141 protein-coding genes, 11 tRNA genes, 1 rRNA gene, 1 other RNA gene, 4 pseudogenes and 1 riboswitch (1 of these 159 only partly in view) are annotated in these 174,703 nt (G+C 70.3%); of the genes and pseudogenes, 75 read left to right on the top strand and 83 right to left on the bottom strand.

The window, feature by feature from the left end; translation table 11 throughout:
• Window positions 1-274 (bottom strand): 16S ribosomal RNA (locus ACFVX4_RS07700); the annotation flags it as partial.
• 679 nt (window positions 275-953) lie between these two features.
• Window positions 954-1,511, bottom strand: a complete 558-nt coding sequence (locus ACFVX4_RS07695) for a MarR family winged helix-turn-helix transcriptional regulator (protein WP_389972896.1) — start codon at window positions 1,509-1,511, stop codon at window positions 954-956.
• 155 nt (window positions 1,512-1,666) lie between these two features.
• Between ACFVX4_RS07695 and ACFVX4_RS07690 the strand changes: the two genes are divergently transcribed.
• A complete protein-coding gene (locus tag ACFVX4_RS07690) occupies window positions 1,667-2,971 on the top strand; it encodes an MFS transporter (RefSeq protein WP_389972963.1) in 1,305 nt (434 codons plus the stop codon).
• 29 nt (window positions 2,972-3,000) lie between these two features.
• Here ACFVX4_RS07690 and ACFVX4_RS07685 read toward each other — a convergent pair whose 3' ends face one another.
• Together ACFVX4_RS07685 and ACFVX4_RS07680 are read right to left on the bottom strand one after the other, a co-directional pair.
• Window positions 3,001-4,797 (bottom strand): SpoIIE family protein phosphatase, encoded by a 1,797-nt coding sequence (locus ACFVX4_RS07685; protein WP_389972893.1) that lies wholly within the window; start codon window positions 4,795-4,797, stop codon window positions 3,001-3,003.
• A 187-nt stretch (window positions 4,798-4,984) separates the two neighbouring features.
• On the bottom strand, window positions 4,985-6,466 hold the full coding sequence (locus ACFVX4_RS07680) for an NAD(P)/FAD-dependent oxidoreductase (RefSeq protein ID WP_389972890.1): 1,482 nt from the start codon (window positions 6,464-6,466) through the stop codon (window positions 4,985-4,987).
• 340 nt (window positions 6,467-6,806) lie between these two features.
• Between ACFVX4_RS07680 and ACFVX4_RS07675 the strand changes: the two genes are divergently transcribed.
• Entirely contained in the window at window positions 6,807-7,721 is a 915-nt protein-coding gene (locus tag ACFVX4_RS07675; RefSeq protein ID WP_389972887.1) for a TetR/AcrR family transcriptional regulator, read from the top strand.
• Window positions 7,722-8,173: 452 nt separating this feature from the next.
• The gene (locus ACFVX4_RS07670; protein WP_389972884.1) at window positions 8,174-10,183 is read left to right on the top strand and encodes a sigma-70 family RNA polymerase sigma factor; all 2,010 of its coding nucleotides are present in this window, start codon (window positions 8,174-8,176) and stop codon (window positions 10,181-10,183) included.
• Here the strand turns inward: ACFVX4_RS07670 and ACFVX4_RS07665 are convergent.
• Both ACFVX4_RS07665 and ACFVX4_RS07660 read right to left on the bottom strand, forming a co-directional pair.
• Entirely contained in the window at window positions 10,170-13,850 is a 3,681-nt protein-coding gene (locus ACFVX4_RS07665; RefSeq protein WP_389972881.1) for a BTAD domain-containing putative transcriptional regulator, read from the bottom strand. The two genes, ACFVX4_RS07670 and ACFVX4_RS07665, sit on opposite strands and share 14 nt — an antisense overlap.
• 96 nt (window positions 13,851-13,946) lie before the next feature.
• Window positions 13,947-16,058 (bottom strand): asparagine synthase-related protein, encoded by a 2,112-nt coding sequence (locus tag ACFVX4_RS07660; RefSeq protein ID WP_389972878.1) that lies wholly within the window; start codon window positions 16,056-16,058, stop codon window positions 13,947-13,949.
• A 1,184-nt stretch (window positions 16,059-17,242) separates the two neighbouring features.
• Between ACFVX4_RS07660 and ACFVX4_RS07655 the strand changes: the two genes are divergently transcribed.
• From ACFVX4_RS07655 to ACFVX4_RS07640, 4 genes are all read left to right on the top strand, one after another.
• The gene (locus ACFVX4_RS07655) at window positions 17,243-18,961 is read left to right on the top strand and encodes a sporulation protein (protein ID WP_389972875.1); all 1,719 of its coding nucleotides are present in this window, start codon (window positions 17,243-17,245) and stop codon (window positions 18,959-18,961) included.
• Between the two features lie 114 nt (window positions 18,962-19,075).
• The gene (lhgO, locus tag ACFVX4_RS07650; protein ID WP_389972872.1) at window positions 19,076-20,332 is read left to right on the top strand and encodes an L-2-hydroxyglutarate oxidase; all 1,257 of its coding nucleotides are present in this window, start codon (window positions 19,076-19,078) and stop codon (window positions 20,330-20,332) included.
• A 4-nt stretch (window positions 20,333-20,336) separates the two neighbouring features.
• Window positions 20,337-21,173 carry a tRNA (guanosine(46)-N7)-methyltransferase TrmB gene (trmB, locus tag ACFVX4_RS07645; protein WP_389972960.1) on the top strand — a complete coding sequence of 279 codons (837 nt, stop codon included), beginning with the start codon at window positions 20,337-20,339 and terminating at the stop codon, window positions 21,171-21,173.
• Between the two features lie 124 nt (window positions 21,174-21,297).
• Window positions 21,298-22,824: a PrsW family intramembrane metalloprotease gene (locus ACFVX4_RS07640; protein ID WP_389972869.1), complete on the top strand. Its 1,527-nt coding sequence runs from the start codon at window positions 21,298-21,300 to the stop codon at window positions 22,822-22,824.
• Here the strand turns inward: ACFVX4_RS07640 and ACFVX4_RS07635 are convergent.
• From ACFVX4_RS07635 to ACFVX4_RS07605, 7 genes are all read right to left on the bottom strand, one after another.
• Complete coding sequence (locus ACFVX4_RS07635) at window positions 22,815-23,120, bottom strand: hypothetical protein (protein ID WP_389972866.1); 306 nt, start codon at window positions 23,118-23,120, stop codon at window positions 22,815-22,817. The two genes, ACFVX4_RS07640 and ACFVX4_RS07635, sit on opposite strands and share 10 nt — an antisense overlap.
• Before the next feature lie 188 nt (window positions 23,121-23,308).
• Window positions 23,309-24,253, bottom strand: a complete 945-nt coding sequence (locus ACFVX4_RS07630; protein ID WP_389972863.1) for an aldo/keto reductase — start codon at window positions 24,251-24,253, stop codon at window positions 23,309-23,311.
• Between the two features lie 422 nt (window positions 24,254-24,675).
• On the bottom strand, window positions 24,676-25,908 hold the full coding sequence (locus tag ACFVX4_RS07625) for a M23 family metallopeptidase (protein WP_389972860.1): 1,233 nt from the start codon (window positions 25,906-25,908) through the stop codon (window positions 24,676-24,678).
• Window positions 25,909-25,919: 11 nt separating this feature from the next.
• A riboswitch (cyclic di-AMP (ydaO/yuaA leader) is annotated at window positions 25,920-26,072 on the bottom strand.
• 289 nt (window positions 26,073-26,361) lie between these two features.
• A complete protein-coding gene (locus ACFVX4_RS07620) occupies window positions 26,362-27,516 on the bottom strand; it encodes a PP2C family protein-serine/threonine phosphatase (RefSeq protein ID WP_389972857.1) in 1,155 nt (384 codons plus the stop codon).
• Window positions 27,517-27,693: 177 nt separating this feature from the next.
• A tRNA-Met gene (locus ACFVX4_RS07615) sits at window positions 27,694-27,767 on the bottom strand.
• 76 nt (window positions 27,768-27,843) lie between these two features.
• The gene (locus ACFVX4_RS07610; protein ID WP_389972854.1) at window positions 27,844-29,055 is read right to left on the bottom strand and encodes an SPFH domain-containing protein; all 1,212 of its coding nucleotides are present in this window, start codon (window positions 29,053-29,055) and stop codon (window positions 27,844-27,846) included.
• Window positions 29,056-29,128: 73 nt separating this feature from the next.
• Entirely contained in the window at window positions 29,129-29,299 is a 171-nt protein-coding gene (locus ACFVX4_RS07605) for a hypothetical protein (protein ID WP_385331367.1), read from the bottom strand.
• A 335-nt stretch (window positions 29,300-29,634) separates the two neighbouring features.
• Between ACFVX4_RS07605 and ACFVX4_RS07600 the strand changes: the two genes are divergently transcribed.
• From ACFVX4_RS07600 to ACFVX4_RS07580, 5 genes and pseudogenes are all read left to right on the top strand, one after another.
• A complete protein-coding gene (locus ACFVX4_RS07600) occupies window positions 29,635-30,054 on the top strand; it encodes an SHOCT domain-containing protein (RefSeq protein ID WP_389972851.1) in 420 nt (139 codons plus the stop codon).
• A 163-nt stretch (window positions 30,055-30,217) separates the two neighbouring features.
• Entirely contained in the window at window positions 30,218-31,606 is a 1,389-nt protein-coding gene (locus ACFVX4_RS07595) for an FAD-binding oxidoreductase (RefSeq protein WP_389972848.1), read from the top strand.
• A gap of 155 nt (window positions 31,607-31,761) precedes the next feature.
• Window positions 31,762-31,845 (top strand): annotated as a pseudogene (locus ACFVX4_RS07590) (heme-binding protein); the annotation flags it as partial.
• Between the two features lie 1,517 nt (window positions 31,846-33,362).
• Window positions 33,363-33,731, top strand: coding sequence for a hypothetical protein (locus tag ACFVX4_RS07585; RefSeq protein ID WP_389972845.1), 369 nt, complete (start codon window positions 33,363-33,365; stop codon window positions 33,729-33,731).
• A gap of 473 nt (window positions 33,732-34,204) precedes the next feature.
• A pseudogene (locus tag ACFVX4_RS07580) lies at window positions 34,205-34,324 on the top strand (HAD family phosphatase); the annotation flags it as partial.
• 344 nt (window positions 34,325-34,668) lie between these two features.
• On the opposite strand, the gene ACFVX4_RS07575 reads toward ACFVX4_RS07580, so the two are convergent.
• The 8 genes from ACFVX4_RS07575 to ACFVX4_RS07540 are packed head-to-tail and all read right to left on the bottom strand — an operon-like array spanning window position 34,669 to window position 41,837.
• Window positions 34,669-35,274 carry a histidine phosphatase family protein gene (locus ACFVX4_RS07575; RefSeq protein ID WP_389972842.1) on the bottom strand — a complete coding sequence of 202 codons (606 nt, stop codon included), beginning with the start codon at window positions 35,272-35,274 and terminating at the stop codon, window positions 34,669-34,671.
• Window positions 35,267-36,028 carry an SDR family NAD(P)-dependent oxidoreductase gene (locus tag ACFVX4_RS07570; RefSeq protein WP_389972839.1) on the bottom strand — a complete coding sequence of 254 codons (762 nt, stop codon included), beginning with the start codon at window positions 36,026-36,028 and terminating at the stop codon, window positions 35,267-35,269. The genes ACFVX4_RS07575 and ACFVX4_RS07570 overlap by 8 nt, the downstream gene beginning before the upstream one ends.
• A complete protein-coding gene (locus tag ACFVX4_RS07565) occupies window positions 36,013-37,149 on the bottom strand; it encodes a hypothetical protein (protein ID WP_389972836.1) in 1,137 nt (378 codons plus the stop codon). The genes ACFVX4_RS07570 and ACFVX4_RS07565 overlap by 16 nt, the downstream gene beginning before the upstream one ends.
• Window positions 37,146-38,303 (bottom strand): glycosyltransferase family 9 protein, encoded by a 1,158-nt coding sequence (locus tag ACFVX4_RS07560; RefSeq protein WP_389972833.1) that lies wholly within the window; start codon window positions 38,301-38,303, stop codon window positions 37,146-37,148. Before ACFVX4_RS07560 ends, ACFVX4_RS07565 begins: the two co-directional genes overlap by 4 nt.
• Complete coding sequence (locus tag ACFVX4_RS07555; protein WP_389972830.1) at window positions 38,300-38,875, bottom strand: phosphoribosyltransferase family protein; 576 nt, start codon at window positions 38,873-38,875, stop codon at window positions 38,300-38,302. The genes ACFVX4_RS07560 and ACFVX4_RS07555 overlap by 4 nt, the downstream gene beginning before the upstream one ends.
• Window positions 38,876-38,922: 47 nt before the next feature.
• Window positions 38,923-40,722, bottom strand: coding sequence for a DUF4254 domain-containing protein (locus tag ACFVX4_RS07550; RefSeq protein ID WP_389972828.1), 1,800 nt, complete (start codon window positions 40,720-40,722; stop codon window positions 38,923-38,925).
• A complete protein-coding gene (locus tag ACFVX4_RS07545) occupies window positions 40,719-41,366 on the bottom strand; it encodes a hypothetical protein (RefSeq protein ID WP_389972826.1) in 648 nt (215 codons plus the stop codon). Before ACFVX4_RS07545 ends, ACFVX4_RS07550 begins: the two co-directional genes overlap by 4 nt.
• A 3-nt stretch (window positions 41,367-41,369) precedes the next feature.
• Window positions 41,370-41,837: an NUDIX domain-containing protein gene (locus ACFVX4_RS07540; protein ID WP_389972824.1), complete on the bottom strand. Its 468-nt coding sequence runs from the start codon at window positions 41,835-41,837 to the stop codon at window positions 41,370-41,372.
• A 275-nt stretch (window positions 41,838-42,112) separates the two neighbouring features.
• Here ACFVX4_RS07540 and ACFVX4_RS07535 point away from each other — a divergent pair, with 275 nt between their 5' ends.
• The 3 genes from ACFVX4_RS07535 to ACFVX4_RS07525 are packed head-to-tail and all read left to right on the top strand — an operon-like array spanning window position 42,113 to window position 44,700.
• Entirely contained in the window at window positions 42,113-43,186 is a 1,074-nt protein-coding gene (locus tag ACFVX4_RS07535; protein WP_389972958.1) for a helix-turn-helix domain-containing protein, read from the top strand.
• A 25-nt stretch (window positions 43,187-43,211) separates the two neighbouring features.
• Complete coding sequence (locus tag ACFVX4_RS07530) at window positions 43,212-43,781, top strand: cysteine hydrolase (RefSeq protein WP_389972822.1); 570 nt, start codon at window positions 43,212-43,214, stop codon at window positions 43,779-43,781.
• A 4-nt stretch (window positions 43,782-43,785) separates the two neighbouring features.
• Window positions 43,786-44,700, top strand: coding sequence for an FAD-dependent oxidoreductase (locus tag ACFVX4_RS07525; RefSeq protein ID WP_389972820.1), 915 nt, complete (start codon window positions 43,786-43,788; stop codon window positions 44,698-44,700).
• Between the two features lie 111 nt (window positions 44,701-44,811).
• Here the strand turns inward: ACFVX4_RS07525 and ACFVX4_RS07520 are convergent, their stop codons facing one another.
• The 5 genes from ACFVX4_RS07520 to ACFVX4_RS07500 form a co-directional block, all read right to left on the bottom strand.
• Complete coding sequence (locus ACFVX4_RS07520) at window positions 44,812-46,530, bottom strand: mobilization protein (RefSeq protein WP_389972818.1); 1,719 nt, start codon at window positions 46,528-46,530, stop codon at window positions 44,812-44,814.
• Window positions 46,527-46,868: a plasmid mobilization relaxosome protein MobC gene (locus tag ACFVX4_RS07515; protein ID WP_389972816.1), complete on the bottom strand. Its 342-nt coding sequence runs from the start codon at window positions 46,866-46,868 to the stop codon at window positions 46,527-46,529. The genes ACFVX4_RS07520 and ACFVX4_RS07515 overlap by 4 nt, the downstream gene beginning before the upstream one ends.
• A 362-nt stretch (window positions 46,869-47,230) precedes the next feature.
• Window positions 47,231-48,052, bottom strand: coding sequence for a DUF2637 domain-containing protein (locus ACFVX4_RS07510; RefSeq protein WP_389972814.1), 822 nt, complete (start codon window positions 48,050-48,052; stop codon window positions 47,231-47,233).
• A gap of 192 nt (window positions 48,053-48,244) precedes the next feature.
• Window positions 48,245-49,465, bottom strand: a complete 1,221-nt coding sequence (locus tag ACFVX4_RS07505; protein ID WP_389972812.1) for a DUF3631 domain-containing protein — start codon at window positions 49,463-49,465, stop codon at window positions 48,245-48,247.
• Between the two features lie 234 nt (window positions 49,466-49,699).
• Entirely contained in the window at window positions 49,700-49,930 is a 231-nt protein-coding gene (locus tag ACFVX4_RS07500; protein WP_266359528.1) for a hypothetical protein, read from the bottom strand.
• A 109-nt stretch (window positions 49,931-50,039) separates the two neighbouring features.
• On the opposite strand from ACFVX4_RS07500, the gene ACFVX4_RS07495 reads away from it, so the two are divergent.
• Window positions 50,040-50,705 carry a helix-turn-helix domain-containing protein gene (locus tag ACFVX4_RS07495; protein ID WP_389972810.1) on the top strand — a complete coding sequence of 222 codons (666 nt, stop codon included), beginning with the start codon at window positions 50,040-50,042 and terminating at the stop codon, window positions 50,703-50,705.
• Window positions 50,702-52,222 carry a tyrosine recombinase XerC gene (gene xerC, locus ACFVX4_RS07490; RefSeq protein ID WP_389972808.1) on the top strand — a complete coding sequence of 507 codons (1,521 nt, stop codon included), beginning with the start codon at window positions 50,702-50,704 and terminating at the stop codon, window positions 52,220-52,222. The genes ACFVX4_RS07495 and xerC overlap by 4 nt, the downstream gene beginning before the upstream one ends.
• A 61-nt stretch (window positions 52,223-52,283) precedes the next feature.
• Here xerC and ACFVX4_RS07485 read toward each other — a convergent pair whose 3' ends face one another.
• The 7 genes and pseudogenes from ACFVX4_RS07485 to ACFVX4_RS07455 all read right to left on the bottom strand — a co-directional run bounded on the left by ACFVX4_RS07485 (window position 52,284) and on the right by ACFVX4_RS07455 (window position 62,327).
• Window positions 52,284-54,233 carry an AAA family ATPase gene (locus tag ACFVX4_RS07485; RefSeq protein WP_389972806.1) on the bottom strand — a complete coding sequence of 650 codons (1,950 nt, stop codon included), beginning with the start codon at window positions 54,231-54,233 and terminating at the stop codon, window positions 52,284-52,286.
• Between the two features lie 418 nt (window positions 54,234-54,651).
• Window positions 54,652-54,724: transfer RNA gene (locus ACFVX4_RS07480), tRNA-Lys, on the bottom strand.
• A gap of 91 nt (window positions 54,725-54,815) precedes the next feature.
• Window positions 54,816-56,335 (bottom strand): annotated as a pseudogene (locus ACFVX4_RS07475) (amino acid permease).
• A 190-nt stretch (window positions 56,336-56,525) separates the two neighbouring features.
• The gene (locus tag ACFVX4_RS07470; protein WP_389972804.1) at window positions 56,526-58,664 is read right to left on the bottom strand and encodes an FG-GAP-like repeat-containing protein; all 2,139 of its coding nucleotides are present in this window, start codon (window positions 58,662-58,664) and stop codon (window positions 56,526-56,528) included.
• A 234-nt stretch (window positions 58,665-58,898) separates the two neighbouring features.
• Window positions 58,899-60,968, bottom strand: coding sequence for a DEAD/DEAH box helicase (locus tag ACFVX4_RS07465; protein WP_389972802.1), 2,070 nt, complete (start codon window positions 60,966-60,968; stop codon window positions 58,899-58,901).
• Between the two features lie 239 nt (window positions 60,969-61,207).
• On the bottom strand, window positions 61,208-61,795 hold the full coding sequence (locus tag ACFVX4_RS07460) for a hypothetical protein (protein ID WP_389972800.1): 588 nt from the start codon (window positions 61,793-61,795) through the stop codon (window positions 61,208-61,210).
• A gap of 181 nt (window positions 61,796-61,976) precedes the next feature.
• Complete coding sequence (locus ACFVX4_RS07455) at window positions 61,977-62,327, bottom strand: metallopeptidase family protein (protein WP_356480155.1); 351 nt, start codon at window positions 62,325-62,327, stop codon at window positions 61,977-61,979.
• A gap of 276 nt (window positions 62,328-62,603) precedes the next feature.
• On the opposite strand from ACFVX4_RS07455, the gene ACFVX4_RS07450 reads away from it, so the two are divergent.
• From ACFVX4_RS07450 to ACFVX4_RS07440, 3 genes are all read left to right on the top strand, one after another.
• Window positions 62,604-62,676, top strand: a tRNA-Glu gene (locus tag ACFVX4_RS07450).
• Window positions 62,677-62,712: 36 nt separating this feature from the next.
• Window positions 62,713-62,787, top strand: a tRNA-Asp gene (locus tag ACFVX4_RS07445).
• 22 nt (window positions 62,788-62,809) lie between these two features.
• A tRNA-Phe gene (locus ACFVX4_RS07440) sits at window positions 62,810-62,886 on the top strand.
• Between the two features lie 38 nt (window positions 62,887-62,924).
• Here ACFVX4_RS07440 and ACFVX4_RS07435 read toward each other — a convergent pair.
• Genes ACFVX4_RS07435 through ACFVX4_RS07425 form a run of 3 tightly spaced genes read right to left on the bottom strand, consistent with a single transcriptional unit; the run spans window position 62,925 to window position 65,056 of the window.
• Window positions 62,925-63,776 carry a cytochrome c biogenesis CcdA family protein gene (locus tag ACFVX4_RS07435; RefSeq protein ID WP_389972798.1) on the bottom strand — a complete coding sequence of 284 codons (852 nt, stop codon included), beginning with the start codon at window positions 63,774-63,776 and terminating at the stop codon, window positions 62,925-62,927.
• Window positions 63,773-64,600, bottom strand: a complete 828-nt coding sequence (locus tag ACFVX4_RS07430; RefSeq protein WP_389972796.1) for a DsbA family protein — start codon at window positions 64,598-64,600, stop codon at window positions 63,773-63,775. The genes ACFVX4_RS07435 and ACFVX4_RS07430 overlap by 4 nt, the downstream gene beginning before the upstream one ends.
• Window positions 64,601-64,657: 57 nt before the next feature.
• Complete coding sequence (locus ACFVX4_RS07425; RefSeq protein WP_389972795.1) at window positions 64,658-65,056, bottom strand: hypothetical protein; 399 nt, start codon at window positions 65,054-65,056, stop codon at window positions 64,658-64,660.
• A gap of 156 nt (window positions 65,057-65,212) precedes the next feature.
• Here ACFVX4_RS07425 and hrpA point away from each other — a divergent pair, with 156 nt between their 5' ends.
• The 3 genes from hrpA (at window position 65,213) to ACFVX4_RS07410 (ending at window position 69,785) form a co-directional block, all read left to right on the top strand.
• Window positions 65,213-69,145, top strand: a complete 3,933-nt coding sequence (hrpA, locus tag ACFVX4_RS07420; protein ID WP_389972793.1) for an ATP-dependent RNA helicase HrpA — start codon at window positions 65,213-65,215, stop codon at window positions 69,143-69,145.
• Between the two features lie 127 nt (window positions 69,146-69,272).
• Window positions 69,273-69,347: transfer RNA gene (locus ACFVX4_RS07415), tRNA-Asp, on the top strand.
• 138 nt (window positions 69,348-69,485) lie between these two features.
• Window positions 69,486-69,785, top strand: a complete 300-nt coding sequence (locus ACFVX4_RS07410; protein WP_389972791.1) for a DUF6274 family protein — start codon at window positions 69,486-69,488, stop codon at window positions 69,783-69,785.
• A gap of 447 nt (window positions 69,786-70,232) precedes the next feature.
• Here the strand turns inward: ACFVX4_RS07410 and bldC are convergent, their stop codons facing one another.
• On the bottom strand, window positions 70,233-70,439 hold the full coding sequence (gene bldC, locus ACFVX4_RS07405) for a developmental transcriptional regulator BldC (RefSeq protein WP_003949541.1): 207 nt from the start codon (window positions 70,437-70,439) through the stop codon (window positions 70,233-70,235).
• Between the two features lie 523 nt (window positions 70,440-70,962).
• Window positions 70,963-71,808: a hypothetical protein gene (locus tag ACFVX4_RS07400; RefSeq protein ID WP_389972789.1), complete on the bottom strand. Its 846-nt coding sequence runs from the start codon at window positions 71,806-71,808 to the stop codon at window positions 70,963-70,965.
• 175 nt (window positions 71,809-71,983) lie between these two features.
• Between ACFVX4_RS07400 and ACFVX4_RS07395 the strand changes: the two genes are divergently transcribed.
• Together ACFVX4_RS07395 and ACFVX4_RS07390 are read left to right on the top strand one after the other, a co-directional pair.
• A complete protein-coding gene (locus ACFVX4_RS07395; RefSeq protein WP_389972787.1) occupies window positions 71,984-73,075 on the top strand; it encodes a Leu/Phe/Val dehydrogenase in 1,092 nt (363 codons plus the stop codon).
• A 312-nt stretch (window positions 73,076-73,387) separates the two neighbouring features.
• Window positions 73,388-73,645, top strand: coding sequence for a DUF3073 domain-containing protein (locus ACFVX4_RS07390; RefSeq protein ID WP_072488579.1), 258 nt, complete (start codon window positions 73,388-73,390; stop codon window positions 73,643-73,645).
• 216 nt (window positions 73,646-73,861) lie between these two features.
• Here the strand turns inward: ACFVX4_RS07390 and purM are convergent, their stop codons facing one another.
• The 4 genes from purM to ACFVX4_RS07370 form a co-directional block, all read right to left on the bottom strand.
• Window positions 73,862-74,935 carry a phosphoribosylformylglycinamidine cyclo-ligase gene (purM, locus tag ACFVX4_RS07385; RefSeq protein WP_389972786.1) on the bottom strand — a complete coding sequence of 358 codons (1,074 nt, stop codon included), beginning with the start codon at window positions 74,933-74,935 and terminating at the stop codon, window positions 73,862-73,864.
• 60 nt (window positions 74,936-74,995) lie between these two features.
• Complete coding sequence (gene purF, locus ACFVX4_RS07380; protein WP_389972785.1) at window positions 74,996-76,522, bottom strand: amidophosphoribosyltransferase; 1,527 nt, start codon at window positions 76,520-76,522, stop codon at window positions 74,996-74,998.
• Between the two features lie 484 nt (window positions 76,523-77,006).
• A complete protein-coding gene (locus ACFVX4_RS07375) occupies window positions 77,007-77,807 on the bottom strand; it encodes a sterol carrier family protein (protein WP_389972783.1) in 801 nt (266 codons plus the stop codon).
• A gap of 97 nt (window positions 77,808-77,904) precedes the next feature.
• Window positions 77,905-78,543, bottom strand: coding sequence for a TetR/AcrR family transcriptional regulator (locus tag ACFVX4_RS07370; protein ID WP_385331315.1), 639 nt, complete (start codon window positions 78,541-78,543; stop codon window positions 77,905-77,907).
• Between the two features lie 145 nt (window positions 78,544-78,688).
• On the opposite strand from ACFVX4_RS07370, the gene ACFVX4_RS07365 reads away from it, so the two are divergent.
• A complete protein-coding gene (locus tag ACFVX4_RS07365; RefSeq protein ID WP_389972781.1) occupies window positions 78,689-80,182 on the top strand; it encodes an MFS transporter in 1,494 nt (497 codons plus the stop codon).
• 99 nt (window positions 80,183-80,281) lie between these two features.
• On the opposite strand, the gene purL is transcribed toward ACFVX4_RS07365, so the two are convergent.
• The 3 genes from purL to purS all read right to left on the bottom strand — a co-directional run bounded on the left by purL (window position 80,282) and on the right by purS (window position 83,519).
• Window positions 80,282-82,531 (bottom strand): phosphoribosylformylglycinamidine synthase subunit PurL, encoded by a 2,250-nt coding sequence (purL, locus tag ACFVX4_RS07360; protein WP_385331310.1) that lies wholly within the window; start codon window positions 82,529-82,531, stop codon window positions 80,282-80,284.
• Window positions 82,528-83,196, bottom strand: a complete 669-nt coding sequence (purQ, locus tag ACFVX4_RS07355) for a phosphoribosylformylglycinamidine synthase subunit PurQ (RefSeq protein ID WP_389972955.1) — start codon at window positions 83,194-83,196, stop codon at window positions 82,528-82,530. Before purQ ends, purL begins: the two co-directional genes overlap by 4 nt.
• 62 nt (window positions 83,197-83,258) lie before the next feature.
• On the bottom strand, window positions 83,259-83,519 hold the full coding sequence (gene purS / locus ACFVX4_RS07350) for a phosphoribosylformylglycinamidine synthase subunit PurS (RefSeq protein WP_176729353.1): 261 nt from the start codon (window positions 83,517-83,519) through the stop codon (window positions 83,259-83,261).
• Window positions 83,520-83,903: 384 nt separating this feature from the next.
• On the opposite strand from purS, the gene ACFVX4_RS07345 reads away from it, so the two are divergent.
• The 3 genes from ACFVX4_RS07345 to ACFVX4_RS07335 all read left to right on the top strand — a co-directional run bounded on the left by ACFVX4_RS07345 (window position 83,904) and on the right by ACFVX4_RS07335 (window position 84,643).
• The gene (locus ACFVX4_RS07345) at window positions 83,904-84,239 is read left to right on the top strand and encodes an Lsr2 family protein (protein ID WP_385331307.1); all 336 of its coding nucleotides are present in this window, start codon (window positions 83,904-83,906) and stop codon (window positions 84,237-84,239) included.
• A 161-nt stretch (window positions 84,240-84,400) separates the two neighbouring features.
• Window positions 84,401-84,472 (top strand) — tRNA-Gly (locus ACFVX4_RS07340).
• Between the two features lie 98 nt (window positions 84,473-84,570).
• Window positions 84,571-84,643: transfer RNA gene (locus ACFVX4_RS07335), tRNA-Gly, on the top strand.
• Between the two features lie 118 nt (window positions 84,644-84,761).
• On the opposite strand, the gene ACFVX4_RS07330 is transcribed toward ACFVX4_RS07335, so the two are convergent.
• Entirely contained in the window at window positions 84,762-84,938 is a 177-nt protein-coding gene (locus tag ACFVX4_RS07330; protein WP_389972778.1) for a hypothetical protein, read from the bottom strand.
• Window positions 84,939-85,002: 64 nt separating this feature from the next.
• On the opposite strand from ACFVX4_RS07330, the gene ACFVX4_RS07325 reads away from it, so the two are divergent.
• The 5 genes from ACFVX4_RS07325 to ACFVX4_RS07305 all read left to right on the top strand — a co-directional run bounded on the left by ACFVX4_RS07325 (window position 85,003) and on the right by ACFVX4_RS07305 (window position 88,733).
• The gene (locus ACFVX4_RS07325; protein ID WP_389972776.1) at window positions 85,003-85,896 is read left to right on the top strand and encodes an ABC transporter ATP-binding protein; all 894 of its coding nucleotides are present in this window, start codon (window positions 85,003-85,005) and stop codon (window positions 85,894-85,896) included.
• A complete protein-coding gene (locus tag ACFVX4_RS07320) occupies window positions 85,896-86,687 on the top strand; it encodes an ABC transporter permease (RefSeq protein WP_389972774.1) in 792 nt (263 codons plus the stop codon). The genes ACFVX4_RS07325 and ACFVX4_RS07320 overlap by 1 nt, the downstream gene beginning before the upstream one ends.
• 17 nt (window positions 86,688-86,704) lie before the next feature.
• A complete protein-coding gene (locus ACFVX4_RS07315; RefSeq protein WP_389972952.1) occupies window positions 86,705-88,030 on the top strand; it encodes a sensor histidine kinase in 1,326 nt (441 codons plus the stop codon).
• Window positions 88,027-88,638, top strand: a complete 612-nt coding sequence (locus tag ACFVX4_RS07310) for a response regulator (protein WP_389972772.1) — start codon at window positions 88,027-88,029, stop codon at window positions 88,636-88,638. The genes ACFVX4_RS07315 and ACFVX4_RS07310 overlap by 4 nt, the downstream gene beginning before the upstream one ends.
• Window positions 88,639-88,660: 22 nt before the next feature.
• Window positions 88,661-88,733: transfer RNA gene (locus tag ACFVX4_RS07305), tRNA-Gly, on the top strand.
• A 62-nt stretch (window positions 88,734-88,795) separates the two neighbouring features.
• Here the strand turns inward: ACFVX4_RS07305 and ACFVX4_RS07300 are convergent.
• From ACFVX4_RS07300 to ffs, 6 genes are all read right to left on the bottom strand, one after another.
• Window positions 88,796-89,710, bottom strand: coding sequence for a phosphoribosylaminoimidazolesuccinocarboxamide synthase (locus ACFVX4_RS07300; protein ID WP_266416499.1), 915 nt, complete (start codon window positions 89,708-89,710; stop codon window positions 88,796-88,798).
• Window positions 89,711-89,894: 184 nt separating this feature from the next.
• The gene (locus tag ACFVX4_RS07295; protein WP_389972770.1) at window positions 89,895-91,358 is read right to left on the bottom strand and encodes a N,N-dimethylformamidase beta subunit family domain-containing protein; all 1,464 of its coding nucleotides are present in this window, start codon (window positions 91,356-91,358) and stop codon (window positions 89,895-89,897) included.
• A 220-nt stretch (window positions 91,359-91,578) separates the two neighbouring features.
• A complete protein-coding gene (locus tag ACFVX4_RS07290) occupies window positions 91,579-93,369 on the bottom strand; it encodes a hypothetical protein (RefSeq protein WP_389972768.1) in 1,791 nt (596 codons plus the stop codon).
• Window positions 93,370-93,684: 315 nt separating this feature from the next.
• Entirely contained in the window at window positions 93,685-94,935 is a 1,251-nt protein-coding gene (gene purD / locus ACFVX4_RS07285) for a phosphoribosylamine--glycine ligase (RefSeq protein WP_389972766.1), read from the bottom strand.
• 101 nt (window positions 94,936-95,036) lie between these two features.
• The gene (locus tag ACFVX4_RS07280) at window positions 95,037-97,250 is read right to left on the bottom strand and encodes a DNA polymerase III subunit gamma and tau (protein WP_389972764.1); all 2,214 of its coding nucleotides are present in this window, start codon (window positions 97,248-97,250) and stop codon (window positions 95,037-95,039) included.
• Window positions 97,251-97,416: 166 nt separating this feature from the next.
• Window positions 97,417-97,513, bottom strand: an RNA gene (gene ffs, locus ACFVX4_RS07275) — signal recognition particle sRNA small type.
• Window positions 97,514-97,655: 142 nt separating this feature from the next.
• Here ffs and ACFVX4_RS07270 point away from each other — a divergent pair.
• The 4 genes from ACFVX4_RS07270 to ACFVX4_RS07255 all read left to right on the top strand — a co-directional run bounded on the left by ACFVX4_RS07270 (window position 97,656) and on the right by ACFVX4_RS07255 (window position 100,676).
• A tRNA-Ser gene (locus tag ACFVX4_RS07270) sits at window positions 97,656-97,743 on the top strand.
• Between the two features lie 395 nt (window positions 97,744-98,138).
• Window positions 98,139-99,319, top strand: a protein-coding gene (locus tag ACFVX4_RS07265) for an IS3 family transposase (protein WP_389972762.1) whose coding sequence is annotated in 2 segments (ribosomal slippage) — window positions 98,139-98,406 and window positions 98,406-99,319 — 1,182 coding nt in all. Because the reading frame shifts where the segments join, the coding sequence is not laid out codon by codon here.
• A 6-nt stretch (window positions 99,320-99,325) separates the two neighbouring features.
• A complete protein-coding gene (locus tag ACFVX4_RS07260) occupies window positions 99,326-99,496 on the top strand; it encodes a hypothetical protein (protein WP_389972760.1) in 171 nt (56 codons plus the stop codon).
• Between the two features lie 637 nt (window positions 99,497-100,133).
• Window positions 100,134-100,676, top strand: coding sequence for an NUDIX hydrolase (locus tag ACFVX4_RS07255; protein WP_389972758.1), 543 nt, complete (start codon window positions 100,134-100,136; stop codon window positions 100,674-100,676).
• Here ACFVX4_RS07255 and ACFVX4_RS07250 read toward each other — a convergent pair.
• Entirely contained in the window at window positions 100,673-102,001 is a 1,329-nt protein-coding gene (locus tag ACFVX4_RS07250) for a helix-turn-helix domain-containing protein (RefSeq protein ID WP_389972756.1), read from the bottom strand. The two genes, ACFVX4_RS07255 and ACFVX4_RS07250, sit on opposite strands and share 4 nt — an antisense overlap.
• Before the next feature lie 158 nt (window positions 102,002-102,159).
• Between ACFVX4_RS07250 and ACFVX4_RS07245 the strand changes: the two genes are divergently transcribed.
• From ACFVX4_RS07245 to ACFVX4_RS07205, 9 genes are all read left to right on the top strand, one after another.
• Window positions 102,160-102,585 carry an ATP-binding protein gene (locus ACFVX4_RS07245; RefSeq protein ID WP_389972754.1) on the top strand — a complete coding sequence of 142 codons (426 nt, stop codon included), beginning with the start codon at window positions 102,160-102,162 and terminating at the stop codon, window positions 102,583-102,585.
• Between the two features lie 441 nt (window positions 102,586-103,026).
• A complete protein-coding gene (locus ACFVX4_RS07240) occupies window positions 103,027-104,121 on the top strand; it encodes a radical SAM protein (protein ID WP_389972752.1) in 1,095 nt (364 codons plus the stop codon).
• A 28-nt stretch (window positions 104,122-104,149) separates the two neighbouring features.
• A complete protein-coding gene (locus tag ACFVX4_RS07235) occupies window positions 104,150-104,698 on the top strand; it encodes a class IV adenylate cyclase (RefSeq protein WP_389972750.1) in 549 nt (182 codons plus the stop codon).
• Window positions 104,699-105,236: 538 nt separating this feature from the next.
• A complete protein-coding gene (locus ACFVX4_RS07230; protein WP_389972748.1) occupies window positions 105,237-106,130 on the top strand; it encodes a phosphorothioated DNA-binding restriction endonuclease in 894 nt (297 codons plus the stop codon).
• A gap of 187 nt (window positions 106,131-106,317) precedes the next feature.
• Complete coding sequence (locus ACFVX4_RS07225; protein WP_389972746.1) at window positions 106,318-107,004, top strand: Crp/Fnr family transcriptional regulator; 687 nt, start codon at window positions 106,318-106,320, stop codon at window positions 107,002-107,004.
• Between the two features lie 134 nt (window positions 107,005-107,138).
• The gene (locus ACFVX4_RS07220; protein ID WP_389972744.1) at window positions 107,139-108,047 is read left to right on the top strand and encodes a hypothetical protein; all 909 of its coding nucleotides are present in this window, start codon (window positions 107,139-107,141) and stop codon (window positions 108,045-108,047) included.
• Window positions 108,044-110,104, top strand: a complete 2,061-nt coding sequence (locus ACFVX4_RS07215; RefSeq protein ID WP_389972742.1) for a hypothetical protein — start codon at window positions 108,044-108,046, stop codon at window positions 110,102-110,104. Before ACFVX4_RS07220 ends, ACFVX4_RS07215 begins: the two co-directional genes overlap by 4 nt.
• A complete protein-coding gene (locus tag ACFVX4_RS07210) occupies window positions 110,101-111,012 on the top strand; it encodes a hypothetical protein (RefSeq protein WP_389972740.1) in 912 nt (303 codons plus the stop codon). The genes ACFVX4_RS07215 and ACFVX4_RS07210 overlap by 4 nt, the downstream gene beginning before the upstream one ends.
• A 433-nt stretch (window positions 111,013-111,445) precedes the next feature.
• Window positions 111,446-111,943: a SigE family RNA polymerase sigma factor gene (locus ACFVX4_RS07205; RefSeq protein ID WP_389972738.1), complete on the top strand. Its 498-nt coding sequence runs from the start codon at window positions 111,446-111,448 to the stop codon at window positions 111,941-111,943.
• Between the two features lie 48 nt (window positions 111,944-111,991).
• On the opposite strand, the gene ACFVX4_RS07200 is transcribed toward ACFVX4_RS07205, so the two are convergent.
• A complete protein-coding gene (locus tag ACFVX4_RS07200) occupies window positions 111,992-112,321 on the bottom strand; it encodes a hypothetical protein (protein WP_389972736.1) in 330 nt (109 codons plus the stop codon).
• Window positions 112,322-112,426: 105 nt separating this feature from the next.
• On the opposite strand from ACFVX4_RS07200, the gene ACFVX4_RS07195 reads away from it, so the two are divergent.
• The 7 genes from ACFVX4_RS07195 to ACFVX4_RS07165 all read left to right on the top strand — a co-directional run bounded on the left by ACFVX4_RS07195 (window position 112,427) and on the right by ACFVX4_RS07165 (window position 120,706).
• Entirely contained in the window at window positions 112,427-113,698 is a 1,272-nt protein-coding gene (locus ACFVX4_RS07195) for a mannosyltransferase family protein (protein WP_389972734.1), read from the top strand.
• 131 nt (window positions 113,699-113,829) lie between these two features.
• Entirely contained in the window at window positions 113,830-114,489 is a 660-nt protein-coding gene (locus tag ACFVX4_RS07190; protein WP_389972732.1) for a hypothetical protein, read from the top strand.
• A gap of 90 nt (window positions 114,490-114,579) precedes the next feature.
• The gene (locus ACFVX4_RS07185) at window positions 114,580-114,816 is read left to right on the top strand and encodes a ferredoxin (RefSeq protein ID WP_389972730.1); all 237 of its coding nucleotides are present in this window, start codon (window positions 114,580-114,582) and stop codon (window positions 114,814-114,816) included.
• Window positions 114,806-116,200: an NAD(P)/FAD-dependent oxidoreductase gene (locus ACFVX4_RS07180; RefSeq protein WP_389972728.1), complete on the top strand. Its 1,395-nt coding sequence runs from the start codon at window positions 114,806-114,808 to the stop codon at window positions 116,198-116,200. The genes ACFVX4_RS07185 and ACFVX4_RS07180 overlap by 11 nt, the downstream gene beginning before the upstream one ends.
• A gap of 22 nt (window positions 116,201-116,222) precedes the next feature.
• The gene (locus tag ACFVX4_RS07175; protein WP_389972726.1) at window positions 116,223-117,479 is read left to right on the top strand and encodes a cytochrome P450; all 1,257 of its coding nucleotides are present in this window, start codon (window positions 116,223-116,225) and stop codon (window positions 117,477-117,479) included.
• Between the two features lie 7 nt (window positions 117,480-117,486).
• Complete coding sequence (locus tag ACFVX4_RS07170) at window positions 117,487-119,181, top strand: PucR family transcriptional regulator (protein WP_389972724.1); 1,695 nt, start codon at window positions 117,487-117,489, stop codon at window positions 119,179-119,181.
• A gap of 178 nt (window positions 119,182-119,359) precedes the next feature.
• Window positions 119,360-120,706 carry a diaminopimelate decarboxylase gene (locus tag ACFVX4_RS07165; protein ID WP_389972722.1) on the top strand — a complete coding sequence of 449 codons (1,347 nt, stop codon included), beginning with the start codon at window positions 119,360-119,362 and terminating at the stop codon, window positions 120,704-120,706.
• A 7-nt stretch (window positions 120,707-120,713) separates the two neighbouring features.
• Here the strand turns inward: ACFVX4_RS07165 and ACFVX4_RS07160 are convergent, their stop codons facing one another.
• The 13 genes from ACFVX4_RS07160 to ACFVX4_RS07100 all read right to left on the bottom strand — a co-directional run bounded on the left by ACFVX4_RS07160 (window position 120,714) and on the right by ACFVX4_RS07100 (window position 132,828).
• Window positions 120,714-121,811 (bottom strand): discoidin domain-containing protein, encoded by a 1,098-nt coding sequence (locus ACFVX4_RS07160; RefSeq protein ID WP_389972720.1) that lies wholly within the window; start codon window positions 121,809-121,811, stop codon window positions 120,714-120,716.
• Entirely contained in the window at window positions 121,808-122,341 is a 534-nt protein-coding gene (locus ACFVX4_RS07155) for a phage tail protein (RefSeq protein WP_266416548.1), read from the bottom strand. Before ACFVX4_RS07155 ends, ACFVX4_RS07160 begins: the two co-directional genes overlap by 4 nt.
• 5 nt (window positions 122,342-122,346) lie before the next feature.
• Entirely contained in the window at window positions 122,347-124,305 is a 1,959-nt protein-coding gene (locus tag ACFVX4_RS07150; protein ID WP_389972718.1) for a putative baseplate assembly protein, read from the bottom strand.
• Window positions 124,302-124,715: a GPW/gp25 family protein gene (locus ACFVX4_RS07145; protein ID WP_072488546.1), complete on the bottom strand. Its 414-nt coding sequence runs from the start codon at window positions 124,713-124,715 to the stop codon at window positions 124,302-124,304. The genes ACFVX4_RS07150 and ACFVX4_RS07145 overlap by 4 nt, the downstream gene beginning before the upstream one ends.
• 6 nt (window positions 124,716-124,721) lie before the next feature.
• A complete protein-coding gene (locus ACFVX4_RS07140) occupies window positions 124,722-125,015 on the bottom strand; it encodes a PAAR domain-containing protein (protein WP_389972715.1) in 294 nt (97 codons plus the stop codon).
• A 36-nt stretch (window positions 125,016-125,051) separates the two neighbouring features.
• The gene (locus ACFVX4_RS07135; RefSeq protein WP_389972713.1) at window positions 125,052-127,055 is read right to left on the bottom strand and encodes a VgrG-related protein; all 2,004 of its coding nucleotides are present in this window, start codon (window positions 127,053-127,055) and stop codon (window positions 125,052-125,054) included.
• A complete protein-coding gene (locus tag ACFVX4_RS07130) occupies window positions 127,055-127,858 on the bottom strand; it encodes a peptidase M23 (RefSeq protein ID WP_326766754.1) in 804 nt (267 codons plus the stop codon). Before ACFVX4_RS07130 ends, ACFVX4_RS07135 begins: the two co-directional genes overlap by 1 nt.
• A 5-nt stretch (window positions 127,859-127,863) precedes the next feature.
• Entirely contained in the window at window positions 127,864-128,301 is a 438-nt protein-coding gene (locus ACFVX4_RS07125; protein ID WP_093549687.1) for a phage tail protein, read from the bottom strand.
• Window positions 128,302-128,338: 37 nt separating this feature from the next.
• The gene (locus tag ACFVX4_RS07120) at window positions 128,339-130,129 is read right to left on the bottom strand and encodes a hypothetical protein (RefSeq protein ID WP_389972710.1); all 1,791 of its coding nucleotides are present in this window, start codon (window positions 130,127-130,129) and stop codon (window positions 128,339-128,341) included.
• Between the two features lie 29 nt (window positions 130,130-130,158).
• Window positions 130,159-130,302 (bottom strand): DUF6760 family protein, encoded by a 144-nt coding sequence (locus tag ACFVX4_RS07115; protein ID WP_093896703.1) that lies wholly within the window; start codon window positions 130,300-130,302, stop codon window positions 130,159-130,161.
• Window positions 130,299-130,757, bottom strand: coding sequence for a hypothetical protein (locus ACFVX4_RS07110; RefSeq protein WP_389972708.1), 459 nt, complete (start codon window positions 130,755-130,757; stop codon window positions 130,299-130,301). The genes ACFVX4_RS07115 and ACFVX4_RS07110 overlap by 4 nt, the downstream gene beginning before the upstream one ends.
• Window positions 130,757-131,200, bottom strand: coding sequence for a phage tail protein (locus tag ACFVX4_RS07105; RefSeq protein WP_072488539.1), 444 nt, complete (start codon window positions 131,198-131,200; stop codon window positions 130,757-130,759). The genes ACFVX4_RS07110 and ACFVX4_RS07105 overlap by 1 nt, the downstream gene beginning before the upstream one ends.
• Window positions 131,201-131,277: 77 nt before the next feature.
• Window positions 131,278-132,828 (bottom strand): phage tail sheath family protein, encoded by a 1,551-nt coding sequence (locus tag ACFVX4_RS07100; protein WP_389972706.1) that lies wholly within the window; start codon window positions 132,826-132,828, stop codon window positions 131,278-131,280.
• 232 nt (window positions 132,829-133,060) lie between these two features.
• Here ACFVX4_RS07100 and ACFVX4_RS07095 point away from each other — a divergent pair, with 232 nt between their 5' ends.
• Window positions 133,061-137,128 carry a hypothetical protein gene (locus tag ACFVX4_RS07095; protein WP_389972704.1) on the top strand — a complete coding sequence of 1,356 codons (4,068 nt, stop codon included), beginning with the start codon at window positions 133,061-133,063 and terminating at the stop codon, window positions 137,126-137,128.
• An 860-nt stretch (window positions 137,129-137,988) separates the two neighbouring features.
• Here ACFVX4_RS07095 and ACFVX4_RS07090 read toward each other — a convergent pair.
• The 3 genes and pseudogenes from ACFVX4_RS07090 to ACFVX4_RS07080 form a co-directional block, all read right to left on the bottom strand.
• A pseudogene (locus ACFVX4_RS07090) lies at window positions 137,989-139,339 on the bottom strand (IS1380 family transposase).
• A gap of 469 nt (window positions 139,340-139,808) precedes the next feature.
• Complete coding sequence (locus ACFVX4_RS07085; protein ID WP_389972702.1) at window positions 139,809-141,071, bottom strand: cytochrome P450; 1,263 nt, start codon at window positions 141,069-141,071, stop codon at window positions 139,809-139,811.
• The gene (locus tag ACFVX4_RS07080; RefSeq protein WP_389972700.1) at window positions 141,068-141,880 is read right to left on the bottom strand and encodes an alpha/beta fold hydrolase; all 813 of its coding nucleotides are present in this window, start codon (window positions 141,878-141,880) and stop codon (window positions 141,068-141,070) included. The genes ACFVX4_RS07085 and ACFVX4_RS07080 overlap by 4 nt, the downstream gene beginning before the upstream one ends.
• A 433-nt stretch (window positions 141,881-142,313) precedes the next feature.
• Between ACFVX4_RS07080 and ACFVX4_RS07075 the strand changes: the two genes are divergently transcribed.
• Entirely contained in the window at window positions 142,314-142,697 is a 384-nt protein-coding gene (locus ACFVX4_RS07075; RefSeq protein WP_389972698.1) for a type II toxin-antitoxin system RelE/ParE family toxin, read from the top strand.
• Entirely contained in the window at window positions 142,694-143,011 is a 318-nt protein-coding gene (locus ACFVX4_RS07070) for a helix-turn-helix domain-containing protein (RefSeq protein WP_383765750.1), read from the top strand. Before ACFVX4_RS07075 ends, ACFVX4_RS07070 begins: the two co-directional genes overlap by 4 nt.
• Before the next feature lie 68 nt (window positions 143,012-143,079).
• Here the strand turns inward: ACFVX4_RS07070 and ACFVX4_RS07065 are convergent, their stop codons facing one another.
• The 4 genes from ACFVX4_RS07065 to ACFVX4_RS07050 form a co-directional block, all read right to left on the bottom strand.
• Window positions 143,080-145,113 (bottom strand): ATP-binding protein, encoded by a 2,034-nt coding sequence (locus ACFVX4_RS07065; RefSeq protein WP_389972695.1) that lies wholly within the window; start codon window positions 145,111-145,113, stop codon window positions 143,080-143,082.
• The gene (locus tag ACFVX4_RS07060) at window positions 145,110-145,898 is read right to left on the bottom strand and encodes a DUF4255 domain-containing protein (RefSeq protein WP_389972693.1); all 789 of its coding nucleotides are present in this window, start codon (window positions 145,896-145,898) and stop codon (window positions 145,110-145,112) included. Before ACFVX4_RS07060 ends, ACFVX4_RS07065 begins: the two co-directional genes overlap by 4 nt.
• A gap of 28 nt (window positions 145,899-145,926) precedes the next feature.
• Entirely contained in the window at window positions 145,927-148,023 is a 2,097-nt protein-coding gene (locus tag ACFVX4_RS07055; protein WP_389972691.1) for a VWA domain-containing protein, read from the bottom strand.
• Between the two features lie 193 nt (window positions 148,024-148,216).
• A complete protein-coding gene (locus tag ACFVX4_RS07050; RefSeq protein ID WP_266416590.1) occupies window positions 148,217-148,843 on the bottom strand; it encodes a response regulator transcription factor in 627 nt (208 codons plus the stop codon).
• A gap of 210 nt (window positions 148,844-149,053) precedes the next feature.
• On the opposite strand from ACFVX4_RS07050, the gene ACFVX4_RS07045 reads away from it, so the two are divergent.
• On the top strand, window positions 149,054-150,376 hold the full coding sequence (locus ACFVX4_RS07045) for a hypothetical protein (RefSeq protein WP_389972689.1): 1,323 nt from the start codon (window positions 149,054-149,056) through the stop codon (window positions 150,374-150,376).
• 108 nt (window positions 150,377-150,484) lie between these two features.
• Here ACFVX4_RS07045 and ACFVX4_RS07040 read toward each other — a convergent pair whose 3' ends face one another.
• Window positions 150,485-151,294: a DUF4157 domain-containing protein gene (locus tag ACFVX4_RS07040; RefSeq protein ID WP_389972687.1), complete on the bottom strand. Its 810-nt coding sequence runs from the start codon at window positions 151,292-151,294 to the stop codon at window positions 150,485-150,487.
• A gap of 210 nt (window positions 151,295-151,504) precedes the next feature.
• Between ACFVX4_RS07040 and ACFVX4_RS07035 the strand changes: the two genes are divergently transcribed.
• Window positions 151,505-152,113, top strand: a complete 609-nt coding sequence (locus ACFVX4_RS07035) for an HhH-GPD-type base excision DNA repair protein (RefSeq protein WP_389972685.1) — start codon at window positions 151,505-151,507, stop codon at window positions 152,111-152,113.
• Window positions 152,114-152,154: 41 nt separating this feature from the next.
• Here the strand turns inward: ACFVX4_RS07035 and ACFVX4_RS07030 are convergent, their stop codons facing one another.
• The gene (locus ACFVX4_RS07030; protein WP_389972683.1) at window positions 152,155-154,002 is read right to left on the bottom strand and encodes a helicase HerA-like domain-containing protein; all 1,848 of its coding nucleotides are present in this window, start codon (window positions 154,000-154,002) and stop codon (window positions 152,155-152,157) included.
• Window positions 154,003-154,104: 102 nt separating this feature from the next.
• Between ACFVX4_RS07030 and ACFVX4_RS07025 the strand changes: the two genes are divergently transcribed.
• Window positions 154,105-154,401 (top strand): type II toxin-antitoxin system VapB family antitoxin, encoded by a 297-nt coding sequence (locus ACFVX4_RS07025; protein WP_072488263.1) that lies wholly within the window; start codon window positions 154,105-154,107, stop codon window positions 154,399-154,401.
• 185 nt (window positions 154,402-154,586) lie between these two features.
• Window positions 154,587-155,183 carry a LytR C-terminal domain-containing protein gene (locus ACFVX4_RS07020; protein WP_389972949.1) on the top strand — a complete coding sequence of 199 codons (597 nt, stop codon included), beginning with the start codon at window positions 154,587-154,589 and terminating at the stop codon, window positions 155,181-155,183.
• An 81-nt stretch (window positions 155,184-155,264) separates the two neighbouring features.
• Here ACFVX4_RS07020 and upp read toward each other — a convergent pair whose 3' ends face one another.
• On the bottom strand, window positions 155,265-155,900 hold the full coding sequence (gene upp, locus ACFVX4_RS07015) for a uracil phosphoribosyltransferase (RefSeq protein ID WP_266416595.1): 636 nt from the start codon (window positions 155,898-155,900) through the stop codon (window positions 155,265-155,267).
• 103 nt (window positions 155,901-156,003) lie between these two features.
• On the opposite strand from upp, the gene ACFVX4_RS07010 reads away from it, so the two are divergent.
• The 9 genes from ACFVX4_RS07010 to ACFVX4_RS06970 all read left to right on the top strand — a co-directional run bounded on the left by ACFVX4_RS07010 (window position 156,004) and on the right by ACFVX4_RS06970 (window position 162,159).
• Window positions 156,004-156,231: a hypothetical protein gene (locus ACFVX4_RS07010; protein WP_389972681.1), complete on the top strand. Its 228-nt coding sequence runs from the start codon at window positions 156,004-156,006 to the stop codon at window positions 156,229-156,231.
• 196 nt (window positions 156,232-156,427) lie between these two features.
• On the top strand, window positions 156,428-157,018 hold the full coding sequence (locus ACFVX4_RS07005) for a hypothetical protein (protein ID WP_389972946.1): 591 nt from the start codon (window positions 156,428-156,430) through the stop codon (window positions 157,016-157,018).
• Window positions 157,019-157,099: 81 nt separating this feature from the next.
• On the top strand, window positions 157,100-157,528 hold the full coding sequence (gene tadA, locus ACFVX4_RS07000; protein WP_389972943.1) for a tRNA adenosine(34) deaminase TadA: 429 nt from the start codon (window positions 157,100-157,102) through the stop codon (window positions 157,526-157,528).
• Between the two features lie 45 nt (window positions 157,529-157,573).
• Window positions 157,574-157,661: transfer RNA gene (locus ACFVX4_RS06995), tRNA-Ser, on the top strand.
• A 960-nt stretch (window positions 157,662-158,621) separates the two neighbouring features.
• Window positions 158,622-158,783, top strand: a complete 162-nt coding sequence (locus ACFVX4_RS06990) for a hypothetical protein (RefSeq protein WP_389972969.1) — start codon at window positions 158,622-158,624, stop codon at window positions 158,781-158,783.
• Window positions 158,784-158,792: 9 nt separating this feature from the next.
• Window positions 158,793-159,086 (top strand): Dabb family protein, encoded by a 294-nt coding sequence (locus ACFVX4_RS06985; protein ID WP_389972679.1) that lies wholly within the window; start codon window positions 158,793-158,795, stop codon window positions 159,084-159,086.
• Between the two features lie 204 nt (window positions 159,087-159,290).
• A complete protein-coding gene (locus ACFVX4_RS06980; protein ID WP_385331168.1) occupies window positions 159,291-160,172 on the top strand; it encodes an RNA polymerase sigma factor SigF in 882 nt (293 codons plus the stop codon).
• A gap of 235 nt (window positions 160,173-160,407) precedes the next feature.
• Window positions 160,408-161,274 (top strand): RNA polymerase sigma factor SigF, encoded by an 867-nt coding sequence (locus ACFVX4_RS06975; protein WP_389972677.1) that lies wholly within the window; start codon window positions 160,408-160,410, stop codon window positions 161,272-161,274.
• A gap of 66 nt (window positions 161,275-161,340) precedes the next feature.
• Window positions 161,341-162,159, top strand: a complete 819-nt coding sequence (locus tag ACFVX4_RS06970) for a hypothetical protein (RefSeq protein ID WP_389972675.1) — start codon at window positions 161,341-161,343, stop codon at window positions 162,157-162,159.
• A gap of 42 nt (window positions 162,160-162,201) precedes the next feature.
• On the opposite strand, the gene ACFVX4_RS06965 is transcribed toward ACFVX4_RS06970, so the two are convergent.
• On the bottom strand, window positions 162,202-162,411 hold the full coding sequence (locus tag ACFVX4_RS06965; RefSeq protein ID WP_148837043.1) for a hypothetical protein: 210 nt from the start codon (window positions 162,409-162,411) through the stop codon (window positions 162,202-162,204).
• Between the two features lie 546 nt (window positions 162,412-162,957).
• On the opposite strand from ACFVX4_RS06965, the gene ACFVX4_RS06960 reads away from it, so the two are divergent.
• From ACFVX4_RS06960 to ACFVX4_RS06945, 4 genes are all read left to right on the top strand, one after another.
• Complete coding sequence (locus ACFVX4_RS06960) at window positions 162,958-163,479, top strand: MarR family winged helix-turn-helix transcriptional regulator (protein ID WP_389972673.1); 522 nt, start codon at window positions 162,958-162,960, stop codon at window positions 163,477-163,479.
• 23 nt (window positions 163,480-163,502) lie between these two features.
• On the top strand, window positions 163,503-165,989 hold the full coding sequence (locus ACFVX4_RS06955; protein ID WP_389972671.1) for an MFS transporter: 2,487 nt from the start codon (window positions 163,503-163,505) through the stop codon (window positions 165,987-165,989).
• Window positions 165,990-166,139: 150 nt separating this feature from the next.
• Window positions 166,140-166,955, top strand: a complete 816-nt coding sequence (locus ACFVX4_RS06950; protein WP_389972669.1) for a YceI family protein — start codon at window positions 166,140-166,142, stop codon at window positions 166,953-166,955.
• A gap of 41 nt (window positions 166,956-166,996) precedes the next feature.
• Entirely contained in the window at window positions 166,997-167,467 is a 471-nt protein-coding gene (locus ACFVX4_RS06945; RefSeq protein ID WP_389972667.1) for a PPOX class F420-dependent oxidoreductase, read from the top strand.
• 60 nt (window positions 167,468-167,527) lie between these two features.
• Here ACFVX4_RS06945 and ACFVX4_RS06940 read toward each other — a convergent pair whose 3' ends face one another.
• Both ACFVX4_RS06940 and ACFVX4_RS06935 read right to left on the bottom strand, forming a co-directional pair.
• Entirely contained in the window at window positions 167,528-168,286 is a 759-nt protein-coding gene (locus ACFVX4_RS06940; RefSeq protein WP_389972665.1) for a TetR/AcrR family transcriptional regulator, read from the bottom strand.
• Window positions 168,287-168,386: 100 nt separating this feature from the next.
• A complete protein-coding gene (locus ACFVX4_RS06935; RefSeq protein WP_389972663.1) occupies window positions 168,387-169,916 on the bottom strand; it encodes an MFS transporter in 1,530 nt (509 codons plus the stop codon).
• 138 nt (window positions 169,917-170,054) lie between these two features.
• On the opposite strand from ACFVX4_RS06935, the gene ACFVX4_RS06930 reads away from it, so the two are divergent.
• Window positions 170,055-170,924 (top strand): endonuclease/exonuclease/phosphatase family protein, encoded by an 870-nt coding sequence (locus tag ACFVX4_RS06930; protein ID WP_389972661.1) that lies wholly within the window; start codon window positions 170,055-170,057, stop codon window positions 170,922-170,924.
• 60 nt (window positions 170,925-170,984) lie between these two features.
• Here the strand turns inward: ACFVX4_RS06930 and ACFVX4_RS06925 are convergent, their stop codons facing one another.
• The 3 genes in view from ACFVX4_RS06925 to ACFVX4_RS06915 are tightly spaced (at most 26 nt apart) and all read right to left on the bottom strand, a layout consistent with a single transcriptional unit that may run on beyond the window.
• A complete protein-coding gene (locus tag ACFVX4_RS06925; protein WP_389972659.1) occupies window positions 170,985-173,147 on the bottom strand; it encodes an ArnT family glycosyltransferase in 2,163 nt (720 codons plus the stop codon).
• Window positions 173,144-174,484, bottom strand: a complete 1,341-nt coding sequence (locus tag ACFVX4_RS06920) for a glycosyltransferase (protein ID WP_389972657.1) — start codon at window positions 174,482-174,484, stop codon at window positions 173,144-173,146. The genes ACFVX4_RS06925 and ACFVX4_RS06920 overlap by 4 nt, the downstream gene beginning before the upstream one ends.
• Before the next feature lie 26 nt (window positions 174,485-174,510).
• Window positions 174,511-174,703 carry the end of a sensor histidine kinase gene (locus tag ACFVX4_RS06915; RefSeq protein WP_389972655.1) on the bottom strand. Its footprint extends 1,466 nt past the window's final position, so 193 of the gene's 1,659 nt are visible here — the last part of the coding sequence; the start codon falls outside the window, past its right edge — the gene reads right to left on this strand; the stop codon is at window positions 174,511-174,513.

Raw genomic sequence — 174,703 nt, 5'->3', positions numbered from 1 at the left:
TCGTCGCCTTGGTAGGCCATCACCCCACCAACAAGCTGATAGGCCGCGGGCTCATCCTTCACCGCCGGAGCTTTCAACCCCGTCCCATGCGGGACGGAGTGTTATCCGGTATTAGACCCCGTTTCCAGGGCTTGTCCCAGAGTGAAGGGCAGATTGCCCACGTGTTACTCACCCGTTCGCCACTAATCCACCCCGAAGGGCTTCATCGTTCGACTTGCATGTGTTAAGCACGCCGCCAGCGTTCGTCCTGAGCCAGGATCAAACTCTCCGTGAATGTTTTCCCGTGATCGGGACAACACAACACGAGAGCGGAACGACCGGACGGAATAAGACCGGTCGTTCACAGCGTCCTCGCTGTGTAAATTGCCCACCGGGTCAGTGACCCCGTGGGACTTTCAAAGGAACCTCCAACCTGCCGAAGCAGGCCGGGGTATCAACATATCTGGCGTTGACTTTTGGCACGCTGTTGAGTTCTCAAGGAACGGACGCTTCCTTTGTACTCACCCTCTCGGGCTTTCCTCCGGGCTTTTCCCTTCGGTCTTGCGTTTCCGACTCTATCAGACTCTTTCGTGTCCGATTCCCGGTCGAAGCGGGTTGCGCTTTCCAGTTCTTCGCTTTCGCGCTTCCCTTTCCGGCGAGTCCGACTCTATCAGATCCTTTCGGGCCTGATTCCCAGTCAGCGGGGTTTGTCTTCCCGGCTGTTGGGCCGTTCCGACGTCCAAACTCTAGCGGATTTTCCCGGCGACTCATAATCGAGTCTTCGAAATCAATTTCGGCATGCCGAAATTTTCCCGAGTGGGAGATCGTGCTGAGTTTTGGTTGCCGCATTCGCGGCGGGATCGGCTGTCGCAGAACCGTTCCGGCTCCGTGACAACTCGAAGAACTTTACGGATTGGGGAGGGGTGTGTCAACCCCGCCAGGTCAAGCCCTTTTCCCACGTGTCGGACACGGGTTCAGTCCAGGTCGGTGAGGCGGCCGCCGGCGTCCGGCTGGGCGTGCTCCACGCGGCGCAGGAGGCGGATCAGCATGTCGCCGAGACCCCCGCGTTCGTCGCCCGTGAGGTCCTGGAGCAGGTCCTCCTCGAAGTCGGAGGCCATGCGCATGGCCTCCAGCCACTTCGTACGGCCCTCGTCGGTCACCTCGACGATCACGCGCACCCGGTTGTTCTCGTCCCGGTCCCGGGTGACCAGGCCCTCGCCCGCCATGCGGTCGATGCGGTGGGTCATCGCCGCCGGGGTGAGACCCAGACGCTTGGCCAGCTCTCCCGGGCCCAGGCGGTACGGGGAGCCGGCCAGGACCAGGGTCTTGAGGACCTCCCACTCGGCGTTGCTGATGCCGAGGGCGGCGAGCTGGCGTCCGTACGCCACGTTCATCCGGCGGTTCAGCCGACCCAGGGCCGAGACGACCTGCTCGACCTGGGGGTCCAGGTCGCGGAACTCGCGCTGGTAGGCGGCGATCTGCTCGTCGAGGCTCGGCTCCTGCGGTCCGGGCTGCTCGGTGGTGTCAGGCATGGCGGGCAGTATGGCACGCCCTCCAAAGCCTTCGAAGTCCTTCGGTCTGTATTGTTGAGGTTCTAACTTTAGTGCTAAAGTCTTCGGGTTCGAGTCGTTTGGATGGCTCGGCATGTCGCTTCGAGACCTTGAGGTAGGTGAGTGTGACCAGGGAGATGGGTGCAGCACTGCGGCGGATCCAGCTGGGGAGCGCGCTGAGCGCGTTCGGGCTGGGGTTCACCGTTCCGTATCTGTACGTCTATGTGGCACAGGTACGGGAGCTGGGTGCTGGCACCGCGGGAGTCGTACTGGCGGTCTTCGCCATGGCGGCGCTGGCCGTTCTGCCGTTCACCGGTCGGGCCATCGACCGGCGCGGGCCGCTGCCCGTGCTCGTCATCGCCTCGGCCGTCGCTTCGCTGGGCGCTGTCGCCCTCGGTCTGTCGTCGGGCGTGACCGCCTCCGTGCTGTCGGCCGCGGTCCTCGGCGCGGGTACGGCGGTCATGCAGCCGGCGCTCGCCACCATGCTCGTGTGGTGCTCCAGCACCGCCACCCGTACCCGCGCCTTCGCCATGCAGTTCTTCCTGCAGAACCTCGGGCTCGGCATCGGCGGGCTCGTCGGCGGCCAGATCGTCGACACGAACCGGCCGGAGACCTTCACCCTGCTGTTCCTCATCGAGGCCGCGATGTTCGTCGTGCTCGGTGTCATCGCCTCCACGGTGCGGCTGTCCCGTGCGCCGTCCTTCTCGGACGCCAGGCCCACCGACGGGTCCAAGGCGCCGGGCGGGCTGCGGGTGCTGCTCTCGCACCGGGCCATGGTGCAGCTGTGCGTGCTGGGCTTCGTGTTGTTCTTCGCCTGCTACGGACAGTTCGAGTCCGGGCTCGCGGCGTACGGCACCGAGGCCGCCGGGATGCAGCCTTCGACGCTCGGGATCGCGCTGGCCGCCAACACCGCTGTCATCGTCGTGGCGCAGTTCGTCGTGCTGCGGTTCGTCGAGCGCCGCAGGCGCAGCCGGGTCATTGCCTCGGTCGGCCTGATCTGGGCGTTCGCCTGGATCGTGGCGGGGTACGCCGGGCTCGGACACGGCAGCCAGACCATGGCGACCGCCGCGATGATCTCCACGTACGCGCTGTTCGGACTCGGTGAGTCGATGCTGTCGCCGACCGTGGCCCCGCTGGTGGCCGATCTGGCGCCGGAGTCGATGGTCGGGCAGCACAACTCCGCGTTCGCCCTGTGCAAGCAACTCGCGCTGGCGGTCGGTCCGGCCGTGGGCGGGCCGATGGGGGCGACGCTGCACGGGCCGTACATCGTGACGTTCGTGCTGTTCTCGCTGGGCATCACGGCGCTGGCGCTGCGGCTCGGCCGGCAGCTCACTCCCGTACAGGATCAGCCCTCGCTGGAGACGGTGCCTTCCCGGGTGGTGGCCGTGTCACTGCCGGATGCGGAGCCCAGCTCCGCCTCCACGGCTGCCGCCGCTCGCTGAGCGGCCGGGCCCTGTCCGCGACGGAGCCCTCACTGCGGCAGGGCGAATTCGCACCAGACCGCTTTGCCACCGCCCGGTGTGCGGCGGCTGCCCCAGGACGAGGCGATCGCCGCGACGATGGAGATGCCGCGGCCCGCTTCGTCCGCCGGGTCGGCCCGGCGGCGGCGCGGCAGGTGGTCGTCGCCGTCGGTCACCTCGATGATCAGCCGCCGGTCGGTGCGCCGCAGGCCCAGGCGCATCGGCGGGGTGCCGTGCTTGAGGGAGTTCGCGACGAGTTCGCCGGCGGCCAGGACGCCCAGGTCGCACAGCTCGACCGGGAATCGCCACGAGGTCAGGACCCCGGTCGCGAAGGCGCGGGCGCGCGGGGCCGCCTCGATGCCGCCGAGGAGATCGAGCGAGGCGTTGTGGAACAGCTCCGCGTCCGCCCCCGAGCGGGCGGGGTGCTGGACCACCAGCACGGCCACGTCGTCGTCGTGTTCCGCGGTGACGCCGAGGGAGCGGATCAGCCGGTCGCAGACCACCTGGGGTGAACCCTTGGCACCGGACAGGGCGCGTTCCAGCGCGGCGACGCCCTCGTCGATGTCCTCGCTCCGGCGCTCCACCAGGCCGTCCGTGTAGAGGACGGCGGTGGAACCGGGTGGCAGCGGGATCGTGCCCGAGGTGTGGATCCAGCCGCCGGTACCGAGCGGCGGTCCGGTCGGGTCCTCGGCGCGGTGGACCGTTCCGTCCTCGTCGCACACCAGGATCGGCAGGTGGCCGGCGGAGGAGTAGACGAGCCTGCCCTCGTTGGGATCGTGGACCGCGTAGGCGCAGGTGGCGATCTGGCTGGCGTCGATCTCGGCGGCGAGACCGTCCAGGAGCTGAAGGACCTCGTGCGGCGGAAGGTCGAGGCGGGCGTAGGCGCGTACGGCCGTGCGGAGCTGGCCCATGACGGCGGCGGCCCGCACCCCGCGTCCCATCACGTCCCCGATGACCAGGGCGGTGCGGCCCGCGCCGAGGGTGATGACGTCGTACCAGTCGCCGCCGACCGCGGCGTCCGTGCCGCCGGGCTGGTAGGTGGCGGCGATCCGGAGGTCGTCGGGCTGCTCCAGCTCCTGCGGGAGCAGGGAACGCTGGAGGGTGACGGCCGTTTCGCGGTGGCGGCGCTCGCTGGCGCGGAGCCGTTCGGCCGCTTCGGCGTGGTCGGTGACATCGGCCGCGTACACGAGCACGCCGCCTTCGCCCCCTCTTCCTCTGCCCCTGTCGCTCTTGTTGCCCTTGCTGGTCTTGTTCTGTTTTCCGGGGGCGCCGTTGTCGCCGTCGGCTTCGTCGTCCCTGTCGCGGTGCACCGGGGTGCAGGTCACGGTGTACGAATTGCCGCTGCGGGCCTTGCGGGACTTGACCGTGCGAGGGGTGCCGCTGCGCAGGACCTGGTCCATGAGGGGCAGCAGGCTCAGCTCGTCGAGCTCCGGCATGGCCTCGGCGGCGGTGGCGCCGGCCGGGCGGGGCCCGAAGGCGGCGGCGTAGGCGTCGTTGACGTACGCGATCCGGTGGTCGGGGCCGTACACCAGGGCCACCAGGGCGGGCAGCTGGCCGAGGATGTCCCGGGCCGAGAGGTCCTCCAGCGCGGGGCCGCCCGGCCGGGGAGCCTCGCCGCGCGAGTCGTCCCGCGGATCGTGCCCCGCCCCGCCGTGCGTGCCGCTGCGTGCGTCGCCCTCCGGCGGGCGGGGCCCGGTCTCGGGCTGTGCGTACTCGGCGCGGGCCGAGGGCACGGAACTGCGGTCGTCCCGTGCGGCGGCGCGGCGCTGCGTTCCGGGTAGGCGGGCGCTCCAGCGCGTGAAGTTCACGGAATTTCTGGCCTCGTGTGTCGGTCTGGTCCGCTCTTGCGGGCTGCTCACTGTCGGTCACTGCCGGCCGGGTCACTCTGTGCAGATGTGGGCCCACCTATGGTCACACGTCCAGTGTGGCGGACCGTACGGACAGTTGTCGGTACGGTCCGCCCCCTGGCGGACGCTCCGGCGGGTCGACGGTCCGTCAGCCGCCGTTCCGCGGCGGGCCGTCGGGCCCGGGAGGAAGGTCCGGTCCCGGCGAGTTGCCGGGGCCCGGCGGGGTGTCCCTGTGGTGCGGCGGGCCGTTCGGCCCGGGGCGTCTGCCGCCTGCGGCGAGCTCGAATTCGGCGCGCGGGTGTTCCAGCGAACCGAGGGAGACGATCTCGCGCTTGAAGAGTCCGGCGAGGGTCCATTCAGCAAGGACGCGGGCCTTCCGGTTGAACGTGGGGACTCGGCTGAGGTGGTACGTGCGGTGCATCAGCCAGGCCGGAAAGCCCTTGAGCCTGCGGCCGTACACATGGGCGACGCCCTTGTGGAGGCCGAGCGAGGCGACGGAGCCCGCGTAGCTGTGCCGGTACTCCTCCAAGGGCTCTCCGGCGATCGACGCGAGGATGTTCGCGGCGAGGACCTTGGCCTGGCGCACCGCGTGCTGGGCGTTGGGTGCGGTCTCCTTGCCCGTTTCCGCGGCGGTCAGGTCGGGTACGGCCGCGGCGTCCCCGGCGGCCCAGGCGTGCTCGACGCCCTCGACGGCGAGTTGCGCCGTGCACCTGAGCCTGCCGCGTTCGTCGAGCGGCAGATCGGTTGCGGCGAGGATCGGAGCGGGTTTGACGCCCGCGGTCCACACGAGGGTGCGGGTCGGGAACCTGGAACCGTCGCTCAGGACGGCGATCCGGTCCTCGCAGGACTCCAGCCGGGTGTCGAGGCGTACGTCGATGTTGCGGCCGCGCAGCTCACGGATCGCGTAGGTGCCCATCGCCTCGCCGACCTCGGGGAGGATGCGGCCGGACGCCTCGACGAGGATCCATTTCAGGTCCTCGGCCTTGATGTTGTGGTAGTACCGCGAGGTGTAGCGGGCCATGTCCTCCAGCTCGGCGAGGGCCTCGACGCCCGCGTATCCGCCGCCGACGACGACGAAGGTGAGCGCGGCGTCGCGGATGGCGGGGTCGCGGGTGGCGGAGGCGATGTCCATCTGCTCGATGACGTGGTTGCGCAGGCCGATGGCCTCCTCGACGGTCTTGAAGCCGATGCCGTGGTCGGCGAGGCCGGGGACCGGGAGGGTGCGCGAGACGGAGCCGGGGGCGAGGACGAGCTCGTCGTACGGGATCTCGACCGCGCCGGTGCCGTCCTCCCCCGTGGCGAGGGTGGTGACGGTCGCCGTGCGCTTGGCGTGGTCGACGCTCTGCGCCTCGCCGATCACGATCTTGCAGTGCGCGAGGACGCGGCGGAGCGGTACGACGACATGGCGCGGTGAGATCGAACCGGCCGCCGCTTCGGGCAGGAACGGCTGATACGTCATATAGGGCTCAGGAGTGACGACCACGATCTCGGCCTCACCGCTCCTGAGTCTCTGCTTCAGCTTCCGCTGGAGACGCAGCGCTGTGTACATCCCGACGTAGCCGCCACCGATGACGAGAATGCGCACACCCGGCGGGGGGCCGGGGGGTGTTCCCCCGGAATCTGAAGCCATCACCACCCCATGACGCAACGTGCTCAAGGGTTTGTCCACAGCCTCGACAAATTGTGTGACCGGAGGTTTTGTACGGGCGGTTACCGCGGGCCGCGACGGCGATGCGCAAGCCGCGCAGGTCAGGGGTTGGAGTGGGGGCCCTGGGCGGGGGCCGAATCAGTGACCAACCGGTCCTTGCTCCGATCGGGGGGCGCTCCGTGCGGAACTACCCCCTTCTGAATTGAGCCGGGCTCAACTATGTTCGTATGTCGTCGGGGTGTCGGGTTGGGACGATGATCCACTCTCCGGCTCAAACGGCGGGAAGTCTCCGGGGGGAGACGTCATAACCGGGGGAACAGTTATGCACATTCAGGATTCTCATTGGCAGACTGCTGCTGCGGTTCCGTCCCATTCGTCCGACGGAACGGGACGAAACGGAGCGGTGGGAACGGTCGGGGCGGTGGCGTCGACGAGTTCGGTCGCCACGGTCGGGGCGAACGGGGCGACGACCGCGTCGACCGGGACGAACGGCCGCACGGCTCCGCTTCGCGTGGATGCACAGCGCAATCTGGAACATGTCCTGCGAGCCGCGCGCGAGGTGTTCGGCGAGCTGGGATACGGGGCTCCGATGGAGGACGTGGCGCGTCGCGCCAGAGTCGGAGTCGGCACGGTGTACCGCCGGTTCCCGAGCAAGGACGTGCTGGTCCGGCGGATAGCCGAGGAAGAGACCTCCCGGCTGACGGACCAGGCCCGGACCGCGCTCGGCCAGGAGGACGAGCCGTGGTCGGCGCTGTCGCGCTTCCTGCGGACGTCCGTGGCCTCGGGCGCGGGGCGGCTGCTGCCGCCCCAGGTTCTGCGGGTCGGCGTCGATGTCGATTCCGACGGCGCCGACTCGACGGTGGCCGGGGAGTCGGTGACCCTGTCGGGCTCGGCGTCGGCATCGGTGTCGGGCAGTGGCCGGGACGAGGCCCGGGTGCCTCAGCAGCGCCAGGGCGCCGGCCAGGCCGACCTCCGGCCGGCCGACGAGCGTTCCGCCACGGAGACCGGCATCGAGGACGACGACACGGGAGCCGGCGAGCTGCTGGAGGTGGTCGGCCGCCTGGTCGACCGAGCACGGGCAGCCGGTGAACTGCGTCGTGACGTGACGGTCGCGGATGTACTGCTGGTGATAGCGACGGCGGCGCCTTCGCTGCCTGACGCGGCTCAGCAGGCCGCCGCTTCGAGCCGGCTCCTGGACATCCTGCTGGAGGGGCTGCGCTCCCGGCCGGTCGCCTGAGCGGAATGCGCCGGGCACCTCGGGCGCAGTGGCGGGTGCCGCCGCTGCGCCCGACGTGCCGACGCTGGAGCGTGTTGTTGAGCGGTTGAGTTCCTTCGCGTGAGCGCCGGTGGATGTGGCCCGTTTTAATGGGGTCTCGGCCGACGGCCCGTCATCGCCCGTCGTCGTCCGTCCGACCTTCGCGTCCGGCGTCCACGGCCGCCTCTTCCGCTGCCGAAACCCGCAACCCCCGCTGGCCGCGCGCCTGCCGCTCCCGGATCGCGCACTGCGGCTGCAACTCACTCGCGCATAAAGAGACTGCCGAGCTTTCCCCGAATGGATGTCTGTTAGTACTCACATTCGGAAAAACGCCCCGGATGAGTGGTTGCGGGGGCTGAGGGTCCGTCGTGATTGCGCCATGTGGCACTCTTGCCCGATGTTCGGGTCCGACAGCGCATACGGGGGCTACCGCGATGAGCGGTGACGGGCAGCAGGAAGAGTCGTTCGACGACGTCTCCGCCGCGGGCGATGTCACGGAGGCCGGTGGGCTGTCAGCCCGGCAGGTACCGAGTCAGGCCGGGCCGGGGCGGTCGAGCGGTGACGCCGAGGGCGGCACCGTCCTGCCAGGTCCGTGGTCGGCACCGGTCGATCCAGGTCCGGGGGCCGACGCCGCGGTGCCGATGCAGCGGGAGGGCGGCAGCACCGGCGCCACCGATGCCTCCGGCACCGTTGTCTCCGACGCCGATCTGATCCGGCAGATGCGGGACGGCGACGACCTCGCGTACGAGGAGCTCTTCCGACGGCACTCAGACGCGGTGCGACGCTACGCGCGCAGCTGCTGCCGGGACGCCCACACGGCCGACGACCTGACGGCCGAGGTCTTCGCCCGCACGCTGCAGGCGGTACGCCGCGGCAAGGGGCCCGAGGAGGCCGTACGGGCCTATCTGATGACGGCCGTCCGCCATGTCGGCGCCGCCTGGACCAAGACCGCGAAGCGGGAGCATCTGGTCGACGACTTCGCGGTGTTCGCCGCGCAGGCGTCCCAGTCCTCCCAGGTGTCGGACGCGGACACGCTCGACCTCGGTGCCGATGTGCTGGCGATGCACGAGGCCGAGCAGTCGATGGCCATGCAGGCGTTCCGCAGTCTGCCGGAGCGCTGGCAGGCCGTGCTGTGGCACACCACCGTCGAGGAGGAGTCGCCCAGCGAGATCGCCCCCCTCTTCGGACTGACCGCCAATGCCACGGCGGTGCTGGCCAGCCGGGCCCGTGAGGGCCTCAAGCAGGCCTACCTGCAGGCGCATGTGAGCCAGGCCCTGACCACGGCAGGCGACTGCGCGCGCTACGCCGACCGGCTCGGCGCGTATGCCCGTGGCGGGCTCCGTATGCGGGCCGAGCGCGGCCTGCGCGGACACCTGGAGGAGTGCTCGAAGTGCCGGCTCGCCGCGGGCGAACTGGCCCACGTCAACGCCGGGATTCCCGCGCTGCTGCCGGTCGCGGTCATCGGCTGGTTCGCCGCCGGGTACGCGCTCAAGGCTGCCGGAATCGTCGCCGGTGGCGCGGCGGGAGCCGCGGGTGCGGGTGCCGCCGCGGCGGCGTCCGGGGGGAGCTCCGCCGGGGGTGCGTCCGGTGGTGCCGCGGCCTCGGAGGGACTCGGTGCACCGGCGAAGGCCGGTATCGCGGCGGCGGTCGTCATGGCCGCGGCGGCCGGACTGGTCTGGGCGCTGGTCGGCGACGACCAGCCGAAGCCCGAGGCCAAGCATGTGGCGAAGCCGGCTGTCGTGGCGCCTCCGGCGCCGACACCGCCGCCCGCGCCGAAGCCGCCCGCGCCGAAGCCCGCCCCGCCGGCGCCGCCCGCGCCCCCGGCGCCCACACCGCCGCCCAAGCCCAGGCCCAAGCCGACACCCACCCCGACACCGCCCCCGAAACCCGCTCCCGAACCGACGCCACCCAAGCCGACGCCACCCGAGCCGATGCCACCCGCGCCGGAGCCCAAACCGACCCCGACGCCCACTCCGACGCCCACTCCGACCCCGACGCCTCCCGCGCCGACCGTCTACCAGGTCAACGAGCTGCGCTACTCGATCCTGGGCGACCACACCGAACCGGAGGTGGTGTTCGGTGAGAGCAACTGGGTCTGGCAGCGTTCCCAGGTGTCGATCGGCGGCACGACGTACGCGCACGGGGTGACCGTCAACAGCAATTCCTCGGTCGTCATCCAGCTGAACAAGCAGTGCACGCGGTACGAGGCGATGGTCGGGATCGACGACATGACGATGGGGCTCGGCTCGGTGCGCTTCTCCGTCTTCAACGGTGACGGGGCGCGGCTGTGGCAGTCCCCGGTGATGAACGGCGACGACCCGGCCGTGCCCGTGGGCGTCGGTATCGCCGGTCAGGAACGGATCCGGCTCGTCGTCGAATCCGCCCGGCCCGGTGGCTTCATGGCGCTCGCCGACTGGGCGAATTCGAGGATCAGTTGCCGGTGAGCCGGTCCGGGGTGAGACCGGAGGTGAAACCCGGCAATTCCGGGCGCCGCGGAGCGTCCGCGAACCCCGGGGCATCCGTGCATCCCGGTGTTTCCGGGAGCTCCTCGGTGATGCGGGTCAGGAGCTCGATGACGCCGTCGACGGTCAGTGCGCGTCCCGCGGCGCGCTCGGACTCGTACAGCTGAGGTCCCAGCTCCTCGCGCGCCCGCCGCTCGGCCTCGTCCACCTCGGCCTGTTGCACCTCGGTCCTGGGGCCGAACAACCGCCAGTCGTCCGCCGCGGCCAGGATCCGTACAGCGGCTCCGTGGTGGCCCACCTTCGGCAGCGCGGTCGCCACGCAGTCCGCCAGATGCCCGGTGACGAGCTCGGCACACTGGGCGTCCCTCGCGGCGCGGAGTGCCGAGGTCAGGCCTCGCACGCCGACGACCGGACCACGGCCGGGTCCCGGCTCGTGCACTGTGATCCGGGCGGCCAGCCCCTCGATCACCACCTTGAAGTGCGACGGCGGGCTGCCCCGCCCGACCGCGTACGCCGCCTCGGTGACCAGACGCCTCGCCTCCGCGATCTCCCCTCGCTCCAGGGCCGTGGTGGCGCGCAGGAATTGGCCGTAGGCGCGGGCGTCGTGCACCTGGTAGCGGTCCGCCTCGCGCTCCGATTCGGTCAGGGTCCGCTCGTACTCCGCCATGTCCCCGGTCCGGTAGGCGAGTTCCGCGATGCGGGCGAGGAGGAACGGCGCCTCGGCATGCGCCCCGACCTCGCGGGACAGCAGCAACGCCTCCTCGTACGCCGCTCGGGCCTGCGGGAACCGTCCGCGCATCACGCCCGCCTCCGCGGCAGCGCCCGCGACCTGCGCGCGGATCCAGCGGTCGCCGACGCGGCGGCTCAGCTCGCGCAGTTCCGCGAGATCGGCGTCGACTCCGGGCATGCCGCCCGGCATGTCGACCGCCATGTGGGTACGGAACATCAGGGCGAGGCAGTACTCCCAGACGCCGCCATGGACACGGGTGTTGTCGACCACCTGGTCGATCAACGCGTGGGTGTCGGCCGCCGTGCCGGTCGGGAACAGGACCATCGGCCAGAGCAGTCCCGGGAAACGGGCGGACTGCGGGCCCGAGAACCTGAACGCGTCGCCCACCCGGCACATCAGCTCCCGATGGCGCTCGTCGCCGTGGACGTCCGCGGCAGGTCGGCTCTCCACGGCGAGGAAGTGGCGCAGCATCTCCAGATGCATGCGCGGCCAGTAGCGGGGGTCGCTGTCGTCGGCCGGTTCCGGCCCGAGAGCCACGGCCCGCTCGGTCCAGGTGAAACCCTCGGAGCGGAAGTTGCGCAGCCACCAGAACCACCCCATGCCGAGAACCAGTCGTACGGCTTCCGCTTCGGACGGGCTGGTGACGGCGGTCCGGTGGAGGGCGGCCCGGATGTTGTCGAGTTCCGTCTCCAGGCGTTCGATCCAGGGCAGCTGGTCGCCGGAGCGGAGGCGGGGCTCGGCCTCCTCGACGAGCGCGACGAAGTACGCGGTGTGCGCGCTCGCGGCGGCGGCGCGTATCTCCGGGACCTCGGCGGCACGCTCGGTGGCGTACTCGTGGATGGTCTCCAGGAGGCGGTAGCGCATCTCGCCGGTGGCGGTCGGAGTGGCGACGACGAGGGACTTGTCGACGAGCGCGCCGATCAGGTCGGCGATGGAGAGGCGGGCGGAGGCTTCGGCGGCGCGGGCACTGCCGGCGGCGGCCGGCCCGGCAGGCGCTCCTCCGGTGGGCGCTGCTCCGACCGGCGCTCCTCCGGCAGGCGCTGCCCGGACAGCTGCTGCTCCGACCGGCGCTGCTCCAGGTGTGATGACGGCTTCCGCGGCCGGCAGATCCCAGCCGCCCGCGAAGACGGAGACCCGTCGCAGAGCGGTGCGTTCGTCCTCGTCGAGGAGGTCCCAGGACCAGTCGACGACGGCACGCAGCGTCTGCTGACGCGGCAGTACGGTCCGGCTTCCGCCGGTCAGCAGAAGAAAGCGGTCGTCGAGCCGGTCCGCGATCTGACGCGGGCTGAGCATCCGCAGCCGCGCGGCGGCGAGTTCGATGGCAAGCGGCTGCCCGTCGAGCCGCCGGCAGATCTCGGCGACGGCATCCGCATCGTGCGCGGCCTCCTGCTCGGGGTCGAAATCGGGGCGTACGGTACGGGCGCGCTCGGCGAACAGCCGGTGGGCGGGGTCGGCCGGGAGCGGGCCGACCGGGCGTACGGATTCGCCGGGGACACCGAGGGGTTCGCGGCTGGTGGCGAGGATGCGCAGCTGCGGACAGTGGGTGAGCAGGGTCTCGGCGAGGGTGGCGGCCGCCTCGATGACGTGCTCGCAGTTGTCCAGGATGAGCAGGAAGGGGCGGATGCGGGAGCAGTGCGCCAGGTGCTCGACCAGGAGGTCGGTCGGGTCGGTGCGCAGCGGTTGCCCGTCGCGGTTGTTGTCACGGAGGAGGGCCGTCTCGCGCAGCCCGAGAGCGGAGAGCACGGCTCCGGGTACGTCGACGGGGTCGTCCACGGAGGCGAGTTCGGCGATCCAGGCGTCCGTGTCTGTCCCGGAGGCAGGGGAGGCGGTGGAGGCAGCGGAGGCCGTGCCGGCGGCGGCCTCCTCGGCGAGCCGGGTCTTGCCGGAGCCACCGGGACCGGTGAGGGTGACCAGTCGGGAACGGGTGAGATCGGCGCGGATGGACCACAGTTCGGGCTCGCGCCCGACGAAAGAGGTGAGCCGGGGCCGGAGGTTGCCGTACACGACAGCGGGGCCGGACGGTTCGAGCGGACGCGGTTCGAGCAGACGCGGTTCGAGCAGACGCGGTTCGAGCAGACGCGGTTCGAGCAGACGCGGTTCGAGCGGGCGCTGCGGGCGCACCGCCACCCCTGCCCCCGCCACCGCTGCGGACGAAGCCTGCGGCGGGGCGAGCAACTCCCGGTGGAGCGCGATCAGTTCCGGCCCCGGGTCGGTCCCGAGATCGTCGGCGAGGGCGCGGCGGGCCTCCTCGTAGGCGGCCAGCGCATCGGCCTGGCGGCCCTCGGCGCGCAGGGCCCGGATCAGTTGGGCCCGGAAGCGCTCGTCGTACGGGTGGGCGGCCGTCAGCTCCATGAGCTCGGGCACGAGGGTCCGCGGTCGCGCGTCGGGCCCCGCACCGCCACCCGCGCCCGTCGCCGCGCACCGCAGGTCGGCCTCGATACGGCGTTCCAGCGCGGCCAGGCGGTGGCCCTCGGGGCGCAGGGCGTGGCCGTGGTCCCGGTCCGGCAGATCGGCCAGCACGGGGCCACGCCACAGGGCGAGCGCGGTACGGAGCGTGCGCGCGGCCGTCACGGGATCGCCCGCGTCGAGCTCCTCGGCCCCCTGGCGGGAGAGCCGCTCGAACACGTACAGGTCGACCTCGTCGGGCCCGGCCGCCAGGCGGTAGCCCCCGTGGGTACTCGTGATCGCGTCCCTGCCCAGCACCCGGCGCAGCCGGCCCACCAGGGCCTGGAGCGCGGCGGGGGCGTCCTGCGGGGGATCCGCGGCCCATACGTCGTCGACCAGATCGGCGACGGGGACGGGGCGTCCCGCACGCAGCGCGAGGGCGGCGAGGAGAGCGCGCAGCCGCGTACCGCCCACGGGCAGGGCACTGCCGTTCTCGTCTCGCGCCTCGGTGACGCCCAGGATCAGATACCGCACCGGGCCATTGTGTCCCGCGCCCCGGCCGAGGGCAGGCGGCCACCCGCACCGGCACCCGGCACCCGCGCCCACGTCTGCGGCTTCGGCTTCGGCTTCCTACGGCTGCAGTGTCCGCCTGGCCGGAACGACTCCGCCCGCGACCGCACGCTGGCGCGGCGCCGCCGTGCCCGTCCAGCAGGTGCCGCGTCGCGACACGAGCCGGCGGAGCCAGAGCTCCGTGGACGCCAGGTGCGCGAGGCCCTCCAGCGGGAGCGGTTCTCCCTCGGAGGCCGCACGCAGGGCCTTCCGTACGACACGGGCCTCGACCAGGCCCGCGTCGGCGAGCAGCGGGGCGTCGAAGAGGGCGATCAGCTCCGGGAGGGCGGCGCGCAGACCGGTGCGGGCGGTCGCGTTCGACGTGGCGAGGGAGGGCGTGCCCCAGCCCGGCGGCAGCTCGTGGACACCCGCGCCGGCGAGCACCCGGCGCAGGATCGCGGCGCGGGCGCCCGGCTGGACCCGGAGCGATTCGGGGAGCGCACGGGCAGCGCGGACGACCTGGTTGTCGAGGTACGGCGCGTGCAGCCGCTGGCTGCGGTTCTCTGCGGCCTGCTCCAGGATCCGGTGGTCGGCGGCGTACCGGGCCAGGGCCGCCCTGGCGCGGGCCTCACCGGGACGCTGGACGGAGACGGGGCGGATGGCCGCCTCCTGGAGCCGGACCGAGACTTCGGCCAGCGCCTCCCCCGTGAGCCAGCGCGCGGCGGGTCCGGGCCGCGACCAGGCGAGAGCGGCCAGCGACGCGTCGGCGGGGGTGTCGAGGTCGGGGGCGTGCCGGTTGGCGTCCGGCAGCCGGTCGGCCGCCACTTCCAGGCCGGTGCGGTACGACGTACGGGACAGGCGGCGGGCCGCGCGGTAGACGGTCAGCGGGACGAACAGGGAGTGCGCGCTCGGGCCCTCCGCCCTGGCGAGCGCCGCGACCGGGCGCAGCAGATGGCGTCGGCGGCGGTCCATCAGCAGGTCGGCGAGGCGGGCCGGGTGGGCGTCGAGGACCTGCCGGGCGCCGCCGCCGACGAAGTGGTCGGCGCTGCCCGACGCGAGGCGCCTGCGGTGGCGCTCGGCGACGACGAGCGACGGGGCGGGTTCATCGGTGAGCGGGCCGCCGCCCAGGTCGGCGTAGGGCAGGGCCTCCTCCCCGGCGGCGACGACCACATGGTGCAGGCGCGGGTTGGCGGCGATGACGCGGGCGCGTTCGAGTTCGTCCTCGTGTCCGCGCGCGGTGAGGTCGTTGAGGGTGACGGCGAGCAGCCGCTCCCCCGCTCCCGCGCCGTGGCCGAGGAGGGTGCCGGGCAGGCCCGGGAGTCCGGCGGCGAGCAGGGCGAGGGTGGCGGAGGCGCTGCCTCCGGACAGGTCGGCGCCGATGCCGGGGACGGGTGCGCCACGGGCGGCGCGCCGTTCGGCGGGGCCCATGCCGGGGACCGGTCCGGGGTCGGGTGGCAGGGTCTCGGGCGCGTGGCGCGGGGCCAGGAGTCTGGCGCGTACGGCTTCGACCAGCGCGTCGCGTACGCCGTCGACGGCGCTGACCGGGTCGAGCTGGGGGGCGGCCACGGCGAGGGAGGCCACAGCCTCGTAACCGGTGATCTCGCGCGAGCCCTCGCGGAGGATGAGCGCGTGGCCCGGCGGGATGCGCTTCACACCGGCGTACGGGGTGCCGTCGCGCAGCGCCTCCGGTGTTTCGGGGCAGGCGAGCAGAGCGGCCAGGTGGCCGATGTCCAGCTGGGCCTCGATGAGGTCGGCGAGGGGGAGTGCGGCGGTGGCGTACGCCGTGCCGCCCGCCCAGGGCGTGTAGAAGACGGGGCGGGCACCGGCGAGGTCTCCGATGACGGTGATCCGGCGGCCGATCTGGACGACGGTCGTGTAGCTGCCGGGCCAGGAGGTGAGGTGGCGCAGGGCTCCGCCGCGGGCGGCGAGGAGGCCGGAGCGCAGTTGTTCGTCGGTGGCGCTGCAGCAGCCGAGGACGGCCATCCGGGCGGTGGGCGCGCCCTCGCCGGTCTCGACCGTGGTGATCCGGATCTCGTCGGGCCGCCAGTCGCCCACGGCCCAGAGCGGATCCGGGTCGCCCCACAGGAGTTGGGAGCCGACGGGGTGCATCGTGCGCCCCTCGTCACTGGGGCCGACCGCACCGGCCGTGCCGAAGCTCGCGGCGATACTGCTCCACCCCACCAACCAACGCATCGCCGCCTCCACAGGCTGTGGACAAAACGGCGCAGCAGAGCTGCATCAGGAGAACCCCGGTAACGCGCGGCGCCGTTGCGAACATGCTGCCACGACAACGGCGCACAGGAGGGGCTCCGTAGGGCGCACGTCGGAAGGGCATGCGCCCCTGGCAAAGGCCCGGCCGGACAGGAGGCCGACCCTGGTGTGGGCAGGCGCACACCGGGCGGGCCGCGAGCGGCGCTTCCGGCGGCATGACGTCACGCATGGCCCGCGCCAAGCGCGTCGTCCGCCAACTGACTTACGTGACAGGCGCGTTGACTTCTCCGTGTGAGCCAGATCCGCCAGACAAGATCCAGCCATCCTCGAGCCGCCCACGAGCCGCCCGCGAGCCGCCGACGGGCGACTGCCGGGCGGTCGACGAGATGTCCGCGAAACGGGCGGCCCAACCTCGGGCGACCGGCGACATTCGGCCATTCTCAGAGCGGTTCGGAACCCCTCGAAGGGGAACTCGCCGCACCAGAAGTACCTTTTCGCCCCACTTCACTCCCCGAATCTTCCCGAATGCCTCCTGGAACCCTCCGGCAGTTGCGAAAGATCTCCACCGGAACCGCCGATGCACAGTCCGGGAGGCGTCGTTCACCTCCCGGACCGGTCCGCCGCCTGCGGGGAATGAGGCGGCAGTGTCCCCCAGCCCACTGAGTCCTATGCAGTGGGCCGACCCACGCAGCACCCATGGAAACGCTTCCGAAACTGCCCGACGAGAGCGCACGGCCAGGCGCACGGCCACACACCAGGAGCACGTACGGAGCTCGGCGCGCGGCGCCGGCACCACGGACGAACGACGCCTCCAAGTGCCGTTCCCGTGAGCCGTCGAGCGGGGTCACGGGCCCGGTTCACGCAGCGTCCGCACCGCATCCGAACCGCGTCCCGCCCTCGCCCGGACCGCTCCCGACTCCCACCCGGACCACCGCCCCGTCCGTACGGACAACAATCCCGCCATACGGACGTCTGCCCCTTAACGGTAGGGATGCGGCGAACTACGCTGGGTTTACTGAGGTTCTCTGCAGGGGGCATATTCCTCGGGGCTCGGCCATATGCGTGTGCGGCCGGAGTGCCGGGGTTCATCGCTGGGGAGGACACGGTACGAATGCCGCGCGCCGCAACGGTGACGCGGCGGCCGTCTGTGTGTCGAGGGGTGGCGCATGTCCAGGGAGCAACGCGGACCGAACGAGAAGCTCGGAACCGTTCTCGCCCTCGCGGGAATCAGCAACGCCGGGCTCGCCCGGCGGGTCAATGACCTCGGGGCGCAGCGCGGTCTGACACTTCGGTACGACAAGACCTCGGTGGCCCGGTGGGTCGCCAAGGGCATGGTGCCGCAGGGCGCCGCGCCCCATCTCATCGCCGCGGCGATCGGCGCCAAGCTCGGCCGGCCGGTCCCGCTGCACGAGATCGGGCTCGCGGACGCCGATCCGGCGCCGGAGGTCGGGCTGGCCTTCCCGCGCGACGTGGGCGAGGCGGTCCGTTCGGCGACTGAGCTGTACCGGCTGGATCTGGCCGGGCGGAGGGCGGGCGGCGGCGGGATCTGGCAGTCGCTCGCGGGCTCGTTCTCGGTGAGCGCGTACGCGACGCCCGCGTCCCGCTGGCTGATATGCCCCGCCGACGCGACGGTGGCACGAGAAGCGACAGCGATCGGGGCAACCGCCCTCGACACCCAGGGCGCACGGGGCGCACGGGGCGGTGCAGGGGCGCAGGGCCCGCCGGGCAGGGCGGCGAAGGGCACGGAGCCGGTACCGGTCGCACAGCCGGCATCCGGGGTGCAGCCGCGACCTGGCACCCAGGCCGCGTTGAACGCACAGGCGGCCCAGACGGCGCTGGGCACGCTGGGAGCGCTGGGTACGCGACAGGCCCCCTCCATCCCTGCCCAGCCGCGCCCGGAATCCACGTCCGCGGCCCCAGCCGCCACCACCACGGCCACCACCACCGTCATCAGCGACATCTCCCCGCTGCGGGTCGGCCACAGCGACGTCTCCAAGCTGCGGGAGGCTGCCCAGGACGCCCGCCGCTGGGACTCCAAGTACGGCGGCGGGGACTGGCGCTCCTCCATGGTTCCCGAATGTTTACGAGTGGACGCCGCACCGCTGCTGCTCGGTTCGTACAGCGACGAGGTGGGCCGGGCACTCTTCGGCGCGGCGGCCGAGCTGACCAGGCTCGCCGGGTGGATGGCCTTCGACACCGGCCAGCAGGAGGCCGCGCAGCGCTACTACATCCAGGCGCTGAGGCTCGCGCGCGCCGCGGCCGACGTACCCCTCGGCGGCTATGTCCTCGCGTCGATGTCGCTCCAGGCGACCTACCGCGGCTTCGCCGACGAGGGGGTCGACCTCGCGCAGGCCGCCGTCGAACGCAACCGCGGCCTCGCCACGGCCCGCACCATGAGCTTCTTCCGCCTGGTGGAGGCCCGTGCCCATGCCAAGGCGAACGACGCGTCCGCCGCGGGATCCGCGCTGAAGGCCGCCGAGGGCTGGCTGGAGCGCTCCAGGGACGGCGACGCGGACCCGTCCTGGCTGGGCTTCTACTCGTACGACAGGTTCGCGGCCGATGCCGCGGAGTGCCACCTCGATCTGAAGGCGCCCCGGCAGGTGCGGCGCTTCACCGAGCAGGCGCTGTCCAGGCCCACCGAGGAGTTCGTCCGCTCGCACGGGCTGCGGCTCGTGGTGTCGGCGGTGGCCGAGCTGGAATCGGGCAATCTGGACGCCGCCTGCGCCGCGGGCACCCGGGCGGTGGAGGTGGCGGGCCGCATCTCCTCGGCGCGGACCACGGAGTACGTACGGGATCTGCTGCACCGGCTCGAACCGTACGGGCACGAGCCGCGCGTCGCCGAGCTGCGTGAGCGGGCCAGGCCACTCCTGGTGGCGCCCGCGTAGACGGAATCCGACGTCCCACGAGCCGGGCCGTAAAGATTCGGCGCCACGCTGGGCCCCACTGGTTTGAGTGCGTTGTCAGTGGGTCAGTGCACTATCGGGGTGGGAGGTGGCGTGATGATGACGCACGCGGCGTACGACTGCGACGTGCTGGTGATCGGCGGCGGGATCGTCGGCCTGTCGACGGCGTATGCGATCACGCGCACCGCCCCGGGCACCCGGGTGACGGTCCTGGAGAAGGAGTCGGGCCCGGCCCGGCACCAGACCGGACGCAACAGCGGAGTGATCCACAGCGGCATCTACTACCGCCCCGGCTCGCTCAAGGCCCGCTACGCGGTGCGCGGCGCCGCCGAAATGGTCGAGTTCTGCGCCGAGCACGGCATCGCGCACGCGGTGACCGGCAAGCTGATCGTCGCGACCGAGCGCTCCGAGCTGCCCCGGCTGCACGCCCTGGTCCAGCGCGGCCGGCAGCACGGACTGCCGGTGCGCGAGCTGGGCCCCGCCCAGATCATGGAGTACGAGCCGCAGGTGAGCGGCCTCGCCGCGATCCGGGTCGGGTCGACCGGGGTGTGCGACTTCGGGGCGGTCGCGGCCCGGTTCGCCACCGAGGTGAGCGGAGCCGGCGGGGTGATCCGCTACGGGGCGGAGGTCACCGCGATCGACCGGCGCCCCTGGGGCGTGGCGGTGCGCACGGCGGACGGCGTGGTGGTCCGGGCCCGGGTGCTGGTCAACTGCGCGGGGCTGCACTGCGACCGGGTGGCCCGGCTCGCGGGCGACGACCCGGGGATGCGGATCGTGCCCTTCCGGGGGGAGTACTACGATCTGGCGCGGCCGGAGCTGGTGCGCGGCCTGGTCTATCCGGTGCCCGATCCGGCGTTCCCGTTCCTCGGGGTCCATCTGACCCGGGGCCACGACGGCAGCGTCCACGTCGGGCCGAACGCGGTGCCGGCGCTGGCCCGCGAGGGGTACGGCTGGCCGGTCGTACGCCCGCGCGAGCTGGCGGACACCCTGGCCTGGCCCGGCACCTGGCAGATCGCGCGCAGACACTGGCGGTACGGGGCGGGCGAGGTGCGCCGTTCGCTGTCGAAGCAGGCCTTCACCCAGGCCGTACGGCGGCTGCTGCCCGAGGTGACGGAGGCCGATCTGAGACCGGCCCCGGCCGGGGTCAGGGCCCAGGCCGTGCTGCGGGACGGCACCCTGGTGGACGACTTCCTGATCCGCGAGGCCCCGCACACCGTCCACGTACTGAACGCTCCGTCGCCCGCCGCCACGGCTTCGCTGCCCATCGGGCGGGAGGTGGCACGCAGGGCGCTGCTCCGGGCACGGGAGACGGGGTGGAGACCGCCCGCCGTAGAATCGGGGCATTGTGTCTGAGCCCATGAACCCCTCCGAGAGTCTCTCCGGGGACTCCCCCGAGAACCTCTCCTCGTCCGCTGCCGGGATCCCGGACGATCTGCGCGCCGCCTCCTTCGAGCGGCAGCGCAGGCTGCGCCAGGAGCCGCGCTTCCCGGGCGGGCCCGCCGTCGACCCGGCCGGTTCGCACCACGAGCGCCGGATCCGCAGCTTCCAGCCGCGCCGCAGCCGTGTCACGCCCGGCCAGGAGGAAGCCCTGCTGCGGCTCTGGCCGAAGTGGGGCCTGGACATCGACGGGCAGCACGTCCTCGACCTGCCCGAGCTGTTCGACGGGCTCCCGGTCGTGCTGGAGATCGGCTTCGGCATGGGCGAGGCCACCGCTCAGATGGCCGCCGGCGACCCGGGCACGGGCATCCTCGCCGTCGATGTGCACACCCCGGGACAGGGCAATCTGCTCGGCCTCGCGGACCGGAACGGCCTGTCCAACGTCCGGGTGGCCAACGGCGACGCGATCATCCTGCTGCGCGAGATGCTCAAGCCGGATTCGCTGGACGGGCTTCGGGTGTACTTCCCCGACCCGTGGCCCAAGAAGCGACATCACAAGCGCCGGCTGATCCAGCCGGAGTTCCTCGATCTGGTGGCGCAGCGGCTGAAGCCGGGGGCAGTGATCCACTGCGCGACCGACTGGGAGCCGTACGCCGAGCAGATGCTGGAGGTGCTGAGCGCGCACCCCCTCTTCGAGAACACCCGGGCGGACGGCGGCTACGCGCCCCGGCCCGCGTTCCGGCCGCTGACCCGGTTCGAGGGGCAGGGCCTGGACAAGGGCCATGTCGTGCACGACCTGCTCTTCGCCCGCAGCTGAGACCCGCACGCGGCTCCGGCCCCATGGCGGGCCGGGCGCCCCGTGGTCTGGCGCGGGCGCCCCATGGTCGGACGCGGTCGCCCCATGGTCAGGTGTCAGTGCCGCTGGTTAGGGTCATTGCGTGGTGTCCGACGGGTCTGTCCAACAGCGGCAGTCGCAGCCGGCCGTCCCGCTTCTCGAGGAGCAGCGGGTCGGCGAGATCCTGGCTGCCGTACCGGAGCGCAGGCACTGGCGCTACCGGCCGCGCCGCGTCGGCATGGTGTGGCGCAGCCGGACGTTCCGTGTCGCGGCCGTGTTCACGGTGCTCGCGCTCTGCGGTCTGGCGATCCTGGCCCTGGTCCGCGATCAGACCGGCACTCAGGGCTTTCTCGTCGGCCTCGGTCTCGCCGTGCTGCCCGTACCGCTCCTGGTGGCGGCGTTCCGCTGGCTGGACCGGGTCGATCCGGGCCCCTGGCGGAATCTGCTGTTCGCCTTCGCCTGGGGTGCGTTCGCCGCCGCCCTGGTCGCGATCCTCGCGAATTCTTTCGCGACCCGCTGGATAGCCACGGCCACCGCCGACCCGTCCAACGCCGACACCCTCGGTGCCACGGTCATAGCCCCGGTCGTCGAGGAGAGCGCCAAGGCCGCCGCGGTCCTGTTGATCTTCCTGTTCCGAAGACGGGACTTCACCGGGATCGTCGACGGCGTCGTGATCGCCGGCATCACCGCGAGCGGCTTCGCCTTCACCGAGAACATCCTCTACCTCGGCAACGCCTTCGGTGAGGATCAGCAGATCGGCACTTCGGGCGTCGTATCGGTGACGGCCGCGACGTTCTTCGTGCGGGCGGTGATGTCACCGTTCGCGCACCCGCTCTTCACGGTGCTGACCGGCATAGGTTTCGGGCTCGCCGCGGCCGGCTCACGACACCGGCGCCTCCGCCGCATCGCGCTGCCGCTGCTCGGGCTCGTCCTCGCCATGGGCATGCATTCGCTGTGGAACGGGTCGGCGGTCTTCAGCCCGTACGGCTTCTACGCCGTGTACGGGGTGTTCATGGTCCCGGTCTTCGGCCTGGTGACCTGGCTGGCGATCTGGTCCCGCCGGCGGGAGCTGCGTACGCTCTCCGCCGAGCTGCCCGCCTACGCGGCGGCCGGCTGGCTGACCCCGGCGGAGCCGCTCGCCCTCTCCTCGATGCGGGCCCGCGGCCTGGCCCGCGACGCGGCCCGCCGACGGTACGCCGTCGCCGCCCCGGGAAGCCTGCAGAGCCCGTACGGCCCCGCCCCCGGTTCCTGGCCCGCTGCCCAACCGAGTGCCCGGCCGAGTGCTCAGGCGAAAGCCGCGGCGAAGGCCCACGGGAAGGCGGCCGCGCAGGCCGTCGCCGAGTACGAGTCGTTCGCGACCTCGCTGGCCTCGCTGCGTCTGCAGGCCCGCCGCGGAGCGGCCGGTCCGGACTTCGCGGAACGCGAGCTGGAGCTGCTGCACCACCTCTGGCAACGCAGGGAGGTGGCCGCCCCTGCCCTGGCATACGCGGCCCAGGCAACGGGCCGCCTGCGCCCCTCGTACCCGCCGCCCCCGTGGGCGGTCCCGGCGCCGTACCCGCAGTACGGCGCCGGCTACAACCCATACATGCTGCCGCCACGGCAGTCGGCCCAGAACGGGCCGGTTCAGCACTGAGGGCTTCGGCGCACCGCGTCCGCGAAACCGTCGAACAGTTCCTTCCGTGGCCGCAGGCTCCGGACACCCGGGCTCCGGTCGGAGCCGTCGAAGAAGCCGAACTGCAGGAGTGTCGGCTTTCCCGAGCAGCTCAGCAGAGCCTGGCCCGGTTCGCCGTCCCCGCCGGTGCTGTGCGCGCCCAGCAGCCGTGGATCCTGGGTGACGGTGAAGTTGACGACGCCCTCACGGTCCTCGGAAGTGCCGAGCGCACAACTCCAGGGACGGAAGTCGCCCGGCGTCACATACTCCTCGAACACCGGAGCCGCCGACTTGAGCGGGGCGAACCCGCGAAGCCCGCATGCCCGCCCCCATCTCGCACCGCGCCACGACGGGGTCCTTGAGATGCCTGAATGCCCCGGGAGCGCTGGGCGAACTCCTGGGGCATTCGTCATGCAACATGAGCCTCCGCACGCTCGGGAGCGGTGCGGTGCGGTCGGTGCGTGTGTCAGGCGGATGCCTCGGTAAGTTCGGCCAGCTGCTGCTCGGTCAGCGAGAGGTCCGCGACGGCCACCAACGCGGGCAGCTGCTCGACCGTACGGGCCGAGGCGATCGGCGCGGCCACGGTCGGGCGGGACGCGAGCCAGGCCAGCGCGACTGTCGCGATCTGGGCATCGTGCTCCTGAGCGACCTTGTCCAGCGCGGCCAGGACCTTCTGGCCCCGCTCCGAGTCCCGGTACTGGCTGACGCTCTCGGCCCGCGCGCTCTCCACCGTGGCGCCCGGACGGTACTTGCCGGTGAGGAAGCCGGAGGCCAGGGCGAAGTACGGCACGGCGGCGAGCCCGGCACGGGCGGCCGTGTCCTGGAGCTCGCCCTCGTAGGTGTCGCGGGAGACCAGGTTGTAGTGCGGCTGCAGGGCCACGTAGCGGGCCAGCCCCTCGCGCTCGGAGAAGTCCAGGGAGGCCTGGAGCCGCTCGGGGCTGATGTTGGAGGCGGCGATCTCCCGGACCTTGCCCTCCTTCACCAGCTGGTCGAGGGCGGTGATGATCTCCTCGACCGGGACGGTCTCGTCGTCGAAGTGCGTGTAGTAGAGGTCGATGTGGTCGGTGCCGAGCCGACGCAGCGACGCCTCGGCCGCGGCCTTGATGTTGGCGGGCGCGAGCCCCCGGTACGAGGGGTGGGTGGAGACCTTGGTTGCGACGACGATCTCGGCGCGGTCGGAGCGGCCGGCGAGCCACTTGCCGATGACCGTCTCCGACTCCCCGCCCTCGTTGCCCGGCACCCAGGCGGAGTAGCCGTCGGCGGTGTCGATGAAGTTGCCTCCGGCCGCGACGTACGCGTCCAGCACGGCGAACGACTGCGCCTCGTCCGCGGTCCAGCCGAAGACGTTGCCGCCGAGGGCGAGCGGGAAGACCTGAAGGTCGGAGGAGCCCAGCTTACGAAGAGAAGTCATGAGTGGAACAACGAATTCCGGCGGGTCCGCTATTCCGGGTGCTCGCCGTTCTCCGGGCCGGTCGTGACCGATCCCCGCACCACTCACAACGGATTCCGGACCGGTCGCAGGAGGCCCCCGCAAGAGGTCCCCGCACTGCTCGCAACGGGTTCCCGCACCACTCGCAGGACATTCCCGCACTGCTCACAACAGACCGGCAGCCCTGACGTCGGGGGGTGAGCGTCAGGGCTGCCGGGGTTCATCGGGGCGGGCGTCGCCTCAGAGGCTTTCGGGTGACCTCGGATCGGAAAAGCGGACGCGGTCTGGTGCGTGCGATCCCAAGGCGGAGGAGGGAGGCGACGCGGAGCGTCGTCGACGACGACAACGCGGGAAGCGTGCGTGCCAGGGCGTGGCCGCCCGGTCCGAGGTCACCCGACAGCCTCTCAGGGGTTGAGGCCCTTGTCCCGGAGCCAGGCCATCGGGTCGATGCCCGAACCGCCGGCGGTGTGGACCTCCAGGTGGAGGTGCGGCCCGGTCACGTTGCCGGTCGCGCCGACCCGGCCGATCGTCTCACCGGTGCTGACCTTCTGGCCGACACCGACGCCGATCGAGGACTGGTGGCAGAACCACAGCTCCGTACCGTCGTCGAGCTCCAGCACCGTGCGGTAGCCGTACGCACCGGACCAGCCGGCCGACTTGACCGTGCCGCTGTGGATGGCCTTGATCGGGGTGCCGGTCGGGGCCGCGAAGTCGAGGCCGGTGTGGTAGCCGGAGGACCACATCGAGCCGGCTTCGCCGAAGGTCGAGGTGATCGTGTACGAGGAGGTCGGGATGGCGTAGCTGGCGGCGAGCTTGGCGAGCCGCAGGGCCTCCGCCTTCTTCTTGGCCTCTTCCTCCGCCTTCTTCTTCTCGGCGGCGGCCTTGGCCTTGGCCTCGTCCTGCTGCTTCTTGGCCTCGGCGGCGGCCTTCTCCGCGGCTTCCTTCTCCTGGGTCGCCTTGGCCTCGGCGGCGGCGGCGTCCTGCTGCTGCTCGGCCTGCTGGAGGATGCGGGCGCGGAGCGCCTCGCCGGCGTCCGTCGTGCCCTGCTCGGCCTCGGCGGTGGTGAGGCCGGCGGTGGTGAGCGGGGCGGAAGCGGCTGCGATCTCGGCCTTGTCCGCCTCGGACTCGCCGGAGAACAGGGAGCCCACGCCGGGAAGGGACTTGGCGTCGGGGAGGTTGTCCGAGATGGCGTCGGGCACGGAGATGGAGACCGGCGGCTTGCCCTGCGCGGTGGCCATGCCGCCCGCGCCGACCGCCGCTATGACGCCGACACCCAGCACCGTGGAGCTGCGGGCGAGTCCGTTGCGCTGCTTGGCGACGCGGTGCCTGCCGCGTACCGGGCGGACGGACTCCTCGGTGGGGTTCCACTCGTCCCAACCGCGTTCGGACTCAACGTCGTTGCCGTCGGCGCGGAAGTCGGCACGGAGGTCGGCGCGGAAGTCGCTGCCGAACTCACCGGTGAAGTCGCCGCCCGGCTCGGTGCCGTAGTCGGTTCCGAACGCCGTCGCCGTCCCGGTGGGTGCGAAATCGGCGCCGTGGCCGGAGTCCGGCCGGGGGCCGAAGTCGGCGCCGTAACCGGTGCCGTAGTCGGGATTGAACCGGGACGGGGCCTCGGGGGCAGGCTTGTTGGACGCCACGGGGGCGCACTCCTTTCCTTCCTTCTCGCCTACCGGGTTAGCTGACGGGTTCGGAGCAGGAAGGTCTCCTACGGACCCCTCCGTCTCTCACGAGACACAGGTGTCCGATTCACCCCATGTAGGTGGTTCCCCGGTTCCCTTGCGGAATTCGGCGCTCGCGCACGGTGCCGCCATTGATGACGGCTGGGACGACCGCGCTGCGTTATCGAACGTTAATAGACACCGGGGCCGTATTCCAAGCTGTTCCCACTGATCGTTCACGTCTTTGGCCTGGACTTTACGGGACATAGCCGGGTGGAATCGGACGAGTTGACCGCCCCTCAGCCACTACCCCGATTCTGACGTTGCGTCAAATGTTATGCGGAGTGGCGCCTTTCGATTACGCACGGTGGCATCGCGCGTTCCGCCCCTCGCATCGCCCGTCCCGTCCCCTCACGCCTCGCGTTCCGCCCCTCACGTGGTCTCCGCGCCAACGATCCGCACGGTCCTCCGCCGGTCCGGCTGCCCCTCCGCGGGACGTACGACCGCGAGCAACGCCATGTCGTCGGTCGTCTCGCCGCCCGTGTACAGCCGCACGTCATCGGTCAGCGCGGACAGCAGCTCCTCGGGCCCCGGAAAGATCCGCCCGCGCAACCGGGCCGCCGGGTCGTAGAAGACCCCATCGGCGTTCCGCGCCTCGGAGAGGCCGTCCGTGTAGAGGAGCAGGGTCGTCCCGGCCGGCAGATCCCACTCGTCCGTCCGCTCCGGCCATACCCCCAGGCCCATGCCGAGCGGCAGCGCGGGCACGGAGGGCTTCAGCACCTCCAGCGCCCCGTCCGGGTGCAGCAGGATCGGCTCGGGGTGACCGCGGTTGACGATCCGCACCCGGGACAGCCCGGACGGGATCTCGGCCAGCACGGCGGTGATGAAGCCCTCCAGCACATCGAGCCCGCCCCGTCGCGCCTCCTCCCGGGCCAGCGCCCGCTCCAGCCGCCTCGCCACCCCTTCCAGCGAGGACTCCTGCTCAGCCGCCTCGCGGAACGCCCCGATGACCACCGCCACCGTCTCCACGGCGTCGAGCCCCTTGCCCCGTACGTCCCCGACCACCAACCGCACCCCCCACGGGGTGTCCGAAACGGCGAACAGGTCGCCGCCGACGAACTCGTCCGCCTGCGCCGCCTCGTACCGCGCCGCGACCTGCAGTCCGCCGGTCCGGTCGGCCGGCTGCGGCAGCACCGCGCGCATGGCCGTCTCCGCGACGAACCGCGCGGAGGCCAGCTGCTCGTTGCTGCGCCGCACGACCCCGTTGATCACGACCGCGAGGACGGAGACGGTGGCCAGGGTGAGCAGCTCGATCAGCGGCACGGCCTGCGGCAACGTATTGCTGAACAGCCGCAGTGCGATGACGGCCAGCATCGAGGCGATACCGGTGCGGATGGTGCTGGCCAGCGAGAAGAACGGGGCGGCGATCAGCGGAGCGGCCACGAACAACGGAATCGCGGTGAAGGTCGGCGGGGTGAGGGCGTCGAACACCAGCCCGCCGAGAATCATCAGGGCAGGCAGCGTGCGTACGAACTGCCGGGTACCGCCCCCGGCATGCCTGCCACGCCGCTTCTCCCGCTTCCACACCTGTGGTCTCCTGCCCGGTACGCGCGCGGCTGCGGACGGTACCGCGCCCCACTCCCAGGCTCGCCGGAGCGGAACGAAGCGGCGACTCCTCTTCGGCCAATGGGGCGACACCCGAGGTGCGGACCACAACGAATCAGGCCCGGCACGCTGTGTGCGTGCCGGGCCTGACTTCTTCAGTAGCGGGGACAGGATTTGAACCTGCGACCTCTGGGTTATGAGCCCAGCGAGCTACCGAGCTGCTCCACCCCGCGTCGTTGAACACAACTCTACGCCATGTCCGGCGCCCTTTTGACCACTCGGGTTCGCCCGGCCTTCATCCCGGCCGCGTCAGGAGGGGTTCGTCTCGGAGATACGGGGTGCGAAAGTGGCCTTCCCGTGGACCGCCGGCGGCTTCATCGGGTTAGCGCCCCGCTGGAGCGAGTGGAGGATCGCCAGCCCCTGGCCGACGACGCCCGCCGCCATCTCGTTGACACCGTTGGTGCCGTTGAGAACGGTGAGGTCGGCGCCGGACATGCCGCGGGCGGCGGCGTCGGCCAGGGCGGGCAGGTTCTCCACGATGCGGTTGGCCGCGATGAGCTCCTGGTTGCCGTCACGCAGCGAGGCGGCACGGACGCTGTTGGCGTCGGCCTGCGCCTGGGCGAGCGTCCGCTCGGTGTACGCGTTGCCGTCGGCCTCGAACTTCATCCGGTCCCGGGCCGCCTCCGCCAGGGTGCGCTGCCGGTAGGCCTCGGCGTCCGCCGGGCGCCGGACCTCCGCTTCCAGCCGTTGCGCGGCGAGCGAGGCCTGCCGCTCGGCCAGTGCGGTCTGCTCCTCGATGACCTCCTGCGAGGCGCGGGCCTGGGCGAGCGGCCCGGCCTGCGCGGCGCGGGCGTTGTACTGCTCTGTCTCGGCGAGGAAGCCGGCCCGCTTGAGCGCGGTGTCGCGTTCGTACTCCGCCTTGAGCGCGGCGGCCTGCTGCTCGCGCTGACTGGCTTCCTGGTCGGCCTTGGCCTCGGCGATCCGGGCCTGGCTGGCGACCGCGGCGGCGTGCGGGGCCGCGAGGTTCCTGATGTACCCGGTGGAGTCGTCGATCTCCTGGATCTGGAGGGCGTCCACCACGATGCCGAGCTTCTCCATCTCGCCGTGGCTGCCCGCGATGACCTCCTGGGAGACCCGGTTGCGCTCACGGATGATCTGCTCCACGGTCAGCCCGCCGACGATGGAACGCAGGTGCCCGGCGAAGATCTGCCCGACGAGCTCCTCCATCTGCTCCTGCTCGGTCAGGAAGCGGCGGGCCGCGTTGGCGATGGACACGGCGTCGTCGCCGACCTTGAAGACGGCCACGGCCCGGACGTTGAGGCGGATGCCCTGCTGTGTCACACAGTCCTCGGTGATCTCCGCCTCGCGCAGCGCCAGGGAGAGCATGCGCGCCTTCTGCTTCACCGGGAGCACGAAACTGCCGTGCCCGGTGACGATCCGGAACTGGGTGTCCAAGGTCTGCCCCTTGGAACCTGATATGAGCATCGCCTCGTTGGGGGCGGGAACGTGCCAGAAGAACATCGGAGGACTCCTGCCGTATGTCACTGCTTCCGTGGGTACGTCACTGCTTACGTGGCTACGTCGCTGCTTCGGCTCAGGACGGCAGGCGTTCCACGATCACGCCGCGCGCCGAGACCGAGTCGACGACAACGACGCGCACGTCCCTGTCGATCGACGTCGCCGACCATGCGGTGTAGGCCTCGGACCCACCCCGTACGGCCACCAGTACTTCGCCCGGCCCATCGGGCGGAATCGGCACGGTCACGCGACCGATCGCCCCGACCGGGCTGCGGGCGGACTCATCTGCCCTGTGCATGCGCCCTCGCGAGCGTCTGTGCGTACGCCTGCTCACGCCGCTTCTCACGCGGTGTACCGCACCGCTTCATGGACACGAGGCAACCCCGCCTCCTGGAGGCCCGTGCCTCCCTCGACACTTCCACGGTACTCCGCACCCGCCTTCGCAGAACCTCCCATAACGGTCCAGAACGTCCTGCAACAGCAACGAGCGGGCGCAGATATGCGGTGGTATGACTGATTCATCATGTGCCTGCCGAATGTGCCTGCCGACGCGATGAACTCGCGCTGATCGAGGAGCGATCCGTGGACGACTACCCGTTGCTCGACCTCTTCTGGACCATGCTCTGGTTCTTCCTCTGGATCATGTGGCTGTTCCTGCTGTTCAAGGTCATCGCGGACATCTTCCGCAGCCACGACCTCGGCGGCTGGGGCAAGGCCGGCTGGCTGATCGTCACGCTGCTGCTGCCGTACATCGGCGTCCTGGTGTACGTGATCGTGCGCGGCAAGTCCATGAGCAAGCGGGACATCAAGGAGGCCCAGGACCGCGACGCGGCCTTCAAGGCGTACGTACGGGAAGCCGCCGGCACCTCCGACGCGAACGGTGCCGATGCCACGAAGAAGGGCAGTCACGTCGACGACCTGGCGAAGCTCGCCGAGCTCAAGGACAAGGGCGCCATCACGGAGGAGGAGTACCAGCGGGCGAAGACGAAGCTCCTCGTCTGATCGCCCCGTCCGGCCCGATCCCACGCGGCGCGTATGTCTCTCTCCATTCGGTCCGGCGAACTGGCAGGGCGCCAGGACCGCGGGGAGGCTTGAGACATCAGCCGCGGCGGGAGGCCGATCGGGGGTGCGGTCCCCATCTCGACGCCCGAGGAGATGGCCGGCCATGAAGGGCACCACGCTCAAAACCCTGGACGCGATGCGGACCGCGCTGCGCGGTCCCGTCATCGGCCCGCAGGATCCGGAGTACCGCCGGGCCTGCACGGTCTACAACGCCATGATCGACAGGCGTCCGGCGGCGGTGGTGCGGTGCGCCGACACGGCGGACGTCATGGCGGCGGTCGACTTCGTACGGGACGAAGGCCTCGCGCTCGCGGTCCGCGGCGGCGGGCACAGCGGTGCGGGCCTGTGCCTGGTGGACGACGGCGTCACCCTCGACCTCTCGCCGATGCGCTGGGCACACATCGACCCCGGCGCACGGACGGCCACGGTCGGCGGCGGCACCACGCTCGGCGACCTCGACCACGCCGCCCACGCGTTCCGGCTGGCCACGCCCTCCGGAATCCTGTCGTCCACCGGCGTCGCCGGCCTCACCCTGGGCGGCGGCCACGGCTACCTCACCCGCAGATACGGCCTGACGATCGACAACCTGCTGGCCGCGGACGTGGTCCTGGCGGACGGCACCTCGGTGACGGCGGACGGCACCACCCATCCCGACCTGTTCTGGGCGCTGCGCGGCGGCGGCGGGAACTTCGGCGTCGTCACCTCCTTCACCTTCCGGATGCACCCGGTCGACACCGTGGGCGTCGCCATCACGGTCTGGCCGGTCGACCGGATCCAGGACGTACTGCGCTGGTACCGCGATTTCCTGCCGCAGGCCCCCGAGGACCTGAACGGTTTCTTCGCCGCGCTCACCGTGCCGCCCGGCCCCCCGTTCCCGGAGGAGATCCACGGCCAGAAGATGTGCGGTGTGGTGTGGTGCTGGACGGGCGAACCCGACCTCCTCGAAGCCACCCTGAAGCCGGTCGAGGACCCGGGCCCGCCCGCCTTCCACTTCACGGCTCCGATGCCCTACACCGCCCTGCAGTCCATGTTCGACGAACTGCTCCCCGCCGGTCTGCAGTGGTACTGGCGCGGCAACTTCTTCGACCGGATCACCGACGACGCCATCGGCGTACACGCCAAGTACGCCGAGAACCTCCCCACCGGCCTGTCGACCACGCACCTGTACCCGGTCGACGCCGCCGCCCACCGGCTCGGCCCCGACGACACGGCCTGGGCCTACCGGGACGCGGTCTGGTCCGGCGTCATCGCGGGCATCGACCCGGACCCGGACAGCGCCGAGAGGCTCAGGCAGTGGTGCGTCGACTACTGGGAGGAGCTGCACCCGCACTCCATGGGCGGTACGTACGTGAACTTCATCGGCGCCGGCGAGACCCCGGACCGGGTACGGGCCACCTACCGCGACCACTACGACCGCCTCGCGGCCGTCAAGCGGACCTACGACCCGCACAACTTCTTCCACGCCAACCAGAACATCGAGCCGGCGGCCTGATCCGGCGCGCATCAGACTCTCCGGCGGGAACGCGGCCAAGGGAGAACGGTCAGGGGAAAGCGGCCAGGGGAAAACGCCTCGGGGAAGAGCGCCCGCATCATCCGATCGGCTGACCCGGCCGTCGTCCGTCGAGGGCCAGGAAGGAGGCCCGCAGGTCGAGCATCGGGGTGGCCGGCGCCCCGAGCGGCGACCTCGACGAGAAGTTCGCCCAGGCCGGCGTCGCCTCCCTCGCGAGGTAGCACGCCCAGGACCCCGGCGGCACCCACTCCCCCCGTACGGGTGCCGCCGGTCCCTCCCCGGAAAACGACGAGCGCCCCGACCGGGCAGAACCGGTCGGGGCGCTGTGGAGCAGGTCGCAGGGGCGAACTCCGCCCTCGCCATGTGTAGGCCGTGTGGGACTCGAACCCACAACCAACGGATTAAAAGTCCTGGCCGGGAGCGGGTGGGCGGTGCCGAGCCATGCTGCGCTGTCCCGGATTGCCCATTCGGAGGGGGTGGGCGGTGCAGCGCGGTCCGGTCGGAACCGGGCTGTGCCGGGACGTCCGCTCACGCATCGCTCACGCGCGTCCGACGCAGCTGACCGCGGGTTCCTCTGACACGCCCGCCAACTGGGAGCTGCGGCGGACGAAACGGGTCGTTGGAGCTATCCCAACTTGCCCGTGCAAGGGCCGCAACTTCGCGAGTCCTCCGAGATGCTTCCCGGAGAACAGAAACGAACGCAGACTCTCGCCGCCAGACGGAACCTGGGAACACGGGGTGATGTCGTGCACTACTGGACACGCCACCGGCCCTCCGGTAGAACCAGTCGCTCATCCAGCCATTTCTAGCCAACCTGGCACCACTTTGGCCGTTCCCCTGACGGTTCAATCAGCCTGTGCCAAAATAAGAGAGTTTGAGAAATCCACGCTCCGATTAACGAACACGTAGCTAGCCTACGGAGGGAATATCTGGAGCGGAAAATACGGGGAATTCCAGGGGGAAGTTTATGCCCGACATCATCGTTGCACTTATCGCTGCAGGGGCTACAATCGGCGCCGCAGCAATTGGATTTGCCGGAATCCAAAGGGGTCGCTCGCGCAACGCCGAGGAGCCCATCGAATCACTCATGTCCGGGGACAGTTCGAACACGCCACGTCAAATTGAGGCGCCGACGTCTAATCAATCACAGGGATCCACGTCGGGCGGGATTACAATCAACGCTAACGACGCACGCCAGGTAATTGGACGCAACGACGGGAATGTGACCCAGGTCAATCATTACGGAAGTAAGCGCGACCGGTGAAATCTCCAAAACTTGACACGAGCGCGCTACTCTCAGTCGCACAGACGACTCTTGGCGTATTACTCGCTATAGCCGTGGGGACCGCAGGCGTTAGCGTCATCAGCGAAGGATTCCCGGAGACTTGGCCAGCCATCGGCTGGTTCATTTCCCAGGCAATCAGGCTCTCTTCGGACGACTACGTCGGAGTCTTTATTCGCGATCGCCTCTTCCTGTTTGCGATCTTTGGCGTGGCGTTCGTTTTATGGGTTACACACAAGTGGCCGACTCTCCTCAAGACCGTTGCCCAGTCCTTTAATCCCTTTGCCCGCCTCGGAGTCGCAGCAGTGTCCTCCATTGCCGCAATCCTGGTAGCTCTCATCCTGGCCGGCCCATTGGGTCAATCAAGGTCGGGGGGAGAGTGTGTATCCGATTTCCAAATCACCCTGAACAGCGAACCCTCAATGGAGAGTAACACCAGTTGCGGGAAGGCGCGTCATGGCGAAAATTCCGGCCATTGATCAATATATTCACGAGAACAACGGCAACGTATTTCAGACGATCATCAATAATGACAAGGTGGACAAGGAGCTGAAGCGTCAAGTTCGGCAGCTCGCAGTCTCTTCACCTCAGATGCTTTCGACAATGAATGAGATGCTCAAAACCAGCGGGGACGTAAAGCAGGCGATCGCACTCGTGCGCGACGCCACGGACCTCCTCGCAGGCAAGGAGGCTTCTTCGGTACTTTTTACCGATGCAGGCGACGATCCAATGTTTCCAGGAAAGGGCGAACGAGAACTTCGCAAAGCAGTAGCACTGCCTTTTCTGATGATCGCCACCGTGGCTCTTGTAATCCTATTCTTGTAGGGGCCCTAAGAGTTCTCGACCTTGACCACTCCATCAGAGATTTCATCTCGTGGGGAACATAGGACCTACCGGTCATTTTCCAGGAAATATTTCCAGAATCCGACCAACCCGATGCCACCCGCCTACAAGAATCGCTGCTAGCACGGCTGCCCCTACAATGAGCCAGGGACGTAGTTCATCACTCACTCCCGTGTCGGGCAAAATTTCGGAAGCGTCGACTGCCGCAACCATCGCCATGAGAATGACGAACGCGACGTGGAGGGACTCCCGAAGCGCGTTTCGGGCAGCTGAAACAGGAGTCACTTCCACAAGGACACCTTCTTGGCAGCATGGATCCGATGCGGCCTTCTGCGCAGCGTTCACCGATCGTGGCCAGTTTGGCTCCCAGCCTCGGCAACGCGACATCAGGCTCAACATCAATCTGCAGTAGCTCTACCTGAAGCGCGCCGACTACCAGCGGGCGGCTGCTCGTCGCGATCAATCTCCCGCCGGCCGCCGAGCTGGGCATCACCACCGTCCACGCGACAGACGAGGACACCGCGGTGGCCGACCTGGAGGCGCTTCTCGGCGTGACGGCGACGTCTATCGCGTAGGCCTAACTGCATTCCGGTCAAAGCCTGTCGGCACCGCTACTCCACCCAATGGTGTCCGCTGCCGCGCAGGCCGTGAGGATTGCGTTGGCTGCGCCACCGCAATGGGCCCCGTGTCGCACGTCCGACCTCAACTCGGACCCCGGCAGGGGCCTGCTTGGGTTTGACAGGTCAACTGAAGCACCTCCCTATCCGCCGTGCAAGCAAGTCACCTCTAGATGCAGTGGCTTGCGGCTCCCGAACCACAAGATGTCGCGCTGTGGGCATAGTTGAACAGCAGCCCACCTGCGGTCACTGACAACCCCGGGACGTTAGCCGCAGTTCCGACTCGCCCCGCGGCACTCACCTCAGCGCCCATCCGATCGCAGAGCAATCCATGACACCTCCCCAGCTATTTGATGGGTGGGCAGAAGTCGGGGTTCGGCGAACTGCCATGGTGACTTCGCGGCGGTGGCGAAGGCGGCGGGGCCCTCATGAAGGTGGGTGAGGACGCCCAAGAGAAGGGTGTGGGAGACGGCCAGTAGGGAGCCGTGGCGGCCGGCGGTGTGGTGGAGGAAGGCGGCGCAGTGGCGGGCTCGGGTGTGGAGGTCGGTGAGGCTTTCGCCGTCTTCGCAGCGTAGGGAGGGGTTGGCGAGGCGGCGGGCTCGCCAGGCGCGGTAGGCGGGCGGGTAGGTCTCGGCGGTGCGGCCGAGGACGATGCTCGGGGCGCGCCATTCGGCGAGGAGACCGGTGGTGGCCACGATTGGCAGGCCCGTGAGGTGCGAGACGAGGGTGGCGGTCTGGCGGGCGCGGGGGATCGGACTGGTGGCGATCGCGGTGATGCCGTCGGGGAGGGGGAGGGAGTGGCGTACCTGGTCGCGGCCCTCTTGCGTGAGGGCGGCTTCGTGTGGGGCGTGGTGGCCGGGGCGGTGGCCTTCGTAGGCGCCGTGGCGCATGAGCCAGATGTCAGCCAAGGATCCAGCCTCCGTCGACGCGCAGGGTCTGGCCGGTGATGAAGCCGACGTCGTCGGTGGCGAGGAAGGCGACGGCCGCGGCGACGTCGTCCGGGCGGCCCCGACGCTGGACGCATTGGCGGGCGAGCTGCCGGACGGTCATAGCTTCCGGGTCGTCGACGACGGTGCTCTCGGCGGGGACGTGGATGGAGCCGGGGGCGACGCAGTTGGCGGTGATGCCGGCGGGGCCGAGTTCGCGGGCGAGGGCGCGGGTGAGTCCTTCGAGTCCGGCCTTGGCGCTGATGTAGCCGGCGAGGTCGTGGCGGCCCGCGGTGGCGAGGACCGAGCCGATGGTGATGATCCGGCCCCAGCCGGCGGACGTCATGGCGGGGGTGAGCTCCTGGGCGAGGAGGTAGTGGCTGGTCAGGTTGGTGGCCAGGGTGTCGTCCCAGTGGGTCGGCGTCGTCTCCGGCCACGGGCGGCGGGGGTAGGCGCCAGCGTTGCTGACCAGGATGTCGATCGGGTCGAGTGCGTCTTGGGCTCGGTGGCAGAGGGCGCGCACGGCCTCAGCGTCGCGGAGGTCGGCTCTCAGGGGGACGGCGGTGCCGCCGCTGTCGGTGATGTGGGCGGTGAGTTCGGCTGCGGCCTGGTCGTCATTGAAGTGGGCAAGGGCGACGTTCGCGCCGTCGGCGGCGAGGCGGCGGGCGATGGCCGAGCCGAGGCCGCCGGTGGCTCCGGTGACCAGGGCGGTGCGGCCGTTCAGGGGGCCGGGCATGGCGACTCCAACGGGCAGAAGTAGGTGGTCAGGTCGAAGGCGGGGCTCATGGCCTCGGCGAGCCGGGCGAGGAGGACGAGCCGGTCCTCGGGGGCTAGGTCGGCCAGGTTGTAGACGCCGAGGATGCGCATGGCCAGGTAGGGGCGGAGCAGATTCCTCAGGTCCGCGCCCGGCCAGAGGCGGTCGGCGACCGGTTGCACGAGCTGGTTCCAGTACGCGGTTACGGCAGTTCGCCGGGGAGCCGAGAGCCGCAGGGCGTAGTCGATGTGGATGGTGCTCGTGGTGTGGTCGACGGCCGCTCGCCGGATCTCAGGGGTGTTGGCCGGGACGTAGGCGAAGGTGACCGAGTGGTCGGCGAAGGCGGCCGGGTTGTACGTGGGGACGAGCCAGCCGCCGAGGGTGGAGGCGTACCAGAGGAAGTTGGCGAACTCGCCGGTGACGCTGTTCATCCCGGCGGTGTCGTAGTCGAACCAGGCGAGCGGGTGGGCGAGGTTGACGTCGGTGGGGTCGCCCTGGGTGAGGGCCGCCCAGACCGGCTCGGCCGTGGCGAAGTGGGCGCGCAACCAGCGGAGGGTGGCAGCCCAGTCCAGGTGGTGTCGGCGGCCGTTGATGTTCAGGGTGTAGGTGTCGAGGCGGGAGACCGGGACGTTGATGAGGCCGTCGGCGATCAGGAAGTCCTTGCCAGCGTAGTACGTGTCGAGTCGGCCGCCGGGTGCCGCGCGGTCCCAGTACAGCTTGCGGATGACGTGCGCCGGATCGGCCGGCCAGGCCGTGGCGAGGATGACCTCGCGGTACGCGGCCGTGAGCCGGTCCATGTAGGTGTGGAGGTCGCTGCTCGGCTCGTCCGCGTTGAGGAGGTCGAGCAGGAGGCCCTTGTCGGTGCCGCCGGGGAGGCGTTCGTACGCGAGGAGGTGCCCGCCCGGTACGCGCAGGTGGGCGTGGAGGGTGGGGACGCGGTAGTACCGGGCCAGGCGGGCGTGGCCGCGGATCTCCTCGCGGGCCTCGGCCGGGTCCCGGGTGTACTTCAAGAGCAGTGGGCGGCCGAAGAGGTCGACGGGGCAGAGCAGGTTGCGGGTGAAGCGCCGTACCGGGCCGAGCCGGAGAAGAGGCCGGATGGTCATGGCCTCACCCTGTCGAGGAGTCCCAGGCCGACCTGGGCCAGCGCGGCGGGTGGAAAGGCGTCCATGTGCACGTCCGTATCCGGGGCGATGGCATCGCGGACGGGGCAGAGGTCGCCCTGGTGCATGCGGTCGGACAGGTCGGTGGCGATGGCGTGGTGGTGCGGCAGGCCAGTGCGCCACTTGCTGTGGCTGTGGCGCGCGTACAGGCCGATGACCGGCGGGCCGCTGTACTCCCTGCTGCACGCCATCGCGGCGAGGTGGGTGAGGCCGGTGTCGTTGCCGACGATCAGGTGACAGTTCGGGAAGAGGTCGACGAGGTGGTCGGCCGGCATTCCGTCAAGGCGGAGCACTTGCACATGGCGTCTGGGAGCCTCCGCCGTGATGCGCAGGCCGTCGCCCGGGTTGCCGCCGATGAGCAGCAGCCGGGCCTGGGTCTGCTGGGCCTCGGCAATGTGCTCGGCCAGGGTGATGTAGCGCTGGGCGGTGTAGTCCTTGCGCTCCGGCCAGCTGGTGGCGGTGATGGCGGCGATGTTCAGGTCGCCCAGCCAGCCCACCGTGCGCAGTTCCTCCACGAGATCGTTCGGCCCGGTAGCGAAGGTGGGAGCGAAGGGGGCCGTGGCGGGCAAGCGGATGCCGAGGCGGCGCTCCAACGCCAGATAGTGACGGGCGGGCAGGTCCGGGTGGGCGCGCCCGTCGGTCGACCAGCAGGGCGGGGCGGCCGGGTCGAGCACCAGGCTCACCGTTGCCGTCGAGCCCTGTGCCTCGACCCCTGCGCGGTCTCCGATCACGGCCCGCCAGCCGCTGGGCGCGGTGGCCTGGGGCCGCGTGAGCAGCCCGGCGCGGGCGATCAGCCCCGCGTACGGACCCACTGCCCGGACGGCCACGCGAACCGAGCGCAGCCGCAGCCAGTCGAGGACCGCGCGCACCCCCGACAGCGCGAGGAGGGTGTCGCCGAGCTTCCCCTCGAAAGCCACCACGACCTCACCACACCCGCTCAGGCGGTGGACGAGCTCGGTGGAGGCGGCGAGCGGGAGCGGTGCGCCGAGGGGAATGCCGTCCCGGTCGTACCCGAGTGGGGTGGTGTGGACGGCCTCGGCAGGGACGACCAGGGAACCGGGGTGGAACCGGATCCCCGCCGGGGCGACCGTGGTCATGCCGCGCCCTCGATCGTGGTGAGCGAGACCAGCGGCAGACCGAGGCCGGTGAGCAGGTCGCGGGCTCCGCGGGTGGTGTCCTCCACCAGGCAGGCCGCCGCCAGCGGGACGGCGCCAGCCTCGCGGAGGCGGCGGGTGAGGTCGGCCAGGGTCCGGCCGGTGGTGATCTCGTCGTCCACGATGACGATCCGCTGGCCGGGGGCGATGCCGTACGCGAAGACGTCGGTGCGCATCGCGTGGGGCTCGCTGAAGCGGACCGCGCCGTCGAGCGGGAGGTGGAGCTTCCAGGCGATCTTGTACGGGAGGTGGGCGGCGCCGGCGAGGGAGACGGTCGGCAGGATGCCGCCGGCGTCCAGGCCGAGGAGGAAGTCCACGGAGCCGAGTCCGTCCGGCGTCTGCTCCTGGAGCAGACGCCACAGGTCGGCTCCGGTGTGGGCGAGGGTATCGGGGTGGACCGGGTTCTCCAGGCCGTCGAGAGAGTGGATGACGCGCTCGCGGCGGCTCGTGGCTCCGACGCTGAGGCGTTCGACGATCCGGGCGGAGAAGGAGGGCACGGCGATGGTTTCGGGCATGGCGAAGCTCCTGTCGGATGAAGAAGGAGAAAGGAGAGAGAGACCGTTCAGGCGGCGAGCTGGGCGGCGTACCAGGTGAGAAGCTGATCGACGGCCGTGGTGACGGGCTTGAGGACGAGCTCGGTGTCGCCGTCGCGCCAGGCACTGGCGATCTCGGCCAGGGAGGGCACCGACACGGCGGGCAGGCCCGGCATACGGGAGGATGCGGCGAGGATCCGGTCGGGACCGGACTCCCACTGGTTGTGCTCGCGCAGGAGGAGGCGGCAGGCGAGCACGAGGTGCTTGTAGAGCTGCCGCAGGGTGGTCGGATCCGCATCGGCGCGCAGGCGGCGCATGGTCAGGATGACCTGCGGGAGTTCTCGGACGGCGGCGAACGCGAGCTCGTCTCGGCCGATCGTCGGCAGTTCGAGGCCGGGCGCGGTGTGCAGGACGGGGCTGCCCTGCTGGAGCTGGTGGAGGACGAATGCCAGGCGCGGGGTGAGGCGCCGGGCGGTCAGTTCGCCAGAGGTGACGAGGGTGGGGCCGAGGGAGGCCGCGCCGTCCAGGGCGGTCCGGTACTGGTCCAGGGCCTCGTAGACCTGGCCGATGGCCTCGTGTTCGGAGATCACGAGGAGGTCCAGATCGGACCAGCCGGTGATCCAGCTGCCCTCGCCGGGACTGCCGGTCAGGGCGACGAGCCGCACGCCAGGTCCGTATGCCCGTACCGCGTCGGTGAAGTCGGCCGTCGCCGAGGCGACGGCGGCTGGCAGGCCCAGCCCGTACGGGGTGGCCACGCGCAGCGCTGTGGCGGCGGGCGGGGCGGCGATGCGCCGGAGGTGGGCGCGGAGGGCGGCGATGCTTCCCGTGTTGTCGATGACGTGGTTGGCGAGCGCAGCGACCTGGTGGGCGCCACGACTCATCTTGATCTCGTCCTTCGCGGCGACGGCCTGGGCCGACGTCCCGGACCGCTCGACACGTACGGCGAAGGAGGCATCCAGATAGACGATCTGGAGCGTGTCGCCCATGAGCTGCTTGAGCTCGGCGATCGATGCGTCGTCGTGGACGGACTCGATGGTGAACAGCCGCATGTCGACGTGAGCGTCCGCGAAGCGGTTCAGCTCGCCGAGCAGCAGCTCGGCCTGCCGACGGGCCGACAGCGCGTACGGGTCCGCGAGGCCCTCCCGGTGGGCCGCCTGCCGCAGCAGGAAGCCGATCTTGAGACGCTGGGCACCGCACGTGCGCTGGACGAACTCGGCACTGGTGCTCTTGCCGCACTCGCTCAACCCGCCGAAGGCGAGAACCCTGCGCAGGTGCCGGCTCGGCTTGACCTCCGTCGGGGCGGCGTCGTCCCGGCCGTACAGCTTGAAGCGGGCCGGTACGGGAAGCCGACGGCGGCCGGCCACGACATCGGAGACCAGCGCGTCGAGGGCGGCGCACAGCTCCTCCCGCTGGCCGTGGAGGGCGGGGACGCGCCGGAGGGCCAGCTCGTCCCGGGCCGCCGCCCGTTCGCTGTGCCAGATCCGCAGCGTCAATACCGACAAGCGGTCGACGACGGATGCGAGCGTCTCGGTGTGCAGTGGCGCGTCGGCGCGGCCCGCGTCCGTCAGCGAGCCGAGGACCTCGTCGGCCCGCTCGGCGAGCGCGTTGCGTTCGGCGTTGAGCTGGTCGATCTCTCGCTTGCAGTCGGCGACCTGGGCGGCGGACAGTAAGGCGCCGCGCACCCGGTCCTCGGCGTTCCACAGGCGTCCGTTGACGGTGTGGAGCCGGGTGACGGTGTCGTCCAGGCGCTGCCGGTCCTTGTCCTGGAGCGTGGCTAGGGTCCGTGACAGACCAGGTGGCAGGACCAGGGGCGGGGAGTTCTGGGTCATCGGAGACTCCCATCGGCGAGTCGTGAAAGGCCGACGTGGCCGAGTACGTCGGCGTGGATGCCGTCCAGCGAGCGGCCCTCGCAGTCCACGACCGCGGTGTACGCGCCGTGGTCGACCTGGTGAAGCAGGACCGCGTGCAGCGTCTTCTGATAGGCCGGGTACACCCCGGTCCAGGGGCGACCCTCGCGGGCGCTCGTGATGGCGTAGCTGCGTTCGGCGTCGAGTGACGGCAGCAGGAGGATCGCGGTCTCCGGTGCGATGACCCGCGAACCGGCGATGCCCGTCACAGTCTTGAACGCCTCGCCGACCGTCAACCCGTCCTTGACCACGCACGTCGCGGTGGCCACGGCGAGAAGCATGGGTAGGCCCCGGTCCAGCAGCCCCGTGCGCTCGGCCTCGCGGGCGGCGGCCCGCTTGGCGTGGCCGACGAGCAGCATCTCGGTCAGCTCGACGGTCGTGGACATCTCGAACCACCACCGGGCGTAGTCGCCGACCGCCACCCGCGCCCACGGCTCGGGGTCGTGCTCGTGGACCGACCCCAGCGGCTGGAAGCCGCCCCATCGCCCGGCCAGCCGCACCAGGTGGGTCGTCTTGCCCACGTTGTCAGGGCCGTTGAGGCTGACGAAGTCCGGGACCTGGGCCATTGCTCACGCCTCGCGGATCGGGGTATCGAGGACGGAAACGATCGCGTCCGTGTTCGCGGCGATGAAGTCGGCGAGCTCCGGCGGCATCAGGTTCAGCTCGCGGACGGCCTCGGCGGTGAACGGCACCCGGACCACCTCGTATCCGCCCCGCTCCGGCTTGGAGAACTCCGTTCCCGTACGCGCGGCCAGGTCCATCGACTCCAGGCGCGCGGCGAAGATGTGCTGCACGCCGACGCCACCCTCCAGCTCGTCGGTGATCAGGTGGACGAGCTCGGCGCGCTCCAGCTTGCCGCCCAGTTCCTCGAACACCTCCCGGTGGAGGGCCGCCTCGATGGTCGCGTCGTCCTCCTCGACCCCTCCGCCGACCGACACCCAGTACGGCTCCCTCCCGGGCTTGGTGCGCTTGATCAGGATCAGCTCGTCGCCGTCGAGGAGGATGGCGCGGGCGTTGCGCTTGACGATGTCGGTCATGCCGTTTGCTCCTTCAGGTGGTGGTACCGGAGAGAACGGGCGGAGGGCCGCCTGGTCGCGCTCGGCACCTCCCCGGCTCGGTGAACTCAGCATGGTGCAGGTCGGTGACGGGGTGTGACGTAGACGTGCTGCAGCAATGCCGCAGCGCTGCTGAACACGGCTGGCTACGCTGGGCGTTTCGGCGTTCCACCGGGTGACGGACAGGGGGTACGACGGTGGTCACGGTGCAGCGATGGTCCGGCCGGGAAGCCCGGCTGTTACGCGACGCCCTGCGCATGAGCCTGCGGGACTTCGCCGCCTACCTGGGTGTGAGCGACCGGACCGTATCGAACTGGGAAGGCGGCGGGGCGAGTTACCAGCCTCGTGGTGAATCTCAAGCCGTCCTCGACACCGCACTAGCCCGCGCGTCGGACGACGTGAAGGCCCGGTTCGCAGCAGCCCTGGGAACGAACGGCGCTGCTCCACCCGTCACAGGCCGGATCGGAGTCGACTCCCACAAGTTCCTGCCGGTCTTCATCGGCGTCGAGCGCGCCGGCCGGCTCCGCGCGCACATGACGCCGGGCGCGGACGACCAGTGGCTGGAGTCCTCCTCGGCCCGCGTGGACCACCCCGAATCGCAGGACTGCGTTCTGCACGTCTTCGCGTGCGGAGCCGCCGTCTTCCACCTCGTCCAACCGCACGAGCCTCCCGCACTCACCGACCTCGCCGTCTGGCGCTACCGCTCGTACGCCTCCGACCTGCCCTGGGCACGGAACAAGCTCCGCGACCTCCTGGACGAGGACCACGACCGCACCCCCAACCCCGAGTACGTCCTCTCCCTGTACTGGCTCACCTCCGAACCCTGGACCGGAGACGCCTACGACACCGCCCTGCGCCTGCTGTCCACACCCTCGGTCCTGGTCGACCGCGGCGCCCCGGGCGGGCCCGCGCCCCTGGACGGCACGGTCGAGGCATCGCTCCTCGCCACCGGCTTCGACCACCCGGACATCGTGTCCTTCGGCGTACGGGGAGTCTCCACCGGCTACGCCGGCTGGTCCGGGGTCGCCTACGCCTCCCACTCCCGCGAGCGCGGCCTCACCATCGACGACCTGGTCGCCTGCGAGCTGACCGTCCAGGCCCTGTGGTGCTTCACCCGCCAGGTCCAGCAGATGATCGAAGACGGCCAGGACCCCTCCATGCCCGAGCAGTACGGCTGGCGCTTCCTGCGCGCCGCCTCCTCCCGGCTCACCACCGCCCGCGCCCAGGAGACCGCGCAGCACGTCCTCATGCGGGAGGCCATCATGAAGACCAGCGGGCTGGCCGAACGGCTGCGCGCCGCACAGGACGCTCTGCGCGAGAGCGTCGGCTGAGAACCCTGGGCAGGAGAGATACCGGATGGACATCGGCAGCGCCGCACTGGTCGTGATCGACATGCAGAACGGCTTCGTGAACCACCACAGTCGCCACGCCGTGCCCGCGGTCTCCGACCTGGTCGCCCAGTGGTCCGTCGCCGGCCGCCCCGTGATCTTCACCCGGTACTTCAACTATCCGGACAGCCCCTACGAGCGCTTCTTCCAGTGGCACCGGCTCCAGGAAGCGCCCGAGACCGACATCGTCCCCGAGCTCGCCGAGGCTGCCGCCCACGCACACACGGTCGTCGACAAGACCGGGTACACGCTCCTCACCCCGGAGGCTGCCGAACTGATCCGCCGGGCCGGCTGGACCGACCTCGTCTTCTGCGGGATCGCCACCGAGAGCTGCGTCCTGAAGTCCGCCGCCGACGCCTTCGAACACGGCTACGCACCCTGGATCGTCACCGACGCCTGCGCCACCGACGCCGGCCCCGACGTCCACGACGCCGGCCTCCTCGTCGCCCGCCGACTGATCGGAACCGGCCAACTCGTCACCACTGACCACGTGATCGGTCAACTCACTGCGTACGCCGGGGCCCCGGTGCTGGAATAGCTCCATGGCCGACACGCTGCACGACACCGACCTGATCATCATCGGCGGCGGCCCGGCCGGCTGCGCCGCCGCCCGCATGGCCGCCAGCGTCGGCATGCGCTCGATCCTGATCGAGCCGGACCGGCTGTGCCGCAACCTCTACCGGATCCCGGCCCTGAACAACGTCCTCGGCGGCTACACCAGCGGCCCCGAGCTCGCCGACTCCATCGTCGCGGAGCTGAAGGGCACGGAGCTGTGCCGCCTCGAACTCGGCCGACACGTCACCGCACTCCACGCCGACGACGACCAGGTGACCGCCACGGTCGACGCCAGCACCCGCCTCACCGCCCCGTACGCCATCGTTGCCACCGGAGTCGGCCCGCTCCAGCCCCGCGACGTCACCTGGATCACCACTCCCGACAGCCTCACCCTGCCCCCGCTCTGGCAGGCCGAGGCGGACGACGCCGAGGGCCGCACCCTTCTCGTCCTCGGCGGAGACCGCCCGATCGGCACCTTCCTGCGGGCCCACCCGGACACCGACACCCGCCTGCTCGTGGCGTACCCGGCGGCTGATGCGTACAAGATCGAAGAGATTCGCGAGGACCCCCGAGTCACGCTCCTCCCCGTTGAGCACCTGACGCTGAACCGCGGAGAAGGCGCCTCGGTGTCAGCGGAAGCGGTGGGCCAGGACGGTACCCAGCGGACGATCTCGGCGAACGCCGCCTACCTCAGCATCGGAAACGCGCCCACCGCCCCGCCCGGAGACCTGACCCGTGGCGTGGACGGATACTGCCCGCCCACCGACCAGCACTCCCGCATCATCGTGGCCGGCGACCTCCGCTCCGCCCGCTTCCAACGGATCATGACCGCTCTGGGATCCGGCAGCGAGGCCGCACTGCACGCTTACTACGCGGCTCGGGAGCTGCCTGCCAAGGGCTGACCACGTCCGTGCGGTACGGCGGCGAAGGAGGGCGTTCAGATCGGCATCGCTACGCGTCATCCGCCCATGATGGCGAAGCAGCGACAAGCGGTACCGCTCGGTTTTTACGGTTCAGCGCTGTCGCGGGGAACCGTTCGCGGGCCTGGTTCCGATGTGGGCGGGGTGTCCTGGCGCGGAGACGGCGCGGGCGCCGCTGGCTCGCCGGGCCTGGGAATTCTGGGGATCAGCGGGGAGGTAGGCCATCCGTCGCAGCCGCCACACGAGCACGTCGCTCACGTGTTCCGCCGTGTCCAGTTCTCGTAGGGCAGCTGCCTGGGTGAGCAGGGTGGTGGGGTTGTGTCCGGTGGTTCGGGCTTCGTGGAGGGTGGCTGCGAGGGCGGGCCAGCTGGGTTCGGCGAGGATGCGGTCAGCCAGTTTGGGCAGGGCGTGGCGTACGGCGGTGGCGTGGTGGCGTTGCCAGGAGGGGGCCAGGCGGCTGCCCTGCTGGTGGAGCAGGGCCATGGGGTTGCTGGCGGCGGCCGGGTAGGCGGCGCGAAGGTGTGCGGCGGCTCGGTGGGCGGCTTGGGCCTGCTGGGCGTGCTGTTTCCTGGCATGCCAGTGCTCGGCGGCGGTGATCAGGAAGACCAGCATGTCGATGACCATCGCGGTGGTGGCGCCGTCTTCACCTCGGCCGAGGGCCGGGCCGCTGTGGACGAGGTCGCGGGCGGCTCGGCGCAGGGCGTGGTCGTGGCCGCGTACGGCGCGGACGTGGGAACGGGAGGCGCGTTCAAACGCGGTGGCTGCTGCCTGGAGTTCGTGGCGGGTATGGGCGGCGGAGGTCTGGGCGAGGGCGTCGAGGACCTCGCCGGTGGCGGCGATCTGCGCGGCGATGATGCCGTCGTCACCGTGGTCGATGACGAGCAAGGCCCGCCAGGCGGCGCTGGTGGTGCGCCGACGTGCGGACGCGGGCCCGGTCACCGACGGCAAGGCAGGCTGCTGGGTGGGGTCGTCCGGGTTCTGGGTCCAGCGTTCGCGGATGCGGGGCAGGGAGAGGTCCGGGGCAAGCTTGGAGCCAGAGTAGAAGACCGGCTCGTCCTTGCCGTTACGGTCGCCGGGGAGGGCGACGGTGTAGCCGAGGGTGTCGCCCGACGGCGCGATACGGCGCCGGACGAGCAGGCCGGCCGCGCCGAGGCGGCCGAAGAACTCCTCCTCGCCCGCCGCACCGGCCACCGAGCGACGGACCGCCTCCCGCAGCTCCTCGCGCGGGGTGCGCTGCTGGCCGCGGCGTTCGGCCTTGTGGCGCTCGGCGCTGGTAGGGCGCTTTGCGGCAGTGCCGTCCCCGGGTGTGATCCGGCGCAGGCCGTAGTCCGCTTCGATGAGGCGGGCTTCGGTCTGGGCGTGGCGGGCTTCGTTGTGCAGGCGAGGCCGTCGGCCGTCGTCGCGGACCAGGGTGGCGATGATGTGGATGTGGTCGTCGGCGTGCCGGACGGCAGCCCACCGGCAGGCGGCATCGCCGCTGTCGGGGGCGATGCCGGTGGCGGCGACCATGCGGCGGGCGATGGCGGCCCAGTCGTCGTCAGACAGCATCGGGTCTTCGGGGCTGGCACGTACGGACAGGTGCCACACGTGCTTCTTGGGGCGTCGGCCGGCGGGCAGGGCATTGACGGGCTGGTCGAGCAGCCGCTGAAGCTGCCCGCAGGTGGCCTTCGGGTCGCGGCCGGGGTCGGGAGTGAGCGGGTCGAAAGCCGCCACCAGGTGCGGGTCGGTGTGCTCTTCGTGGGTGCCGGGACCGTACAGGTAGCGGATCAGGCCGATCGTCTCGCTGCCGCGCTTGTGGATGCGGGGGATCATGCCGGGGCACTGCCGTCCCGGTGGGCGAGCAGGGCATCGGTGGCATCCTCCATCCGGCGGGCCGCGCTCAGGACGGCCTGGGCGGTGGCGTCGAGGTGGGGTGCGTCGGCACCGGAGTTGAGGGCTTTGGCGACCTGGTTGAACAGCCCGTGGATGCGGCCCAGGTGTCGGCGGGCGGCGAACACTTCGTTGAGGACTTCCCGTTCGGTGGCGATCTCGGCGGCGGTGCGGGTCAGGTCGCGGGCGGCCTTGTCGACGGCGTAGGCGAGGAAGGTGGCGTTGGTCATCTGGCACGTAGCTGCTGCGTCGGTGAAGCGCTTGTATTCGGCGTCGTTCATGCGGCAACTGGGCTGGTGCAGGCGCTTTCGGGGCTTCGGCTGACGGGCGCGCTGACGCCGCCGCGAAAGGGATTCGGCCTGTCGTCCCCCTCCAGGCTGCGGTCCGCCCTCGGCCGCAGCCGACCGGTCCGGTGCCCCCTGGCGCAGGACCGGTCCCGCCACCCCTGGGGCGGGAACTCCGGGAGCATTGCTCCCGGGACAACTTGCTCCGCCTGAAGCCGGGGTGTAAGTCACCTGCTTCTGAGATGGAGGGAGTTCGTGGTTGAGGTCGTGCATGTGGACTCCTGCAAGGGGTGGTGGTGAGGACCCGCCCTTCCCTTGCTGATTCGAGGAAGGGCCGGCGAGGGCGACGGGCTGCGGAGTCAGCCGGTGCTTGCGGTGGCCTCGTCGAGTTCGGCCTGCAGCAGGTCCTTGACCTTGTCCAGGCGGCTTCGGGAGATGCCGAACCCCTTGTCCCGGATCGCCTTCTCGACGTTGCGGCGCGAGATGCGGTCGGCCCGGCCGAGAGGAGCCGTACGACCGATGTCGATGGCCTGCTCCAGCGAAATGCTTGGCGGAGTACCTCCCGGCATACCTGCCTGGTGCGGAGTCTTTGCCAGGTGCTTCGCGACGGGCTGCGCCACGTCGCTGGCGCTCGTGGCGGTTGGCGGTGCCGTCTCGCGGCCCATGTCTCCCACAGCGGGTTTGTGGCCGTCATTGGCGCTGTGGCCGATGGTGTTGTGGCGGCCGGTGGCCGTGGGGCGTCGTGCGACGAGGAGGTAGAAGTGGACCGCTCCGGCCAGGGCGAGCGGAGCGATGGCGGAGATGACTCCGACGGTGATGTCGTCGAGGGCGAGGCTGGTGTGGCGGGTCTGCTGGTTGAGGCGGATGGCGTGCAGGACGTTGGCCCAGATGCTCGTGGCGGTGGCGACGCCGACCAGCGCCGAGACGTAGAGGCGGGCGGACAACGGTGCGGTCCGCAGGACGAGCAGGGCGCCTATCCCGATGGCGATGAACCCGTCGATGACGAGCGGGAAGGCGTACGTGAGCACCCGGTGGATGTGGCTGGCGGCGGCCATCTGACGCAGAGCGTCGTAGGACAGCGCGAAGGCCGCCATGGCTAGCAGCGCCACACCCGTGCGGATCGCGGCGGCCAGGGGCACCGGGGCAGCGGACGGCGCTGCGGCGAAGGCAGGGGAAGGCAAGAGAGAGTGCTCCAGGGTACGGAGGTGCGGCTGACGTGGCCCGGTGGGGGGAGAGAGACCCGTCGCAACTCGTTGCGTGCCTGGTCAGGGCAGGTACGGGTGGGGCGGTGATGTCGAGTCGACTCGTCACCGCCCCTCGACTCGTCACCGCGCTGACCTGCGCGGGGACGAGTCGCGACGGATCGTGCCGGGTCAGGCCCGGGCCGTGGCTTCCGGCGCGGGTTCGGGGCAGTAGCGTGCCCAGGAGTCGGCGAACTGCTGGCGAGTGAAGCCCTTGGCCTGGACGTTGCCGTGGAAGCGGTGATTCGCCGAACCGATGCCGTACTTCTGGAGCAGGATCTGCAGGCCCCGGGCGGTCAGGCCGTTGGCGGTGTACTCCGGCCACGGGGTCTCGTCATCCTGGTTGAGGATGTCGAGAAGACGGCTGGTGCGGAGCATCGACGGGTCGCCCTCGGTGGCGAAGGCGCGCCGGATGTCAGCCAGGAGGCGGATGCCCAGACTGCTGCGGTCCTGATCCTGCTCCGCCTCGTACTTGGCCATGACCCGGCAGGCGGTACGCGCGAGGTGGGGCCATGGCCCGCCGGCGAGGTCCGCGACGGAGACCAGCGGCTGCCAGGTGTCGGCCGCGCGGTCCTCGACCGGCAAGGCTGGGGTCAGCTCCATCGCGTCGGCGTGCAGCGGTGCCAGCCAGGCGGCCAACCGGTCGCGCAGGGTGTGAAGGGGTGGGGTGTCGCGGTAGGTGCGGAACTCCGCCACCTTCTCGCCCGGCCTGCGGCGGCGCATCCGGATGACGATCGACCGGTCCATGATCGTGTCCGGCAGATCGCCGATGCCCGCGAGGGCCGCCATGGCGAAGGTCGGGAACTTCGACACCTCGTGGTTGGGACCAGAAACTCGAAGGGTGGGGCGGTTGCGCTGGTGCCCGGCGTTGAGCAGGCCGCGCATCTCTTCGTTCTTCTCCGCGACCTTCGCAGAGCCGAAGAGGGTGTCGGCCTCGTCGACCAGCAGGGTGGGCGGGGTTTCGGTGATCGACCGGAACACCGCGGCGGCCGAGGCGTTGACCGTGATCAGCGGATCGTGGACGCTCTCGGTGATCACGTCCAGCAGCCGCGACTTGCCGCACCGCTTCGCCGGTCCGACGACGGCCAGCCGCGGAGCGTGCTGCCATGCGGTCTGCAGATGGGTTGCCGCCACCCACAGGGTTACCGCCGTGAAGGCTTCCTCACCAGGCAGCACTACGTACCGGCGAAGTTGCTCCCGCAGCTCCGTCAGCACCCGCTCACCTTCGGAGGCCGAGGAACTGTCGGGTCCGTCCACGGACGGCTCGGGCTCGGACGGCTGTCCGGGTATGGCGACCGGCGGCCAGGACGGCTTGCCGGGGGTGGAATAGGGCTCGGTTGCTTCGTGTTCCACGGGGGCAGCTCCTCGTCTGGCGGTGGCGGGCTTGCGCGCCCTTGCCGCCGGGTTGGTTCTTTGCGGGCCGTTGGGGGTTGCTGGGGCCTCCGGCGTTGCGCCGCCGGGGGCCCATTCCCGTCTCGCGGGCGCAAGGTCATCGCGAGGGAACACGGACGGTACGTCCATGCCCGCCAAGAGTCCAGCGATTCTGTGTCAGTTCAACGCAGAATGGACTGCTACGCTGCCGCCCTTTCACGCCGCCAGCCCGAGCAGATCCAGCAGATCCGCAGTCACGACGCGGTAGGCGCTGCCGAGCCGCAGGACCTTGCACGGGTAAGCCCCCCGCTTCGCCAGCTCATAGCCCTTGCTCCGACCAAGCCCCAGGGCGCGGTTGCTTGTCTCCAGGTCAATAGCCACCGGAAGGGCCAACAGATCCTCCCGGCTCATCCCCTTCGCTCGTCCGGCTGTGGCGTTTTCACGCATGCGGCATCCCTTTCGGTACAGCCCTCGGCGAACGTGACCGTCACGTCCGGCTCCAGGCACCTACCAACCAGCATCCTCAAGCTAATGTGTCTGCATGACACAACTCGGTATGGATGATGAAGAGGACGACTTCCCCGAGTGGGTGGACCGGGTCAAGGCAAACGTGGCCGGCGAAGTCCGCCGGAGACGGAAGGAGATGGGGTGGAGCGCACAGGACCTGGCCGACCAGTGCGAGCAGCTCGGGCACCCCATCCCGCGCAACGTGATCGCCAACATGGAGTCCGGCCGCCGGGCAAGCCTTCCGCTGGTGGACGTCATGGTCCTGGCCGCCGCCCTGGAGACGTACCCGGCCTGCCTGATCTTCCCGGTCGGCTACGTCGACCAGACCCAGGAACTTCCCTTCCAGAGTCTCGTCCCCACCTGGGACGCCCTACGGCGCTTCACCGGCGAACAAGAAGTGCCCGGACACGACCTGGGCCTAGTCCCTTTCTTCGAAGCCCACGCCAGCCTCGTAAGCACCGCCCTGGCCGCGCTCGAAGAAGAGGAGCAGGCACGGTTCGCGGCGAAGGCGGCAACCGGCCGCGCCCAGCAGGAAGAAGCCGAGCGCAAGCGGAGCGAGTACGCCGACCAGGCCATCTCCGCCAAGTACAGGCTCCGCCACCTCCGCCGGGAGCTCCGCGAGGACGGAGCCACCCCACCCGACCTCCCACCCGCACTCCACGACGTCGACCCGCCCGAATGGGCCCCTGACACCGCCACGGAGGAACGCCTTTGAAGGGCTCCACTCACCGTCGCTGCTACTGCCGCGACCCCAAGACCGGCAAGCCGCTCGGCAAGAAATGCCCCAAGCTCACCAGCCGCAAGCACGGCTCCTACTCCATACGCCAGGAACTCCCACCCCGCGCCGACGGCACCCGCCGCTCCTTCAACCGCGCCGGCTACGAGACGCTGAAGGCCGCGCAGTCCGACCTGGACCACGTACGGGCTCTCATCTCCATCGCCGATTCCGACGACGAGCACGACCTGGCCCGCATCGCAGCCCTGCTCGAACAGGTCGCGGACGAGAAGGCTCCGCTGCCCGACATCGAGGACACCCGCAGGCGCTTCAGGGCGGGACTGGACCTGATCGGCCGACGTACCGTGGGCGAATGGCTCGACCAGTGGCTTCTTTCGAAGAAGTCACGCAAGACGACGCTCAACGGGTACGCCTCGCACATACGCGTGCACCTGAAGCCGCGCATCGGCCATGTCCGCCTCGACCGTCTCAACGTCGGCCACCTGGTGGAGATGTACGACGGCATAGCCGACGCCAACGAGGTGATCCAGGCGGAGAACCTCGAACGCCGCGAGCAGATCGCCAGGTGCAAGCCCAGCAAGGCCGGCCGCCCCATCGCAGCCGAGCGGGCGCGGCTCGCCGTCGAGCGGGAAAAACTCGCCGAGATGAAGCCGTTCCGGAAGATCACCGGCCCAGCGACGCAGCAGAGCATCCGGCGCACGCTGCGAGCGGCTCTGAACGCGGCGATCGCCCAGCAGCACATCACCTTCAACCCGGCCTCCCACGTCGAGCTGGAGTCCGGCAAGCGCCCGAAGCCCCTGCTCTGGACGACCCAGCGGGTGGAACGCTGGCGTGCCACCGGTGAGCTGCCGTCACTGGTGATGGTCTGGACGCCGGCGCAGTTCGGCACATTCCTGGACGCGGCCGAATCCGATCGGCTCTACGCTCTCTTCCACCTCGTCGGCACCCGTGGCCTTCGCAGGGGCGAGGCCGTTGGCCAGAGCTGGACCGATGTCGACCTGAGCGCCGGCCTCATCACCCCGGCCAAGGAAATCGTCGTCGACGGCTGGGACACCTACGAGTCCGCCCCCAAGACCGACGGCAGCGCCAGCACCATCGCGTTGGACAGCGTCAACGTCGCTCTTCTGCGGGAGCACCACAAAGCGATGCTGAGCGCCCGGGAGAAGTGGGGCGACGCCTGGAACGAGACCGGCAAGGTGTTCACCCGCGAAGACGGCTCCTGGCTGCACCCGGAGACGGTTTCCGAGACGTTCCGCCGCATCCTCGCCACCACCAACCTGCCGCCGATCACCCTGCGAGACCTGCGACACGTCGCGGCCACTCTCACTCACGGCGGGGGTGGCGATCTCCACACGATCAAGGAGACGCTGCGCCACTCCACGATCACGCTCACGTCGGACACATACACGAGCCTGCTGCCCGAGGTCGACAAGGCTGCTGCTGAAGCTGCTACCGCCTTGATTCCTCGTCGTGCCAGCCAACAGAGGGCGCGATAGACCAGGGACCGTGTTCGGAGTGACGCACCACGAAAACTAGAGACAGGGGAAAGTCCCGCAGCTAGACCATCACCGTGATCCTGCCAAGGCTTCGCACATTCTCCAGCATGGCGTGAAGTAGGAACGGCGGATTGGTAGCGACGGTGCGCGTCGCCTCCAGGTAGGTCGCCGCGTTCTTACCATCGGCGCACTCGCCTAAGCTGACCAGCTCCCTTCTGCGTCGGTCCCAAGCTGGCCAGTGCTGCCCAAGGTAACTTTCCAGGTTGTCCTCGAAAACTGTGTACCTGGCTGTGGTCTCGTCCGGCGGCTGGGCGGCGGGCGTGGTACCGAGGTATCGCAGCAGATCCGCGTTCTTCTGCCGCGTCCGCCGCGCCTCGCGCTCGTACTCCAGGTCTTTCGCCCGCCGCTGCTGCTCCGGGATCAGGTGTTCCGTCGACTGCCGCTTGCGCTCCTCCCCACGCGCATCCCCGTCAAACACCACATGGCAGGGAACCCCCAGCGTCCTGAACAACACGTCGGAAATCATCAGGTTGTCCTTACCGTTCACCTCAATGACGCTGATGCCTTCTGCTCCGAGGTTGATCCCGGCGCGCTCAGCGCAACCCACGATCACGCCCTCGTCGCCCCTGCCCTCTACCAACACCACCGCGTGGGCAAAGAACCCCTCCGCGAACACGCCAGCCAACCTGCCAATCGTCCGGCTCTTGACCGTTTTCGCATCGATCAGGCCGTCGAGGGCTCGGCAAAGGTCATCCTGGGATGCTTGACGTACCTCGGTGACGGGATGCGCCTCGCCGATGACTCGGCACAAACGGCGGATCTGGTGGTAGCCCGCGGGGTCGAGGAAGACAGGGCTGTGAGTGGCATACATGACCTGAGTGCGCCCCGCAGGAGAAGTGGCCACCAGCTCGCGCAGCACCTTCGCGAAGGTTCGAGCCTGCGGCGGATGCTGGAAGAGCTCGGGCTCCTCGATTGCCAAGCACAACGTCCGTGTGTCGCCTTCAGGGCGCCGACGATCAGCCAGGTACTTCAGTGCGGCGATGATCAAAGCTCGCTGGAAACCATGCCCCTGCCGGTGGACTGTGGTCTCTGCTGCGCCGTCGCGGATGCTCACCTGGAAAGTGGTTCGGGCTGGCTTCGGTGCATGGACGGTGGGAGTCACCACTACCTGACGCCCCGTGGTGAACTTCGCAACCTCCGAGGACAGCGCGGCCGAGATGTCATCCAGCACTGGGCCGTACACCTTCGTGTGTACCTCCTGCCGGGCTAGATGGGCGCTCTCCTCGATCTCGCCAAGCCGCTCGTTCGCCTCCGTCCGGTCCACAGCGTGGTCCAGGATTCGACCGAGCGCCGTGGTCTTCTGATCGTCCGCCTCCTCGTAGGCCCGAAGGTCTGCCGAGACGAAAACGAAGTCGATCAGCTGACCCAGTCTGCTCTGCCCTGCGAAGCCGAAGAAGTGAGTGTCCTCGACCTCGGACTCGGTGAGCTGATCCCGGTGGGCTAGCTCCCAAGTCCGCATGGCCTCAAGCGCCTTGTCCTTACTCCCGGCCTTCGGCAAACCCAGGCTGATATCTCCCTCACGCAGCTCGTCGTACGCCTTGCGTAGGTCGGTCGCCTTCTCGAACCGCCGCACCTCCTCGAACGGGCGGTACGCGAGCGCCTTGCCCGTGATCTTGTCCTCGCCGTTCTGCCAGGTCCGCCAGACGCTCACACTCTCGGCCCCGTCGGGTGCGTATCGCCCGAGGACCTCCCGGTCGTGGACGGTTAGCCCGTCGAACTCCACCTCGACGACGATGCACCCGCCCTTTGCCGCCGAATGGACATCGTCGTCACTCAGCGAGAGCGACCTTTCGCCGTTGAAAAACCAATCAAGGGCGCGTAGCACGGTGGACTTACCGACGCCGGTCGGCCCGATAAAGGAGGTGATCTCCTCAAAGGAGACATCCACTTTGTGCAGACAGCAGAAGTTCTCGATGCGCGCGCGCTTGATCTTCACGATCGTCCTGAGCATGAGGTATGGATGGGGCAAGTGCCCGCCTAGGTGATGATCGTGACGCTAGCAGCCCACTCGTTACCCGATGAGAGGTTTTCCGGATTACAGCCCGCTGAAGGAGCCCAGGACGCGGTGGCGCAACTTGCAAGAGCAGTAGTCGGGTGAGCCGTACGGCTGCATCCCGTCGAGGAGCATGGTCGCCGGAACAACGACATGCTCGCAGCCGATCTCACTGCGCGGTGTGGGAGAAAATCCCTCACGCCCGTACATCGTCGTTCCGCCGCTCCCTAGGTCCCGCCGTAGCCCCTGCTGTCGGACCGTCCGCTCACGCATCGCTCACGCAAAAGGCCGGGAACGACGAAGCGCCCCGACCGGATGAAACCGATCGAGGCGCTAAGTAGCAGGTCAGAGGGGGTTCCCCCTGTGCTGCCGGCGGTAGGCCGTGTGGGACTCGAACCCACAACCAACGGATTAAAAGTCCGCTGCTCTGCCAATTGAGCTAACGGCCCTCGGCGAATCACCCCTGAGCATAGCCCGCCGGGGCCCGGCCGCCGATCGGGTATCGGCCACCGGGCCCCGTCGCGGTGAAATCCCGGGCCGTCAGAGGGATTCGTCCGGGGGGATCGTGCGCTTGTGATCCGGTTTGAGGAACCAGTGTCTCGCCGACGCCAGCCACCATGTCGCCGCGAAGCCCAGGACCACCAGCACCGCGACAGGCGCGTAGTTGAACGTCTCCCAGGTGACCGGCGAGAGCTGCGGCAGCATGAAGAGCACCGTGATGATCACGACCCAGGCCACCGCCACGATGCCGATCGGGCGGGACCAGCGGCCCAGATGCCAGGGGCCCGGGGTGAATTCGTCGCCCCGGAGCAGGCGGAGCAGCGTGGGGATGACGTAGGCGATGTAGAGCCCGATCACCGCGATCGAGGTCACCGCCGCGTACGCCGTGACGTTGATCAGGTACGGCAGGCCCAGGGCGAGGGCGCCGACGGCGGCGAGCCAGACCGCGGCGACGGGGGTGCGGGTGCGGGGGCTGACCGTGTGCCAGACGCGCGAGAAGGGCAGGGCCCCGTCCCGCGAGAAGGCGTAGATCATGCGGCTGTTGGCGGTCACGGACGCCATGCCGCAGAAGAGCTGGGCGCCGATCACGATCAGCAGCAGGAGCTTGCCGGTGGTGGCGCCGAGGGCGTCCAGGAGGATCTGGGCGGGCGGGGCGCCGGTCGGCGAGTCCAGCGCTCCGTCGTACGACTGGATGGCGAAGGTGAAGCCGAGGAGCAGGACGAAGCCCGCGATCCAGGAGGTCCAGATCGACTGGACGATGCCACGCGGGCCGGCCGTCGCGGCGTCATGGGTCTCCTCCGTCATATGGGCGGAGGCGTCGTAGCCCGTGAAGGTGTACTGCGCCATCAGCAGACCGATCATCACGACGTAGAAGCCGCTGCCCCAGCCGGTGTTGTTCACGAACTCGGTGAAGACGAACGACGCCGACCGGTGCGAGTCCGGCACGAAGGTCAGGGCGCCGACGATGACGGCGACGCCGACGACGTGCCACCAGACGCTCACGCTGTTCAGGATCGCGACGATCCGCACCCCGAAGGTGTTGAGCAGGCCGTGCAGCAGCAGGATCGCGGCGAAGAGCAGGATCGTACGGGTGGGGGTGACCCCGAAGCCGAACTGGAGGTTCAGATACGCGCCCAGGAACGACGCCGCCCCGAAGTCGATCCCGGCGGTGACGGCGACCTGGCCGAGTACGTTGAACCAGCCCGTGAACCAGCCCAGGCCGCGGCCGAGCGCGGCGGGGCCAGCCGGTGGGCCCAGAAGTAGAGGCCGGCGGAGGTCGGGTACGCCGAACAGATCTCGGCCATCGCCAGGCCGACGAACAGCGTCATCAGGCCGACGCCGACCCAGCCCCAGGTGATGACGGCGGGGCCGCCGGTGTTCATGCCGAAGAGGTAGAGCGTGAGGCAGCCGGAGAGCACCGAGATGATCGTGAACGAGACGGCGTAGTTGGAGAATGCGGACATGCGCCGGGCCAGCGTCTGCGTGTACCCGAGCTGCGCGAGGCACTCCTCGTCGGAGACGCCCGGTGGTGGTTGGTCCTCGCCCGTGTCGGTTGTCATGCACCCAGCAATTCCCCCGTGCCGGAGCACACATGCGGTCGCCGGGGTCACGACTGGGAAAACCTGCCACGGCAGCGATGGAGGGCGCGACCCGCAGGCCGCGCCCTCCATGGGCCTCAGCGGTACTCGGCAGCGCTCGGGTGATCTCCGTGCGCTTCTTCCGGCGTGTGTCGGCCGGCTCCCCCGACCGTCAGAAGATCCCCTTGTAGCCCTGCCAGCCGGTGGCGATCCTCGTACGCGAGCCGAACGACCCCTTGCCGTTGCCGTTGTTGCGGAAGAGGTTGCCCGAGCTGTCCCGCTCGACGAGGTCGGCCTTCCCGTCGCCGGTGATGTCGCCCACCCCGACGATGGTGTTGTACGAGGTGCCCCAGGCGGCGAAGACCTTCACGCGCTCCTTCAGCTTTCCGCCCGCGGTGCCGTCGTAGCGGTAGAGGGTGCCGTCCTTGTGGTGGGCCAGCACATCGCCGTACCCGTCGCCGTTGAGGTCTCCGGCACCGACGACCTTCGAGTAGCCGGTCCAGGACGAGCTGATCCTCACCCCGGCCTTCAGCTTGCCGTGGCCGTCGTTGGCGAAGAGGTACACATCGCTGGTCGACGCCTTGCGCGCGAGCAGGTCGGGGCGCCCGTCACCGGTCAGATCACCGGGCCCGGTCAGGACGTTGTACGCGTTCCAGCCCGTGCCCAACGAGGTGTGGCTGCTGTTCGGCGTGTACGGGGCGCCGCACTTCCCGGCGTACCGGCGCAGCTCCCCGCCCGGCATCCGTACGAGCATCTCGGCGCACCGGTCGCCGCCCATGTCCCCGAACGGGACCGCCACCGTGCCCTTGGGCCAGCCGGCGCCGGAGCGCTTCCGGTCGAGCTTCCCCTTGCCCTCGGTGTAGTGGAGGGTCAGTTCGCCGACGGAGTTGAGCGTGACCAGCTCGCCGAAGTCGCTGCCGCCCTGGTCGTGGTGGCCCTGGAGGCCGCCGGAGACCGCGATCTTCCCGCTCGTCGTGTACGTGCCGCCGCCCTCGGCGGCCCTGGCGGTCAGCGTCCAGGTGTGGATCTCGTTCAACGGGTAGCCGCCCGCGTCGGTCCTGCCGTCCCAGGCGACGTCGATCTCGGCGCCCGGCCCCCCGGACAGGGTGCGGACCGTACGTCCATGCGCGTCCTTCACGACGAAGGTCCAGGTCGCGGGCCTGTTCAGCTGCCAGGTGCTCTCCCAGTTCTGGCCGCCGCTGGTGTCCTTGAGATCGATGTACCCGGAGTTGAGATCCGACTCGATCTTCGCCAGGGGCTGCGCGGGCACCCCGCTCGGCACGATCCGGATCGCCTGGTCCGGGCCGACGTACGCGATGTCGCCGCCGAACTTGTCCACGGCCCAGGTCAGCCGGCGCTGGTCGGCGGTGTTGCCCGCGGGCAGGTCCGCGATCTCCCGGGGCGCCGCGGCCTTCCCGGTGTGGAAGTCGGTGAGCACCAGCTTCCCGGCAGTGCGGTCGTGCCGGACGAGATAGCCGTCGCCGACGAGCGCGGCGCCGGACGGCACGGTGACGCTCTTCTTCGCCGTACGGTCGTACACCCCGGCGACGCCGCTCGTGCCGCAGTTCCAGTAGATCCAGCGGCCGACGGTCTGAAGTTCCTTGATCACGCACGGGGCACCGGTGGCGGCGGTGGCGACGACCTTCTTCTGTTCGAGGTCGGTCGCGGTGACAACTCCGGCGGTGGAACTCGCCGTCCACAGCGCCGATCCCCACACCGAGGCGGCGGTGATGGACCGGGTCATCCGCGCATCCGTCCTGCGGTACTCGTCGACGGCGTCGACGTACTGCTTGCCGGTCGATGCCGCGTTGTAGACGAAATAGCGTCCGGTCGCGTCCACGAACCGACCACCGGTCACAGCGGGTTCGTCGGAGCTGTGGAAACTACTCGCCGTCAGCCAGATCTGGGCACGTTCCTGGCCGTTGTCGACGAAGAAACGGCCCACATGGCCGTTGCCGGTGGCGCGCAGCGGTACGCAGGAACCGGCGTCGCACGGCACACGCTTGACATGCGCACCGGTCGCGTAGGTGTCGGCGTATCCCATCGAGGTGGGAGCGCCCACCGTCACCCCGTCCGCAGCGACCTGACGGGCGAACACGAACTGCGGGCCGCTCGGGGCGACTTCCACCGTGTTCAGCGTTCCGCCGGCGAAGTCGATGCCCCAGACCCCGCCGGTCTGCACCGGGGTCGGCGTATCCGCCGCGACGGCGATCGGCATCGTGCCGAGACCGGCCGCGACCACGGTGAGAGCGGCCAGGGCGGCGATACGGCGCCGGGCGCCACGACCGCGTGGAGAAGCAGAGCGAGCCAAAAGGGTCCTCCCCGAAATGCCTGAAAGGCATGAAGGCACAGGTGATCAACGGCAGTCCGCCGCAAAGAAATCACGCAAAGCACGCAAAGCCCCCGGTCGCGCCCCTGTACAAGTGGCCGGATGTTAGCAGCGGTCACTCATGTGAGGGAAGTGAAAAGAAAAGCGGGCCCGCTCGTGAAGAGCGGGCCCGCTTCGCAGACCTTTCAGCAGACCTTCAGCAGGTCCTCACCGCGTTCAGCCGTTGCGCTTCCAGCGCGGCTTGTCGTCGCGGCGGCCGAAGGTGCCGGTGCCGGTACCCGTGCCGGTGCCACCGCGGTGGTCGTCGCGACGGCCGGTCGGGCGGTCGCCGCCGCCGCCGGAGCGGAAGCCGCCCGAGGGACGGTCGTCACGACGGTCGCGGTTGAACGGACGGTCGCTGCCGCCGGAGCGGAAGCCACCGGAGGGGCGGTCGTCACGACGGTCGCGGTTGAACGACGGACGGTCGTTGTCACGACGCTCGAACGAACGGCCACCACGGTCGTCCCGACGGTCGCCACCACCGGAACGGAAACCACCGGACGGACGGTCGTTGCTGCTGCGGAAGGACGGACGGTCGTTGCTTCCGCGGTAGCCGGACCCGCCGGAGGGACGGCCACTGCGCTCGCCGACACGGTCGTTGCTCCCGCGGTATCCACCACGGTCGTCACGGCGGTCACCACCGCGGTCGTCACGGCGACCGTAGCTGCCCCGGTCGTCGCGACGGTCGTCACGCGCGGCCGGCTGCTCGGGGACGGACGCGGCTGCGACGAGCGCGGCCTCGGCCTCGGCAGCGACCTCGGCGACCGCCGCCTCCGGGTCGTCGCCCCGCTCGCGCGCGGCACGGGCGACGAGGCGGTCGGCCTCCTCGCGCAGCTCACCGGCGCGGCGCTGGACGCGCTCCAGCTGCTTGGTCAGGTCGGCGGCCTCGCGCTCGGCCTGCTTGGCGGCGTTGTTCGCGGAGTCGGCCTGGACCTCGGTGAGCGAGCGGGCACCGGTGATCTCGGCGACCTCCGGCTCGAAGACGCCCGCGCCCTGCACGATGTGGCGCGAGGCGTCGACGCCCGCGTCCTCCATCAGGCGGAAGATCTGACGGCGCTGGTGCGGCAGCGCCAGCGAGACGACGACACCGGACTTGCCGGCACGGGCAGTACGGCCCGAGCGGTGCAGGTAGTCCTTGTGGTCACCGGCCGGGTCCACGTTCAGGACCAGGTCGATGCCGTCGACGTGAATACCGCGGGCGGCGACGTCGGTCGCGACCAGCGCGTTGACGTAACCCTTCTTGAAGTCCTCAAGAACGCGGGTACGGGCGCCCTGGGTCATGCCGCCGTGCAGCGCGTCCGCCTTGACGCCCGCCTCGACGAGCTGCTCGGCGATGCGGTCGGCGCCCAGCTGGGTGCGGACGAAGATGATCGTGCGGCCCTTGCGGGCGGCGATGGCGGAGGTGACCGGCGCCTTGTCCTTCGGCTTCACGACGAGGACGTGGTGCGACATGGTCGAGACGTTGCCCTGGGCGGAGTCGACCTCGTGGGTGACCGGGTTGCTCAGGTAGCGCTTGACCAGGGTGCCGATCTCGTTCTCCATGGTGGCGGAGAAGAGCATGCGCTGGCCGCCACCGGGGATCTGGTCGAGCAGCTCGGTGACCTCGGGCAGGAAGCCCAGGTCGGACATCTGGTCGGCCTCGTCGAGGACGGCGACCTGGACGTTCTCCAGGGAGCAGGCGCCCCGGTTGATGATGTCGCGCAGCCGGCCCGGGGTGGCGACGAGGATGTCGACACCGCGCTCCAGCGCGTAGATCTGGTTGCCCATCGACGTACCGCCGCAGACGACCTTCATCTTCAGGCCGAGCACGTCGCCGTAGGGCTGCAGCGCGTCCGCGACCTGCATCGCGAGCTCACGGGTCGGGGTGAGGATGATCGCGCGGGGCTTCTTCTTCTCCGTGTGCCCACCGGCCAGCGAGGCCAGGGTCGGCAGACCGAAGGAGAGGGTCTTGCCGGAGCCGGTACGGCCGCGGCCCAGGATGTCCTTGCCGGCCAGGGCGTCCGGGATGGTCGCGGCCTGGATCGGGAAGGGCGCCGTCACACCGTTCTGCGCGAGCTTGCGGACGATGCCCTCGGGCAGGCCCAGGTCGGCGAAGGTGACGGTCGGCTCGGCGTCCGCATCGGCGTCGGCGGAGTCGGTGTCGGCCTGCTCGGCCAGGGGGGCGTCGGCCTCGATGGAGTCGGCGGACTCGGCGACGACGGCCTCGGCGGCCTCGACGAGCTCGTCGTTCTCGATGTTCTCGGGCATGACGGTGTGGTCAGAACTGGAAATTGACATGCGAAATGCGAAACCTTCCGGAGTCTCGGCACGCGCCCGTAACTCCGTGATTCGCAATTTCGACCGCCTCAATGCGGTCCAGCCACGGCAAGGGAGAGTACGCGCCACACGGCGCGCTTCTGTTTCGGCGCCGGGCAATGGGATCAAACGATCTACTACCATACGCACTCCCCCCCACTTCGCGCAAACCGGCCTTTCCCCGCCCCCCGCTACACCGGCCCCACCTGCGGCGATACCTCGGGCGTCCGCAGCGGCGCCGACTCCGCCGACGCACCCATCGCCTCGCTGCGCAGCTGTGCCGCCGGCGAGGCGGACGGCGGCGGCGAGGGTTCGGACGGCTCCGGCTCGGGGGAGCTCGGCGGCTCGGGGGTCGCGGGCCCGGAGGGCACCGGGGATGCGGACTGATGCGGCACCCCGGGCCCCGGCGGCGAGGCCGAGGGCGCCGGCGGCACAGTGCCCCGGGGCGGCTCCGCGCCGCCCGCCTCCGTATCCGGGCGCACGCCACCGGGAGCGGTCGAGAGCCCGGCGGAGCGGCCCGGCTCGGGTGATTCGACGGCCTCCCGTTCGGAGTGCGCCTCGGCCCGGCCGCCTCCGGTACGGACCCGGCCGGTGCCCGCCACCGTGCCGCCGTCCGGCCGGGCGGCGCTCCCCCCGTGCTCGGGCGACGGCGACGGCGACGGCGACGGCGACGGTGCCGGTTTCCCTCCGCCGTCGCCGATGCTCATGCAGCCGGTGGACGTGGCGACCGTCGCAGCGATGACGGCCGCCCATCGGACGGGGACGGACAACTGGCGCACGGGAGGCACCTCCGGGGTACGAGGAAGGAGCGGAGCGGTACGGGAACGAGTGGGGGCGCCGTGCCCAACTCCCGTCGCCCCGCCGGGGACACGCCCCGGACCCGGCCCGCACACCACCTGCACGCCTTCCGCGCCCGGCCCGCACGCCGCTGGGCACACCCCGCAGACGCCCGGGGCGCACTCATCCGTAGCCGAGCGCGTGCAGCCTCGCGTCGTCGATGCCGAAGTGGTGGGCGATCTCGTGGACGACCGTGATCTCGGTCTCGGCGACGACGTCCTCGCGGGACTCGCACATCCGGAGGGTCGGCCCGCGGTAGATGGTGATCCGGTCCGGCAGCACCCCCGCGTACCACTCGCCGCGATCGGTCAGCGGCGTGCCCTCGTACAGCCCGAGCAGCTCCGGATCACCCGGGTCGGGCTCGTCCTCGACGAACACCGCGACGTTGTCCATCAGCCGCGTCAGCTCCGGCGGGATCCGGTCCAGCGCCTCGGCGACCAGTCCCTCGAACTCTTCGCGCGTCATCTCCAGCACCCCGCCATTGTCCCGTACTACCGGTCGCGGCGCCCCGGTCCGGACCGGGGGACGACCGCCGTCTGCCGACGGGTCGAGCCCTGCGCCTATTCGGTTTGGCTGACGCCGAAACGCCGTAGTACAGTCTGCGACGTGCCCAAGGGCGCCGGTCAGGGCTTGACCGTTCTGAAACCTCAAGAGGTTGAAGGAGAAGCGGAACCTCCCGAGGGAAAGCGGAGCCACATGCTTCTGACGTCCTCGGACATCAGACACGGAAGCAGCAGTGCCAGTAGTTACGCCCTCATCGTCTAGTGGCCCAGGACGCCGCCCTTTCAAGGCGGTAGCACGGGTTCGAATCCCGTTGGGGGCACGCACAACCTGTGCGACACTTAGTCGCACAAAGCTTGGTCCTGTGGAGCAGTTTGGAGTGCTCGCCACCCTGTCAAGGTGGAGGCCGCGGGTTCAAATCCCGTCAGGACCGCTGCAGCCCTTATGAGCTGCGTGGCTGGGTAGCTCAGTTGGTACGAGCGATCGCCTGAAAAGCGATAGGTCGCCGGTTCGATCCCGGCCCCAGCCACCACCCGAAGGCCCCGTCCACCGGACGGGGCCTTCGCCGTGTCAGACCTCTTCCCGGTCCGCCGAGTTCACGCCGCCCCGGCCGCGCCACGCCCGTACCGCCAGAACCAGCAGTACCACCGCGACCACGGCCACCAGCGCCATGGCGTCCGGCACGTGCTCGCCGATGCGCTGGGCCCACTGCTCCACGGCGAACGAATCGTCCACGTCCAGCAGTCCGGGCAGCGCCGTCGTCCCGTCGTACACGAGGAACAGTGCGCCGAGCCCGATGAAGAAGAGCCCGGACAGCAGGGTCGTGGTGTGCAGCTCGAAGCGGCCCAGCCGGAAGGCCCGGCCGCGCAGCCAGGCCCGGCGGCCCAGGTCGAAGCGTTCCCAGAGCAGCGCGAGCAGGAAGAGCGGGACCGCCATGCCCAGGGCGTAGACGGCGAGCAGCAGTCCACCGTAGACCGGGCTGCCGCTGACCGCCGCCACGGTGAGGACGCTGCCGAGGATCGGGCCCGCGCAGAAGCCGGCCAGTCCGTAGACGGCGCCCAGTGCGTAGACCGATACGGCGGTGGTCGGGCGGATCCGGCCGCTGAGGGCGGCGATCCGGCGCGAGGCGAAGCCCAGACCGACGATCTGGGCGATGCCGAGCACGATGATCAGCCAGCCCGCGCCGAGGACGAGCGCGTCGCGGTGGCGGTAGAAGATCCGTCCGGCGTACGAGCCCGCGGCGCCGAGCGGGACCAGCGTGGTGGCCAGTCCGGCATAGAAGATGCCGGTGCGGGCCAGGAGGCGCGAGGCGGAGTCGATGGAGTAGGCGAAGAAGGCGGGCAGCAGCAGCGCGCTGCACGGGCTGACCAGGGCGAGCAGCCCGCCCAGGAAGGCCGCGAAGTAGCCGATGTCAGCGGTCATTTCGCGTCGTCCCCAGCACCCTCGGCGTTCTTGCCGCCCTTGCCGTTCTCGGAGTCCTTGCCGCTCTTGGCGTCCTCGGTGGCGCGGGCCTTCTCGGCCGCCGCCTCGATGGCCGAGGTGAAGGTCTCCATGGGCTGGGCTCCGGCGATCGGGCGGCCGTTGATCAGGAACGACGGAGTGGAGGTCGCGCCGATTCCGTACCCCTGTTCCTGGTCCTTGCCCACGGCGGCGGAGGCGGCGGAGCTGTCCGCGTCGCGGGCGAAGCGGTCGAGGTCCGCGACCCCGGCCTGCCGGGCGAGGGCCGTCAGCCGGTCCTTGCCGAACCCCTTCTCCTTGGCCCCCTCGGCGTACGCGGCGGCGTGGAACTGCCAGAAGCGGTCCTGCTGCCCGGCGGCCCATGCGGCGCGGGCGGCGGCCTCGGACTCGGCGCCGAAGATCGGGAAGTTGCGCCACTCGATGCGCAGGGTGCCGTTGTCGACGTACTTCTTGACCAGGGCGGGTTCGGTGTCGCGGGCGAACTTGCCGCAGTAGCCGCACTTGAAGTCGGCGTACTCGATCAGGACCACAGGTGCGTCGGCGCGGCCCTGAGCGAGCTTGTCGCCGGCGTCGCGGCGGGCGAGCTTCGCCAGCTCCGGATAGACGCCGGCGTCCGGGTCGGCGGTGACATCGGCGACCGAGGAGGAGCCGGAGCCCGAGTGGTCGGGGACGGTGGCCCGGTAGGAGACGAAGCCGAGCAGCGCGGCGGCGAGGACGACTCCGGCGCCGTAGACCAACGGCTTCCTGTTCCTGGGCGAGGGCTTGCGTGCGGACGTGGACTTGGGCATGCGGGACTCCGTGCTGGTGATGCGGAAGGGAAGGGGGCGGCCGGGTGGGACGGCCGGCTACACCCTCAGCACGGAGAGCTCGACGGGAGTGGGCGCGGCGGGCGCGGGGGCGCGCAGTTTCAGCCGCACGGGTGGGTGGACCGGGCCCTGACCGGTGGCGGCGGGCAGGCCCCACTCGGCGAGGCCGGGCGCCTGGTCGTACGCGGCACGGGCCCGGCCCGGGAGCGCGGGTTCGCCGTCGTGCTTCCTGGTCTTGCGGCAGCCCGGCGCCGGGTGCCGGTCGGCGGGCGCTGCCGCCGCCGGGCCGGCGTCGGCCGGAGCGTCCGCGCCCGTCGCGGCGGCCACGACGGCGGTGGCGGGTGCGCCGCCGCCGGGGACGGCCGTCGCCGGTCCGCAGAACAGCCCCAGTACGACCGCGAGCACCGCCGTCAGGCAGCACCACTGTGTACGGGACACGGCGACCGGCCTTTCCGGACAGGGGCAACGGGTGGTCAGCTGCCCGAAATGGTACGTGCTGTGATCCCGCGCATCCGCGCGGTGCCCATGTGGTGACCCGGACCGCACGAAATGTGTTCGCCGTTCGTCGGGCCCGGGTGAGATCCTGGGCTCCGTATGTCTACTTCCTTCGCTGATCTCCAGAACCGGCTCGGACAGATCTCGCTCCGCGACGCGCACCGGCTCGGCCGCCGTCTCGAAGGGGCGCGCCGCATCCGTAAGCCCGAGGCCCGGCAGTCCGTGCTGGACGAGATCGCCGCCGAGGCCGGCAAGGCAGCCGAGCGGCTCTCGCTGCGTGCCGCGCGGATGCCTGCCCTGTCGTACCCGGAACAGCTCCCGGTCAGTCAGAAGAAGGACGAGATCCTTGAGGCGATACGCGACCACCAGGTCGTGATCGTCGCCGGGGAGACCGGCTCCGGCAAGACCACGCAGATCCCGAAGATCTGCATGGAGCTGGGGCGCGGTGTCCGGGGCATGATCGGGCACACCCAGCCGCGCCGGATCGCGGCCCGTACGGTCGCCGAGCGCGTCGCGGACGAGCTGAAGACGCCGCTGGGCGAGGCGGTCGGCTGGAAGGTCCGCTTCACCGACCAGGTGAACCCCGACGCCACGTTCGTGAAGCTGATGACGGACGGCATCCTGCTCGCCGAGATCCAGACGGACCGCGAGCTGCGCGCCTACGACACGATCATCATCGACGAGGCCCACGAGCGGTCGCTGAACATCGACTTCCTGCTCGGCTATCTGGCCAGGCTGCTGCCCAAGCGCCCGGACCTGAAGGTCGTCATCACCTCCGCGACGATCGACCCCGAGCGGTTCGCGCGCCACTTCGGCGAGGCGCCGATCGTCGAGGTCAGCGGGCGTACGTACCCGGTCGAGGTGCGCTACCGCCCGCTGCTCGAAGAGGAGGGGGACGACTCCGACCGCGACCAGATCACCGCGATCTGCGACGCCGTGGACGAGCTCCAGACCGAGGGTCCGGGCGACATCCTGGTCTTCCTCTCCGGCGAGCGGGAGATCCGTGACACGGCGGACGCGCTGAACAAGCGCAACCTCCGCCACACCGAGGTGCTCCCTCTCTACGCCCGGCTCTCGCACGCCGAGCAGCACCGCGTCTTCCAGCGCCACACGGGTCGCAGGATCGTCCTGGCGACCAACGTCGCCGAGACCTCGCTGACCGTCCCCGGCATCAAGTACGTGATCGACCCGGGCAACGCCCGGATCTCCCGCTACAGCCACCGCACCAAGGTCCAGCGGCTGCCGATCGAGCGGATCTCGCAGGCCAGCGCCAACCAGCGCAAGGGCCGCTGCGGCCGTACCTCGGACGGCATCTGCATCCGGCTGTACTCCGAGGACGACTTCCTGACCCGTCCGGAGTTCACCGACCCGGAGATCCTCCGTACCAACCTGGCCTCCGTCATCCTCCAGATGACCGCGGCCGGCCTGGGTGACATCGAGAAGTTCCCCTTCATCGACCCGCCGGACCACCGCAACATCCGCGACGGCGTCCAGCTCCTCCAGGAGCTCGGCGCACTGGACGCGGAGGAGAAGGATCCGAAGAAGCGGCTCACCCCGCTCGGCCGGAAGCTCTCGCAGCTGCCCGTCGACCCGCGCCTGGCCCGCATGGTCATCGAGGCCGACCGCAACGGCTGTGTCCGCGAGGTCATGGTCATCGCGGCGGCGCTCTCCATCCAGGACCCGCGCGAGCGGCCCTCGGAGAAGCAGACCCAGGCCGATCAGCAGCACGCCCGCTTCAAGGACGAGACGTCCGACTTCCTGGCGTTCCTGAACCTGTGGCGGTACATCCGCGAGCAGCAGAAGGAGCGCGGCTCGTCCAGCTTCCGCCGGATGTGCAAGCAGGAGTATCTGAACTTCCTGCGCATCCGCGAATGGCAGGACATCTACGCGCAGCTGCGTACGGTCGCCAAGCAGATGGGTATGCAGCTGGAGGAGCCCTCGACGGACCTGGCTGCGCCGGAGCAGGCGGTGCACACCTCGCTGCTGGCCGGGCTGCTCTCGCACATCGGGCTGAAGGACACCGAGAAGAACGAGTACCTGGGCGCGCGCAGCGCCAAGTTCGCGATCTTCCCGGGATCGGCGCTCTTCAAGAAGCAGCCGCGGTTCGTGATGTCGGCCGAGCTGGTCGAGACGTCCCGGCTGTGGGCGCGGGTCAACGCCAAGGTCGAGCCGGAGTGGATCGAGCCGCTGGCCCAGCATCTGCTCAAGCGCACCTACAGCGAGCCGCACTGGGAGAAGGACCAGGCGGCGGTGATGGCGTACGAGCGGGTCACGCTCTACGGGGTACCGATCGTCGCCCAGCGCAAGATCAATTTCGGCCGCATCGACGCCGAGACCTCCCGCGATCTGTTCATCCGCAATGCCCTGGTCGAAGGCGACTGGCGGACCCACCACCAGTTCTTCCACGACAACCGAAAACTGCTCGGCGAGGTCGAGGAGCTGGAGCACCGCGCCCGGCGCCGCGACATCCTCGTGGACGACGAGACGCTCTTCGACTTCTACGACCAGCGGATCCCCGAGCACGTGGTCTCCGGGGCGCACTTCGACTCCTGGTGGAAGCACAAGCGCCGGGACGAGCCGGACGCGCTGGACTTCGAGCGCTCGATGCTCATCAACGAGAAGGCCGGGGCCGTCACCAAGGACGACTACCCGGACTCCTGGCGCCAGGGGAAGCTCAAGTTCAACGTCACGTACCAGTTCGAGCCGGGTGCGGACGCCGACGGCGTGACCGTCCACATCCCGCTCCAGGTGCTCAACCAGGTCACCTCCGAGGGCTTCGACTGGCAGATCCCGGGCCTGCGGGAGGAAGTGGTCACCGAGCTGATCCGCTCGCTGCCCAAGCCGATCCGCCGGCACTACGTCCCCGCGCCGAACTACGCGGACAAGTTCCTCGACCGGGCCGTACCGCTGCAGGAACCGCTGCCGGTCACGCTGGCCCGGGAGCTCCAGCGGATGGTCGGCGTCCCGGTCACGGCCGACGACTTCGACCTGGGCCGTATCCCGGACCACCTGAAGATCACGTTCCGGATCGTCGACGAGCGGCGCCGCAAGGTGGCCGAGGACAAGGATCTGGAGGCGCTCAAGCTCCAGCTGCGCCCCAAGGCACGTCAGGCCCTCTCCAAGGCCGCCGCGGCCACCGCCGGGCCCTCGGGCGAGTCCATCGAGCGTTCGGGCCTCACGGGCTGGACGATCGGCACGCTGAACCGCGTCTTCGAGACCAGACGGGCCGGCCAGCCGGTCAAGGCGTACCCGGCGCTGGTGGACCAGGGCGACACCGTCGCCGTACGGCTCTTCGACACCGAGGCCGAGCAGCAGCAGGCGATGTGGCTGGGCACCCGGAAGCTGATCGTGCTGAACGTGCCGGTGAATCCGGCGAAGTTCGCCTCCGACAAGCTGACGAACCAGCAGAAGCTGGCTCTGTCCCGCAACCCGCACGGCTCCATCCAGGCGCTGTTCGAGGACTGCGCGACGGCGGCCGCCGACCGGCTGATCGGCGCGCACGGCGGCCCGGCCTGGGACGAGGAGTCGTTCCGGAAGCTGTACGACAGGGTGCGCGCCGACCTCGTCGCCCTGACCGAGCACACGGTCAAGCAGGTCCAGCAGGTGCTGGCCGCCTGGCAGGCCTGCGAGCGGCGTCTGAAGGCCACCAACAGCCTGGTCCTGGTCGACAACGTCACCGATGCCCGGGACCAGCTCGCGGCCCTCGTGCCGCCGGGCTTCGTCACGAAGACCGGGCTGCGCAGGCTGCCCGACCTGATGCGCTATCTGGTCGCCGTGGACCGCCGGCTCCAGCAGATGCCGACGGCCGTCCAGCGCGACACCACGCGCATGGGGAAGGTCCACGAGATGCAGGACGAGTACGCCTGGCTGCTCGAACAGATGCCGCAGGGCAGGCCCGTGCCGCAGGAGGTGCTGGACATCCGCTGGATGATCGAGGAGCTCCGGGTCAGCTATTTCGCCCACGCGCTGGGGACGGCCTACCCGGTCTCCGACAAGCGGATCGTGAAGGCGATCGACGCGGCGGCACCGTGAGAGGGCCCGCCCGGACGGGCCGTTTCGGCGGTGACGGAGTCGCCACCTTCGGTGAGTTCGACCTGACCCTCTGACCTGCTGTACAGTCTGTCTTCGCAGCCAGCCGCAAGGCAAGCAGCGAAAACCTGGTCCTGTGGAGCAGTTTGGAGTGCTCGCCACCCTGTCAAGGTGGAGGCCGCGGGTTCAAATCCCGTCAGGACCGCAGTAACGAAAGCCCGGATCCTTCTGGATCCGGGCTTTCGCGCGTCTTGACTCCGGCAACCGCCGACGAGTAGTCAGACAACAGAGGCCGTCCCTGATTTTCCCGGTGCGGGGCGCGGTCCACCGGGAGGTGGCGCATATGACTGCGTCCGCCGCACACGAGACCCGAGCGCTCCTGCGCGCCCATCTGGCCGCCGCTTCCGGCTGCCGTCACCTCACCCGCCACTGCCCGGTCTGCCATCGGCTCCTGCGGCTCGCCATGGAGCCCGTGACGGCCCGCCGGACCGATTCCACCCCCGAACCGCCGGAGCCGCACGCAGGGCGCCAGGACGGCGCCCTGGAAGCCGAGGACGAAAGCCCCCGGGCGGGTGACCAATGGCGGGGTCTTCCGCTTCCCGACGGTGGCAGGCTCGTACTTGGCAAGCCTCGCACAGTGTGACGGGAGTCACCGAAAGAGTTTTGCGGAGCGGTGACTTTACCCCCTTCCTACAACTGGCGAATTTAATATGTGCAATTGCACCACTCGGACGGGAGCGCCGCGGGACCATCCGGACCGCCCCCGGCCCGGCCTCCCCGGGCGGTCCGGAACAGTCCCGAACAGACTCACTCAAGCCCGCACGTCGACCCGGCCGGACGCGCGGTTTCCGGCACCCCCGGCGGACGGGCCGGCGCCCGGGTTCGCGGGGGTACGGAAAGGCGCGTGGGCACAAGTGGGCACAAAAAAGATCGCGCTGGACCCGGCGGAGTCCAGCGCGATCGAACGACGCACCCGTATTGCACAGGTATGGCGCCCGTTGGGGCGGGCGCCCGTCATTTGGAGCTATGGGTGGGCCTGTACGGGTTGGGGGACCCGGAAGCCCGGTTGTTGCGGCGTGACAGGGGTGTGTCAGGCCTCGCTGCGCTGCTGCGGAATACCCGCAAGCAGTGCGCGGACCTCTGCCTCGCGGTACCGGCGATGTCCACCGAGCGTGCGGATGGACGTGAGCTTGCCTGCCTTGGCCCAGCGGGTAACCGTCTTCGGGTCCACGCGGAACATCGTGGCAACCTCAGCCGGGGTCAGCAGCGGCTCGGCATCAGGGGTGCGAGCGGTCATGAGCGGCCTCCTCGGGAGAACCGAACCATCTCGGTTCTTTCCTCTAAATTCTGCACCTTGACCCGCGTTGCCCGAAATGGCGGACGCGGGCCGAGTCGGTTATAGGACGAACGGCTTGTCCTCGGCACTACAACTACACCATCCGTCCAGCCGCGTCGGCCAAACCGATGGAATTGCCCTCCCAGGTGTTCATCAGCGACGGAAGCCGATGGACCATGCCATAGCGGACAGTCACTCCGCCGTGACGATCAGTCACAGAGCGATCAGGAGCCATCAGACCCCCCATAGCGTGCAATGCTGAGCATTCCGCCCTTAGTTGGACGGACGGAGCCCTCCCCGGGCTCCTTGTCCTATTTTGGCATGAGGGGTAGGGAAGGGCGCAAGAGCCCAGTTAGTGCTATCCATCACGCTTGAGGCAAAGGCCCGGTTCGGGACGTAGGTCCCAAGACCACAGGAGTACGCTTCCGCCTCTTCGTTCCCACGCGTCACACAGGACACAGGAACAGACGCGGATATCGCCTCGTCAGTTCGCGAACTGACGATCTCTTACGGCCCGCCAGCGCTCCGCCAGCCGGCCGTACGCCTCGCTCGCCCCTTCGGTGTCACCCGCCTGCAGCGCCGCGATGCCCTCGGCCACATCGGCGGCCGACCGGTCCCCGGCGAGCTGCTTCGCCGGCAGCGCGTGCACCAGACCGGCGTAGTCCAGCTCGACCAGCGCACGCGGATGGAACTCCTCCAGCCAGCGCCCCACGTCCACGAGCCCCTCGGTCAGCCGGCCCTCGTCCACCGACTCCCGCAGCGTCTTCAGCGTCCGGGCCAGCCGGCGGCGGGCCTGCACCATCGGCGTCCGGTACCGCAGCACCGGCGCCGCACCGTCCTCCCCCGCCCCCGCGTACTCCCGCTCCTCGTCGGAGAAGAGCACGAACCACCGCACCGGCACCTGCCACACCGAGGTACGGATCCACGGCCTGGCATCCGGATTCCGCTCCGCCCACCGCTCGTGGTCCATGACCGCCTGCCCGCGCACCACCGACGGCAGCACCGCGTCGAGCACCGGCCCGGGAAACATCTCCGTCAGCTCGTCCAGCGCCAGCCAGCCGCGCAGCCTGGTCCGCCACGGACAGACGCACACCACCCCGTCGACCTCGGCGACGAACGCGTCCCCGCTCTCGTGCACCGGCACCGCGACCGGCGGAGTGGCCGCCAAGTCGGCGAGCGAACGGCGCAGTTCGTCCTGGGCGGTGGGGATCCGGGCACCCCCGGCGTACCGCGCCCAGTGGGCGCGTTCGGGCTCCGGGAAGGCGGCCAGCGGCTCGTACACCCGGAGGTAGGACGCGTAAGGGACGAGCACCGAAGACACCACCGACATGCAGCAAATCGTGTCACGCCCGTACTCCGCCGGGGGGTGATCCTGGGCACTGGACCAGATCCGTGCCCGCGCAGGACTTACTCTCTTGCCCAGTCGGACCGGCCGTGCCGGCCGGTCCGCGGCCCTCCCCACCTTCAGGAGGGTCCTCGCCGCTTCGTACTTGGGAGTCACCACAGTGACCGATGTGACCGGCGCGCCTGCTGACGTACTGCACACCCTGTTCCACTCGGAGCAGGGGGGCCACGAACAAGTCGTGCTCTGCCAGGACCGTGCCAGCGGCCTCAAGGCCGTCATCGCCATCCACTCCACCGCCCTGGGCCCGGCCCTCGGCGGCACCCGCTTCTATCCGTACGTCTCCGAGGAGGAGGCCGTCGCGGATGCGCTGAACCTCGCGCGCGGCATGTCGTACAAGAACGCCATGGCCGGTCTCGACCACGGCGGCGGCAAGGCCGTCATCATCGGCGACCCCGAGCAGATCAAGTCGGAGGAACTGCTGCTGGCCTACGGCCGGTTCGTGGCCTCGCTCGGCGGGCGTTACGTGACCGCCTGCGACGTCGGCACCTACGTCGCCGACATGGACGTCGTCGCCCGCGAGTGCCGCTGGACCACCGGCCGCTCCCCCGAGAACGGCGGCGCCGGCGACTCCTCGGTCCTCACCGCGTTCGGTGTCTTCCAGGGCATGCGGGCCTCGGCGCAGCACCTCTGGGGCGACCCGACGCTGCGTGGCCGAAAAGTGGGGGTCGCCGGAGTCGGCAAGGTCGGTCACCACCTGGTCGAGCATCTGCTCTCGGACGGCGCGGAGGTCGTGATCACGGATGTGCGGGAGGAGTCCGTACGCCGGATCACCGAGAAGCACCCCGGTATCGCCGTCGCCGCGGACACCGGCGCGCTGATCCGTACCGAGGGCCTCGACATCTACGCCCCGTGCGCGCTCGGCGGCGCGCTGAACGACGACAGCATTCCGGTGCTCACGGCCAAGGTGGTGTGCGGAGCGGCCAACAACCAGCTCGCGCACCCCGGCGTCGAGAAGGACCTCGCGGATCGGTCGATCCTGTACGCGCCCGACTACGTGGTGAACGCGGGCGGTGTCATCCAGGTCGCCGACGAGCTGCACGGCTTCGACTTCGACCGGTGCAGGGCCAAGGCGTCGAAGATCTTCGACACCACGCTGGCCATATTCGCACGTGCGAAGGATGACGGCATCCCGCCGGCCGCCGCGGCCGACCGGATCGCCGAGCAGCGGATGGCCGAAGCCCGCCGCCGCTGACAGTGGCGGACGCGTCACCCCGCGTCCACGTCGACCGTTGCCTGCCGACCCGCCGACCGGCGAGACAAGACTCACGCCGGTCGGCGGGTCGCGTGCCAAGAAGAGGTTAAAATCGCAGTTGACCAGCGAGGACGGGGCTTCTCGCCGGTCTTCTTCCGGGGCGCGTGATGCGGGCGGCGTACCGTATGGCCGCGGAAGCAGGTACCGTTAAAGCCCTACGGGCACGGTCTCTCAGCCGAGAGTCCGTCCTGAAACATGAACGCGTGTCAAGACTCTGGGGCCGTCGAGCCCCGTCACCGAGGGGGTCGAGCCATGGGGCGCGGCCGGGCAAAGGCCAAGCAGACAAAGGTCGCCCGCCAGCTGAAGTACAGCAGCGGCGGGACTGACTTGTCGCGTCTGGCCAATGAGCTGGGCGCATCGCCTTCGAGTCAACCACCGAACGCAGAGCCGTTCGAGGACGACGACGAGGAAGATGACCCGTACGCACAGTACGCGGATCTGTACAACGACGACGAGGACGAGGACGAGGACGACAAGTCCGGTCCGTCGTCACAGCGCCGCGGCGCTTGACCTCGCGCTGACACATCAACCCGGTCCGGGCCTGTCCCGGACCGGGTTCTGTGCTGCCCCGGCCCGGTCCGGCCGCTCGTGCGGGGACCGGATTCCTGGAGGCCTTCCCCGACGGTGCTTTCCCCGGCGGCGCTTTCCTCGACCGCCGGACGTGCCGGGATCCCGGCGGCCGAGGATGTAGCGGACACCGGGTTGCCCCGGTGTGCCCGCCCGTGTCTAGCGCGCGTACCCACCGACGAGCTCCGCGCCCGAGGTGTGCGCCCCGCGCTCGGTGATCTCGCCCGCGACCCAGGACTCGACCCCGCGGTCGGCCAGTGCCGTCAGTGCCACGTCCACGGACTCGGCCGGGACGATCGCGATCATGCCGACGCCCATGTTCAGCGTCTTCTCCAGCTCCAGCTGCTCGACCTGTCCCGTGCGGCCGACCACGTCGAAGACCGCGCCGGGCGTCCAGGTGGAGCGGTCGACCCTGGCGTGCAGTCCGTCCGGGATGACCCGGGCCAGGTTGTTGGCCAGGCCCCCGCCGGTCACGTGGCTGAAGCCGTGCACCTCGGTCGTGCGGGTGAGCGCCAGGCAGTCCAGCGAGTAGATCTTGGTGGGCTCCAGGAGCTCCTCGCCGAGCGTGCGGCCGAACTCCTCGACCTGCCGGTCCAGCGACCAGCCGGCCCGGTCGAAGACCACGTGCCGGACGAGCGAGTACCCGTTGGAGTGAAGACCGGACGACGCCATGGCGATCACCGCGTCACCCTTACGGATACGGTCCGGGCCCAGCAGCCGGTCGGCCTCGACCACGCCCGTACCGGCGCCGGCGACATCGAAGTCGTCCGGACCGAGGAGGCCCGGGTGCTCGGCCGTCTCGCCGCCGACCAGGGAACAGCCCGCGAGGACACAGCCCTCGGCGATGCCCTTCACGATGGCCGCGACCCGCTCGGGGTGCACCTTGCCGACGCAGATGTAGTCGGTCATGAAGAGCGGCTCGGCACCGCAGACGACCAGGTCGTCGACGACCATGCCGACGAGGTCGTGGCCGATGGTGTCGTACACGCCCATCTTGCGGGCGAGGTCGACCTTCGTGCCGACGCCGTCGGTGGCGGAGGCGAGCAGCGGACGCTCGTAGCGCTTGAGGGCCGAGGCGTCGAAGAGGCCGGCGAAACCGCCGAGGCCGCCGAGGCCCGCGACCTCGGGGCGCTGCGTCTTCTTCACCCACTCCTTCATCAGCTCGACGGCACGGTCGCCGGCTTCGATGTCGACGCCCGCTGCCGCGTAGGAAGCACCTGTTGTCTCAGACATTGCCTGGGATCTTTCGTGTGGAGATACGGGGCTGGTGGCCGGAGGTGTACGGCTGGGCCGTCACGGACGACGCAGTGCGTCGGACGCGGCGGTCGCCGCCGGGCCTGCTGCCAGCTCGGTCTCCAGCAGCTGCTTGCCGAGCAGCTCCGGGTCCGGGAGCTCCATGGGGTACTCACCGTCGAAGCAGGCGCGGCACAGATTCGGCTTGGCGATCGTCGTCGCCTCGACCATGGCGTCGAGCGAGATGTACGCGAGCGAGTCCGCGCCCATCGACGTGGAGATCTCGTCGACCGTCATGCCGTTGGCGATCAGCTCGGCGCGGGTCGCGAAGTCGATGCCGAAGAAGCAGGGCCACTTCACCGGCGGGGACGAGATCCGGATGTGGATCTCGGCGGCACCGGCCTCGCGGAGCATCCGGACCAGTGCGCGCTGGGTGTTGCCGCGGACGATCGAGTCGTCGACGACCACCAGGCGCTTGCCCTTGATGACTTCCTTGAGCGGGTTCAGCTTGAGGCGGATGCCCAGCTGCCGAATGGTCTGGGACGGCTGGATGAAGGTCCGGCCGACGTAGGCGTTCTTGACCAGGCCGGCACCGAACGGGATGCCGCTGGCCTCCGCGTAACCGATGGCGGCGGGGGTGCCGGACTCCGGGGTCGCTATGACGAGGTCGGCCTCGACCGGGGCCTCGGCGGCCAGCTTGCGGCCCATCTCCACCCGGGAGAGGTAGACGTTGCGCCCGGCGATGTCGGTGTCGGGGCGGGCCAGATAGACGTACTCGAAGACACAGCCCTTGGGCTTCGCTTCCGCGAACCGCGAGGTGCGCAGGCCGTTCTCGTCGATGGCGACGAGCTCGCCCGGCTCGATCTCGCGGACGAAGCTGGCGCCGCAGATGTCGAGGGCGGCGGACTCGGAGGCCACCACCCAGCCGCGCTCCAGCCGGCCGAGGACCAGCGGGCGGATGCCCTGCGGGTCACGGGCGGCGTAGAGGGTGTGCTCGTCCATGAAGACGAGGGAGAAGGCGCCCTTGACCTCGGGGAGCACCTTCGCGGCGGCCTCCTCGATGGTGAGCGGCTTGCCGTCGTCGTCGGTCTGGCCGGCGAGCAGCGCGGTCACCAGATCGGTGTCGTTCGTCGCGGCGACCTGGGTGGCGCGGCCGTCCTTGCGGGGAAGGCCGGCGACCATCTCGGCGAGCTGGGCCGTATTGACCAGATTGCCGTTGTGACCCAGGGCGATCGAGCCGTGCGCGGTCGCACGGAACGTCGGCTGCGCGTTCTCCCACACCGAGGCACCGGTGGTGGAGTAGCGGGCATGACCGACCGCGATATGGCCCTGGAGAGATCCCAGAGACGTTTCGTCGAAGACCTGCGAGACCAGTCCCATGTCCTTGAAGACCAGGATCTGGGACCCGTTGCTCACTGCGATGCCCGCGGACTCCTGTCCACGGTGCTGCAGGGCATACAGTCCGAAATAGGTGAGCTTGGCGACCTCTTCGCCCGGAGCCCAGACACCGAAGACGCCGCAAGCGTCCTGGGGGCCTTTCTCTCCGGGGAGCAGGTCGTGGTTGAGTCGTCCATCACCACGAGGCACGCCACCGAGTGTAGGCGAGATCGACCACTGGTCCGAATTCGCGATACCGGGCCGGACCACCGGGGAAGCGCTCCCGGAGGGGGTTCGGGGACCGGTTCGGACCGTCACGCGGAGTGATCATCCGCCAGTCGCGGTGGAGTACGGATCGGGCCACAGGGTGGCGGTCGCCCGGATCAGCGCCCGGTTACCGTCGGGTTCCGGCCATTCGGGCCGGGGCGCCCACCGGCCGGATGGTGGCGCTCGGTGAGGCGGTCGGCGGCCCGGCGCGAAGCCCGACCGAACGCGCGTTTCGTGGTGAGCCTCACATCGGGATGCCCGGGATGCGGCCTTCCTGGACCCCGGGACTCCCGCGCCGCGGTGCCGATGGCCGGGGCGGACCGGTCCGTGGACGGTCCGCAGTGCGAGACCGTCGTTGCCAGGCGCATGGCCGGTTGGCAGGCTCCTGCACCATGCAGACGGTGCGGGCGGCCGGGCCGGTTCCCCCTCACCCCATCAGGGGCAGCAGGGCGGCGAGATCGGCCCGCTCCCCGCTGGCGCCGACCTTCGCCTCGTCGAGCGCCCGCGCCCACTCCGTACGCCCGGTCGCGAGCCGGATCCAGGTGAGCGGATCGGTCTCGACGACGTTGGGCGGCGTACCGCGGGTGTGCCTGGGGCCCTGCACGCATTGGACGACGGCGAACGGCGGGACCCGCACCTCGACCGAGCCGCCCGGCGCCTTCTCCGCGAGGGCGTCGGCGAGCAGCCGGGTGCAGGCGGCGAGCGCCTGCCGGTCGTACGGGATGTCGAGGCCGGTCGCCTCGTTCAGATCGTCGGTGTGCACGACGAGTTCGACGGTACGGGTGACGAGGAAGTCGGCCAGCCGCATCGCCCCGACCCGTGTAGGCAGCAGCCGCTCGTCGCCGGCCCCGGGCACCAGCTCCTCGAACCGCCCCGCGACCTCCCCGTACAGCTCGTCCAGGTCGGGGTGGTCCAGGGCGAGCGCCCTGGTGTCGTCCGCGATGCGCGCGGCCCGGTCCGCGGTCGCGAACGGCCACTCGGCGAGCGTCAGATCGGGCTTCGCCGAAGCGGGTTCGGGCAGCTCCAGATTCCGGGTGACGGTCGAGAGCGCCATGGTCAGATGTACGGCCAGTTCGCGCACGGTCCAGTCGCCGAGCCGGGTCGGCAGCGCGAGCTGTCCGGGCGTCAGAGTGCGGACGGCATCCCGGACATGGGCGAACTGCGCCAGGACCGCGCTGCGGGTCCTGACCGGGTCGTAGCGGCGGGCGCGTTTCTGGGACGGCGGCATGTCCGGGAGCCTAAGGCCTGTCCGGCGGACCGGGCTCGGGCAGGGCGCGCGCCCGGTGGACGGCTCCGGCGCGCAGGGGGGAGCGGCCCCGGCGGTCTCAGGACCGGGTGGCGAAGTCGCTCAGGCCGGTGGCGAGCAGGCCGAATCCGCGCTCGGCGAGTGCGACGGCGTCCGGCGCGATCGAGTCCGCCGACTCCCCCGCCAGCAACCGCAACTGGTTCGCGTATATGAGGGAGTTGCGGGTGCCGATCAGCTGGGCGCCCGCGATCCGGGCGATGGCCGGCTCCTCCCCCTCCTCGACCAGCGCTTCGGCGAGCAGGTCGAAGGAGCGCATGGAGAACGCGTGGGCCCGGGTGAGCAGCGCCGGGGTCTCCATGATCAGTCGGCGCACCCCGAGCACCACCGGCTCGTCGCTCATTCCGACCGAGGGATCGCGGCGCTCGACGCCGGCCAGGAACTGTCCGCGCACGGCGGCCAGGGCGGACTCGCCGGGGGCCCGGTCCCGTACCGCGCGCGCCACATCGCCGACGTGCTCCTCCATGGGGGCGAGGACCAGGTCCTCCTTGCCTGCGAAGTAGTTGAAGACAGTCATCTTCGACACCTCGGCCGCCTCCGCGATCTCGGCGACCGAGACCTTGTCGAAGCCGCGCTCGGCGAAGAGTGCGGTGGCCGCGGCCAGCAGGCGGTGCCGCGTCTGGAGCTTCTTGCGCTCGCGCAGGCTCATCCCCTCGGTCATGGGCGTCACTGTACCAGGATGAATGTTGATCCAGGATCAATTCTTGACTCGATACATTTTCTTGGGTCATGGTGGTGCCCGGCCACAGCGGCGCCACGCCGCTCCGGAGGGGAGCCCCGTCATGTCCGCAGCCATGCCCCCAGTCATGACCGACCGTCAACGCGTCATCGGGTTCGTGCTCTGCATCGCCACGATCCTGCTGGCCGTGCTCGACACGAACATCGTTTCGTCGGCGACCGTGCAGATCGTCAGCGATCTCGACCCGGTGCACGGCGTCGACAAGATCCCCTGGCTGATCGCCGCCTATCAGCTCGCCGCGACCGCGGCGCTGCCGCTGTACGGGAAGCTCTGCGACGTACTCGGCACCAAGAAGGTCTTCATCGGGGCCGTCGCCACCTTCCTCGCCGGTTCGGCGCTGTGCGGAATGGCCGGCTCCATGGGCGGGCTGATCGCCGCCCGCGCCCTCCAGGGCATCGGCGGCGGCGGACTGATGAGCGTCACCATGGTCGTGCTCCGTGAGCTCAAGGGCCCCGAAGAGGACGGCGGCAAGGGCGGCAGCGTCGGCGGGATCATCGCGGGAGCGGGGATGGCACTCGGGCCGTGGCTCGGCGGAGTGCTCGCCGACCATGCCGACTGGCGGTGGATCTTCTACGTCAATCTGCCGATCGGCCTCGCCGTCCTGGCCGCGGCGGTCCGGGTACTGAAGCTGCCCGCGCGGACCACCCGCCGCACGATCGACTTCCTCGGCGCCGGGCTCGCGGCCGCCTTCTCCACCATGCTGCTGCTGGTCACCCAGTGGGGAGGCAAGGACCACGCCTGGTCGTCCCCGCTGATCGTCGGCCTCATCGTGGCGACCGTCGCCGCACTCGTCCTCTTCGTACGCCGCCAGGCCACCGCGGCCGAACCGGTGCTGCCGCTCGGCCTGTTCAGGATCCGTGAGCTCCGGTACGGCTTCGCCATCCAGGGGCTGGTCGGCGCGGCCATGATGGGCTCGATGGTCTACGTGATGATCTATCTCCAGGTCGTACGGGGTATCGCCGCCTCGTCGGCCGGGCTCTATCTGATCCCGATGGCGATCGGGATGACGGGCGTCGGCCTGCTCTCCGGCAAGCTGGCCGCGGCCGGCTGGTCGCAGAAGACCTTCGTCGTCAGCGGTACCGTCTGCGCCTCCGCCGCCCTGGCGCTGCTCGCCACGCTCTCCACGGACACCAGCCTCTGGACCGTTCGCGCCGCGCTGCTGATGATGGGCATCGGCTTCGGACAGCTCGTCGGCCAGCTGATCCAGTTGGTCCAGGACACCGCCCCCGCCGAGCAGTTGGGCGTGGCCACGACCGGCGTGCGATTCTTCCAGACCCTCGGCGGCGCACTGGGCGCCGCTCTCTTCGGCACCGTCCTCAGCCGGGTCTACGCGGCCCGCGGCCCCGGCGGCACGACCAGCACCATCGGCCGACTGACCGGCCACGCCCACCAGCAGGCGCTGGACGCCTTCGTCTCCTCGACGAACGTGGTCTTCTGGTCCGCGACCGGAGTGATGATCCTGGCGAGCGTTCTGGCGACCCGGCTGCCGGGCCGGCGCAAGCCGGAACCGGCGGACGCGAATTCCGCCGCATTCGCCGCGACGCCGTCGCTCCACCGGTGACACGGAATTCCATCAGCCGGAATTCTCCGCACCCGGGAGATACGAGGACGGCCCCGCCCATGAAACAGGGCGGGGCCGTCCTCGTCGGAGGCGGGTGCGTCAGGCGAGCAGAGCCGGAATGGTCGCCTCGTGCGCCGTGCGGAGCTCGTTCAGCGGAATGCTGAACTCGCCCTGGATCTCGATCTCCTCGCCGTCCACGACACCGATACGGGATACGGGCAGACCCCGCGCCCCGCACATGTCGTTGAAACGAAGCTCCTCACTCCGCGGAACGGAGACGACCGCGCGCCCCGCCGACTCGGAGAAGAGGAACGTGAACGCGTCCAGACCGTCCGGCACGACCAGCCGGGCACCCTTCCCGCCGCGCAGGCAGGACTCGGTGACCGCCTGGATCAGACCGCCGTCGGAGAGGTCGTGCGCCGCGTCGATCATGCCGTCGCGGGAGGCCGAGATCAGGATCTCGCCGAGCAGCTTCTCGCGGCCCAGGTCGACCTTGGGCGGCATGCCGCCGAGGTGGCCGTGGACGACCTCGGACCAGGCCGAGCCGCCGAACTCCTCATGCGTGTCGCCCAGCAGGTAGAGGAGCTGGCCCTCTTCCGCGAAGGCGACCGGCGTGCGCCGGGTGACATCGTCGATCACACCGAGCACGGCCACGACCGGCGTCGGGTGGATCGCCGTCTCACCGGTCTGGTTGTACAGCGACACATTGCCACCGGTGACCGGGGTGCCCAGCTCCAGGCAGCCGTCCGCGAGACCACGGGTGGCCTCGGCGAACTGCCACATGACGTCCGGGTCCTCGGGCGAACCGAAGTTCAGGCAGTCCGAGATGGCCAGCGGCTTGGCGCCGGATGCGGCGACATTGCGGTACGACTCCGCCAGCGCGAGCTGCGCGCCGGTGTACGGGTCGAGCTTGGCGTACCGGCCGTTGCCGTCGGTCGCCATGGCCACGCCCAGGTTCGACTCCTCGTCGATCCGGACCATGCCGGCGTCCTCGGGCATCGCGAGCACGGTGTTGCCCTGCACGAACCGGTCGTACTGGTCGGTGATCCAGGACTTCGACGCCTGGTTCGGCGAGGCGACCAGCTTGAGGACCTGCTCGCGCAGCTCCGCGCCGTTCGCCGGCCGGGCCAGCTTGCCCGCGTCGTCGGCCTGGAGCGCGTCCTGCCAGGACGGGCGGGCGAACGGACGGTGGTACGTCGGGCCCTCGTGGGCGACGGACCGTGGCGGCACATCGACGATCTGCTCGCCGTGCCAGAAGATCTCCAGCTGGGAGCCCTCGGTCACCTCACCGATGACGGTGGCGATGACGTCCCACTTCTCGCAGATCTCCAGGAAGCGGTCGACGTGCCGCGGCTCGACGATCGCGCACATGCGCTCCTGCGACTCGCTCATGAGGATTTCCTCGGGCGAGAGGGAGGAGTCGCGCAGCGGCACGGTGTCCAGCTCGACGCGCATGCCGCCGGAACCGGCGGAGGCCAGCTCGGACGTGGCGCAGGAGAGCCCGGCGCCGCCGAGGTCCTGGATGCCCGCGACGAGCTTCTCCTTGAAGATCTCCAGGGTGCACTCGATGAGGAGCTTCTCCTGGAACGGGTCGCCGACCTGAACGGCCGGGCGCTTCGCGGGACCGGTCGACTCGAAGGTCTCCGAGGCCAGGACCGAGACACCGCCGATGCCGTCGCCGCCGGTGCGGGCACCGTAGAGGATCACCTTGTTGCCGGGGCCGGACGCCTTGGCCAGGTGGATGTCCTCGTGCTTCATCACGCCGATGCAGCCGGCGTTGACCAGCGGGTTGCCCTGGTAGCAGGCGTCGAAGACGACCTCGCCGCCGATGTTCGGCAGACCCAGGCAGTTGCCGTAGCCGCCGATGCCCGCGACGACGCCCGGCAGGACGCGCTTGGTGTCGGGGTGGTCGGCCGCTCCGAAACGCAGCGGGTCGACGACGGCGACCGGGCGGGCGCCCATGGCGAGGATGTCGCGGACGATGCCGCCGACGCCGGTCGCCGCACCCTGGTAGGGCTCGATGTACGAGGGGTGGTTGTGCGACTCGACCTTGAAGGTGACCGCGTAACCCTGACCGACGTCGACCACACCGGCGTTCTCGCCGATGCCGACGAGCATCGCGTCGTTGACGGGGACCTTCTCGCCGAACTGCTTGAGGTGGACCTTGCTGCTCTTGTACGAGCAGTGCTCGGACCACATCACGGAGTACATGGCGAGCTCGGCGCCGGTGGGACGGCGGCCCAGGATCTCGCGGATCCGGGCGTACTCGTCCTCCTTGAGGCCGAGCTCCTTCCAGGGCTGCTCGACGTCCGGGGTCTCGGCCGCGTGCTTGACCGTATCCAGGCTCATGCGTTGACCAGCTTCTTGATGATCGAGGTGAAGAAACCGAGACCGTCGGTGCGGCCGGTTCCGATCAGCGGCTCGACGGCGTGCTCCGGGTGCGGCATCAGGCCGACGACATTGCCCGCGGCGTTGGTGATGCCGGCGATGTCGCGCAGCGAGCCGTTGGGGTTCATGTCCAGGTAGCGGAAGGCGACCCGGCCCTCCGCCTCCAGCTCGTCGAGCACGCGCTCGTCGGCGACGTAGCGCCCGTCCATGTTCTTGAGCGGTACGGAGATCTCCTGGCCCGCGGAGTAGTCCGAGGTCCAGGCGGTCTCCGCGTTCTCGACGCGCAGCTTCTGGTCGCGGCAGATGAAGTGCAGGTGGTTGTTCCGCAGCATCGCGCCGGGCAGCAGATGCGCCTCGGTCAGGATCTGGAAACCGTTGCAGATGCCGAGGACCGGCATCCCCGCCTTCGCCTGCTCGATGACGGTCTCCATGACCGGCGAGAAGCGGGAGATGGCGCCGGCCCGCAGATAGTCGCCGTAGGAGAAGCCGCCCGCCAGGATGACCGCGTCGACCTGGTGCAGGTTCTTGTCGCGGTGCCACAGCGATACGGGTTCGGCGCCCGCGACCCGTACGGCCCTCAGGCTGTCCTTGTCGTCGAGCGTGCCGGGAAAGGTGACGACTCCGATTCGGGTGTTACTGCGGCCCGAAGGGCCTCCCTCACGGGTGGTGGTGGGAGACGGGCGGGAAGTCACTTCGACTCCTCGGCCTTCTCCACCTTCACGGTGAAGTCCTCGATGACGGTGTTGGCGAGGAAAGTCTCGGCCATCTCGTGAATGCGGCTGAGGGCGGCGTCGTCGACCGGCCCCTCGACCTCGAGCTCGAAACGCTTTCCCTGACGTACGTCCGCGATTCCCTCGAAGCCGAGACGGGGCAGTGCACGCTGCACCGCCTGTCCCTGCGGGTCGAGGATCTCGGGCTTGAGCATGACGTCGACTACGACGCGTGCCACTGGCACTCCCGGTGGTGGTGTGGTGCGGCTGTTTCTCCGGGGGGCTCCCCAGACCCCCGCAGGTCCCCTCAGCGTACCTGGCCAGAAATTCTACGCGGGTAGATATCGAGATCCCTTGATCACGCCCAGATATCGGACGTGACAACACACGGGGAAAGTCCTGCAAAAAAAATCCTCACCAGCAGCACACATAGAAGGCTGACACGCGGAGGTAATTGGGTGGGCTTCACAATGCGGCACCCATAGCTGTACAAATGATTACCGGGGAATGCAGCATTGCCCCAAAACAGTCGGCAACCGTCGACGCCGTATCCGCCTAGCAGCCGGAAGGCCGGCATCAGCGCACGCCAGACGCGCCGATACCGCAGGAAAGGACCGATATCCGTGGCTCAGCGCGTAGTGGTCACGCTCTCCGACGACATCGACGGGGGAGCAGCAGCGGAAACGGTCACCTTCGCCCTGGACGGGAAGTCGTACGAGATCGACCTCAATCCGTCCAATGCGAAGAAACTCCGCAAGGCCCTCGCACCGTACATGGCGGCAGGCCGTAAGCAGACAAATGCCAGTAAGCACGGCAAGACTCCCGTGTCGTACCGGCACACTTCACTCGCCCCCGACCCGGCGGCCGTGCGCGCCTGGGCCCGCTCCCACCGGATGGAGGTGCCGGCCCGCGGCCGGATCCCCAAGAAGGTCTACGAGGCTTTCCGCGAAGCGAGTTGACCGGCCGCCAGGACCCGGCCGCCCGCGGTACCCGCCGAGAGCGGCTGGCGCCCCCTTCGACGACACCCTGCGGGCACCGACTTGCGCAACACCCCCGCAGGTCGGCTAAAGTCTGGAGCACGCCGAAGGGCAAGGCCGCAAAGCCGAACCCCACGCAGCGTGCGGGTGTAGTTCAGTAGCAGAACATCCCCCTTCCAGGGGGAAGGCGCAGTGTGCAATTCCTGTCACCCGCTCTGCATCGCTCTTATCGACCACTCCGGTGGATCGGGTAGAGTGATGCTCGCACCGCCCGATGGATCTCCTCTTGAGGAGTACAATGAGCGGCAGCAATGCGGACGTGGCTCAGTTGGTAGAGCATCACCTTGCCAAGGTGAGGGTCGCGAGTTCGAATCTCGTCGTCCGCTCTTGATCGAAATGAAGGCCCCGGTCGATATCGACCAGGGCCTTCGTCGTATTCCCACCGGCTTTCTCCGGCCTCTCCGGCCTCTCCGGGCCCACACGCTCCTCGTCCCATGACGTTTGTCATGAGCAGTGATGACAGCTCGCACTGATCTCGACGCCGATCCGGCGGAAGTCTTCAGGCATGACCAGCGACGACATTCCAAGCGACCACGTGGGCAGGGCTGCGGACAGGGCTGTGGCATCCACCACATCTGCCACATCCACCACGTCCGCCTCCGCTTCCGCTTCCGTCTCCACTTCCGCTCGCTCCTCCGTTTCCGCCTCCGTCTCCGTCTCCGATGCGGTGATCGAGGCGGACGGTGTGCGGCGGCGTTATGCGGGCGGCTTCGAGGCCGTGGCCGGTGTCTCCTTCTCGGTGGCGCGCGGCGAGCTCTTCGCTCTGCTCGGTACGAACGGCGCCGGAAAGACCTCCACCGTCGAACTGCTGGAGGGCCTGGCCAGGCCCGACGCCGGCACGGTGCGGGTGCTCGGCCACGACCCGTTCCGCGAGCGCGCCGCCGTCCGGCCGCGGATCGGGGTGATGCTCCAGGAGGGCGGGTTCCCGTCCGACCTGACGGTCACCGAGACGGTACGGATGTGGGCGGGCTGCACCAGCGGCGCGCGCCCGACCGGTGAGACGCTGGACCTGGTCGGGCTCACCCACCGGGCGCGGGTGCGGGTCAAACAGCTCTCCGGCGGTGAGCGGCGCCGCCTCGACCTGGCGCTGGCCCTGCTCGGCCGGCCCGAGGTGCTGTTCCTGGACGAACCGACCACCGGGCTCGACGCCGAAGGGCGGCGCGACACCTGGGCGTTGGTGCGCGAGCTGCGCGACGGCGGCACCACCGTGCTGCTCACCACGCATTACCTGGAGGAGGCCGAGACGCTCGCCGACCGGCTGGCGATCATGCACCGGGGGCGGATCGTGACGGCGGGCACCACCGCCGAGGTGACGGCCGCCCGCCCCGCCCACATCCGGTTCGAGCTGCCGGAGGGGGTACCGGCGGCCTGGCTTCCGCTGAGGCTGCGGGCCGCCGCCGAGGACCGCCGGATCGAGATCCGTACCCATCGGCTGCAGGAGTCCCTGGACGAACTGCTGACCTGGGCGAGGGAGTCGGACGTCCGGCTGCTCGGCCTCGATGCCCGGTCGGCCTCGCTCGAAGAGGCGTTTCTCGATATCGCGCAGAGCGCGTCGGAGTCCGAAAAGGTGGCCGCGTGATGACGACCATGACGACCGGCACGACGGCCACGACGTTCCGGGGCCGGCTGACCGCCCTCGGGCGCGCCGAAGTCACCCTGCTCGCCCGCAACCGGACGGCGGTATTCGTCGCGCTGCTGATGCCCGCCGCCATGGTCCTGGCCGTGAAGTCGACGCTCAAGCAGTCCGTCCTCGACGGGTCCGGCCTGACCGTCGCCGCGGCGGCGCTCACCGGCGGCATCGGCATCGTGCTGATCCAGGCCGTCTACATGAATCTGGTCTCGGCCTACGTGGCGCGGCGCGAGGACCTGGTCCTGAAGCGACTGCGCACCGGCGAAGTCACCGACCGGGAGATCCTCGTCGGGACCGCCCTGCCGTCGGTCGCGCTGGCGCTGGCGCAGACCGTGGTGATCGTGGTGGCGGGGACGGCCTTCTTCGGCCTCGCCGCGCCGCAGCGGCCCGAACTGCTGCTGGCCGGCCTGCTGCTGGGCGTGGTGCTGCTGACGGCGCTGGCGGCGGCCACCTCCGCGGTGACCCGCACCGTGCAGACGGCGCAGCTCACCACCCTCCCGCTGTTCTTCATCTCGATGATGGGCTCGGGGCTCTTCGTGCCGCTGGAGATCATGCCCGACCCGATGGCGTCCGTGTGCGAGCTGCTGCCGGTGACCGGGGTGATGACGCTCGTCCGGACGGGCTGGCTGGGCGGTGCCGACGGCTCCGACCTGCTCGTGGCCGCTCTGACCGGACTGGCCTGGACCGCGTTCGCCGTGTTTGCTGTGCAATGTCGGTTCCGCTGGGATCCGCGACGCTGAGGGAGGAAGCCGTGTCGGTGTTCGTACGGGGCTGGCGCCGCAGCTGGCAGAAGCGCAGCAAGCTGGAGCGGATCGATCTCTATACGCGGCTGACCCTCTCGGTGATCCCCTGGATCTTCACCCTGTCGTGGCAGCTGGCCCCCTTCAAGTCGGACATCCGCCATGAGCCGCTCCCGATCACGCTGGGCGTGGCCCTGCTGCTCGTGAGCCTGGTGCAGTGCCTGCTGAGCAACCGCAACGTGGATCTGTCGTACGCGCACTACCTCGGCACCGCCGTCTTTCCCCGGCGGCGGCAGCTGACACCGCTGGTACTGCTGCTGGTGAACCTGGGGCTCCTGGCGACGATGGCCGGGGTGGACGGGATCGACGACGACGGGCTGCTCCTCATGGCCATGAACGCACCGATTGCGTTCGCGATCACGCAGACCCTGCTGGCCCCGGTCCGCACCTTCCTGATCCAGTCGTTCGCCGTCACCGCGCTGAACGTCGGCGTCCTCGCCGCGGTCGGAGTGCGGGGCGGGACGCTGATCGGGGTGGTGCCGACGACGCTCTTCGGCTGCGTGCTCGTCCTGATCTCCGTACGGCCCAGTGCCTGGAGCCTGGGCGTGATGTGGCAGGCCGAGGAGGCCCGCGACCTCCAGGCCCGGCTCGCGGTCGCCGAGGAGCGGCTGCGGTTCGGGCGGGACCTGCACGACGTACTGGGCCGCAATCTCGCCGTGATCGCGCTGAAGAGCGAACTGGCCGTGGAGCTGGCACAGCGCGGCAGGCCGGAAGCGGTGGACCAGATGGTCGAGGTGCAGCGGATCGCCCGCACCTCCCAGCAGGAGGTACGGGATGTCGTACGGGGATACCGGGAGGCCGATCTGAGTACGGAACTGGCCGGTGCCCGGGGAGTTCTGAGTGCGGCCGGGATCGAGTGCGAGCTGGTGGGGGACACCGGTGCCCCGCTGCCGGCGCCCGTGCAGTCGGCGCTCGGCTGGGTCGTGCGGGAGGCGGCGACCAATGTGCTGCGGCACGGCGATCCGCGCCGCTGCACGATCCGGCTCAGGTCCTCGGCGGACGAGGTCGTGCTGCGGGTGGAGAACGACGGGGTGGCGGTGGCCGCCGCGGGACCGGACGGGAGTTCCGGGGCGGACGACGGCTCCGGACCGGGCGGCTCCGGGCTGGCCGGGCTGCGGGAGCGGCTTCGCGTGCTCGACGGTTCGCTGGACGCGGGCCCGGCGGGGAACGGCCTGTTCCGGCTCACGGCGACGATCCCGCTCGGGCCGACGGCGTCCTCGGCCCGCCATGAGAAGCCGCCTGCCGCCCGGGAGGCACCCGCCCTTCAGGAGGAACGACGATGACGGCCGTACGGGTACTGCTCGCCGACGACGAGCATCTGATCCGGGGCGCGCTGGCCGCGCTGCTGGCTCTGGAGGACGATCTCGTGGTGGTCGCGGAGGCTGCGACCGGCCCCGAGGCGCTGGCCATGGCACGGGCCCACCGGCCCGATGTGGCGGTCCTCGATCTGGAGATGCCGGGTGCCGACGGTGTGAGTGTCGCCACATCGCTGCGGGCCGAACTGCCCGGCTGCCGGACGATGATCGTGACGAGTCACGGCCTGCCCGGACACCTGAAGCGGGCACTCGCGGCGGGCGTGCGGGCCTTCGTACCGAAGACCGTCAGCGCCCGGCAGCTGGCCGAGATCATCCGCACCGTGCATGCCGGAAACCGTTATGTGGACCCGGAGTTGGCGGCCGACGCGATCTCCGCCGGGGACTCGCCGCTGACCGCGCGCGAGACCGAGGTGCTGGAGCTGGCGGCGGACGGGGCGCCCGTCGCGGAGATCGCCGCGCGGGCTTCGCTGTCGCAGGGAACCGTACGGAATTACCTCTCCGCGGCCGCTTCGAAGCTCGGCGCGGAGAATCGCCACGCCGCGGTGCGTCTCGCGCGGCAGCGCGGATGGGTATAGTGGTCCTCGCGCTTCGGCGCTTGCGGACGTAGCTCAGTTGGTAGAGCGCAACCTTGCCAAGGTTGAGGTCGCCAGTTCGAACCTGGTCGTCCGCTCGGTTCAGCAAGAAGCCCCCGGCCTTCCGGCCGGGGGCTTCTTCGTGTTCCGTCGGCAGGCCCTACTGCCAGGGCGTACCGGTGAGGAGTTCGTACGCCTCCAGGTACTTCGCCCGGGTGACGTCCACGACCTCCTGGGGCAGCGCGGGCGGCGGCTGCTCGCTCTTCCGGTCCCAGCCGGAGGCCGGTGAGGTCAGCCAGTCGCGTACGAACTGCTTGTCGTAGCTGGGCTGGGCCCTGCCCGGCTCCCAGGTGGCCGCGGGCCAGAAGCGCGAGGAGTCCGGGGTCAGCACCTCGTCCGCGATGATCAGCTCCTCGCCGCCGTCGGCCGTGGGAGCGAAACCGAACTCGAACTTCGTGTCGGCGAGGATGATGCCGCGCTCGCGCGCGATGTCACGTGCCCTGCCGTAGACGTCCAGCGTGGTGCGGCGCAGCCGGTCGGCGGTCTCCGCGCCGACCTGGCGGGCCACCTCCTCGAAGCTCACGTTCTCGTCGTGGTCACCGACGGCCGCCTTGGTGGCGGGGGTGAAGATCGGCGCCGGGAGCTCGGAGCCGTCGACGAGCCCCTCGGGCAGCGCGAGACCGCAGACCGTGCGGGACTCCTTGTACTCGACGAGGCCGGAGCCGGTGAGATAGCCGCGGGCGACGCACTCGACCGGGACCATCCGCAGCGACTTGCAGATCAGGGTGCGTCCGGCCCAGTCCGCGGGGGCTCCGGCGGGGAGTTCCGTGGACAGGACGTGGTTCGGTACGAGATCGGCGAGCTGGTCGAACCACCACAGCGAGAGCCGGGTGAGCACCCGGCCCTTGTCGGGGATCTCGGTCGGCAGGACCCAGTCGTACGCGGACATGCGGTCGCTGGCGACCATGACGAGGTCGCCCGCCTCGTTCCGGTACAGGTCGCGCACCTTGCCCGTGTGCAGGTGGGTGAGCCCCGGGACCTGCACTGGCTCGGGCTTTTCTACAAATCCGGACACGCTGCCTCCGCGTAGGTTGATCCAGGAGTCGTTCCGATTCTCCCGTATCGGGTGCGGTGAGGTGGAGCGGGGGCGTCCGTGGCGCCGACTGCCGTGACCCCGGGCGCGGTTCGGTCGCGGTGGTCCGGGCGCGGTTCAGCCGTGGTGGTCCGGGTGCGGCTCGGCGGCAGTGGCTGGGCGCGGTTCAGTTGCGCTTGCAGATGCGGTCGAGGAGATTGGCGGTGGCCCGCTGGATGCGGGGGTCCACATGGCCGGGGCGGTCCAGTGCCGGGGACCAGGCGAAGGTGCCCGAGGCGAAGACGATCGCCCCGGACGGGGCCCGGTACACGGATGTCTCCTGGTGACGCTTGACGCCTTCGCTGTCCAGGTACGGGGAGTGGGCGAGCAGGATGCGGCTCTCGTGCTCGGGGAGTGCGATGCGCGGGAAGTAGCGGTCGGCCTCGCCCGCGACCAGGCCTTCGAGCTCGTCGCCCTCGCCCGCGCCCGTCGCCTCCCAGAGCCAGTGCTCGGCGTTCCGTACGACCAGGGGGTGGGGATCGGGGACCCGGCCCGCGTACTGGATTCCGAGGAGCTGCTGCTCGGGGCGGTCGATCTCGCGCCAGAGGGCGGGCTTCCCCGGGCCGCGCCGCTTGCGGCAGGTGAGCAGGCGGTCCGGGACGCCGGACGGCGACGGGGAGAGGCTGACCTGCCAGTACATGGTGTTGGCGGAGAGGAAGACCAGCGAGGTGCCGCCGTCCCGGGCGCGTTCGACCGTACGGCGCATGGGCACCGACCAGTACTCGTCGTGGCCGGGGAAGACCAGGCCCCGGTAGCGGGCCGGATCGACCCGGCCCGCGTGCAGATCACGGGTGTCGGCGTACGCGATGTCGTAGCCGTACCGCTCGGCCCAGCGGATGAAGTCGTAGGCATGGCCGACGTGGAGCGGCAGACCGGCGCCCGCGTAGGGGCGGTCGAAGGAGACGGTGACCGCGGCGTCCTCCTCGCCCAGGAGGCAGCCCTGCTCGTCCCAGGCGTGGTAGAGGCTGGCGCCGGTGCGGCCGTCCTCCGGGTAGAGGTTGTACGCCTGCCAGGTGACGTCCGGCAGGACCAGCAGCAGATCGGCCGGCTGGTCGTCGCGGACCGTGAACGGGATGTGGGAGCGGTAGCCGTCCACCGTGGTGAGCACGGCGACATACGCGCCGATCGACCAGTAGCTCGGGATCTGCAGCCGCCAGGACTGCCACCAGTGGTGGCAGGAGACCGTGCGGTCGGCGGTGAGCGGCGCGGGCTGGACGATGCCGGAGAGCCGGGGGCTCGTGGTGATCTGGGCGGCGCCATCGCCCCCGTAGTGGCCGATGCGGTAGATGTCCACGGAGAACTGCTGGGGCGGGTCCACGGTGATGTGGAAGTCGATCGCCTCGCCGGGGGCCGCGGCGCCCGTGGAGATGAAGCCCTTGATCTGGCGGTGCACGTCGTCGGCCGTACGCGTGCCGCCGTCGGTGGAGCCGCGGGCCAGGGCGGGGTCGGCGTACCAGGGGACGACGTGCCCGGTGTCGTCGAAGTAGTTCTCGCTGCCGCGCAGCCAGGGCAGGGGGCCCTGGCCGAAGGGGTCGGAGACGGCGTGCGCGAGGGCACCCGACTCCCAACGTCGAATCTGCTCCGCCCCCATACCGTTTCCCTCCCTCAAGTCCCCCGAGACAACAGTCGACGGCCGATGGTCGATCGCCAGTGGTCATGCGTCATCGGTGCGCCAACAGTGGTGCGCCGACTGCCAGCGTCAATCCCCAGCACATCACATAACGCATGCAGTCCGTCACCGTTCGTCGCGAATTGACGTGAACGGAACGTACCGTTCCGGGTGTTGGGGTGTGGCGGCGGGGGCAGGTGGTTCAGACGAGGCGGACGGGTTTGTCGGTTCGTACACCGATCGAGTCCAGCCAGGACCGCAGCGGTTCCGCGTCCCCGTCCTCGACCAGGCTGAGGACGGGACTGCCCAGGTCCGCCCGGCGCTCGCCGTCGATCAGCAGCGCGGGACCGTCGAGCCAGTCGAGGCCGGGCGCCGCGCCCGCCGTGTCCACCGCCGCGCAGCAGACCATCGCCGCGACATGGTCGGCGAGCAGCTCCGTAGCCGTGCGGGGTGGCTGGAGCGGGAAGAGCGGGAGGGGGTCGGGGCCCCAGACGTCCAGGGCGTCCCCGCCGACGGCGGCCGGGGCGCCCGCCGGGCGCGATGCGCCACCGGCCCGGTGCTGCTGGGCCGCCGCCTCCTCGCGGGCCACCGCGGCGCTGATCCCGGCGGCGAGCGCCTCGCCGCCCCCGGTCCGGCCTGCCAGATGGTCGACGACACGGGCCAGCGTGGGCACCCCCGCGTCGATGGGGCAGGCGGGACGGGAGGGGGCGTGGGCGGCGTCCAGGCCGTCGGGACCCGGGCCCGGGGCGGGCGCGGCTGCCGGGGCGGGCGCGGCGCTCATCGAGTCGAGGACGCGGTGCAGGCGGGCGGCCTCGGTGCGCCACTTCCGGTCGACGACCTCTTCCGGGTACTGCTGCCAGTCGACCGGCGACCAGTCCGGACCCGACCTGGCCGGGCCGCCGTGGAACAGCCGGGCCGCCAGCAGCGATGCCGCCTCGTCGGCCGCACCCGGCTCCTCCAGGAGATCGCAGGCGGGGCGCTCGCCGAGCCGCGAGGCGAATCCGTCGGCGAGCCGGTCGCGCCGGGACAGCTCGGTGAGGGCGGACACGACGCCCGCGTCCAGCCGGGACGGCCAGCGGCCCATCCGCCAGGCGGGCAGGGCGACCCGGGTGAGCAGCCGGTCCCAGCCCGCGTAGGCGAGGCCGACCTGCTCCTGGGCGACGATCCGCAGACCGTAGTCCACACCCTGTGCACGGACCGACGCGGCGGCGGCGACGCTCCGCTCCATCTCCGCGGCATGGCTGCGACAACTGCGGAGCAGCAGCCTGGCGATCCGGCCGACGAAGGCACGGGGCACTCTGCGCACCCCGGCCAGCGGGCCCTGCACGGGCGCGGCGGCGTCGGCGACCGCTCCGTCGAGCCCCCGGACGAAACGGCGGGCCGCTGCTATGTCGGGATGGGCGGACGGGCCCGTGCCCGCGACGACCGGGGCGAGCACCGCCCGTAGCTCCGCGACCCGCATCCACCACAGGAACGGCGATCCGATCACCAGCACCGGAGCCGCCTGGACCCGGCGGCGGGTCCGGGCCGCGGAATGCGCCGCCGGATCCGGGCCGGTGTCCGCCGCGGGCTGCGCCGAGGGGTGGGTGCGGTCCTCCAGCCAGCTGTCGCAGTCGGGCGTCAGAGCTATTGCCGAGGGCGCGGGGACCCCGAGCCGGTCGGCGAGGTCCCTGACCAGGCGATAGAGATCGGGGGCGGCCTTCTCCGGGAGCAGGACGGTCGGGCTGACCGCCGGCCTCGCCCGTACGATCGCGACCGCGACGGCCGCGGCGAGCAGGAGCACGACGACCGCGCAGGCCGTCACGACCCAGCGCGCCGCGTCCCAGCCGCTGCCCACGGCCAGGCCCTGGGCACCCGCCACGAGCAGCACGACGGCCACCGCCGCCGGCAGGATCGCCACGGCTGTCGCCCTGCCGCGGATGCGCAGCAGCGCGTGAGCTCGGGCACGCGCACTCAGCGCACCCAGCTCCTCACTTGTACCGATACCGGACACGGCCGGACGTCACCCCCTCTGCCCCCGCGGCGGTGTTGCTCACTCCCCCACTGTGGCACCCGTCACCGACATCGCAATGCCAGTGGGCCAAGTGCCGGAATGCTTGCGCCGCACCCTAGTTGGGGCCTCGGCAGGCGTCATCCGGATGGCTCAGCCGTCACTCGATGGAATGGCTTTGGGCAAAGGTGCTGACGCGCCGCCGTCCTTGAGGCAGCGGCGCGTCGGGGCATGTCGGGGCGCGTCGGCGGGACTGCGGGGATGCAGGAGGCCGGTCTCGGCCCTCCGCGGCCGGTCTCCCGCATCCCGCGGCCCGTCTCAGCCCTCCGCGGCCTTCCGGGCAATGTCCGTACGGAGCTGCGAGCCGTCGAGCCGGATCCGGGCCGCCGCCGCGTAAGCACGCTCCCGGGCGCCCGCGAGGTCCTTGCCGGTCGCGGTCACGGACAGCACCCGGCCGCCCGCGCTGACGATCGTGTCGCCCTCACGCCTGGTGCCCGCGTGCAGGACGTACGCGTGCGGGGCATCCTGCGCCGCCACGTCGTCGAGCCCTTCGATCGGGTCGCCCGTGCGCGGCGTACCCGGGTAGTTGTGCGAGGCGATGACCACGGTGACGGCGGCCTCGTCGCGCCACTTGAGCGGGGGCAGCTGGTCGAGCGTGCCGTTGGCGGAGCCGAGCAGGACACCGGCCAGCGGGGTCTTCAGGCGGGCCAGGACCACCTGGGTCTCGGGGTCGCCGAAGCGGGCGTTGAACTCGATCACCCGGACGCCGCGCGAGGTGATCGCGAGGCCCGCGTACAGCAGCCCGGAGAACGGGGTGCCGCGGCGGCGGAGTTCGTCGACGGTCGGCTGGAGCACCGACTCCATGACCTCGTCGACCAGCTTGGGGTCGGCCCACGGGAGCGGGGAGTACGCGCCCATGCCGCCGGTGTTCGGGCCCTCGTCGTCGTCCAGGGCGCGCTTGAAGTCCTGCGCGGGCTGGAGCGGCAGCACGGTGGTGCCGTCCGTGATCGCGAAGAGGCTCACCTCGGGGCCGTCGAGGAACTCCTCGATGACCACGCGGTCGCAGGCCAGGGCGTGGGCACGGGCCGCCTCGACGTCGTCGGTGACGACGACGCCCTTGCCCGCGGCGAGACCGTCGTCCTTGACGACGTACGGGGCGCCGAAGGCGTCGAGAGCGGCGTCGATCTCGGCCGGGGTGGTGCAGACGTAGCTACGGGCGGTCGGGACGGCGGCACCGGCCATCACGTCCTTGGCGAACGCCTTGGAGCCCTCCAGCTGGGCCGCCTCGCCGGAGGGACCGAAGCAGAGGATGCCCGCGGCGCGCACGGCGTCGGCGACCCCGGCGACGAGCGGCGCCTCCGGGCCGACGACCACCAGTTCGGCGCCCAGGTCGGTGGCGAGGCGCGCGACGGCGTCGCCGTCGAGGGCGTCGACCGGGTGCAGTTCGGCCACCTCCGCGATACCGGCGTTGCCGGGAGCGCAGTACAGAGCGGTGACGTCGGGGTCGAGGGACAGAGAGCGGCACAGGGCGTGTTCGCGGGCGCCGCCGCCGATGACGAGGACCTTCACGGGGTGCAGCCTAGCCGCCGGGGCGTGGCGCCCTTGACGGGACGCCGCTCCGTGGACATCCCGGGAGCCGTGGCGGACGCCCCGGGCGCCCCCGCTGTCCGTTATTCGTTGGTGAATTCCTCGACGACCGTGGCGCCCAGCTCGCGGACGATCAGGTCGTGCCCGGAGAGCGCCGAGTCGACGAGGTCCGGGTCGTCGGCCTCGGGGGTGTCGTCCTCGGGCGCGACCGCGCGCGGGGGCTCGGGCGCGGAGTACGACCGCGGTGCGGGCTCCGCGGCGGATGCGGCACCCGGTTGCTGGTGAGCCGGCTGCTGCTGGTGACCCGGCTGCTGGTGCGGAGAAGCGGCCGGCCGGGGCTCGTAACTCTGCTGGGGCGCGGGGGCCTGATGCTGCGGCATGGGCGGCGCGGCGGAGGGGCGGCCTCCGCCGGTCTGCGGGGGTGCGCCGGCGCCGCCCGACGGGTCGACGACGGCCTCGATCTTCCACTGCGCGTTGAACCGCTCGGCGAGGGCCTGCCTCAGCACGTCCTCGCTGCCGCTGCTCGCGAAGTTGTCGCGCGCGCCCGCGTTGAGGAAGCCGATCTGCAGGGTGCTGCCGTCGAAGCCGGTGACCTGGGCGTTCTGGCTGAGCAGGATCCAGGTGAACCGGCGGCGGTTCTTCACCGCCTCCAGGATGTCCGGCCACATGTTCCGCACCTGGCCGGCGCCCTGGGTCATGCCCGGACCCGGCTCGGCGGCGGCAGGCACCGGTGCGGCGGGCGCGGGCTGGACCGGCGCGGCGGCCGGAGCGGGCTGCGGGGCCGGCGACTGGCCCGGGGCGGAAGCGGTCGGCCAGCCACCGGGGCGTCGGCCCGATTCCGGCGCGGCCGCGGTGGGCCAGGCACCGGGACGCTGACCGCCCTCGGGAGCCGGGGCCTCGGCCGGCGGCTGCGGGACCACGGGGGCGGCGGAGGCCGCGGGCGGTGCTGCGGCGGGGGCGGGCGGCGCGGCCTGGACCGGTGCGGGCGCTTCGCCCCGTACCGCCGCACGCGCGGCGGCGGGTCCCGCACCGGGCTGCACGACAGGTGCGGCGGGCACGGCGGGCGCGGGCGCGTGGGTCGGCGCCTCCGGGCCGGGCACGTATCCCATGGCGGGCCCCGGGCCCGTGGTCGCGAAGGAAGCGCCCCGCTCCAGCCGGTCGAGCCGGGCCTGCAGCGAACGCTCGTCGTCGAAGGCCGCGGGCAGCAGCACCCGGGCGCAGATCAGCTCGACCTGGAGACGCGGCGAGGTCGCCCCGCGCATCTCCGTGAGCCCTTCGTTGACCAGGTCGGCGGCGCGGCTCAGCTCGGCGGCGCCGAAGACGGACGCCTGGGCCTGCATCCGCTCGACGACATCGGCGGGGGCATCGATCAGCCCCTTCTCCCCGGCGTCCGGCACAGCGGCCAGGATCACCAGGTCGCGCAGCCGCTCCAGGAGGTCGGCGACGAAGCGGCGCGGGTCGTTGCCGCCCTCGATCACCCGGTCCACGACCTCGAACGCCGCGGCCCCGTCGCCCGCCGCGAAGGCGTCCACGATCGAGTCGAGCAGCGAGCCGTCCGTATAACCGAGCAGCGAGGTCGCCATGGCGTATGTCACACCGTCGTCGCCCGCGCCGGCCAGCAGCTGGTCCATCACCGACATCGAGTCACGCACTGACCCGGCCCCGGCCCGCACGACGAGCGGCAGCACGCCGTCCTCGACGGGGCTGTTCTCCTTGCCGCAGACCTCGGCGAGGTATTCGCGCAGCGTCCCCGGCGGCACGAGACGGAACGGGTAGTGGTGCGTACGCGACCGGATGGTGCCGATGACCTTCTCGGGCTCGGTCGTGGCGAAGATGAACTTCAGATGCTCCGGCGGCTCCTCGACCACCTTCAGCAGGGCGTTGAACCCCGCCGGCGTGACCATGTGCGCCTCGTCGATGATGTAGATCTTGTAACGACTCGACGCGGGCCCGAAGAACGCCTTCTCCCGCAGATCACGGGCGTCGTCCACGCCACCGTGCGACGCGGCGTCGATCTCGATGACATCGATCGACCCCGGCCCGTTGCGCGCGAGGTCCTGGCAGGACTGGCACTCCCCGCACGGCGTGGGCGTCGGCCCCTGCTCGCAGTTCAGACAGCGGGCGAGGATGCGCGCGCTGGTCGTCTTGCCACAGCCGCGCGGACCGCTGAACAGGTACGCGTGATTGACCCGGTTGTTCCGCAGCGCCTGCTGCAGCGGGTCGGTGACATGCTCCTGCCCGATGACCTCGGCGAACGACTCGGGGCGGTAGCGGCGGTACAGCGCAAGGGACGACACACATACGAGGTTATCCGGGCGGACCGACAACCGGCCCCGGACCGTGCGAAGCGCCGCCCCGCACCCCCCGGGAACCGCAGGCCCGGGAGCTGCAGGCCCGGGAAGCGAAAGCCTGGGAAGCGAAAGCCTGGGAAGCTAAGCCTGGGAAGGCAACAGGCCCGGGAAACACAAGGGCCCCCCACGCACCCGCCAGAGCCGACCTACCCTTGCTGCCTTCCGGCCCTGGGGGAGTTCAGTCAGATAGCGCCACGTGAGGGGCTGACGCCCACCTTAGCCGATCCCCACCCCTGCCGGTCCACTGCCCCGCCTCCCGGACCCCGCGCGAACGAGTCCGAGGGGAGTCCGAGCAAAGTCCGGGGGGAACGGGTTCGCGAGCACTCCTCAACGTCTTGTATTGTTTGCCGCGGAGGATTCGCCTAGTGGCCTAGGGCGCACGCTTGGAAAGCGTGTTGGGGGCAACCCCTCACGAGTTCGAATCTCGTATCCTCCGCCATTGCTCTCACCGGGCAATACGTCGAAGGGCCCCGCTGCTTGCAGTGGGGCCCTTCGACGTTGGTGGTCTCAGTTTTGGTCTCAGTTAGCCTCCACGCGCGTTGGTCTCGCCCGAACGTCTGATCCACTTTGACCCCTTGCGGCAGAATGGCTGCAGTTTGGGTTCACCGCCGCGTCCGGGCTCTCGACGTCCGCGGTCTCGGCAGAGGGAAGGAGGGGGCGTCCTCCAGCACGACCACGCGTCCGGCTACAGCGATGCGCCGACGATTCGCTACCCCGGCAGGTCTGCTTGGTACGCCCGCGGCACATGACCACAGCCTCACAGACGGGCGTTTCCCCTTGATCGTGGACACCCTGATCATTGGATCGTGATGATCCATAGGACAGGAGTTCCCGTTGGGGACGTCGAAGTACTCGCCTGAGTTCCGGGCTGATGCCGTCGCGCTGTACCACTCGAGCCCGGGTGGGACGTACGCGTCGGTGGCCAAGGACCTGGGCATCAACCACGAGACGCTGCGCACGTGGGTGCGGGATGCCGAGCAGGCTGCCCGTCCCGGGGCGGTGGAGGCCACCGCGATGGAGAAGGAGAACCGGCAGCTGCGGGCCCGGGTCAAGGAACTCGAGCTCGAGCGGGAGATCCTGCGGAGGGCCGCGAAGTATTTTGCGGCCGAGACCAGCTGGTGAGCAGCCGCTTCCAGTTCGTCGACGATCATCGTGGCGCCTTCGGCGTCAAGCGGCTGTGCCGGATACTCACGGTCTCGCGGTCCGGCTTCTACCGGTGGCTGGCCGGCGCGGACGCGCGGGCCAGCCGGGCCCAGGCGGACGTCGAGCTCGCCGAGCACATCAACCGGATCCATCAGGAATCGGACGGTACCTACGGGGTCCCGCGCGTCACCGCCGAGCTGAAGGACTCCGGTTGGCGGGTCAATCACAAGCGGGTCGAGCGCGTCATGCGCACGTTCCGCATCGTCGGGCTGCACCTGCGCAAGAAGGTCCGCACGACCATTCCCGAGCCGTCGGCGACGCCGGTTCCGGACCTGCTCCAGCGGGACTTCACCGCCCAGGTGCCGAACACCAAGTACGTGGGCGACATAACCTATCTCTCCGTCGGCAACGGCCAATTCCTTTATCTGGCAACGGTGTTGGACCTGTGCTCGAAACGCCTGACGGGCTGGTCGATCGCCGACCACATGCGGACCTCGCTGGTCACCGACGCGCTTAGGGCCGCAGCGAGGGCCCGCGGCGGGGACGGTCTGCGCGGGGCGATATTTCACAGCGACAACGGGGCGCAATATGTGTCGAAGGAGTTCGCCCAGGTCTGCTCGGAGCTGGGTGTGACCAGATCGCGCGGCGCGGTCGGCACAAGTGCGGACAACGCCGCCGCGGAGAGTCTGAACGCGACCATGAAGCGCGAGACGCTCCAGGGCCGCAAGCGGTGGAACGGGGCCAGTGAGGCCCGCCTCGCGGTCTTCCGCCGGGCGACCCGCTACAACACCCGCCGACGGCACTCCCGCCTCGGCCAGATCAGCCCGATCACCTACGAACAGCGATCAACTACGCTGGCCACCGCCGCATGACAACCGGTGTCCACGATCACGGGGAAGGCCCCCCAAGGCATCGGCGCCACGCTCGTTCAAGCACTCGCCGACGACTTCGGCTGCCAGATCACCGACGTGTCCTGGTCGACCCCAGTCAGCAACGCGGGCCAACGCCTCGCAGCCCGGATCTCACCCCTGGGCATCTGGATCAGCTGACACCGAACCCTTGCAATGAGCCCAGACGACGGGCAGCGCACTGAGCTGAAGGGGCCGACCACTCCATGGCTGGCCCCGTGCTCCGTGACGGACCACTTCTCCTGTTGTCGGCGGCGCTTGGATCGGTTCAAACGCCGCCGACAATGTTGCGCAGCCCGATCGAGCGGCTTCGGTCTTTCCGCTCAAGGTGACTTACGGGCGGGCCACTTATCGCTCGCGACCGGGGCTGTCCGCGTCGCGGGGGTTCCCAGGGTTGTGGAACCCTGGGAACTACTTGCAGGCCGACGCGAGCCACCCGTGGCGCGGCAGACCACGCTCCCTGAACCGCCCTCCACACACGAACAATGAGCGAACGAGCAGCAGCCGAGTGAGGTGGTGACCAGGCAGAACTCGCTGATCAATGGTTGTATTCACCGGCGTACCGCACCGTTCAGAAGCCCCACCCGCCCCGGTTCCGCCTCAGGTCCGAACACTCCCGTACACGGAACCGCCAGACGAATACCCCTCCGGCGAGTCCGGGCCACGGCGGCTTCGGCCGGATCACGCGAGTACCGGGCCGGAAATCGTTGACGGGGCAGACGGCTTCTCGTCCAAGTGACATTCTGGGAGCTGCACAGAGGCGAAAGGGAGTTGGCTCATGCAGTGGACGGTTCATGGCGAGCGCCAGATCTATGACAACCCGTGGGTCAATCTCTGGCTCGTGGATGTCCAGCAGCCGGACGGTCGGCGGTGGGAGCACCACGTGGTCCGGATGCGGCATCTTGCTGTCGCCGCCGTGGTGGATGAGCAGAAGCGGGTGCTGATGATGTGGCGCCACCGGTTCATCACGGACACGTGGGGCTGGGAGCTGCCGATGGGCCTGATCGAGGCCGACGAGACCCCGGAACAGGCTGCGGCTCGTGAGGTGGAGGAGGAGACCGGCTGGCGGGTGGAGGGCCTGAAGCCTCTGGCGTACGCGCAGCCGGCGAATGGCATCACCGACTCGGAACATCACGTCTTCCGCGCTGAGGCTTCCGCCTATGTCGGCCCGCCGACGGAGTTGAACGAGTCGGACCGCATCGAGTGGATCCCGATGTCCGAGATTCGCGGCATGATCGACCGTCGCGAGGTGGTCAGCAGCGGAAGCCTCGTCGGGCTGCTGTACCTCCTGCTGGACGACGCCACGAGTGCCGCAAGCTAGCCGAGCGCTTCGCGCATGCGCTGCTCGAACGCGATCACCGGCGTCTCGCGAGCGTAGGGGGCGAGGTGCTGGTGGAACTCGTGGACGTGGCCAGCGACGCGGGGTGAGTCGAGTGACGCGCTGAGGTCCAGGGCGAGCCCGGCACTGTGGCACGCGGCATCCAGCTTGCCCTGCTGGAGTTGGGCCGTAGCCAGCCAGAAGGCGTGGAAGGCACGGCCACGCTGCTGGGCGCCTGTTTCCCGCCGAAGGCCCTCGGCAATCAGCGGCTCGGCCCGCTCTGACTCGCCCAGCTTGGCGAGCGCGATCCCCGTGTCGACGATCAGTTTCGTCTCATCGAAGTAGCGGACCCAGGAAGGCGCCTCGCCTTCCTGACCACGGGCCTGCTCGTATGCGTCCCGGGAACGTCCGATGGCCTGGTGACAGGAGGCGGCGTCGCGGAGCGTGGCGTGGGCGAAGGCTTCCCGCATGTGGAGCATCGACATCACCAGTGGTTGCCCGCCGACGGCTCGGGCGCTGTCCTGGGCCTTGCAGGCCAGTGCCACCGCATCGACGGGCTGTCCGTCGTACGTTGCCTGCAGGCTCATGCAGGACAGGACGTTGGCCATGAAAAGATAGTCGTCCTGCCCGTGCGAAAGCCGCAGCGCCTGGGCGAAGTGGGTGCGCGCGGTGCTGTACTGGCGGGCATCGAAGTAGGCCCACCCCGCGAGGCGAGCGAGCTCTGCCGCAAGTGACTGAAGATCGCGGCGCAGAGGGGCGCGGACGCTGCACATCATCTGCGTCACGTATCGAAGGTGCCCTACGACAGCAGGACGCAGGGAAGCGCCGCCGTGTTCGTCGTCACGGCGCCAGTAGTCCTCGACCGATGACCGCAGGGCGAGGAGCGTCGATCGCGTCACCCTTCCATCGGCGAGCGTCAGCAAGTCGTCGAAATCGCTGCGGGATTCGGCGTCAGTTTCCCGCTCAGTGTCGGCGAAGGTCTCGTATGTCTGCGCCGAACGGCTCGGAAGGCGGTCTCGCGACGTCGCGGGGGACGGGATTTCCCAGGGCCTGTGGGCAAGCCCGAGCATGGCGCCGGGGATACGAAGGCCGTCGGCGACCCGCTCGATCACATCGATGTGGGCGAGTCCGCGCCGCCCCGACATGATTTCCCCGACCCGGCTCGGTGTCATGCCGCACAAGGCGGCCACGCGGGACGGGTAGATGCCCGCCTTTGTCCTCACGAGGTGAAACACCTTCGCGAAGTCGCGCTTCTGACAGGCGCGTTGCCACTCGGGGTTCGCGAGCAGCTCGGGCGGAAGTCCCTGATGAGGCTGGGGTCCGGGCACATGCGCTCCTCTGCCGCATCAGGCGGTGGCGTCTGGCGGTTGGTCAGCCGCTCTGGATATTACCCACGTTGGGTAATCACCGTGACCTGATTACGTGATGGCCCTTCGCGGTGAGCTGGTCCTCCAACCGCCCGCGATGAAGGGACGCGATGTACGCGATGGCCACGCACGACCAGCAGACCGCCGAGAGATGGCACATGCAGTTCAGCTCGACCGCCGCATGCATCTCCCTCGTCCGGCGCCAGGTGGAGAAGACCCTCAGCAAGTGGGGATACGTACTCGACGACATCGACCGGATCGTCCTGGTCTCCAGCGAGCTCGCGACGAACGCCGTGCTACACGGACATGTCCCCGGGCATCTCCTCGAAGTCTCTCTGACCTCGACGGACCACAGCTGCTTGATCGAGGTATCGGACGGCAGCCCCTGCACTCCGATGGCACTGCGTCTTACGGCTGATGAGGAACACGGTCGTGGGCTGCCGCTCGTCAGCGCCCTGGCCGTACGAGTCGGCCACCACGCGCGCAAACCGACCGGCAAGACGGTCTGGGCCCACATGCTGCGCGCATCCCAAGGATCACGATGAGAGGGCCCCACACAAGTGCGTCCCGCAGCACGCGCACGAGCTATCGCCCCGTGGAGACCAGCCCTGGGGCTGGCCGCCGGCGGGAGGCGACAGCCATGATGCGCGTCATCGGCCGCTACGCCGGAGTCCTCTTCATCATCGGCGTCAGCGCATCGTGCGGCTTGGTCGTCGGTCTGGCCCTCGCAACGGCACCGACTCCATAGACCGGTCCGCCCCAGGCGAGTACCCGCACCGCGGGTCGGCTCCCCCGTGCCCACCAGGGGCGGACCCTCCCCCTCCGTCGGCTGCCTATGAGCGAGCTCGGCAGCCGACGGAGGGCCACCCACCGCTCCGCACCCACCGACCGTGACCCCAGCCACGCGGTCCGCCCTGGCAGCAGCACGGACGCGCCATGCGCGCCGCGTGCCGCGATCCGCTTCGACCCGACATGAGGTACGCCGAGTGATTCAGCACCCAGCCCTGGAGAACATCCACCACGCGGTCCCGATCACGGTCACCACCGACCGCACCCTCAGAGTTAAGGTCATCGACTCCTGTGGGATGACCTGCACCTTCTGCCACAACGAAGGCACCCCCGTCAGCGTGGACAACCGGACCCACGCGGCCGACCTGTTCACCGACTCAGGCAGCTCCGGACGCGTATCGATCTACGTGGCCACCAACGGCGCAGGCTTTCTCAGTGCGCCTGTTTTCCCGGACGAGTCGTTCCGCCACGCACTGGAACAGCTCCGGAACGCCCTCGGCTTCGACGAGGTCCACCTGACCGGAGGCGAGCCGACCCTCCACCCCCGGCTTCCCGAGATCGTCGCCACGGCCAGAGAAGCCGGATACGCGGTAAGCATCACCTCGAACGGTGAGAACGGGGCCCGGATACTGTCAAGTTGCGCCTCAGCCGGGCTTGGGCACGTCAACTTCTCCGTCTTCGGAACGACTCCCGAAGAGCTGGCACAGGTGCAGCACGTCCGGTACCGGAACAAGGCCCTGGCTGAGCGCAAGATCGCAGCATTGGACGAGTCGATCAGACTCGCCGTGAAGCTCGGAGTGGACGCACGCGCGAACATCGTCCTGCCGCACCGAGACCATGTGCCGCGGGTTCACCGCCTCCTCGCCAAATACTCCCCCTCCCTGTCCGTCCGGATCCTCTCCTCGCTGGCGGACGGCAACGAGTCCCTGAACGCCATCGACATCCTGCTCGACGAGCTCGGCGCCGAACTCGAAGAAGTCCGCCTCATCGCGGGCACCTCGGGCTTCCGCATGTCCTACCGGCTGCCCGACGGCCGTCCGCTCATCATCAAGCACATCCGGCCGGTGAGGCTGCCGACAACCTGCGCCAACTGTCGCTTCAACAACGCCACCGACTGCGAGGAGGGCTACTACGGGGTGCGCTTGTACCGAGACTCGACGGGCCGTTTTCACGTCGGAGTCTGCATACAGCGCATGGACCTCTGCCTACCCGTGGAAGAGTTCGTAGCCGGCGACACCTGCGACGAGGTCGTCAGATTACGGGAGAGCGACCTCCGAGACCTGACCGCCTAGAAACCGATCACTAGGAGCACAGACAACGATGGCCCAGCACGAGTACGAGGCGAAATTCCTCAGCATCGACGTCGACGCAGTACGCGACCAACTCCGCAGCGCCGGTGCACAACGAGCCTTCGACAAGACCATGTTCACCCGGTTCATCTTCGAGAACGACGCGGTCCAAGGCGAACAGTGGCTCCGGCTGAGGGACGAGGGAGGCAAGAAGACCCTCACCCTGAAGCAGGTCAGCGACGCCACCACCATCAACGGCACCACCGAGATCGAGATCGAGGTCAACGACCTCGACAAGACAGCCGAACTTCTCGGTGCCCTCGGGCTGCACCAGGTCCGGTACCAGCAGAACTACCGGGAAGAGTGGCAGCTCGGCGACATCACCTACGACCTCGACACCTGGCCCGATCTCCCCACTTTCATCGAGATCGAAGGTCCGTCGGAAGAATCGGTCCGCAAGGCGGTGGCCGCACTTGGCTTCGACTACGAACAGGCCCGCTACGGCAGCATCGACCTCATCTACAAGAGCGAGCTGGACCGGGACATCCTCGCCGAGCCAACGCTGCTCTTCACGGCGTAACTGATATGCAACGTGTGGGCCGTCGTCCTTGAAGGGGGACGGCCCACTTGCTTGAGCGCTCGCCGAACGGACACTGTCGTCCAGCACAACCACTTCACCGAGAATTTCGCAGATTCTACCCCCCCACAAACCCCACGATCAGCGGGGCGGCCGGCCAGCGCGTGACAGCCGACAGGACACCCTTGGCCAGATCTGATGAATCACGGTGCTGTGCAGGCAATGCTCGCTGGCCGTGGTCTCAGTTGTGGTCTCATTCACCTCCGTCCAGGACCGTTCGCAAGCCCACCGGCCAACATCCGCGCCGCTGGTCAGAACGCTCCCGCACACCCCCGACCCCCCAGACGAACATTTGGAAAGCGTGTTGGAGGCAACCCCTCACGAGTTCGAATCTCGTATCCTCCGCCATTGCTCTCACCGGGCAATACGTCGAAGGGCCCCGCAGCTTGCTGCGGGGCCCTTCGACGTTGCTTGTGTCGCCCTTCCCCGTCGCGGTCGGCTGCCCGCTCCCCTCCCGGTGACGTCGCTACGATCGCCGGTCATGGACTGGCTCGAGCGCGCGGCGAAGCTGAGGCAATGGACCGGGAACGGGATACGGGCTCCGCACAAGCCCCTGTTGCTCCTGTACGCCCTCGGCCGGTTCCGGGAGGATGCCGACGGCGAGTTGCGGTACAGCGTGGTGGAGAAGGATCTGAAGCGGCTGCTCGCCGGGTACGGGCCGGCCAACAGGACAACGCCCGCCTACCCCTTCCACCATCTGGTCAGCGACGGGGTGTGGGAAGTACGTACCGATCGGGGGCCCGGCAGTCCCGGCACCGGGGTGCTGGAGCTGCGGGCGACGGGCGCGGCGGGGCGGTTGGTGCCGGAGCTGCGGGCAGCCCTGCGACGTGAGCCGTCGCTGCTCGGCCGGATCGCCCGGGTGCTGCTCGATCAGCACTTCCCGCCGTCGCTCCACGGCGAACTGCGCGAGGCGGTGGGGCTGGAGCTGGAGCCGGTGGAGTCCGGACCGCTCCCGGCCGGGCGGCGGCAACGAGACCGGCGGATGCGGGAGATGGTGCTGACCGCCTACGAGTACCAGTGCGCCTTCTGCGGCTACGACGGAAGAATCGGCGCGGTGCCGGTCGGGTTGGAGGCCGCGCACGTGCGCTGGTGGGCGTTCGACGGTCCGGACGACGTCGACAACGGGCTGTGCCTGTGCGCACTGCATCACAAGCTGTTCGACAAGGGCGCCCTCGGCGTCGGCGAGGGCCACCGCATCCTGGTGTCGCAGGAGTTCGTCGGGCGAAGCCCGGCGGCCCGCGAGCACGTGACAGCGCTGGCGGGCCGACCCTTGACCGGCCCCCAGCCGGGCACGAGCCCGATCGCGGCGTGCCACCGGTCCTGGCACACCAGGCAGGTCTTCCACGGCGTCCCGCGCCCTGCCTCCGGGGCGTGATCGTCCGGCCCCGCGTGCCCGTGCTCGGGCGACAGCCGTTATCGGACAAGGTCGCCTATCGGACAAGGTCGCCCGAATCGCGGTGGAAACGGTCGGGGCGACGTAGAACTCATGGAGGCGGGCGGCTCAGGAGGTCGCGTACGGGGCAGGGCTGGGCCGCGTACGGGGCGCACGGGGAAGGCGACGGGTGCTTTCGGACGAGACTTGGCGCGAGCTACGGGGCCAGGGGGCGACCCGCACCTTTCGCGAGCGCAGTGTGATGCTGAGGCAGGGGTCCGCGGGGACACACCTGCTCGCCCTCACCGACGGGCTCGCCAAGGTCGTGTGCCGGGAGCCGGGCGGGGCCGTGACCTGGCTGGCCTTCCGGGGGCCGGGTGACCTGCTGGGCGAGGTGTCCGTCTTCCACGGCACCACGCGCACGGCGGAAGTGGTCGCGCTCACCCCCTGCACGGCCGTCGTGCTGGAGGCCGAGCGGTTCCGCCGGTTCATCGAACAGCGCGGGCTCGTCATGGACTTGATGCGCCAGGCTCTCTCCCGGCTGCGGGAATCCGACGCACACCGCACCGAACTGCTGACCCTTCCGCTGGTCGCCCGGCTGGCGCGGGCACTCCTGAGACTGGTCGAACTCACCGCGCCGGGAAGCGAATCGGAGGTCGTACGGCTGACCGGCCTGAGCCAGGAGGAGATCGCCCAGGCGACCGGAGTCACCCGCAACGCGGCCATCACCGGACTGCGACGGCTGCGCGAGTCCGGGGCGGTGGAGACGGCCCGCAGAACGATCGTCATCAAGGACATGAAGACGCTGCGCGACTGGGCGATGACCGGCCCGGGAGCCACGCCCGCAGCGTCCTTCTCGCCGCCCCCGGCCCGGTGAGCGAGCCCACGCTGTGACGTGGGACACCCGCGGACTGCCCTGCGCTGTGCAGTCGGGCGGACGGAACCGACGGAACCTCGAATCAGCCGGCCACCGGCTTCGTAACCGTCCCGCCGTCCACGAGGAGATCACGCATGTCCAGCCCCGTTCCCGCCCCGTACGCCGAGAGCCGTCCGCTGCCTCCCTACCGGGCCCTGTTCGCCGTCGACGCGAAGGACTTCACCGGCCTGCCCGCCGTGCAGCACGGTCCGGTGAGCCAGTTGATCCCCGAACTCGTGGACCAGGCGCTGGACCGTGCCGGGCTCCACGAGCTGCGCGAGGCCAAGCGGTTTTTGGCCAACACCGGGGACGGCGTGGTGTTCGGCTTCGATCCGGCGTTGCTGCCCTTCGTCCTCTGGCCGTTCCTGGGCGTGCTCGACGACACGCTCGGCGCGTACAACAAGCAGTGCGTGGGCCCCCGCATCCGGCTCCGGGCCAGCGTCCACGTCGGACCGCTGCCGGACGCGGACCGTCCGGGCGACGGCAACGGCACGGCCCGCAACGACACGCACCGGCTGCTGGACTCCCGTCCGGTCAAGGCCATCCTGACCGCGGCGAGCGAGCAGGTCACCCACCTGGCGGCGGTCGTCTCCCAGCGCGTCTACGAGGACGTCGTGCTCGGCGGGTACACCGGACTGCACCCCGCCCGCTGTGTGGAGGTCCCGGCCACCGTGGAGGGGAAGAACTTCTCTCAGCGGGCATGGCTGTACGTCCCGTCGCCGTCCGGAAACCTTGTGCAGGCCGGCGTGCGACCGCGCGAGGAACCCGCGGCGCCGACCGACACCTCCGCCGACCGGGAACAGGCACCGGCGACGTCGCCCGGTACGCACTACAGCGGCAACACTCAGCACGTGGGCGAAGGCGCCGCCGTGATGGGGAGCGTCGGGCGGGACCTCACGTACACCGGCGGCTCCACCACGTACCACGGCACCAACCAGCACTGGGGCGGCGGCGACAACGTCTCGGGCGACAAGCGGGTCGGTGGCGCCGGGGACCCCCGGTGAGCGCCGGCGCGGACACCTCCCGCGGCCCGGACGGCGAGGATTCCGAAGGCGGTCCCGGCCCGGGAAGCTCCTACCGCGACAACCAGCAACGGGTGGACCAGGGCTTCGCGGTCATGGGCGGGATCGCGGGCGACGCCAACGTGTTCATCGGCGTCCACCCCGACGAGGACGTCAGCGAGCGCATCCGCAAACCCCGGCTGCGGGAAGGCCCGTACCCCGCGGACGACGTGCGCGCCCGTCTGCACGGATTCGTCGAACCACCGACCCACACCCGGTGCCGCAAGGTGCTGGACAGCCACCTCCTGGTACTGCGGGCCGGGAGCGGCACGGGGGCGGGTACGGCCGCGTTCGCACTGCTGGCGGAGCGGTACGGGGCCGGCGGCATCATCGGTCTGGACTCGCCCGACGACCTGTCGCGGTGGCGTCCCAAGGAGCCGCGCGGCTATCTGCTCCAGGGTCTGTCCCCGGGGGCCGCCGACCTGCTCGGTGAAGTCGTGCTCACCGGGCTGGCCTCGCTGCTGCGCCGTTCGGGCGCCCATCTGGTCGTCACCGTACGGATGGAGACGGCGCTGCCCGGCGGCACGCTGCCCTGGCAGGTCGCACACCGCCCGCCGCCGCCCGCCGAGGTGGCCGTGAAGCGCCTGAACACCATGGCCGAGGCAGGTGAACTCACCACCGGGCAGGAGGCCGACGCGCTGCGGCACCTCGCCGCACCGGACTTCGTCGGCCACCTGGACGCGCACCCGCTGCCGGGGGACGGTGTCGCGGTGGCGCAGGGGCTGCGCGACCTCGTCGTGGCGGGGAAGTCGGCCGCGTCCGTACTCGCCGACCTACGGACCGGCAGCCCCGCGGCGGCGCGCAAAGCGCTCGCGGAAGCACGCGACCGGGCCGACCGGATCTCGCTGATGGCGGCGATCTCGCTGCTGCCCGACCAGGACCGTACGGTCGTCGAACGGTTCGGCGCGATCCTGCGCCCCCACATCGACGGCCGCGGCGGCCCGGCACCGGCAGTGGCCGGGGGACCTGGGCACGGCGAGGGGGCGGCGGCCCGGCACGACGTGCTCGGGCCGGCCTTCGAGGACCGGCTGGCGGCCGTCGGCGCGCGCCTGCTGCCGCCCCGGTACGGAGCGGCGCAGCGCTATCCGGTCCAGCCGGTCGACTTCTCCGGACGGCACCGGTCGAACGCCCTGCTCCGGTCGCTGTGGCTGGAGTACGAAGGCATGGCGGAGCTGCTGTGGAAGAGCCTGGACGAGGCTCCCCATCACCCCGGCGTCGAACTGGCGGCGGGCGAGGCGATCGGGAAGGTGCTGGCCCACGCGACCGGGCCGGACACCCTGCGCCAGCTGCACCCCTTCGCCGCGTCGGACAAGCGCTGGCGCCGTCGCCTGGTGGCCAACGCGCTCGGCGAGATGGTCCAGCACCCCGCCCTCACCGGAGCGGTACGGGAGCAGTTGCGGCAGTGGAGCCGGGCCGCCCCCGTCGCTCTCCGCTGCACCGTGGCCGAGACCTGCGGGGGCAGCTACGGCCTGGCCCGTCCCGCCGCCGCTCTGAAGCTCCTGGACACCGTGCTCGACAGAACGGGCGAGAAACTGGAGGTCCCGTTGCGCACCGCGGTGTCCTTCGCCCTCAGCGCCCTTCTCTCCGAGGACGCCAACCACGCCCTCGTCCTCGATCTCCTGCGGGAGTGGCAGGGGGCCGGTCCGGGCACACCACGTCATGGTCTGGCCGTTCACGCCGTCGAATCGATGAGCAGGGACTCCTTCCCCCTGCCCAAGGCTCCGGGCGTGCGGCGGGTGCGTCTCGCCGAGCTGCTCGCGATCCACCCGGAACGGGCCCGCGGCCTCGTGGTCGCGGCCCTGGACGACCCCGCCACCCACGAAGCGGTGGCGGCGGGCCTGTTCCTGATCGAGGGCGATCCGGAGCTGCGGCGGCGGACCGCCTTCCCGCAGGTCCTCGCCGACCTCGCCGCGGCGGCCCGGAACCACCGCGGCGTCCTGCGCTTCGTCCTGCGTCACCACCGTTCCCGTACGGCCTCGACGGAAAGGCTCGCCTCATGACCGGCCCGCTCATCTCGCCGCTGGACTCCTCGGCGGCCTGGCAGTTGTTCCGTCTCCGGTTCGGCGCCCCGGAGGGCCGGGCCCTGGTGTTCCTCGCGGACGGCGGGGAGGACGCGATGGTGCCGCCCCGGGACGGTGACTACTGGGGCTATCCGCGGCCCACGCGGCGCGAGGTGCGTGAGGGGGAGTTCTTCGACATCGTGTGGGTCTCGCTCGCGGAGCGGCGGATCTCGGTCGACATCCCGCGCCGGCCTCCGAAGGCCCCGGCCCGTTACGGAGTCGTCTGGAAGATCAGCAACCCGGTCGTCGCGGCGAGGGTCCGGCTCACCGAGGAGCGGGCCCGGCAGCTGGTCGTCGGCCACATCAACGCGAATGCCACGTTGCCCGGTGTCCCCGACCCGTTGCGGACGCCTCCGCCCCACTTCGGTACGACCGAGGTGGAACCTCCCGGCCGGCCGAGGGTGATCGACGGCTCCGGCCTCACCTACTGGTTCCTGGACCCGCCGGCCGCGCTCCTGCCCACCCCCGGCACCGGCGCGGCACCCACTCTTCCGTCGGGCTTCGGCGAAGCCCACCGTGAGGCGTACCGCTTCTACCGGGAGGTCGTCGCGGGCGGCCCGGTCGGCCTTGCGGCCCTCTGGCTGCTGCACCGGCCGGAAGAGGCGAAGGACGTGCTCGACTGGACGGTGACCCATCGGGGTCTGCTCTCCGACCGGAACGACTGGGAACACACCCTCGCGGCGGCGCTCCAGTCGCTGACACCGGAGGACCGGAGCTTCGTCGGCGCCAACATGGCGCGGGTCCTGAGCGACGTGGGGGTCCCGCAGGGCGACGAGGTGCTGCGCAGGATCGGCCACACCGATGCGGCGGGGGACGAGGGGACGGACCCGTACGGGAAACATCGGTGATCCCGCGCCCAGGGGCGCGATGAACGCGTTCGCGGGGGCACGCGGGCGGGGGACACAAAGGCACGGGCACGTGGACACATCACGTGGACACATGCAGTCCCCGGCAGTCCTTCTCGGTGCCGGGACTTCCAGCCGTCGCTGAAAGCTCCGTGCCCGGAGGAGCTGCCGGGGGCCTGGCCAGAGCCGACGAGGGGGTCACTCGGTCGACGGGACGTCTCCGTCGGCGGTGCGGCTCGCTCTGGTTTTCTGGTGTATTGAAGATTCTCCTCCCAATTTCTCGCTGGTCAAGGGGTTTGATACCTCTTTCTCAGGTATGCCCGGGGCCGAGACGGTGTGTGATCACCGTCACCCCGCTTCTTCGGGTTCGGTGTCGTCCGGATGCGGGGTGCCGGGCGTATGCCGGGTGAGACCGAGGAGATCCAGGAGTTGTTTGTTGACCGTCGAGGAGTTCGAAGAGTTCTACGCGCAGACGGCTGCCCGGCTGACCGGGCAGCTGTTTGTCATGCTCGGCGACCAGCACGAAGCGCAGGACGTGGTGCAGGAAGCTTTCGTCAAGGGCTGGAGCCGGCGGCGCCAGCTCGACCGTGACGGGCAGCCCGAGGCGTGGATCCGTACGGTCGCCTGGCGGCTGGCGGTGAGCCGGTGGCGGGGGCGGCGCCGTACGGCGGATGCCTGGCAGCGCAGTGGTGCCCCGCCGTATACGGAGGCACCCGGACCCGAGTCGGTGGCGTTGGTGGAGGCGCTGCGGGGACTGCCGCCCAAGCAGCGCCGCACGCTGGCGCTGCATTACGTGTGCGATCTGACCGTCGAACAGATCGCCGCGGAGACCGGTCTGGCGGCCAGCACCGTCAAGACGCATCTGGCCCGGGGCCGGGCCACGCTCTCTCATCGTCTGCAGGATCCGCGTACCGAGGAGTGGCCCTGTGTCTGAACCCCATGACCCGCTGAGGTCCCTGTTCAAGGAAGCCGCCGCCGCCGGTCAGGCCCGCGCGCGGTCCGCTCCGTCCTCGGTCATCACCGAGCGCGGGGACCGAGTGCGCAGGCGCCGGATCGTCGCGCTGACCGTGGGGGTCTGCCTGGCCTTCTCGGGCACGGGCGCGGCCGTGGCCTCGCTGGTGCCGGACAGCACGGGCACCACCGTCCCCGCCAACACTCCCTCGCCCGTTCCCTCGCCCCGGCTCTCTCCGTCCCCGGTCTCTCCGAGCTCCTCAAACTCCTCGCCCTCCTCGCCGCGGACCAGTCTGCCGCCGTCGGGCACGCCCTCCGACCGCCCGACCACATCACCGCCCTCGCCCACCAGGAGCGTCACCTTCCCGCCTCCCTGACCTCCCGCCGCTCCCCCGACCTCGTGTGCCCCCGGTGCCGCCCGGCCGGGCCATGCGGTGTGCGCTGAACCGACCCAGGAGATTCTGTTGTGATCCTTTCGACCCCCCAGCGACCGCGCGAGCATCCGCCCGTCCGGGCCAGGACCGCTCCCGGCGTGCCCCGCGACGCCCCGTCGCCGGGCACGGAGCCGGGCACGAGCCCGGGTACGAACCCCTTCGCCCTGCTGTTGCTCCGGATCGGGCCCGCCGACCGCGAGGTGCTCTGGCTCTACCTGCTGACCCGGGTGGGCATCTGGACCATCGCCTACTGCACCCGCTGGATGTTCCCCGACGAACCGGGGACCCATCACGCCGCCTCGTTCTTCTCGTCGTGGCAGCGGTGGGACTGGTGGCACTACCTGCACATAGCCCAGCAGGGCTACTTCCCGGGCCAGTCCGGCCCCTGGACATCCGGCTGGGACAACAGGGAGGCCTTCTTCCCCGGCTTCCCGTTCCTGCTGCGGGCCGTGCACACCGTCGTACCGAGCTGGCCGGCCGCCGGTGCGCTGATATCCCTCGTCGCCGGCGGCGTCGCCGTGCTGGCCCTGGCCCGCATCGCCCGGCTGCACCTGCCCCAGGCCGAAGCCGGGCAGCGCGCGGCCCTGTTCTTCCTGCTCTCCCCCTGCGCGGTCTTCCTGGCCGTCGGCTACACCGAAGCGCTCTTCCTCGCCCTGGCCCTGCCCGCCTGGCTGGCCGCCCAGCGCCTCAACTGGCCGCTCGCGGCCGTCCTGACGTGCCTGGCCACCACCGTCCGGGTCAGCGGCCTCTTCCTCGCCGCGGCCCTCGCGGTCCACTTCCTGATGACCGCGCGCACCCCCGCCCACTGGCGCCGTCTGCCCTGGCTGGCGCTGCCCGCCCTGCCGCCGCTCCTCTACAGCTGGTACCTGCACGCGCACACCTCCGACTGGATGGCCTGGAAGCACGCCGAGGAACGCGGCTGGTACCGCGACTTCCACGCCCCCTGGGAAGCCTGGAAGAACACCTGGCACGCCGCCTTCGGACACTCCCAGGCCACCGGGTACGCCCTGATGTGCCAGGCCGAACTCCTCACCATGCTGGTCGGCATCGTCCTGTGCGGCCTGCTGGTCCGGCGGCGGCGCTGGGCGGAAGCCGCGTACATCGCGCTCAGTCTGTGGGCGCTGGGCACCTCCTACTGGTACACCTCCATTCCCCGCGCGACCCTCCTGTGGTGGCCGCTGTGGACCGGTCTCGCCGCCTGGAGCCTGCGAAGTCCCCGCGTCAAGACCGCCTATCTCGCCGTCGCGGCACCTCTGATGACCGTCTTCGCCGTCACCTTCCTCTCCGGACGCTGGGCCGGCTGACCCGCCCGCAGCCGGGCGGCTCACCCTCCCGGCCGGTCCGGGTGGCACCGGGGCCCGTGCGGGTGCTTGCTGGTCCCGGGGTGTGTCGGTCCGTCGACCGCCCCGGAGCCGGAGGAGGCGAGCGACCGCCCATGGAGACGCGAGGCCGGGCTCTGCGCACGCCGCGGGCCGCAGGAACGGCCGGGGTGGTCTTCGCCCTGCTGCTCGCCGCCGCCATCGTCATGATCCGGCTGGCGATTCCGTCCGCGCAGGGCAAGGGCTCCGGCGAGTGGCTCACCGACCCCTCGCGCCGGCGCACGGTGCGGACGGCGCTCGAACTCGTCCCGTTCGCGGGCATCGCCTTCCTGTGGTTCATCGGGGCCGTACGCGCCCGGATCGGGGACGCCGAGGACAAATTCCTCGCCACCGTCCTCCTGGGCAGCGGACTGGTCTTCGTGGCGACCCTTTTCGGGGCCGCGGCGGCGGCCGGAAGCCTGCTGGCGACGGCCGACGCGTCCGGGGCCGATCCCGGGCAGCAGCTGTGGTCATTCGGCGGGCACTTCACGTACGGCCTGCTGACGACCTACGCGATGCGCATGGCCGCGGTCTTCGTCTTCTCGACCTCCGCCATCGGGCACCGGCTCGGCATCCTGCCGCGCCCGCTCACGGTTCTCGGCGTCCTCGTCGGCCTGACCCTGCTCCTCGTGACCGGCACCGTCGCCTGGTCCGAGCTGGCGTTCCCGCTGTGGGCCCTGGTCATCGGCCTGCACATCCTCGTACGCGCCGCGGCGAACCCGTCGGCCCGCCGATGACCGCATAACTCCATCGGGCCGCCTGTGCTCGCGGATCCGGAACGGCCCTCGCACGCTGATGCGGGGGACTACTGGAAGGGCGGCCCCTTGATGAGGCTTGTCGTCGATCTCAACCGGTGTCAGGGGTACGCACAGTGCGCCTTCCTGGCACCCGATGTCTTCGCCATGCACGGCGAGGAATCGCTGTTGTACAACCCGCACGCCGACGAGGCGCAGCGCGAGCAGGTGCTGCGTGCCGCCACCGCGTGCCCGGTGCAGGCCATTCTGGTGGAGGACCCGGACGGCGCACCGGCCTCGGTGGAAGAGGGGCCGTCCGGTGTCCGGTGACGGTGCCCTGGAGCAACTGAGGCGCGAGGGGCGGATCGTGATCGTCGGCGCCTCCCTGGCCGGCCTCCGGGCCGCGGAGACCCTGCGGGAGGAGGGCTTCACCGGTTCGCTCACGCTGATCGGTGACGAGCCCCATGAACCGTACGACCGCCCGCCGCTCTCCAAACAGGTCCTGCTGGGCCACGCCTCCGCCGATCGCACCGAGCTGCCCAGGATGCACGGGCTCGACGCGGACTGGCGGCTCGGGGTCGCCGCCGCCGGGCTGGACATGGCGGCCAGGCGGGTGCGGCTGGCCGACGGCGACGAGGTGGAGTACGACCGGCTGCTGATCGCGACCGGTGTACGTGCCCGGCCGTGGCCGCATCCGGTGGAGGCCGAACTGGACGGGGTCTTCGTGCTGCGCACCCGCGACGACGCGGCCCGGCTCCAGCGGCGGCTGGCCGCATCGCCCCGTCGGGTGCTCGTCATCGGCGCGGGCTTCACCGGCTCGGAGATCGCCTCGGCCTGCCGCGAGCGCGGGCTGCCGGTGACCGTCGCCGAACGCGGGGCCGCGCCCCTCGTGGGCGCGCTCGGCGGTGTGATCGGCCAGGTGGCCGCGGAACTGCAGCGCGAGCACGGCGTGGACCTGCGCTGCGGAATCATGGTCACCGGGCTGGAGGGCGACTCCGCGGGACGGCTGCGGCGTGCCCATCTGTCCGACGGCACCGCCCTCGACGCGGATGTCGCCGTCGTCTCGCTCGGCGCCACCCGGAACACCGAGTGGCTGGCCGGATCCGGGCTCGGCGCCGGTCCGCGCGGAATCGCCTGCGACGCGGGCTGCCGGGCCTTCGACGTGCGCGGCATCGTGACCGACGACGTCTTCGTCGCCGGTGATGTCGCCCGGTCCCCGCACGCGCTCTTCGGCTACCAGTTCCTCTCCCTGGAGCACTGGGGCAACGCCGTCGCGCAGGCCGCGACCGCGGCGCACAACATGATCAGCAGCAGTTCCGAGCGCCGCCCGCATCTGTGGGTCCCCGCCTTCTGGTCCTCGCAGTTCGGGGTCAACATCAAGTCGGTCGGCGTCCCGTCCCTGGGCGAGGAGGTCATCGTCACCCAGGGCTCGCTCGCCGACCACCGCTTCACCGGCGTGTACGGGTACCAGGGCCGGGTCATCGCCGCGGTCTCCTTCGACCAGACGAAGTGGCTGGAGTTCTACCAGCGGCAGATCGAATCGGCCGCCCCGTTCCCCCCGGAGTACTCCTCGGTGGACCGCCGCCCCGAAGGTCTGCGACCGGTCCCGGCCGACTTCCCGGACCCCTCGCTGCCCACCCACGGGCCGTCCGTCACCGTCAGCGGCTACTCGCCGACCGACCAGCGGATCACCTTCACCCCCGCCCGCGCCTGACCCCAGCAAGGACCCCGCCACCATGACGCAAGACACGCTCCTGCGGCAGATCACCGACTACGCCAACCGCGCCGACCCGTACCCGCTGTACACCGAGCTCCGCAAGAAGCCGGTGCGCCAGGAGGGGGACGAGCTGTTCGTCGTCAGCACGTACTGGGAGATCAAGAGTCTGCTGCACGATCCGCGGATCAGCTCGGACGCCCGCAACCTCTCCCCCGGTGCCGCGGGCACCCTGCTCCAGGAGGAGGAGGCCTCGTCCCTGCCGCCCGCCTTCCTGCGGCTGGACCCTCCCGAGCACGACCGGTTGCGCCGTATGACGATGCGCCCGTTCGGGCCGCCGGAAACACCCCGGCGCATCCACAACATGCGCGGCGAACTGGCCCGCATCGTCACCGACCTCATCGACGGTTTCGGGGACCGGAAGCAGGTCGACATCGTCGACGACTTCTCGTACCCCTTCCCCGTCACCGTGATCTGCCGGCTGCTGGGCATTCCGCGCGAGGACGAGGCCCGCTTCCACTCCTGGGCCGACATCATCGCCGCCGGCCTCGACCCGGACCCCGACCAGGACCCCGGCGAGCGGCGCCGCGTCACCCAGCAGGCCCGCACCGAACTGGGGATGTACCTGTCCGGGCTCATCGACGAACGCAGCGGGGCGCCCGGCGACGACATGCTCTCCGAGCTGGTCACCCAGCACGGACCGGACGGGCAGATGACCCGGATGGAAGTGCTCAGCACCGCCGCCCTGCTCTTGATCGCCGGTCATGAGACCACGGTCAACCTCATCACCAACGGGATGCTCACGCTGCTGCGCAACCCCGACGTCCTCGAACGGCTGCGCAACGACTCCCGGCTGGCCGTCCCGCTCGTGGAGGAGCTCCTGCGCTTCGAGCCCCCCGTGCAGTTGCTCCCGCAGCGCACCACCCTCGCGGACATCGACATCGCGGGCACCACCATCCCCAAGGGCGCCTCCGTCTGGCTCGTTCTGGCCTCCGGCAACCGGGACCCGAAACGGTTCCCCGACCCCGACCGCTTCGACCCGGACCGGCAGGACATCCAGCATCTCGGCTTCGGCAGCGGCATCCACAACTGCTTCGGAGCACCCCTGGCACGCCTGGAGGCGCAACTCGCCCTGACCGAACTCGCCCACCGGCTCGACGGCCCGCGGCTGGTGGAGGACCCTCCCCCGTACCGGCAGAACGCCGTGCTGCGCGGCCCCCGCCATCTGAACGTCGCGTTCGACGGCCTCCGTACCCAGGGCCGGTTGTTTGGAACATGATGGGCGGATGCCGACGCACGAACCGGACCGGCGCGACCCCGGCCCCTCGCTGGAGCAGATCCTCGGGCTGATCGCCCCCGGGATGCTCGATGTCGTCGTGGCGCCGCGCGGTACCGGTGTGCCGGTGACCGATGTGGCGCTGTACGACCCCGGCGAGGAGCGGGACGACGGCACGTGGGCGGCGGCCGAGCTGATCCTGCTCGCGGTCGGGGTGGAGGTCGCCTCGCCCGAGGCCGTCGACGTGCTGCGCGGCGCCGACCGGGCCGGGGCCGCGGCCGTGGTGATGCGGCGGGGCAGCCGGGGGCCGCGGGCGGCGCTGCTGGAGGCGGCGGGCCGGGGACGTACGGCGCTGCTGACCCGGCGGCCGGATCAGGGCTGGACGGAGGTGCTCGGCCGGTTGCGGACTGCTCTGGTGCACAGCGCCCCGGCCGGGGCGGGCGGAACGGCCGGGTTGGCGGGGCTGCGGCTCGGCGATCTGTCCGGGCTGGCCAATACGGTGGCGGACCTGGTCGGCGGAGCCATCACGATCGAGGATCCGCAGTCGCGGGTGCTGGCCTACTCGCGGCTGGACCACGAACCGGATCCGATGCGCCGGCTGACGATCCTGGGCCAGGAGGTCCCCCGCTGGCGGGTCGTCGAGCTCCGCGAGAGCGGCTTCTTCCAGGCCCTGTGGAGCACCGAAGACGTGGTGCGGCTGCCCGCCGACGCCCGGTACGCCGAGCGGCTGGCCATCGCGGTGCGCCACGGGTCCGAGGTGCTCGGGTCCCTCTGGGCCGCCGCCGACGGGCAGCCGCTCGCCGAGGACGCGGCGGCCTCGCTGCGCACGGCGGCGCGGGCCGCCGTACCTCATCTGTCCCACCACCAGACCTGGGGCCGGGCCGCGGCCAGGGCCCGGGAAGGGGCGGTGCACGCGCTCCTGAGGGGGGACGTCCGGGCCGCGCACGAGGCCGGGGTCGCGACGGACCGGCCGTACGCGGTGGTGGTCGCGGAGGCGTACGAGGGGCGGGAGCCGGGTGTCGGCAAGGCGTCCGGTGCCGACAAGGCGTCCGGCATCGCCGGGCAGCGGGTGCTGGATGTGCTGGCGCTGCAGGCCGCCGCGTACCGGCCGGGGTGCGTGAGCGCGCGGTCCGGGCGGCTGCTGTACGTCCTGGTCCCGGCCGGGGACGGTGAGACCGATCCGGCCCGCACCCTGCTGGCGACCGCGCGCTCGATGCCGCGCGGCGTGGTCCTCGCGGGCGCCGGACCGGTGGCGGCCGGACCGTCGGGGCTGCCCGCCTCGCGGGAGACCGCGGAGCTGGTGGTGCGGGTGCTGCGGGAGCGGGCCGCGAGGCTGCCGGCCGGGGAGGCGGTGTCGGCGGTGGCGGCGTACGACGAGGTGGTCCCCGGGACGACGGTGCTCCGGCTGCTCGACCGGGTGGAGCCGTTGTGGGGGTCGCTGTCCGGGCCGGTGCACGCAATGGTGGAGCACGACCGGGCACACGGTTCGGCGTACGGCGATTCGGTCGCCGCCTACCTCGACGCGTCCTGCGACACGGGCACGGCCGCGCGGCGCCTCAATGTGCACCCCAACACCCTGCGGTACCGGCTGCGCCGGGCCCGGGAGCTGTTCGGCGTCGATCCGGCCGACCCCGCCGTGCGGCTCCTGGCGGAGGTCGGACTGCGGCTCGCGGCCCGCCGGCCGCCCGGGACGGACGGCCGTTGATCGTTCGGCTGTCCGGTACGGCAAAGGAATCGGGCCGACGTCGTCGTGTCGGTCGAAGACGCGCCGCCCCCTCCGCGCCGAAGCTGTCCGTACAGCCGATTCGAAGCTGTCCGTACGCCCGGCACGAAGCCGTCCGTACGGACCAGGTGGCAGATGGAGGGGTGTTGTCGTGGTTCGCATGACTTCAGGCTCGGCGGCCCGGCAGCGCGGTGACCGCCGCACGGCGGCGCTGGCGCGTGCCGTCGAGGACGGGCTGCTCGGTCCGCAGGCGCCCGTGGTCGGGCTCCTCGACGTGGACGGTGTGCTCGACGCGGTGGACGCGCTGAACGAGGCGTTCGAGGGGCCCGCCCCGGTACGGCACACCTTCGCGGCGAAGGCGTGCGGTCTGGTGCCGGTGCTGCGGTTGCTCGCGGACGCGGGGATGGGGTGCGAAGTGGCCTCGCCCGGTGAGCTGGAGCAGGCGCTGGCGGCCGGGTTCGCGTACGACCGGCTGGTCTTCGACAGCCCCGCGAAGACGGTCGAGGAGCTGGAGTTCGCGCTCGCCCACGGCATCGCGATCAACCTGGACAACTTCCAGGAGATGGCCCGGGTGGACCGCCTGCTGGCCGGCCGGGAGGCCGCCGGACCCATCGGCCTCCGGGTGAACCCGCAGGTGGGGGCGGGGGCCATCGGCGCGATGAGCACCGCGACCGCGACCTCGAAATTCGGCGTCGCGCTGCGTGATCCGGGGGCCGTCGACGCGGTGGTCGAAGCCTTCGAGCGCCGGCCCTGGCTCAACCGGCTGCACGCGCACGTCGGTTCCCAGGGCTGCCCGCTGCCGCTCATCGCCGAGGGCATCCGCGCGGCGTACGAGCTGGCCGAGCGGATCAACACCCGGCTGGGCCACGCCCGGATCACCGGGATCGACATCGGCGGCGGCCTGCCCGTCAACTTCGCCGACGAGGACGACCGGCCCACGTACGCCGACCACGTCGCCGGACTCCGCGAGGCCGCACCGGGTCTCTTCGACGGCCGCTACACCCTGGTCACCGAGTTCGGCCGCTCCCTGCTCGCCAAGAGCGGGACGATCGGCACCGTCGTCGAGTACACCAAGTCCGCGGGCGGACGGCAGATCGCGGTCACGCACGCGGGTGCCCAGGTCGCCACCCGTACCGTGTTCATGCCCGGCTCCTGGCCGCTGCGCGTCGGGGTCTTCGACGCCGCGGGCCGCCCCAAGCAGGGCCCGGCCCAGGTCGTCGACATCGCGGGCCCCTGCTGCTTCGCCGGCGACCTCACCGCGAGCGGGCTCGAACTCCCCGTCGTCGAACCCGGCGACGTGGTGGCGCTCTACGACACCGGGGCGTACTACTTCTCCTCGCACTTCTCGTACAACTCGCTGCCCCGGCCCGCGGTGTACGGCTACTGCACCGGCGCCGACGGGCAGGTGCGCTTCGCGCTGGTGCGCGAGGCGCAGAGCGTGCGCGGGGTCGTCGAGGAGAGCGGCCTCGCGCAGGCGGACAATCTGGTGGCGCTGTCCGCGAGGTGAGCTCCCGTCAGGACCTCCGGCCGAAGAACTCGATCTCGGCGACGGCGAGCCGGCGGCCGGGACCCGCTCCGTAGGTGGTGTCGGTCGTGAGCCGGGCCCTGACGATCTCCGATCCGCGCAGGTCGAAGGTCTGCTGGCCCGGCTGGTCCTTGACCCGCAGCTTCTTGCTGACACTGGTTCCGTCGGCGGAGGTGAGCAGGACGGTGATTTTGGCCGGGCGGGCCTGGGTGAGGAACTCGTCCATCTTGGCCGACGTACCCGAGAAGACGACCAGCTTCAGCACCCGTACCGGCTGCTCGAAGTCGCACTCCAGGTACTGGCCCACCCCGGTGTCGGGCCCGGCGGCCGAGGGCGCCCAGTAGCGGTTGTTGAAGCCGTCGAACGCCGCACCCGCTGGGTGCCCCGCAGCCCGGCTGGAGGCCCGGAACCGGGTGGGCGGCACCGCCTCCGGCGTCCCGGTCTCGTCCTTGGCGAAGCCGAACCAGCCGGACACGTGCGGAAGGGCGAACCAGACACCGCACGCCAGCACGATCAGCACGATCGGCAGCGCCAGACCGGGGCGGCGCCACAGTCGGCGCCTCGGCCGGGTGCCCGCGGTGGGCGCCTGACGCGGTCGCCGCCGGAAGATCCGGCGCCACCAGGGAGGCCGGACATCGGGCGGCGGGCCCGGGTCCAGGAGCAGCGCGCAGCGGATGCACAGGGTGCGGTCCGGGGCGTTCTCCGTACGGCAGTTGGGGCAGTGGACGGGCGGGGCGGGCGGCGGGCCCGGGGGTGTGCTCGGCGGGCCGGGCGGTACGTCGGGCAGCGCCTCGGGCCCCGGGACCGGCTCGTCCGGGTCGTCGCCGGGGCGACGCGGGGCGGCTGCCGCGACAACAGGGGGAGAGGGCTGAGGGGACGGCTGGGGTGCGGGGTGTGGCTGGGACGGCTGGGGTGGCCGGTGCGGCTGGGGAGCCGGCTGCGGCCGGGGCCGGGGCGGCTGGGGGGCCGGGGTGGCCGGAGGCGCCGGGGAACCGCTCTGCGGCGCCTCCCACTCCAGGAACGCCTGGCACGACGTACAGAACTGCGTCCCCGGCGCGTTGTTCTGGCCGCACGTCCCGCAGATCACGAGACCTCCAGGTCGAAGCCCACGTGCGCCGGGATCTCCGTACGGATCAGCTCCTCCAGCCGTACCCGGTCGACCTGGTACGGCTGCGCGGCCCGGACCCGGACCGTGACCCATGGCCGCGGGCCGCCCGGGAACCGGGTGTGCGGCGTCGTCGACCACGCCGTGCCGCCGCTCTCCACGATCTCCGGCTCGATCCCGGTCTCCAGGAACACCGCCTCCGCGAGACCGCGCCGGGTGCCTCGCCGGCTGTGCCGCTCGACCGCGCCGCGCACCGTCGCGCGGCGCTGCTCGACCGGGCGGTCCGTGCGGGTGTCGACGGCCACCCACTGGGCCAGCCAGGCCAGGAAGTCCTCGGGCGCACTGCGGGGGTCGAGGTGGGCGGGCAGATTGTCGATGGAGAGCAGGACCGGGGCGAGTACGTCGTCGAGCGCCGCGAGGAACCGGCGCAGGAAGTCCTGCTCCAGGTAGACCGCCGGGAGCTGTTCGATCAGCGGGTGCGGTGTCGGCAGGCCGGTCACGGCTGTGCGCATGGCGGTCAGGCCTCCCGTACCCGGAGCTGGTGCTCGTAGCTGAAGACCAGCGCGTGCCGGTCCAGTGCGATCTTGGTGGTGGGCTCGCCGCGCTGCCCGTTCACGGGGTCGGCGGGGAAGAGGCGTACGTCCTCCACCAGGTCCACGCCCGGCACCTGTTGCAGTACGGCGAACGCCTCGCCCGACTGGATCGGCCGGCCGAACGGCCAGCCGTCGCGGCCCGGTCCGCCGCTCAGCGGGTTGAAGTAGCTGTAGAGGGCGGTCAGCGCCTCCTCGCGCACCTGCTCCAGCACGACACCTCTGCGGGCCTGGACCGAGGCGACCACGGTGACCCCCTGGTAGAAGGGCCGCTCGACCACCAACCGGGCGCCGATGGGCCTTCGTTCGTCCAGATGGCCCGCGATCAGGGCGAGGGTGTGCTGCGGCGGGATCAGCTCGTCGAACTGGATCCGGCCCTGCTCGTCGCTGCGCCCGGCCGGTACGACGAGCAGCCGCACCCCGCCCGCCTCGACGTCCGGGTCCCCGCCGGCCGGGATGCACTGCACCCGGGACGCGTCGGGCGCGACCTCCCGGGCGAGCAGTTCGTAGTCGTGCGGCACGACGGCCCGGTGCAGGGTCCGCAGCGTCATCGGGCCGCGCACCCGGGCGCTCTCCACCGTCTCGCCGTCGACCCCGCCGAGCGCGGGGCGGCGGTTCTCCACCCGGGCCACGTACGGGATGGCGCTGCGCAGCACCCGGAGCGTGGCGCGGGCGACATTGCCGCGCAGCCCCCCGCCGGTGCGGTACGAGCGCACGCGCACGGCGGCGCCCTTCGGCGGCACCTTCCCGTAGTAGCGGATGGAGCCGTCCCGTTCCCGTACTGCCGGACCGAATTCGACCCGCCCCGAGTTGGGGTCGAGCGTGATGTGCCGGTCCTCGGGGCCGGAGTGCGCAAAGTCGTCGACCCGGGTCCACTCCGTGCCCTGCGGGTCTCCCGCCGGGTCCGCGACCTCGACGACGAAGTCGCCGGGGACGACCGGCGGGCGGCTCACCGTGAAGATCTGGCCGGGTACGCCCTCGGCCGGGCCGAGCACCTCGTCGGTCACGGTCTCGGCGTGCACGGCTCCGACGGTCGCGCCGATCGTGAACGCGGTGATCCGGCGGACCACCGGGGGCGCCATGTAGGTGGGCTGGCCCGGGACGGCCTCCACCAGGCGGCAGCGCAGCCAGCCGCCGGTCCGGCGTACGACGACGGCGGGCGTGTGGCCCTGAGGGAGGTGCAGGATCAGCTCTCCGGACCGGTTGAAGCCGCCGGTGTCGTCCTTCTCGATCTCGCAGGCCGTCCAGGCACTGCCGTCCCATGCCTCCCAGAGCAGCGGCGGCCGCAGCGGGTCCACGCCGACGCCCTCGACCGCGCAGTCCAGCCGCAGTACGACGACTCCCGAGGGGACGGCCGCGGACAGGCCCACGTAGAGGGCGTCGCCGGGCGCGGGCGTGGCGCCGAAGCAGGGGACGGACCGGCCGAGCGCGAGTTCCTCGGTACGGTCGACCGCGTCGCCGGACGTCGGCCAGGTGGCGAGGTGGGCGAACTCGCAGGGAACTATGGACAGTTCGCCGACGGTCGTGAAGACCACCGCCTCCTCGGTCTCCGTGCGTACGGTCGCGACCTCCGTACCGGCCCGCACCCGCACCGGTTCGGGCTGCGGCGCGGAGAGCCGGAACGTCACATCGGTGTGGGCGGCCGTGGGCGGGTGGAGCCGGACCCCGATCAGGTCGAGGAAGGTCAGATAGCTCTTCTCCGGGACCCGGTTCACCCGGTAGACGAGCTGGTCGACCATGGTCGCGAAGGCCTCGATGAGGGTCACGCCCGGGTCCGACACATTGTGGTCGGTCCACTCGGGGCAACGCTGCTGGACGAGCCGTTTCGCCTCGTCGACCAGGCCCTGGAAGCGGCGGTCGTCCAGATACGGGCTGGGCAGCGTCACGCGCCGTCCACCTCCTCGTGCTGCGGGATCACATAGAACGGAAAGACCAGGTTCCGGGGGTCGTTGGCGCCCCGGACGGTGTAGCCGATGTCGATGTACAGGACCCCGTTGTCCACCTCGTCGAACCGGACGACGACCTCGGTGACCTCGATCCGGGGCTCCCACCGGTCCAGCGCGAGACGCACCTCGTACGCCAGCTGTCCGGCCGTGCCCGCGTCCGCCGGGGCGAACACGTAGTCGTTGACGGCGCAGCCGAACTCCGGCCGCATCGGCCGCTCGCCCGGTGACGTCGCCAGGATCAGCCGGATCGACTCCTCCAGCTCGTGCTCCCCGCGCACCAGGGCGATGGAACCGGTGGCATCGGTGCGCGGCGGGAAGGCCCAGCCCGCGCCGATGAACTCCTGACCCATGGACGCTCAGCCTCCGATCAGCACCGTCAGGCACCCGGACACGATCGGCGCGCCGCAGGCGGCCCGGTCCCCGACGCGTGCGGCGGGCTGCCCGCCGATCAGCACCGTGGTGCTGCCGGGCGGCGTGATCGTGGACGGGGCGTGCACCGCGGGCGGCGGCGACGCGCACAGGTGCGGGGTGCCGACCGTGGCGGCGGGGAGCCCGCCGATGAGCACGGACGGGACGCCGGGGAGCCCGACCGTGCCGGGGTGTCCGGTGGGGTCTCCGACCCGTGCGGCTGCCGCCGCGGCTGCTGACATGGAAGTCCGTTCCTCTCGCTCAGCGCGTCCGCGCGGTCAATTGATCTTCACCATGGGTGCGTTGATGGCCAGGGAGGAGCCGCCCTTGATGTCGGTGCGCTGCGTTCCGTTGACCGCGACCTGGGCGCCCCGGACGTCCACCGTGCCGCCGGTGGAGAGCTTGACCTCGCCGGTCCCGCCGTCGACGCTCACTCCGCTGCGGGACTTCAACGTGACGCTGTCACCGCTCAGTTCGAGCGCTCCCTGCCCGCCGTCCAGCGCGACCCCGCGGGCCGCCTTGATGGACACCTGCTGCTTGGCCTCGATGTTCACGCTGCCGTCGCTGTTGATCACGATCACGGTGCCCTTGCGGTCCAGATCGATCTTCAGCTTTCCGTCGCCGGTGAGCAGGCGTACGCCCTGCGGCCCGTTGGCGTTGTCCAGGATCTCCAGCTGGTTGCCGCTCTTGGAGGCGATCGAGCGTCGGTTGACGGCCCCGCTGGTCGGGTCGACCAGCGGGTCTCCCGGGGCGGACTCCGAGGCGGGTCCCGCGGTGGACGGTGCGTCGGAGACGGCTCCGGGCACCGCACCGGCCGCGCCTCCCGGTCCACCGCCGGCCGGGCCCCCGCCGCCTCCGCCGCCCCCGCTGCTGCCGCTGCCCTGGGACGGCCGGTCCTTCCCGTTGTACAGACCGGCGAGGACGTACGGACGGTCCAGGTGCCCGTGCTCGAACCCCACCAGCACCTCGTCCCCGACCTCGGGGATGAACGCCTCGCCGCCGCTCGTCCCGCCGGACTGGGCCGTACGCGCCCAGTCGCTCGCGTACTCGTCCGACAGCCAGGGGAACCGCACCTTGACCCGGCCCGAGCCCTCCGGGTCCTGGGTGTCCGTGACCGTCCCGCTGACCAGCCCCGCGCACCGCGATCCGCCCCCGCCGGCTCCGGACCCGCCGGCCCCCGGCCCCCCGCCGGTCAGCCCGAACAGCGAGCGCTCCTGTTGACCGGAGACGGTGAGCCAGGTCTCGTAGCCGCGCACCGGGTCGAAGACATGCCGCGACGACGTGACCGTGTACCGCCCCTCGAACGGCGCCCCCACCGCGTTGAGCGCCACCGCGCTGCCGGCCCGCACCTCCGGGTTCCCCCGGATCACCGCCTCCAGCTCCGCGAACGACCCGGCGATCCGCTCGGCCAGCGCCTTCGCCGCCTGGTCCACCTGCGCCTGTGCCCCGTACGCCGCGTCGGTGACCACGAAGCGCGCCTCGCCGAACGGGGCGGACACCTCGGCCGCGCTCACCCCCAGCTCCAGCGTCGCCGACCTCCCGGCGGGTGCCCGCCCGACCAGCGGTTGCTTGGCCTTGATGTCCCAGCCGCGCACCTCGACCTCGGAGACCTGCTCGGCGGAGGACACCCCGGCCCGGCAGCGCAGCAGATTGCTGCCCATCTCCAGGACCAGCGGATTGCGGTCGGCCCGCGCCGAGCCGTCCGGTGCGCCGCTCGCCTCCGCGGGCCGGGTGATGTGCAGCTGCCCGTCGAGCACGTACGCCTGGGCGCCCGCCTCCTCGGCCAGGTCCCGGATGAACTCCCAGTCGGTGACGTTGGGCTGGGCGATGTGTTCGAGCACGGGACCGGCCACGTCGACCGTTCCCGGCTTCAGTCCGGCGCGCTGGGCGACCTGGGCGCAGATGTCGGCGAGGGTCATGTTCTGGTAGCTGGCCACCCGGCGTCCGCGGAACAGCCGGTGCGACTCGTCGAGACCGCGTACGACGGTGAAGGTGCCGGTCTCGTCGAGCTCCACCTCCAGCGCGGTGACCACCCCCTTCAGCAGCGGTTTCGGTGCCGGGTCGCCGCCCGCCCGAGCCAGCAGCCTGACCTCGCTGCCGATCTTCAGCCCGGTCTGCTCCAGCAGCACCCGGTCCGGATCGCGGAAGCGCAGGAGGAACAGGTCGGGCAGCGTCCGGCTGTCGTCGACGTACCCCTCGACCAGCGTGTTCACGAACTTCGCCGGCAGCGGACTGCCGCCGAACTCCACCACCAGCGCCGTCGCGACGCCCGGCTGCGCCATCAGGACCGCCCTCCGTCCCGGCCCTCTTCGAGCCGGCTCAGCTCGTCGAGCGCGGGAAGCAGCAGCTGCCGGCCGGGGGCCAGCCGCATCGGGTCGTCGATCCCGTTGGCCTCCGCGATCACCCGCCAGGCCGCCGGGTCGCCGTACTCGCGCTGGGCGAGCGACGGCAGCGAGTCCCCGGCGTCCAGCCGGTGCACCCGGCGGGCCGCGAGGGCGCCCGAGGTCGGGTTCTGGCCCGGGGTGTCGCCGCTGATCTCCTCCATCGTCACCTGGCAGACGGCCCGGATCGGCACGCCCGACGTGGTGAACAGGGTGTATTTCGCCTGTACTTGGCTGACGTAGCCGGGGAATCCGGTCAGCCCGCCCCAGTGGAAGACCACCCACGGCGGCGAGGAGCGCTGCTGCTGACGGGTCTCGTTCGTCGGCACGCAGCACGCGAAGAGCTGCTCCACGGAGGTCACCACGCGGGTGTCCTGGGTGTCGCTGGCGTCGAAGAACATCTCCACGGTGAGCTTGCTGGGCTGCGAGCCCTGGTACTCCGGCGGGCCGGAGCTCTTCGCGCCCTTGGCCGGACTCCGCTTCCAGGAGGCGGCCTTGGTGAGGCTGAGCTCCTTGGGGTTGAACTGGAAGTCGATCCGCCCGCACGGGCCGCCGGGGGTGAGGCCGCCGCCGGTCGGCGGGGTCCGCAGTTCCAGATAGGCGTGCTCCAGCTTGGGCCTGGCCGAACCGCCCTTGCCCGCCTTCGCGGCCGACGCCCCGGACGTACCGGCGGCGCTGAAGGCGATGGGACCCGCACCGCTCACGACGCTCAGCCCTCCATCACATAGCCGTGATGGGCGATCTCGATCGTCTCCATCGCGACCTTGGGCGATTCGGGGGTGAAGGAGGGGCCGGTCCAGCGGACGGGCACGACCTCCAGCAGCCCCCACTGGGCCACCTTCTGCCCGTCCCCGGTGCGCGCCTCGATGTGCGCCGTCTTGCGGCTGAACCCGGTCGTCATGGTGGCGAACCAGCGCGCCACCTTCTCGGTCTCCTTGGTGAGCGGCCTGGACAGCTTGACGTTCGAGTACTTCAGGCGGGTCGGCAGCTGCCACAGATGCCCGTTGTTGCCGCCCTCCTCCCGTGTTTCGAGCACCACTTCGCAGCCCAGCCCGTCACATGTGTTGAACGATCCGAGCTCGATGTCGTCGATCGTGACGACGAAGCAGACACTGACGGCGGGATCGTTGTCCTGGGCGGTGGCCATGGCGCGTACCTCTCGATTTCAGTGCCTGATGGTGATCTCAGTGCCTGGTGTTGATGAGGAATCCCGCTCGTTCGCGTTCCAGCCGCAGATCCGCCTTGAAGAGCCTGCTGAGCGGCGGATACAGGGCGCGTACCAGCTCGTCGGTGACGACGGGCGCTCCACCTGGGGCGGTGGCGTGGGCAGGAGCACCCGGCGCACCGTGGCCCTCGGCCGTGGACCCGGGTTCCGGTTCCGGTCGGGGCTCCGGATCGGGTTCGGGCGAGGGCTCCTGGGGCGGATCCGGTGGCGGTGGTTCCTCGGTCTCCGTCTCGCGCTGGACGACGGGCGGCGCGTACGGCGGGGGCGGTGTCCCGAAGACCACACTGCCGTCGGCCATCCGCTGAGCCACCCCGGCGGCCACGGCGACCGAACCGGCCGAAGTGAAGGAGGGCGCGGACGGAGTGTGGGCGGCGGACGGTGCGGTACGGCTACCGGAACCCGGCAATGAACGCGGCACCGGCGGCCCCCCGACTGCCTGACGTTGCAGGGCGGGAAGCGGCGGGGAGGGCGCACCCGTGGCCTGCCCCGGAGTCGTGGCGGTACGTTGCAGCGCCGCCGGTACGGATGGTGTCGCCGCCGCCATCGACGGCGCACCCGGCCCGGCGGGCGTCCAGCGCACCGGTACGGCATCGGGCAGGAACGGCAGCCCGGGACCCGGTACCGGGCCCGCACCGGCCGGCGGCGACAGCGCCACCCCGTCCGCGGCGGAGCGCTGTACGGCGCCCGCCCCACCGTTCCGACCGTTCTGGAGCGTCACGGGCCGGTCGGCGAGCAGCGGCGCGACCGGAGCGGTGGTCGGGGGCGGCGCCATGGGCGCCTGCGGCGGCACGGCGGGAGTCCGCTGCACGGCCGGGGCGGGCGCGGGCGTCGGTACGGACTCCGACGCGGCGGGGAGCAGGGGAGAGTCGCCGAGCAGCGGTGCGGTGGGCGCGTCGGAGTCGGCGGCCGCCTCCGTGGCCGCGGGTACCTGAGGGGCCTCGGGTACCTCACCGGCACCACCGTCCGCCACACTCCGGGCGACCGGAACCGCTCCGGCCGCCCCTTCCGCCTCCGGACCGGCGTGGGCAGTCTGTCGCTGTGCCGTGGGCGGCAGTGCGGACATCGGCGCGCCGAGTCCGGGCGCCCGCCGGGGCCGGTCCGGGACCGGCGGCCTCACCGACCGCTGAACGGGCGGGGCCGGGGTGGCCGGCCGGGGCGCAGCCGGCTCGGGCACAGCCGGCTCGGGCACAGCGGATTCGGGCACAGCGGATTCGGGCGCCGCCACCAAGGGCTGCTCGCCCACCAGTTGGCGTACCGGCAACTCCGCCACGGCCGACTCCCCGGCCGACGTCATCGCGGGCTCACCACCCGGGACAGCGCGCTGCACGGGCACGGACAAGGGGACGGACAGGGGCACGGACAGGGGAATGGACCTGGCGCGGACCGGCAGCTCCACCGAACGTTCCACGGACCGCTGCACGGACCGCTGCACCGGCGACGGACGGTCCGCGGTGGCCGGGGCGGTGATCCCGTGCACCAGCCCGGTGGGCGCGTCCGGGCTGACCAGATGCCCCAGCGGTGTCCCGAGCGAGGCATCCTGCCGGGTGGAGAGCGATCCCTGGAATCCGGAGGGGTCGATGACCAGATCCTGAGTGCCCAGGGTCCGCTGGATGGGCGGCAGTTCGGCCAGGTCGACCCGCTCGCGCGGCACGGCCGGCACAGTGGCGCCCGCGCTGCCCGCCTCCGCAGCCGTACTGCTCGTACTCGTCTCCGTGCGCCCGCCACCGCGCAGCCAGGACATCAGGCCCATGGATTCTTCCGCCCTCCCTGCGCTGTTCGCTACTGCCCGTTGAGGCGAGCGATCTGTGCGACGAACCTCAGTCGTTCCGGGTGCTCCAGGTCCAGCAGCTCATCGAGCGGCCAGTGGAAGTGATAGGCGAGGTACGCGACCTCCTCGTAGAGCAGGTCGGCCGCGTACGTCACGATTCCCCCAGGCGGCCACCGGCGAGATTCACCGCGAACTCCTCCTGGCAGGCCGGACAGGTGACGGCGGCGCGGGTGTGCCCCTCGGCGTTGATCCGCCGGTAGAAGTCCTGGAGAAAGGCCAGGTCGGAGGCGAAGAGGTCCTCGATGATGCCGGGGTGGATGTCGTCGATCGTGCCGATCCGGGTGACGACCCGGGCGATGAGCACGACCGAGAGGTACGCGGAGTTCTCCCGCACCCGGTCGTCCCGCAGCGGTACGAGTTCGTCGCGCGCGGTCGCGAGCCGCATGACGCCCGTATGGTGCACCACGCCCGCATCGTCGACGTACCCGCGCGGCAGCTCGAAGGTGAACTCGGTACGGAGCGTGTCCCGTTGGCCGGTCCGCCCGCTCCCGCCGGCCGGGAGGTGCGCGTCCGGCCGTTCGAAGGCCTCCGCCGGAGCCGTACGTCGCATCAGTCGAGTTCCATGCTCTCGTAGGTGATCGCGAGCTTCTCCGTCAGGACCGAGGTGTCACCGGCCTTGAGGGTGCCGATCTCCAGGGACTTCGGCCAGGCGTTGATGAGCTTGTAGCGCTTGATGGCGATGCCCTCGTGGTCGTACACGATGACCGCGCCGTTGCGGCGGGCCGCGGTCATCCGGCCGAACCGGGAGTCCTTGATCCACCGTTCGAAGCTGTTGTCCTCGGTGAGACCGCGGGTCACGGTCACCTCACCGGCCTTCGGCCTGCCGGGGAGCTTCTTGATGGCGTAGCGGCCGTCCGCGGTGTTCTGCTTCAGCTCGATGACGTCCTGCTCCATCTTCAGACCGCTGACCTCGGTGATCTGCTTGATGACGACGCTGTCGAATTCGAGGCCGAAGGAGGCCCCGACGGTGCTGTCGAGATCGGGAAGTGGCACAACAGGCTCCTTTACCGCTTTAACCGCTTGGTGGACCTCAGGACGGCCGCGCTGCTACGGCCCGGCTCCCGGCGGCGCTACTCGTCGACGCCGCCGGTGCCCCCGGTCAGCTGGGAGAGGCGGAAGACGACGAACTCGGCCGGCCTGACCGGTGCCACCCCGATCTCGCAGATGACCTGACCTGCGTCGATGCTCTCCGGCGGGTTGGTCTCGCGGTCGCACTTGACGTAGAACGCCTCTTCCGGGGTGAGCCCGAACAGCGCCCCCTTGCGCCACTCGTTGACCAGGAACGCCGAGACTGTGCGCCGGATACGGGCCCACAGGGCGTCGTCGTTCGGCTCGAAGACGACCCACTGCGTGCCGGCGAGGATCGACTCCTCCAGGTAGTTGAAGAGGCGCCGGACGTTCAGATAGCGCCAGGCCGGGTCGGAGGCCAGCGTGCGCGCGCCCCAGACCCGGATGCCGCGCCCGGGGAAGGACCGGATGCAGTTCAGCCCGATCGGGTTGAGCAGATCGTGTTCGCCCTTGGTCAGCTGGGTCTGGAGGGCGACCGCCCCGCGCACGACCTCGTTGGCCGGGGCCTTGTGCACACCGCGCGACTCGTCGTTGCGCGCCCAGACCCCGGCGATGTGGCCGCTCGGCGGGACGAGCCGGGCGCGCCCGGACGAGGGGTCGGCGACCCGGATCCAGGGGTAGTAGAGCGTGGCGTACTTGGAGTCGAAGTTGGCGCGGTCGGTGCGCCAGGCGCGGATCTGCTGCGGGCTCAGTCCCGGCGGCGGGTCGAGAATGGCGACGCGGTCGCCCATCAACTCGCAGTGGCCGATCAGCCCCTGCTGCACGGCGATCACCGACTCCAGGTCCAGCAGACCGCGTTCGTACGCGCTCATCAGGTCGGGCACGGCGATGGTCGTGACCTCTTCGACCGCTTCGAGCCCGCCGAGCCCGGTCCGGCGGTCGGGGTCGCCCACGTACAGCTCGGGGGTCAGTGCCCCGGCAGCGGGTGAGGCGGGCGCGGCGGGGGCCAGGGTCACGCTCTGCGGCCCGGGTTTGGCCGGGGCGGCTCCGCGGGCCGTCTCGCGTATCTCGATGAGCTCCGACTTCGCGTTGACCCGGGTGGCGACGTTCTCCTTGCTGCGCTTGGTCGTGACGCTCGGGTACGTCTCCGCGACCTGCCCGTCCCGCTTCACGATCAGCTGGAAGACGTCGGAGGGCGGATCGTCCCCCTCCGCCTCGGCCACCTCGACGGTCACCTCTCCCGTCACACCGGGGCGGGGCTTCACCGCGTACGGCCCGAGCTGTGTCTCCGACCCCGCGGGCAGCTGCCCGGCGCCCTGGTCGTCCTCCCCGTCCGCCGGGGGCTCGGTTCCGTCACCGATGCGCACCACGTAGCAGACACCACCGCCGTTGGCGAAGAACCCGTACACGGCCGACGCCAGATACGTACCGTCGACGAAGTCACCGAACGTCCCGGCGAACTGGCTCCAGTTGGTGATCAGCGTCGGCTCGTCGAACGGGCCCTTCTGGGCGAAGCCGACGAAGGCGGCGACCGAGGTGCCCACCCCTTCGATCGGCCGGGACCCGGACTCGATCTCTTCGACGTAGACGCCCGGGGACAGGTACGACGGCATGTGAGTCTCTCCTTGGCCGGGGAACGCCCGCAATTCTTGCCAGAGCGGCGATCACCGGGAACGGACACTCGGCCGCCCACCCGTGCACCGGCCGCTGCCCGATCAGGCAATGCCCCCGCGCTGTACGTACCGGCGGGCGCTGCCCCGATCGCGGTGCTCCTGCCCTGCGTATCTCGCGGGCCCCGCGCACACCCTGGGACGCCGACAGGGACATCTGCGGCCGGGAGGGCGGATGAGGGAGGTTCCGGAGAAGGGCCCCGCCTCTGGCCGTACCGGCGACGCTTCCTCTCGTACAGCTGGCCCGCGTACGGACGTCTCCCGTACGACGACCGCACCGGAGCGCCCACCGGGCGACCGCCCGGCCCCCGCCCCCCGCAGCCTGCAACGCCTGCAACGCGCGGCGGGCAACAGGGCCGTCTCCCGCCTGGTGGCCCAGCGCTACACGGCCCCGGTAAAACCCTCCCCCGCCCAGGCGCCCGGTTTCCGGAAGGTCAAGGCGGATGTGGCGGCGAAGAGGGGCCGCCTGGCCGCGCACGCCCCGGCCGCCACGGAGTCGAAGTCGGCACAGGACGCGGCGGTCGCGCCTCCCGACGACAAGCAAGCCCAGGGCAAGGCGGCCAACGCGGAGAAAATGAACGCCGCGAAGCCGGGTGAGTTCAACAAGCAGGCGTTCATCGACGCGGTGAACAAGGCGATCGACGCGCAGGCACCGAAGAACCTGGACCAGGCGGACAAGTTCTCCAAGTCGGGCAAGGCAGATCAGATCAAGGGCGAGGTCGACGGGAAGGTCAAGGACGGGAAGGAGTCCTCGGCCAAGGACATCGACACGGCGACCAAGGCCCCGCCGGACACATCGGCGGCCAAGGAAAAACCCGTCACCCCGATGTCCCCCGACCAGGCACCCGCCAACCCCGGCGCCCCGTCGCCGGCGGATGCCACTCCCGCCCAACAGCCCGCCTCCGTCACGGACTTCTCCGAAGGCCCGGCCGCCAACGACCAGGCGATGGCGGACGCGGAGGTCACCGAGGACCAGCTCGCCAAGGGCAACGAGCCCGAGTTCGACCAGGCCCTCTCCGCGAAGAAGACCGCCGAGACGGACTCCGCGAAGGCCCCCGCCAAGGGCAAGGCGGCCGAGGCCCAACAACTGAGCACCGCCCAGGCCGGGGCGGCGGCCTCCGGCGCCCAGGCCATGACCGCCCTGACCGCGACCCGGGCCTCGGCGGGCAAACAGGTCGACGGCGGCAAGGGCGAGACGAAGTCGAAGGACGAGAAGAGGCGCGCCGAGGTAACGGCGAAGCTGCAGAAGGTCTACGACGGTACGAAGAAGGACGTCGAGGAGACCTTGTCCGGGCTGGACAAGAAGGTCGACGACAAGTTCACCTCGGGCGAGAAGGCGGCCCGGGACGCGTTCACCGCGGACCACAAGCGCCGGATGAAGGCGTACAAGGACAAGCGGTACTCGAGTTGGACCGGCAAGGCGCGCTGGGTCAAGGACAAGTTCGCGGGCCTGCCCAAGGAGGCCAACAACCTCTACCAGGAGGCCCGCAAGCTCTACGTAGCGAAGATGCAGGGCGTCATCTCGTCCGTGGCCGACATCATCGGTGCGGAGCTCGGGAAGGCGAAGGCCCGTATCGGCAAGGGGCGGGCGGAGCTGAAGGCCGAGGTCGACAAACTCCCCGCCGATCTCAAGCAGTTCGGGGAGGACGCGGCGAAGGACTTCGCGGGGAAGTTCGACGACCTCGAAGCCACCGTCAACGAGAAGTCCGAGCAGCTCATCCAGGATCTCGCGCAGAAGTACACCGCCGCGCTGAACAAGGTCGACGAGGAGATCAAAAAGCTCCAGGAAGCCAACAAGGGCCTGATCGACAAGGCGAAGGACGCGATCGTCGGCGTCATCAAGACGATCAACGAGCTGAAGAACCTCCTGCTCGGCATCCTCGCCAAGGCCGCCTCCGCCATCATGAAGATCATCAAGGACCCCATCGGGTTCCTCGGCAACCTCGTACGCGCGGTCGGCGCCGGGCTCCAGCTCTTCGTCACCAACATCGCCGAACACCTCAAGACCGGCGTCGTGTCCTGGCTGCTGGGCACCGCCGTCAAAGCCGGCCTCGAACTCCCGCAGAAGTTCGACCTCAAGGGCATCATCCAGCTCATCGGCTCCCTCCTCGGCCTGAGCTGGGCCAACATCCGCGCCCGCATCACCCGCAAAGGCATCCCCGACCAGGCCCTGACCGCCGCCGAACAGTCCGTCCCCGTCGCGAAGAAACTCGCCGCCGAGGGCCCCGCCGGCGCCGTCAAGGAAATCGAGTCCGAGGCCGGCGACCTCAAGGCCACCATCCTCGAAAAACTCACCAGCTACCTGATCCCCACCGTCATCATCGCCGGGATCACCTGGATCATCTCCCTCCTCAACCCCGCCTCCGCCTTCGTCCGCGCGGTCAAGGGAATCATCGACATCGTCACGTTCATCGTGAACCAGGGCGCCCAGATCGTCGAATTCGTCAACGCCGTCCTCGACGCCGTCATCGCCATCGCCAACGGCGGCTCGGCAGGCGTCCCGAAAATGGTCGAGGCCGCCCTCGCCGCCAGCGTCCCCCTCCTCATCGGCTTCCTCGCCTCACTCCTCGGCATCGGCAACCTCGCCAACAAAGTCAAATCCGTCTTCCACGCCGTCGCCAAACCCGTCAACCGCGCCATCGACAAAATCGTCAACTTCATCACCAAGGCAGGAAAGAAACTCTGGGCGAAGCTCAAGGGGAAAGGCGGGGAGAAGGAGGGCAAGAAGAGTTTCGACGTGAAGAAGAAAGCGAGAGAGCGCCTTTCTGACTCCACGAAGGTCGCATTCAAGAGCAAACGGAACCTGGACGGATTACTACGGCAAACTCTGATCGAACTGAAACCCGAAGGGCTCAGAGACCTATACGCAAAGCCAAATGGAAGCAATACGGGAAAGTACATCATAATTGCCCGCGCAAGCCCTGCAACGCCAGTCGGGGGTGCACAGGTAGACAATACAGAACTGGGAGAAAAGGAGCGCGATGAAATTTTGGCAGGGATAAAAATTCATCTCCCTAGCCACGCAATGGAATTTCTTCCGCAAGTTTACCAGAACTGGTGGGAAAGCCAGCTCGCCAAGAGCTTAATCAGTAACAAAAAAATCTGGCCCAGTCGGCAGATATTTCCAGTGAGCGAAAAGCCTGCAATGGACTACTTGGCAAGGCCGTCGACACGAGAAAAACTTTTGCCGCACTTCGTCCAGGCCAATCGACTGAAGCCATATGGCCACACCAAGGTCTTCGCAGACTATGTCTTCGTCAAAAGCGCAAACTCCGACCATTCCGTACGCCGTGAATTTCTACGCGAACTCGGCAATGCAGCAGTTCCGGAAATCAAAAAGACGGGGATCGACACCACCGAAAGACTCGAACCAGATTCGGACAAGAAACAAAAGACACTGGAAACACTCGCAACGTTAACATTCAAGCCGGACGAAAATGATTACGGAAGGTTCTCCCCCCTTCCCAACAGTCCCCCCGCCGCCGACCAGCGACTCAAAGACGCCGTAGAAAAGCGTGGCATAATCGACTTCATGAAGGACATGGCGAGTGAGAAGGAAAGCTCCGAGGGGATCACACTTGATGAGCTCAAGACCTATTGGAACGGAACTGGCAGTGAGCGCAACCCGAACAGGGAGTTCCTGAAGACTGAATTCAGGAAGATCAAGTCTGGGCATCACGAATGGATACCCACAGACTACATGATCAAAATGATCGAGCTCGCAATCAGTCAGGGACGCACTCCTGCGGCTGTGCAGTGGATAGACCTGCAAAACAACCTGCGCTCCTTTACCGCCCACGTGATTTGGAAGGTGCGGGTGGTAGAAGATCCGACGGCAACAGGCAGTCATCAACTGGATGCCCACGCTGGCGCTTTTGCCGACGCCCAAGGAAATCACATATTCAACGGACGCGACGCCCAATGGCATGACGGCCTGCGCGGTTATTTCGATACATTCATAGAGCGTTATCCAAATGGCACACCCAAACGATTCCTAGGCATCATGACCGCCTTACTCAAGCGGGGATACTTGATGTGGGATGGGGACGATACGGCGTATACCGAAGATCAGCGAAATATCACCGTTGAAGCGACTTACAAGGCCGTGACCGTAATGCCGAATGAGGCTGTCGAGAGAGAGTCGGTCGAGAACATAAAGCTTTGGAAACTTGCCCTGAGGCAACGCATGAACTACGAGCGCGTGGAGCAGAACTTCCGAGACGCAGGTATAGGCCTTCTATAAAGGGTGAGATACGTTGACGTTCTCTCTTGATTCGGCAATGGTTGAAGCACTGTCCGACACCCTCGGGCACAGCGAACCGTTCGGCACCAGCGAACTGGCCTCGATCACTGAACTGGCAACAAAATACTCTACCGATCTCTCACCCCTTGAGTACTGCACAAATCTGAGAATCGCCATCCTGATCGGCTGTGACCCGGTTTCGCTCGACAGTCTCAGCGGGCTCGAAAGAATGAAGTCACTCACCATCCAAGATAGCGGACTTCGAACATTTCTCGGACTTGGCCGGCTCAGCATACAGAAGCTACAGACTCCCAGGAACTTTATTGAGGACCTGACCCCTTTGCTCGACTTGAAGCAACCTTGCGAAATAGACGTGACAGGAAATCCGCTTTCCTTATCATCCTATTGCGAGACAATTCCCGAGCTATCCAGTAGAGGGCACCGCGTAAAGGCGTCAGGGGAGTTGCCCTGGAAGGTGACACATCGCCTTCATTCCGAAGGGGTTCAGGTTCGCTGCTACCGGGGACGTAATGGATATCATCTCTGCCGCCCTGGGCTCTCTCTGACAAGATTTCCGGACTACAGTCACCCCGTTATTTCCATCGCGCAAGTCAAGGAACTGCTGACGGGCTCGCCTCACCAGGCCTACTCATACTTCAAACGTGACGACCTGATGCCCCGTCTACTCCACTAACCTCGATCGTTCATGAGTCCTCGTCGGTGTGCTGACGGGGGCTCTGTGTTTGCGAGGTGCGGTCTTTTCGGGGTGGGGCACGTTGACGGCCCGGCTGTCGCGTCGAGTGGGCGCCGGGTTCCACTTTCCCGGTGGTACGGATCGTTGGGGTGGTCGGTGTGGCTGGTCAGCCGGGGCTCGGCAAGGCATTGAGCCGGTCGATTGCCCGGGTGATCTCGTCGGTCCAAGGCCATCGGGCGGCGAGGCGGAGCCAGAGGCGGCGGCCGGTGGTGACGAACTGGGCGGCGGCGGAGAACAGCCGCAGGCGGAGCTTCTTGGGTTCCCGGCGGCGGGTGGTGCCAGTCAGGGCGAGCATCGGCATCCTGGAGATCGAGTGCGAGGGAGATGATCTCCAGCCAGATCCGGTTTTGTGCGGTGTCGTGCAGGGGCAGGTTGCGCAGGCCGGTGTCGCGGGCGTTTCGGATGCGGTCCTCGCAGCGGGCTCGTCGTCGGTGGCGCAGTTCGAGGTCGGCGAGCTGACCGCCTTTGGGGTTGGTCGCGAAGCAGGTCAGTCGCAGTCCGCGCCAGGGTGCGGCCATTCTTTGCGGACGATCAGCCGCATGCCCTTGGGCCAGGTGCTCAGATCGGGCATGTCAGTGATCTCCGTGGCCCAGGCGCCGGGCCGTTCGGTGCCGCCGGCGTCGTAGGCCGGTGTCCATGCTTTCTTCGGGATCTTCAGGACGGCTTGGTGGATGGCGTCGGTGGTGGTCATTCCGACGGAATAGGACAGCCACCGGCCCCAGCAGGAGAGCCAGTCGAGGAAGGCGTGGGTGCCGCCGGCGGAGTCGGTGCGGATCAGTGTCTGCCGGCCCCGCCGCAGGTGTTTGGGGGAGTTGAGCCAGGGCGAGCCCAGTGGTGGTGATGTGATCGCTCGTGGTGTTGGAGCCTGCGTTTCCGGGCCGCAGCAGCGCGGCCACCGGCTCTCCGGACCCGGCCTGGCCGTGGTCGACGAACGCGACGAGCGGATGATGGCCGAAGGTTTTCTTCCAGGTCGCGGTGGCGTCCTGCTTCTCGGAGTGCGCAAGGACCAGCACGCCGTCGATGTCGACGATCACGTGACCATCGGCGGCCGGACCGTTAGCCCCGGCCAGTTCCCAGACCCGCGAACGTACTTCGGCTCGTGCCGACCGGATCGCGGTGAGTGCCTTCGGTCCGGCTGTAGCGAGGGCGTCGATGAGCCGTGAGACCGTGGGGTCGGACGCCACCGCGCCGAACACGTCGGGCTCGGCCCGCAGCATGGCGGCATCGGCGAGGCAGTCCCCGCCCAGAGCCGTCGCGAGCGCGACATCCAGCAGGACCTTGCCCGGGTCATGCACCGCCCGCGGCTTGCGCCACGGCGTCAATGCCACCGATATCGCGGTGTCCAGGCCGGACTTGCGGACCGTCTCGGCCAGCAGCACCGCCCCGGCCTGCGAGACCACCCCACAGCCACCGCCCTCGACGCGGACACGCAGGTACAACCCGATACACTTACTCACCTGGAGAGTGCTTCTTCCCTTGCAGCTGACAGGACCCTAGACAAGTCCCATCGTTGCAGGTCAGGAGCACTCTCCGCCGTTTTGATCAAGCCTTGGACGAGCACGCTCATGAAAGCCCGAGGCTAAGAGCTCCCCCCGGCGCATTGGGGTGGCGAGAAAGATATCTGAACAAAACCCGTGACGAGGCTGCCGTCACATTTGGCGCTTCTGTAGGCACCCAGCCGGGTTCGTTATGGCTGTTCACCATGTGACTTTTTGGAGTGCGTCGGTGCCTTTGGTCTCGTCGCCAATTACTCCAAGTGAGATTGTTATCAGAGGGCGCGCGACAGTATCGGCGACCTGTCAGTCGTCATCGACCTGGCAGCCCGGCACCCGCAGTTTTGGCGATGGAATGCGCTCGCTGCTCTACGCTAGGGCGTTCCGCAGCCTGTCGACACAAAACATCCAGCTGTATTCGGAAGAAGCATTGTCATGCGTCAGTATCCACCCTCACCGGCAGCGACTTCAGACCGTTGATGAAGTTCGACACCAGGCGCCTCGGTGAACCCGCAGGTTCGAGCGATGCCGACAGAGCGCGGCACGTCTCCTCGTACAAGACCCGTAGCTGCAAGCGCGCGAAATGAGCGCCCAGGCAGACGTGCGGGCCGTCGCCGAAGGAGACGTGGGGGTTCGGGGTGCGGGTGAGGTCCAGGGTGAAGGGGGCGGGGAAGACGCGTTCGTCGTGGTTGGCGGAGGCGTGGAAGACGACCACCTTGTCGCCGCCCCGGATACGGGTGCCCGCCAGCACCGTGTCCTGGGTGGCCGTGCGGCGGAAGGTGAGGACCGGCGGGTGGCGGCGGAGGAGTTCGTCGACGGCGGTCGCGAACCCCACCTCGCCGTTGCGCAGGCGACCGTACGCCTCGGGGTTCTCCGCCAGGAGGTGCAGGCCGCCGGGGGCCGCGCTGCGTACGGTGTCGTTTCCGGCGATCACCAGCAGGAAGAAGAACATCTCCAGCTCGGGGGCGGCCAGTTCGGGGTCCGTGGCCAGAGATGTCATGACGTCGTCGGCGGGGTGGCGGCGCTTGTGGGCGGCCAGCGCGTGCGCGTAGTCGAACATGTCGCGCAGGGCGGACGGGGAACGGGGGTTGAGCGGTTTGCCGTCCGGGCCGAGTTCCGGGGTTCCGGCCTCGTCGGGGTCCTGGTAGCCGATGACGCGCTGGGTCCAGTGGAGGAGGAGAGCGCGGTCGGTGTCCGGTACGCCGAGCAGGTCGGTGAGGTTGAGCAGGGCGTAGTCGTCGGTGACCTGGGTGACGAGGTCGCAGGTGCCGTCGCCGGCCCGCGCCTCGGTGACCGCGCGGGTGAGCAGGGACCGGGCGCGTTCGCGGACGACCGTTTCGAAGCGGTCGATGCGCTTCGGGGTGAAGGCGCGGCTGACGAGTGCGCGCAGGCGCCGGTGGTGCGGCGGGTCCTGGTTGAGCATCATGCGGCGGATGAACGGGAGGTCGGCGGGGTCCGGGTCGCGGATCTGGGTGGCGCCCAGGTACGAGGAGTACACCGATGAGTCCTTCAGGACCCGGACCACGTCCTCGTGCCGGGTGACCGCCCAGAAGCCGGGGCCCGCCGGCCAGCCGAGCACCTCCGGCTCCTCCTGCCACGCCACGGGGTGGTGGTCGCGCAGGAGGCGGTAGTGGTCGTGGGGGATGCCCCGCCCGTACTGCCTGGGGTCGAAGACGTCCGGCACGGACCCGGTCATGCGTTTGCCCCGACGTCCTCCGCGCCGCCGCCGTCCTCCGCGTCCGCCCGTAGGAAGTCCTCCACCACGCGGATCAGGTCGAGCGGGGCCTCGTCCATCGCGTAGTGGCCGCACGACGGCAGCTCCACCAGTTCGGCCCGGGGGAACCAGCGCATCCAGGTGGCGCGCTGCAACTCTGCGGACAGCGCCGGGTCGAGTGCGCCCACCACGGCCAGGGCCGGCACGGGCAACCCCTCGATCCGGTCGTGGAAGTCCTCGCCCGCCCAGGAGTCCAGCCAGGCCCGGAACGCCTTGGCGTCGCTGCGTTCGACCGAGCGGCGCACCATGCGGTCCAGCCAGCCCGCGGGGCGCCGGCCCCCGGTGGTGGTGTCGAGAATGATCCGCCGGTTCTGCGGGGCGTGCGCCGCCGCGGCGAAGAGTTCCCACTGCTCGGGCGGGAGAGGCAGGCCGGACGCGGGTACGGGCGAGACCCCGACGATCCTGCGCACCCGCCCCGGCGCGGCGGCCAGTGTCCGCTGGATGACGGAGCCGCCCATCGAGTGACCGATCAGCGAGAACCGCTCCCAGCCCAGCCGGTCGGCCAACGCGAGCACGTCCTCGGCCCCCTCGGCCGTGGTGTACGAGCCGTCCACGTCCCGGGCCTCGCCGTATCCCCGCAGGTCCACCACCGCGTACTGGAACGAACCGAGGTCCAGATCCGGCAGCACGGGGGCGTACGCGGAGCGGTCGGCGAGCCAGCCGTGCACCGCGATGACCTTGTGCGGGCCGTCGCCGTGCAGTTCGTGGGGCAGAACAGGCAATGCGGTCACGCGAACTCCTGTCGCCGTACGGAGTGGCCCGGTCGGTCACCGGCCCGGCCCTGACCACGGTGGCGGCAACCCCGATCTCGCGCAAGGCTCCACGCAAATGCCTCTGAAGCCAGGCCGGCAGCATCACTCCGGCAACCCCAGGTACGGCCCGGCGCATCCGGACGGAGCCACGGGCTGACGTCGACCGCCAGGGGAAGCCGTTCGAAGCCCGATGGTGAACAGCGAACTCAGTCGGGCAGTGCAATGGTGAGGTCCACCTCGACGAGCAGGCCCGACACCAGGGCACAGAGACCGTGCCAGCTTCTGCGGGGCTCCGCGCGCCACCCGTTTGAGGGACAACTAACACGTTTCGGTCTCGCCTCGCCCACAGCATGCCAGCGTACTAGTATGCATACGTACTATGCGGCGAGGGTATATGTCCTGGAGCCTTGAAATGGTGGGCGAGGTCCGCGAGTGGCTGCTCGGCTTGCGAAAGGATGACCGGGGCACAGCTCGGCTTGTGGGGCAGGCACTCCAAGCGCTTGTCGAGGAAGGGCCCGACCTTGGACGCCCTCTGGTGGACAGGATCAAAGGGTCGTCGATACACAACCTCAAAGAACTACACAACCTCAAAGAACTGCGGCCCGGCTCTGGCGGGAGAAGCGAAATTCGCATCCTGTTCGTCTTCGACCCTGACCGCAACGCGGTTCTACTGGTAGCCGGCAACAAGTCGGGAAGGTGGCGTGAGTGGTACAGCCAGTCGATCCCCGTAGCCGAGGGGCGGTACGACGACTGGTTGGCACACTTGGCTCAGCGGCAGAAGGGCACGTCGAAATGACTACTTTCCATTCCTGGGACGAAGTTAAGAATGAGGTCTTCGACGCCGAGGATCTTGAGGAGATCGAGCGCGGAGCCCATCGCATGGTGGCCGAGGCGCGAGCGCATCGGCTGGTCGAAATGCGGAAACAACTGGGTCTGACCCAGAGCGAGATCGCTGATCGTATGCATGTGCGGCAGGAGCGAGTGTCGGCCATCGAACGTGGGAGGACAACAGCCACGGAGGTCGGAACCATCGCTGCGTACATTGCCGCGCTCGGTGGGCAGTTGGAGATCGTTGCCAACTTCAACGGCTCCCGTGTCGTGATCGCCTGACGCTGAGCCCGACCGGCTCGTCGGGCGCAGCAAGCGGATCTTCCAGGCGATCAACAGATGTCGGGCGCTCAGGCCAGCAGCTCCAGATACGGCCCGAACTCCGACGCCAGGGTCAGCCGGCCCAGCTTCTGGTACTCGCGCTGGATCGCGTGGATCAGCGTCGGCATCGTCACCGGCTCGTCCGTGTCCGCCGCCAGGTACGCGGACGTCACCGCGATCGAGCGGATGTTGCCGCCCGCCAGCTCGAAGTTCTCCGCGCAGAAGGCGAGGTCAAGGTCCTTGCCCCGGGGGAGTACGGGGCCCAGGCAGCGCTCCCAGAGGACGAGGCGCTGTTCGGGGTCGGGGACCGGGAAGTCGATGACGAGGTCCAGGCGGCGGGTGAACGCGTCGTCCAGGTTGGCCCGGAGGTTGGTGGCCAGGATGGCCAGGCCGTCGAAGGACTCCATGCGCTGGAGGAGGTACGCGCTCTCGACGTTCGCGTAGCGGTCGTGGGCGTCCTTCACGTCCGAGCGTTTGCCGAAGATCGCGTCCGCCTCGTCGAAGAGCAGCACTCCGTTCACGCCCGCCGCTTCGGAGAAGATCCGTTCCAGGTTCTTCTCCGTCTCGCCCACGTACTTGTCGATCACCGTCGCCAGATCGACCGTGTAGAGGTCAAGGCCGAGGTCGGCGGCGATGACCTCCGCCGACATCGTCTTGCCGGTACCGGAGTCGCCCGCGAAGAGGGCGGACACGCCCCGTCCCCTGCCGCCGCCGGGGCGCATGCCCCACTCCCCCAGGACCCGGTCGCGGTGCCTCGCGCGGGCCGTGAGTTCGCGTAGCTGGGCGTGGGTGTCCGGCGGGAGGACCAGGTCGTTCCAGGTGACGGTGGGTTCGATGCGGCGGGCCAGGCGGTCCAGGCCCGCCGCGTTCTGGGCGCGGGCGCCCTGGCGGACGTGGTCGGGGGTGAGGGTGCCGCCGTCCAGGTGGGTGGTCTGGGCGGCGCCCCGGGCGGCGCGGGTGATCTGTTCCGGGGTGAGGAGGAACGGCGAGAGCAGCCGGTCCACGTCGATGGTCCCGGGGACGGGGGCGTCGTACGCGTCGGTCCAGAGGGCCGCTCTGGTGGAGGGTTCCACGCGTGGGGCGTGCAGGAGGAGGGGCGGGGCGGCGGACCAGGCCGCATCCCAGGGAGCCCGGCCCACCAGGATCGTGGGGACCGGGGTGCCGGTGAGCAGCCTCAGGAGCTCCGGGTGCTCGCGGGAGACCGCGTCGAGCGGGGCGCAGGCCACGCCCGCACCGGTCAGCCGGGCCTCGCGGACCAGGGAGCGGACCGCCTCGGCGGGGGACGGGTCCTCGGCGAGGCGCGCCAGGTCCAGGCCCAGGACCCGGTGGCCCGCACAGGTCAGCGCGGAGGCGGCGAGCGCCGTGCCCGCGCCGCCCTGGTCCTCGCGGAGGTAGGCCAGCGAGGCGCCGTGGGCGAGCGCCCCGGCGAGCGGAGCCGGGTCGCCGACGCCCGGTACGGCATGCCACGGGGCGAGGAGATCGGCCAGCCGCGGGTCAGGGGTGTCGTCGCCCAGCAGGTGCGCGGTGACCCGGTCGGGGACGCGCAGCGCCCGGCTCAGGAACGGCCGGTCCAGGTCCTCGACCAGGAGGAGGCGGCCCTCGCGGAGCGGGGCACGGGCCGACAGCCGGCCGCGCGCCACCTGGTCGGCGGGGGACAGCCCGCACAGGCCCAGCGCCAGGCCGATGGACGGACGGCGGCGGGTGACGTCGTCGTTCAGGTAGCCGTAGAACGCCTCGAAGCGGTCGTCGAGATCCGGTACGAGCGTGATGAGGAGGATCTCGACATCGAGGTCGGTGAGGCCGAACTCGCCCGCCAGGGACGTCAGTCTGGACCGTTCCGCCGGCGCCTCACCGGAGTCCGGCACGGGGTACGGGAAGGCGCGGGCCTCGTTCTCGTCCAGCAGCCGGGCGATGTTCTCGTCCGTGAGGTAGAGACCGCGGAAGGCGTCGTCCGGGTCCGGATCGGTGAGCTGCCGGGCCTCGACCGCCCGTCGGATGCGCTGCTCCACTGCCACCGCGCGGGCGAGGAGATGGCGCAGGTTCGGATCACCCGCGGTGGTCATTCGGCGCTGTCCTCCGTACGGGCCTTCCGGGTTTCCGTGCGAGTGTCCCGGGCCTTCCGGGTCTCCGTGATGCGCAGGGACAGGCCGCGGCGCCGTTCCGCATCGGAGATGCGAGAGCCCGCGCCCCCGCCCGGACGCCCCGGACGGCCTCCGTACACCGGGAGGCCCCCGCGGCCCGGCATCGGTTCCGATACGGGCTCGGCGCTCTCGGGCACGTCCCCGAAGCGGGCCTGCAAGCCCTCGTCGCCCACCGGCGGCCCGACCACATAGCTTGGCGAGGCCGTCACCGGCACACTGATGACCAGGTCGAGCGAGGGTTTCAACTCCCCGCCCAGCGCGCTCCATACGTCGGCGAACGAGCGGTCCTCCGGCGGCGGCAGCGCGATCGACATCGGTACGGCCGCCCCGATCTCGGCCAGCGTGCCCGTCATCCGCTCCGGCGGCAGCGCCTCGTAACGCAGCAGGCAGCCGAGCAGCGACGAGAGCAGCCGGTGCTCGTCCTCCGGGCGCTTCGTCCATGCCGTGATCAGGTACGACAGCTTGAAGAACCGGGGCGGGCGACGGCGCGCGATGATCGTGCCCCGCTCGTCGTAGTCGTTGTGCAGACCCCGCTCGCGTCTGCGCATGTCCTCGCGGATGTCGTAGAGATACAGGTTGACCATGGGCGCGTTGACCTTCGCCGCCCATTCCCGGGTGGGGGCGTCGAAGACCACCGCGATCTGGCCGCCTTCGAGCACCTCCGCCCTGATCAGCGCCCGCAGTACGTCGTCGACCTCGTGGATCACCTGATCACTCCCGTGCGGTCACCGGCGCTCATGCGCGGCCCGCGAAGTCCGGTGGCTGGAGATTCCGCTGCACCACCAGGACCGGTTTCTGCAGCCGGTCGAGGTCGCGCGAGTCCGCCCTCAGCTTGCGCGGACCCAGCTTGTCCTTGCGCAGGACCAGGACCTGCACCTCGAAGGTGCCGTCGCGGCCCACCGTGGCAGTCGCTCCCCCGGGGGTGATGCCGGTGTTCCACGTGAAACGTACCGTCGCGCCCGGTGGGTAGTCCTTGCCGCGGGCCAGCACCGGCTGGCCCGGCTTGGCGACCTGCGGGGTGACGGTCAGCGAGGGCTTCAGGACGCGCAGCCGGTCGCTGTCCTGGTTGTTGGCCTCGCGGCGGTCCGGCAGCGTGCCGCGCACGGTGGCCCGTACGTCCCCGGTGACCGCCGCGCGGTACGTCGCCGTCTGGGTCACCTCGATGCGGCCGCCGGCCGGGACGGTGCACGGTTTCGCCGCCGTGCAGCGGGTCAGGGCGGGCAGGCTGCGGTCCCTCCCCTTGGACGGTTTCGGCCAGGTGGAACCGATGACCACGCCGGTCGCCGGGTCCGGACCGGCATTGGTGATGGTGAAGCGGGCACGGGCCGGGCGGCCGGTGTAGGTACGGTCCGGGCTGACGTCGACCTTCATCGCCACATCCGCCGAGGGTGGGACAGGGGCCTCCAGGACCTCGATATCCGCCGTGTCCGTCCCCGTATTGCCCGCCGAGTCGGTCGCCGAGCAGGTCACCGTGGTGCGGCCGACCGGGAAGAGCGAACCGGAGGCAGGGCTGCACGTCACCGGGAGCGTGCCGTCGGTGGCGTCCTCGGCGGTGGCGTCGTACGTCACGCGCGCGCCCTTCTTGTCCTTGGCCCGGACGGTCAGATCGTCCACGGTGACGACGGGCGCGTCGATGTCGTTCACATCGATGTTGATCTGTTCCTGGAAGTCGGGATCGGCCGCCGCGGCCGGCCCGATCGTGTCCGTACCCGGGGCCTGGGTGCCCATCAGGAACTGGACGGTGCAGCTCAGCCGGGTGCCCTGGGGCGCGTCCGCGGAGACGTCGATGTTCTCGGCGAAGTGCGCCGTGTCCCCGCTGGTGAGCTGCTGGGTGGGCGGATCGAGGCTGACGGACAGATGCGAATCGCAGTTGTCCAGGCGGTAGCCGACGGAGGTGGGAAGGTTGTTGAAGCCCTCGATGATGGCTTCGGTCACTCCGTCCCCCGGAATTCCGTTGAGCATGCGGCCGTTGGTGGCCGCGGTGATCCGTTTGGCCTGGTCGGGCTCGTGGTAGGGGTCCTGGTACGTGTCGCTCGAGTATCCGAAGCCGTTGAGCCCGTCGCCGTCCTCGGTGGTCACGTCGACGGCGATGACGCGCACGCCCTTGTCCTGGAGCGCGAACACCGCTTCCTCGTAAGGGACCTTGTTGCTGGGGTTGTGGCTCGACGCGTCACCGACCAGGATGACCACCGGGCTGGCGCCGTCCCGGAAGACGGTTCCGCCGTCCGCACCGTTGGCCACCTTCCACAGCGCGTAGATCCAATCCTCGGACGGGCCTTTGCTCCGGTAGCCGCGGGAAGTCTTCAGCTGGTCGACACCGTTCTTCTGTACGTCGTCCAGGTTTGTCGTCAGCCCTTGGAGGACAGCGAACTCCGCCGTCGGATCGTCCTTCTCGTCACCATAGGTGGCCACCGCGAAACGGGAGTCCGGCTGCTGTCCACGGACCTTCGTCGTGATGTCCTTCAAACCCTTCTGTACATCGCCGATCGGTTTGCCCATGCTCCCGGTGCCGTCCACCAGCAGCACCACATCGGGTTTCGGCGGAATGGCGGGCGTACGCACCCGCTTGTCCACGCCCGTGGAGCCGCCCGGGTCGACCGCGTCGGTGAACTCGGCGGGGGTGACCCAGGGTTCGGGCACCGACACCGCCGGCGCACCGGACGTCACGGCAGAGCCGGGGGCGACGCCGCTGACCACGAGAAGCAGCGCGAGGGCCGGGATCCGGAGCGCGGTGAGGGTGCGGCGCGAGGCGGACGGTGCCGGCCGGGGCGGCCCGTCCGGCCGCGACCGTAACGCCGGCAACGCCCGCGGAAGTCGCTGGAACCAGCGCACGGAAGTCCTCCCCCACCCTCGCCCGATCGGCACACCGGACGTCAGGGTCCTGCACCGGCGGCGGACGCACAGCGGTGCGGGAGTCACACCCTCGGGAAGGCCCCGCTGCCCGAAAGGGCAGCGGGGGCTCTACGGGACAGCCCTTGGCGAGGCGACGTACGTACCCGTGCCGTACGCACCCGCGGGGGTCGGCTCAGATCAGCCCCTGCCGCATCGCGTACGCCACCGCGTGCGAGCGGTTCCGCAACTGCAGCCGGGTCATCACCGAATGCAGCACGTTCTTTATGGTGCGCTCGGAGTAGGCCAGCTTCGTCGCGATGTCCGCGGTGTCGTACCCCTCCGCGACCAGCCTCAGCACATCCACCTCGCGCGCCGCGAGACCGGTGAAATGCAGCCCGCGGGGGCCGAGCACCTGCCCCTGGAGGCGGCCCACCTCCTCGAGCAGCCTTCCCAGCAGGTCGGAAGGGAGATGGCCCTCGCCCCGCGCCACCGTCCCTATGACCTGCACCAGATGCTCCGGAGTCGATTCGGAGCGCCTGACCACACCGGCGACACCGCACTCCGCGGCGCTCACCAGCTTCTGCTCGTCGATGTCCGTGGTGACCAGGACGGTGCGTGAGGTGCTGGTGCGCTGGATGTGGCGCAGCATCGTCAACACCGCCTCGTCGACCGTGTCCACGACGACGATCACGATCTGAGGAGAGGCGTCGCCCTCCCCCCACTCCATCACGCTGACTTCGGGTCGGGTACGTAACTGACTGGCCACGCCCGCTTGCGAGATCGGATCCTGGGCCCGTAATGCGACAGTGGTGCGCTCCATGGCAATGCTCCCCCTGGGCAACAGCCGATGGCGTCACGTCGAACACAACCAACACGGCTGTTTTCGTTTGCCTCACTCGTCTGAGGCGGTCAAAAGATGCCCGCGTTTCCTTACAGGGAAACAAAAAAGCCGATCCGGGCACGGAATCTGCCCGGAAGTGTTCCTTCACGGTCGATGTCGGGGTTCGGTGGCGAACCTACGGTGCGCCGTATGAGTCTCACGGCAAGCCTCGACGAATCGTCCGTCACTGCCGCACCGGGCGAGGAGACGGCCCTCCCCCTGCGGATCCTGAACTCCGGCAGCACCGTCGAGGAGTACCGCTTCGAGGTGATCGGTGCGTGTGCCGCCTGGTCGACGGTCGAGCCGGCGACGCTTTCCCTGTATCCGGGTGACTCGCAGACGGTTTCCCTCGTGCTGCGTCCGCCCCGGGACTCGACCGTACTCGCGGGGGAGACACCCTTCGGCATACGGGTGGTGCCCACCAGCGAGCAGGGCGACACGGTGGTGCCCGAAGGCCGGGTGACGGTACTCCCCTTCACCGAGACGACCGCCGAACTCGTACCGCGCAGCTCGCACGGTGCCTGGCGCGGCAGGCACCAACTCGCCGTCGACAACCGGGGGAACGCCCCGGTCACCGTACGGCTGGCGGCTCAGTCGGGTACGGAGCGGGCGCGGGTCTCGTTCGCGGCGGACACACTGCAGATCGCTCCCGGGCGGGCGGAGTTCGGGAAGGTGCGGATCCGGCCCGCCAAGCGCGTGTGGCGCGGCATCCCGATCACTCATCCCTTCCAACTGGTCGCCACCCCGGACGTGGCCGAGGACCAGGCCCCGGTCGCCCCGGTGGTCGTGGACGGCTCGTACCAGCAGGAGCCGATCCTGCCGCGCTGGCTGCCCCGGGCGCTGATCACCGCGGCCGTTCTGCTGATCGCGCTGGTGGGGCTCTGGTACGCGCTGCTGCGCCCGGCCGTGAAGTCGGCGGCCCGGGAGGCGATCACACCGGACGCGGTACGGTCCGCAGCCGCGGCCGACAAGAGCAAGGCCCCCGACAAGGGCTCCTCGGCCGGCGCGGCGTCGGGCGGAGGCGACTCCTCCGGGGCGAACGGGGGCTCGCCGAAGCCCAGCCCCTCAACGAGCCCCGATGCGTCCTCCGACGCGTCGGCCGCGGCCCCGACCAGTGCGCAGGTGCAGGTCAGGGACTCGGTGGGCGGCGGGTCGAACACCTCGACGGCCCTGCAGGTGCCCAGCGGGCACACGTTCCAGCTGACCGACATCGTGGTCCAGAACCCGCAGGGCGACGCGGGGACGCTCGTGGTCTCCTCGGGCCGGGACGCGCCCGTGCTCCGGCTGGCGATGGAGAACTTCCGCGACTCCGACTACCACTTCGTCACCCCGATCATGGTGCCCGCCGGTGGCAAGGTCACGATGACCGTCGACTGCCGGAAGGTGGGCAAGCCGGTGAACGCGCCGACGCCTTCGCGATGCTCGGAGTCGCTGTTCCTCGGCGGCACGATGAAGACGGACACCGCGAACTGACACAACTGGCAATGGACACGGCGGACTGACACGGCGGGCAAACGGGCGCGGCGGACTCGCGGACGGATACGGCGGACGGGCCACGAGACACCGTCCGCCGAAGGCCCGTCACTCGGGCGGAGCCTCTTCCTCCTCCTCGGCGCCCTCCTTCGCCCGCTGCACGAAGGAGCCCTGTACATCGGCCGGTTGCTCGTCCTCGTCCTCCGTCGCGGCCCGCTGCACAGCAGCCGCACCCGCTGCCGGAGCCGAAGCGGGAGCCGGGGCCGGGTCCGAAGCCGGGGCCGGGTCCGACAGCACCCGGTCGGCGTTCGCGACGGCCTCCCGCTCGAAGCGGTCGGAGGGGTCGCTCACCCGGATCCCGCCCGCCGCCTCCGTACCCTCCACCGGCCCGTTGCGCTGCTGGATCACATGGGTCAGCTCATGGGCCAGCGTGGTGCGGCCCTGCGGCGAGGACGGATCGTAGGCGTCCCGCTGGAAGACCACGTTGTTGCCGACCGTGTACGCGTGGGCGCCCACGCCCTTCGCGGACTCGTGGGCGGCGGAGTCCGTGTGGATGCGTACGTCGGAGAAGTCCGCGCCCATCCGGCCCTCCAGATCGGCCCGGGTGTCGGTGTCCAGGGGCTGCCCTCCGCCCGACGAGACCACATCGTGCACGGGGGAGCGCTCTTCCTCCTCCTTGTGCTGGAGCATCGACCCCACGGCGCTGTTGCCGACCGCTCGCTGGAGCACGCTCATGCCGCGGGCCCCGACCACATCGGCCCGACCTGTGGCCGCCGCCCGGTAGAGGTGCGGGGCGTCCGCCGCCTCCCGGCCCTCGGACGCCCTCGACGCGTGCACGGGCTCGTCGTGCTCATGCCCGTGTCCGTGATCCCGCTCGTGGTCGTGCTCCTGGTCCCATTCCTGTGCGTGCATCGTCATCTCCCCTGCCCGCGCCCCGGTCGAAGGCGCGTCGTGATGGCCTCACCACTCCACCTTCACGACGCCCCGCTGCCCCGTCCAGCCCGGACCCCGCCGGCCGGGGGCAGCCGGTCCTGCCCCTTCGGGCACCCGATCCGTCCGTACGGCAAACGGCTGCACCGGCGGCCGACGGAGTGGCCGGGCCACTCCGCCGTCGGGATGATCGAAGGCATGACCAAGAGCGACAAGGACCAGCACATCACCCTGCGGATCGCCCAGGAGCCGAAGGCGGACGAGCTCCTCGCGCGCAGCCCGCTCGCCGCTCTGGTGGGCATGCTGCTGGACCAGCAGGTGCCGATGGAGTGGGCCTTCTCCGGCCCGTACTCCCTGGCGCAGCGGATGGGCAAGGACGATCTGGACGCGCATGAGATCGCCGCCCACGACCCGGAGGCGTTCACCGAGCTGTTCACTGCGAAGCCCGCCCTGCACCGCTATCCCGGCTCCATGGCCAACCGCGTCCAGCAGTTGTGCCAGTACCTGGTGGCGGAGTACGACGGCGACGCGAGCGCGGTGTGGACCGGTGTCCCGGACGGGGCCGAGCTGCGGAAACGGCTGAACGCGCTGCCCGGGTTCGGCACCCAGAAGGCGCAGATCTTCCTGGCGCTGCTGGGCAAGCAGTTCGGGGTCCGGCCGACGGGCTGGCGCGAGGCGGCGGGACCGTACGGGGAGGCCGGCTCGCACCGGTCGGTCGCCGACATCACGGGCCCGGAATCGCTCGCCGAGGTCCGCGCGTACAAGCAGCACGCGAAGCAGGCGGCCAAGCGCGCCGCCGAGCAGTAGCACCGCCGGGCAACAGCGGCCCCGAAGCACCGGCCCCCCGCCTACCGTCGGCGGCGGGCCGTACCGAAGAGCGACCGCGAGATCTCCCGCCCCAGCTGCGTCCCGACGGACCGGGCCAGCGACCGGAACATCCCGCTCCCCACCACCTGCTCGACCAGCGAGGTGTCCTCCCTGGCCGCCCCCTCGGCCGCCTTCCCGGCCCCGCGCGCCGTCTCACCGCGCACCGCTTCCTCCACCGCCGCCCGGTCCGCGGCCTCCGCCTCGGCGGCCCGGCGCTGCGCCTCCTGACCGGCGCTCAGCTTCTCGTACGCCGACTCCCGGTCCACCGCCTGTGCGTAACGCCCGTACAGCGGCGAGCCCTTCACGGCCGCGTCGAGCTCCGCCGCCGGGTACGGCCCCATCAGCGACTGCGGCGCCCGCAGCCGGGTCGCGGCGACCGGAGTCGGCGCGCCGTTCTCGCTCAGTACCGTGATCACGGCCTCGCCGATGCCCAGCCGGGTCAGCAACTCCTCCAGGTCGTAGGGCGAGTTCGGGAACGTCTTCACCGTCGACCGCAAGGCCTTCGCGTCGTCCGGGGTGAAGGCGCGCAGCGCGTGCTGCACCCGGTTCCCGAGCTGCGCCAGCACCTCCGCGGGCACATCGCGCGGCGTCTGCGTGACGAAGAAGATGCCCACGCCCTTGGACCGGATCAGCCGCACGGTCTGGGTGATCGATTCCAGGAACGCCTTCGAGGCCCCGTTGAAGAGCAGATGCGCCTCGTCGAAGAAGAAGACGAGCTTCGGCCGGTCGAGGTCACCGACCTCCGGCAGATCGTGGAAGAGGTCGGCGAGCAGCCACACCAGGAAAGTGGAGAAGAGCTGGGGCTTGTCCTGCACCGCCGCCAGTTCCAGTACGGAGACGAGCCCGCGCCCGTCCGGCGCCTGCCGCAGCAACTCGGCCGTGTCGAACTCGGGTTCCCCGAAGAAGTCGCCCGCGCCCTGCTGCTCGAAGGCGGTGATCGACCGCAGGATCACTCCCGCGGTCGCCGTGGAGAGTCCGCCGATCTCCTTGAGTTCGGCCTTTCCGGTGTCCGAGACGAGGAACGCGACCACGGCCCGCAGGTCCTTGAGGTCCAGCAACTCCAGGCCCTTGGCGTCGGCGTAATGGAAGATCAGGCCGAGCGACTGTTCCTGCGTCCGGTTGAGCTGAAGCACCTTGGACAGGAGTACGGGTCCGAAGCTGGTGACCGTCGCGCGCAGCGGGATGCCGGGGCCGATACCGCCGAGCGCGTAGAACTCGCACGGGAAGCCCTTGGCCTCCCACGCCTGCCCCACCTGTCCGGCGCGCCCGGTGACCCGGTCCCCCGGCGTGCCGGGGGCGGCGATACCCGAGACATCGCCCTTGATGTCGGCGAGGAAGACGGGGACACCGTTGGCCGAGAGCTGTTCGGCGATCAGCTGGAGCGTCTTGGTCTTCCCGGTTCCGGTGGCGCCCGCGACGAGCCCGTGCCGGTTGAGCATCGCCAGCGGAATCCGGATCTGAGCGTCCGGCAGGCAGGCGCCGTCCCAGAGCAACGCGCCCAGATCGAGGGCGGCCCCGGAAACGGCGTACCCGGCGGCGATCTCCCGAGCCGACTCCGGCAGAACACCGGCCCCCTCGGCCCGCACACCACCTCCCTCGGCCCGCACACCGCCCTCCTCGGCCTGCGCGCCGCCTCCCTCGGTTTGCACACCGGCCCCCGCAGCTTCCCGCACTCCGGCGCCCGCGCCTTGCGCACCGGCGCCCGCGGCCCGCGCATCGGCGCCCGCCCCTTGCGGCGCATCCGCGTCCGGACCGCCGGTCGTGCCCGAAGTCGTGGCTCCGCCCATGCCCGCGCCCGTGCCACCGCCCGTGCTGTCGCTGTCATTCATCGAGGCCCCATTCCGGAATGCCTGCTTTTGTGGCGTTCTTGCCAGCATCGCAGTCCGGCCCCGTGGCTGCGCCCGGAGGCTCTTGCCCGGTAGGCTTTCCGTGTGATCTTCAAGCGCATCGGAAATGGGCGGCCTTATCCCGACCACGGCCGGGAAAGCACCCGGCAGTGGGCGGACGTCGCGCCGCGCCCGGTCCGCCTCGACCAGCTGGTGACCACCAAGGGCAACCTGGACCTCGAAACCCTCCTCGCCGAGGATTCGACGTTCTACGGTGACCTGTTCGCGCACGTCGTGAAGTGGCAGGGCGACCTCTATCTGGAGGACGGACTGCACCGCGCAGTCCGCGCCGCACTTCAGCAGCGCCAGGTACTGCACGCCCGCGTGCTCGAACTCGGCTGACCGAAGCGGGTCCCCCACGGACCGGCAGGACCGGCAGGACCCACGGACCCTGCGACACCTACGGGTGCTCCGGGGTTCGTTCGGGTGCTTTCGCACCCGGACGGGTGCGATCCATTGATCATTTAGTAGGCATCATCACCGGGTCGCACTACGCTGCGCCCATGAGCATGCTCACTCCCCCCGGCATGGGCGGAAAGTACCGCATCACGGGCGACAAGTATCCGAAGATGCGCCGCCCCCGGCGTCGCGGCAAACTGATCCTCGCTGCCACCGCTTCCGTGGTCGCCCTCGGGCTGGCCGGATGGGGCACGATGCAGCTCATCGACGTCTTCACCGGCGGCGACCGGAAGGCCAGCGCCGCCGACCACAAGACGGACTGCCCTTCCGCCAAGCCGTCCGCGCCCGCGAAGGCGCTGCCGAAGCCGGCGAAGATCACCGTCAACGTCTACAACGCGACACCGCGCAGCGGGCTCGCCAAGCAGGCGGCCGACGAACTGAAGAAGCGCGGCTTCACCATCGGCAAGGTGGGCAACGCCCCGGCCGCGTACGACAAGAAGGTCCCCGGCCCCGGGGTGCTGCTGGGTGCCCCCTCGGCCGCGAACGGCTCGTTCCCGGTCCTCGGTACGCAGTTGCGGGGCGCCACCCCGAAGACCGACGCCCGCAGGACGGCGGACGTCGATCTGATTCTCGGTGCGAAGTTCAAGACGTTCAGCACGCCCCAGTCGGCGGCTGCGGCCCTCGCCGCCCTGACGAAGCCGGCCCCCGCACCGTCGTCCTGCTGACGGCTGCCGGGACGACCCGGCAGCCCGGCGCGGCCCGGCAGCCCGGGGCGACTCGGCAGCCCGGCGCGACTCGCTCGGGTCCTAGTCGACCGTGCCGTACATCCGGTCGCCCGCGTCACCGAGGCCCGGGACGATGTAGCCGTTCTCGTTGAGCCGCTCGTCGACCGAGGCGGTGACGACGGTCACCGGCGTACCGGCCAGCTCGCGCTCCATCACCTCGACGCCCTCGGGCGCCGCGAGCAGCACGACCGCGGTGACATCGTCCGCACCGCGCTTGATCAGCTCCTGGATGGCCGCGACCAGCGTGCCGCCGGTGGCCAGCATCGGGTCCAGGACGTACACCTGACGGCCGGAGAGGTCCTCCGGCATCCGGGTGGCGTACGTCTCCGCCTTGAGCGTCTCCTCATTGCGGATCATGCCCAGGAAGCCGACCTCGGCGGTCGGCAGCAGCCGCACCATGCCGTCGAGCATGCCCAGACCGGCCCGCAGGATCGGCACGACCAGCGGCCGCGGGTGCGACAGCTTCACGCCGGTCGTCGGTGTGACCGGGGTCTCGATGTCGACCTGTTCGGTGCGCACATCCCGGGTGGCCTCGTAGGCGAGCAGAGTGACCAGCTCGTCGGCGAGCCGCCGGAAAGTCGGGGAGTCGGTGCGCTTGTCGCGCAGGGTGGTGAGTTTGTGCGCGACCAGTGGGTGGTCGACGACGTGGATCCGCATGGGTTCAACAGTAACCGTGCCTCCCGCACCCGTGCGCTGGCATCAACCGCATGTTCGGGGGGAAGGTGGGGGCATACGGACCCAGCCTTGGGGTGATGAGCCGATGCCGGACGGGGAAAAGCGGAAGCGGGACCAGCCGGACACGCCGGCCCCGCAGGACGCACAGGTCCAGCAGAACCCGGAGGAGAGCGACGCGGCACGCCGTAGGCGGCGCGCCCAGTTCCTGCGCGAGCTCCACGAGGCGAAGGCGCTCCGCGACCGGGTACAGCCCCGCCGCGCGAGGGCGGCCCGGATGCGCCAGGCCATGCGCATGCGCACCTTCCGCTGGTAGCCGGACGGCCGCCCGGCATCCCCGGCATCCCCCTGGTGGCGGCGTCCAGGAGAACTAGTGGCCGACGCAACGGCCGAACTCCTCTCGCGGAGCCCATGTTTCTGCCACGATTCCGATGGGCGGGACGCAGGACAGCCGGGGCCACCGACTGCCCTCCCGCCGGACCTGCACCCCTATGACCAGTGGGAGAGTCACGGTGTACTTCGCCGCACTGCTCGCGCGCACCGAAGACGGGTGGGAAGCGAGCGATACGGAGCTCGACGATGTGGAGACCCTGTCCGACCTGACGGATCTGGCCCGCGAGGCCTCGGTGGACGAGGACACGGTGCTCGTCTTCATCGAGCAGGAGGACGCCTGGTTCGGCGTCGTCCGGGTGGATGGTGAGGACGACCCCCGTATTTTCGTCTCGGACGCCACCGCCGCAGCACGCTCCTCGTACGGGGAGATCCTGCTCACCGATGAACTGCTCGGCCGCGAACCCGGGGCCGAGGACACGATTGCCGCCCTCGAAGAGCTCGTCGGCCTCGACGGTACGGAGGACGGCGACCCGGACACCACCCCCGACAACGACACCGACACAGACACCGACACCGACACCGACGACGACGACGATGACGATGACGACGGACTCGACGCCGACGCCGTACCGGCGGGCCCGCTCGGCGACACCCGGATCCTGGCCGACCTCGGGCTCCCCGAGGCCGAGCTGCTGATGCTGCGCACGGACGCGATGGTGGAAATCGCGGACGCGCTGGGCGCGGCCGAGGTTCTGGAAACCGTCCGTTAGGGTCCGCGGGTGAGCGAACCACCGCACCCGCAAGGACCGCCGGAACCGTACGACCCCGTACGAGACCCGTGGCGGGCGCACATGCGCCGCGCCCTGGCCGAGGCCGATCTGGCGGCGCTGGCCGGCGATGTGCCGGTCGGCGCCGTCGTGCTCGGCCCGGACGGCACCCTGCTCGCCACGGGCCACAACGAACGCGAGGCGACCGGCGACCCGACCGCGCACGCCGAGGTCCTCGCCGTCCGCAGGGCCGCGGCGGCCCTCGGCCGGTGGCGGCTGTCCGGATGCACCCTGGTCGTCACCCTGGAACCCTGCACGATGTGCGCGGGCGCACTGGTGCAGTCCCGCGTGGACCGGGTGGTCTACGGGGCCCGGGACGAGAAGGCGGGCGCGGCGGGCTCCCTCTGGGACGTCGTACGCGACCGCCGGCTCAACCACCGTCCCGAGGTCATCCAAGGAGTCCTGGAGGACGTCTGCGCCGACCGCCTGACGGCCTTCTTCCGCACCCTCTGAGAACCGATTTCTGTCCGCGGCCCGGAATGGTCTAAGCTCTCTCTCGGTAGCGTGTCCGAGCGGCCGAAGGAGCTCGCCTCGAAAGCGAGTGTGGGGAAACTCACCGAGGGTTCAAATCCCTCCGCTACCGCCATCGACGCCCTCCCGGACTGCGGAAACGCAGACCGGGAGGGCGTTCGCGCGTCACGGAGACAGTGAGGTCGCCCCCACCGCGCACCGACTACCGCGTGGACGGAGGGCGCCCCGGGGCCTTGACCAATCCGGGGACACCCCGCTTCCACCGCCCCACCAAGGCACCCTCGCCGCATGCGGTTGCGTATCCGCCGCGCCCCTCAGGGCCGTTGGCCCCGGACGGCTGTGCGTATCGCACAGCACGGTGCGCGCCCGGCCCTCCTCACCATGTGACCACCACCCACACGATCTTCCCGAACGGCCGTTCCGCGCCCCCCATTGCGCGGCCAAGGCCTCGACCAGACGCAACCCCCGGCCGCGAGCACGCTCGTTCGAGACCGGCCGGACGCGCGGCCGGCCGCGGCGGGTGTCGTGCAGAGGTGGTCCCCGCGTACGCGGGGTGGTCCCTGGAGGATGTGTATACCGCGGTATACGTCGACTGTGATCCCCGCGCACGCGCGGCCAGGCCCGCGAAGGGGTCGAGGTCGGAGCCGGGCCGAAGCGGTCCGGAGGTGCCTCGGGTACGGCTGTGGCCCCGCACGACGGATGCCGTGTCGGGGCCACAGTTCACCGAAGCTCAGGTCGGGGGAAGCGGCATCGGGGGGACAAGCCGCTTCCCCCGGTGAGAACGGGGCCCTCAAGCCCTCGCCGCGGTCAGGGGGGTGGCCTGCGGTGAGGACCCCACAGTGGGGGCCCGTTCCGAGCCCCTCGGATTCCTGCCTCATCCGCTGGACTCACCGTCCATCCTGCTCCCCGCAGAGGCCGTGCGGGCGGGCGAAGGACCCCGATCGCCGGGTCCTTGGTCCTTAAAAGCCGCGTGAGTGGTCGGAATCCTCCGGGGGGTACGACCATCCGTGCGGATAGAATCGCCCGACTGCACAGGAGATCGAAACAGGGGATCGAAGGGGAGGCAGGGGCTGTGGTGCAAGCGAAGAAGATAGCTCTCTACGTGATAGTCGTCTTCGTGCTGTACACGATCATCACCTCCCCGGCCCGGGCGGCTGATCTCGTCCAGGTAGGGTTCGAGGGCGTTTCGAGTGCCGCACAGGGCGTCGGCGACTTCATGTCCGAGCTCGTGAAGTAGGAGTACACCGTGATCCGCCATCTGGTCCTGTTCAAGCTGAACGACGGCGTCGAGCGGGACGACCCGCGGGTCGTCGCCGGGGCGCAGGCCTTCCGGGAGCTGGAGGGGCAGGTCCCCGAGCTGGAGTTCTGGGAGTGCGCCTGGAACATCACCGACCGGCCGATCGCGTACGACTTCGCCATCAACTCCGCGGTCGCCGACCAGGACGCCCTGAAGCGGTACATCGAGCACCCCGCCCATCAGGCCGCCGCCGGGCAGTGGCGTGAATTCGCCACCTGGGTGATCGCCGACTACCCGTTCTGATCCGACCGGTCCGGCTTTCGTTCCGGTCCGGACGGCCCCCGAGCCCCTCACCATCACGGTGAGGGGCTTTTTTTGGTGTTTAAACCAAGTTGAACCCAACACGACGCTATACGGTGCTTGCACACAGTGGACATGTCTTGTGATGCTATGACCGCTTTTGACGGATGAGTTGACCGAAGTTGACCGCAAAGGGGTGGCCTCATCGTGCCGGCCAGTACAGCGCCTCAAGTGCCTCCCCAGTCCGTCCAGACGAGCCAGGTGGCCGAACCCAGTCAGGCGATCCAGACCGAGACGCCCGACAGCACGACGACGCCCGCCAGGACCCGGGGCGCGGACACCAGGGCGCTCACCCAGGTGCTCTTCGGACAGCTCAAGAACCTGGAGCCGGGGACCCCGGAGCACGGCCGGGTGCGGGCGGCCCTCATCGAGGCGAACCTCCCGCTGGTGCGGTACGCCGCGGCGCGGTTCCGCAGCCGCAACGAGCCGATGGAGGACGTCGTCCAGGTCGGCACGATCGGCCTGATCAACGCCATCGACCGGTTCGACCCCGAACGCGGCGTCCAGTTCCCGACGTTCGCGATGCCGACCGTCGTCGGCGAGATCAAGCGGTACTTCCGGGACAACGTACGGACCGTCCACGTCCCCCGGCGGCTTCACGAGCTGTGGGTCCAGGTCACCGGCGCCACCGAGGACCTGACGACCGCTCACGGCCGTTCACCCACCACCGCGGAGATCGCCGAGCGGCTGAGGATCTCCGAGGACGAGGTGCTCGCCTGCATCGAGGCCGGGCGTTCCTACCACGCGACCTCGCTGGAGGCCGCCCAGGAGGGCGACGGGCTGCCCGGACTGCTGGACCGGCTCGGTTACGAGGACCCGGCGCTCGCCGGGGTCGAGCACCGCGACCTCGTCCGGCATCTGCTCGTCCAGCTCCCCGAGCGCGAGCAGCGCATCCTTCTGCTGCGCTACTACAGCAATCTGACGCAGTCCCAGATCAGTGCCGAACTGGGAGTCTCCCAGATGCATGTGTCAAGACTGCTGGCCCGTAGCTTTGCCCGACTTCGATCCGCAAACAGGATCGAGGCCTAACCGGATCGGGTAGAGCGCTCGAAGTCCGGTTCGCGCGACCCAAATGCCTCGCACCCCCTGTTAACTGCGCAGACGTCACAAAGACTTGTCGACATGTCACTACAGCGTGTTGCCGACATGTGACATTCTGCGGGAACCGCGTTTGCCGTGGCCTCGCCTCCGGTATTCAGGTGGAGGCTGCGTTCCTCCGATGGTCGCGGCTCCACGCGACCGTCCGCGACCTCAAGGGGGTGGCATGTCCGCAGAACAGGGCAGCTCGAAGGTGCTCACGCTCACGAAGAGCGAACCCGCACCCGCTGTGCTCACCAGCTCGTCGGAAGCCATCGACACCCGCACTCTGTCCCGCTCCCTGTTCCTGCGGCTCGCCGCGCTGGGGCCAGCACCAGGCCCTGAAGGAACGGACAGCCCGGAGCGTGCCTACGTACGGGACACACTCATCGAGCTCAACCTCCCGCTGGTGCGGTACGCCGCGGCGCGGTTCCGCAGCCGCAACGAGCCGATGGAGGACATCGTCCAGGTCGGCACGATCGGCCTGATCAAGGCGATCGACCGGTTCGACTGCGAACGGGGCGTGGAATTCCCGACGTTCGCGATGCCGACCGTCGTCGGGGAGATCAAGCGGTTCTTCCGCGACACCTCGTGGTCGGTGCGCGTCCCGCGCCGGCTCCAGGAGCTGCGGCTGGCGCTGACCAAGACCAGCGACGAGCTCGCGCAGAAGCTCGACCGCTCGCCGACCGTGCCCGAGCTGGCCAAGGCGCTCGGGGTCTCCGAGGAGGACGTGGTCGACGGTCTGGCCGTCGGCAACGCGTACACCGCCTCCTCGCTCGACTCGCCCTCGCCCGAGGACGACGGCGGCGAGGGTTCCCTCGCGGACCGGCTCGGCTACGAGGACTCGGCGCTGGAAGGCGTCGAGTACCGCGAATCGCTCAAGCCGTTGCTGGCCAAGCTCCCGCCGCGCGAGCGCCAGATCATCATGCTGCGGTTCTTCGCCAACATGACCCAGTCGCAGATCGGCGAGGAGGTCGGCATCTCGCAGATGCATGTCTCGCGCCTGCTGACCCGTACGCTCGCCCAGCTCAGGGAAGGGCTCATCGCCGACTGACGCCGTGGACTCCCGTACCGGAGCACAAGGGTTCCGATTTGACGGACCGTCAGCCACACTGGCGCGATGCGACGTCAGATGCTCGGATCGAACGGCCGCCGGGGCACCGTGATCGCCGCCTCGGCGGCCGTGCTGTGTCTGGGCGGCGTGCTGGCCGCCTGCGGCGGCGGTACGGCGGACGAGGGCTATGTGGCGCTCGGCGCGGTGGGAACGGATCCCGGGAGAGCTCCGGCGGGGGCGGTGGCACCGTCGGGGAAGGTGACGCTGGTCCCGCTGGACCGGGGCGACGGCGAGGGCCGGGGCGACGGTGGCGGTGGCGACGGTGGCGGTGAGGGTGCTGGAGGGCGTTCCGGGGGGCGCGGGCCCTCGCCGAGCGCCTCCGGCAGTGCCGACGGCTCCGGAGCCACGGGCGCGGCAAGCGGTGGAACCCCCAGGCCGTCCGGCACGCCCGGCACATCAGGCCCCGGCGGCGCGGGCGGTACGGGTGGCGCATCCGGCTCCGGCGGCGCGGGCGGCACCGGAGAAGGCTCCACAGGGCCCACGGCCCCCTCGGTGCCCGGATCTCCCGCACCCGGCGGGCCCGCCGAGCTGACGGTGGGCGCTCCCGTGCGGGCGGCGGCGGGCGAGCGGTGGTGCGAGAAGGTGACCGTGGAGTTCCGGAACACCGGAGGATCAGCGGCGCGCTCGGGAACCGTCACCTTCGCCACGCACGTGATCGGCGGGCTGGGGGTCGACTGGGCGACCATCGAGTCGACCGGGCCGCTACCCGCGCCGATCGACGCGGGAGCGGCGCGGACGAAGACGTACACCGTCTGCGTGGACGCCTGGCGGGTGCCCCTGGGCATGCATGTCGAGACCCGGGACGTCACCGCCGTATTGAAGTGACGGGTGGACGTGTTGCGCGGTGCGCTGTGACCGGGGCGCCGGTCAGCCGAGCGCGAGCCAGGCGACCGCTCCGAGGACGACGACCACCGCGACGACGGCGGCGATCACCCCGACCTTCGGTCCGGACGAGGCGGCCGGCTGCTGCCGGCGCTGCGGCTCGCCCTCGTCGACGAAGGCGCGGAACATCTGGGTGCTGCCGGCCGGGTCGTGGTTGCCCTCGGGGCCCTGCGGGGCGTGGGGGTTGTGTGCCATGGGCCAGGACCCTAGCGAACTCGGCGTTCCGGCCCAACCCCCGGGTCGGTGAAGGGCCGAGGCCAGGGCCGGGGGACCGGTGCGGAAGCGGCCGGTGCGCCGTGGCGGAGCGGGGCTCGGGCAGCGGGGTCGCGGGGGTGCGCCGGGGCGGATTCAGGTGCGTACACAGGCCAGTTGCGGAGTCCGGCGCAGATCGGTTCCGGCAACTCGCCCTTCCAGCACGGCACTTGAGGTGCGCCCCGTGTCCGGCTCGGGCGCGGGGCCCGTGCCCCGTACATACGGCGTGGCCGCACTCCCTACACGCGGTGTGCCCCCTCCTTCACGCAGTCGCCCCCGCCCCGGAGCGGGGCCCCGTCCGCCTCGACTGTGGCACGACACACACCCCGCACCACCCGCACCCCACACGCTGGGGCTTTGACCGGAGCCGTACGCAGCCTTTTGCTTTCCTTTACTTCTGCAAGCCCCTTTTCGTTTGCCTGCAGCAACCAACGGCTTCTATGGTTGCCCTAAGCAACAAGATGAACCGGTGAGATGTCTGGGGGTCCCGTGGCCGCACGGAGTCAGTACGAAGAACTGGCCCGGCAGCTCAGCGCTGTCGGGGCCGTCAAGCGCGGTCTCGCCCGAATCCTGCCCGCCGAATGTCCGGGCGGCTCCGCCGCCGTACTGGCTCTACTCAGGCAGCACGGCGAGATGCGGATCAGCCGGCTGGCCGAGCTGCTGGACGTCGACATGTCGGTGACCAGCCGTCATGTCGCCCATGTGGCAGAGCGTGGCTGGATCGAACGGTCTCCGGATCCGGCGGACAAGCGGTCCCGCATCCTGCGGCTGACCCCCGACGGACGTGACGTACTCGCCGACCTGAACCGACGGACGACCGAGATGTTCGCCCACAACCTCTCCGACTGGTCGGACGACGAGGTCGGACAGCTCAACACGCTGTTGGCCCGGCTGCGCGACAGTTTCGCCTGTCGCGGGCCCAGCGGGTGCGGCCCCGGAAAGCACAGCGGCGACTGCCGTTCCCGGCATGCCGACAGCGGCAACGACGCGCACACCCGTACACCCGTGTAACAGAAGCAAAGACAAGGACTTAAATGGCTACGACCACACCGACCGGTGTGCGGGGCGGCCACGCCAAGCACGGGGGATCGTCCGATCCCTCGTCCGGCGCGCCGATGACACACCGGCAGATCATGGAGGCACTGGCCGGGCTGATGCTCGGCATGTTCGTCGCGATCCTGTCGTCGACGGTCGTCTCGAACGCACTTCCCGAGATCATCTCCGACCTCGGCGGCGGCCAGAGCGCCTACACCTGGGTCGTCACGGCCTCGCTGCTGGCGATGACCGCCACCACTCCCCTGTGGGGCAAGCTCTCCGACCTGTTCAGCAAGAAGCTGCTGGTCCAGATAGCCCTCGTCATCTACGTCGCGGGCTCGGTCGTCGCCGGTATGTCGACCAGCAGCGGCATGCTGATCGCCTGCCGTGTCGTCCAGGGCATCGGCGTCGGCGGTCTCTCCGCCCTCGCGCAGATCGTGATGGCGGCGATGATCGCCCCGCGTGAGCGCGGTCGCTACAGCGGATACATCGGTGCGGTGTTCGCCGTCGCCACCGTCGGTGGTCCGCTGCTCGGCGGTGTCATCACCGACACCAGCTGGATGGGCTGGCGCTGGTGCTTCTACGTCGGTGTGCCGTTCGCCGTCATCGCGCTGATCGTGCTCCAGAAGACGCTGAAGCTCCCGGTCGTGAAGCGTCAGGTCAAGGTCGACTGGTGGGGCGCGTTCTTCATCAGCGCCGCCGTGTCGCTGCTGCTGCTCTGGGTGACCTTCGCCGGTGACAAGTACGACTGGCTCTCCTGGCAGACCGCCGCGATGCTCATCGGCTCCGTCGCGCTCGCCGGGCTCTTCGTCGTCGTCGAGTCCAAGGCCAGCGAGCCGATCATCCCGCTGCGCCTCTTCCGCAACCGCACCATCACGCTGGCCTCGCTGGCCTCGCTGTTCGTCGGTGTCGCGATGTTCGCGGGCACCGTCTTCTTCAGCCAGTACTTCCAGCTGGCGCGCGGCAAGTCGCCGACGATGTCGGGCGTCATGACGATCCCGATGATCACGGGTCTGTTCATCTCCTCGACGGTCTCCGGCCAGGTCATCACCAAGACCGGCCGCTGGAAGGCCTGGCTGGTCAGCGGTGGCTTCCTGGTCACCGCCGGGCTCGGGCTGCTGGGCACCATCCGGTACGACACGGAGTACTGGCACATCGCGGTCTTCATGGCCGTCATGGGTCTCGGCATCGGCATGATGATGCAGAACCTGGTGCTCGCCACGCAGAACCAGGTCGCTCCGTCCGATCTCGGCTCGGCCAGCTCCGTCGTCACCTTCTTCCGTTCCCTCGGCGGTGCGATCGGCGTCTCGGCGCTGGGCGCCGTCATGGCGAACCGCGTCACCCACTACGTCAAGGACGGCCTCGCGGAGCTCGGCCCCAAGGCCGCGGCCATGGGTCACGGCGGCACCGGCGGCGGGGGCATCCCCGACCTGGACAAGCTGCCCGCGCCGTTCCGTACGGTCGTGGAGAGCGCCTACGGGCACGGTGTCGGCGATGTCTTCCTGTACGCGGCTCCGGCCGCGCTGGTCGCCTTCCTGATCACGATCTTCATCAAGGAGGTCGCCCTGAAGTCGAACGCTTCGAGCGAGGCCCCGGCCACGGCCGAGACCCCCGTCGCCGACGCGGTCGAGGCCGCGGCCGCCACCGCCGAGCCGATCTCCGAGGCAGCGGCCGGGATCACCGCGGTCGACACCCCGGAGGCCCCGGTCGCCACCCTGCAGGGCACGGCCGTGCACGGTGTGGTGCGCGGTGCCGAGGGCGCACCCGTCGCCCGTGCCGCCGTCACGCTGATCTCGCTGGCCGGCCGGCAGCTCGGGCGCTCCGTCGCCCAGGCGGACGGCAGCTACGGTCTGGACGCGCCGGGCTCCGGCTCCTACGTCCTGATCGCCTCCGCCGACGGCTTCCAGCCGCAGGCGTCCACGGTGGTCGTCGGCACCGAGCCGCTGGCGTACGACATCCTGCTCTCCGGTACGAGCGGACTGGCCGGCGTCGTGCGGGCCGCGGAGTCCGCCGCCCCGGTGGAGGGCGCCATGGTCATCGTGACCGATGTGCGCGGCGATGTGCTGGCCACCGGCAAGTCCGGCGAGACCGGCGAGTTCACCTTCGGTGAGCTGGTGCCCGGGTCGGTGACCGTCGCGGTGAACGCCGCCGGGTTCCGTCCGCTGGCGCTGCCGGTGGAGATCGGCGGCCAGGGCGTCACCCGGGTCGAGGCCGCACTGCAGTCCGGTGCGCTGGTCCAGGGCGTCGTGCGGGCCGGTGCCGTCCGTCGACCGCTGCCGGACGCACGGGTCACACTGGTCGACGCGGCGGGCAATGTGGTCGCCACCTCGACGACCGGGGAGGACGGGGCGTATGCCTTCGCCGACCTGGACGCGGGTGAGTACTCGGTCATCGCGACCGGCTACCCGCCGGTGGCAAGCGCGCTGACCGTGGCCGGCCGCGGGGCCGACGGTCACGACATCGAGCTCGCCCACCCCGGCGAGTAACAGACCTCCGGCGGGTCGGCGCTTCGAGCGGAGACGCCGTACCGGCAGGTGGAAATGGGCCCCGGTGGCGGGGACGGCAGGCAGGGGACGGCCTGCCGTCCCGCCCCGGGGCCCGACTCATTGAGTCATGGAGCAAGGAGAGAGAACGGGATGGGACTTCGCGCACAGGTACGGACGCGGGACGGCTGGGCGGTCCAGCACGCGGTCGTGACGGTCACCGACATGACCGGCACGCAGGTGCTGCGGGCCACCGCCGACGAGGACGGGGCGGTGCGGACCGAAACCCCCCTGGAGGCCGGCGCGTACACGGTGATCGTCACGGCGGTCGGGTACGCCCCCGCCGCCTCCACCGCCCTCGTCACGGCGAGCGGGCGGGTCGAGGCCGGCACGGTGGTGCTGGCCCGCCAGGGCGGTGTGGAGCTGCCGCCGCCGGGTGCCTGGTCGCTGGACCCGGCGCACTCCTCGGTGGCCGCGGTCGCGCAGCACCTGGGGATCTCCAGCGTGCACGGCCGGTTCACCGAGTTCAGCGGCCGGATCCAGATCGCGGAGGAGGTCCACCGCTCCCGGGTCGACGCCGTCATCAGCGCGGCGAGCATCGAGACCGGCAACAGCATGCGCGACAAGCACCTGCGTTCGCCCGACTTCCTGGACTCGGACCGATTCCCGGAGATCACGTACCGCTCGAACGGACTGACCCCGGCGGGCCCGGACCGCTGGCTGGTCCACGGCGAGCTGACGATGCACGGTGTCGTGCGCCCGGTCGACCTGAACCTGAGCTACCTCGGGACGGGCCCGGACCCGTGGGGCGGGGTGCGTGCGGCATTCAGCGCAACGGCGGAACTGCGCCGCGAGGACTTCGCCATGAACTACAACCAGGTGGTGCAGGCGGGCATCTCGGCGATCGGTACGACGCTGCGGGTGGAGCTCGACGTCCAGGCCGTGCAGGGTGAGTCCCTGCCGTCGTAGTCACCGTGCGGGGTGAGTCCCCGTCGTCGTAGTCTGCGGACATGGCACCCAATATCGCGACGAACACGGCCGTGGAACTCGACGAGTTGCTGGCCTTCGTACGGCCCAGGCACCGGGCGATCCTGCTGACCACCCGGTCCGACGGCCGCCCCCAGGGCTCCCCGCTGACCTGCGGGGTCGACGACGCGGGCCGGATCGTCGTCTCGACCTACCCCGAGCGGGCCAAGACCCGCAACGCGAAGCGGGACGAGCGGGTCAGTGTCATCGTGCTGTCGGATGAGTGGAACGGGCCCTGGGTCCAGATCGACGGTTCGGCCGAGGTGATCGACTCACCGGACTCGGTCGAGCCGCTCGTCGAGTACTTCCGGAACATCTCGGGCGAGCACCCGGACTGGGACGAGTACCGGGCGGCGATGGTGAAGCAGGGGAAGTCGATCATCCGGATCACTCCGGAGCGGTGGGGGCCGGTCGCCACCGGCGGCTTCCCGGCCCACCGGGCCTCCGACGGCTGATCACGCGGGTGCCGGGGGCGAACGGGGCGGGCGGGGCCTCAGCCGGTCCCGCATCGCCTCTCAGCGGTCCCGCATCGCCTCGATGCCCGCGATCAGCAGGTCCAGGGCGAAGGTGAAGTCCCGCTCGCGCATCTCCTCGACCGTGTCCCCGCCGCGGGCGTCCATCAGGTCCTGCGAAGTCTCGACGATCTGCCGGAGCTGCGGCTGGGCCCGGATCGTGCCCATCGCCTGCTGGTAGTACTCCTCCTGGCTGAGCCCCGCCGCCGCGCTGCGCTGCGCGAAGTGGCCCTCGATGGTGCCGAACCCGTACACGAACTGGAAGACCGCGGAGAACGCTCCGGTCTGGTGCCGCAGCGGCAGGCCGGTCGCCCGGATCACGTCCTGGACGGCGTACGACATCAGCATCGCGTGCGGGCCGATGTTGAGGAAGTGACCGGCGAGCGTCGACACCCAGACGTGCCGGACCAGCAGCTCCCGGTACTCGGTGGCCAGCCCGCGCAGCCGGTCGTGCCAGTGCGCGTCCTCGCGGGGCGGTGTGAATTCGCTGTACGCCGAGTCGAGGGCCAGCTCCAGCAGGTCGTCCTTGGTGTCCACGTACCAGTACAGGGACATCGCGGTGACGTCGAGCTCGGCGGCGAGCCTGCGCATGGAGAACTTGGCGAGCCCCTCGGCGTCCAGCAGCCGGACCGAGGTCGCGGTGATCCTGTCCCGGTCCAGGCCCGCCGCCTGGTCCGGTTTGCGGGTGCGCGACGGTGTCCGCCGATCCAGCCACACGCTGGTCCTGGCAGAGCTCTTCACACGGTCGGCCGCGGACACCATGGCGCACTCTCCTCGTCTTGCCTGCGGGGCGGACCGGCCACGCACGCGTGGATCACGCACGGAACCGATGCGTACGGTCCGGTGCGCCCCGTCCCCGATGCTATGCCGCCGCGGCGGTACCGGCGGAGTCCGCCCGAGCGGATTCCGTCCGCTCCGCGCGGCGCAGCAACACGGCGGCGAGCAGGCCGCCGACCAGCACGGCGACCGCTCCGAAGAGCTGGCTGGTCTCCAGTCCGGAGGCGAAGGCGTCGGTGATCCGCGCCCGCTCGCCGGCGTCGGTGGCCGAGGCGAGTGCGGCGGGCAGCGACGCGGCCCCGACGGCCGCCGGCACGAGCGCCGCGAACCGCGAGTTGAGCACCGCGCCGAGGACGGCGACCCCGAGGCCGTTGCCGAATTCGGCGAGTGTGCCGTTGACCCCGGCGCCCACGCCCGCCTTCTCCGGCGGAATGGCGCTCATGATCGCGTTGGCCATGGCGGGCATGGCGAGCGCGATGCCCGCGCCCATCACGACCAGGCCGAGCAGCATGCCGCCGTAGCCGTCGCCGCCGAGCAGCGCGATGGCGGCGAGACCCGCGGCCAGCAGACTCATCCCGGACGCGATGGTGACCGGCGTGCCCAGCTTGGGCACCAGCCTGGCGCCCAGTCCGGTGAGGTTGAGCGCGACGACGCTCAGCGCCAGCGGAGCCGTGCGCAGACCGGCCTCCAGCGGCTCGTAGCCGAGGACGAACTGGAGTTGCTGGGTGAGCAGGAAGAGCGAGCCGCCCATCCCGAAGGCGACCAGGATCGCGCCCGCGACCGCCCCGACGAACTTCTGGTTCCGGAAGAAGTGCATGTCCAGCATCGGGTACGGGATGTGCAGCTCCCACAGCACGAATCCGGTGAGGACGGCGACCCCGACGAAGGCGGTCAGCAGCACCTGGGCCGACGCCCAGCCGTGTGCCGGGCCGGAGATGATCGCGTACACGACGGATGCCATGCCGATGGTGGAGAGCAGTGCGCCGAGCAGGTCGGGGCGCTCGCCGCTCGGATTCTTGGACTCCGGGACCAGCCGGGCCACGGCGACCAGCCCGATGACCGCGACCGGGATGTTGATCAGGAAGATCGCGCCCCACCAGAAGTGGTCGAGCATCACTCCGCCGATCAGTGGTCCGACGGCGAACCCGAGCGAGCTGACGGTCGACCAGATGCCGATCGCCTTGACGCGCTCGGTCTGGTCGAAGATCTGCACGACGACGGCGAGCGTCGTGGTCATCAGCAGCGCACCGCCGATGCCCATGCCCGCGCGGGCGGCGATCAGCTGTACGGACGTCTGGGCCAGCCCGGCCACCAGCGAGCCGATGCCGAACAGGGCGAGCCCGGCGATCAGCATCTTCTTGCGGCCGTAGCGGTCGGCGGAGCTGCCGGCCGTGAGCAGCAGACCCGACTGGACCAGCGAATAGGCGTTGATCATCCACTGCACATCGGCGGTGGAGGCGTCCAGCTCCCGGGTGAGGGAGGGGATCGCGACGTTGAGGACGGTGTTGTCGAGCAGCACGGTCAACTGGGCGAGGCAGATGACGCCGAGGATCAGCCAGCGTTGCGGATGGCTCGGCGACGAGAGGTGGTTCTGCTCGACGGCGGTCGCCGTCATACGGACTCCTGATCCCTTATACGGTGTACGAGTAGCAGGCACTGTACACCGTATAGCAGATCCTGTACGGCGTACAACGCATTTCCGCCTTCCGCGCGGTACCGTGCTCGCCGCTGATCCGACAAGGGCTGGAGTGGTATGTCACTGCGTCGTCGTACGGTGGAAGTGCTCGTCGCGGCAGGGCTGTTGGGGACCGCGCTCGCGCCTCCCGCAGCAGCGGCCGGGGAGGGGCAGGGGCGCGCGGTGCCGCTGCGCGTGGCCACGTACAACATCCATGCGGGCGCGGGCATGGACAACGTCTTCGATCTGGACCGGCAGGCCGCCGAGCTCCGCTCGCTGGACGCCGATGTGATCGGGCTCCAGGAGGTCGACGTCCACTGGGGCACCCGCAGCGAGTGGCGCGACCTGGCGGGCGAGCTGGCCGAACGGCTGGACATGCGGGTGTCGTTCGCCCCGGTCTACAGCCTCGACCCGCAGACCCCCGGTGCGCCGCGTCGCGAGTTCGGGGTCGCGGTGCTGTCCAGGTACCGCATCGTGAGCGCCGAGAACCACGAGATCACCCGGCTCTCCACCCAGGTCCCGGACCCGGTACCGGCCCCGGCGCCCGGCTTCGGCGAGGTGGTCGTACGGGTGAAGGGGCTGCCCGTGCACGTCTATGTGACGCATCTGGACTACCGCGCCGACCCGTCCGTACGGAACGCCCAGGTCGCCGACACCCGCCGGATCATGGCCGCGGACCGGGAGCCGGGAGCGGGCCGTCGGCAGGTGCGGCAGATCCTGCTCGGCGACTTCAACGCGGCGCCTGCCGCTCCGGAGCTCGCCCCGCTGTGGCAGGAGCTCACGGACGTCGAGCCCGGCGGGCCCACGTACCCGGCGCAGGATCCGGTGCAGCGGATCGACTACGTGGCGGTGTCGAAGGGTTCCGTGCGGGTACGCGACGCGGCGGTGGCCGAGACACTCGCCTCTGACCACCGCCCCGTGATCGCCGATCTGTTGCTGCGGCGCTGAGAGGCTGTCGGGTGACCGCGTCCGCTCTCCGGTCCGAGGTCACCCGACAGCCTCTGAGCCCTACGCTCCGCTCTTCGGCCGGGTCAGGTCGTAGAAGGTGGCGCTGCCTGCGGTGACCTTCTCGAAGTTCTCCTCCACCCAGGAGGAGATCTGCGAGGAGGCGCCGCTGTCGCCGCCGCCCATTTTGCCCGCGATGAAGTAGTGGACCCTGCCGTCCTCGACGTACTGCTTGAACCGGGCGAGCGTCGGGGACGGGTCGCTGCCGTTGAAGCCGCCGATCGCCATCACCGGGTCACCGGTGGCGAGTTGGTAGCTCGCGGCGTTCTGGGATCCGATGGCGGCGGCGGCCCAGGTGTAGTCCCCGGCGTTCTTCTCCAGGAGCGCCTCGGCCTCGGCGCCGACGGACGCGCCGTTGAGCAGTCCGCCCATGCCGCCACCGCCGCCGCCCCCGAAGCCTTCGCCCATGCCGGGCATGGCACCGGGCTGCTGCCCGTTCTGCGACGTGCCGGGCCCGCCCTGCATCTGGCCCTGACCCTGGCCGGGCGGGGTGCCGGTCGGCGGCCGGCCCATTGCACCGCCCTGCTGGCTGTTGCCCTGCTGGTTGCCCTGCCCCGGGGGGCGCATGCCGCCGCCGGGACCACCGCGGCCGCCACCACCACCGGGGCCGCCCATGCCGCCGGAGGACGGGCCGGCCGTGACGATCGAGCCCTGGTGTCCGGTGTTCAGCGTGCTCACGGTGTACGCGGCCGGCCCGGCCAGCGACACGACGAGGCCCAGGCCCACGGCGACGAGCGCCGGTCGACGCCCCAGCCGGGACGCGAGCAGCAGACCCAGCGCGCCGGCGATCCCGGCGACGAGCACAGCCGTGCGCAGCCACGGCAGGTGGTCCGGGGTCCGCCCCAGCAGCACGTACGACCAGTACGCCGTCACGGCCACCGTGCCACCGAGCGTCGCACCCGCCCACCAGCGGGAGCGCTCCTCCCACAGGACCGTGGCGCCCATGCCGATCAGCGCCGCGACGTAGGGAGCCAGGGCCACCGTGTAGTACTGGTGGAAGATGCCGGCCATGAAGCTGAACACCGCCGCGGTCATCAGCAGCGAGCTGCCCCAGGCGAGGAAGGCCGCGCGGGCCGTGTCCGTCCGCTTCGCCCGCCAGGTCAGCCAGACGCCCGCGGCCAGCAGGATCAGCGCGGCGGGCAGCAGCCAGGAGATCTGGCCGCCGATCTCGGAGTTGAACATCCGGCCGATGCCGGTCTCGCCCCACTGACCGCCGGAGCCGCCGCCCGGACCGCCCCCGCCGCCGACGCTGCCGGTCTCCTCGCCGTTGATCCGGCCGAGCCCGTTGTAGCCGAAGGTCAGCTCCAGGAAGGAGTTGTTCTGCGAGCCGCCGATGTACGGACGCGAGGAGGCGGGCCACAGTTCGACGATCGCGACCCACCAGCCGCCCGCGACGGCCATCACGAGGGCCGAGAGCCCGAGTTGGCCGAGCCGCCTGCGCACGGGGACCGGCGCGAACACCGCGTACAGCACGGCCAGCGGCGGCAGGATCAGGAACGCCTGGAGGGTCTTCGCCAGAAACGCGAACCCGACCGCGACACCCGCCCACACCAGCCACTTGGTGCGGCCGTGCTCCATCGCGCGCAGCACGCAGTAGACGGTGACGGTCATCAGCAGCGCCAGCAGCGCGTCCGGGTTGTTGAAGCGGAACATCAGCGCGGCCACGGGCGTGAGCGCGAACACCGCCATCGCGATCAGCCCCGCCACGGCGTTGAAACGGCGGCGTACGCCCGCGTACAGCACCCCGGCCGTGGCCACCCCCATCAGCACCTGCGGGGCCAGGATCGCCCAGGAGTTGAGGCCGAGGATCCGCACCGACAGGGCCATGGGCCAGAGGGCGGCCGGGGGCTTGTCGACGGTGATGGCGTTGGCCGCGTCCAGCGAGCCGAAGAAGAAGGCCTTCCAGCTCCGGCTGCCCGCCTGGGCGGCGGCGGAGTAGAAGGAGTTGGCGTATCCGGAAGCGCTGAGGTTCCACAGGTAAGTGAGCCCGATGACCAGCAGCAACGCGAGAAAGGCCGGCCTCGCCCAGCGCGGGTCCTCGGGCCTGCCCCGCCACACGCGGTGCGCCAGGGACCGGTTCGGGCGTCCGTGGGCCGGTGCGGTGGGCGGCGCGGGCGCCGGTGCATCCGGCGGGGCCGGGAGGTGGTCGGGGTGCAGCGTGGTCATCGGACGTTCCCCAGTTCGTGGTGGGTGTCATCGGCGTGCCCGGCCGAAGGAGCGGCGGGGGCGGCCTCGGGCGCCGCGGGGTTCCGGTCCTGGCGTTCCGGAAAGACCCAGGCGCGGAAGAGCAGGAACCGCAGCACCGTCGCCGCGAGGTTGGCCGCGATCAGCACGGCGAGTTCCGTGGAGTGCGACGGCGATCCGGACGCCGCCCCCAGCGCGGCCAGTGAGCCACTGGTCAGTGCGAGGCCGATGGCGAAGACGACCAGGCCCTGCGCCTGATGGCGTACGGCCCCGCCCCGGCCCCGTACGCCGAAGGTGAGCCTCCGGTTGGCAGCCGTATTGGCGACGGCCGACACAAGCAGCGCGCAGCCGTTGGCGATCTGCGGGCCGGCGCCCAGCCGGAACAGCGAGTACAGGGCGAGGTAGCAGAGCGTGGAGAGCGCGCCGACGACACAGAACCCGACGAGCTGCCGGGCCAGTCCGCCCGGCACCCCGCTCAGCGCGCGGTCGCGCGGATCGTCCCCGAAGGGCCGGGCCAGCCGGTCCAGCGGCAGCGCGCCGACCGCCAGCGCCCGCCCCACCCGCCACACGCCTTTCAGGTCCTCGGTCGCCGTCCGCACGATGTGGACGGTGGAGTCGGGATCGTCCACCCAGTCGACCGGCACCTCGTGGATGCGCAGCCCGGCGCGTTCGGCGAGCACCAGCAACTCGGTGTCGAAGAACCACCCCGAGTCCTCCACCATCGGCAGCAGCCGCTCCGCGACATCGCGCCGGATGGCCTTGAACCCGCACTGCGCGTCGCTGAACCGGGCGGCCAGCGACGAGCGGAGGATGAGGTTGTAGGCGCGCGAGATGAACTCCCGCTTCGATCCGCGCACCACCCGCGAGCTGCGGGCCAGCCGGGAGCCGATGGCCAGGTCGGAGTGGCCCGAGATCAGCGGGGCGACCAGCGGCAGCAGCGCGTTGAGGTCGGTGGAGAGATCGACGTCCATGTAGGCCAGCACTGGTGCGTCCGATCCCGACCAGACGGTGCGCAGCGCCCGCCCCCGGCCCTTTTCCTCCAGCCGGTACGACCGCACCCGGGGCAGCGCCGCCGCGAGCCGGGCCGCCACCTGCGGCGTCCGGTCGGTGCTCGCGTTGTCCGCGACGGTGATCCGGAAGGCGTACGGGAAGGTGCGCAGCAGATGGTCGTGCAGGCGCAGCACACACGGTTCGAGGTCCTTCTCCTCGTTGTAGACGGGTACCACCACATCGAGTACGGGCGCACTCGCCGCATCGACCGCTCCGGCGAGGAGGTGGTCCCGGGCCGGCAGGGTGCTCCAAGGAGTGTCGGTTCGCATGTGACCGACGTTCGCCAACCCCGCTGTCACGCCGATGTGCTGAGCCTGTCCCCATGCTGTGAGTGCGGCCCGACCGAAGGCCCCGCCGCAGACCCGACCGAAGGCTCGACCGCAGGCCCGACCGAAGGCTCGACCACAGACCCAACCGCAGGCTCGACCGAAGGCCCGACCACAGCCTCCGCGGGCAGATGGACGGCGAACACCGTGCGTCCCGGCACC

The sequence above is a fragment of the Streptomyces sp. NPDC058240 genome, from assembly GCF_042882135.1.
Taxonomy (GTDB): Bacteria; Actinomycetota; Actinomycetes; order Streptomycetales; family Streptomycetaceae; genus Streptomyces.
Note: the sequence above shows the minus strand (reverse complement) of the source record. Positions and strands in the feature narration are given on the sequence as shown.

Coding starts and splice junctions, on each gene's coding strand:
- ACFVX4_RS07550 (WP_389972828.1), bottom strand. CDS start 40,722: ATGACCCAGAACTCCCCGCCCCTGGTCCTGCCACCTGGTCTGTCACGG.
- ACFVX4_RS07020 (WP_389972949.1), top strand. CDS start 154,587: ATGGGCGGAAAGTACCGCATCACGGGCGACAAGTATCCGAAGATGCGC.
- ACFVX4_RS07500 (WP_266359528.1), bottom strand. CDS start 49,930: ATGCGTGAAAACGCCACAGCCGGACGAGCGAAGGGGATGAGCCGGGAG.
- ACFVX4_RS06950 (WP_389972669.1), top strand. CDS start 166,140: ATGGGACTTCGCGCACAGGTACGGACGCGGGACGGCTGGGCGGTCCAG.
- ACFVX4_RS07375 (WP_389972783.1), bottom strand. CDS start 77,807: ATGCCGCCGTCCCAGAAACGCGCCCGCCGCTACGACCCGGTCAGGACC.
- ACFVX4_RS07530 (WP_389972822.1), top strand. CDS start 43,212: ATGGACATCGGCAGCGCCGCACTGGTCGTGATCGACATGCAGAACGGC.
- ACFVX4_RS07435 (WP_389972798.1), bottom strand. CDS start 63,776: ATGACCGCTGACATCGGCTACTTCGCGGCCTTCCTGGGCGGGCTGCTC.
- ACFVX4_RS07235 (WP_389972750.1), top strand. CDS start 104,150: ATGGCCCAGCACGAGTACGAGGCGAAATTCCTCAGCATCGACGTCGAC.
- ACFVX4_RS07630 (WP_389972863.1), bottom strand. CDS start 24,253: ATGACTTCTCTTCGTAAGCTGGGCTCCTCCGACCTTCAGGTCTTCCCG.
- ACFVX4_RS07185 (WP_389972730.1), top strand. CDS start 114,580: ATGAGGCTTGTCGTCGATCTCAACCGGTGTCAGGGGTACGCACAGTGC.
- ACFVX4_RS07560 (WP_389972833.1), bottom strand. CDS start 38,303: ATGACCACGGTCGCCCCGGCGGGGATCCGGTTCCACCCCGGTTCCCTG.
- ACFVX4_RS07520 (WP_389972818.1), bottom strand. CDS start 46,530: ATGATCCCCCGCATCCACAAGCGCGGCAGCGAGACGATCGGCCTGATC.
- ACFVX4_RS07540 (WP_389972824.1), bottom strand. CDS start 41,837: ATGACCGACATCGTCAAGCGCAACGCCCGCGCCATCCTCCTCGACGGC.
- ACFVX4_RS07210 (WP_389972740.1), top strand. CDS start 110,101: ATGACCGGCCCGCTCATCTCGCCGCTGGACTCCTCGGCGGCCTGGCAG.
- upp (WP_266416595.1), bottom strand. CDS start 155,900: ATGCGGATCCACGTCGTCGACCACCCACTGGTCGCGCACAAACTCACC.
- ACFVX4_RS07165 (WP_389972722.1), top strand. CDS start 119,360: ATGACTTCAGGCTCGGCGGCCCGGCAGCGCGGTGACCGCCGCACGGCG.
- trmB (WP_389972960.1), top strand. CDS start 20,337: ATGAACCCCTCCGAGAGTCTCTCCGGGGACTCCCCCGAGAACCTCTCC.
- ACFVX4_RS06945 (WP_389972667.1), top strand. CDS start 166,997: ATGGCACCCAATATCGCGACGAACACGGCCGTGGAACTCGACGAGTTG.
- ACFVX4_RS07065 (WP_389972695.1), bottom strand. CDS start 145,113: ATGACCACCGCGGGTGATCCGAACCTGCGCCATCTCCTCGCCCGCGCG.
- ACFVX4_RS07515 (WP_389972816.1), bottom strand. CDS start 46,868: ATGAACGACGCCGAATACAAGCGCTTCACCGACGCAGCAGCTACGTGC.
- ACFVX4_RS07485 (WP_389972806.1), bottom strand. CDS start 54,233: ATGCTCAGGACGATCGTGAAGATCAAGCGCGCGCGCATCGAGAACTTC.
- ACFVX4_RS07135 (WP_389972713.1), bottom strand. CDS start 127,055: ATGGCGCAGCCGGGCGTCGCGACGGCGCTGGTGGTGGAGTTCGGCGGC.
- ACFVX4_RS07680 (WP_389972890.1), bottom strand. CDS start 6,466: ATGGCTTCAGATTCCGGGGGAACACCCCCCGGCCCCCCGCCGGGTGTG.
- ACFVX4_RS07155 (WP_266416548.1), bottom strand. CDS start 122,341: ATGCGCACAGCCGTGACCGGCCTGCCGACACCGCACCCGCTGATCGAA.
- ACFVX4_RS07670 (WP_389972884.1), top strand. CDS start 8,174: ATGAGCGGTGACGGGCAGCAGGAAGAGTCGTTCGACGACGTCTCCGCC.
- ACFVX4_RS07585 (WP_389972845.1), top strand. CDS start 33,363: ATGGCGAAAATTCCGGCCATTGATCAATATATTCACGAGAACAACGGC.
- ACFVX4_RS07545 (WP_389972826.1), bottom strand. CDS start 41,366: ATGGCCCAGGTCCCGGACTTCGTCAGCCTCAACGGCCCTGACAACGTG.
- ACFVX4_RS06925 (WP_389972659.1), bottom strand. CDS start 173,147: ATGACCACGCTGCACCCCGACCACCTCCCGGCCCCGCCGGATGCACCG.
- ACFVX4_RS07145 (WP_072488546.1), bottom strand. CDS start 124,715: ATGGGTCAGGAGTTCATCGGCGCGGGCTGGGCCTTCCCGCCGCGCACC.
- ACFVX4_RS07690 (WP_389972963.1), top strand. CDS start 1,667: ATGGGTGCAGCACTGCGGCGGATCCAGCTGGGGAGCGCGCTGAGCGCG.
- ACFVX4_RS07595 (WP_389972848.1), top strand. CDS start 30,218: ATGAAGGGCACCACGCTCAAAACCCTGGACGCGATGCGGACCGCGCTG.
- ACFVX4_RS06940 (WP_389972665.1), bottom strand. CDS start 168,286: ATGGTGTCCGCGGCCGACCGTGTGAAGAGCTCTGCCAGGACCAGCGTG.
- ACFVX4_RS07230 (WP_389972748.1), top strand. CDS start 105,237: ATGGACTGGCTCGAGCGCGCGGCGAAGCTGAGGCAATGGACCGGGAAC.
- ACFVX4_RS07190 (WP_389972732.1), top strand. CDS start 113,830: ATGGAGACGCGAGGCCGGGCTCTGCGCACGCCGCGGGCCGCAGGAACG.
- ACFVX4_RS07175 (WP_389972726.1), top strand. CDS start 116,223: ATGACGCAAGACACGCTCCTGCGGCAGATCACCGACTACGCCAACCGC.
- ACFVX4_RS07525 (WP_389972820.1), top strand. CDS start 43,786: ATGGCCGACACGCTGCACGACACCGACCTGATCATCATCGGCGGCGGC.
- ACFVX4_RS07295 (WP_389972770.1), bottom strand. CDS start 91,358: ATGGGGGCGGAGCAGATTCGACGTTGGGAGTCGGGTGCCCTCGCGCAC.
- ACFVX4_RS06965 (WP_148837043.1), bottom strand. CDS start 162,411: ATGGCACACAACCCCCACGCCCCGCAGGGCCCCGAGGGCAACCACGAC.
- ACFVX4_RS07675 (WP_389972887.1), top strand. CDS start 6,807: ATGCACATTCAGGATTCTCATTGGCAGACTGCTGCTGCGGTTCCGTCC.
- ACFVX4_RS07245 (WP_389972754.1), top strand. CDS start 102,160: ATGGCCACGCACGACCAGCAGACCGCCGAGAGATGGCACATGCAGTTC.
- ACFVX4_RS07655 (WP_389972875.1), top strand. CDS start 17,243: ATGTCCAGGGAGCAACGCGGACCGAACGAGAAGCTCGGAACCGTTCTC.
- hrpA (WP_389972793.1), top strand. CDS start 65,213: ATGTCTACTTCCTTCGCTGATCTCCAGAACCGGCTCGGACAGATCTCG.
- ACFVX4_RS07565 (WP_389972836.1), bottom strand. CDS start 37,149: ATGACCATCCGGCCTCTTCTCCGGCTCGGCCCGGTACGGCGCTTCACC.
- lhgO (WP_389972872.1), top strand. CDS start 19,076: ATGATGACGCACGCGGCGTACGACTGCGACGTGCTGGTGATCGGCGGC.
- ACFVX4_RS07610 (WP_389972854.1), bottom strand. CDS start 29,055: ATGTTCTTCTGGCACGTTCCCGCCCCCAACGAGGCGATGCTCATATCA.
- ACFVX4_RS07465 (WP_389972802.1), bottom strand. CDS start 60,968: ATGCCCGAGAACATCGAGAACGACGAGCTCGTCGAGGCCGCCGAGGCC.
- ACFVX4_RS07390 (WP_072488579.1), top strand. CDS start 73,388: ATGGGGCGCGGCCGGGCAAAGGCCAAGCAGACAAAGGTCGCCCGCCAG.
- ACFVX4_RS07010 (WP_389972681.1), top strand. CDS start 156,004: ATGCCGGACGGGGAAAAGCGGAAGCGGGACCAGCCGGACACGCCGGCC.
- ACFVX4_RS07570 (WP_389972839.1), bottom strand. CDS start 36,028: ATGCCCGGCCCCCTGAACGGCCGCACCGCCCTGGTCACCGGAGCCACC.
- ACFVX4_RS07120 (WP_389972710.1), bottom strand. CDS start 130,129: ATGGGCCTGATGTCCTGGCTGCGCGGTGGCGGGCGCACGGAGACGAGT.
- ACFVX4_RS07050 (WP_266416590.1), bottom strand. CDS start 148,843: ATGGAGCGCACCACTGTCGCATTACGGGCCCAGGATCCGATCTCGCAA.
- ACFVX4_RS06955 (WP_389972671.1), top strand. CDS start 163,503: ATGGCTACGACCACACCGACCGGTGTGCGGGGCGGCCACGCCAAGCAC.
- ACFVX4_RS07030 (WP_389972683.1), bottom strand. CDS start 154,002: ATGAATGACAGCGACAGCACGGGCGGTGGCACGGGCGCGGGCATGGGC.
- bldC (WP_003949541.1), bottom strand. CDS start 70,439: ATGACCGCTCGCACCCCTGATGCCGAGCCGCTGCTGACCCCGGCTGAG.
- ACFVX4_RS07320 (WP_389972774.1), top strand. CDS start 85,896: ATGACGACCATGACGACCGGCACGACGGCCACGACGTTCCGGGGCCGG.
- ACFVX4_RS07035 (WP_389972685.1), top strand. CDS start 151,505: ATGACCAAGAGCGACAAGGACCAGCACATCACCCTGCGGATCGCCCAG.
- ACFVX4_RS07370 (WP_385331315.1), bottom strand. CDS start 78,543: ATGACCGAGGGGATGAGCCTGCGCGAGCGCAAGAAGCTCCAGACGCGG.
- ACFVX4_RS07220 (WP_389972744.1), top strand. CDS start 107,139: ATGTCCAGCCCCGTTCCCGCCCCGTACGCCGAGAGCCGTCCGCTGCCT.
- ACFVX4_RS06975 (WP_389972677.1), top strand. CDS start 160,408: ATGTCCGCAGAACAGGGCAGCTCGAAGGTGCTCACGCTCACGAAGAGC.
- ACFVX4_RS07095 (WP_389972704.1), top strand. CDS start 133,061: ATGAGGGAGGTTCCGGAGAAGGGCCCCGCCTCTGGCCGTACCGGCGAC.
- ACFVX4_RS07075 (WP_389972698.1), top strand. CDS start 142,314: ATGGTGGGCGAGGTCCGCGAGTGGCTGCTCGGCTTGCGAAAGGATGAC.
- ACFVX4_RS07365 (WP_389972781.1), top strand. CDS start 78,689: ATGACCGACCGTCAACGCGTCATCGGGTTCGTGCTCTGCATCGCCACG.
- ACFVX4_RS07660 (WP_389972878.1), bottom strand. CDS start 16,058: ATGCGTTGGTTGGTGGGGTGGAGCAGTATCGCCGCGAGCTTCGGCACG.
- ACFVX4_RS07100 (WP_389972706.1), bottom strand. CDS start 132,828: ATGCCGTCGTACCTGTCCCCGGGCGTCTACGTCGAAGAGATCGAGTCC.
- ACFVX4_RS07170 (WP_389972724.1), top strand. CDS start 117,487: ATGCCGACGCACGAACCGGACCGGCGCGACCCCGGCCCCTCGCTGGAG.
- tadA (WP_389972943.1), top strand. CDS start 157,100: ATGCGCCGCGCCCTGGCCGAGGCCGATCTGGCGGCGCTGGCCGGCGAT.
- purM (WP_389972786.1), bottom strand. CDS start 74,935: ATGTCTGAGACAACAGGTGCTTCCTACGCGGCAGCGGGCGTCGACATC.
- ACFVX4_RS07695 (WP_389972896.1), bottom strand. CDS start 1,511: ATGCCTGACACCACCGAGCAGCCCGGACCGCAGGAGCCGAGCCTCGAC.
- ACFVX4_RS07430 (WP_389972796.1), bottom strand. CDS start 64,600: ATGCCCAAGTCCACGTCCGCACGCAAGCCCTCGCCCAGGAACAGGAAG.
- ACFVX4_RS07070 (WP_383765750.1), top strand. CDS start 142,694: ATGACTACTTTCCATTCCTGGGACGAAGTTAAGAATGAGGTCTTCGAC.
- ACFVX4_RS06935 (WP_389972663.1), bottom strand. CDS start 169,916: ATGACGGCGACCGCCGTCGAGCAGAACCACCTCTCGTCGCCGAGCCAT.
- purL (WP_385331310.1), bottom strand. CDS start 82,531: ATGAGCCTGGATACGGTCAAGCACGCGGCCGAGACCCCGGACGTCGAG.
- ACFVX4_RS07495 (WP_389972810.1), top strand. CDS start 50,040: ATGGATGATGAAGAGGACGACTTCCCCGAGTGGGTGGACCGGGTCAAG.
- ACFVX4_RS07125 (WP_093549687.1), bottom strand. CDS start 128,301: ATGGCCACCGCCCAGGACAACGATCCCGCCGTCAGTGTCTGCTTCGTC.
- ACFVX4_RS07410 (WP_389972791.1), top strand. CDS start 69,486: ATGACTGCGTCCGCCGCACACGAGACCCGAGCGCTCCTGCGCGCCCAT.
- ACFVX4_RS07110 (WP_389972708.1), bottom strand. CDS start 130,757: ATGCGACGTACGGCTCCGGCGGAGGCCTTCGAACGGCCGGACGCGCAC.
- ACFVX4_RS07040 (WP_389972687.1), bottom strand. CDS start 151,294: ATGACGATGCACGCACAGGAATGGGACCAGGAGCACGACCACGAGCGG.
- ACFVX4_RS07140 (WP_389972715.1), bottom strand. CDS start 125,015: ATGTCAGCAGCCGCGGCGGCAGCCGCACGGGTCGGAGACCCCACCGGA.
- ACFVX4_RS07085 (WP_389972702.1), bottom strand. CDS start 141,071: ATGACCGGGTCCGTGCCGGACGTCTTCGACCCCAGGCAGTACGGGCGG.
- ACFVX4_RS07535 (WP_389972958.1), top strand. CDS start 42,113: ATGAGCCTGCGGGACTTCGCCGCCTACCTGGGTGTGAGCGACCGGACC.
- ACFVX4_RS07255 (WP_389972758.1), top strand. CDS start 100,134: ATGCAGTGGACGGTTCATGGCGAGCGCCAGATCTATGACAACCCGTGG.
- ACFVX4_RS06930 (WP_389972661.1), top strand. CDS start 170,055: ATGTCACTGCGTCGTCGTACGGTGGAAGTGCTCGTCGCGGCAGGGCTG.
- ACFVX4_RS07310 (WP_389972772.1), top strand. CDS start 88,027: ATGACGGCCGTACGGGTACTGCTCGCCGACGACGAGCATCTGATCCGG.
- ACFVX4_RS06920 (WP_389972657.1), bottom strand. CDS start 174,484: ATGCGAACCGACACTCCTTGGAGCACCCTGCCGGCCCGGGACCACCTC.
- ACFVX4_RS07555 (WP_389972830.1), bottom strand. CDS start 38,875: ATGCCCGAAACCATCGCCGTGCCCTCCTTCTCCGCCCGGATCGTCGAA.
- ACFVX4_RS07400 (WP_389972789.1), bottom strand. CDS start 71,808: ATGTCGGTGGTGTCTTCGGTGCTCGTCCCTTACGCGTCCTACCTCCGG.
- ACFVX4_RS06970 (WP_389972675.1), top strand. CDS start 161,341: ATGCGACGTCAGATGCTCGGATCGAACGGCCGCCGGGGCACCGTGATC.
- ACFVX4_RS07045 (WP_389972689.1), top strand. CDS start 149,054: ATGAGTCTCACGGCAAGCCTCGACGAATCGTCCGTCACTGCCGCACCG.